The organism is Oribacterium sp. WCC10, assembly GCF_900113415.1.
Classification (GTDB): Bacteria; Bacillota; Clostridia; order Lachnospirales; family Lachnospiraceae; genus Oribacterium.
On record NZ_FOPH01000004.1, the window covers coordinates 1 to 230,686 of the forward strand.

Sequence of the window (230,686 nt, forward strand, 5' to 3'; positions counted from 1 at the left end):
AGCTGAAACATCTCCTTTATAATAAGAGCACCTATAATTACGTTAATCGGAGTGTTACGGCGTGAAGGCTGATCACTGTACAATACTCGGAAAGGCTCTTCATCTATAGCTGGAAAAATATTTTCAGAAAAAAATTTAGCCCATGATTTTTCAAGCATTTTTACTTCTCTTTGGGTTAAATTAGAAGTAGAATCAAACAAGCTGATTTGCTGAGATGAATTTGTTGCAAATGACATAAACTATACCTCCAACAGATCCTATCTCTATTATACTATTTAGAAAAGGTAATGTATTAGGTTTTTAAGGTTCTAGCGCCCCATTTGTCGGGCGACTCATATTATTACCTGAGCATTAAAAGGAGCATCGCAATTGAAATAATCAATGCGATGCTCCTTTTATCTGTTTAGTCAATATTGTAAAATCTTTAATCCTTCGGTTTCATATAGAATCTTCCGGAAAGTTCTGTTGTTCTAATAGAATTGACAAAGGCACATGGATCTATCTCTTTTACTTTCAGCATGATCTTCTTGGCATCATCTGCACCGATAACAGAATATACCATATGATACTCTTTATGTTCATGAGACCCCTGCGCCATCATGATGGAAGCACCGTGGTGACTCACATCATATATCATCTCTGATATCTCCTGCGGTTTCACAGTGATGATAAACAGTGTCTGTCTCTGATATGCTCTGTAAAGTGTATGCAACGTCTGTGTGGATACATACTGAAAAACTATAGAATAAAGAGCCTTGTCCCAACCGAAAAGTATGCCTGCAGCCACAAGGATTATAACATTAAAACCAAGGACAAGATTCCAGGTTTCAATGCCTCTCTTTTGGCTCAGATATATAGCAATAAAATCCGTTCCTCCGGAAGTGGCATCCACGCTTAAACAGAGACTTACGACAACTCCGTTTACGATTCCGCCAAAAATCGCTATCAAAAGCGTATCATAGGTTATCACATGTGAAGGAATCAGATCCGTGAAAAAACCTGTACACAGGATCATGATAAGCGAAAATAATGTGAACTTCTTTCCTATGAATCTGAACCCGATATAAACCGGTATGGCATTGAGCGCAAAGTTGATAACCGAATATGGCAATTCAGCAGGAAGATACATCTGGCTTATCCTCTGAATGAGTACCGTAAGTCCCGTTGCACCTCCCGGATATAATCCTCCGGTACGAACAAATATCTTGATGTTGACTGCCATCAAAAGTGAGGCCAGCACAACAACTACCAGTCTTTTAATATCATTTTTCAAATCAAATTTCATTTTTTTATCCCATAACATAACTGTAATTATAGTTAATTACCAAATCAAACAAGTATATATTTTGGTTATTTCTAATATATCCATTACTTATCCCCGAATACAATACTCTCCATTCTAATCAAAGTCCAGCTTATAAAAATTTTATTTTTGTTGACATATGGTATTTTTTTGTTATTCTATCTACGACAGAAAAAATCAAAGAAAAATTCTGTTTCTTATAGGCCTGTTGCAGTGACTATACACTGTAAAAAGCTCATCGGACAGGGCCGGCCATTGCCGAAGTGGTATTACACCACATATTGATCGAGTTAAAAGCTCAATTTTATAAGTTGGTTACTTCATAACCGGTGTTAAAAGCACACTACTTGTGAAACGTTCAATAGGCAATCTGACAGAGACAGATTTTCGATGGATCAAATGGGATTTATACAAGGCAGTGCTGCGATACGCGGTACTGCCTTTTTTTGTACATGATCCGGCATCAGGTGAATATTCAGCCTGACTTTCAAGTTCCGGTACGTATCCCTATGATACGACATTATATCCGGAAACAATGCCGCCATTCATCGATGCCATATATTCAGGGAGGACAGTTATGAATCTTGAACATCAAAAAAAAGCACCTATATATGATGCGCTGGAGCGTTTTCGAAAGCTCCACGTCGTACCCTTTGACGTTCCGGGTCATAAACGCGGAAGAGGTAACCCTGAGCTTGTCAGGTTTTTGGGACAGCAATGTGTAGGCATAGACGTTAACTCCATGAAACCTCTTGATAATCTGTGTCATCCTGTTTCCATCATAAAGGAAGCCGAAGAACTTGCAGCTGATGCCTTCGGAGCAGCACATTCCTTTCTGATGGTTGGAGGAACTACCTCTGCCGTTCAGGCCATGGTACTCAGTGCCTGCAAAGCCGGAGATAAAATCATCCTTCCGAGAAATGTACATAAAAGTGCCATCAATGCTTTAGTTTTGTGTGGCGCCACTCCTGTATATATCGATCCTAAAGTAGATACAGAACTGGGTATTCCTCTTGGAATGGAGGTTTCAGATGTTAAGAAAGCCATGGATGAAAATCCCGATGCAAAAGCTGTACTTATCAATAACCCCACATATTACGGAATATGTTCAGATCTCCGCACCATAGTGAAAATGGCTCATAATCACGGAATGCTTGCTCTTGTGGATGAGGCACACGGTACTCATTTCTACTTCAGTGATAAGCTTCCCTGCTCTGCCATGGAAGCAGGTGCCGACATGTCAGCAGTATCCATGCACAAGTCCGGAGGAAGTCTGACCCAAAGTTCTCTTCTTTTGCTTGGGCCTGATATGAACCCGGGCTATGTAGGACAGATCATCAATCTGACCCAGACTACCAGCGGATCCTATCTCCTCATGTCAAGCCTTGATCTGTCGAGAAGAAACCTGGCACTGCGAGGCAAAGACTCTTTCGAGAAAGTTGCACACATGGCGCAATACGCCCGTGAGGAGATTAATGCCATAGGCGGCTACTACGCCTATGGTAAAGAACTCATAAACGGCGGCAGTGTATTTGATTTTGATGTAACGAAACTTGCAGTCCTTACTCACAAAATCGGTCTTGCAGGTATCGAGGTTTACGATCTTCTTCGTGATGAATATGACATCCAGATGGAATTCGGAGATATCAGCAACATACTTGCCTACATTTCCATAGGAGATTCCATACAGGATATTGAAAGACTTGTCGGTGCACTTTCGGATATATACCGTCTCTATGCCAAATCCGAGAAAAAGCTTTTCTCAGCCGAGTACATATCACCGAAGGTTGTCACAACTCCGCAAAAAGCTTTTTATGCAGAAAAGGAATCTCTCCCTATCATGGAATGTGATGGCAGAGTCTGCGCCGAATCTGTGATGTGTTATCCACCGGGAATACCGATTCTTGCACCGGGAGAAGTGATTACACGGGACATCATTGATTACATAAAATTTGCCCAGGAAAAGGGATGCTCCATGCAGGGGCCGGAAAGCGATGATATCTCCCGTTTAAATGTACTTAAGGAAGGAACCTACTGAAATGGAATTCTGGTTTGAAGATTTACACACTGATAATGTAAAAATGTCCATTCGTGTGGACAAACAGTTATTTTCCGGAGAGAGTGAATATCAGCGTATAGATGTTTTTCATTCTCCGGAATTCGGACGTTTTCTCTGCTCCAACGGCAGTGTGATTTTTTCGGAAGCGGACGAATTTGTTTATGATGAAATGATAGTTCACGTTCCCATGGCGGTTCACCCGAATGTACGAAAGGTTCTTGTCATCGGTGGCGGAGATGGCGGTGTTGCAAGAGAGCTCTGCTACTACACGGAGATTGAAGAAATAGATGTAGTCGAAGAGGATCAGCTCTTTATCGATGTATGTAAGGAGTGGTTTCCCGATAATGCCTGCGGCCTTGATGATCCTAGAGTAAAAATATATAACGAAAACGGTCTCAGGTTCCTTAGATCAAGGCAGGATCAATATGACCTGATCATCAATGACTGTACTGATCCTTTGGGGCACACAGCCGGTATGTTCACAAAAGAATTTTACGGAAACTGTTTCCGTGCACTTCACGACGACGGCATCATGGTTTACCAGCATGGAAGCCCATTCTACGACGGTGATGAAGAATCCTGCAGAGCTATGCACCGCAAAGCTTATCGTAGCTTTCCTATAAACAAGGTTTATCAGGCACATATACCTACCTGCCCTGCAGGATACTGGCTTTTTGGTTTTGCCAGCAAAAAATACCATCCACTTAGAAATTTCGATCACCGGAGATGGAATGAACGAAATATAAAAACCTGGTATTACACCACAAATTTACATGGCGGTTCATTTGTACTGCCGCGATATGTAGAAGATCTTTTAATAGAGGAGGAAAATAAATTATGAGTAGAATTCTAGTTATCGGCTGCGGAGGAGTTGCACAGGTTGCCATCCAGAAATGCTGCCAGAACAGCGAGGTATTCACAGAGCTTTGCATAGCAAGCAGAACAAAGTCAAAGTGTGATGAACTTAAGGAGAAGCTTTCCGGAAAAACCAAAACCATCGTTACAACCGCACAGGTTGATGCGGACAAAACCGATGAGGTCATTAAGCTTATTGAGTCCTATAAACCTGACCTTGTACTGAATGTCGCTCTTCCTTATCAGGATCTGACCATCATGGATGCATGTCTTGCTACAGGTGTTCACTACATAGATACCGCAAACTATGAGCCTGAGGATACTGATGATCCTGAATGGCGAAACATTTATGAAAAAAGATGTAAGGATCTTGGTTTCTCAGCATATTTTGACTACTCATGGCAATGGGCATACGATCAGAAGTTCAAAGATGCAGGTCTCACAGCACTCCTCGGAACAGGATTTGATCCCGGTGTAACAAGCGTATTTACAGCATATGCACTCAAGCATTATTTTGATGAGATACACACTATCGACATCCTTGACTGTAATGGCGGAGATCATGGCTATCCTTTCGCCACCAACTTTAATCCTGAAGTAAACCTTCGTGAAGTAAGTGCTCCGGGAAGTTACTGGGAGAACGGTCATTGGGTTGAAGTACCTGCCATGTCCATAAAGCGAGAGTATGATTTCCCTATGGTTGGCGAAAAAGATATGTATCTTCTCCACCATGAAGAGATTGAAGCACTTGCCAAAAATATCCCTGGAGTAAAGAGAATCCGTTTCTTCATGACCTTTGGCCAGAGCTATCTCACTCATATGAAGTGTCTTGAAAATGTAGGAATGCTGTCAACTACGCCTATCGATTTTAATGGTCAGCGCATCGTTCCTATACAGTTCCTGAAGGCGCTTCTTCCTGATCCTGCATCACTTGGTCCAAGAACTGTCGGAAAAACCAATATCGGATGCATCTTTACAGGAATCAAGGACGGAAGGGAAAAGACCATCTATATCTACAATGTCTGCGACCACCAGGAGTGTTATAAGGAACTTGGAAGTCAGGCTATCAGCTACACCACAGGTGTTCCTGCCATGATCGGTTCAGCTCTTGTTGCAAGCGGTGTCTGGAATAAGCGTGGAGCTCTGACAACTGATGAATTTGATCCGGATCCATATATGGAAATGCTCACAAAGTTCGGTCTTCCATGGGTAGTCGACGAAAACCCTGCAACTGTTGAATAAGGAAAAAATATTGAAAGCAATTGAACTCAAAACACCGGTTTATCTGGTGGACGAAAAAAAGATAGAGGAAAACCTGAAAACACTTCATGATATTGAGGATACTACAGGCTGTCACATACTTCTTGCCCAAAAGGCATTTTCCATGTACAGGCTCTATCCTCTCATATCTTCATATATCTCAGGAGCTACAGCCAGCGGTCTTTTTGAGGCCCGTCTTGCACATGAAGAGATGCAGGGAGAAAATCACGTATTTTCCCCTGCCTTTACTGAAGACGAAATGAAAGAACTGGTGAATATCTGTGATCATATAAGCTTCAACTCCTTGAGACAGCTGGAGCTTCACAGAAACATCTGGGAAAGTTCAGGCGTAAGTGTCGGCATACGAATCAATCCTGAATTTTCCACCCAGGACGGACACGAAATATATGATCCTTGCGCACCCGGATCAAGACTTGGTGTCCGAAAAGCAGACATGCCCGAACATCTTCCTTCAGGTGTGGAAGGTATTCATTTCCACACACTTTGCGAACAGGGTGCCGAGCCGCTTTCTGAAACAGTTGCATCTGTCGAAAGGAATTTCGGCACATATCTTCATGAAGCCGGGTGGATAAATCTGGGAGGCGGTCATCACATCACAAAACCGGGATACAATATATCTCTACTCAAGGATATTATACGCCATTTAAAGGAAACCTATGATCTTAAGGTTTATCTTGAGCCGGGCGAAGCTATAGCCCTCGATGCAGGATATATGTACACAAAAGTGCTTGATATAGTTGATAACACTCTTCCCGTTCTGATACTGGATGCCTCAGCTGCATGCCATATGCCTGACGTTCTGGAGATGCCTTACAGACCTCCTCTTCGAGGGGCCGGGCTTCCGGGCGAAAAGTCAGTGACATGCCGACTTGCATCAAGAACCTGTCTTGCCGGGGATGTTATAGGCGATTACAGCTTTGACATCATGCCTGAAATCGGCGATACATTGATATTTGAGGATATGGCCATCTATTCCATGGTCAAGAACAACACTTTCAATGGCATGCCTCTTCCTGACATTGCACTGCTACACCCCACCGGAGAATGTGAAATTGTCAAAAGCTTCGGGTATCATGATTTCAAAACACGTTTATCTTAGGATGGTGATTTAATGCTAATAAAAGATCACATTCCGTCTGAGGACGGATTTTATATGCCTGCAGAGTACGTTCCACACGAGGGAACTCTTCTTGTCTGGCCTACACGCCCGGGAAGTTGGGGGATAAATACAGATAAAGCACAGGACTCCTTTATTTCTATTGCCAAAGCCCTTTCACCGCATGAAAAAGTGTTTTTCCTTTGCGACAAAGCCCATCTGTCCGATGCAAGGAATAAACTTAAAGGTATAGCAGAAGTTCTGGAAATTCCCACAGACGATGCATGGGCCAGAGATATCGGTCCTACCTTTGTAACAAACGGTAACGAAATACGCGGAATTAACTGGCGCTTCAATGCCTGGGGAGGTAATGTTGACGGTCTGTATGCCGAGTGGGATCATGATGATGCTGCAGCTGAAGCATTTTGCGATGCCATAGGAAGAGATATTTATGATTTCGGTGATTTCGTCCTTGAAGGAGGTTCCATTCATACAGATGGTGAAGGTACACTGCTGGTTACCGAATCATGCCTCTTAAGCCGTGGGCGCAACCCTTCTCTCACAAAACATGAGATAGAAAAACGTCTAATGGAAGCTTTATCTGTAAAAAAGATACTTTGGCTGCCACATGGTATTTATAATGATGAAACAAATGAACATGTAGACAATGTCTGTGCTTTCATAAGACCTGCCGAAGTTGTACTTGCCTGGACTGATGATATAAACGATCCTCAATACGAAATGTCGGAAAAGGATCTTAAATATCTGTCTCGTGTCACAGATGCCAAAGGACGAAAAATCAGGATACATAAACTTCCGATTCCTGATCACCCTGTCCTTGTCACAGATGAGGATCTTTTGAACTATGAATTTGAAGAAGGTGAAGATTATCGCGAATCCGGTGAACGGCTTGCCGCAAGCTATGTGAATTTCTATTTCGGTAACGGTACCGTTCTTGTACCTCAATTTGGTGGTGATAATGAATCAAGTGACAGACGCGCCCTTGAAATTCTACGTGAGCTTTGTCCGGACAGAAAGGTTATCGGTATCGATTCTCTCCCTGTTCTGAAGGGTGGCGGAAATATACATTGTATAACTCAGCAGATACCAAAACCCTGAATTAATACCAAGGTAATATGTCGAAAGGAAATAAGAAATGAGTTTTGTAAAAGTTGCGGCCATTCAGATGAGCTGCACAGAACATCCGGAAGAAAATATAAAACACGCCGATGAACTTGTTCGTAAGGCATCCGATTTAAGAGCAAAAATCATACTTCTGCCTGAACTTTTTGAACGACCTTACTTCTGTCAGGAAAGAAGATACCGCTACTATGACTATGCAATGACCGTTGATGACAATCCGGCTGTTATACATTTCAAGAAGCTTGCAGCTGAACTTGGTATAGTTTTACCAATAAGTTTCTATGAAAAGGATGGCACCAGACTTTTCAACAGTATAGCTATGATTGATGCTGACGGTTCTGTCATGGGGATATACAGAAAGACACATATCCCTGATGATCATTACTATCAGGAGAAGTTTTATTTCACTCCCGGAAACACCGGCTTCAAAGTATGGAATACCAGATTCGGCAACATAGGCGTAGGGATATGCTGGGATCAGTGGTTCCCGGAAACCGCCCGTTGTATGGCTCTTCAGGGGGCTGATATCCTGCTATATCCCACCGCAATAGGTAGTGAACCTATACTTGATGTTGACAGTTCCGGACACTGGCAGCGTGTCATGCAAGGGCACTCAGCCTCAAATATCGTTCCGGTTGTCGCTGCCAATCGCTACGGTACAGAAACCGTTTTACCATGTGATGAAAACGGCGGACAGTCTTCAAGCCTTACATTCTATGGAAGAAGTTTCATTACTGACGCAACAGGAGAGATTCTGACAGAAGCCGGGCGGACTGAAGATACTGTTCTTACAGCTGAATTTGATTTTGAGAAGATTCAAAAGGATCGCCTGTCATGGGGACTGTTCCGTGACAGAAGACCTGAGTGTTATGGAGAAATAACAGGATAAACAGAATGAGCGCATTCCTTTAATCAACTAAAGGAATGCGCTCTCTTTATCCCACCATTTCAAGATCATCATTTATTCTTTGGTCAGTATTGACTTTATGCTTTATCTTCTTTTCTTCATATAGCATATTGTCAGCAAGTTCAATAAGCCCTGTGATGCTTGAAGCATCAGAATTCTTATTGTATCTGGCCCATCCTATGGAAACATCCATATCAAACGGAAGCTGTTCCTGAGCCACGGCACGCTGCATAAGCATATGTATATCATCACAGATTCTTTCGACTTCATATTTGTCGTAGGTCTCAACAATGATTATAAACTCATCTCCGCCAAAGCGGGATACAAAACGATTGGCTCCTGCTCCACAGACTTTCTTCAGAACTTTTGCAAGCACCTTAAGTGCATGATCTCCTTCATTATGTCCGTAGGTATCATTTATCTTCTTGAAGCTGTCTATATCCATAATCATAAGATACAATCCATATGCCCCGGAAGATTTTACGGAATTAATCTTTCCTGTCATATAACGGTAAAGCTCATTTCTATTGTTAAGTTTCGTAAGAGGATCAAGTGAAACAAGATCTTCTGTAAACTCTATGTACGTAAGAAGCAGAGCTATCGTAAGTCCGAAGCAGAGAAATGGTATCCTCTGATGATAAACCTGAACAAGTCCAAGTCCCACAGGTAATATCGGAAACAGTCCGATGGCTTTGTACATATTCTTTTTTGTATAGTCCTTCTTGAGAAATGAAAGGATAGCCGCTCTTAAACCTACTGCAATAGGATATACAATAATCACTGATACCAGCAACGGATATAACGGTCCGTTCATCAAAGCACCATTTCCATCCACATATAAGTACTGCTTATGAAGCGGTGTCGTTACCGCTGCGACTATATTAAGTATACATGGCAAAACTGTTGCTATACGTACTGCCGGCTCTTCTATCCTGCGATTTCCCTCATACATCAGCATAAAGTAGGAAACCATGTATGACATGACAGTTCCGGCACAATAGTACATAATGTTGGTAAAATACAGCAGAAAAGGTGTAGCCGCTATATTGCCACTGTCCACAAGAACCCAAAACATATCTGTAACCAGATATATCATAGCAGTAGCAAGAGTATCACCGAAAATAATCTGTCTTCTCTGATGATCAACACTATGCGTCGTTTTAATATACAATATCAGCAAAATCAAAACACAAAAGGCATTTGCTTCAATGTAATAAAACGCATAATCGCCCACTAATTCATTTATCATTAAATTCACCCAAACTTAAAATCCATCCCAAGATACATTTATAAAATCATAAATTATATGGTAATACATGTCAAACCATATATTTAATGGTTTTTTTACAAATATTTATAATTTATACTTTATATAAAGTACCATCATGTCCGGATCAGCGTTTGTTTATCTCAAATATCAGATCATTCAGTACATTCTGATTCTTCTCCCAAATACCTGTTATATCTGTATCCGGCAGAGGGCATGATCCCAGACCGACTTCTATTGTAACTGCAGGTATTCCTTTGCCTGCAAGATATTCCTTATATGCACCGGCACCCTTACTTGCTTTATTGGTTGAAGCAGATCCAAGAATATAGCCTGTATCCTGCTTTATAAGCTCCGCAAGTTCTTTACATCTTGATTCAACAGGCTCCGTTGCACCTCCGAATGACCAGTAAATCACTCCTCCCTGAGCATGGTAATTGATAACTTCATCGATTTGTGCCTCATTCAACACATTGATCAGTGCCCTGGTTTCAGCCTCTGATTCTGCCGATGCCCCCTTATAATACTCATACGAAGGATAATGTCTTGAATCATCAAGTTCTGTCCATCCCGGAGTGAAATTTCTGTTGATATCTACACCGTTTATATTATTCTTCCATCTTCTATAGTACCAGTCGGTGTCTCCCGTATAACCCTCACGTTCCTTATCATGATTGATCATTGCTCTCAGGTTGGCGATGTTCTCTGAATTATTCACAGCCTTTTCACCAAACTGGCTGAGTGCAGCTCCGTCAGGATTGTTCATCGGGATAACTCTGATACATGTAGTATTGAGAAGTTCCGAAACCGGAGTTCCACTGATGCTCTCTCCGGACTTAGCCATGGAAAGCAGAGAATGTATCTGTCTCATGATTAGCTGGGTTGTGATATATTCTCTTCCGTGCATGGTTCCTACGAGAAGTATCTGATTTTCCGCATAAGCATTACCAACTATGAGTTCAAAAATGTTTCTGCCATCCGCTGTAACACCGAGAGAACTGCCGGAAACCATCCCACTGAACTGTGTCGTCAGCATCGTTATATCAGATTGCAAATCCTCGTAAGTATATGTTGTTACAGCATCACAGTAGTAACCATTAACCGGAGTTCCGTATATATTGGTATCAAATGGACTTGGAGTCTCTGTCGATACCGATGTTGTTTCTGTTTGAGCAGACGGAACGGTAGGCCCATTGCTTGCCGGAACTGCTGCATCTGTTTCTGTACCCTTAACCGGACCAACCTCCGCATAGGCCGTAGAACTGATACCTGTAAACACTGCCAATGATGAAATAAACAAAGCCCCTGCTATAGTTTTACCAATGCTTTTTTTCATTTTTCCTCCGAAATATATCTAAAAATATGTATGCATTCATAATGATGAAGTGAATATCATACATCCATTCACATAAGCACTATATGTATTTAACTCTATGATATGCTGACGATTACAATATTATCATAAAAAAACTCCCGCAAGTTTGATTGCAGGAGTTTGTAAGAAAATGTAAATGCGACTTTAAAAATATAAATTGAATTTTATTCTTTTATGACCACAAAGCCATCATTATCTTCCGTGTACTGATATAACTTTTCGGGATGCTCTATAAGTTTCATTGCTCTGTCCTCTGTATACAGGCCTTTTCTTTCCTTTACTATATCCTGAAGCATCTCCATAGCCTTATCATACTTTTCTTTATCTTCATTACCTTTTCTCAGAAAATATTCAGCAACTTCCAGCTGCATCTCCTTTTTATAGATAATGTTTGTTGCGTACTGTATCTCTTCCTCAAGGTACTTTATATCCGCAGAATCATCACCCATTGCAGCTGCTATACGTGCCTCATGCACTCTTATCTGCTGTTCAAGGTTAGCGGCAAGAAGCTTTGCTCTCTTTTCTGCAAGCTCCTTAAGATGCTTTAGATCCTCAATTTGGAATCTTGCAGCTTCATAGTCTCTCTTAAGTATCTGTATATTTGCCTTTTGATTTACGATAAGTGCAGAAGTTGTAAGAGCATGAATCTTTAACTCATTAGGCTTAAGATCTTTAACCGCATCCCAGGCACCATCCAGATCACCTAAGGCTTCCCTGGCATAAGATATCCAGTTTTGTCCGTTTGCATACTCTGCAAGGTTATGGGGAACCCTGTCATTTACCGGTTCAAAAGCCTCCAAAAAGCCTTTAGGATCAGCATCTCTATACAGTTTAGCCTGCACCTCTTTAAGCTTCTTAGTGGCCAGTATTGCACCAATAAAACGGAATAAAATAATACCAAAGAAGATGAACAGAGCGAATACAAATACTGCTATCTTACTTTCATTTCCCAGTATTCTTCCTTTATAGTGGATAAGTCCCAAAACAGCTCCAAGAACCGCACCAATGGCCATTAAGGCATTGGCCAGCCTTTTATAGTAAACGATCACTTTAAGATCCCCTTTCTAAAAAAGAGACACTCTTTTATTGAGCGTCTCTTAAAACCAAAACCAGCTGCTTATATAGTTTTGACTATATTATATTAGTTTTCCAATTCAGTTAAACCAGTAAATCAAAGATCTACGATCAAAGCATGAATGAAAATACGAATGAAGCGATGATAAGAACGATACCACCACCAAGACGTGATGAAAGCTGTGAGTATGCGATAAGATCCATACGGTCAGCAGCACCGAGACAAGCAAGGTCTCCGTTTCCACCTCTGTTAGCCATGCAAAGACCTGCTGTGATAGCTGTATCGATAGGATAGAAACCTACAAGCCAGCCAACTGCACCTGATCCAAGAACAGCACCGATAACGATCATAGCAGCCATAAGGATGTTTGAAGGTGATACTGCATTGAAAAGCTCTGCAAGGTTAAAGTCTGCACCCATACCAACCATGATGATGATACCAAGCTGACCTGAGAAGAAGCTCTGAAGTCTCTTTGCACCTGCACGAACTCTTGCAGGAATCTTACCTGTTGCAGCAAGGATAACTACAAAGATGATCATGTATGCATACTTATGAATAGCAGCACCGGCAATCTTAGGAAGGATCTTACCTGCCATAAGCTCACCGACTGAGAAACATGCAAATGCAAGAAGAAGAGCACCTGCAAGGTCAGTATTGTCTGTTGAAACCTTCTCATCATCCTTTACAAGATTCTCAGCACCACGGATAAGAGTCTTCTTATCACCTGTAAGTACAGGAACCTTCTCACCGAGAGCATTGAGACCTGCTGATGCGATGATACAGAAAATGTTAGCGATCGTAAGAACGATGATAGCAAATGAATAGTAGTTTGCTGCTGCATCACCGGTTACCTGCTCGTAGATCTGTGAAAGAGGTACGGCACCGGCACCGTTACCACCACCCATGATAGGAAGTGTGTACTTGATAAGTGTATCACTGAACGGAATACCGAAGATTGCGCCTGTGATACCGCCAAGGATAGAAGCAGCAAGAAGTCCGCCAAGGATAGCAGGAATATAACCTGCAAAGGACTTCAAAAGAATATCTCTCTCAAGAGAAAGAACTGATCCGCAGATCAGCATAACGATGAACATCTCAAGGAAGTTAGCATCGTCAGAAATAAATGAGTTGATAGCATCAAGTCCTGCCTCAGGAATGAGGTTGAACTGCTTAAGAATAGCTACACCAAAGAATGTGAGGAGAAGACCACCACCGATATATGTATTCCAGATAGGAATTCTCTCACCAAGCTCGTTGAAAATAACAGCGAGACCGAAACAGATACCAAGAACTGATGTCATGGTTGTAGCTGCGATCATCTTTACATCGTCACCGCTTCCCTTTGTAACATAAAGTGGTGCAAGTACCAAGATGATACAAATGATTGCCAGCCATGCAGGCTGACCACCGAGCCAAAGCCCGGTTCTTGCGTGCTTATTGTTGTCTGCCATATTTAAATCCCCCTTAAAAATTGAAGCGAAGCAGCTCACTTCATTTTGAAATATGACGTTCCGGACAATTCCGGAAATGTTTTGCCTCATAAATAGAGACAAGTACTTATAATACGTGTTCATTTTATCATGATGAATTATTATTTACAATCTTTCTTTTTTTCAAAAATTCTTTCTTCATATTATTATTGCTAATTCTTTTATGCTTTTCATCATTATTTCTTCATAATCCCCTCTTCTCATCTGTCTAAACTGTATGAATCTACGTTTATCAATAATTATTCCATCAAACCTCACCTAATAACTTATTTATTAAATCCATTAAGCCGAATAACTATATAGCATTACTAAACAAGGGGATAACTCTCTGATAAAGAGTCATGATTGTAAAAGGGGACTCTGCAGAGGACCTTTTTTACTTAGTCTTTATATTTCCATTCTTTACGAATACAAGGAGACATGAATTATGAAAATCAACGAATTCTGTAACTTGTCAGAGCTGACTTCAACCATAAAAAACTGGTCTGCTCTTACCGGATTGAAAGTCGATGTCAAGAATTCTGATGGTGAGATCATCGCTTCCACAGTTTCCGCAGAAGACAATCCAGACAACCCGGTGGGATCTGATGACGGAGAAGCTGCTTCTGATGATTCTTTTGCAAGGACCATCAATATTGATATAAAGCTGAACGATGAAGTCATCGGAACTACTGTGGTTACGGAATCCGGTGGTAATGCTGCAAATATGAATGCAGCCATGCCTTTACTTGATGAACTGGTTAACAACTTTGTACTTTCACAGTACTTTAAATATGCAAATGAAAAGGTGCTTTCACATCTTTCTGACGGAATTGCCCAGACCATTGACCTTGTAAAGGAAGTTACTTCAAGTACCAACAATCTGAAGGAAATTCAGAAACGCCAGAAGATTGTTGCTATCAATGCCAGCATTGAAGCCGCACGTGCAGGACAGGCCGGACGAAGCTTTACCGTAGTCGCAGAAGAAGTTAAAAAACTTTCTGATGCAAGTTCTGAAGCAAACGGAAAGATCGAGCGTGTCGTAAACCAGATCAGAAACATTGTATCTACTCTCTCACTTGATTCAAGTGAAAATGTCTGAACACTATGAAGAAAAAGCTTCTTATGCCGCTGCTCCTCGCCGGAACCGCGGCTACTATGATTTCACATCCTATATATAGCTTTGCAGCGGAGGAAACGACTGTTGCCGAGGCAGAGGCATCTAACGAATCGGATGAAACAGATGCCGCAGGTGAAAGCTCTGAAGACGGGGAGAACTCTGAGAGCACGGAAAGCATAGAAGAAACCACTGAAGCTGTTCCAGAGAATGATTATTACGTTATCGTATCTAAAGATGATGGCGCAAAGCTCTATCAGCAGGCATCTACTGACAGTTCTCTCAGCATTAATATTCCCATACCCAAAAACACCATCCTGCATGTTCTTTCTGAAGAAACCGGTGCAGACGGAAGCACATGGGGCTTTGTAAACTATGCTGATCTCAAAGAAGGCTATGTGAAGCTGACGGAGCTGTCCACCATTCAGGCCAAGACCGCCAAACAGGTGGTGGAAGAAAAGTTCAATGGAAACTGGGGACAGGATTTCATAACCGTTAACGGTTCAGGTACCCCGGTATCCTTCAATTCATTGTCTAAGGAAGAACTTGAGGCCGCAAAAGAAAGTAATGCAGCTGCAGAAAAAAACAAGTCCAATTCTGTAGTGGTTGAGAGCAATGAAGATGAATCTATAGTTGAAACCAACGAAGACGGCTCTCCTGTTGTCGAAGTCTGGATGGAAACCAACGAAAACGGAGAACCGGTGGAAACTGACGAGGATGGAAACATCATCGAATCTGAAACAGAACCGGAAGTTGAAGAAAAGAAATCCAGTGGATTCTCTATAGTATCTTTCCTCATCGGATTCATAACGGTAATTCTACTGGAAGTCATAGTTGCCGGAGTAATGATTCTTCTCAGAAGACTAAAACGTAAAGGCAAAGGAAAAGGCAGTGAAGAGGAAACTCCTCCAGACGGAGCCGATGAAGGTGGAAAGAAAAAGAAAAAAGGACTTAAACTACCTGTTCCAAAACTTCCGATACCTAAGATTTCACTTCCAAAGGTTAAGTTTTCAAAGATAAAAATAGGCGGAAAGAAAAAGAAAAAAGAAGAAAAGGAAGAAGACTCCTGATAATACAAGGTTGTTCTGCTGCACTGAATGCAGCGGAACAACCTTTTTATATGTAAATCATTTTTATGATGCATGGGTCAAAAGTACCAAATTACGTGCTTGCACGTTGATTTGAGACTTTATGAGCCGCCCGAACACGAATGTGTGCGTTGCGCTAATCAGCGAATGGCAAATACTTTTAATACTCACATCATTTTATGCAAAAAGGCGACCGCCACGTTTTAGGGGAACGTATAGGCGGTCGTCTCACATTGGGGATGTTTATATAAAGTAGGGTCACTACCTCATATCAACGAAACATCTTCATATATTAAGTTTTATCAATACTTATCTGCACCGTTAGGTGACGCATAGGTCTTAAGTGAACTTGGATCCACATTTGTAAGATCTGTTCCGTCAAGATCCGATGGAATAAATGCATCAGATCCTACTGCGGATGCACCTGATGAAACAGGCTTTGAAGGCTTACTGCTCACTACCGGTTTCGAAGGCGCAGGAGCTGATTTAGCCTGAGGCCTGGATTCCTTCTTTTTGGGAGCCTCTCCGGCATTCTTATATGCGGATTCCGGGATATAATCACTGTTTGAATTCTCATCAGTCATTACAGGCGGGATATAATCTGCCTTTTTCTTCTTATATGAAGATGCAGCTCCTTTTAACTGGAATTTATTAACAAGATCATTAAGGATGTTAGCCTGTCCTGAGAGCTCCTCTGCTGCAGCCGCAGACTGCTGTGCTGTTGCGGAGTTTGTCTGTACAACCGATGAAATCTGATCTATGCCCTCTGTTACCTGCGCAACACCCTTTGCCTGCTCGTTTGAAGCAGCCGAAATCTCATCAACGAGATTGGTGATCTTCACAGACTTCTCGGTAACATCATTAAGCGCTTCTGCTGTCTCTTCAGAGATACGTCCTCCTCTCTGTACGGCTTCAATCGTCTCCTCAATAAGATGTGCTGTATTCTGGGCAGCTTCCTGAGATTTCTTTGCCAGGTTGCCTACTTCATCAGCAACAACGGCAAATCCCTTACCTGCTGATCCCGCACGTGCCGCCTCGATGGCTGCATTAAGTGAAAGAATATTGGTCTGGAATGCAATGTCATCGATGGTCTTGATGATCTTGGAGATCTCATTGGATCTTTCAATGATTTCATCCATTGCCGCAGACATCTCTGTCATCTTAGTATTGGATATCTGCACAGCCTGACCGGCACCACCGCCGAGATCGGAAGCTTCCTTGGCCTTGGAAGCAGTAACCTTGATCTTGTCTGAGATTTCATTCATGGTAGCTGAAAGTTCCTCTACCGATGAAGCCTGCTCTGTAGATCCCTGTGCAAGCGCCTGAGCGCCGTCCGATACCTGCTCTGCTCCGCTTGAAACCTGCTCAGATGACTGACGGATATCAAGCATTGTCTGATTGAGTTCCTTTGTGATGGACTGCATGGAACTTAAGAGTGGTGCATACGCTCCCACATACTTACTGCTGTCACTGAGATCAACTGTAAAGTTTCCACGGCTTATCTCACCAAGCTTGTCCTGAAGGTCTGAAATGATTCCTTTAACCCTCTCCACAACCATACCGATTCCACTGATGGCTGCTCCGATTTCATCCTTCTTATCATATCTGAGATCGATATCGAAGTTTCCTCTTGCAACATTATCTGCAGCTGAAGATATTTTCTTGAGAGGATCAAGGTTCTTCTTGATAAGGTTATAAGTAAGTAAGCAAAGTATGATTACTATAAGTGCTGCTGCAAGCAGGATATAATTCCTGATCATGTTGGATGCAGCATTAAACTCACTTACCGGAACTGCCGACTGAATCCACCATAATCTTTCACCCATTGTAAGCGGCTGATAGAATCTCTGCACCTTGCCTGAACTTGAGTTGGTAACAATACTAAATGTCTTACCATCCTGCATCTTTGCTTTGATTGCAGAATAGGTTTTCTCATCAACCGTATCCTTGAAGTTCTTGCCGATAACATTGGTATGTGATGAGTAAAGGATAGTTTCCTTTCCATTTATGACATTACTGTACATTGAAGGGAATGCATCATTTTCAACATCTATGATAGAGAAAACGTCTGCATACAAATCAATGATTACTGTTCCGACTATCGTATCGCTTGCATCTCTTATAGGATAGAAAATGGTGAACATATTGACACCTTCAGCTTCATAAGCATCCGTAACACCACTCATTCCTTCATTTTTAGCTCTTACATAGTAGTCTTTCTCTGAATATCTCTCATATGGATAGTTTTCCACAATATTCTTTTCACAATCCACCTTGCTGATATAAGGTGCATATACTTTATCATAGGTAGAAAATGCTCCCGGATCCATGAAGAATCCCACGCCGTAAACATTGGCATTGACCTTGACAGCCTTGAACATCGTATTGATGATGATAGACTCCGCCTCAAATCGGCTTGGTGAAATAGGATTACCGGTCACACGGCTTTTCAGTTCCATTCCTGCGCCGCTTGCATCTCCCAGAACAGAAGCTGCATTTGATTCCCAGGACGAGGTAAATGTGCCGGTCATATCATCACTCTTGGTATTAAGTATATCCACAGCACTCTGTAAACTGGTATTGATCATATTCGCCTTGGCCAAAACTGAATCAACCTTGCTTGCATTTGAATCGGCATATACAAATAATTCCTCTTCAGAGATCTGATTCAGTTTTTTACCTGCAACAAATGTTATAAACACCGTCAGTATTATAAGACATACCAAAATAGCAGCACCGACTATCAGAGACAATCTCTGGCTGAGCTGCAAATCCTTCTTTACTGCATTACCCTGTTTTTTTCTCTGTTTCATTTTCTACTACGCCTCACAAAAAGTATTATTCGCGCACCTGTTACATAACCTTCTTATCGGCTGTTAAACATGACAGTATAAGCACAAAAAAACTTTTTCTTAAATTTGCAAATATCACTTCATGATAGAAGCACTTAAATTTAACCGCTGCTATTAAAATTTTCGTACCATTTACTTATAAATAGTTTTCCCTATGCCGAATATTACTGTGACAAGTTGATGAATACCATCGTCAGCTGAAACTTAACGAACTTAAACTTCATTGTTTTATATTCAGACGGAACTGGATAAGTCGAGCGACGGATCGTCGATAAGGAGTCGTTATGCTTAATCTTTATGGAAATGGTATCAATCTGAGTGAACGTACTCTGGACTACCTTTGGGGAAGACAGAATGTCACGATGAACAATATCGCAAATGTTGATACTCCGGGGTTTAAATCCCAGTATGTTACATTTGAAAATGCTCTTGCCAGAAACATCAGAAGCGCACAGATACGTAATGCGACAGGCAAGAATATTGAACGTGCAATAAGAAGCTCCTTTGCGACTTTGCACACCACAACCAATGAATCCACAAGACTTGACGGCAATAATGTTGATATGGACCAGGAACAGATCGAACTTGTTAAGACTACCTATGAATACCAGCTTATGGTTCAGTCCATTAACAATGACTTCAGCCGTCTGAAGGAATCTGTGGGAAGTTTCTAAAATTTAATCATGTTACTTTAAGCTTTGCGATCTACCTGTTGCAGCTTATTATAGAAATTTTTTTCGGAGCAATATCTTTTTTTCGTAAGAATGCTCTTATTTTTCAAAAGTGTTTTGACGAAGAAGCATATAGTGTTGAAATATTACTTTTATTTTTCGTGAAAACGCTAGCCTTTAAGGCGAAATGACTCCCCCTGCTTATGCGGGATAATGTCTCATTTAACATCGAGAACATAATAGTTTTTTAAAGGTGGTACAGAACATATGAATGCTGAAATGGAAGGAATGCTTGATACCTATCTATTCGAGACAAATGGTCTTTTGGACCGTCTGGATGAGATCCTCATGGAGGCCGAGAAAGTAGGCGAGTTCTCAACAGACAACGTTAATGAAATTTTCCGTATCATGCATACGATTAAAGGTTCCAGTGCGATGATGGAATTGACACCTATTTCCGTAATCGCACATCGTATCGAGGATCTTTTCTTCTTCATCAGAGATAAGGGCATTGAGTTCCTTAATCAGGATCAGAAAAAGGGTCTCTTTGATCTTATGTTTAAATCAGAGGATTATCTCCGTGGTGAGGTCGGAAAAGTAGAAGCCGGCGAAGAAGTCGATCCGGACATAACAGAATTCCAGTCTGCGATTGAGGCTTACCTTAAGAAGCTGAAGCAGGAAGACTCCGGCGAAGCTGCCCCTGAAGCAGCAGGTGGTGATTCCGGTGCGGCAGCTGCTCCTCAGACATCAGCCAAACTTCCGGATGACCCTTCAGCACAGGTATTCATCCATGCTTATCTTGAAGATGGTATTGGAATGGAAAATCTCCGTGCGTTTATGATCGTCAATGCACTTAGAGAAAACGGAATTGATTTCCGCTTCTACCCTTCCGACATGGATCAGAATCCCGACAGTGCCAAAGTCATAATAGATGATGGATTCTACCTTGCTTTTGATTCCCTTGATACAGCCAATATGGCTGAAGAAGGTCTGAAGCAGCAGCAATATATCAAGAACTATGATGTTCTGGATGCACCTAAGGCAGAAGAAAAGTCAGAAGCCGAGCCCGAAGCTCAGGCCCCCGCTCCGGAACCTGAACCGGCTCCTGCTCCTGCTGCTCCGGCTCCCGCTCCGAAGGCAGCTCCGGCTCCTGCTGCTCCTGCTGCTCCTGCCCCGGCAGCCGATAAGAAACCTGCCGCAAAGAGCAGCGGTCCTGTAAAGTCCAGTCTCATAAGTGTCAACCTGCAGAAGCTTGATGCTCTAAATGACCTAGTAGGTGAGATCGTAATCACGGAATCAATGGTTACATCTTCACCGGTTCTCAATCAGCTTCCACAGGAAGAGATGGACAGCTTCATGAAGTCTGCGAGACAGCTTCGCAAGCTTACAGATGACCTTCAGGATATATCCATGTCTCTTCGAATGGTATCTATCTCCGGTGTTTTCCAGAAGATGAGCCGTATCGTCAGAGATATGAAGACCAAGCTCAATAAGGATGTCAGACTTACCGTCATCGGTGAGGATACTGAAGTTGATAAAACCATCGTTGATGCCATCCAGGATCCTATCATGCACATAGTGCGTAACTCGATGGATCATGGTATTGAGGAAACTGCTCAGGAACGTATCGCAGCAGGAAAGGATCCTCAGGGTGAGCTCGTGCTTTCGGCTACACATACATCCAGTGAAGTTGTCATCGAAGTCAAGGATGACGGCTACGGAATGGATCCTGACAAACTCCTTGATAAGGGTGAAGAGCGAGGCATTCTCACAAAGCCCAAGGATCAGTACTCCAAGAAAGAAGCCCTCGGACTCATCATGCTTCCGGGTTTCTCAACCAACAAACAGGTTACAGAGTACTCCGGAAGAGGCGTTGGTATGGACGTTGTTAAAAAGAATCTTGAGTCTGTAGGTGGTACACTCAGTATCGACTCGGATCTCGGCAAGGGAACGACCATGACCATGAAGATCCCTCTCACACTCTCAATCGTTGATGGTATGAAGGTTGCTGTAGGCGATACAACATTCACCATACCGATCGCCAATATCCGTTCATCATTTAAGATAGATAATGCTGAGATCATACGTGATGAAAATGGAAATGAAATGATCGATAGGGACGGTGAGTTCTATCCTATAGTTAAGCTCAATGAATTCTACTGTATCAGAGGCAAGCATGATGATGACATGCGTGACGGTATCATGGTATGGGTAGAAGCGTCAGACAAGAGTTGCTGCCTGTATGCGGATGAACTTATCGGTGAACAGCAGGTAGTTGTTAAGCCTCTGCCTCAGTTCGTATCGATTTTTGATCTGAAGTCAAGAGGTATAAGTGGATGTACAATCCTCGGCGATGGCACCATCAGTATTATTCTTGATGTACTTGGCGTTTACAATGCAGCTATTGAAAATGCCTGAGAGGAGGAGTATACATGGCAGACGAAATTAATACACAGGTAACCCCAAGCGAAGAAGCCATCATTGACGAACCGAAGAATCTTCAGAGATGTCTTACTTTCGAGTCCGGCGATCTCATCATGTACATGAGTACAGATTATGTTACCGAGATCATCACCGATCAGTATATCACTACTCTTCCGCTGGTTCCGGACTATGTAAAGGGAATCATCAATCTGAGAGGTTCAGTACTTGCGGTCGTAGACATTCGACTCCTTATGGGACTTGATGCAACCGAGTATACAAGTAAGACCTGTATAATCATTTTAAATATTGATAATGTACCTATCGGAATTGTTGTTGATAATGTTCGTCAGGTCGTAGATATCGATCTGGATAGTGTGAAGCCTATTCCTATGAAACGTCAAAAGAAGCTTCTCAATGGAATGCTGAATATGGACGATGGCACCGTTGCAATGTCATTTGATTGTGATGCACTTATCAACGCGAATATTTAACAAATCAAAGGACAGCTATCCGGTCAACACCGGATAGCTGTTTATGTATCTGCCTTCAACCATGCATCGAAGGCCATACCCGTCTATACGTGATTCCAGGTAATCAGTCGGGATTCAAACATGATAAAGGGGAAAAATTGTGGTTACTTTAACAGATGAAGATTTCAACCGTTTATACAAATACATTCAATCAAATTACGGTATTGATCTCAGCAAGAAAAAGCAGCTTATAGTAAGCCGTCTTTCCAACTCCCTTACGGCGGATGGATATGAAAGCTTCCATGATTTTGTTGAACTTATCTTAAGTGGCAAGGATCAGGAATCTACGGTTTCCATGCTCAATAAACTCACTACAAATTATACCTATTTCTTACGTGAAAAAGAGCATTTTGATTTCCTGTGGAATACCATACTTCCTGAAATCAAGAAAAAGCATGCCATGGATAAAGCTGTATACATATGGAGTGCAGGCTGTTCTTCAGGCGAGGAGCCTTACACTATCATGATGTATCTTCTCGAGTTTTTTGGTGCTGAAGCAAGCAAATGGGATCTCCGTATACTGGCCAGTGATATATCTCAGAATATACTGAATTCAGCCATGAACCCGACTTACGGTGAAGAAAGCCTTGCCAAGCTTCCTCCTGCATGGCAGAAGAAATATTTTGTGAAAACTCAGGATGGAAACTATACCATCTCTCCTGTCATAAAGAATAATGTTGTATTCCGGACATTCAACCTTATGACCCCGATAAAATGGAAACATACCTTTGATCTCATCTTCTGCCGAAATGTAATGATTTACTTTGATCAGCCGACGAAGGATGCTTTGGTTCAGAGATTCTACAACGTCACTGATCCAAACGGATATCTTTTCATAGGACATTCTGAAGGTCTGAACAAAGCTACCTGTCCATATAAATATTTGTTACCTGCAATTTATCAAAAGGTTTAGCAGTTATTTTACTGCTATGATATAATTATAAAAGATATTAAATTTGTGTATTGCTTTGCATGAGCAATGATTCTTTTTCTTGTATCCGTAAACATGAGCTGATTTTTCGACCCATGCATTTCTTGATTTTAACGTAAAGGGGTTATAACCTATGGGCATTAGCAAAAAGATTAGGGTATTCGTAGTAGATGATTCGGTTCTTTACCGTAATTTCCTGATGAACAATATTTCTGCGGATGATCGTTTTGATGTTGTAGGTCATGCTGTTGATGCATTTGACGCCATGAAACAGATTCCTCAGGTAAAACCTGATGTTGTAACATTGGATATAGAGATGCCCGGTATGTCCGGTATTGATTTCCTTAAGGAACTTCTTCCCAAGCATCCTGTCCCGGTTATTCTTGTTTCAACACTCAATATACGTGTATTTGATGCCCTTGCAGCAGGTGCCGTAGATTACGTAAGAAAGCCTGATTTTAGTGATAAAGATGCAGCTGTATCCTTCGTAGAAAGACTTCGAAGCAAGATTTACGTTGCATCCTTCTCAAAGGTTCGCACACCTCAGCAGGACACCATAGATACCAGAAAGCCACTTACAGTATCTCAGGAGAACATAATCAAAGAAACTGCCGCCAGCAATCTGAAAGTTCCCGTTGCATCTGCACAAAAAATTATTGCCATAGGTGCTTCAACCGGCGGTACGGAAGCCATCCTCAGTGTTGTACGCAATTTCCCTGCCGATATGCCGGGAGTTGTTATAACACAGCATATGCCTGCAGGATTTACAACCATGTACGCAGAACGCCTCAATCGCATCTGCAAGATGGAAGTACGTGAAGCAAAAAACGGTGACCACGTAAAACAGGGTCTCATGCTTCTTGCACCTGGAGGATATCAGATGCGTGTACAGAAGATGGGCAATGGCTACACTGTAAGCGTAACCCAGGAGGATCGGGTTAACGGTCATGCACCTTCTGTAGATGTTCTTTTCAATTCTGTAGCACAAAATGTACGTGACAATGCACTGGGTGTCATCCTTACAGGCATGGGCGCTGATGGTGCTGCCGGACTATTACGTATGCGTAAAAACGGTGCCTTCACCATCGGTCAGGATAAGGAGTCCTGTGTTGTTTACGGTATGCCTATGGAGGCATACAAGATCGGAGCTGTTTGCCAGCAGGCATCACTCCTCAATATTCCGCCTATCATCTACAAAAAGCTTGGTATCATCAAGTGATTCAATATGACTTTATGAGGATCCGGTTTAAACCGGGTCCTCTTTTTTATCTGATTATCATTGTATATTTTTCAAGCTTCCTCCTCTCCCGCATTTCTGCAACGCAAAATACCAAACAGTTGATTTGGAAGTTTTAGCCTTTGCATCATTATATATTCGCTGATTTTTTCCGATATAAACTAATAATGATGTCGGCGGCATGCGTATACACATCATGTATTCAAACATGGATTACTGGTGATTCTTGATATAACCGTCTTTAAATGACGCCAGTATCAGTCTCAATAACAATCTCCGTATGAGACATAAGTCCGTCAGATATCAAAATTTTTGTAGCATTATAAAAAGGTTATCTATAGGGATGTTGATTTAAATGGCAGTACGTGCAGCGGACAACCGAATACATACCTGGGACGGTATCAATTATGACCGTCGGGATGCTCACGTGACCGGCGGAGTGACCGCCGGAGGTTTTGTTGCGAAAAAAACATTCAGACAGCGCTGGTTAGGCTTCCATAGGGCCTTTATGGAGTTTTCAGACGACATTTCCGATCAGAAAGCTGCCATCAAAGATTTTCTTGCCGAACAGAAAGCAGAAAATGATAATCTGCGAGCCAACCTCACGAAGCAGGAGATTCTCATTGGACTTGCTATACGAACAGGTATATTGATTTCTGCCATAACTCTTGTTCTGAGCATCGTTTATCTCATCCGGCCCTATACCGCACAGGATGTATATGATACCGGAATAACAGCTGCCTCAAATGCCTATACAACCGCTCATATTCCTGTTGATGTCTACTATGAATATCAGGAAAGAAAATCAATTGCAGAAGCAGCAAGAGATGCCTTTCTATCTCAAATCGGCCTTGATAAGAAGGCTCAGGATCTGTTGGACACTCATCTTTCCTACACTGATATAAAAGGGAATCCCAGGCTGTATGAAGAGGCTCCTGTAGATGATTTAGGTCTGAAAATCCCGGAAACTCTCCACTATGTTTATAATGACTACAACTCTGTTCTCGATACCGCTATGGGTTCAATGCTCTATTTCAGTCAGGGCGATTCACATTGGAAAGAATACCGGATAGCAGGTGTAGATCGCATGGGCGGTTATGGCTGCGGTCCCGTTACTATAGCCATGCTTGTAAACAGCTTTGCAGATATTGACAGTCCTGTCACTCCCATTGAAGTGGCCGACTGGGCTGTGGAAAACCATGAATACGCTGTGCATGGCGGAAGTTATCACAGCCTTATTCCCAATGCCCTCTCCCACTATGGACTCAGTTGCGCATCCGTGGAAGACAGAACCCCTGAAAATGTCAGCAAACTTCTTGATACAGGCCATGTGCTCGTTGCACTTATGGGCAAGGGTTCTCTTACAGATGTAGGTCATTTCGTAATTCTTACAGAGAACGCACCGAACGGTGAGGTAATGCTGGCTGATCCGGCGAAGTTCGCAAACTGTCAGAAGTCATGGCCGCTTGCACAGATCTTAAAAGAACTTAAGGCAGCTTACGATGCGGGAGGACCGCTCTGGGCAGTGACATGGTGAAAGGGATCAATATCACCTTAGTTATCCATAACTCAGCTTTTCTATTCATATTCAACTATCTATATAAAGGAGACATCAATGGTCGAATTACAGAAAATTCTAGAATTATACGAGCATATGGAAAAGAACAAGCAACGATATCTTGATACAATAGAAAAATATATGAATAAATTCGACCAGAGTATAGCTTCTCATGATTTAAAATCTTTTAATAACATTTTTATTGAAATAGCTAACACCAGTACAACTAAAGAAACCAAAAGAATATTCAACTCCTACTCATCTTTTTTCAGACTGGAATCCATAAAGAATGCTTTGAATAACGAAAATACTGAAAAAATAAACCTGTTCTGGAATGATGTTAATGGCGTGAAAGAACTACTGAAAAAATATAATATAACTATATTTATGATTCGACGACTGAGCTGTAACCTGCCGGATTTATATAAAAAAGAGGCTCATACTTATCTTCGCTCGATTTCACCTTATATTGTAAATTCCATTATTAATGATCTGACTGTCAAAGCAGGAAACGAAAACTATATTTATTTTGCCCTGGCTACTGATTGTATTGAATCAAATAACTACCGTAACGCTTTTATTTACCTTAGTTTCTTGAAAAATAAAACCGATGAAGTCAAGTCTTTGATGTCAACCCTTGCCAAAACTCTTAATTCAGAATCAAACAAGCCTGTTCACCCTGAAATTTAATTTTTTCCCAAGACTGTCAAATAACTCTTTTTTTCTCATCAAAATCATGCTTAAACCAGCATGTTTTCGTTGATGTTTTAAAACTTCCGGAAACTCTGCCAAATTATTTATGTAACGGAGGTCAGACAACTCTATGAATGATAAAGAATTCTGTTTCATCATATGTACCAATGATGAATTGTTTTTGAATGAATGCCTTATTTTTATAAGTGATCTATATATTCCTGAAGGATTTTCCATAGATATCATCACTATAAAGGGCGCTGTCTCCATGACTTCAGGATACAATGAAGGTATGCGATCCTCAAAAGCAAAATATAAAATATATATGCATCAGGATGTATTTATACTAAATAAGTATTTTCTTATTAATTTACTTAATATATTTAATTGCAACCCATCAATCGGTATGATTGGTATGATTGGTGCACCTGAACTGAATAAAGAAGCTATAATGTGGAGCGTGCTACGTTTTGGTTGTATTATGACTAAAGCTGATTTTAATTTACCCTATGAATCAGAATTATGTGACAATCCCGGTTCTTCATTTGTTGTTAAAGTCATTGACGGACTACTGATGGCAACCTGCGTTGATATTCCATGGCGAGAGGATATCTTTGATGGGTGGGATTTTTATGATTGTTCGCAAAGTATGGAATTTGCAAGAAAGGGCTATAAGATTGTAGTGCCCGAACAGAAGTCCCCTTGGGTACTGCACGATGATGGAGTCGCTCTATCACTTTTGAACTACAACCACTACCGAAAAATATTTATCGAAGAATACAAAAAGGAACTCCCTGATTGATTCAGGGAGTTTCAATATCATCGGCCCAATCTCAACTTTGGAGATTCAAAGGGGCTCCTAACCTGTATAAAGGATCAGAATAGACTAATTCTAAATGACTTCATATCATATTATATCCCCCTTTAAACTTTGGAAACCGATTCAACTCCTGGAGTCCAGGTTTTTTCTATGTTATTCCGGACAGCTCCAGAATCTGCCTGACACGTATGTCAAAAGTATGATCCTTTTTTATCTTTTCATAAGCTCTATCAGCTATTTCCTGTCTCTTTTCAGGATTAGCAAGATAAAACTCTATTTTTTCCATTAAATCATTTGGGGATTCATAAAATACAAAATCCTTATCCGGTTCAAAATATCTTAAAAGATCTTCCTGATAATTACTGATTAAAAACCCTTTCACGCCCATTATATCAAAGCACCTTAACGGAATTCCCTTTTGGATACTTCTAAGTGTTATATTCAGATTTATATCTGCACACTTAAATATATAGGGCATTGTCTCATAATATTGGGCTATACCATGATTTCTCACTCCAGGAGCTTCAACTGTCTCATCCTTAGTATAAAGATCAACTGTCCATCTTTCACCAATCTTTTTTAATAATTCAAGTCTCTCTATTCCGGTTATTCTTCTGTTTATCACATAATCCGCATAGATATACTCCTGAGTTTCCGCACCATCAGCATTCGGTTCTATAGGTAATGCTTTATACATGGATGCCAGCAACTTCTTATCAATACTTTTCTGTATGAAATTATATCCCTGAATCTGCATTTGGGAACGCATAAGACCTTCCAGATAGCCTTTTGTATAACTGTCCAATTCAGGTACCATACGTTCATAAAAATTGTGATCTTCCGTATATAATGAGCCAATAAAGCACACCTCTGAATGATATTTATTCTTTATTTCCTGTGAAAGCTTAATACTATCCAGCCGTCTTACAGAAGCCGCAAGCGGCATGTAATGAACTGTTTTTATTCCTTGAGAAGCAAAGTCCTCATACATTTTAGAATCGAAAAGAAATACCTCATTACAGCTGTTAATCAAAGTATATGAATATAATGCTATATGAGGATTATCGTAGACCCATGATATATACTTAAGACCTATCTTTTGACAAACCTTGGACACAATAGGGTAATAATTAAAGGAGAATGCAAAATCCGGTGATTCTTTCTTTATTTCATTATACATATCCTCTTCTCTTTCAGGATCATTTCTCTCTCCGTGATTTTCAAAAGGATAGTAATATATCTCTGTTTGCTTTCCACTATGCTTATATCTTGACAAGGCATCTGTAAAATCAGCATTGCCAAAACTATTGATGTTGATAAAGAAAACTTTCATTTCACATCCTCACTATATAGATGATGATATAACGTGTTCTTATGTAATGTACTACTCATACAGTTCATTCATCCATCGTTTCTGCTATAACAGAGATTCTGTCCGAAAAACCAAAATCCGTCTTTACCTTTTCCTGTCCGGCTCTACGTATCTTATCTCTTAATTCGTCATGCTTAAGATAAAAACCGGCCTTCTCAACAGCATCCTCAATTGAATCATACAATACCAGTTCATTTCCGTCTTCAAAATAATATGCGAGCTCCTGTGTATATCCCGACAAAAGAAATCCGCCGCAACTCATTATATCAAGAGCTCTTTGAGGAATTCCGGAATACATTGCACGAAACGGAGGATTGAGATTGATTTTAGACATACCGAAAAGCTTCGGCATCTCACTGTCATAATCCATCTTTGGAAGAATACTTACCTGTTTCAGCAGTTCCTTTTCACTTTTCTCAAGAGAACCGGTTACCAATGCCGTTTTATAACGGTTACTCATTACAGCCAGTATGGATAATCTATCCAAATATGTCATATATGCAGCTAAAGAATATGAAAGCTGCTCAGGTGAAAGATTAAAGCCTGTTAATTTATTTATGTTTTCAACATCTGTATTTTGCTCTTTCAATAAATCAAGTACAAAATAGCTTCCATATATTCCCCTCTGAGCCGTCATAATTCCGTCAAGATAACCTGTATAATACTTATCAAGTTTTTCCTTTATCACAGGATATGTAGACTTATATAGATTTCCTATCAGCGAAACGTCATATTTATAATAACAATCATTCGCGTCACTGAAGGTACTGGAAAAACCTGACGCAAGCGGCAGATAATATACATTATCCATACCCTGATTTCTGTATTTAACGTACTCTGCATGATCGAATATAAATATATAACTGGTCGGATAACAAAGTTCATCTGTCCGTTCAATATTCATTGGTGTATCATAAGTCCATGATACATATCTAACTCCGAGTTTATGACAGACTACAGAAACCAACGGACAAAAATTCACTGTAAATATAAAATCCCATGATGAATCCTCTATATCTTTCTCCAAAAGTTTTTCCAGTTTATCATCGTGATATTGATCTTTGGGCGTGAAATAGCTTTTTTCGGTCACTTTGAATCCGTGTTCTTTAAATGATTCAGATATATATTTTATTGTATAGTGCTTATATATATTACATATTAAAATACTTTTCATAGTTCGCCAAAAATATCTTTATATCCTGCTGCATCAGCTGTTGCTTTGACAAATTCCCTGTCCTTTTCATAACTGAAGTTATAAATTTTAGAAAGATAGGAAATCACATCCTTTACAGGCACCGGACTTTTTCCGTCACCCTTAAATGCACTAAGCAATAAATACAAACCTTTCACAGAAAACTTATTAACAGAAATTATCGAAGATGCATATCTGACCGCAGATTTTAAATCTGCGCATCTCAGGCTGCCTTCTGATAACATCTCATAAATATAGTTAATATTCTGCATAGCCAACTGGGATTTATTCAATGTTCCAAACTTTTCAAGTCTTCTCACTGATTCCTGAAGACACTGACATGACTCATCATAAAGACCGGCATCAAAGAGGCATCTTCCCATAATATAAGGAATATCTGCATTTTCCTTTATACGGATCACAGCGTAATTGTATGCATCTACGAGAGTCTGTACCTCTCTTTCCTGTTGAAGAAGACAATAAAAATGATATAGAAAAGCATTGGCAGCATCAGCATCTGTTCCTTTAATCTCTTCAGGAAGATGATCGATATATTTTTTATATGCATCCTCCGCCTCTTTAAATCTTTCTCTCTCGTAATATTCATTACCAAGGTGTATATACATCTCAAAATTATCCGGATTGTCTTCTATATCCTTTAATATAAGGTTGAGATTCCTGTTGTTGTTTTGCTTTTCTCTCCCGGATTCTCCGGCATACCCGGTATGCCAAATAGTAAGTTCCTGTGTTGCGTCCAGTACTTTTATATTATGCCCGTCACTGTGACGCAATTGCTCGTGTATTCTCCTTTGGTATCTAAGCCCATCAACCTTTTTAAATATCCTTATATGTGATGCACTTGTTCCGACATTACCCTGATCATCCAGATTAATAAGCATGGTGAATATACCTTCTCCACCGCTTTCATCGGTTGACCGTATATAATCAGGGATTTTTTTGGCATCCTCACGTGAAAAATACTCATCTGCATCAAGAAATGCTATCCAGTTTCCACTGCACTTTTCTATAGCAAAGTTTTTAGCCGCAGAGAAATCATCTATCCAGTCAAAATGATAAACTTTTGCCCCCATGGATTCTGCCAGCTCAACAGTCCTGTCAGTTGACCCTGTATCCACTACTATCTGTTCGTAAACTATACCTTTTCCCCAGCTTAAAGCCCTTTCGATATTCTTTTCTTCATTCTTAACTATCATTGCCTGAGATAGTTTAATCTTACCTTTCATTCCATTACCTTCATCTCAGTATCCGAACTGATGGATCTGATATATCCTGTAAGACCTTGAAGTTCCAGCTTCTTTGCTATCACATATATGAACGCCTTGTCTCTTAGACTGCCGAAATCATAAAGGCGACATAATAATTCTGTTTCTTCTTTTAGTCCATATCCGGCTGTTCCGGACTTATCAAGTCTATCTATACAAAGAAGTAAAATCCGCATTAACTCTGCATTATATTTATCAGCTTTAAGAACAATTAAAGATACCTTAATTGCAGCAAGATATTCTTCACACTGATAATATGAATTCGCAAGCTTTGAATGAATTTCTATAAGGTGTGAGTCTACATAATCCGACTTGAGATATGCTCCAAATCGCTCATAAGTCTCCAACGCACATTTATAGTATTTTTTTGCTTCCTGATAATTCCGGTATCGATAAAAATGTTCCCCTGCCATGCATGGAAAATCCGCATCCTGTGGAAGTATACTGCAGGCTAATCTGTATACCTGAAGAAGTTCTTCAGTACGATAGTTATATCCCCCTAATATCAGAAGTAAATTCCGTAATGTGTTTCCACGTCTTCCGGACTCACCGGATACTTCAGTGCTCATTAACTTCATGGCTTTAAAATACAGTTCTTCTGCCTTTTCAAATTCTGACTCTCCTGCATAAATATCACCAAGATACCCATAATTATCCGCATTATAAGGTTTATCCTCTATTTCCTTTTCCAAAAGAACCTTATACTTTTCATCCTTGTTCTTTTCCTTATGTGCTGATTCACTATATCCTGTATGGAAAATATGTAGTTCTGTTGTACCATCGTATATTTTCACAGGCTCTTTGCTTGAAAGATGTTCATGTATTCTTCCCTGGTAACAGATACCGACATGATTTTTAAAAAATCTTGCCTGCGTCATACTCCCTATGATTTTACCTTCATCATTTATATTCAGAAGTTGAGCGGCTATCACTGAACATCCGTCCTTTTCAGCCTCTTCTATAATTCGGGATATTTTTTTCACATCATCGGTAATATATTCATCCGCATCCAAAAAAGCTATCCAGTCACCACTGCACTTTTCTACTGCAAAGTTCTTAGCGGCAGAAAAATCATCTATCCAGTCAAAATGATATACCTTCGCCCCCATAGTCACGGCAACATCCACTGTCCTGTCGGTTGATCCTGTATCTACAACTATGCGTTCCATCATGATATCTTTTCCCCAGGAAAGCGCACGTTCTATGTTTTTTTCTTCATTTTTGACTATCATGGCCTGAGAAATTAATGTTTCCTTAGTCATAAAAGAACTTTTACCCTTTCATCCGGTCTACGGCGATTGTCCGTTCAATATCGTTCATCTTTCCAAATACAAAATCTTTCAATTCTAAATAATCTGTTTCTGTAGCACCTCGATATAACAGTAATTTATCTATCGAACTGTCAAAATCATATAATTTACCAAGAAAGCCAACCAGCGGCTCTAAAGGAGTTTTTTCGGATATAAAAGCGCCAAGCAATGCCAAAAGCGCTACATACTCTTTTTTATTATTCTTAAGCACATTACTTGAAATAGTTACTGCCCCCTTCATATCTCCGTTTTTCATAAGAATAAATGCATACTGGGCATAAGCCAATGAAAGGTTACTTATCAGATTTTCTGAATATCCTTCTTCTCCATATATTCCAAGCTTATGAAAGGCTTTACGAAAATATTCAAGCGCCTTTACATAATCCTTTTTATTGTAATAGTGAACTCCGGTATAATATGAAAAATCTGCATTTTTAGGGAGGACAGCCTCTGCCTTTTCGCATATACTGTCTATCTCCTTTTCTTCATTCTTTAATCCCAATATAACTATAAGTTTGGTGAATGTATCCGATGATCTAGTATCCCAATCTTCTACTTTCACCGGAAGATTATCTATAGCACGTCTATAAAACTCTTCCGCTTTATCGTTATTAGTTATCGTATATTCATCTCCAAGATAACCGAGTATTTCAGGATCATTGGGATTATCTTCCAGTTCTTTCTCAAGCAGTCTTCTATTCCTGCCGCTTGCCCTTTTTTCCTTTATTATTTCTTCTGCATATCCTGTATGTATGATGTTAAGTTCCTTTGTAGCATCATATATTTTCAAGGGACCATCATATGTTAATATCTCATGAATTCTTCTCTTGTATCTAAGTCCACTTATATTTTTCAAAATCCTTATCTGAGTAGTACTGCTGATTATTCCACCATTTCCGTCAATACTTGTAAGAGAGGTATTAACTGCAGCACATCCCTCTTTTTCAGCCTTTTTTAATATCTCAATGATTCTTTCAGTGTCCCCGGGAACAAAATATTCATCCGCATCAAGTATCGCTATCCAATCACCTATACAACTGTCAAGAGCCTTATTTTTTGCAGCCGAAAAGTCATCTATCCACTCAAAATAGATGACTCTTGCGCCCATCTCCTCCGCAATCCTTACTGTATTGTCTGTCGAACCTGTGTCTACCACAATCTGTTCACATACGATATTCTTTCCCCAGGATAACGCTGATGCTATATTCTTTTCTTCATTTTTCACTATTAATGTCTGGGATAATCTGATTTCAGCTTCTTGATTCATCTTGTTTAAAAAGTCCTATACATAGCTTTGCTCTTTTAACATCACCGGCTTCAATATACTTTTGACAGATTCCACTGAGTATCCTTTTGGTCTGACTGAATGAGGAGTATTCATTACTAAGCAGAATAGAAATATAATATGGCGAGATATCCGTTTCTGTCAGATACTGAAAAGCTTCTTCCTGAAATTCTTCAGGTACATCCATCTCTATACGTCTTAACATCATTTGAGCTTTAACATACTTATATCTCAATTGCTCGATATCGGTTATCCCTTTAATCGATGGAACAAGTCCGTGGTTCATCTCTTGTTCCAAAGCAATAAGGGTATGGTGTATCCGCCTTATGTCAACACTTACTCTATATATCGCATATGGAGCAACCATAGCATCAAAATGCTTTCTCATATCACAAAGCTTCTCAAAATCCTGATCATTCAAAAGAATCTCTGTTTCTTCTTTTATCTTTTTTATTTCGTCTTTAAAATCCTGTGATAGATCCGAAAGCATCACATACTGTTCTATTCTGTCCTGTACTGCTCTTTTTTTCTTTTCGTCTATTACTTTAACTTTTCTCTCTATGTCATAGTTTTCAAGATCAAATCTGTACTCATCCCTAAATACTTTTCTGTACTTTTCAAATTCATAAAGAGTTGATGTCATATCATCTGCATGAAAGCACCATTCTATATCCTTCTGATCAGGCACTATGACTCTTAAGTTTTTCCGATCAAACTCCATGGATTGAGACAGATCGTAAAAATCCCAGCCGTCAAATATATCTTCTCTCCACTCAAGATCATATTGTGTAGCCATGATAAATCCATCTATTGCCTCTACGTCATAGATATAGTCCTCATCTGTAATTAAATTAGAGATATACCTTTCAAGACTCCTGTTATAATTGTAACCCACATATCTGGAAAGATCGAAGGACAAAAGCGCATCATCATCAAGATGTACATTTCCGCCCATACCTATCATGCCTATCTCATCGTCACTCTGAAAAATCTTAAGGATATTATGTAAGAAATATCTGTTAAGGATCATAGTATCATGATGAAGATATATCTTATATTTTGCTTCAGATGCATTCATTGCCGCATTATATGCTGAAGTTATCGAAGTCGCCCCCTCGATGGTTATGAGATCAGTCGTATATCCATCCGGAATATCAAGCAGTGATATATAAAAAGCACATTCATCCAGATATTGTTTATTGTTAGTACATATAATAAAACAAAACTGTTTTTTATTTGAAATCATATTTATATCCGTTTTTTCACCAAATTGAAAAAGGTAGAGAAGCAAACGCTTCTCTACCTTCAAATTCAAGCAATACTCAGATAACTTATCCAAGAAGTGACAGTACACCCTGAGGCCTCTGGTTAGCCTGTGCAAGCATAGACTGTGCTGCCTGATTGAGTATATTGTTCTTTGTGTAAGCTGAGATTTCCTTAGCCATATCAGTATCACGGATTCTTGACTCAGCAGATGTTGTGTTCTCATTGTTAACCTTAAGGTTATTGATGGTATGCTCAAGTCTGTTCTGCTTAGCTCCGAGCTGTGCTCTGTAAGTAGATACCTGATTAACTGCCTTCTTGATAGACTCAATCGCTGAGTTAGCTGATGATACTGATGATACACTGATTGAACTGATCTTTAGCGAATTACCAAGTGTTGATGTCTGCATGGTTGAACCACGAAGTCTCAATGTTTCGCCGGATGTTGCACCGATCTGGAACTGCTTGGTGTTCGTATTTGTAAGAAGCTTGATACCGTTATACTCTGTTGAAGATGCTATACGGTCGATCTCACTCTTAAGTTCATCAATCTCTGCCTGGATATTGTTTCTAGCTGTTGTACCTTCTTCTCCGAACGCATCGCCAGACGTAGCGTAAGTGCCGTTTGCTGCCTGTGTTGCAAGTGTTGTCATTCTTTCAAGCATTGCGTGAGTCTCTGTAAGAGCTCCTTCAGCTGTCTGAATGAGACCGATAGCGTCGTTTGCATTAGCCTCTGCCTGATCAAGGGCATTGATCTTGTTACGCATTGCCTCGGAAATTGCAAGACCTGCCGCATCGTCACCAGCCTTGTTGATCTTGTAACCTGATGACAGCTTCTCTAAGTTCTTATTGAGAGCTGAAGTGTTACCTGACATGTTTCTGTAAGAGTTGATTGCTGCTATGTTGTGCTGTATAACCATATTTTCCTCCTATGCTTCGCCCCGTAAGAACATCCTTGTCCAAACCTATGCACATACCTGCAATTGAGCTTTTTTTATGGTATTTTTTGTTTCTATATATTTACTCGGCAATAATCCGAACTATATAAGCATATTTTTTAAAAAATTTATCCCTGTAACAGTGACAATACTGCCTGAGGCTGCTGATTGGCCTGTGCAAGCATAGACTGTGCTGCCTGATTAAGTATATTGTTCTTGGTATAAGCTGAAATCTCCTTAGCCATATCAGTATCACGGATACGTGACTCAGCAGATGTTGTATTTTCATTGTTAACCTTAAGGTTATTGATGGTATGCTCGAGTCTGTTCTGCTTGGCACCAAGCTGTGCTCTGTACGAAGAAACCTGATTTACCGCTTTCTTAATTGCATCTATAGCAGAGTTGGCTGCCGATACCGTCATGACGCTTATTGCGGAAATTCTAAGGTTGGAATTACCAAGTGCAGATACCTGCATGGTAGATCCTCTGAGTTTAAGTATCTCTCCGGATGTGGTACCAATTTGGAACTGCTTGGTGTTTCGATGAGTCAGAATCTTTATACCATTATATTCTGTTGAAGATGCGATACGATCAATCTCACTCTTAAGCTCATCGATTTCCGCCTGAATATTCAATCTTGCTGTGGTATCTCCATTACCATCATTATCAGCCGCTGTAGCATATGTACCGTTTGCAGCCTGTGTAGCAAGTGTTGTCATTCTCTCAAGCATCTGATGTGTTTCTGTAAGTGCTCCTTCAGCTGTCTGGATAAGACCTATAGCATCATTGGCATTGTCTTCTGCCTGATTGAGAGCGTTGATCTTGTTTCTCATGGATTCAGAAATAGCAAGACCGGCTGCGTCGTCTCCTGCTCTGTTGATCTTAAATCCTGATGAAAGCTTCTCCAGATTCTTGTTTAGATTACCGGTGTTTTGTGACAGATTTCTGTAAGAATCGATTGCAGCGATGTTATGCTGTATAACCATAAAATAACCTCCTTTGTTTCGGTTTAGCAGAACATCCCTGTCCCAATATTTAATCCTTTAAAAATTTTACCGTTTATTATAAACTTCGTTCCTTCCATTATTTTTTCGACCAAATCAATCTGAATATAAGTATTTTCACCTTCAGGAAAAGGAAAAATAATACCACCACAAAAACTCAGAACTACTGACATTCCACACTAAGTACTCCATATTCTTGCACAAGTGAAATATCCGCCCGTATAAACATGACGTAGATATAAATACTTAAGCATCAAAAAAGGAAGAGCCGAAGCTCTTCCTTTCCCAACAAATACAATTGAAGATAGCAATTCTCGATGCTTATCCAAGAAGTGACAATACACCCTGAGGTCTCTGGTTAGCCTGTGCAAGCATAGACTGTGCTGCCTGATTGAGTATATTGTTCTTTGTGTAAGCTGAGATTTCCTTAGCCATATCAGTGTCACGGATTCTTGACTCAGCAGATGTTGTGTTCTCATTGTTAACCTTAAGGTTATTGATGGTATGCTCAAGTCTGTTCTGCTTAGCTCCGAGCTGTGCTCTGTAAGTAGATACCTGATTAACCGCCTTCTTGATAGACTCGATCGCTGAATTAGCTGATGAAACTGATGATACACTGATAGCACTAATCTTAACAGTAGAATTACCAAGTGTTGATGTCTGCATGGTTGAACCACGAAGCTTCAATGTTTCGCCGGATGTTGCACCGATCTGGAACTGCTTTGTGTTCTGATTTGTAAGAATCTTGATACCGTTATACTCTGTTGAAGATGCTATACGGTCGATCTCACTCTTAAGCTCATCAATCTCTGCCTGAATATTGTTTCTAGCTGTTGTGCCTTCTTCTCCGAATGCATCGCCGGTTGTAGCATAAGTGCCGTTTGCAGCCTGTGTTGCAAGTGTTGTCATTCTCTCAAGCATCGCATGAGTCTCTGTAAGAGCTCCTTCAGCTGTCTGGATAAGACCAATGGCGTCGTTTGCGTTAGCCTCTGCCTGATCAAGGGCATTGATCTTGTTACGCATTGCCTCGGAAATTGCAAGACCTGCTGCATCATCTCCTGCCTTGTTGATCTTGTAACCTGATGACAGCTTCTCTAAGTTCTTATTGAGAGCTGTAGTGTTGCCTGACATGTTTCTGTAAGAGTTGATTGCTGCTATGTTGTGCTGTATAACCATAAATTCCTCCTATTTCGGCCCGTGTAAGAACTTCCCTGTCCAAACCGGTACTCAGTGATACTGAGCGCCAAGCCTTTTATTATGATTTGTTTCACTTATATTATCGCACGTATTCTAAAAAATATAAATAGTTTTCATAATAAAATATATTTTTATTGTAACGCAAAATCTGCTTCGACATTATACGCATAATTTCCAATCTAAAACATCAATATTCTTGAAAATTCACGCCCAATACCTAAGCCTGTATGTAGTGCAAAATAAAAACTATTTCCTTATTTCATTTTCTTCTTTGGTTTTGCTCCCTTTCTTATCTCACCAAACATTCTAAACGGTGATTCTTTCGTAAGTGTTTCCTTGATGATATTTTCTATTGATACCCTATAGCTTTGATCGCTTAAAGCCGGAATCTCTGGCAGAATCTCGATCTGTCCCTCTGCCTCAAGACCGATATCCTTGTACTTCAGAACCACATCCCTGACATACCTGTATGAAGCATTGGCAGAGCGGCTTTCATTTTCTATCAAAACATCATTCATTTCCGATATAAATCTGGTTCTGATAGTTGTGTCAGACGCCTGCTTTTCCAGCTGCCTCATATTGGCTTTTGACGCATCATGTCCGGCGCGTCCGTACCCGAGATCTATCCAGCGGTACTGATCTATCAGAATCTTTGCGGATGAGTCAAACCCATAGTAAATGATCTGATCATCTCCGATCTCCACCAGAAGCCCTGACATTGCATCCGGTATCAGATTCATGATAAGGTTCGGATCATTAAAAGGAACCTTCAAAAGCATCATCTGGCCTTCTGTATAGTAGACATTTATCACCGCATTCAGAAACTCATTGATCTTCTGATCATCATATCTGAATCTCGCTTCTGAGATAGCGAGATCAAGGAGAACCTTGTTCTTTACCTCATCAGACATATCTCTCTTTCTTGCTATCTCCTCTATGCCTTTTGCATGCCTTAGGAACTGCGCATCAAGCATCTCTTCTCGCACATTCATCATGTGATTGATCATAAATGCTACCTTTTGAACGACACTGGACACAGAATCATTTCGGATGGATACCGCGTGCATGGGCTTTTCTCCTGCAAGTCCTATACCTATGATTACCGCCTCAGGAGAAAGTTTTATATTGTTAAGTATGATTTCATCATTCCAGTACACCGCATGGTGATAGTTCTCACTCAGATCATAGAAATGAATATTTGAGAACTTTCCGAAGTCATTCTTAAGCATTTGGGCAGCTTCAACATTATAGATATTATTGGCCGCCGTATAGATATCCACTCTCTTGTTCTGCTGCATATCACTGATGAAGTCAGCCATAACATCATCTTTCTTATGCTGGTTTATGGCTTCTTCAAGCCGATCCAGATCTATCTCGATTGATGGACGGTTTCTGATATATGCAACAAGCTCATATTCATTAACAGGTACGGTTATTCCCTCAGCACCGTTTCGTCTTGCTCTCTGAATATCCTGAACGAGCGTATTCATCATTGCAGACATCTCTCTTTGATCCGTCGGATTGTCAGCAACATCGCATACAGCTATAACAGTTCTTTTTTCATTAGCATCTGTTGCCTCAACAAGCAATTGCTTTTTTCTATCATCTTTCCGGATGTGTATTCTGTCCTCCGGCTGAAGCTCCAGGATCTCTTCACCGGATATATCATAAAGTGACAATACCTGGTTATTATAGGAAAATCTTGCCACTTCCTCTTCTTTACTGCTTCCGTTAATGATCTTGGTAAACATACTCAATGGATGATCATCAGAAAACTGATCTAAAATGTCATTGAATTTGCCCATATATTCATCCCCTCATCTTCTCATAGAGACTTTAGTCTCTCCACAGCTTTACTATACCCCTCATCTGCAGCCATTTGATAATATTCTCGTGCCTTTTCGATATTACCGGAAACCTCATACCATGTTCCCAGATTGTATGCCGCCTTAAATGATCCCGTACCTATCACTCCTTCGGGACGGCTTATCTCCCCTAAGCTTAAACATTTAAGATAACTTTTCTCTATATATGGAAGAAGCTCCTGATTTTTTTTCGTATCTATAAGTATCAGCTTCATGTAGAAAAGTCCGGAAAAGAAATAAAAATCAGGATTTCTTGTGAAATCATACTGGACCTTCCCCATGACATCATGTGCTTCCTCCATGCTTTTTTCCGTACCAATATCATATAAAGTATACAGATACCTCATGATGCCATCTGACCAGTACTGTTCCTGTCTTATCTCCTTCTTGCCTGAATTACGAAAAAAGACCCTGAAGTAAGGAAGACTCTCTTCTTTTCTGTCAAGATTTCTGAGCGTCAATGCCATCTGGTAGTTATAGTACGGATAATCAGGATCCTGTTTCAGCGCTTCCTCAAGATACTGAAGATTACGTTCTCCTTTACCATGCTGCATATATCCGTCATGAAGAGCATATAGAGGCGACCGCTTATTAACCACCTTTGCATTAACCTGCTCATGTATACTTCCCCTATAGCGCATACCAACAGGCAGAATACGTGCAATCTCGGTAATGCTTCTGTCTATCTCATCACCATTCGGATATGAATCCTCTCTAAGTATGGTTCCAAGCCATCTGAGTCCCGACTTGTCATACATATGGTCGATAAAGTCCCTGAGAGCCTTTGGATTACATTTTTCATCCTCTATAAGGTATTCATCAGCATCTAGTACCAGATTGATATCAGCGTTCCAATCTCTTTCCGAATGTCCTAATGCAAAATTTCTGGCTTCTGAAAAATCATTCACCCATGGAAAGTCATATACTTTGGCATCAAATTTTTTGGCAATTTCCGGAGTCTTATCTGTTGATCCGCTGTCTGCTATGATGATGTTGTCAACAAAAGGACGAGCTGCAGTAAGGCACCTTTCCAGACACCTCTCTTCATTTTTAACTATCATTACCAGATTGACGATCATACCCTTACCTACCCCCGTTATTTCTCAAACGCTGTTCACGTAATTCTCTGAAAACATAACCTCTGATAGCTGTCTCCGCTCCCTCTGTAAGATTCATAAACTGAAGTCCGTAACCGTTGGCACCGGAGTTTTCAAGCTTCCCCCACAGAACCTTTAATCTGAAAGGTCTCTCGGTATTCTTGAAAGTATAATGAAAAGTAAGCTCCTCACCTATGGTCAGGGACTCGGATGTCACCATGTAGATACCGCCGGCACTTAGATTGATTATGGTTCCGAAAAATGGTCTTCTGTCTGCTGTTTCGGATGTAAACTGAACAGAAAGTGAAACATTGACTCTTATATCCTGCTGTCTCTGAACGATCTCGATAACATCCTTTATCTCACATTCTCCCAGCCAGAACTCAGGCATAATGGGGAACCCGGGATTTTCATGAATCATAATATCGCATCTCGCTCTTATCAGTCCCTTTACACTGTCGTTAAAAGAAACTTCAGCGTTTTTCATCCACATATCCTTAAGGCCATTATCCTCCTTAAAGTACAGCGCCACATTGTTGTCCAGCCCTGTAACCACACGCACACGATATTCATCATTTTCAAACTTCACTATTCCATTATTGCAATCCTTAAGTATCATTTATAACCTCTGTAATTATTTCTTTTATGTCATTATCTCACATATCAATACAAACAGGCTATAAAATTAACCTGATAAATAATCGTTAATCAAAATCGCCGATACTGCTCGTTGTATTCATAAGCATCTGAAGCCTGAGTATCTCGATAAGACTTGCAAACATATCCTTATCTATCCTGTCGGAATTATCACTGTCAGAACTTAATTTTTCTGCAAGTATGGTTCCAAGTCCAAGCATTCCACTACCATAGGATGAGCCTCCAAGCCCAAGTGTGCCAAGAAGTGAACTAAGCTCACTTACAGGGCTTCCTTCTTCAATAAGGTTCTTGACCGTACTTACACTGTCACCTATTACAGAACTTATATCTATACTGCTGTTTTTTTCCAGATCACCCATTATATTCTTTACATAGTTCTGTGTCTCTTCGTACGGAGGAACGCCGCCATATTTTCTGACAGCTCCTGAACCGGCATTGTATGCAGCAAGGGCAAGTTTCAGATCACCGCCGAACTCTTTCAGATTCGACGCAAGAAGCTTTGCCCCTCCCATGATATTCTGTTCAGGATCAAAGGGATCGGTAACACCAAGACTTTTCGCCGTCGCCGGCATCAACTGCATGATACCCATCGCACCTGCTTTTGAAACAGCTGTTGTTTTGAAATCCGACTCATACTTGGCAACTGTCTTCAGTATGTTTTCTGAAATCCCATAAGTTCTTGCTGCCTTTTGGAATATGGCTTCAAGACCGGAGGCCGTTGTGTTTGTGACGGTACTTGTACCCGCAGCCTTAACTCCTTCCAGAACATTTTTAAAAGTCTTTGCATTTTGTGAGAGAACCACTGCATTGGCAGCTCTCCCCTTTCCTGTGTTGGTCATCTCAGTTATCGACTCTATAAGCGGCATATCTATCCCCCTCTACTGCTATCCCATCATGCGCCCATATTCATCAAGGTAATACAGCTTTCCTCCATCATACAGGAAACCTGTCTGCATCCGGCCACTACTGTTAAAGTAGTACCAGAATCCGTTAATCTGCACCCATCCTGTTTTCATATTGCCGACTGCAGGATCAAGATAATATGTACTTCCGTCAGTATCAGTGAGAAATCCTGTAAGCATCTGTCCCTGATCGTTGAAGTAGTACCAGTTATCACCTATATACTGCCATCCCGTTGCAAGTCTTCCATAAGGATCATAATAAAACCATGAGCCTCCCGGATTGTACCAGCCTGTAGTACTTGTCTTGTTGCTGCCGTAAATCGGTAATGTTCCCTGATTTGTAGTAGTGTTATATCCTATTGGCGTAACTCCCGGCAGTCCGGTTTTTGAATTGACAACATCCTCTTCCGAAGTCACATAGTTTCCTTCCTTCAGATACTTCTGCTCGTCAGATGTCATGGGGATGGCTTTAACTTCATAGTAATATTTATCCTTTGTGTAGTCCTCTATCTTCTCTGAAAAATCCACAGTAGTTGTACGTACTTTCTTTGATGCAACTTCTTCATCATTTTTATAAAGCTTTACTTCGTATCCGGGAGCATATTCAACTTCTTTCCATACAGCTTTCTTAAAGTTATAGTCCCAGCCGGCTGAAGATGTGTCACCAAGTACCATGCAAGGTATATAGTAGACTTTCAGCACCAGTGTTTCTCCATCTTTGATTCTTCCACAGTGAGAAAACTCAGCGCCGTCCAATGTAACAGCAGATCTGTTCCATGTACTTCCGAAATAATATCCTTCTTCCGCACTGAAATTCACGGTCACAAGCACTCTGTTTCCCGGTTTCCACTTTTCCGGATCCCTGGAATATGAGACTTCGTCTACTGAGACATTTGACGTACTGACGGTTATAGTAGGTTCAAGCATCTCCCCGGAATCTCCGTAATTCTGTTCCACCTTGACAGAGAGCTTGTCGATAATGCTTCCATCAGCCTTTGCAGTATCCATATGGGTAAGAACAAACCAACCCACCAAAAGAAGAAGCATAAACAGTTTAGCAGCCCTGTTGGAACGCTTTGCATCTCTTTCAAGCTTTTCAAGATGCTCCTGTCTCTGTTCTCTTATACGATCTCTATATGATGTTCTATTCCTGTAATCAGCCATCACAAGACCTCACTCACTGTCTTATACCATCGTTGTTTACATAGTATCCATCGATATAGGCATTGGTCGCCATCTGTCCGCTTCCGGGATAGAAATAATACATATTTCCATTCACAGACTTCCACCCCTCAACCATGGAACCGTCATCATCACAGTAATAAGTCTTACCGTTCCTGTGTATCCAGCCTGTAAACATTACTCCATACAGAGAATTGTCTATGTCATTAAGGAAATAATACTTCCCGTTGTCATATAGCCAGCCTGTATACATTGCACCGTTACTCTTGAAAAAATAATAGTGACTGTTGATCATCCTCCAACCGTTGTTGGCCATCTGACCGAAGATCTCTCCGTTTCGAAGTTCCTCCTTAGGTATCAGATAGAACCAGTCATTTCCGTTCTTCATCCATCCTGTGTACATCTCACCGGTTTTAAGCAGGAAATAGGTTCTGTCATTGACTATCTGCCATCCGGTCTGCATCTGGCCATACTGATTGAACAGATACCACTGGCCATCTATCCTGGCCCATCCTGCGCCTTGAAGATGATTGTCATCAAGATATCTGTAATACCAGAAACCATTCTCCTTATACCATCCAAATGTATAAAGAGGTTTTGCAGTTCCGCCTTCCCCCTCTTTTCCTTTGCCATCAGAGACATCTCTGTCCGTAATAGTAAGTTCTGTAGAAGTCTGCCAGTCACTGTTTGTGGCATACTGCTTTTGCTCAGAGGACACCAGTATGGTTCTGATATTGACAGAATACTTCCCGGCCTGAGTCATATAAGGATAAAAGTTGTAGAGAAGACCTGATGTAGTGACAGAAGTTACCTTGACATTATCTCTCATAAGCTGGAGTTCGTAGGTTCCTGAAGAGTTATCGGGTCTTGTCCATCTTATCTCTCCAAGCTTATCATCATTCCAGTACACATCCGTAGGCTCATCAAATTTACCTTTTACTGGATCCATTTGGATGGTTATCTCAAGATCATCGCTCTTTTTGGTGGCACTAACAAACTTACCTCCTGTAACCGTCACATTTGAACTTCTGTAACTGCTTAGGAAGTAGTTCTTGCTTATATCTTTTGACTTAAGGGTCAGTCTCATAGATGGTTTATCACCGCTTTTCACACGGCTTTCTGCTCCGCTTTCCCATTCAGCTTCCTCAATCTCGTACTTACTGCTTCCTGAAATAACCGAAACCTCATTATCATCTATTGATGTTTTATTTATCTCAATTTCACTCGGAAGTTTCCTTCCTACCTCAAGTTTCGATCTTATCTTGATACTTACATTATTGATAGGCTGTGTTGCTGCCAATGTATTCATATGAAAGATCATCACAAAACTAAAGATAAGTATAATTTCAAGCAAAATCCGACTGACCGCCTTTAGACTAAGTCTATTAATATCTATATTATATTCTGTTGCACTGATCACTTCAGACTTCATTGAATGTATCCTTTGGTGGCTCTACCTCTGTTTCTTTGTTCTTATCTGCAAACTTAAGGAAATAAACATATATCTCTACAACTGCGCTGAACAGCTCCGGAGGTATCTCTGCTCCCAGTTTAAGCTGAGTAAGAAGAGATGCCAGCGAATCATCCTCATAGACCGGAACTCCTGCTTTCATGGCGGTTTCCGTTATCTTCTCAGCTGTATATCCCATACCGGATGCCACTATGACAGGTGCTCCGTTTTTGTCGGGATCATATTTAAGAGCAGCTGCTCTTTTCTTTCTTACTGACTCAGACGGCGACATTGATACCCTTCTCCTTATCTTTTATCTCAGGAAATACTTCATCAACTCTGTGACTTCTTGTAAGTACTCCCAATTCCATATTCTTTACATTCAATCCGTTTTTCTTCAGAATGTCCTGTACGTTTTTGGATATATTGTCCGGTGTTTCATTCAAAGTTGGCGGAACAAACAGATGCATATTCACTGATCCGTTGTTTATCATTGAAATCAGCTCAAAATTTCCGACATTCTGAATACTGAACTTGATAAATATCTTCTGCTTCTTGGCAGCATCCGGATCATCACGCTCAGCATCCGGATCCACCCACATCTCAGACATTACATTCTTGTCCTGATACCTGAATGGGATCAGCATATGAAGAAGCGGCATATATACACTTTCATTCATAAGAAGATGGTTAAGCACCTGATAGTATTTGTCCACATTCTCCGCTCCGGCACTTCCCTCTGTTCCTTTTTGGATAAGCTTTGTAAGCATTTGAGGGAAGTTCGTGGCCTTCTCCGATTGTGGTTTCAGATTTTCTATGGCCTTCTGTAATGCCTCCTCAGGATCACCCTTGAAAAGCATCCTGAAGTCATTATTTTTCACCATCTTTGCAAAAAGCTGCTTTAACTGATTTTCATTCCCATCCTCATACTTAACTGCATATAAGGAAAAAAGTACACTGGCAGTCCTTACCGGCCCGTAATTGTGTGTCTTTGCAACATACTTTGACAGGAATGGGATGATTTCTTTATTTATAACTTCAGCATTTTTCTCGGTATTTCCCGGAGCGGCATCCTTGTCCAACTGTTCCATCAGTTTTTCAAAGTCCTCTCTCGAAGAAGGAAGGAGTAAACTCTCGATGTCGTCTCCGAGAGACTCCATTTGATTGAGCAGATGCTCACTAGAAGCGTAATTATTGTAGGTTTTGATAAAATCAAGTATCACATCCCTGAAGGGTTGCGATATCTCCTGATGGAGAATATTTCGTAATCCATCGAAAAGTTCCCCTGAAAACTTCACCTGCGCCTGTTGTTGTGACTCTATAAAGTCCATAAGTTCTTTCGGATCCTGAAGTTCTATCTCCTGAAAGAGCTGATTCATAAGCTCCTGGATCTCACTGTCACCCATGGACTGTAGCGCCGCACCATCTGTGAACAGTAGCTGAACCATGTCCTCAGTGAGTTGCATGCCTTCATGCATCCTTTGGACGAAATTCGTATAATTAGATTCAAAATTGACATTTGCCTGCCCGGCTTCAGGACTTATCTGACCGCCGTTATCCCCGGCAGGAGAAGGATCCACCCTTCCCGGAGTTACTATCTGCGGATTGGGTTCCACCCTTGGATGGACACCCGGTGCACCTATCTGCTGATTGTTCAAACCGGTATTCTGCACTTGCAGTATATTAGCCATATTTACTATCTCTCCTGATCGTTGATTTGGTCCATCTGACCTATTTGCACCATAATTTATTATCGTCAATATGAACTCGAACTATTAGAAAAAAAAGTAAATTTTCACTTATAACAAACTGTTTTTTTGTCGTATACCATTTGCGATTTAAATTTTTTATAGCATTATTCATTTCTTGATGTTATATTACCAGGGCAAAGGACGATAATATGTTTAAATCAAAACAAATAGCACAATTTTTTAATGAAATTATTTTTAAATAGGAGTTATTTATTTGAAACTGCTGTCGATATTATAAGCAGATGGAACTCATTGATTTAATTGTGCGTTTATGCAAGGAGGCATTTTATGGACGTCAATTTACGTACTACTCTGATTGGAAATGTGGGTTATTCCAATTCAGAAAAAAAAGTAAACAAAAAAGACAGATCCTCTTCCGCATCATCCGCATCTTATGTGAGAAGTTATGATAAGGCATCTTTTTCAGCTGCTGATTCAGTCAGCAATGAGAGTTTCGCATCTATGCTTGCTTCCAGGACAGCCGCTTCCATGAGAACCGGCGTAAGCGATGCAAGAGTTGCAGAACTAAAGGCGCAGGTTCAGTCCGGCACATATAATGTGGATTCTACAAGGATCGCAGCGCGTATGCTTGGATACAGAGGATGATCTCAAAAAAGGAGATATTATGTCAGACTCTGCAGTATTTAAATCTTTCACTGAAGTACTTAAATCTCAGGTAACTGTAGTCAGGAAACTCATCAAACTGGAACGTGACTTTTCCGTCATTGCTTCTGATGATGAACCAAAAAAGCTGGATAGTTTGGTAAAAGAAGCTCAACCTGATCTTTTGAATTTCAGGGGCTTAGAAAAAAAACGTGTCCGATTGGCCACTGAACTGGGATGGAAAGGTCTCAAATTCTCTGAGATTCTCTCTCAGGTATCTGATGAAGAGAAAGCTGTGCTTGCTCCTGTTTTTGAGGAACTGAAAGAGTCCCTCAACAGTCTTAAGGAGGCTCAGGAAACAGCAGATCGCATTATGAAGTTAAGGCTTTTGGATGTCCAGACTGTACTGGCAAGTCATCCTGTCCCGAAGATTTTTCAGGATACATTGGCATGATTTTACCCTTTTAAAGAACCATTGTCTCTTAAGCGGTTGTACATAGCATTGTACAACCGCTATTTTTTTATATATTTTCCCCGATTAACTAATGTTTTATGAAAATATGACGATAAATAGGTAGAGAAATGTGATTATTATACCTGGTTTTTCTTTTATATAGGAGGTAACTTATGGTTCGCGCAACATTTGCCGGCTTCCAGACGGCCCTGTCTTCACTTCAGGCTAACTCTAAAAAGCTGGATGTCACGACACAGAACCTTGCCAATATGAACGTGGAAGGTTATACCAGACAGCAATTAAAGACTTCCAGTATCAACTATGAAAATCCCGTTTCATTTTACATGAACGAGAATGACGTTAATGTTGGTTTCGGTGTCTCCATGGATGCCGTCGTTCAGATGCGCGATGAATTCCTGGATATACAGTACCGTGATCAGAATGCATTTACTACCTACAATTCTGCCATAGAAACAGCCCTTAATACAGTTTCCAAATTCATGGATGAGACACAGCACGATGGTCTGAGAGCTTCTATGGACGCAATTCAGAAGGCCCTCACCACCATGCAGGATACTTCGAAGGTACAGGATCCTGTATATGAGGGACAGCTTCAGTCTGATCTTAATTCAGCCACCGTACTTCTCAACTCTGCAGCCAAGCAGATAAAAACTGCTGAAGATAATGAGTATGAAAGACTTACCGGTGAAGGCACATCAAGTAATGGTGCTGTTGAAACTATCAATACACTTCTAAGCGAAATCGGAGATCTTAACAAAAAAATCAAGCATAATCAGCTTATAGGTAACAGTGCTCTCGAACTTCAGGATGAAAGAAATCTGAAGATAGATCAGCTTTCAGCGTATATTCCTATAAGCGTGGAATATTTCTCCGAGTCCTATGAGGTTCAGCAAAAGAATCCCGACGGAACACCCAAAGTAGATGGTGATGGAAACCCGGTAAAGGAAACCCGGTATCGCATCTATAATTATGCCGACAATGGAAGAATCTGTGGTAAATCCGACTGGCCGGAGGACTTAAGAATTACTCTTAATTACACCACGAAGGACGCAAACGGAAAGATTAACAACGAATCAATCATTCTTGTAAACGGAACCTATAAGGATGCCAATGGGCTTAACTATGGTTCGGTTGCTCTTGCCGATGATAAATACGCGAAGTGGACAAGCACCGATAGCAATACTGTAGGTCCTCTTGATACACAGTTAACATTCACTTCTACAGCAACAGACAAAAAAGGTGAATCTGTCACTGCAACGGATATCACAACCGCAAACAGCCAGTCCAAACCATCAGACAAGCATGTTACCTTCTCCGGCGGTTCAGTTCAGGCAAGTCTTGATATGCTTGCAAGATCCGACCCTACAAAAACAGCAACAACCGGTTTAAAACAGGGAACCTACTATGGCTACGACTACTATATGGATCAGCTCAACCAGTTTGCACGTACCCTTGCCAATGAAGTTAATATGTATAACTGCATGGGTAATAACTGGGATTATCCGACTCATAATTCTGCAACCGCAAAACAAAAAGCTATTGATTCAATAAAAAATGGTGACGAGAAAGGTTACGAAAACAAAACTTTCCTTCTTCTTGTAAACAGAGAATCTCAAACTGCAAAGATCACAGCTACATCTTATGACGCTACCACCGGTAATTTTGATTTCAAATCAGATGATAATGAAATTACCGCAGAAAACATCTCTGTCAGCAGAGACTGGATAAACGGCAACACAAGTATAGGATTAAAAGGTTCCGATTCAAATGAAACCGTACTTAATCTTCTGCGTTCATTCACGCAACCTCAAGCATCTCTTGGGGACAATACTTTTGCAAACTTTGTAAACACTCTTACCACAAGACTCGCAAACGATCAGGAAAACAACAAGGACACATACGATACTAATAAAGCAGTACTAACAAGTATCACAAGTTCAAAAGATCAGTTATCCGGTGTCAGCCTTGATGAAGAGGCTGCCAATATGATGACTTATGTTTCTTCCTACAATGCTGCAGCAAAGATGATGAATGCATTTGACGAAACATTGCAGACTCTTCTAAGCATTGTCGGATGATAGAAAGGAGTACATATGCGAGTTACCTCTTCGTCTTTTTATAAAGACTACGCACAATCCGTTCAGGACCAGAAATACAAGTACAACAAGAGTATGGAACAGGTTCAGACCGGAAGAAAATATGATACAGCTGCTGAGAGTCCCCTTGACTACTATGCAGGTAAAAAGATAGACAATCTGTACAATGATGCTGTCACAAAGGACACAATGATAAAGGATGTCATGAACCGAATGGAACAGCAGGAAGCAGCATCACGAACTCTCTATTCACAGATGGGTGACCTTAATATCAAGTACGAGCAGATGGCATCCGCATCTTTCCAGGGTCTTGAAAGTACAGTCGACACCATGCATACCTATATGCTTAACGCACAGCAGACCATGACTCAGGATCTCAATACCACATATGAGAACTACTATGTCATGGGTGGAAACGATGGTACAACTGTTCCTTTCACCATGTCTGATGATGGTTATACTTTGACTTACCACCACAAGTTTGCCGGTGACGATGCTGAGACCACTATGAATTTGAAGTATAATCCCACAAACAAAGTATTTGAATATAGTGGTACAGATAAAAACGGACAGCCCATGGATGAAGATGCAACTCTCAAAAAGATTGTAACAGCCATGAGAGAACAGGGGCGAATGTCTCTCGGTTACGGTGATATCACTAATGTAAGAACTCTGCCTGATACATATTATGGGGGCTTAAATATGATAACCGGTGTCACTTCCGATCAGCTTCGTGATCAGGATACCGAAACTCTCAGTCCAAACCTTGATGCAAACATTGCTACTTTTAGGGAAGCCATGAACAAATCAGGTTTCGCCCTCAATGCCCGGGCGATAGCCGCAACAGATAAATACACAAAATCATTTTCAGACGGTTCAACAGAGGATCAACGGGCAGCTGTATGTGAAGAAATGAACGCAGATCTTGCACATATTCTCCAGAATTGGGACAGTGCAATGAATAGCGTCAGCAACACTTTCCGTCGTATCGGAGTTGCAACTGCCACTCTCGAAGATGTTCAGTACAGACTGCAGACTGCTCAGGACAGTTATATCGAGGAGTATAACGATCATATGGCCATCGATACCTATGATGCCATCGTAAAGATGTATCAGAACCAGTTCTCCTACAATGCCGCCATGCAGGTAGGCTCCAAGATCATGCAGAATTCCTTGTTTGATTTTGTTCATTAAACCAATAATTTTTTTAAAGTAATAGCAATATTTAATATAATAAGATATACTTAATGGAGGTTGTCATTCATGTTGACATTAGAAACAAGAGACTATGGCACAATTGAGTATGAAGAGTCTGATATTATTCATTTCACTGACGGACTCTTCGGTTTCAGCGAGTTAAAGGATTATATTCCACTGGTTTTGGATGAGAACGAGGACAATACTATCCTTCTTCTCCAATCTTTGGCGAACACAGACATCGCATTTGTGGTTGTTAATCCGTTTTCACTGGATCCTGATTACAATCCGGTTCTTAGTCAGGAGGAGTTGTCATATCTCTTTGTGAAATCAGAAGATGATCTTTCATATTATGTTGTTTGTGTTCTCAGAAACAATTATCTTGAGAACACTGTCAATATGAAAGCACCGATTGTTATTAATCCTGATAAGCGTATCGGCATGCAGGTCATTCTTAACGATTCTGAGTATGAGTTCAGAAAAAAGTTAAGTTCGTTCTCTACCGTTCAGGAGGGACTTCTTAAAACCGGGTCCGACGCATGATCTTCGGCACAGCCGAAAAAAAAGTATAGGGTAGGTGATAAGGATGCTGATCTTAAGGAGAAAGAAAAACGAAAGTATACTTATAGGAGATAATATCAGAATTACTGTTGTTGAGAGCGCTTCCGACGGTGTTAGACTTGCCATTGATGCTCCAAAACAGATTTCCATTCTAAGAGAAGAACTTTCCATAGCTGAACAGGAGAACAAGATAGCTACATCACCTAATCCGGATGCCATCACAGGACTTCAGGATTCTTTAAAACATATCACATTAAAGAAAAACAAGCCTGTAGTACAGAGTGAAGAAACCTCTGCCGATGAAGCTAAAGGAAACGATAAACAGTCTTGATCATTATGAATATCATATAGAATTTAAGCCGCCGATATACATCGGCGGCCTTTTTTACATTTTCACATTCAAAAATCGGTGTACTATTTTCTGTCTCCCATAATCCTGTTTACAGACACCAAACAGCTCCTGTTATTGCTCTTCCTGTTCAACTTCTTCAATGGTTGGGAAATGCCACTTCTGAACACCCACTGAATTGTGATTCTCATCCTGAGCCACAACTATCTCCGGTTCTCTTGGTCTCTTTACCGTAGTTCCGTCCTCTGAAGGTGTACCCTCTCCTTCTCTTGTGAAGCTATATTCAAGTTTGCCGGAATCCGTGTACTGAGGAGTTATGGTAACCTTATCTGATGTACGGTTTTTGTCATTGGACAAAAGATTATTAAACAGAGATACGTCCATACCCAAAAGAGAATTGCCCTGAAACTCTTCAAAATCATTCTTTTCTCTTTCAGTTTGACTTTCTCTTGCATCGCTGCTCTTCGCCGGCTCCGCTTCTCCGGAAGTTGTTTCCTTAGGAACTTCTCCCAGCTTAGGGAACTCCCAGAGTCCTATCTCTGTCTCAGCATTCTCATCGACAAGGAAATCCTCCTCGGTGACATTCTCTCCTGCACTTTCCTTTATCTCCTTTTCAAGCATAGACTTCTGCTGTTCGTCCGCAAGTACTGAATCGAATATCTTGCCGGCCTTGCTTCCATCCTCTTTGGATACCGCAACGCCACTCATGGCACCATTCTCAAGGGCTCTTGTTGTCCTGGTCTCCTTAGGAAGATAGGATATATTGCCCTTGCTCTTAACCTCTGAGGATGCACTGCTTCGCTCTTTAGACTCGCTCTGAACACCGCCTCCAAATTGAACTCTCAGGGTCTCCTTTATCATCCTTATGCATCTCAAGAACCAGAAAACAGGCAGGAGTATCGGGAACTTCTGAAGTGTAGGATACAAAGAACTCATATATTTGTATTCCGGGAATACCCAGAGTATCTGCTGCTTAACACCGTCCCAGAACTCACCTCTTTGCTGTCTTCTAAGTTCCTTTTCCTCTTCACGCTTTTCCTTATCGATATGCTTCTGGATATCATTTCTAAGAGTATTGGCCTGAGGAACCATCTCTGTTCCTATAACACCACTGCTAAGTATCCTGCTCTCTACGCTGTCATATACAGCCCCATCCTCTATGGCAAGATCCAATATATCATCCGCCTTGGATCCGAACCACATGGCTGCAATATGTATCATACATTGCGCAAGAATGTCTATCTTAAACTCTTTGAATCGGGTCCAGATAAAATTCTGATTCATCTTCCCTTTGAACTGATGGTAAAAAAGAAAAACATCAAGAAGCTTTCGTACAGTAAGAGAATTTTCACAATAGTTATAGCAGATCTCCGCCATACGGAATACGAAGCTTGATTCAAGAGAAAAGGTGTGCATGGAATTGAAAGTTCTGTCTATATAGGCCCTTTCCATCAAGGACGTCATACACTTCTGATAGTTCCTGGTAATGAACGGAAGCTTATAGTATATCTCAACCATAAATCCGTTACCGGCTCTCATATGCTCTCCGAACTTTGGATAAAAATGGTCTGTAAGATATCCAAGATCCACCAGAAAGCCCTTGGCAAGACTGTAATCCTTCTCACTGAGAAGCAGTCTCAACGGGCTGTTACTGGCACTTTCCGGTATCCTGTACAGGCGTCTCGTGGCTGATGACTCAAGAACCGTTGCAGATATCTTATGCATATTAAGAAGTGTCAATATCTCGAGCTCTGAGTTCTCGTAGCTTGATGAATACATAAGGCTTTCCTGATAACGTTCAAAAAACCTCTCGCCCCACTTTTGAGGCACATGCTCTGAAGCACCAAGCATACCAAGATAGATGATATTGGCTATCTTATGATAGTCGGCAAGATGAAAAAGTCTTTCCCAGTCCATCTTCATGGATCGCTTCGGAATCTCCTTTTGCCTGATCACCGCCCCCGCAAGATTGATCAGGTACCTGCCTTCAAATATTGTTCGATTCATGTTGCTGCTCTTCCCCCCGCAAATCCGTTCTTCCGGATTTCCCAAGTTCTATACAATGTTATGGTCTAATTTTAACATAAAAGAACCACAGAGAAAATCTCCGTGATTCTTTAAACACATATAAAAACTAATAATTTTTACGTTCTTTTATAAGCATCAGTTACTTATTCCCTATAATATGATTTATCCTGAGCAAGCTGTATATTTAAGCGCCGATCCTGCATTTGAAGCTCTTTTATCAAAGATCGAGTCTTCAGTCTTATATCTTTCACAAGCTTTTCATCTTCAGTTTCCGGTACGATTTCCTCCGGATCTGTAAATATAAGTCTGTGTGCAATCAGCGCTGCCTTAGGTCCGGCTTCACCCAAAAGTTCTATGGTTTCCGTTGTGTGTTGAACCTTTTTGATGGCATCCATTCGTTCATCAAGAAGAATCTCTGCTGTATATCCATCATTTCCGGACAGAACCTGAGACAGCTCGTCTGTCAGATTCTTTACATCTTTTATATACGTATATTTACGCTGATACAGAATCGCAAGATTTTCGACATCTAAAATATCTTCCATACTCATCTCCGAATATCAACCTACAACACTGGCCTGTCTTGCTTCATGTGTATCCTGAACCAGATGACTGGCCCCTTCAAATCCATCACGAAGATCCTCTATGATCTCTACAAGCTTTGGAATCTCTCCCTTTAAACTCTTACCCGAAGCCTTTACCTTTGAAAGATCATATATGATGTAATCATACAGTCTTCTCAGATCTCTGCTTATAGGAATCGACATATCCAGAGTGTTTATAAGATATCTTATGATCTTAACTGTTTTTGCTATATAATCTTCAAAAGCAGTTATATCTCCATCTTCCAGAGCCATGTCAGCTTTTCTAAGATCCTTCATGCACTCATCATACAGAAGGATCAAAAGCTCAACAGGGGACATGGAGAAAATAGTATCTTCTTTATATTTACCATAAGTCATGAACGGCACCTTCTTTTCAAATCATGTACAGAAACTAATCATTTACTACATATGGTATATCGGCAAAAAACTTAATATGATAAGCTTGAAAGATAGCTTGACTGAGAGTTCATGCTGTTTATAAGAGTCTCAAGATTTGAGAACTGTTTAATGTATCTGTCCTGTTCTGTCTTGAGCTTACTCTTCCACTTTTCCAGTTCCTCCTTGTAGTCTTTTGTCTTTTTGTATATTTCATTGTTATTCTTTGTGGCAGAAAGCTTTGTTGAACCGGCCACTTCAACAAGACGACCGTAGGAGTTACCGTTTCTTGATGCATATCTTGTTGCATAAGGAGTCAACTGCTTATTGATAGTAGCACCAAATCCGGTCTTCTCCTCCGTTCCACACATGATTTCTTCAACCTTGGTTGAATCTGTTTCCATAGCCTTACGGAATTTATCTTCATCAAATGAAAGCTGTCCGCCATCTGCATGATCCGAACTCATAGTGATGCCTATGCTCTCAAGATCACTGTAACTTATGCCTCCTCTGATGATATCATTCATCATTCCGTGAAGTTCATATGAAAAATTTCTAATCTCGCTATCGTTATAAAGTATTCCTTCTTTCGCCTTTTTATTCCACTTTTCAATTTCCTTTTCGGTCATCTCATCTTCCTGTTCTTCAGTCAGAGGATCATAACCGCTGGAAGGTCTGGTGGTCACATGAGTATTAACCTCTTCGACAAGTTTATTGTAGGCTTCTATAAACTCTTTTACACGCTCTGTCGCCTTATCAACATTGGCAGAAGCTGTAAAGGTTACGCTTGCACCGGCATCATAAGATACTGTTCCATCCGCTACAGATATATCACCAAATGTTCCGCTAGCGGTAACCTTGAGACCGTCTACATTAAATGTATTGTTGTGGCTGGTTATGGCTACAGGCTCAGAACCACCGTAACTTACATACATTACAGCATCTTTTCCGGCTGTAAACTGTGATTCATCCTCGCCAAACAGTGCTTTGGCCGCACCGTTAAGTTTAACTTCGCTTTCTTCTCCGGTCTCCTTATCGAAGAACATAAACTTACCGGTACTTTCAACATAAGTTGCCTTTACACCTGCATCACTATTGTTAATGGCACTTACAAGATTACTGATTGTTGATTCACCTGTTACTTCAAAAGATTTACCATTGATAGTCATATCAGTGATATTTCTATCTGAAAAACCAAGATCGCTGAGTTTTGAAGATTTGGTAGCAGTCTCCCCTGTAGAACTGTCAGTCATCTTTGTAGATGTAAAATATGCTGATGATGCAAGCTGACTGACACCCTTCACGGAAATATAATCAAGAAGATTGGAGTTGCCGGTCGCAGAAATAAGTGATGTTGATGAACTGTTTCCTTTGGCAGTGACGTCAGACTTGGCATATAACGAGTTATTGACTATACTTGTTTTTCCGGAGTAGCTCAGGTAGTCATCTTCCATATCTATCATCTTATCGGTGATACTGTTGTATGCTTCCTGTCTCCACTCCTGCCTGGTAATATTCTGATTTGTTTTCGTTATCTTACTGTTGGTAGTTGATGTCAACTGTTCTATCAAAGCATCTCGGTCAAGTCCGGATGCAAGTCCTCCGAAACCTTTCAAGGAGGTATTTCCTAATGCGCTCGTTGAGCTGCTGCTGTCTGATACTTTCATATTAATGCTCCTTCATAATAAAAACGAAGACCTTCCCTGGCCTATACATACTGATTCCTACTGTCATTATCGACACAAACACTAAATTAATAACCTGTAAACAAAAAATCCTCCATGATATATGAAATAACTATATCATAGAGGATTCTCTATAAATTTTAATTATATGTTACTGATCATTGCATACGGTCATCACCATGGTGAGGATGCTCTTTAACTGCTCTTATGGCTCTCATGATAGCTGCCAGTATATCCATCCTGTAACTGTCATGATAAAAACTGATCCTTGCAGAGGTTGACTTCTTATACATCACAACATACTTGGCCGGAAGATGGGATAATGTTGCAGCAAGTACGTCTGCCTGACACCTCTCACATGTACAGCACCCCTGATTTTTCATATATGCCAGGATATTCTCACTCTTCAAGCACTCCTGCATGATATTGACTATATGGAAACCTTCCTGAACTTTGGCTTCACCGAAAACCTTTTCTTCCAGACGTTTCTGTATGGCGTCAGAAATCACATCTCTGTCCTCGTCAGACTCAACTCTTATAGCACGTCTCTTTTCCTTTACAACCTCGTTTCTGAGTCCGATGTTATCAAGACCATAGGAATAATTGTTTCCGTAACCTCCAGGAACTACCCTTTTCCCCTTTTTCCCTTTTGACTTTGTTTCTCCATCGGGGTCAAGCTCCCCCAGAAGTCTTTCCTGCATATTCTGAGAATTCTTCTCAGGGTTCCCTGATATCATGGCATTGATGTCTTCGATTTCTTTTGCCTTTGCCTCTTTTTTGGCCTTTTTGGCATCCTTCAGTCCCTGTCTGATGGTAGCCGCTATATTCTCGGCAAAATCTGCCGCTTCCCCAATCGATTCAAATGTCCCCTTTTTATCATCAAATGTTTCTGTACCCACATTACCCTCCTTAAAGATGCAGAATCATCTCTTCTTCATACTCTATTCTCTTGCCGCTTCTCTTTCCTGGAAAAGCTGAAGTTCATCCTCCGAGGGATACATATCAACCTGTTCTTTTATACTATCATCATCCATAGAATGATAATTGGCAAAAATGCCTTTACCGGTTTCAGCCCGCCGGTGTATAAGCGATGTATTCCAGTCGCTGGCCGATACTTTATCCTCATCTATATAATATACGATATCACCGTACTCATTGAAATCAAAATAATAGTGTTCCACACTAGTGAAATCGTAGTCACCAATATTCATACTGAAAAAATTGTAGTCATTCATGTCCTTTGACACGATCATCCAGACATTTCCCTGCTGTTCCTCGCGCCTTAGTTCCGCAGTTTCATCTGAAACAAAATCGAGCTCCATAACCGTATAAAACTCTTCTTCCTCAGAATTCCAGAGTTTGATGTCAAGAACCTGACTGTTTTCTGTTTCAGCATTGATAACTATGATATCTCTGTAACCGTCTCCGTTAAGATCATAGAGAGTAAATGCAGCGTTTGTGGCATTTAGAGAGGCCAGAAACTCCTTCTGCTGCGATGTAACGGTTACTTTTCTGTTTAAGTCGGAAACCACCTTTTTCAGGCTTTTTTTTGCTTCTTCCCTCCATTTGTCAAAGGACTTAAGCTCAGCTCCGTCTGCTCCCACAAACTTATCACCACTTGCGGTATAGCAGTTTCTCTGCATGATTCCATCTGTTCCAAGATAATGTGTCTTTCCGGTATCATCATCGGAAAACCACTTATCCGTAGACATTAGTCCCTCACCCTCTATGTGATATCTGTTTCCTCCATAGTCGACCCATTCATTTTCCACAGGATCATCATATGTATAATAAAGATACCACTTTCCGTTATCGTAGAGCCAGGAATATGCGAGAGTCTTAATTGGAAAAGATGTCATCAGCAAAAAGAATACTGCGAAAAAGCATCCACAGAATGCAGCCCTACTGATTTTTGAATATGAATTATCCAATCTTACACCCCCATATAAAATCCCTTTAACCGGATACTGTATCGAAAACAAAGGCAGGCATATAGTATGCCTGCCTTAAAATACTTTTCGTATTACATCCCCTTGAAATTGCTCTTTCTCTGCTCTTCATATCTACCGATAAGAGTATCCATGATATGAACAAGATGACCGATCTCGGGCTTGGAAAGCTGCTCATCCGCACCAAGCTCCTTGCCCTTTGCACGCATCTGCTCATCGATAAGTGATGAGAAAATAACAACCGGCAGATGACGGAGATGAGGATCAGACTTGATAAGCTTCGTCAGTCTGTGACCATCCATCATAGGCATCTCAAGGTCTGTGATGACCATACTTACCTTTTCATAACAGTGAGGATCATCCTTTATACCGTCAAGATAGTTCCAGCATTCCTGTCCGTTGTTGAACATATGAATATCTGTAAATCCGGCTCTCTGAAGTGAATCCAGTATCATCTTCTGAAGAAGTACCGAATCCTCTGCTATAACTACAGGCGCCTGATTTATAGGTCTGTCACCCATTTCATCGATTTCTGATACCTGAATTGTTGTTTCCGGAGAGATCTCTGCTACGATCTTCTCAAAATCCAGAACTGTAACGAGCTGCTCGTCACACTGTGCGATACCTGTCGCAACAGACTCATCACCTGAGCCGAGAGTTTTATCAGGCTTCTGTATGCTCTTCCATGATATACGGCTTATTCCCTCGATGCTGTCCACTCTGAACGCAACCATCATCTTGTTAAAGCCTGTGATGATGAACAGATCTCGGTCACCATAGTCCTTACGTTCTCCTGTAAGATACTGTCCGAGATTGATAACCGTGATAAGCACGTCTCTCGGTTTAAAGAAGCCTTCAACCGCCGGATGAGAATGTGGCATAGGTTTAACTTTTTCAGTCATCATGATTTCAACTACTTTGGCAACATTGATACCATAGTATTCGTTCATGACCTTGAACTTCATGATCTCAATTTCATTTGTACCGGACTCAAGCAGAATTCCGTCCTTTTTATTGTTCTTCAATTCAGGTTTCCTCCTAACGGTTAAAATTACAAATGTTTCTCCGGATGACCAAATGTTTTTATCACCACATCACCCGTACCTACATCCAGGCTCATTGTTCTGGCATAATTGGCTCCACAATCCTCTGCACGGATATGAAAACCTTCTTTTTGTAAAATCTGACGCACGGTCTGAGCATTTCTCTCCCCGATGTTACCGAAACTGGCATTACCACTGATCTCAAACATCTTAGCTCCGCCCGCTATCTTTACGATGGCTCTGCTCTTTACCATCCCAAATGCTGTCAACTTTCGGATAGTCTCTGCAAGACCAGTATCTGCATATTTCAGTAAATTAGCATCATCTTTGTTCTGTCTTATGGGGAGCATGATATGAAGCAGTGCCCCCAGCTTTAAAACAGGATCATAAAAAGCTATTCCTATACATGAACCTAACGCATAAGTGATTATCTCACCCTGTCCTCGAGTCAGCTTCATGTCGCCGATCCCGACCTTCAGTTGTCTATCCATCATAGATTAACTAACCCCTAACTTCTCCAATATACGATTCAGGGATGCAATATCAGGCAGCATAAGCAACCAGTCGTTATAAGTCTTACCATCTATCACAAAATCCGCATTACAATACATCAGCTTATCAGTTTCGTAACCATACTCAGCTATAGGTACCGTGAGAATGGCACCAAGCATGTTGACCGCGGCACTTGGAACCGAAAGTCCTATATGCATGTCTACAAGTTCTGTGAATGCGTTCACATAAGAACATATAATGATGTTACCTATCTCTGTCAGGGCCGAATGTGCCATGGTATCCATCTGTTCAAATCCCGCATACGACATGCCCATCATCTTGTCAAAGATGGTATTGGCAAACTCAAGATTGAACAGGAAAAGCATAAGACCATTTATATCCCCGTCCATTTTCACCAACGTTGCTCCGACAATCTGCTCGATATTGCCGCCGATTGCCTCAATCGCTTCATCATACCCAAGTATCTTTACCTGCGGAATAGTAATACGGACCTCTTTCTGGAGCATCTGTGACAATGCTGTCGCCGCATGTCCTGTACCGATACTTCCTATCTCTCTCATTACATCCAGATCCTGGAGGTTCATCTCCCCGTAATCTTTTATCCTCATTACCTGTTCCCCACTTTATATTATCTCAACTGATTGATGGTGGACTGAATCTCATCAGAGGTTGTAACCACCTTTAATGCATATGAAAATGCTCTCTGAGTCTCAACAACTTTGCTCATTTCCTTTGCGATATCTGTACTTGAACTCTCAAGTGCTCCTGACTGAACATGCGGATTTGTCACAAGTGCCGCCGTGTTCTCAGTATCACCTTCCTGTACTACAAATTCATTGTCTCCTTGACTTAATAATCGGCTCGGATGCGGAAAAGTATAAACGCCAATTGTAGGTTTTTCTTCAGTTTCTGCGGTTTCTGTGGTATTCGTATCACTTGTATTTTCCGAACTCTTTTCAAAAAGAGTTGTCAGATCCAAAACGTCCGCTTTAAGCTTTTTTCCGTCCTGATCAAGAACATATTTGCCCGATTCCGTCATAAGATAGAACTCTCCATCCGGCATCAGTCCGCTGTGAAAATGTCCGTTCCGTGTATATGATATGGAATCATCTCCCGGATCCTGTACCATGAAGAATGTATTATTATCGAGAAGCGCAAGATCCGAAGTCACATTAGTGACATTTAAACTTGATACATTGAAATTGGTATTGGTCTGATGAACCACCGCTCCCGCACCTGCCTGAAGTTCTGTGACCGCTTCTCTTGAATCATTGAGATTGTAATTGATCAGTTCTCTGAAAGGTGCACTTTTAGCCTTAAAACCTGTTGTATTGATATTTGCGAGATTGTTTGAGGTCACAGAAAGTCTTTTTGTAAAATTATCTGCGCCTACCGCACCGGTCCAAAATGACATCTCCATAGTCTTTCCTCCTTATGTCATAATTGAATCAACTACAATCTGCCTACATCGGATGAAGCCTTAGCCATAACCGAGTCATACATCTTGAGCATCTGTGCAGCTCCCTGAAGAGCCCTCTGTGAAGAGATCATGATGGACATTTCGTCTACCATATCCACATTGGCCTTTTCAAGCATGGTCCACATAAGCTGGGTTCCATCAGCTCCATTCACTACTGTAGCCGCCTGATTGGTACTGTATAGACCGTTATCCTCCTTATGAAGCTGTGTAAGATCCTGAAAATCCACAAGTTTTATCTGTCCGTAGGATGTAACCTGATTTTCAGTTCCGTTTGCCGCATTATTCTGTTCTGTTCCATCTGCTTTGCCTGTTTTTTCTGCGGCAGCAGTACTATCAACAATAATATTTCCTGCTTTATCTACATAGAAATTCTCTGTAGGTATCCTGATGGGCTGATCGTCCGCACCAAGCACACGTCCCAGACCGTTAAGTTCAAGATATCCCTCCTGATCAACAGAGAACGATCCGTCTCTTGTATACCTGACTCCACCCTCGGTCTGGATAGAGAACCATCCGTTTCCTCCTATAGCAAAGTCATATATATCATCTGTCTGCTCAAAGGCTCCCTGTTCATAATTTGTGTAAGTCTGATCCGCAGCAACAATCTTCGAAGTGGTTGCCAGATCCGTCGGATTGTCCTTGTTATACTTTCCTGTTCGGATGAGCATTTCCTCCTGAAACGTGGTTGCAGTCATAGTATCTTTTTTATAACCTGCCGTCTGTATATTCACCATATTGTTACTGATCACATTCAGTCTTCGCTGCTGCGTCAGCATACCGGATGTCAGATTGTAAAATCCCTGATACATTTTCGCTCCTGTCCGGGTCCTACCCTTTAAAGTCCGCACTTAATTTTTTAAATAACGGATGTAAAAAAATATCCTCGGAGTCATGACAGCTTTGCCATATAGTTCTTCAATTTCTCGATTGCAATAGAGTGCAGCTGAGACACTCTCGGCTGACTTATATTCATGACTTCCGCAATCTGGTTCATATTTAATTCGTCAACATAATAGAGAGATATAACCTTTTTTTCACTATCTTTCAGTGAATCGATGGCTCTCGCCAATGTTGCAACTGTTTCGCCCTGCAAGAAACTACCCTCCGGTTGTGTATTGACATCATCAGATGCCACCTGAAACAAAGTCTCATCATTATCATCATAGGTCATGTCCAGTGAAAGGACATTGACCATGGTTCGCATACGATCAACCTTTTTGATCTTCTTAACGTCCATCTTGTAATACTTTGAGATCTCTTCATCACTTGGTAAATGTCCAAGTTTTCTCTGAAGTTCATCTCTCGCATCTTCGATGTTCTTTCGATCTCTGTGATAGTTACGAGGCATCCAGTCATTCTTGCGTATAAGGTCTATGACCATACCTCTGATACGTCTGGATATAAATGTCTCAAACTTGTTATCCTTCTCGATGTCATAGCGATCGATGGCTTTCATTATCTCGATGACGCCTTCATTGATGATATCCTCCGGCTGCATCGTATCGCTGTAAACATCTCTCATCTGATAGGCTACACTCTTGACTATGTAAATGTAGCGCATCGTCAGTTCCTGCTTTATACGATTGTCCTGATTCTGCTTATAAAGTAAAAACAGTTCTTCATTACTCCTCGTTTCGAGGTCTTCAATCGTTTCCCTGAATAATGTGTCCATCATAAACTCATCCCCTCTAACTATTCAAACTAAATCCCTAATCCCGTTCACGTATTGTTGACAGATTTACATCTGCACACCCCCAGTGTGCTTTATATTGATACTACTCCTCCAGCTTCAGACTCCCTATAGCCTGAATCTGAACATTATTTGCGACTTCATTGAATGAAAGTACTCTGACCTGAGGGTAAAACTGCTCTATCAAATGATAGAAATGTGCTCTCATTACCTCTGAGGTCAATATAACAGGAGTCTGAGACAGATCCTTGAATTTCTTCATCTCCTCAGATACCTGTCTTACCAGGCTCTGAAGTACTTCAGGACTGAGTGCAAGATAGTATCCGCTCTCTCCCTTTGAAAGAGAACTTACCATCGAACGTTCCAGATCCGCATCAAGCGTGACAACCTTCATATTGCCATCTTCACAGTACATTCTGGTGATGGTACGCTTAAGCGATATTCTGACCTGTTCAACAAGGGAATCAATATCTTTGACAGGTAAACCCGTTTCTGTTATCACATCCACCATAGTTTCAACTATGGTTTCAAGATCCTTTATGGATACTCCCTCTTTCAGAAGCATCGTAAGAACCTTCTGTAACAGATTGTAGGAAACCAGTGTCGGAAATGCCTCACTCACTAATTCCGGCGCTGTTTTCTTCAGATTCTCAACCAGTCTGAATATCTCCTGCCTTGTGATAAGTTCAAAGCTGTGCTGCTTTATAACTTCGCTCATATGTGATACAAGCACCGACAGCGGATCGATAACCGTATATCCGTACATCTCCGCTCTCTCACGCTGTTCAGGCTTGATCCACTTACTTGGTATACCGTATGCCGGCTCTATGGTCTCGATACCATCAATCTCACGTTCAACATGTTCCGGTTCCAGAGCCAGATAGAAGTCGGTGAGTATCTCTCCTACGGCAACAGCCTCTCCCTTTATCTTTATGGTATATTCATTTGTCCCGAGCTTGGCACTGTCACGTAGTCTGACCGACGGAATGACATAACCCATATCCTGAGCATATTGCCTTCGGAAAACGACTATACGGCTTATAAGTCTTCCGCCAACCGACTCATCGGCCAACGATATAAGGCTATAGCCAAAGTCGATCTCGATAGGTTCAACCTGCAAAAGATGGTAGACATTGTTGACATCCTTGAAGAATTCTTCCTGGGTTTGTGCCGGTGCCTTTTCAGTTGTCTGTTCCTGTTCCTCAGCTGCAGGCTCTTCAGCTCCGATATTTCCGATTCTCTGTCTTGCACCCTGACTGGCTGCCCTGTAAGCCTCCGCCCTGACTGCTTCAGGTGCCTCTGCTATCATTCGCTGCATATAGAATCCGGCTGCCATAAATCCGAATCCGATAAGCAGAATCTGAAATATCGGCATGCCCGGCAATATGCAAAGAACACAAATAACACCGCCTGCAATCATAAATGATCTTGGCTGTGCCAGAAACTCCTTCGATATGTCCTCGTTAAGTGATCCCTCTGCTACGGCACGGGTAACTATCATGCCGGTTGCTGTAGAAATAAGAAGTGATGGGATTTGTCCCACAAGACCATCACCAACGGTTGCAATAGTGTATGTGTTTAAAACGGTACCGATGTCCTGTCCGGACTGAATGATACCTATGACACTACCTCCTATCAGATTGATAGCGGTAGTTATCAGTGACATGACGCCGTCACCTTTTACAATTTTCGTAGCACCATCCATGGAGCCGTAAAAATCGGACTCTCTTTGAACATTCATCCTTCGACGCGCAGCTTCCTGCTCGTCGATGAGACCCGCATTAAGATCCGAGTCTATGGCCATCTGCTTTCCCGGCATAGCATCGAGGTTGAATCTTGCTGAAACCTCTGCTACACGTTCAGCACCCTTCGTGATGACCGTGAAGTTCATGAGAACAATGACGATATAGATTACAAGACCGACAACAACATTTCCCTGAAGAACGAAGTCACCGAATGATGCGATAACCTGTCCAGAGGAACCGCCATTGGACAGGATGTTTCTTGTGGTCGAAACATTGATACCAAGACGGAAGAGTGTAGTTAACAGAAGCAATGACGGATAAATCGAAAATTCCAACGGACTGTGGATCGTCATAGTGATAACCAGGATCATCATGGATATAGCCATATTAAGGACTATACACAAGTCCGCCATGAAAGGCGGCAACGGAATGATCAGGAGCAATATGATAACCAGTGCCATAACAACTATGGAATTATCTGCGATAAATTTCGTCCATTTCATAGTCTGTGATCTGTTTTCTTTTCTCTTATTCTATTCTCTATACCTTACGAACATTCTAGATATAGGTTTATTATAATGTTTTTTTAAAAGATTGTCTCGAAAAAATTATATTTTCCATTAATTTTTTTAGATTTTTCTTTAAAACGATTCATATTCTGCACATTTTTAACCCTTCCGCTCATTTGATTTTTGTAAATCCTGCACACCCGGCTATGCAGGTAGCTCACCGTGCTTCTGACGATAGATATATACAAGAATCTCTGCAACCGCACTGTAGTAGTCAACCGGTATCTCCTGCCCTATCTCGCATGATGCATAAAGGGCTCTTGCCAGTGGTTTGTTTTCTATCCATGGGACATCATTCTTTTCTCCGGTCTCAACTATCTTAAGCGCCATTAGATCAAGACCTTTTGCAACAACGTATGGTGCCCCTCTCCTGTCAGGGTCATACTTTAACGCAACAGCCACATGTGTCGGGTTACGGACGATAACATCCGCCTGAGGGACTTCCTGCATCATTCGTCGATTGGTCATCTCTCTGTGCTTCTGTTTCATTTTGTTCTTGACCTCAGGGTTACCGTCGATCATCTTTGACTCGTCCTTTACTTCCTGCTTGGTCATCATGAGATCCTTATGATACTTGTATCTCTGATACAGATAGTCCAGAAATGCTATTACGGAAAACGCAAGCGCAACCCTGAGTATCAGATCCCATATGAAGCTGAGCAACAGAAGTGTTGCATTGAAAGGCGCCATATTCAGCATTCTCGCAATAGGCAGAAGCTTGTCCTTTATAATGAATATCAGAAGAACTATAAGAATGGATATTTTAAGCATGTTCTTCAAAACTTCCACTGAGTTGCTCAGTGAAAAAACCTTCTTTATTCCGGATAAAGGATTCAACTTGCTGAATTTCACCTTCGTCGCTTTTTTTGAATAGTTGAACTTTGTCTGTACCCCATGAGAAAGGATAGCAAGGATAACAGCTACAAGCAGTATAGGGAGTGAACATACCAGTGCATACAGTATAAAACGATAGAACAATGGTCCCGCTATGGGATTATATTCACTGTGAGCTATACAATCCAATATGTACCTGAGCATACTTATGATGTATCTGTAAATGGTAGGAATCATAATACGAACCATCACAAATACTCCAAGCAGCATAACCACTGTGGCTACATCTTTGCTCTGACAGACATTTCCTTCCTTTCTTGCCTCGCTGATCTTATGCGCGGTAGGCTCCTCGGTTTTATCAGCGCCATCATCACCCATATGCAAACTCCTTTATAAACGTATGCTTTTTGTCATCTGTTACTGATACACAAATGCCAATTAAAATGACTCCATATTAGATGAACTAAAATATTTCTGCCTGTTATCATCTGTCCTTTAAGAACTTAAGGTGTATCATCCTGCAAGTATCAGCAAAATATCATCAAGATGCGAGTACATCTGTTCCAAAATGTTAATAAGCATTTCTGACATTGGTGTATAAAGCACCAAAAGCATAACCATACCAACTATGATCTTCAGTTGAAAATTTACTGAAAAGATATTAAGCTGCGGAATAACTCTCATAAGAACACCAAGCGCAATCTCTGCCAAAAGCTCTATGGCAATCAGTGGTAATGCAAAAGTCAATCCTAAAACAATACATCCATTAAACAAATCGATCATGAACAAGGATAGATTTGCATCAATATGCACCTGTCCAAAAGGGATAAGTCTGATGGAATCATAAATTATACCCAGATATCTCAGATGACCATTGGTTGTAAAAAACAAAAAGCTCATCATTATCGCAAAAAGATTGGCATTGGGCGTAATTTGCTGATTTGATGCAGGGTCATACATCTGTGCCATGTTAAGACCCATCATAAAATCAATGACGGTACCGCCGAAGCGGACTACCGCCAATGTTAGTTCCATACCAAACCCGATGCATGCACCGACTCCCAATTCTTTGATAAGCATAAATGCATATTCAAGCAATGTCTCCGGCTCAGCCATAAGCATCCCGTCAGTCCACACATAGATCATGAGAGAAATCATGAAAACAAACATTCCCTTGACGGTTCCCGGAAATTCGGATCTTGATAATACTGAATTTAATTCTATCACTCCCGTTACACGCATAACGATGAAGCTAAATAAAATCAACATTTCAGCCTCCGGATGCAATCAAAGCAAAAACCTGTATTGTAAAATCATGTATCTTCTGAAGAATGGTACTTCCAAGCAATGCAAGCACTATCAATATGGATAAAAGCTTAGGAACAAATGTCAGTGTCTGCTCATTTATGGACGTGGCTGCACTGAATATCGCAAGGAAAATTCCTACTATCATACTTATAAGCAGCAGCGGCAATGCAATCTCCAAAGCGGTCTGGAATGTCTGTCTCAGCATATCAAGTGCAAGTTCAGTAGTCATGTCATTCTCCTATCGGAAACTGTTAATAATCGTAGAAAACATAAGTTCCCAACCGTTAACAGTAATAAACACAAGCAGTTTAAACGGCATGGATACCATCGTAGGCGGCAGCATAACCATACCCATGGCCATAAGTGTCGTTGATACAACGATATCTATGAGAAGAAACGGAAGATAAATGAGAAATCCTGCAGTAAAGCCTCTCTTAAGCTCTGATGTCATAAAAGCCGGCGTTATAACCGTCAGAGGATAATCTCTTACATCATCCTGCTCTGCAATCTGAGACATCTCAACAAATGTGTCCAAAGTCTCCTTTTCAGTATTTCTGAGCATAAACTCCTTGGCAGGACCTGCCATCCTTTTGATGCATTCCTCCTGAGTTATACGTCCTGCACGATAGGGCTGATAAGCAACCTCATTTATCTCTGCTATCGTTGGACTCATGATAAATAATGTGAGAAATAATGCCATTCCGGCCATGACCATATTGGGTGGCGTATTCTGCACACCCATCGCATTACGCGTAAAAGACAGGATAATAATTGTTCGAGTGAACGAAGTCATCATGACTACGATGGATGGCACCATTGCTACCATCGTCAGCATGAATATCAAATCCAATGTCGGCACATTACCGCCATTTAATCCGGTCAGTAAATCCCCCATCATTTACTGCTTTCCTTTCCGTCTCTGAACTGCTTCCAATACCTGTTCAGACACTGAGAAAAATCGCTTTGAAGCGGAGTCCCCAAACTCCTTTCCAGCGAATAATCGCCATCGAGCTCCTTGAGGATAGAAACCCCTTGAGAAGAGGAGCTCATAAGATAGAACTTAGAGTCTACCTTAACGATCAGAAGCAGACGATCCTGTCCGACTGCCAGCTGATCTATGACTTCCATATATCTCGCAGTACTGCTGCGATGCCAGGTCTTTCCCAGATATCTGCTGCTGGCATACGCCAACAGCAGAATGAGTATAAAGACAAGAAATCCGGATAAAAGTGAAATCGTGCTATGCATATCATCACAGACTTTCCGGATTGATTTCCTTACTTACGATCTCTGTGATACGGATACCGAAGTTATCTTCTACTACAACGATATCGCCGCGGGCTATACACTCACCGTTTACATAGAGATCTGCCTGCTCACCGGCCATCTTGTCCAAAACTACAAGTGAACCCTGTGTGAACTCCAGTATATCCTTGACAAGCTTCTTGGTTCTTCCTATCTCGACTGAGATCTCCAGAGGAACCTTCATGAGCATCTCTTTGTTTTCTTCCTGCTCACCGTAGTCTTCACTCTCACCATACTCAGGTGAATTGAGAGACTGTATCTTGACACCGGGACGAGGCTGATTCTTACTTGCCTTTCTGTCCTCTTCGATGTCCTTGATAAGCTGCATCATCTGAGTCTGTGACTGCTGCATCTGATTAAGCAGCTGTAATGTCATAGGATCCGGTGCTCCGGCTACAGCCTGAACATACTGTGGTGCCTGGGCTGCAGGTGCAGCGGCAGGTACTGGAGCAGGTGCCGGCATCGGAGCCGGTGCAGGTGGTGGTGGAGCTGCCGCAGCAGGCTGCGGAGCAGGTGCAGGTGCAGGTGTCGGAGCAGGTGCAGGCGCCGGTGCAGGTGTACCTCCGCCACCGTTCAGCAATGCATCTATGGATGACTGATCAAGCTGACCGCCGGATGATGCAGGGGCAGGCGCCGGTTCAGGTGTTCCTCCGCCACCGTTTAGCAGAGCATCTACTGCCGACTGATCAAGCTGACCACCGGATGATGCAGGGGCAGCTGCAGCCGGTTCCTCTGCCGGAGAAGCTGCTTCTGCCGGAGCTTCATCAGCTCCCTCACTTAACTCTATTCCAAACTGTTCAGCAAAAGGCTGAAGCAAACGCCTTACCAGAGATACAGACATGATATTGAGGAATTCACTTTCAAGCTCTTTATCCTCAATCTCAAGTGTAAAGCACACAACTACCTGTGCTTCATCTCCCGGGAAATACTTATCCTTGAATTCCTCTTCATTGGGCACTTCAAAGGATACCGGTGTCGATATATCGACAGTTACTCCCAAAAACTCGGAAAGAGCCGTTGCGGAAGAACCCATCATCTGGTTCATGACTTCTCTGATGGCAGATGCATTCATCTCATCCATCACAAACTCATCCTCAGGGATATCCATGCCCATCATCATACTTACGATGATACGCACGTCATTCCTGCTGAACATCATGACATTTCTTCCGTCGAGTCCCTTAACATAAGAGATCTCTACTCCTACTGCAGGTTCAAGTTCCCTATACTCGAACTCTGTCCTGTTCTGTACCTTAACTACAGGCGTAGTGATATTTACTTTCGTACCGAGCATTGTTGATAATGCTGTTGCCGATGAGCCAAGGCTGATATTCATTATCTCGCCTATGGCGTCTATTTCCATACTATTAAAGCGATCAGCACCCATTCGTTACTCTCCTTAACCCCTTCGTACTAGTTATGTTTTTATTTCAAGTGCCTTCTGTGCCATCGCCTTCATAGCATTAAGTGCAGTTACGTTCGCTTCATATGATCTTGTAGCGGACATACTGTCTACTGTTTCCTTCAGTACATCAACATTCGGCATTTCAACATATCCATCCGCATCCGCATCCGGATGAGAAGGATTATAAACACGTTTCATCTCACGTGTATCAGCAATGATCTGTGACACGCGGACTCCCGACTTTTTGGCAGTATGAAAGCCTTTCCCAAGCTGAGCATTCCTTAGTGCTTCAGCGAAAGATCCCTCACCATAGCTTTCAAACACCACATCCTTACGTTGATACGCGCCCCCGGCTTCGGTACGCGTCGTATCAACGTTAGCAATATTCTCTGCAGCTATATCCATCCTGATGCGCTGGGCACTCATTCCGGACGCACTGATATCAAACGAACTCAAAAAAGACATCGCTTTTCCTCCTTCAACAGTCAGGCGCTAATGAGAATATCGTCCCTATCACTTAACTTCCGAGAATATTCTTTACAGTAGAAGTGATTCTCTCTGCGTTAAATGGTTTTACAACGAAATCTCTTGCACCGGACTTTATAGCATCAACTACCATGGACTCCTGACCCATAGCGGTACACATAACGATCTTTGCATCCGGATGAGCTTCCTTGATCTTCTTAAGAGCCTGTAAGCCGTCCATGTTAGGCATGGTAATATCCATGATAACAAGATCAGGATTCTCTTCATCAAACTTCTTTACCGCTTCTGCGCCATCCTGTGCCTCAACATATTCACAGTCAGCAAAGCCACCCTTTGTAAGTGAATTCTTAACCATCATGCGCATGAATGCAGCATCGTCAACCAGCATAATCTTTGCCATACTTTTTTCTCTCCTAAGTTTAAAATAAAATGTACTTTCTATATAATGAACTGTGTCATGAAGCCCTTATCCGGTCTTCTGTTCCACAGACTCACCCAACAAACTTGCTATCTCATCCTCCTGGGAATTCTTATCCTTGCCCATAGGCTTGATACGATCCTCTATGCGGACAGCAACATTCTTTTTATAGATACCCATGGTTCCCATAAACCACGGCTGCCGTCCTACATACAGCTTCACAAGACTCTTTGATGATTTATTCATATCTATGACATCACCAACCTGAAGGTGGTAGATATCACTGATATCCAGTCTGATAACTCCAAGCTGACCTGTGATCGGGAATCTTGTATCCTTGATATGATTAAGGATAACATCAGAGTTATTCTCATATGAGAAACCTCTGGCTATATGCTTACGGTTATCTATGATCTTGAAGATATGTTCAAGAAGTGTTCCCGGAATACATAGTCTGATCTTCTCGGCGGCAAGTCCGGATACGTCAACATTGAGAACTATGATGACAACTGTCTCATCCAGACCTATCTCCTGCGTCATGGAAGGGTTTTCCTCCACTCTTTGCATCTTGAAGTTAATGTTTATATAGTTCGAGAATCCATCGTCCATGGAATGGATGATGTAGTCCAAAACTCTTTTATAAAGTGCCATCTCGACATCCGTATACCGGTAATTTTCCTCAACACGGATAACCGAATCTCCGCCTCCCAGCATATGGTTTATGAGAGTGATGATAAGTCCCGGTGTTGCATATACCATCAAAGGAACATTACTCTTTCCCTTATCAGGAAAATGTGTATCCACTATGGACATACAGTCATTCTCATGGAACATATTTACATACTCGTAGTATCGGCTCTCTCTGAGTTCGATGACTGTGATATCAGTCATGACACGGAATACACCGTTTACCTGAGACGTAAGGATTCTGGCATAGTTCTCATAGATACTTCTAAGGAGCTTGATTTTCTCCTTCGTGAACTTACGAGGACTGTAGAAATCATATTTATTAAAGTTTTCTTCTTCCTTCTTCTCTACTTCAGCGGCAACTTCTTTGGTTTCTGCGGCCTTTTCTTCAGCCGGAGCGGATCCTCCTCCGCCACCGCCTGCCATGGATTTAAGGAGTTCGTCAATCTGACTTTGCGATAGTACGTCTGCCATATGTTAAACACCCCACAACATCTTTCATACTCAGTTTAACAATGCTCTTTACCTATCCGGCAGTCCCCTTCGAAGTATTTTCCTGACCGGTCTGTAAAGCGGCATCCAGCGAAGTAAGATCATCGACCGCATTCGCTGCATAGTTCTCATAATCAGCCTGACCCGACACTCCTTCGACGGATGAGCTTATGTTTGACGTATCTGCATCTCCTGACGGAGAAAGCACAATCGTATCTTCACTTATACCGGCAGCTGCTCCTTCATCTGCCGTTGCGGCGCTTTCACCAGTTGTGATGATTGTGGTGTCAGCGTTCACACCTTCATTCAGATCCTTATAGTACTGATCCAGATCTCTGACTTCTCCTTCCTTATCGATGATAAGGATCTCTACTCTTCGGTTGGCAGCACGCCCTTCACTCGTGCTGTTTTCCTCCAGAGGACGGAACTGACCGTAACCTATACTTACAAGTTTGTCCGGGTCGAGAAAATCTTTGTTCTGAATGTATATACAAACCTCTGCTGCTCTCATGGAGCTTAGCATTCGGTCATTTCTTGCACTGTTTATACGGTTGGGATCGGCCTGCGCCGTATGTCCCATAACGTTTACCTGCGATATCAGATCATTGTCACCGCTGATGGTATCACAGAATATATCGAGGGTTTTCTGGCCCTGCTCGGTCAGTACCGAGCTGTCACCGGCGAAAAAGGCTTTATCCTTGAAAACCACAAAGGTGTAATCTTCACCTCTCGAAACGGTAACGCCCTCTACACCGGCTTCGTTCAGAGCTCTCGCTATCTGCAGATATATCTGTGACAGATCAGACTCCATAAGCTGATTTTGTTCAATCTCAGGGTTACCGATTATTCCTTCAGGCTGAACACCATCCTCCACGACCTGTGCATTGATGAGAGCCGTGTCCTGTTTCTCTTCCTTGGCACGCTCACTTGGTGTTTTACCGTCAGGATAAATACTTCTTACAAAAAGATCCCATTTAGCACTGTCCACGCTTGACATGGAGTACAAAAGAACGAAAAAGCACAGAAGCAAGGTTACGAGATCTCCATAGGTGTCCATCCAGCTTCCGCCTTCGTCACCTCCTCCGCCTTTCTTTTTCATCTTTTACTTACCTCCTCCGTCTCCGGCCTTCTTGAGAAGCTTCGTCTGCTGTCCACGCTGAAGTGATGCAAGCAGATGCTCTCTTATATACTTTGGATTCTCTCCTGCCTGGATAGCTATAACGCCCTCAATAACAGTAGAGCAATACAGCACCTCCTCCCCCTCACGTACAGCAAGCTTCTGTGCGATAGGGTGGAATATAACGTTTGCAAATGCCGAACCATAGAATGTTGTGATCATAGCGACACCCATATCCTGTCCAAGAGTACTTGCTCCTCCTGAACCTGAGAGATCCATACCTCTAAGCATGTTTACAAGTCCAACAAGTGTACCTATCATTCCGAACGCAGGTGCAAGGGCAGAACCCTTAACATACATACCTCTTGCCTCATCATGACGGGTCATCATATCTTCCACCTGACGTTCAAGGATGAATCTGACCTTATCCGGATCGTTTGCATCTACGATCATAAGCACCGCTGATTTAAAGAAAGGTTCCTTGATCTCACCTGCCTTTTCCTCCAGTGCAAGAAGACCGCTCTGTCTTGCTATCATGGCAAGATCCACAAGCTGATCTACAGCCTTTGGAACATCATACTTTTTGCCGCCTCTCATACAGGTTCCGATATGCTTCGGTATATCCTTCAGCATTCTGAATGGGTAACAGGCTACAAGACAGGCTATAGTACCACCAACTACGATGACCAGTGACGGCATATCTACGAAGTTACCAAGTTTATCTGTTCCGATACCGTTAACGATAAGCGCTGCAGCTATAATCCAACCGATCAAAAGCGTTAAATCCATTTACCAAGCCTCCTGTACCCTGATCAATGAACCTCATCTGTTGCCGCAAGGTTTTTGAATATGACAACATCATGTAAAAACTTCACTATCTGAGCTTCTATATCCTCTAAAGTGTTCTTTACGATATAGTAATCCCCCGTTGTAAGCTTCACCTTTGTTTCCGGAATCTTCTCTATAGTGAGAATCTGAAGATAACTCACATATAGAGGCTCTCCGTTCAATCGGATGAGTTCGATCATAAAATTATATATCCTCTCATTTTATCGGCTATAGCGGCGCTAAGTATAACGCCGCTATCAAAATTATTTAACTATTTAAGTGATATTATAAGTTTATCTCTTCATATTTACAAGTTCCTGTAATACTTCGTCAGAAACTGTAATGATTTTGGAATTGGCCTGGAAGCCTCTCTGTGTTGTGATCATGTCGGAGAACTCCTTTGCAAGATCTACGTTTGAGCCTTCCAGATATCCTGCCATAAGTGATGGCGTAGCACCAACACCGGGTTCTGACGCTGTTACGTCACCTGTATTATCTCCGGATGTTGCATTAAATGTATTGTTTCCTGCCTTTGTGAGACCTTCCTGGTTCTGGAAAGAAGCGATAGCAACCTTTCCCAAAATGATAGCGATTTCCTCACTGTCGATCTCAACGATAGCCTTTATAACACCGTCATTACCGATTTCAACACTCTTAAGCTGTTTAGCATATCCTGTGAAGTTTGGAGTAGCTGTACCTCCGGTAATGTCCGTCTTTTTTATATCTATATTAGGAGCTCTGAGTACATGCAGCTCCTTTGTGGTACTGGTTTCAGAAGTGGCACCGTACACAACCGGATCCGTATACTTGTTGGGTCTGAAACCATATACAAAGTTTCCGTTACCATCAACGATATAACCGTTTGAATCTACAGTGAACTGACCTACTCTCGTATATGCGAAGTTCTCTGTTTTCATCGTTGAAGTTGTAGCTTTGGTTTTTTCCTGAGTTGATGTATCAATCTCAATCTTTGTAGGATTGGAACCCAGATCCTTATTCGCAGAACTTGTAATGAAGAATCCAGGTCCGTTGATTGAAGCTGAAAAACCACCTACATAAGAAGGTGTAGATGATGTAAAGTCTGTTGCGATGGTTCCGGTCAGAGAACCATATCCGTACTGGGCTGCATTTTTACCACCGGTCTTTGCAACACCGCTTTCTTCCTTACCTGCTGCTGAAGCATTGGAAGTCTGATACATGGTATCCTTGAAGCTATAGCTCTGAGCCTTGAAACCAAAAGTGTTTACATTGGCAATATTGTTACTGATTACATCAAGCTTATTCTGATGTGATCTTAATCCTGCTACAGCTGAATCCATTGCTCTTAACATACTTTTATTCCTCTCTTTCTAAGAATGTCCGAAAGATGACCACCTGTCATAACTCGAACACTCTGACCCTAATCTAAATGCATCATCCATATAATGCTGTGAGCTTCAATATATCCGTACGATCCCGGACGCACCGCTTCGGGGTGCTGTCCAGACATCCTGTTAAGGTCCTGTCTACATAAAAACCGCACTGTCTATATTGGTTAATGTCTTGTTCTTCATATCGTCCTCTGCCATGGTAGTCACCACAACATTGTTCGGTACATTGACTATGAAGATCCCCTGTCTTCCTATGACTGCCACATCCCTGGCGCCTTTCTTTCTCGCCTCTTCAACCGCACTTTGAAGATTGTCCATCAGACTGTCGTTCATCTCTATATGTCTCTCTTCGAGACGTTTAGCCGCATGTTTGCTGAAACTCAACTCTTCTTTGTAACTCTTGTGCAGTTTCGTCAACTGATCCTGAAAGGAAGTGGCATTGTCTTTCTGTTCGTTAACCGAAGTCTTTTTGTCAACAATATTCTGATATTGTACTGACTGGAGTTTTCTCGAAGTAAGATCAAAATCCATAGCTTTCCTTTCCTCATACCGGCAACAGCCGATAATCATTTCCATATTCTTTTTTTAGATAGGCTGAGCCTCATTCGCATTCTTGATATTGACTATCTGTGAAAGCTTATAGTCTGTTGTATCGCCCTTAAGTCTTATCACAGGCTCATCTTCTGTGAGATAAACCGCTTCAACAGTTCCTGTCTTTGTAGCTGTCTGTCCGGTTGAATCGGTCTCGGTCATTACTGTGATTTCCTTTCCTATCATCCCGACCGAGTAGCTCTGCTTCGCAAATGCTATCTGACTTTCAACAGACTTAGTCATGGATGTCAGAGACTGAACCATGGCCATCTGTGACATCTGCGCAAGCATCTCACTGTTATCCATAGGGCTCGTATAGTCCTGATTGGCAAGCTGCGCTGACAACAGTTTAAAATAGCTGCTAATGGTCAGCGTATTCTTCTCATTTGATTCAGGAGTATAGTGTCCCGTGGTGTATGGACTGCTGGTTCCGGATACACTTGATACATCTGCCATATATGTTCTCCTTTCTTTTGCTTATACAAGTCCGAGCCTCATCTGCTGTAAGAATGCCGAGCTGTCAACATCTCCTGTTCTGGCCTGCTGTTCACTCTGTCTTGCCTGCTGCTGTGCTGCATTTTCATTAGATTCTCTTCCGCTTGCCATATCCTGCTTTGTGCCTGTTTCCTGTGCATTCGGTATATAAACTTCTGTCTGCTGTCCTGTCTTCTGCTGGATGATATTGGCCATAGCCGGAGCATTCTGTGTAAGAAGTTCAACAGTCTTCTGATTTGTAGCACTGATGGTAACCGCCGCATGTCCGCTGTCGTAACTAACATTGATGGTGATCTTTCCAAGATTCTGAGGATCAAGTTCGATGGTAAGCTGTCCATTCTGAGCCGGGAATCTTGCTGAAAGAAGATTGGTCAGATCATCTGCTACGGTAGTTTCTGTTGTGCGCATCATCATGGTCTCATTTGCTGCAACTTCTGTCTGCACAGTCTGTGTTGTCTGTACATTCTGTCCTGTGAAGCCGATAGGCATCGCTGCCGCAGTTGCATCCTCACTGAGTGTTGATGTTTTGGTTTCTGTTGTATCGTTGTCGTCTGCAGGGCTGCTTACTGTTTTTGGTGCCTGAGGTCCCTTGGCTATCTCAGCAGGATCTCCTCTGCTTTCTCCCGGAGCTCTTCCGGTAGGTCCGTCAGTATCTGTGGATGGTGTTCCGCTGGGGAAGTTCTCACTGTTCACAACCATACGTCCCTGTCCTTCGAGACTCTTCATAACCTCCTGTGGGTCGTACTTGTCAGCTGCATTTGATGTCACTTCCTTTGGCTGTTGTGATGTGCCTCCGTTTCTCTCTGCCTCCAACGTTGCCGCTTTTTCTGCCTGATTTTCCTCACCATCCCTCACTTCAACTGTCACAGATTTGCCATCCTGAGTCGGAACCATATTTTGCTCAGAAACTACAGGTGCACTTCCTGCACCGCTTACAGGAACTTTTTCAACAGAAGGTGGTTTTGCATTGGTCTGAATACGTTCGGTGACAAGCTCAACATCTCCGGCTGTTACGCGATCAGCCTTCAGATTGTCCATAAGCGCAAGTAATGCTGCCATTTCTTCAGCGCCATTGACATTGCTGCTCTCATCATTATCCTCAACCTTTTCGCCGGTCACTTCAGGATCAACAACTGTCACATCTTTTGCTGCCGCCGGAACTCCGTTGTCCGGATATGGCTTTGTATCTGTTGACTTAGCCTTTCCGAAATCACTGCCATTTACAGTTTTTACATCCTGCTTAACAGCTCCTGTATTCTGTAAAAGGCTTGAAAAGTCGATACCACCTGTCGCTCCAAGTCCACCGCCGGAACCATAACCTGTTGTACCTTTTCCTGCTGTTCTTCCCGGAACGGATACGTAATTATTAACAAGTTCCAAAGTATCTTCCTCCTTTCCTTTAATTTTTTATATGTAATCCATGCATAGCATGAGGATCACCTTTTTCTACAGGTCCTCTGCCCTTTCAGGCTGACCTTCCTATAGTATTCTGCTGATTGGATACAAACTCATCGATGAAGGCTTCTCTGTCTTTCTGTTCCTGTGCCTTGTAGATTTCCTGCTTCTTCTCCTTCAGCTTTTCAAATTTATTGACGTCGATATTGGCCGCAATTACCTCCTCTTTCTTTTTATCGGCATTTGCCTGCAAAATCTTAAGTGTCTCTTTCTCAACTTCTACCTGTTTATCCAGATTGTCTATCATAGAGGAGTACATAAGAAACTTCTCTATGGCCGCACCCTGCTGCTTTATCTCATCAAATTCAACCGTAAGGGCACGGGCTTTTGCTCTCAGCTTTTCTATCTCAAGCTTTTTTTCTTCTACATATTTCATCCTAAGTGCATACTGTTCCTTCAGATCATCCAGGACTTGCTGCTTGTACTCAAGTACAGATTGAAGATTGTATTGAAACTTTTTCATTTATTGCCGCCTTTCTGAATTAGCCAACAATGCGTTTTAATTGTTCCAGAACTTCGTCGTAGGAAAAGGCTTCCTTTGTACCCTGTATCAGAAATTTGTTGATGGCAGCGTACTTGTTCACAGCCTCATCCAACGCAGCATTGGTACCTTTCTTATAAGCGCCTATGGATATCAGATCAGCATTCTTCTGATAAAGCCCCAACATATTTCGTACTCTTGATGCATACTTGTTATGCTCAGGAGATACGATCTCAACCATCAGACGGCTGACGCTGGCGCCTATATTTATGGCAGGATAATGATTCTCTGCCGCCAAAGCTCTCGACAGGACTATATGTCCGTCAAGTATGCCTCGAACGGTATCCGCGATAGGTTCGTTTGTATCATCACCCTCTACCAGTACCGTATACACCCCGGTTATTGAACCTTTATTAAACTGTCCCGCTCTTTCAAGGAGTCTCGGAAACTCCGCATATATGGAAGGCGTATAGCCTCTCGCAATAGGAGGTTCTCCTGTTGCAAGCCCTATCTCACGCTGTGCCATGGCATATCGTGTCAGGGAATCCATCATGAGCAGTACATCCATCCCTCTGTCTCGGAAGTACTCCGCAATAGTTGTTGCTACAAGAGGACACTTGAGTCTCAGCATCGCCGGCTGATCGGAAGTCGCAACAACCAGAATAGATCTTTTCATTCCCTCTTCCCCGAGATCTCTCTGTGCGAATTCCAGAACCTCACGTCCTCTCTCGCCTACAAGTGCTATAACATTGATATCTGTTTTTACATTTTTGGCAATCATACCCATAAGGGTAGATTTACCGACTCCGGAGCCGGCGAAGATACCGATACGCTGGCCCTTACCGATGGTATTGAGTCCATCGATTGCTTTTATTCCAAAATCGAGTCTCGAACGGATAGGAGGTCTGTCCAACGGATTGGTATAACCACTGTTAACTGTGTAAGTAGAAGCATTGGCAGGAAACGGTGCTCCCCCATCCATCGGCTGCCCCAAAGCATTGATGATCCTCCCTTTAAGGAAATTGCCAACCGGCACCCTTAATCTGTGCTTTGTGTTCCTTACAAAGCTTCCGGAGGTTATACCCGATGTGGCCTCATAGGTCATAAGCTGTATCTTGTCACCCTTAAAACCAACAACCTCCGCCGGAATACTCTTATTCAATTCATCATTGTGGATCATGCAGATATCACCGATACTCGCCTTATCGCCGGAGGCCTCGATAGCCATTCCGACGATATTTTCGATTTTACCTACACGTCCAACCGTTTCTGACTTCCTGATAATTTCCGGAAGCTTTTCAAACATTATTCCATACCCTCTTCATCATCTTCATCGAAGCTGACACCATTCAGATTCTCTCTTATACTGTCGATCTGAGAACCGACCCCTATATCGATCATCTCACTTGGCGTCTCTATAACCGCATATCCTACACTCTCCTTATCCTGAACAACGAACTTTACATTGTCGGATATTCGCGCAAGATCCGCAGCCACATCTTCATCTACAGATATAAGCTTTTCATAGTCATACTTATCTATATATATCTTTATCCACTCGGTACGCTTCATCTTCTCAACTTCAGCTATGATCATTCGTTTAATGATCTCACCGGAGGTTTCAAGACTTATATGTATGACTTTCTCTGCCACTGCAATTGCTACGTCCTTTAGTTCATCCAGATATCTGTGGAAACTCTCCTCCCGTTCTTCTCCAATCTGGACTATGGAATGTGCCACAGCCGACTGATACTTCTCTATGGTCTGCCTGAATTCGGCTTCAGCCTGTTGCTTTGCGGCTGTACGTCCGTCCATCATCCCCTCCTGATGGCCTTTGTTATAACCTTCCTCATAGGCATCCTTTTTAATCTGTTCAGCCTCAAGCTTTGATCTGTTTAATATCTTTTCAGCTCTGTCAGATGCATCTCTCAGCATCTTTCTCTGCATAAAGGAGATCTCCTCGTCGGATTTCACCTCTCCGCTTTGCATGATCTCATCAGGCCTCTCAATAGGCATATCCCTGTAGGATTGATATGGGGGTTCCGGTTCTGTTACATTATCCTGAACATCATCGGGAACTTCAGTATCGTCACCACTGGAAAATATTTCAACGGTATGCGAAAACTGCTGGATACTGGCATTGCGTCCACCCTTAATGATCGAGCGCGAGGGTTTCTCTTTATACAATGATCGTATCTTCTCCACCTCCCTTATTGATTACAAGCTCGCCCTGCTCTTCCAACTTACGGATGAGATTAACGATACGCTGCTGAGCCTCTTCAACATCCTTAAGTCGTACATTGCTTGTAGTTTCGATATCGCCTCGAACTGTTTCTGCCTGACGCTTGGACATGTTGCCGAAGAAGATATCCTTCATCTCGTCGCTTGCTGTCTTCATAGCAAATACGATATCCTTGGTATCGCAATCTCTGATGAATCTCTGTACGGAACGGTTGTCCATAGAGAGAATATCCTCGAATACAAACATCTTGTCTCTGATGTCCTTTGAGAGTGTCGGATTGGATACATCCAACTCATCAAAGATCTTCTTCTCGGAGCTTCTGTCGATGTGGTTCATGACATCAGCTACATAGTCGATACCACCGAGGTTCATGTTGTCCTCACTTGTGATGATGGAGCTGAACTTACGTTTCATCTCATTCTCGATGATCTGTATGGCATCCGGTGAAACTCTGTCCATATTTGCCATAGCCGTTACGGTAGGGATACGCTTCTCCTCAGGAAGGTTCTCAAGTACCTTGGCAGACTGTTCCGCTTCCATGTACGACATGATAAGTGCGATAACCTGTGGCCTCTCTGTAGCAAGCAGTGAAAGCAGTGCCTTCGGGTCTCCCTTTGCGAAGAAGTTGAAAGGCTTTGAGGCAAGTGTCTTCGATACCTTATCAAGAAGGTTCTTGGCAGTGGATTCGCCAAATGCCTTCTCAAGTACTGACTTGGCATAGTCGATACCGCCGTCTGTCATCATCTTATGTGTGAGACAAAGCTTATAGAACTCGTCCAGTGTATCCTCAACCTCCTGGTTGGTGGTCTTTCCTACACGGGCAACCTCGTATGTGAGATCTTCGATATCCGATTCATTTAAGTATTTATACAACTGTGACGCTCTGTCTGCACCTATGGATACTATGACAAGTGCTGCCTTCTGCTTTAATGTAAGCTTTCTTCCAGGCTCTCTGTTTTCCGTCTCTATTGTCGATGGCGCCGCTGCCTGCGGTGCCGCTGTCTGTGTTGTGTTCTCTGCACTATTTCCTGCTTGAACGGTCTCTTCTCCTGCCATTGTTACTACTCTCCTCTTCCTCTTCACGCAGCCAGCCCTGGATGAGCTTTGCCACTACCTGAGGGTTGTTGTCTATAAAATCTCCGATATTCTGCTTCAGGCGCATACCATGCTGCATTGAAGCATTGGTATCCTCTTCTGCTCCGAGCTCCATCTCTTCGTCTCTCTGTCTCTTCTGTGCCGGAGTCTCTGCAGCTGCTGCAGCCGCCGCTGCCGCTGCTGCTTCTGCCTCCGCTGCTGCCGCTGCTTCCGCAGCCAGCCTCTTCTTCTTTTTCTTTCGTAAAATGATAAGTATAAGAATAAGTAGCAGTAGAACTGCTGCCGCAATCGCAACGATAAGTGCTGCAAGCGGGAACTGCTGTTCTTCTTCCGTTACTTCCTCTGTCTTCTGCTCTTCTGTAGTGTCAGCCGGTGGTGTAGAACGAATGATAGTGATCTTTTCAGCTGCCTCAAGTCTGCTTATTCCACCTGCATCGGCAACGAGATTAACCAGATCCTGCTGCTGTACAGATCTGTCATCTGTCATGATAACGACAGCTACTGTTGCATCCTTAAGTACACCCGGAGAAATCTCCTTCTGTTCCTTCAGTACATTAAACAGCCAGTCTCTTGAATATGCATTGGCTGAATAACCGTTGGTCGTTGTATTTGTTCCGTTCTGATTTGTATACCTCGGAGTATCAGCATTGGCATCAGTTCCTACGACACCTGCTGCCCCCTCTGTTGCAGAACCGGAATTCTCATTATTGAAATCTTCATGATGAAGAAGTCCGTCTCGTTCGGTTTCCTCCACCTTATCGGGAACCGTATATTCTGTATTCTCGGATATGAGCTTCGTCATATCGAGAGTACCCTTTACTGATACCGCAACATTTTCAGAGCCGTAAAGCTTAGCAAGTACTCTCTTGATGTTTGATGCGATACTGTTTTCAACCTGAGTAGTAAGATCCTGTATTGCCTTGCTGGTATCCCCACCGGAATCCCCGCCTACTTCCTCCATGGTAGCCGCGTCAAAAACAGACACGTTGGTGAAATTAACACCTTTTACCGATCTGGAAATGAGATTACGGATGGCGTCAGCATTGGACTCTGTAAGAGTTGCGCCCGGCTTCATGGTTACAACTACAGATGCAGATGCATCTATGGTCTTTGTATTGCTGAGTGCAAACTTCTCATTTGAACCCTTGGCTACGGTAACCTTGGCATCCTGCACTCCGTCAAACAGACGAATCGTTGCTCCCAGTCTATCCTGCAGATCATACAGTGTGTAGAGTTCCTTGTCAGACTCCGTGGACATGAGCCCCGAATTACTTATATACATGTTATAAGTAAAACCACTCTTTGGATAACCCTGACTAAGAAGCGATACTCTCGTCGACTCAACCTTGTCCTCCGGGACACGAATCGAACCATCGTTTGCGTTGTAGGTATATGCTATGTCCTGATCCTGCAGAAGACCTGCAACCTGTGAAGCCTCTTCTGTACTCAGTCCCGTAAACAATGTGCTGTATTTAGTTTTACTGTTCAGGCTTAAATAAATGATTGCTGCCGCCGCGACTATAACCGTTGCGACAACGATGCCTATCAGCGTAACCTTGTTACGCTTCGACATTTTCCCCCATGATTCTTTAAAGTTATCCAAAGCTCACTCCCCTATGAACCCTGCCCCTAATTAGGTGTTCATCTTGATCAGTTCGTTATACGACGCTAATGCCTTATTACGCAAAGTAACCATCATACTGAGACTTATGGCAGCCTTTGACTCTGCTATAGGAAGCGAATGTGCATCCTCAAGCTGACCTGTAGCCAAAAGATACTGCTTGTTTTCTACATCTGCCTGGGTAAGCTTTACATTATTTACTGCATTGGCAAAGATATCCTTAAATAATGTTGCCCCCTCTGACTCTTTAGGCATTGTATTTCGTTCTGATACGGACTCTCCAAAAGTCCACGGCTTCATGGGTGTGATGAATTGATTGTTAATTTCCATGATCAAGGCCTCTCTATCTTCTTAAAAAAAACTACGTTAACTTATTTTTTAATTCAGCAAATAGTGCGCTAAATTTTATAAATAGCGTTTCGTGTACTTTGCCCTTCCCTGGAAACTAACTTTTCACGGAGTGATCAAACGGTTCCTGAGGCAGAAAGCCTATGACGTGGATCCGTCCCTCTCTAAGATGAAGTAAACCGCTTCCCTGCGGAATACTGTTCATATACTCTCTAAAAACTATATTTTACAAAACAAGAGTCGTCATATAACGACTCTTGTTCATTGATTATCGCCACAATACATCATTGAACACACGAGAGTCTAAGTTAGTTTTTCTCGCTATTAAATCCATGTAATGTATATCGACCGGTTTTTCTGTTTTATTAGCTTGTAATAAAAATCAGGCTGTCAATTTTGTAAAATTCTCATCAGTAGATGATCTTGTCAACCATGCCCTTGAGAACACCTGCGTGCTCATTAAGCTCACTGCTGGAGCTTGAACTCTGTTCTGCTGTGGAGCTGTTCTGCTGAACAACTTCCGCGATCTGCTCGAGACCGATGGTGATCTCAGAGATGGACTCTGACTCTTCCTGCATCTCTGTAGCAATAGAAGCGACAAGCTCCTTGGACTTGATAGAATTATCCTTTACAACATTAAGCTCTTCCGCAGCTTCTCCTACCATCTTTGAACCGTTACGGACAGCAGCGATGGTGGTCTCGATAAGTGTTGAAGTCTCAGATGCCGCAGCCGCTGACTTACCTGCAAGATTTCTTACTTCATCCGCAACAACAGCAAAGCCCTTACCGGCTGAACCGGCTCTTGCTGCCTCAACTGCAGCATTGAGGGCAAGGATATTGGTCTGGAATGCGATATCATCGATAGCCTTGATGATATTCTCGATCTGATTTGACTTGTTTTCGATCTCTTCCATAGCTTCCTGAACCTTGGCCATCTGCTCATTCTGAGCCTGAATCTTGTCAGCCACACCTGCTGAGAAGTCTTCTACATCAAGCGCTGCCTTGGCACTCTTCTTAACCTTATCATTAAGCACATTAACTGTAGCTGAAAGCTCCTCAAGTGTTGATGCCTGCTCGGTAGCACCCTGGCTGAGAGCCATGGATCCGTCTGCGATCTTCTCTGATCCTACCTTAACCTGAGCAGCAACTTCATTCATGTTGGAGAACATCTCTGACAGATTTTCTGAAATCTTTTCAAAACCGGCTCTGATAGGTCTGGTATCGTTAATGTAAATCTCCGGGTGCTCCATCTTAACAGCAAAGTTTCCTTCGCTCATGGAAGTAAGCATCGAACTTACTTCACCTACAAGCATACGAAGCTTAACTGTAACATCCTTCATATTGTTAACCATGTTTCCAAGTTCATCCTGAGGGATCTTAGATATATCCACATCCACATTGAACTCGGCATTGGCGATCTTTTCCATAGTATGGTTGGCAACGTCAACAGTAGATGCGATACTGTTTGCAAGGAACATGAATACCACTACAACAGAGACAATGACGACAACCGCAAGAACTGTAAGCAGGATGATAACCTTCATTTCAAATTTCTCGGATTCCTCAATGAGATCCGCCGCCTGCTGATCCGAAAGGTTACCAACAGCGCCAAGAGCAGACACGAAATCCTCTGAAGTCTTTACGTTGAAGCCTTCCTTATAGTAGTTCATGGCTCCGTTCTTATCTCCCGATTCAATCATATCAAGAATCTTGTAGGAGTCAGTCTTTAATGCATCAAAGCTTTTCTGCAGTGTACTTACAAGAGCATCATCTCCCAGTGTCTTTCCGATAGAGGTGATGTCAGCCTGCATATCTCCGAAACGCTCGTCGAAGTCTGCCTTCTGATCCGCAACAGTATTGTTCTCCTCATCCATGATGCATAGAAGGATACGCTTATTAACAGTCTGGATATCCTTACGCATGTTCATCTGGGATTTGGTATTCTGATACTGTACCTTTGAAAAGCTATTCATCATGCCGCTCATCTTCACAAAGGCGCCGAAAGACATCCCGATGAGAATAACTATAGCTACCGCGATAATGACTACAGTAGTCATAAACTTAGATCTGATCTTCATGTTCTTAAAGGTCTGCATACTGCTACTATCCTCCTAAAAGCTTTCTTAACCATATTGTGCCGGGGTTTAATATCATATTTCCCGGCTGTCTATATGCCTGTTATAATGCATACTTTCTGCTTTGCTATTTTTATCGACAGAATTTTCTTTACTATTATCCTAAAATTAAAAAAACGTTAACTCAATTTGTGGTCACCGTTAAATCTCTTATAAACGTTTCCACTTCATCGATTTTACTCTGAAGATCTGTTATTTCAGTGGCCACATCAACAGAACTTCCCACATTTATCTTTTGAAACAATTGATAGGCCTGTTCACAATAAGCCTCCAGATTCTGAACCGCTTCTGAACCTTCACCGACTGCCTTCTCTATACCGGTTCCTATCTTTACCGCAGCATCCTGGCAAACAGAAAGCATGTCATTTGCTTCATATATAACTCCATTTCTTATACATGCTTTTAATTGATCATGCATCTCTTTATAAGTAGTTATCAGATCCAGCATAGCTTTCTTTTCTTTACTACTTATACCTGAAACCTCTTCAGCGGTATCATTTTGAACTTCATCCAGATTCAAAGCCGTTAATTCATAAACTTTGTAATTGGATTTCAAAATCCACACCGTGAGCATTCTCTCTGCCCAAAAACCGATGACACGTTTACTGTATGTGTCCCAGTTTTCCCTGATGATTACATTTTCAATCATGTATATCAGGATAGGGAACAACCATGTACAGTATTCATCCAGAAGCTTCTTCGGCATGATAAACAGGTTACAAGGGAACATCATCTTTCCCGACAGAACCTGCTCAAGGTATTTACAGTCATCAGGATGAAACTTATTTACAGCTTCCCGCAAGGCTTCAACAGAAGAAAAGAAACCCTCTTCATCTATTGTGACACGCATCTGCTCATATATACTTCGTTTTACAAAATAAAATGAATCTGCCACTATCAAATCATATCTTTTCAGAATTTCGCATACTTCCCAATGACTTACCGGCCCCTTAGGATTCATTGGAGATGAAAGAAATCTTCTATAGTGGCTGAGACCTACGATATCCTCTTTTGCTTGTTTCCAAATCCAGTATATGGCTGTGCATTCGTTAATCAGGTGGTTATATTCTGATATGTTGTCCCCGGTATTATCGCGTAAAAAGTCCTTCGACGGGCATGGATTACTGCCGACCCAAATGGTTTGATAATCCTTTGAATTCAAAGTACGATACGGTTTATGCGAAACAATATAATTCACATAAGATTTTGCCTGCTTCTCAACAGAAACAAGAACTCCTTCAGAATTAATGATTTCCCTTTCCGGGTTATCAAAATCTTCCGTACCACATACAAAACACCCCGTGGGACCATGAAGCAACATCTCTCCGGTTCTCGGACAGTCCGCCACCTTCATTAAACTTTTAGGCCAATTCTTTGTAACTGCTTCACCATCAATCAAATGCCTGTAATATCCCAAATTAATGATTTTATTCCACTCGACATGATGATAGAAAAACAGTTCAGATGCAATCTCACAGAAATATATCTGAGAGGTTACAACTATAAAATCATAGTCTACTCGTGAGAGTTCCTTCGGCTTAATAACTGTATGTCTATCTTCTATCTGTCTGTCAGGCTCTTTATCACACAGCGCAACAATCTCAGACTTTGCGAATAACGGTTTATTCTGATAATAGAGTTCATCTATGCCATAAACTATTATTTTCATTTTATTTTCCGCCTTCCAAGCTTAATACCACACTCTCAGCTTTCTCCCACATGCAGGACTACAACATCACCTGCACGCGCTTCTCCCATCTTTCCTTGGTATCCTCCCCACAGAATTCGGTCAAAACTCTGATATAGCTTTTCCTCAAATTCTCCGTGGGGACATATATCAGATCCGCCGAAACACATCCAGGTACAGTAACATAATGCCTCATGTTTGCAATATCAAGCCTACACTTTTCATCGTCTATATCTATGTCATCAGTCACAAACCATGGGATATACACAAGCTTGTCGCACATCTTCATAAGATTATCAGAGAAGAAATATCGGTTAACCTCGCTCCCCATGCTGTACTCATCATAAGGATTCTGTATCACTATAACGTGAGGCTTTATATCCTCAAAAGGAAAGGTTCTGTAATCCTCTATCGCTACCTTCTCTGACAATACTTCTCCCTCGTAGATTTCACTTCCGGAACTTGTATCTCTTCCTCTACGATAATATGGTATAGGAACCACATGAAGATTCACAGTAGGATCATCTTTATATCTGTCGTAATATGGCTTCATGGTTTCCCATGCTGATGCCTTAAACGGGAGTATGACTATCTCTGTTTTCTCCTCTGCATCCATGAGACTCTCATCTACCATCTTGAGCCTCGCTTGCATTTCAGGTATATACTCAACCAATTCCCTTTCTATACTATTGACACTATACAAACCATCAAGGTTTTGCGCCGTTACCTCTGCCTGTCCCTGCAGATTCGAACCTCCATTTTCTGAAATCAACTTACCGAAATACTCATCAGCCTCCACATACACTTTGTATGCCAGTTCGCAAAATGTTTCGAGTTCCGATACTGTCCTCTCAGGTGAAATGATCGATCTTTCCAGTTCTTCTCCCAACTTAACGGCCGTGTTCTGACACAAAGTCATAATTTCAGAAAGCATGTCATATCGCCCGGCATCGTTTACCTTTTTTGCCAATGTACAAAGTTCGGAAAGTTTCATGAGAAGACCCACATTCTTCTCTTTTACAGTCATCCGCTTTGGCCTGTCATGCCGCAAAGCTTCTTTATCAAACTTATAAAGATACGGTAATGAAGCACCCTGCTCCAGCACCTGCTTCTCCCATTTCACATAAACAGGATAGTCATGCATTGAAGTGCCTTTATGAATCTTTGCGTATTCCCCATAGCACATCTTTAGAAATTCATCATATCCGGGTGGTGCCGATAAAGCATTACTCTCAAAAGGAACTTTTATGGAAGTCTTAAACATCTCCGAATCATATACATGTCCACCGTTCTCCATATGTAGATACATATAAACAAGTTTCCTTGTTTCTTCCATACTGAACTTCATGGATACCCTGTCCAGTTCCCGGTATATCTGATGTGTCAATGTCTCATCCAAAACAAATTTTGTCCCGAATTCCTGTTCAAATCGCAATAATAAATTCTCTTGCCCTGGACCTTTTTCTCTATTCAGATCATCACAAAGCTTCATAAGACTATGTATATGCTCCATACGCTTTGCTTCTGCTTCAGTATCATCTGAAACTCCGTCAAGCATATATACATCAACACCTGCATTAAAAGGAAACCCATGATGTTTTGCAACCTGATCCGGTGATATCAATGCCGATTTATCATTGTTGATGCTTGCCATGGGACTGTTGTAATCTTCTGTATCCTGAACCGAGACTATGACGTAATTCTCAGGAAGCTCATCCCTATGCTTCTTAAGCACTTCAAAATCCCTTCTCTTCATCATGATATCAAGATCGTCATCCCAGGCTGTGAATCCCTTATGTCTGACAGCCCCGAGAAGCGTTCCGAAACACATGAACCACTGAAGGCCATACTTAACGCAGATTTTATCAATCTCTGACAACACTTCCAGCCCTGCCGCCCAATTCCGTTTCATAAGACTGGGAATATAAAAGCCATTTCTGACTTCATCTTCATAAAAGCCTTCATGAAAATCCATACAACCTCCGACATTACAAACTTCGACACAAAAAAAGCCGATAGAACAAGCATCTATCACTTATTCTATCGGCATGTAAAAATTTTTATTAATATTAGTTTTTTGAAACCTATCAAAAACGGATTATCTACTGTTCCCGGATAACGACAAAATCATCTTAAATGGATCGTCCCTCAGTCTTTTCAAGATGATGTTTATAATCTTGTAATCTATATATGATATCATTCTTTTCCTTCAAAGGCATTTCTAATTACCTTCTATATATCAATACTCTGGAGCATTACCGGAATATTCCTCTTCTGCGCTTCGTATGCAAGATCCGATACATCGCCATAATACCCGGCGCAACAAAACAACACTTCTTTTGCTTCATCAAAAGAAGCACTTTCATCCAAATCCCCAAAGCCTTCCTCCCGGAAATTCTTGACGAGATCCAGATAATCTTCCAACACATCTGAAGCATTAAGCCTTAGGTACTCCTCGGTACCTGACCATGGATGCCAGATCACCCTGATCTTATCCGAGGCCTCCCGGAAGATCTCCATATTACGTTTCAGCTTGTCAATTGCCGCCTCTCCCCTACCAAGAAACGGAAGAACATCGGTATAATAGAATAATTTTTTCATATTGCTCCACCACAGAGTGACTTTTTCTAAGTTTATCACAAAATAGACCAAAGTTCATATGGTCAACTTATATGACCAATAGCATATTTATGCAGTTTGTATATTCATAAATTTTTATAAACTTTATTCTTACTGCATTGAATTCAATTCTCATTACTGCTATAGTCAAACTGTAAAGGAAGCTTTCTTTTGCGTGTTATTTTTAACAACCGGAGATGCCCCTCCCTAAGCGTGGCAGTAATAACAACTGGAGATGCCCCTCCCTAAGCGTGGCAGTAATAACATCCGGCGAGCATCATGCTCGCCATTTTTCTAGAAAGACTCATATCTATGTTAAAACTATATTCTGTTTCCGATGAGTACATCCATTATCTCAGAGTTGAAAACCACGTAACACATGTGTTCGACAGCAAAGAAGGGCATCGTACACATAAACGTAAATATATTGGCATTGTTATCTCAATAAACACTTACAATTACTTTGCACCTTTATCATCTCCCAAAGCCAGCGATTATATTGATGGCAAAATCAGATCTTCAAATACTTCAATTTTACGTATTACGAAAATCGATAAAGGACAGGAAATTCTACTAAGTACCATAAAGCTGTTAAACATGATTCCTGTTCCTGATTCCGAGTTGCTATCTTACAATCCGGATGAAGAAACCGACCTAAAATATAAGTCGATTATTAAAGATGAGATTCGTTGGATTGAACGTAACGATGTAAACATTCTTAACAATTCCCGTATAATCTACAATCTAAAAATTCATGAATCAGAACGTAAAACCCCCAAAAACATTAAACTATTAAACGCTATCCTACCTTTCAAAGAATTGGAGAAACTTCATGATAATTGGATAAGGACCGGGAAGTAAATTTTTTTCTTATACTTTCGTCCTGCAAAAAACACAACAACACGTTTTTTTCAAATTCTGCTCTTTGTCTATCACAAAATAGCAAAAAGGTTATTTGACCGGGTATGCTCCCGGTAAGTGACCTGCTTTACCCATCTATGAAATTCTTATCCGCATACACCACATCGTACTCATCCCTATGATAGTAGAAATAAAACGAAAGTAATCTCTCCGACAAAAATCCCGGATACCTGTTCTGATACGGATCCTCAAACTGTCCCATCTTTTCAACAACACCAAAAAGAATAGGAAATACCCATTCACAGTATCTATCCAAAACCTGTTTCTTTGCAATGATCATATTACAAGGCGAATAGAACCCGTTTGTTTCAAAAAAAGCTTTAGCGGCAGCGTATTCCTCCGTATCCTTTACCTTCAACAAATCCATCATACAGTCCCATACTTCACCCACATGCCTGAACTTATAGTTCTCCTCAAGACTCGGCGCTACAAATAGCGGAACCGGTAGGATAACATCTATTTTCCTATCCATAAGCCTCCGGAACCAGTCCACCGGCAGCTTAAAATGCCTCCGATAATGCACCAGTCCCACAACATCTTCACGAGCATGCTTCCATATCCAATATAATCCGGTCAACTCGCAAAACTGTTTGTTTCTTTCGGAAATCGACTCACCTAAATCATCATGAAAATCCACATCCAGCCTGTTTTCAGATAATGCAGCCCCCACCTGAATATACTTCTCATATGGATAAAGCTCTATACTCTTAGTCTGCTTATCATGATGAGATTTTGCAACGTAGATACACGCAGAATCATCATTGATTTTTCTGAAATCCCGCCCCTGCTTTTGGAACTGCTCCTGTACATAAATATTTCTCAGCTTTTCATCAAGGTCAGCATCAACGGGAACTATGGACTTGAAGCCAAGATCACTTAAAACCTTGATTTCATGTTCATTGTATACCCCTCTTGTAGACAAAAAAACAGTTGTCTCTCTATTAAGATCGACAACCTTACTTTGCTGCGTGGAAATATTTATAACCTCTATTCCATCCACATATTCATCATTTTTCTCATCATTATCCACCAAAAATCCAAGTATTCTCGTAGCCGGTGAAACTACCCGCAGGTACTCTTTGAATGTACGAGCTCTGGAATGTGCACCGAAAATGTAAATTTCGTTGTTAAACATGTTATCATCCTCTATGTTTAAGAATGAAATTTTTCTCCTGAATTGTTTAATTGCCTGCATATTTAATAAGTATTATTGACTTAATTATTGTTTTAGAATATAATCATGCTGTTAATGACGGGCAACGTTGATTGTCCGCCCAAGCGTAGAGGCGATATATTGTGCCAGTATGCGATATACCGCAGAGCTTATGGATGGTTTAATGGTTTCCAAAAACTGGCATCGAAAACATTAATTCGCTCTTCCACTTCTGTGGAAGAGCATTTTTCTATAATACATCGATTTGAAAGGCAACTTTATGAGTCCTGAAATGCTTCTTCGATGTGCAGAATCCTTTTTAAATCTAATTGACACAAAATATATAATTCATATAGGTCGTTCCGGTAAACTTATTAAAATCCAACTTACATTTGATAAAGAAGATGCTCATCATCTTATGGGGCTTCATTATTTATCTGATCGTTATGACCCTCGTAATCGAGCGAAAATATTCAAAGATATACTACATTCTCCGGAATATCTAAAAAAACTTTCCTCTTCAGTCCATTGGACACCCTATCTAGAGAATCGTGTAATCTGTACATCCTTCCTATCAGAAATCATCGAAAATAACAGAACCGTTATTCGCTATAACCCCAAAAGACACCATTTCCATTCAAAAATCTCCGCAGAATATTTATTATCATGTAAGAATGATTATTTACAAACACAAGAACTATGACCCATCAGAAACAATTTAAAAATAAAAATAATTTCATTTCACACAACACTTGCTATATTCTCTATTGAATATAATACCTCCTGAAGATTTACAGCTTATTTCTATTTGGTCTAGACTTAGACTATATGAAGTAGTTATAATTTCAAATATTATTCATTTGTCAAGTATCAATACACTATATAAGACAATGCTAAAATATAGGATAACAAAGCAAATGCCGATTCCGTCCTACAGTTAGCAATGACGGAAAACCAAGATATTATCAATAAACTGAAGAAGGTACCGAAAATGAATGAAGCTCTTATTAAACTTATGAAACCTGAACTTGATGCCGCTAAAAATAACGCTCTTGCTAAATTAACGGAAGCCACGAAATGATTGAAACAAGGCTATTCAGAAAAAATGCTTCTTGACGAAGGTTTCGATCCGGATATCGTGAAGTCCGCTAATGAGCTTTTAGCCGAATTAAAATAAACCAATCCTCAAAACCTACCGTAATCAATACGAAAATAATCTAATATGATATAAAAACTATGTTCTCTGTTGATATAGTTTTCAATGGATACGGTTGTGACACCTTTAACGTCATGGCCGTAATTCAAAACACAATCTGTGTTACCTAAAAAAAGTAGTTCAACAATCTACGCCATCTTCGTTAATATCCTGCAGTCGGTTATTCTCCCACACAATTGTGGGAGTTATATCTGTACAAAATAAACAGAAGTTACTGCCTACCAAAATATGCCATCAAGCAATCATAGTTTACTCAAAAGTCAATATGAATAAAACTTCTTATACCACTCCGCAAATCTCCTCAGTCCTTCTCTGATTCCTATTTTCGGTTTAAAACCATAATCCTTCTCCAGAGCAGAGCTGTCAGCATAAGTTACCGGAACATCTCCGGGCTGCATAGGCACAAACACTTTATGTGCCTCAAAATCATAATCCTCCGGCAACACTCCTGCATGAATCAGCTCTTCCTGAAGCACTGTGATGTAATCCAAAAGATTCTCCGGTGTTCCTCCTCCAATGTTGTAGACTGCATATGGTGGAACAGGCAATCCATCCTCCCCCACGCGTCTTCCGGGAGCACCCTGCATAACCCGGAAAATCCCTTCTACTATGTCATCTATATACGTGAAATCCCTCTTGCACTTCCCGTAATTAAATATCCTGATATCCTTACCGGCACGAAGATTATTCGTAGCACTGAAATAGAACATGTCAGTCCTTCCTGCAGGTCCATATACAGTGAAGAACCTGAGCCCTGTAGACGGAATATTATACAGTTTACTGTATGTATGAGCCATCAGCTCATTGCTCTTCTTGGTAGCCGCATAAAGTGAAACCGGATTATCCACCCTGTCATCCGTGCTAAACGGAACTTTCTTGTTCCCACCATACACCGATGAACTTGAAGCATATACAAGATGTTCCACACCGCACTCACCACCGTCATATGAATGTCGACATGCCTCCAGGATATTATAGAAACCTATGATATTGCTGCTAATGTACACATCAGGATGCTCGATGGAATACCTTACCCCTGCCTGCGCAGCAAGATTAACTACCACAGACGGTTTATACTCCGAAAACACAGAAGCCACAGCTTCGCTGTCAGCAAGATCACCCTTTATGAAAACCCATGTATTGCAGGATTCTTCTGCCGCTTTATCTACCTGAGAAAGTCTCCATTCTTTGAGCTCCACAGGATTATAGTCTGTGATAATATCAAATCCCACAACCGTTACATCTTTACAGTCACGAAGTATCCTCATGGCCAGATAAGAACCTATAAATCCTGCCGCTCCCGTGATCAAAACAGTTTTTCCGTTCAAATCTATTGCATATTTACTCATTATGTCCAACCCCTTAAAACTCAATTTCTGAAGAGTTGATTTTGCAAAACACCCCAACTCTTCATCACAATGCAGTCCCTAACCAAACGCCCAACTTAAACACATTGGCAGAAAATAATATATCACTAATCTTATCGCTCATGATTGAAATATATAGCTCACGTACAGTTCAATCCCTGCCAAAAATATCTCTTGTATAAACCTTATCCCTCACATCATCAAGGCATTCATTATACCTGTTGGCTATTATCGCGAGGCTCCTTTCCTTGAACACTGAAAGATCATTCACCACCTCTGATCCAAAAAAAGTCGAACCATCCTCAAGTGTCGGCTCATAGATGATAACCCTGGCACCTTTTGCTTTTATTCTCTTCATTATTCCCTGAATTGAAGACTGCCTGAAGTTATCAGAATTCAATTTCATGGTCAGACGATAGACCCCGACCACAACTTCATGCTCCTTATCAGGATCATAGTAGTCAGAATTGCCATATGCCCCCGCAATATCCAAGACCCTGTCCGCTATGAAATCCTTTCTCGTCTTGTTGGACTCAACAATCGCTTCTATCAGATTCTCCGGCACATCCTCATAGTTAGCCAAAAGCTGTCTTGTATCCTTTGGCAGACAGTAGCCACCATATCCAAATGAAGGATTGTTGTAATGCGAACCTATACGTGGATCCAGACAAACTCCTTCTATGATTTCCTTTGTATCCAGCCCCTTTGACTCCGCATAAGTATCAAGTTCATTAAAATACGAAACACGAAGAGCAAGATACGTATTGGCAAACAGCTTTACCGCTTCCGCTTCCGTAAATCCCATAAACAGGGTGCTAATGTCTTCCTTCAGCGCCCCTTCTTTGAGTAGTTCAGAAAATGTTCGTGCTGCTTCAATCAGGCGCTCATCACTTTTATCAGTTCCGACAATGATCCTCGAAGGATAGAGGTTATCATAAAGCGCTTTTGATTCACGGAGAAATTCCGGACTGAAAAGGATATTTTTCGTGTTGTACTTCTCCCTTACCGATTCCGTATATCCTACAGGTATAGTCGACTTGATGACCATGATAGCATCAGGGTTCACATTTAGAACCAGCTCTATAACCGCTTCCACCGCGCTTGTATCGAAATAGTTCTTCTTTGGATCATAGTTTGTAGGTGTTGCGATAACTACAAAATCTGCATCCTTATATGCAGATTCACCATCCACAGTCGCTGTAAGGTCAAGCTCTTCCTCTGCCAGATATTTCTCTATATACTCATCCTTGATCGGAGATTCTCTATGATTAATCATATCTACCTTTTCAGGTATGATGTCTACAGCAGTAACATGATTATGCTGCGCTAAAAGAACCGCAATCGATATACCAACATATCCCGTTCCTGCAACAGTTATATTCCATTTACTTTGGAGGATATTCGCATTCATTATACAATATACTCAATTCATTTACTTGTCATTATTAATTTAAAACTCAAACTACTAAATACATAGTAGTAGTTTAAGTTTTAAACTTTATATTCACTCTATAAAGTGCTTATCCGCAATTGCAATAGTATATTTTAAATTCTTGGCAATAAATATAGACAAGAGTCGTTCCGCCAAAAATCCAACATATCGGTTTTGATATATATCTTCTTTTAATCCAATCAGTTCTTCACAGCGTTCTAGGATAGGGAATATGAAATTGCAATACTCATCAAAGATATCTTTCTTCATAATAAACATATTATACGCATAATAATATATGCTGTCCTGAATCAGTTCTGCCGCAGAAAGATATTCAGGTGCCAGCTCGCCTATAACATCAATAAATATATCCCAATCTTTTGCTATATGATCTTTGGCATACTGTCCTCTTACAGTCGCAAAATTCACAATTGGTTCTGTGACAATGATATCAATGTTCTCAGTCAAAATAGCATTAAATTGCTCAGACGTTAAGACAAACTTTCTTCTATAATGTGAAAATCCAATATAATCCGCAGTATCATTCTTCCACGCCCAATAAATACCAGTTAGTTCACAATACTGCCTGTTTCTATCGGATATATTGTCATCTCCAATGCAATCCCTAACATCATACATAATCTGATCTGTAAGAGCAGCGCCTACCTGAATACTAATTTCATACGGTTTATCAACTGTATTTTCAATTAGATTTTTGTCATATATGCTATGAGCAACATATATATGAAAATAATCACTAATTGATGGGATATTGTTCAACTTGTAATTCTCAGATGAAACATCAGACAGATATATTATACCAGCTGGGATAATCCCATGGAACCTCATCCAATTGCCTCTTATGGTAGACCACTCATCTCCGTCGAAAGAAATCGGTATCAGATTAGTAAATCCGGCTTCTGTAAGATCATTAACTACTTCAGGAATAAACTTACTGTTCAGAGCAATAAGAATAGTAGAATCTTTATAAGTCGATGCGTGTGCAGTATCAATAACCGGTAACTCATCTACAGAATAGGCATTGTCTTCCATATTTTTAACTATAAAGCATTTAACTGACAAATTGTAAGGGGCATCAGTAATGCATTTACGGACAGCCGTTCCCATTGTTCCCGCACCGTAAACTATAACTTCATTTGAGTTGATAATACGGCTTATTATCTCTGTTTTATACTTAAGTAATTCCATATTCACCTAAATCTCATTGTATGAAATCTATCAGATTGCATTTTTGAATATTTCCATCATATGGATCCTCAAATGAAAACTTTGATTTCATTTCATCTGAGAAAACACTGTACTTCTTTGAAAAGACACGAATCATACCCAAAGCAAATTCGGGTGATACCTCTGAAATGACAGAATCTAACACAAATTTTTCAATCATAGTTTGGAGAATAGTTTGAACACTCTCAAGAAGCTTCAGATTATATTCTGAACCTTTAACAAAGACCGGATTTAATTCATCATCAACTGTAAAGAATTGTCCTTCCTTTGATGCATATAGCATCTCAATAAACAAGTGCAACTCTGAGAAGTCATTTTTACTATATATAGATTCCCCAATACGTTCAGTAATATTTCCATATATAGAATGTACTCTGGAAATATCTTTTATATATTTATTTGGAACCGTAGAAGTGCCCAAAGCAAAAAGATCAATTTGATTCTCGAAAATACTACTCAGTCCATAAACAAGAGTCCCTTGTGTGACAACATCAACAACCGCAATCTTCCCATAAGTTTGTATACCTATATTATCCAGAAATTTCAGATATCTTTTTCTAAGTGAATCTGCATTCTTCAAAATCAGATTATAATACTGTCCTATCCTAGCTTTTATTTCATCAAGTCCCCAATTTTCAACTGCTTCTCCAGTGAGGATATTAAAGTCATCAGAAATACTAATGTGGAACTGGTTTTCTATAAGTTTTTTTAGATTAAGCTTTGGATCATCAACTATCTTGTTTAGAAAAATATCAATATCTTCAACCGACTTGACCGCCATACTGCTAATTGCAGATCTGGATACATAAATATACTTTCCTTTCGGCAGATTTAAAGCTTTATTTTTCTCTCTATACCATTCGTATAACTTATATAGATAATATCCATCTCTGGAAGCAAATAGAACTTCATCATAGTCTCCTGACCATTTCACTATCCTTGCTAAGTACATCAATGTCATCGGCAGAATACAGATTGCTATATCAGCGTAACTGTTTATGTTCATCTTACCTTTTGTCGAACATAAGCAAAAAGGATCGTTCATTAATTGTGATATCGCATAACCAAGTATGTATTTATCATACTCAGTATGAATAAGGTCAAAAAGATACGCGCATGATGATTCAGCAAGAATATCATATCCTTTTTTTATATAAAATGTATCAATTCCTTTAGCTCTAGCCCTTTCAATATCTGTATCCTTATTATCTCCAATATGCAGAATAGTTTTTCTTGGATTCTTCTCTAAAAGAACATCATACAGCTCTCCGGATTCTTTTGTTTTCTGATATTCGCATGAAACCAACAATTCGAATCCATCGGATATTCCAATCGAAGAGAGCAAAGAAAGTATATCCTTTTTTTCCAAATACATATCAGATGTAAGATATACTTTTTTTCCTGTAGCTATTGCATACTTAAAGAAATCTACAATCCTCTTACGCGTAACCAAAACTGATTGTTCTGTTACTATTTCTTTATTTTTAAAATCCTGTGCTTTATTAATATTCCATCCATTCAAATAACAAATATACTCATATATCTGAGTTAATGAAGGACTTGTGTATCTTTTATATAATTCAGCTTCAGCCTTAATTCTAATATCCCTAAATTCATCACTTAAATGCATATAGTCAAAAACTTTGTGAGGAACTAAAGCTATACGTGTAACAAGAGAATCAAAGACATCAAAAGAAATCACATCATGCGAGTCAATAAGATTCTTCAAATTATTTTTATCTGAATTCCAATATGGATTGTTTTTATAGTTATCATCGCCTCGCAATAGACAGCCTTGAAGATCCAATATCTTAATATTTTCAGGAACAACATCTTTAATTCTGTTATATACAATCGCTGTAGATGAAGGAATTGCTGCAATCAAAATCATATCGGAAACGTTTATTGCTTCTTCAATAGGGAGAATTCTCAATCCAAATTTAACTTCACCAATATGATCATTAGCCACAAGACAAGTAAAGTTATAATCAAAAGTATTCTCTACGATTAATTTTGCATTTTTTCCAATTCCATATATTGCAATTCTATTTGATTTATATGTTTTGAATTTCCTATCAAACTCTATATAATATTTATTATCCATAATTACGAAAACACTTAACTAGTCAAATCATTATTTAAATATTTCCTTATATAATCAAATTAAATTTTTTTCGTTTTGAATCCACTTGGAATCATTAATATGTTCATGAAATTTTAACAAATTACATGATCTTACATCATTACCCAAAATACCTAAATCTGTCATATTAACTTTATTTATCCACATTGCATATGGGAATGATACTTGATCTCTTTGACATTCATTATCAAATTCATGCCACCATGAATTCATTATATCTATGCACATTTTATTCATATGTGTTCTAGCTATTACGGGCAATTCTGGCAATCCATAATGAATGGGGAAGCCTTCCGACATATATCTCTTTATCTGACGTATTGCATCTTCAGGCACAATACGTTTATTATTTACTATTGTCATTGCCTCATAATACAAACAATCACGTTTCCAGTGTTTAAATACTGATATCCCACACTTTGATTCATTGAACAATTTTGACACATCGCCGACTATTTGAATATTTGAATCTAAATAAAGGGAAAACTTATAATTATGAAATATCAGATGTGGATGCATCTTGATATATCTGTTTCGCTTTATAGGAGATGATATACCAGAAGGAATAATAGTCTTTGCATCTATCCATGAGTATATTTTTAATGATTTAGGTTGTTCGTCTGAAATATAGAAGTAATCAACATTAGGCGAAATCATCAAAGGTTCATAGAAATTGTCATACCCACCAAACAAACCTGTGTATACAGCAATTCTTTCATTTTGTGTGATGTTTATACCACAATTGTAATTATTTATTCTTCCATCATTTGTGTAAAACAAATCTGCCTGTTTACTTTTATACCTTAACCTCATCAATTCAAGAAATAACCGTTCTTTATTAACGATCAAATCATCCAATATTTCCCTAAAATCTATAATATTTTTAAACCCCTGCTTTAACGCAGTTTCAAACACAGAATTATAATTTTCTATTGCAACACAAATTATAACTTTATAGATTGATTTATTACCTATATTATTGGGCAACAAACAGGGAACATTATCTATAATCTTCCCATTTTTTTCGACATCATTATCTATAAATAGGTTCACATTTATCCCACATGTTTCAAGAATTCTTTTAAATTCAACTCCATGTAACCCTGCGCAATATATAGCAACGTTATAAGCACTCTCAGCCAATAAATCTATTGAGTATTTTTGATACATCTTTATTTCGCTTTTTTTCTCTCCCATTCTTTGACTAACGACCTTGATTTTTCTGTAGGTTCTATGAATGGTTCAACTATATTGAAATAGTTGTTTTCATTTAAAGAACGTAACATACCACTTTGAGTCTCTTCAATTGCACCAAGTACAAACTGAACGTCATCATTATCAAAAGGCATATTGTCTACGGAATACAACGGAAGACCAAGGTATTGACTTTCATTACTTGAATTATCAGTCACAACAAATCCATCAATATTGATGCCCAAGTCTCTGAAAATATGATAATCCATTGTTCCTACCAGACCTTTTCCATATATCAAAACTCTTTTTGCTTTATCAAAATCATCTGCATTGATATATTTATAATTGAACACATTATTATCTATTAATTCAATCCATTCTTTCGCGATTTTATTATTGCTATATCGTTCCATATAATTTCTTTGATTATTTATAATTGTTGACACTAAATCATCGTCTTTAGTAATGATATTCATTGCACTAATAAAGTCATCCAATACTAAATTATTATCATTACTAAAAAATGGAACTAATATTCCCCTATCTAAAATTAGTATACTATCTATCTTCTCATTATAATCATTTATTCCACCTAATAATTCTCGCGGCCCTGAAAGACAGTCTGTAGCTATTACCGGGCATCCGACTGTCATAGCTTCAAGAACCGCATTGGGCAATCCTTCGTACCTACTGGCCAATAATAGTGCTTTTGCCTTTGACATATATTTAAATGGATTATTTTCGTATGGTAGTAGTTTAACTTTATCTGTTAAATTATATCTTGTAATAGCCGCCTCTAGTTCTTTTTTTGATCGTCCACTCCCCAGTATTATTAATTTATATTTATTGTTTTTTTTATAAAATTCTTCAAAAGCTTCTATTATTCTTAACTGATTTTTTTGTGGATCAAGTCTTCCAATGTTTAAGAAAAAATCAGCGTCACCAATAAAGTCTCTTATCTCCTTATCTAATTCACAATTAGCTAAATCCTTTATCTTCTCCTTATTTATAAAATTATATATTACCCGCATATAGTTATTTAAAGAATAATTTTTTTCCAAATCATACTGCACACCATAAGCACAAGGTACAATAACATCAGCATAATTATAATACTTCTTCATTTTATATGTCTGTGCATCTAGGGATGGTTCAATTAATGACTGTACACATCGTTCAGAAATAATTACTTTTTCCTTACCTTTAGTTCTTATATTGGCAAAGTTCATTATTTCCAAAAAACTGATTGCTACATCAATCTTGTAATACTCCTTATATCTTTTTATTAAATGTTCATATAATGGACAGTCAACTCCAATATCAACTATAGTTCCACCATATTCATATATAATGTTCTCTGTACTCAATAAAAATAAATAAACATTATAATAATTTGATAATTCCTTCGAAAGTAACCCAGCAATTCGTTCTGCACCACCGCTATTTAAACTCGTTGTGATTATTGCAATATTTTTCATAATACCACCGAATTTTCTCTCTACTCATATCTGTCGCTTATTAATACTCGTACTGCTTATCATCTATTTTAATTATTTAGCTGAAAGATGAAAAAGGCTGTTAAAAGAATTAATTCATGGTAATATCAGCCAATCTCCTAGTTGCTTATCCCATTCCGGAGGGTTGAATTTCTCAAAACCGGCATCCGAATAAAAAGTAAACTCAGAAAAGATTGGCTCAGCATTTACCTCATAAAAATCAACCCTGACCAATATCTCATCTTTAGATAAAATCTTTGCAAGTTCTTTCATCCGTTCAAAAGAAACGGGTTTTCCAAGATGTTCACGACTATTAGGAAAATTCTGTGTTAATTCTAAAAGATTCCATTCCATATCATAATAATCTATGCTTTCGTTTTCATGCTTATCGTTCTGTATCATCTGTAAAATCTTAGGTTTACCATTAAAGCAAAGAAACTTATACACAAGCAATGCTTCATGATCTCCACTGTCAATGAATTCCTCTACCATAATTTTAGGTGGAACATCTTTATAAGGCCACTCTCGATAATCATAAAAATAATTTCTCTTTAACGCAGCATCAAATTTATCCTTATATAATTTAGGATCAAATTTACTCTTGTCATCACATACCACCACGCTACCAGAATCATGGGTACATTTTAGCACGAATTTTTCAGGTAATGTTTCAAAATCTATTTCATCAAAAGAATCCCATACCCCAATAATCGGTACGACATATTTCTCACCTATTTTCTCTGCCACATAATCCTTAACTTTATACTTATCCACCATAATTGTATGTACTGGTTTTCTGTCATAGAGCTTAAGCCATTGTATTTTTTCGTTAAATGTAATAGGGCGATCAAGACAAATGTCATATTTCATCTTTAATTTCCAAAGGCATTCAATATATATCCTATCATCTGTATCTTTTATGAGATCTGTCATATCACGCTTAGACAAAAAATAAATATTGTCTATCCCATAAGAATGTAGTTGATCATACATATCTTTCTGATTATTCTCGTTCTTTGCTGTAATGATATATAGTCCATCATTAATATTTTTAGGAGGAAGGCACTCAATTCCAAATAATATTTCCTTACCTTGCTTTTCTTTATCATTATCTAGTATTTTAATCTCTTTTCCTTCATTTTTCAGCGTATATGCCAAAATCATTCCGTATATATTTAATCCAAAAATATTGACTTTTTTTCCAGTTATCGATATCATTTATCATCCTCCTTTGCCACCAGCATATACAATAAATTTCATAAATCTTTACAGACAAATACTAAACAACCATATTGATAAACTTTTTCAAACTATAAAATGGATTCTCTAAATAATAATTATTTATCATGGGTTCAAAAGATAATTGCTCTGTGTTTATTGAAAAATCTACTGTATTTACTTTCTCAGTCAATATGTCGTATACGAGCATCCTGTCTGCACATGATGGTATTAAATATAATTTATTATCTATTATTTCAAATGCGTCAAAAACGGCTGCAAACTCAACCAACCTACCCGGACTAACTCCAAATCCTTCAGGATAGGAAAATGCCTTAACAATTCCCTTCTCAGGTCTCTCTGGATATAATTCCATAACATCATAAATACTGTTATTTAGAACAATTGCTTTATCATTTAAAAAACATAGTTTAGAGTAAGGAATGCCATCCCTAAACCAATTTATTTCTTCTAAAGGGCTGTATTCTGTAATAAAATCTTTTTTTATATTCCATCTGAGTATTGTAGTTGACTTGTTTTGAGTAAACCAGAAATCATCTTCATGAAAGAAACATCTAAATAAACTATATTTTTCATCAAATGTATATTTTTTTGTATCTTTTGTCTTAATATCAAATACTCTAAGACTATTATCCAACGTCACGTAAGCACCCTTTCCATCTCCGATATCTATAAACGAAGAACCTGGAATCTGTTCATCTTCTTCAATGAGTTTATTCAAATCATCACACCTTTTTATGGTGTAATCCCTTATATCAATTTTCCATATTCCCATATCCATTTTCTGCGGAAAAAGGTAAACATCACTATTATTTAAGATTTCTCCAGCCGATGCATAAAAAGCATTACTAATGCCAAGAGGGATTTCAATCCATCTGTAACAACTATTTTTACGTTCTACCACAGCAATTTGCCTGCAATTATTAGGAAAAAACAAGCTAATATCACCATATTGTAAACCATGAGCATATAATCCAAAAGCATCTTTACTCTCGTAAGGGTTCATCATAATATAATTCACTGTCAAATCATGTAAGTTGATCGAACAAAAAGAATTAAAGTCTATATTGGGGAAAAGCAAGTTTTCTTCATATAAGCATCCACACCAACTATGTAAATCCATTCTAGAATTATCCAAATCCTGTCCACTCCTATCTCACATTTTTGTAATGAATCATTCAAAATACCATCCGTATATCAAAAAAACCTAGTTCCTTCAATTCTTTAAAAGTCTCTTCGTACAACTCATTTTCTGTGACTATATAAATTCCTACATTATTTGCCTGACAGCTAATTTCAATAGGTAAATAACATTTTTTTGAATCAATTATCGTTGCATTAGTTTCACCTTCATATCCATTATCCAAAAAATACTTAACCGTAATGCCGTTATCCTTCAAGTACGAATAAAACATGAGTGCCTTATCACTAACGCCATAAATACAAATAATTTCTTTTCCAACGAATCCACTAGGAAAAATCCTTTCCTCCCATCTCTCGCTCCTTTTATCAAACAGTGGAGCATCCCATATTTCTCTTTTGTCTTTATGATTACAGTATCTGCATAAATCCAAATTCTCTCTACCTTTTTTCAAGAGATTTCTTATAGTTGAGTATTTTTCACCATGCCATATTTCTACTAGTCTTTCTTCGTTTAAATTTCCAAGCGTCATCTCACCTAATGAGTCATTACAACAAAGTGATACTTTACCGTCAGGACGTATAACAATTTGTGTCCAAGGTAATTGACAACCACACTCAGTAGTGTAATAAATCTTATTGTTAGGTGAGTTTCCACCTCTTGATTCTCTTATACTGTTGTATTCAATTTCACAAAACCGTACCTTTCTATCATATTCTGGATATTTCTGGACTAATAGTTTGACGCCTGTGAGATCATTATTCTTATAATCATCTATCTGAAGTAAATCCAAATACGGAATTGTTTCTTTGAACTTTATCTCATTCAAAAGAGTGCCATTTGATAACAAATAAATAAAAGCTTTTGGCAAATTCTGTCTTGCATACTTAACAAACTCAGAGATTCTTTCATCTATAAACGGTTCATTATTTGAAAATAACGCCAACAGCCCTGAATGTTCAATTTCACTTAGTTGACTTATTATGGAATAAAACATTTGTTTTTCCATTTTCCTATATTCTCGTTGGGGTGCATTAGCATTCACCGGACAAAATTCACATAAGCCATTACACCTATTAACCGTTTCTATCTCTACATATTTGAATAAAGGCTTTTCATTTTCGAAATACTCTATATATCTATTTATCTCATGATTAACTGTTGAATTCTCTATTAATATCCTTTTATTTCGAGAAGGCATAACTTGATCAATATAAATCAAATTATTAAACCCTTTGGAACCCAAAATTTTAGATATATTTTTATCATACATCGCTACTATAATTAGACAATTATCTATATCTTTTATTTCTCCAAGAGAAACAACTAAAACACCTCCTATTGAATCCGGATTATTATTCTTATCAGAAACAATAATTGCATCAATAATATCCTTAACATCACCACCTAAGTATTCAATAAAAGTTCTTGCCATAAATCCAGCACCAAACATGTAACATTTTCTATATTCTGAAGCAAGAAGTTTTATATTATCAACACGAAATGAATGTTTTATCATAGTATATTAATCACTCCATTCTTTTATGTCCTCTGCTGTACGATGCCATGTATGTCCAAAAGTTCGTCCTTTTATATTGCAAAATCTACATAATGGCATAGGTTTTGCTAGTTGTATCAACAAATCTTGCCCATTTTCAATTTTGTATATATCTATGCCATCATATTCAGTGACAGGAATGTTATATCCAAATTTTTCATTAAATATATGTATGTTGGGCGCAACTGTGCATGGAAATAATCGCCCTTCAGAAAGCATTGTGCATTCTTGTGCATGTGTACAATTCATAAAATTATAAGTACAGTCTCCATTTCCATTTAAATTTAAGGGAATATGATATAACGTTTTAACTGTTTCACCTCCTCCGTAATAATTCAGTTTCACATTTTCATATGTCGCTTTTTTCTCTATTTCTGTATAATCAATATTAATCGGATATTTTGTCACTTGAAGAACTACATTATTTTCTCTTAGTAATTTCCAAAATTTATCTGTCTGCTTCATAAGAAGAATTCCATTAGTGAAAATCTCTATAGTTGAAGACTTAAATAAATCTGCTGACATCGCTATCATATTCTCTAACTCAGGATTGAGAAGCGGTTCACCACCCATAATCCGCAAATTACCTATTCTATTATCAAGAAGATGTTTTAACCTACTTAAATCACTATATAATCTTTCATATGTTACATTTCGTTCTCTAGCTATAGATGAAAAATGATCACATCCGGCACATCTCAAATTGCAGTGATCGGTAACATTTACTACAAGATTTTTCATGATTGGATGAGCTGTTACTCTCCACAACATTTCTGAAAAATGGTTCTTTAAATTAAGCCTATCCCATAGTTTTTCTTCGTAATTTCTCGATACATAAGAGTAATTACAAAAAGATATTGATGTTAAATTTTTTATTATCTCATTTCTCATCTTATATCCTGTTGTAATTAAAATCACATCATCTCTCTTTAATTGAATTTCATCCAATGAAAATATATTAATGCCATTCCAAACAGATCTTTCTTCTGTCTTTTTGGATAGAATTACTCCTTTTATCCTGCTTTTCTTCGTTGGACTCAGCATAGATATTAGTAATTCAGCGAAATGACCACATCCATATATATATATATGCTCATCTACATCAAAAAATGAGTTAAACTGTTCTTCATTGTGTATGACCATCTACCTATCTCCCACAACAACCCAATCACTTATTTGAGGTGTCCCTGTTTCCCATTTTATTTCACCTAACTTTAACGAACAAAAACGGCAAAAACTGTTTGCTTTAGTGAATTTGTTTAAAATATCCCATCCTGATACATGTTCATCACTTAAATCAACTCCACATTGCTTCATCTCATTGTCGTCAATAGACAATCCGAAAAAATCCTTGCTTTCAGTAAGCATTGGTACATGGGGACAAGGATATATATATCCATTTCTTAAAAATTTACAATATTTACTATAGCAACTTTCCTCATAAACCTTTTTATAATCAGCTTCACCAAAACTCATTCTTGATATAAATTTCTTAGTAGGTGGTTCAAGATAATAATTAATATGTGTCATATGCAGTAAATTTAAAATCCTATCTATTATCTTTATTGTTGGTGGATACTGAGTAATAAAAAAACTTGCATTATACATAGTCATAGCTTGAACTAAATCATCAGCTATATCAGGTAACAATATCCCATTAGTAACTATACGAATATCACTTCCTGGAAAATATTTTCTTACTAAAAATATAAACCGTGGCAACTCTTTGTTAAGTAATGGTTCTCCTCCCATCAGCCTAAATATGCATACATTACTAAATTTATTTGACAAGTTTTTTAATTCTTTTTCAAAATCATCAATTTTAGGGTGAAAAGGTTTAGTAACTAGATTAGAAAAGTGAAAACAACCTTTACATCTCAGATTACACTCATCTGCCACCTGATATTCAACATATTCCAACACTGGGTTAATAGTTTTATGATTTCTTAAAAAAATCAAATTTCCACCATCATCCAAAAGTGGAAGTTTTGCTGTAGACATATATTTTTCAGGAAAATAAATATCATTAAATCCTTTAGATTTAAGAGATACGGTTACCTTTGCAGCCTCGCATTCATTAGCAAGCGAAACTATTATTTCACAATCGCTATATTCTTCATATACTAATTGAGACTCTTTTATTATTTTAATCTCATTAATCCTACTCAGTTCAATAAAGTTATCAATGCAAAGAACAACTTTTACGGAATCTGCATTCTTAAGCTTATCTATGATATATTTTCCAGTATGACCCAATCCATATACAATTATTTTCTTCATTTCAATCTCACTTTTATTATTTGACAGGTTCAATTAATTCTAACTTAAACACTGTTTATTTAAAAACTATCTTGATGTCTACATCCACGAACTGAATCTAATCCATTACCAATTTTAAAACAGGTGCCTGTCACCTTTAAGAATCTCTTATATATTCCAACATAAAAAGCTCCAGATATAAGACAATCACAATCTACATCAAGAGCTTTTAGCTTCTGTATTCATTTATAACTAATCATATTTTCTTATTTATCTACTGTTCAACCAATCCCAATATCTTTTCAGCAACCCGTACCTGTTCTTCTGCCACTTTCTTAGAGGCAATATAAAAATCATCATAATACGATAGCTGTCGTATATTCATTGCATTTGCTATTTTTTTGGAAATATCGCTCGGAAAGTCCTCTGTTTTAACATGAAACTGATTAAAATGAGCAATCACCCCACTGTGTTTACTACTGTCAAATCCATCCAGAGTATTCGCAGCTCTTATGGCATGAAATATAGCATAATACGAACGATTCAAAGTCAATTTATAATCTGAGATTTCAAGTTCTCGTTTTGATCGCACCAAGTCTTCTTTGGCTTTTTCCAGTCGATAAAATGCCAAATCATTTAAGCTGCCGTCCATAGTTTAATCCCTTCATTAGTTATATTTTTATAGAAAGGTGAGACATCTCTCCATTTTTCAAATAACCTTGTCTCTATGAGTGCCGTAGTGATAACTATATTATATTCAAGTTCGATAGCCACTACTATATCCAGCAATTTGTCATACATATCTTCGTCTTCTTTTTCTATTATCAGCGCAATATCAACATCCGATTCCTCATTGGCTGTTCCACGGGCAACTGAACCATATAGTATTATGGATTTTAAATTACTACCATATACTGTTTTGACTTCATCTACAAAACGATAAAAAAGTCTATCATCACTTTTTACCATATAAGCCCTCCAAATAACACACAGTTTCTACTTACACAGCTTTAAATCTTTGTTTCTATCATAACAAACGAAAGGCTCATTGTGAAAAAATCAACTGACTTATTAATATTTCTCTATTTATTCTGGTCTGATGAGTTCTTATTTAAGTTATACATAATTATCAATATACTCCTTTGTACCTATTTTACATTTCATCATAGCTTCGCCATGATGACTTCATTCAGTCACCTTAACTCTGTCTATGTCCACTGTCTCCCGCCATGCGCCTAACACGACACTTTGTTTCTCAGTTTCTTAAATTTCTGATATATGCCCGAATAATCATATTGTCGCAATATCTCTATCTGTAGATAAAAGATATTTTCTCTATTTATGTATATTTTATAATAGCATTTTTCCTGGCACAATATTGTTTTGTGCGTTTTTGATATCATTTCAGTAGAATCGGTCCTAAACGCATCCAATATCAACAAATTCTCCGAAGGCTATACATGTATTTTCGTCATCGAAATTATCTTTTATAAGTAAAACAGCCATATTCCCACAGATATCTGTATCCTGATTTAAGATTTAATCTCCGGATCAAACGAATTAGGAGGCTTATTCTCCGTCAGAAAAAATATCTCTGTAAGAATAAGGAATATATGGTCTAAAAACAGACAATATGCAATTCCTTAGAGCCGTGATATGATCACTTCATCTGAAAGATATTCTGAGATATTCGACGTTTATAATCTTAAGTAGTCTTCCGGAACATTCGTTCCAGGTAATATAAAATTCACTATTATTTTTCCGCAGAACTGATATATAATCAAAGCGAGAAGTTCATATCTTTCTCGCTGTACTTTAGGAGTAGATATGGAACAATTAACAGGTTTGGGCAAAGCCATAGTGGCTGCAGACCCCGATAAGATCCGGCTTGATATGACGGTGAAAAATATCCTTGCTTACAAACCTTTGCTTGCAAGGATTTTTAAAGAGGTTGTATCTGAGTGCCGGGATATGAGCTATGATGAAATTGAAGCCTGCATAGAAGGTGAAGTTCTCATCAGCAAGGTTTACGTTGACAGTGGCCTCACCAATGCAGGTGATCGGATTGATGGTTTGAATACAGAAGCGTATTTAAACGATGAGGGGCTGGACAGGTACGATATACGTACATATCTCAGGTTGCCTGGCAAAAGTGGTTCAGAGTATATTAAACTCATCATTAATCTTGAAGTCCAAAACGAAGATAAACCGGGTTATGATTTACCGCTGAGAGCATTATTCTATTGCTGCCGCATGATCTCGGCTCAGCAGGGAGTCGAATTCACAACGGGCAGTGATGATCCTGTAAAATATGGGAACATCAAGAAAGTTTATTCCATTTGGCTTTGTACGGAAGCTGCTCAGACCAGAGCGAATTCTATTGAAATTTATGATATAAACAGAAATTTCCTGTTCGGTAGTAATACGGATAATCCCAGATATGATATCCTTAATGCAATCATCATTTATATCAGCGGAAAACATGATTCGGAAAATACCGAAAATGAAATGATTCGGATGCTCACTGATTTGTTTGATGAACGAATAAATGGAGTAGCTAAAGTTCAAAAATTAAAATCCGAATATGGACTTAGTATAACGAAAGAAGTTGAAAGTGAGGTGACAGATTTGTGTACTTATGCAACTGCCATGGAGAATAAAGGCATAGAAAAAGGTTTGGAAAAGGGTATAGAACGTGGACTTGAAGCTCTGGTACAGTAAAATATACCCTATAAAGTGGACACTTTAAGAAGAAGGGAACCCTAAAAATGGACACACAAAGAAGGGATAAAATCCTATTTTGTGGACAAAGGAAAAAGGGATTCTTCTGGTGGATGATATATAATAAAGTTATCTACCGGAGGAAAATATGAAAGAGTATACGGATGCCCAAAGAAAAGAACTTCAAAAGAACCCATATGTTTTAAAAGTCTCCAAGTATAAGTTGTATTACACAGCTAAGTTTAAGGAGGACTTCTGGGTTAGTTATCAAGCAGGAAATTCTCCTCGAAAGATCCTATCAGATTTCGGATTTGATTTAAGTATATTCAAGCAGAAACAAATTGATTCATTGGTTCAGCATATTAAGAAGCAAGCATTGTCTGGCAATGGTTTTACAGAAGGTAAAAACAGACAGAGAAGAATGAGTATAAAAGCAACTGATGAAGCAGAGCTCTCTTCTCCACAATCAATCACACGTATGCAAAGTGAATTGCAATACTTGCGCCAGGAAGTAGACTTTCTAAAAAAAATTATAATTGCAGACAATTCAGAAAAGAAGAAATAATCATGGAGACATCAAATGACAAATTTGAAATCATCCATGAAACTATAAATAAAGCGGATAATAGGCTTTCGGTTTCAATGCTATGTGAAATAGCTGGGGTATCAAGATCAGGCTATTATAACTGGGTAGCATCCGAAAAGAATCGAATGGCAAAGGAACTTCAAGACAGAGCGGACTTTGAATTGATACTGATAGCATACACCCATAGGGGATACGACAAAGGTGCACAAGGCATTTATATGCGCCTGATACATATGGATCCTCCCATTGTCATGAATGTCAAAAAGATCCGCAGGCTTATGAAGAAATACGGATTGATCTGTGAAATAAGAAAAGCTAATCCGTATCGAAGAATGGCAAAAGCCATAAAAACGAACAATGTTGCGGATAACCTTGTCAAAAGGCAGTTTGAGGCCTATGGTCCCAGAAAGATATTGCTTACTGATATTACATATATTCCGTTTAATGGAGAATTCTGCTATTTATCAACCATAATAGATGCATTTACAAAGCAGATACTATCTTATGTATTAAGCAAATCATTAGAAGTAGATTTTGTCCTGGAAACAGTAAATACAATGATAGAAAAGCATGGTGTTGCGCTAACAACTGAAACCATAATCCATAGTGACCAAGGCTGTCACTACACAAGCTGCAGCTTCATTCAACTTGTAAAAGACAAAGGGTTACGCCAGTCTATGTCAAGAAGAGGCAATTGTTGGGACAATGCTCCACAGGAAAGCTTTTTCGGAAGGATGAAAGACCACATAAAATCCAAGCTTAAGAACTGCACTACTTTTGAGGAAGTTAAAGCAATAATAGATGATTGGATGGATTATTATAACAACGATAGATATCAGTGGAGATTAGCAAAGCTATCTCCTAATGAATACTATGAATACATAACATCAGGAGTATATCCTTTAAAGGATGTTATACCTTCAAAAAGATATTGAGAAGAAGGTAATTTAATAAAATATAGACATCTGCTAGACTGATTTTTCTCAAATCCCTTCTTCTTACTTTGTCCTTGACAAGGGGTACACTTTACAGAGTTTAAAGTTATATGTCAGTGACTTTGATTCTCTATACGCCGCTGTTACAAAAAACAGAGCCTATAAAGATGTCTCCAGAGAAACTGTCATGAAGTATTATAATGAAACTCCTGACAATTCATAGGTGGCAAGTATTATATAATGCGGCTGTGCATTCTGTGTAAATAATCAATCTAGAGAGTGGCAGATGCAAAATCCACTCCCATAAAACTTATCGTAAATCTTGAAGTCCCAAACGAGGACAAACCGGGTTACGACATACCACTCTCACCGCTTATTATTTATGACTCTTAATGCCAATTATTCACATACTCTTTAAACCTAGGTAAAGGAATACTCCCTGATCGCACTTGTGATTGTTTTTTACTTTTGTGACGTTTTGTGATGCTTCCATCATCATGTGATGCTTTGTGACGTTTTGTGATTATATTATATCTTCTCAATATCATATACGTCAACCAACACCGTGTACTTGTCGAACCAACTTCACCCCAAAAGTTCCATGAGCTGTTCCTTACTCATATTCATCAGTGATTCACTCTCACCGCTGAGTATGGCATCAGCCAGGTCTTTCTTGGCATTCTGCATCTCGACGATTTTTTCTTCTATAGTATCCTTGACGATCAGTTTAAATACAGAAACCTTTTTTGTCTGTCCTATTCTGTGGGCGCGATCTGTTGCCTGATTCTGAGCTGCAAGATTCCACCATGGGTCATAATGGATAACCACATCTGCTCCCGTCAGATTTAGTCCGGTACCGCCTGCCTTTAGTGATATAAGGAAAAGCGGCACCTCATTCTCATTAAATGCATGAACCAGCCTGATTCTGTCCTCTTTCCTGGTTTCTCCTGTTATCTTATAAAACTCGATGCCCTTCGCCCTAAGATCTCTTTCCAGAAGTTCGAACATTGATGTAAATTGTGAGAATAAGAGAATTTTATGTCCTCCGTCTATTGCACTTTCGATTAGTTCAAGGCATGATTCGCGCTTGGCCGACTCTCCATTATATCCTGCTGTAATCAGTTCCGGATCGCAGCATATCTGTCTTATCTTTGTGAGTTCTGCCAGAACTTTGAGCCTGTCCTTACCAGACTTGTACTCTTCACTTTCCAGAACCTTCTTCATGTGGGTGACTTGAGCATCATAAAGTTTTCTCTGAGCAGCATCGAACTTTGAGAAACGTATCTCCTCCATCTTGTCAGGCAGATCCTTTAGTACATTATCCTTTAGCCTCCTGAGGATAAATGGTCCCACCATATTCTTAAGATGCTTTGTGATCTCTTCATCCTTATGTCTGGTTATGGCAGTTTCAAAATCACTTCTGAACCTGTCATAAGTATAAAGGAAACCGGGCATGAGATAATCAAAGATACTCCACAGCTCACTAAGCCTGTTCTCAATAGGCGTACCGGTAAGAGCGAAGCGGTGCTCCGCATTTATCACCTTCACCGACTTTGTTGCGGCTGCTTTCGGATTTTTGATAAACTGTGCCTCATCGATGATTTCATAATCAAACTTTTTATCCTCATATATCCCGATATCCCGCTTCAAAAGGTCATAAGAGGTAATGAGTACTTCCGGAAGTTCATCAGCAGACATTATAGCCTTTCTCTCCGTTTGGGTACCTGTTACGGTCTTAATGCTCATGGATGGAGCAAATCTCTTAAATTCTTCCTCCCAGTTATACACAAGGGATGCAGGGCATACTATGAGGGAAGTTATCCTCTTACCGTCCTTTTCATTAAGCTCTTTCCTGCTTTTCAGAAGTGTTATGACCTGAATGGTTTTGCCAAGTCCCATATCATCCGCAAGTATTCCGCCGAATCCGACCTCCGAAAGCATGCTCAGCCATTTAAAACCGTACACCTGATACCCACGAAGAATCTTTGTAAGACTCTCCGGAACCTCTATATCACTTTCTTTTACAGTATTGAAATTCCTTATAAGGGCCTTAAAGTTCTTGTCTCTTTCGGCAGCAATCTCATCATGCTCCTCAAGAAGCTTGTTGATGAATATCGCACGGTAGAGCGGCAGATGAAGCTTACCCTTTGTGAAATCTCTTTCACTTACACCCATGGACTGCATTGTAGTCATGAGCTCTTCAATTGTATCATCCTGCTCAAGTCTTATGAACTCACCATTTTTCAGCTTAAAGAACTTTTTCTTTTTTCGATAACTTTCCAGAAGCTCAAGGAGTTCATCTTCAGACATGTCATCTGTTTCTATTTCAAGATTCAATAATCCGCTTTCCACGGATACACCAACTCTTGTAACAGGAGCCTTACGGATTTTAAGATTTTCAAAATCCTTGCTTGCATGGATTTCACCTATTGCCATAAGATCCTTTAAACCTTCATTTAAAAGGTCAAATGTATTCTCTCCGGTTTTTTCGCAGGTGAATTCTTCCCCGTCTGTGCTTACATCAGGAAGATATTTTTCAAGAGCGCTTAATGCATTCTGTTCGTACTCCATATCTCTTGATTCAGGAAATGGGAAGTCTGAATCTGTCAGCTTATGAAGAATTATCTCTTCATCACCGTATTTCGCCTGAACTCTTCCTGAAATATAATCCTCATTTGCATCCATGTAGTAGGTGATTTCACATTCTGCAGGAAGATAATTTTTTAATGGCACTTTCCCCTTTTCGATAACTTCTATTTCGGGACACTCAATGAGCTTAGGCAGTATCCTGTAGTAGAACTCTGGCAATTTCTTTTTGCCTATCGTAAACGAATTGTCTTCTGTTTCACTAACACTTTCTATCAGCATCCTCGCCATAGGAGACATATTACCTATCCTGTAAAATGCAGCTTTTTCTTCGTCTATATAATAACCGTAATCCTTGCCCTTCATTATTGCAGGGGAATCAACCATTACCGACAGTCCTGCGAACTTACCCGTCTCATCCATATTCCTGCTTATCTCAACCCGGATATTTAAAGTGCCTTCTGTTATTTTGACATTTTTTGTATACAGACTTCCATCCAGATCGATGGTTTTACCTTGAGCCACCTCATAAAACATATCAAGAATTTCCGGTGTTAAATCAACTCTGTCCTTCAGAGTGATCTGATCCCCGTAATAATAACGCATCTTATTTATCTTATCTGAAATGTACTCATATTCTCTTTTGGTTTTTTCTATTATTTCATAATACTTTTTTGCATCATCATCAAACTCATAGTCAATGAAGGAAATCAAGGTTTTTGTCCCAAGCTTAAGAGTTCCGTTCTGCTCTTTTATCTCCACAAGCTCATTTAAGTTCTTGACCTTAAAAAGCTTCTCAATGCCTATTCTGAAAGTCAGCGCCAACTCGTCGGCTGAATTCCTGCCATAAGACAGCTTCGGTTCTATCCTGACAATACTTTTCTTTTGTGAAGTCTCATCAATGATCTTGTTGCTTATGATTTTATGATAAGCATTGAGAACCTTATCACCATTCATGTCGGTGTCATCGCCTGGATTGTATTTGGCTATATAGTCATCTGCAAGCAGCATCAACGCCAGTGTATGCACACAAAGAGTGTTATAGTAATATGAGTAATAGTTACTTCCGTGGATAGGACAGCTGCCTAAAAGCAGACTGTCTTTTGTTATAAGCAGCTTAAGTCCTGAATAACTGTAGATCTCATCATCGATTTTCCCGAAAATATACATTCCCAGCTGATTATCACCTGATGTAGATCTGAGATATGTTATGCTCGCCTTAGTAAATTCAACTTCTCCATTTTCAACCAACTCCCTGGCCTTATCAATATCATCCTTGTCTACGATATAGTCATCAAGAAGCTTTAATACATTAAAATAAGTATTTCCAAGAGCTGACTTAAATCTATAGCCCCACTTTAAGTTATCCTCTTTATTCCGAATCCCCTTTTTTCTCATTATATGGCCAATGCTCCCTGCTTATTATTTTTCATCTCTATACGCATGTTTTAACCATTATTTTTCGGCATACGAATATCAATCCATTCATTCCTCATCTATTAACGCCATTTCTGAGCCTTTTTAGATGACATGCACATATAAATTCAATTGGCTAATTCCAACTATAGACATACTAAAGAATTGTACTAAAAAACCTATGACACTTGCAACACAAGCCGCGAATATCATAGGTATATCACTTGCCATCATAATGAAACAACTATGAACAGACCCACTATACTTTGGAAATACATTTTCATGTGCAATATGCTGCGCATCATCAGTGAGTGGCAAATACTTTTGACACTCACGTCATAACATTATCTGGTTTTTACAGATACTATACGCGCTAAGCAGTCACGATTCTCGCCATATTATTTCTGTCAAATTTATCATCAGCACTAAGCTCGTCTCTGGAGATATACTTTACTATCTCAAGTCCTATGCTGACTTCAACTTCTCGTCCCATCATAGGAACACATATGGTAGCACGTCTTTTATGCCGATTAATTTTTTTGATCTCGCCTTTCCAGCCTTTAAAGGACCCGGAAGTTATCTCAATCATATCATCAATACGAAACCCTTCTGAACTTCGTACGATATGATCTTCACCACCAAGTCTTGTGAGGTACTCCTCTTCTTCAGGTCTTATAGGAGTTATCTTTTCATCCATCCTGAGCAGCTTTAAAGGATGCTTTTCTTTTCTCAGCCTGATGTCAAAGTCTAAAGCATCATCCCCATTCAGATCTACAAATATGTATCCGGGGAAAAAAGGATTTGTATCCTTTATCCATTTTCCTTTTACTTTATACTCCATTTCATTTTCGAATATGAATACCTTCTCATCTTCTTTTGCAACGTCATATCGGACTTCATCTGCAACTTTCTTTTCTTTGCCTTTCATCGTTTGGATTACATACCACATATTGTTATCGCTCCTACATTTTCTACGACTGCCAATTATTCACATTCTTTCACTTTTACTGACCAGTTGCCAAGTGACCATAAGCATCTTTTTTCATTTTACTTCCTCACATTTTCTCCAGAAAGCATTTTCTTTATTTCTTTGTCAAAATCCGATTCTATCGGCTGAGTCTTATTAAAAATATCATACTCCTCATATGCTCTTTCCTATGATCAGCTGATTGGTACACAATCTCTGCCGCTGTGTGATTCGTTATTGCATAATGAAACCTGTTCTGAATGGTTGCATAGAAATGATACGCCTCATCCGAATCTTTTGTATAGTCGATGCTGCATTCCGCAAAAATGTCCGTAATCTGCTGCCATATACGACGTTCACTTGCTCGAATGGATCGAACGCGCTCCAACAGTTCTCTAAAATAGTCTTTGGCAAAAGCATTCTTTCCCTGTTTCAAACCTTCATCATCCATAACGAATCCTTTTTTCATGTACTCTTTTAGTACCGTAGTAGCCCATATTCTGAATCTTGTTGCTTTTTTAGAATTAACTCTGTATCCGACAGAGATAATAGCATCAAGATTATAAAACATAGCTTCTCCGATTTGGATTTTCCCTGGTATCGCACCATGAGGGCTGGTTATTTCCATTTTGGAAACAACCACATTCTCATCTAATTCACCTTCTTCAAATATTCTTTTTAAATGTTTGCTAATGGCCGGAACCTTAACTCCAAATAACTCTGCCATTGCTTTCTGTGTAATCCACAGACTCTCCTCCTTAATATAGGCATTAACAGACACATCTCCCTCATCAGAGTGATATAGTACCATTTCCATTTGTTTATCAAAACTGTTCAACGACTTCCTCCTGCCTGTTTTTTTTCTTCATGTTTTGAAGCATACTCATGTAAGCCAATATTCTTTTTTTCTGCCCGTCTGACAACTTTCTGGTTTCTTCCATAATCTTCATGTCCAACTCATCAGGCTCACATATTTTGTCGGTATCTACTTCTCCGGATATACCTACCAACAGTAGTTCAGGTCTAATATGCAGTGCCTCACAAATTATCATAATTTTATCAGCTCCAGGAATTCCTGTTCGCTTTAAAACTTTACCATGATTTTCACGTAATCCTCAGTCTTATCTCTCATTATAAGAAGTCCTTTTTCCAGTTCATTAAGCCTTAATCTATGGGTGATCAGTTTCTCAGGATGTATCTTTCCCTCCGAAAGCTTCCGCATTACATAGTGCCAGTCATCTGATACTGCATCTTCATCATCTCCAAGATAAGAGGAATTCCACGTTCCCTTGAGAGTTAACTGTTTTCTCAGTATCTTCCAGTAGTTCACCTTGGAAAATGACATATCTCCTGCCGGATTTCCCATGAGACACACCTGTCCACCTGCTTTCACAAGCTCCACACTGTCTGCTATAGTCTCATTTCTGCCCACGCATTCAAAATATGCATCCACTCCTGAACCTAAGGTTTTATCCATTACCCATTTATGGAGATCACCATCCTTTATATTATAGAAATGCCCCTCCGGAAGCCCCATATCGAGAAGTATCTTTTTCTGAAAATCCTTATTACCTGCCACATAAACATTTTCCATTCCTCGCTCCAAAAGGAACATAACAAGAAGCTGCCCTATAGTACCTGCACCGCAAACAAGAACAGAGTCCGTCTTTTCTATGGGAAGCTGTCTCATGGCATGAACCGAAACCGCCATTGGTTCCAGCATAGCCGCCTGTTCACACGTCACACCTTCCGGAAGCTCTATGAGATTCCATTCCGGTACAGTAACATACTCAGAAAATCCACCATCCCTTCTTGAACCGAGATAGCTGTAATTCGAACACATTTCGTACTTTTTCTCACGACATGAAGGACATTTCCTGCATGGAATCAGCGGAAATATTCCCATCCGTTTTCCAAGCTTACCCTTATCCACATTTGCCCCAATCTTTTCCACTTGTCCGGAAAACTCATGTCCTATAACGAGTGGCATGTTATGGGCTCCATCTCTATATACTCTCGGAACATCCGACCCGCATATACCTGCTGCATTTACTTTTATAAGTACTTCCCCGGCTTCCGGTTCCGGAACCGGTACATCATCATAAAAATTTATTTTTCCTGTTTCATCAAGTTTCCAGGCCTTCATCTCCATGTTCCATCCTTCTGCCTATTGATTTATCATATGATGATGTAAGGGTAAAAAGTACCACATCACGTGCTTGCACGTTGATTTGAGACTTTATGCCCTTCTCGAACACTCATAACTCACGCCATATGATACTTATATCCAACATTTTAACTCAAATTATCGATTCAAACACCACTTAATCTATGTCATTAAAGAACTGATTTCTTATATATATATATCACATTCTAAACAGCGGTAATCTTTGTAACGCCAGCCGTTTTATTCTATCAGTTCTCCATCAATCCTCTGAATCTCTCCAGATCCTCTTTGGTCGTTATTTTGAAATTGTCTTCATCCCCCGGAATAGTCGTGATATCCATACCGGAAAGAAATGCCGGCTCTGTAGATCCGTTTATACTTTCCATACGTCCGGCTTTTATCATTTTCTCATTAGCTTTCAGATATTCCGAAAACAAAAAAAGCTCAGGTGCCTGACCTGCCACCACATTTTTCCTCTCAAGAAGCGACTTGAGTTTTCCTGAATCATCCACCACATACACTGTATCCTTCATGGGAATCACCGGCATAACTCCCTCTGAATCTGTAAATGCTTTAATCATTTCCTTTATCATATTCGCTTTAAGTCGTGGTCTCGCTGCATCATGTATAAGAACAGCGTCGCTTCCGAAAACATTATCCTTCATTATTAAAAGCCCGTTGTATATTGATAGTTGTCGCGTTTCACCCGGGTCAGCAAAACCTTGAAATTTCTCGCTGCACTTCATCCCTTCCAGCACCTTCAGTATTTCATCCCGCCATTCCGGATCCGCGACTATGGTAAGAGAATCAATCTCATTACAGGACAGTAATGTCTCCATGCTGTATTCGATGATCATCCTTCCGTTTACCTTTATATACTGCTTTGGAATATCCTCTCCGAGCCTTGTTCCTTTTCCTCCGGAAAGTAGTAATGCTCTCAGCATTTCTGTTATCCTCCTGTATATACAGCCCTTTTTTACTCATATACTTCAAAGCCATCGGCCTATTGACTCAATACACAATAGAATCTTGAATCTCCTAAGAAATCCAAGATTCACATATAAATGCAATAATTATACTTTGAAAAGCCGTAAGACATATCAAAACCTCATACTTCTGACATCCGAAAGAATCTCTTTATAGGATCTGTCCTTTCCAAAAAGTATGGTACTTCCCAGAACGAAACCGTCTATACCTCTTGGTGCATAAGTCTGTATTTTTTCATAAGAACAGGCGCCATCCCAATAAAGCTTTATATTCATCTCATCCTTAAGTGATAGAAGTTTTGTGATCTTCTTGTCCACATACGGCAGGAACATCTGCCCTGCGTTTCCGGGATTCACGCTCATTACGAGAACTTTGTCAACAACTCTCATGAGTTCCATTATGGACTCGACACTAGTCCCGGGATTTATAGCTATACCCGGAACCATGCCCGCATCAATTATTGTCTGAAGTGTTGCAGATGGATGATACTCCGCTTCCGGATGTATATAGACTGTATCCCCCGGTCTTAGTTCCTTGAGAAACAGTTTTATACTGTTTCTGGGATGAACTATCATCAGATGGACATCTAAAGGTTTATTGGTGTTTTCCGCAATACACTTAAGATCATAAAGTGACATGGCAAAATTAGGCACATATCTTCCGTCCATGATATCAACATGAAAGGAATCGATATCCGCCTCTTCAAGTGCTTTGATTTCATCATACATGTGCCCGAAGTCAGCACACATCATGGATGCATTTAAATCAAATTTCATCCCCCCACCCCGCTATATTTAATACTATATCATCGATTAATGCTATATTTAGGGAAACGCTGATATAATCAGCGTTTCCTTAGCTCTAATTTCAGACATAACTTTAACGATCTGATTGTTTCATATATAGTACAGTTCTCATTGTATGCCAGATGAACAGACTCTATAGAGTTTCTTTTCATTCCTCTTCTATCACATGTGCATTCTGTATCATTATCGGCATCCCTATTGCCTTACATAACGTTACCAGACTGCTTTGATCTCCATAGTAGGCATCTGCCATAACAAGTGCCCTGTCCATATCTGCCGTGTCATCATAGATGCCAAAATCCTCAGACTTATATCTTTCCACGATTTTCTCGTAAGCCGCATAAAGCTGTGGTCTCATAGAGCATATAGTTGCCTTTATAAGAGGATGGGGTCTCCAAAGAAGTGTAACCTCATTCCGATGCTCCTTAAATATCCTGAATACATCCAGCATCTTTCTGAGCATCTGCTCGGATTCCTGAAGTAGTGTTCCTACACTTGTGTTGTAAATGATTATCTTTTTACGACTTCCGTCATTTCTGTAGATGTATTTCTTCCACTCCATAGGCATCTCCACGTCATCTATAGTCATAGACTTTATCTTTTCAATCTTTGGCGAGCCTGTTCCCTTTATTTTCTGTTCGAAATATTCGCGGTTTTCCTCTCCCGTCAGATTCACCATGCATTCCACATAAGCTTTACGCATATTTTCTGACTGAACTATAACTTCATGAGCATTGATAACAGCAGGAGTTTCTATAAAATGTTTTATTCCTTCGATAGCCGCTTTATTTCCCGGATCTATTTCTTCCAGAACGAAATACGGGATATAAACAAGCTTATCTGTAAACTTCCTTATGTTACTCGAGTAAAAATACGGATGTACACTTGTAACATAGTTCGCATCATCATAAGGATTATGGATGTATATCTCATCTGGATGATTCTTTTCAAGATTGTAATTTTCATAGAAAACTACAGGCACATCCTTAGGAAATTGCCCTCCCTCGTAGTGCAGTTCCTTGAATGAACCGTCAGGATTCTTGTCATAGTATGGAATAGGTATAACCTTGGCATCCACCAGCGGATCTGCATCAGCTTTTTTCCACACACTTTCCAGTGAATCCCACATTGATGCCTTGTAAGGAAGAAAAACCACTTCTTTTGTGTCAGGAATCTCATAAAGGAATTTATTGGAAATGTCGATGAAACTTTTCTTCAACCTCTTTTGAATGCTCTTTTTTTCAGCATTTCCCGTTGAAATCTCCTGATGAATTTGAAACAACAGCTCGCAATATGCTTCAAGAGACTTCACAGCTGTTGTTCCTTCACCTTCTGTTTCATCAATCTTTGTACCTACTGCAACAGCTGTGTTCTGGCAGTCGGATAGACAGATTGTGGCAGTATCAACATCATTTTTTTCAATACTCTCAAGTATTTTTTCATGAGCTTCCGGTAAAAGCGCAATAAGCTCTGCCAATTGATTTTTCAAAACCTTCCGCATACCATACTCCTATTATATGACGTGAGTGTCAAAAAAAGCATTTGCCACTCACTGATTAGCGCCAACGCACGCATTCGTGTGCAATGTGCTGCATCATGCTATGCTTCATTCCTCTCCCATTATCTCCGAAAGCAGCTCCCAATCAAGCTCATCCGCCGCCTCACTGAGCCTTTGCACCTTTGCCCTGTCCTTTTCCGGAAGGGCATATCTTGAAAGTGATTCCAGAATGCCTGTCAGTTCATCATAATCATAGTCATTGACGGCATTCTTTATTGCTTCGTAAGCCTTACCCAAACCTATAGGATTTATTTCACCGGCATTGCCAACCTTTTCCTCTTCAAGATCATACTGATATGACATGATCTTTTTGGCAAGCATGAAAAGCTCAGGTGCCTTTTCGTCGATATCATCGATCTCTCCGGTATCGCCATCCTTCTCAAGAATCGCACACAGACGACTGAGTCTCACGAAACCCACAAGGGCAGAGGAACTCTTAAGAGCATGTACCTTGATGGTGAATCCGGGAATATCTCTTTTGTCATATAGTTCCTGTATCTCTTCAACAGACTTCGGAAATCTCTTCATGTATTCTTTCAGATTCTGAACGAACCTCTTTGGACCGGCACAGGCATTAAGAGCATGATAAATGTCAAGCTCTTCATTCATAAACAGAGTCACAGGATATGGCGGGCCTGAAACATTACCCTCCTTGTCCATATGAAGCTCTGTAGGTCCTCCCTCTTCATCAGCTGACTTTTGAGGAACCTGATTGATGTGAATGTATTCCTTTGGAAGATACTGGATTATGGTTTCTTCAAGTACCTGAGGCTTTATGGGTTTTGTTACATAGTCGTCAAACCCGGCTTTCAGGTACTGCTCTCTTGCACCGGTGATTGCATTGGCAGTGAGGCAGATAACAGGAACCGTAGCCCTCCATCCTCCAAGCGCACGGATGGCATGCAGCGTCTCGATTCCATCCATCTGAGGCATACGATAGTCAAGAAGTATCAGATCATACTTATTCTGTTGTATCCAGCTCAGGCAGTCCGCACCGCTGATGGCCGTGTCAAGCTGCATCTCAGTTCCGTCCAGAAGTCCCTGCACCACCTGAAGGTTCATAGGTGCATCATCTACCACAAGGATTCTCGCATTCTGTGCTGTAAATCCCGGCTTGTAAACCACATTCTGCCGCCTGTCCTTACTGATGAGAAGCGCAAAGTTACCAACCGGCGTCCAGTCCACGACTTCCTGCTTCAGATTGAAGCTGAAGGTGGATCCGACTCCATAGATACTGTCTACTTCCAGATGACTGTCCATCGCCTGAAGCAGTTTCTGGGTAATGTTCATACCGAGACCCGTTCCTTCCACGTCTCTGTTTCTCTTTTCTTCTATACGGTCAAAGGCGTTGAAAAGTCTTGGTATGTCGCTTCTTCTTATTCCAATGCCGCTGTCGATGACATTGGCTCTTAACTCTACGATTCCATTCTCCCTGTCAATATCCGTAAGCACTGCCCGAAGTAATATGGAGCCATAGTTTGTATACTTGATAGCATTATTCACTATATTGAGAATAATCTGTTTAAGTCTTATGACATCGCCTCTCATGATACACGGGATTCTGGGGTCAATCTGCACCCTAAGATCCAGTCCCTTATCCTTTGCACGCTTTTTAACCATGTTTAGAAGGTCGTTCAGTGTGGATCTGGCATCATATTCAACCGGAATGATATTCATCTTTCCGGCTTCAATCTTTGAGAAATCGAGAATGTCATTAACGAGGGACAGGAGGACATTGCCGGCATCCTGAATATTTTCGGCATACTGCCTGGTCTTCACTTCCTCAGTATCCCTAAGTATCATCTCATCCATTCCGAGAACAGCATTTATCGGAGTTCGTATCTCATGAGACATATTTGAAAGGAAATCGGACTTGGCCTTGTTGGCCTGCTCGGCTATTTGAGCCATCTCGTCGTACTCATTGGTGGTTACTTCAAGGAAGTTAATCAGTCGCTCATTAAGTGGAACTATATCCCTTTTTCCGGAATCACTCTGAAAATTGAACAGAGTATTCTCCACTTCCCTATCCTTATCTCCCTCTCTCATGGCAACAGCCACCAGTGCTCCGTTCTGTATATTTCCGACTCCTTCAAAACGACAGATTTCACCCAGGGAATAATAGTAATTAAGACCCACACAGTTTCTGAGATAACACTTTATCTCTTCGCTGCTCTGATTTTTGAGTATCATCTTATGGGTATAGCACAGGAATATAAGAAGGCTTTCCGCACCGAAAGAGTCAATGATCTGACTTCCGGCATCTGCTTTTCTCAGAAAATCTTCGGGATTACCATAACCGAGTCTCAGCTTGTCTCCGTCACGAATTCCGCTGTAATAGAACAGTTCACCTGTCTCGCTGAAATCCATGGGAATGTTAACGATCTTATCATCTTTATCATGATTAAGTATAAGCGGAAATTCCCTCACATTCTGAAGGAAAAAATCATTAAACTCCACGCCAAGATAATGCCTGTATATATCCACAGGCGGCTTATCGTCAAGACTCTTAAGTCGTAGATCAGCGTGTCTGTTGTTTTTGATCTTATTATCAACTCTGGCTGTGAGTTCACGTCCTACAGCTTTCCATGGAGTCTGGATATCAGCCACAACATGAAGTTCTTCTCCATAAAACGCAGCAAGAGCAATGCCTCTGTCTGTCATGATATCCGTCATGACAAAACCGCTCTGATCAACCGGCAACTTTGAATCTATGGGATCCCCTGCAAGGCCACCAAAGAATGGTACATCGGGATAAGGCTTAGAAACTGTTTCCAAAAATTCCGAAAGACCTATTTCCCCACCTATAGGTATCACACAAACGCCCCTGAGATTCTCCTTCTTTTTCAGAAAATCACCGGCGCGTTCCATAGCCTTTTCTCGGCTTATTCTGTTGTAATCAAATGTGCAGGTATCAACCTCTGATTTATCAAAATAAAGGAAACTGATTCTTACCGTGCATCGTCCGTCCATTCCATCATTTACAGCCTGTGAACCGGCAAGAACTTTGATTCCGGGATAAGCACTTTTCAGCACTCTCACGACCTGCTGAATCTGAATATGTGGCGCATTGGAGCAACTCAAAAAAACAAAGGTACATTTGGCATTCTGATACCAGGTATATAGCCTTACGCTTGCAAGTAACTCAAATGTTTCACTCTCGTCATGTATGATGAATGTCTTCTGAATCATGTGTTTCCTCTGAAATGTGACGTCTGTTCATTAATACAATGCAGAGAGCCAGATTCCCCCTCTCGGCCCCCTGCCTGCATATAAATTCTATGGAAACGCTGATTAAGGCGTTCCCCCCGGTCTCTTATGCCTCAACACCTCGTTCTTTGTAATAGTCGTCAAACAGCTTGTAGGTGGCCTCCAGAGTCTTCGAGCTAATCTCAGGAAGTTCTCCTCCCCAGGCCTTTGTGGCCTGGTCATAACCATCCTGTACTGCCGCCTGAAGTTTTTGCATTAGCTCAACGTTATCTCCTGCCATAGCTGCCACAAAATCGAAAATTCTCTGTGAAGTCTTCTCAACACTGTAGTAGCCGCCCTCGGAAATTGCTTCCTGTGCCGCAGCCTTCGTTTCTGCATCAACTGTATAGTTTCCGCTTGCTATGAACTTCCAGATACCGTCACCGTCCTGAGTAAGGTCGGCATTGGCAGCGCTCCATTGACGGAACTGTTCTCCCATGGTACCTGTAGTCATCTTTTGAAGGAACTGAGTCTGTATAGACTCCTGCTGCTCCTTCAGCTTTGAAACGAGCTCTGTACGCTGCTCCTGACTTAGTTTAACGACACCATACTTTTCGGCCTTCGATACATCAAGAAGCATATCACGTCTTCCATTTGAGCTGCTTCCGCCGCTCTCTGCTGCATCTCCCTCCGAATCTTTTGATCGAACAAATGAATCTACTGACATATTTAGATCCGATGCCTGTGTTTTGAGATCTGTTACTTTGTCTGCCGATGAAGCTTGCGCGGACTTCCCTGTCCCTTCAGTCTTCTTAAGCGAGTCATTGCTCTTTATGAGCGTAGTGGTCAAATTGTTAATTTCGAGTGCCATCCTTGTCTCCTCTCTATCACAATTATGCTATACAGTTACAGAAAGATAGAGTTACACATTCTATCCTCGTATCTATATATCGACCATTTTCAAATTAATATAAATGACGTGAGTGTCAAAAGTATTTGCCACTCACTGATTAGCGCTAACGCACACATTCGTGTGCAATGTGCTACTGAACACTCATAACTCACGTCCTTTTGCTATGCATAACGCTTTAATTAGCTATGAATCTTCCGTAAGCGTATGGCTGCTTATAGTCATAGCGGTTTATTTTTATGCCGGCCTTCCTGTTGGCCGCATGGATGATCATATAGTTCCCGGCATATATGGCGACGTGATTTATATAACCCGTATTATCTGCATAGAATATCAGATCCCCCGGCATCACTTCTTTTCCCTTCAGATAAACGCAGTTCGCGTACTGGTCTCTCGACGTCCTTCCGGTAGTGATTCCGAAATGTCTGAATATCTCCTGCACAAATCCTGAGCAGTCAGCACCGTTAGTAAGTGATGTGCCGCCCCAGACATAAGGATTGCCGATAAACTGCATGGCATAACTGATTACCGCCTGTCTTGCTCTTGTGGTATATTCACTTTCATTTGTAAACTGCTGCAAAACCGAGTAGTTTGCTTTCACATAACGTTCGATCTCTGTGGTGCTGAGAACCTCTGTCTCCTGTTCATAAGTCAATGTCTCTTCAGGATCAAGCCTCAGCGCATCATTGTTCTGACCTGAGACATCTGCTTTTATATTGAGAAGCCGACTCAAATCCTCCGTACTTGTATTATCTTTCTTTTCAGTTTTTTCTTCTTTCTCTGCTGTTTCCTGTTCTTCTGACTTGACTTTGTTTTTTGACTCTATATCATGTTCACCGGTGCTTTTTGATTCAGTATTACTGTCGCTATTGCTTTTAGGCTCAGAATCGTGTTCACTGGTGTTCTCTGTTTCTGTAACCTCTTCACTGCTGTTATCCGATGTAACCGTATATTCTGATGAAGCTCTCTTATCTTTCTCTTCTGCTGCTTCCTTCATTTCCCTGACTGTCATTTGAGCACTGCCATCTATTGCAAATCTCGTTTTCTGGTCAGCAAAAGAAGGCATAGCTACTGTTAAAACTACGCCCGCAACTACCACTGCAATTCTTCGTAATGTGATTTTATTATTCAGTATATCTCTATAACCCCCGAAAAACTTCACCTTATATATCCCATCCCATTCAGTATCATGTCCGGAAGTACATTGCACACGGATATGTAAATTGGCGCTAATCAGTAAGTGGCAAATACTTTTGACACTCACCTCATCATGATGTACGTTCCCGGAGTACTTGTAACTCACATATGTATTTTCGACTGTATTACCATCCGTATAAGTTCCGGACAATTCTACAGTTTCCTATACCTTTTGCAGGGCAAAATAAAAAGACCCTCCATCAGAACAATGTCATCTTAACTTAATGACATTGCTCATCGGAGAGTCTTTCTCATATCAAAAATGTCTCATCAAAAACAAAGATCCATTATTGCCTTATAAATCTCTTCAATACTCATATCGTCTGTCTCAAGCACTACATCCGCAGTCTCTCTGTAAACAGGATCTCTCTTTTTAAGAAGCTCTGTAACATACTCAATATTTACATGTCCTGCAAGAACCGGACGGTCAGTCTGATTAACCGAAAGTCTTTTTATGACAGTTTCGGGCTTCACTGAAAGATATACCACCTTTCCCTGGGAACTCATGATCTCACGATTTTCAGCTCGCATTGGTGCACCGCCTCCTGTAGAGATGATAGCTCCGCTGTCAGGTCTTATCTCCCTGAGCGTCTCAGTCTCAATCTCCCTGAATCTTTCTTCACCGAACTTATCGAAGATATCTGTTATGCTCATGCCCATCTTTTCCTCAATATAGCGATCCATCTCGAAAACCGGCTTTCCCGTAAGTTCATGAAGTTTTGCGGAGATTGTTGACTTTCCGGATGCCATGAATCCAATGAGATAAAGGTTTTCTGAAGAAGCATCTCCAAGCATAGACATGATGTTTCTTACTGTTTCTATCGGCATCTGTCCAGGCGCACTGGTTTCTCCGACCGATGCAAATGTATAGTCCGAGCCGAATATGGCTCCGCTTACACGACTGATCTTTCCTAGACTGCCCATGGCCATGGTTATCATCTCATGACCTGAATGCTCCTGCTCCTTAAAGTAGGCTGTTGCACTCAATACAGTGGCAACATCTGCTGCACTTCGTGGCATATATGCAGTCTTTATGATGTCAGCTCCCGTAGCCAGGAGTCCGGAAAACTTTTCCATGATTTCGGTAAAGTCAGGTGTCATATCGAAGTTATGGTAGGACGCAATGGTTTTTACATCATAGTCAGTCGCTAACTTCATGATGCTTTTCATGCTTTTCTCATCTGTGGTATCCTCTATATCCACAAAGCTTACACACCTTGTCTTAATGGCTTCACATATAAGTCTTTCATAAGCCATGGGAATATTCGGAAATTCACCACCCTGACATCTGGTTCTTATGGTAAACAGAAGCTGTTTACCCGGCATCTTCTCAAGCAGCATACTTAGGATAACCTGCATTTTCTCAACCGCACTGAATATCATGGCATCACCTGCAGATCCTGCATCATTAAACTGATATAGAGACTTCGCCAGATCGTATCTCCACTCCACCACATCAGCATCAGTACGTGCTATCACCTGAGCTTCTTCCAGAATCTTATCCTTAGTATCCCCTGTAATGGGAACTATAACCTTTACCTTATGTTTTGTCATTCTTATCAGTCTCCGTTTTTTTGATTTTTAAGAAGCTTACCAATCTCATCAACAAATGTATTTACATCCTTAAACTCTCTGTAAACCGATGCAAATCTTACATATGCCACCTGATCAAGAGCCTTCAGCTTGTCCATAACCAGCTCTCCGATTTCAGATGTCTGTATCTCCCGCTCACCTGTTGAAAATATCTCATTCTCTATCTCGTCCACAACCTGATTTATCTGTGCCGTTGAGATAGGACGCTTATGACAGCTTCGTACTATACCGGCTTCAATCTTTGAACGGTCATAAGGCACTCGGCTCTGATCCTTTTTGATGACCATCATTGGCATGGTCTCAAGCTTTTCGTAGGTAGTAAATCTCTTCCCGCAGACCTCACACTGACGACGTCGTCTTATCGCTGTGTTGTCATCAGCAGGTCTTGAATCTATAACTCTGGTATCTTCTGCATTACAAAACGGACACTTCATATCATTCCCCTTTCTTCCCATTCTGATACTTTGTGTGGAAAGGATCCGGATTGTCGATAGTTATCCCATGATCCCTCTTCCACTTCTCGTAGTCTGCAAATGCATCATCTTCCGGTTTATCATTCCCGGCAATATCTATCTCCGCAGAATCTCTGGACTTAACTTCCTGTTTAATGCTCTCTGCTGTTTCAGAAACGGCTTCACTGTTTTCATTGCCTGATTTATCAAGTACAGTCTCTTCTGATACATCGGAAGATGCAACGCTTTCCTCATCCTGTGTCCACTCACCTGCCATCTTATCAGGCTCCTTCTTAGTGGATTCAGCCCAAAGTGTATTGCTTTCCCGGTTCACTATTCCGGTATCGCCTGAACCTGTATCAGTATACTGATCTCTTACCTCTTCAAAGCTTCTTTTGGTCGTCTTATTGTCAGGAGACGCATCGCCCTTTACATATACGTCTTTTGGTTCTTCAGCGGTATTTTCCGAGAATTCCCCGGCTTCAGCATCAGCTTTTCCTCCCATGGTTTCGGAAGTTCGTCCCTGATCGCCTGTACCCTTAGCCCTGTACTCGGCATCCTTTATAGAACTCTGATAATCCTCGCCATAAGCACTGAGATAAAAGATCGCCAATGCCGTATTGAAATAAGGGATAACCCAAAATCCCGCAAGTCCTCCCGTGATAAACATCAGGAGAATCCACCCTATGAAACTAAGTTCAAATACAAGCAGCTTGAATTTGCGATTTCTCATAAGGTGTAAAGAAATCTTTACAGCTTCAAAAGCGTTCATTTCCCTATGATCCGCAGAAGCATATGTCGACAGGCTCATGAACATCATCACAACAAAAACTATGAAATTGGTTATCAGATTGGTGATGGTATAATCAGCGGACCTGAACCCGGATCTGAAACCGATGATAAGATCCGGTGCCGTGATCAAAATTTCGATAATGTATATCAGAAGTACAACAAGAAAGTAATTCTTCATGTGTACACCGTCTTTGAATCCTCTGAATATCTGAAGCGCACCGACTTTCTTTCCTCTGGCGATATCCAGATACAGCATCTGAGATCCAAGAGCGAGTCCCACCATTATATATAATCCAAGAATCAACAGTGCTGCAATCATAATGCCGGCGGTAACATAAAATACCGGTCCGTCATACATGAACGGTATCGGATCAAATGTCGTCACCCATCCCAGTATCTTCCCCAAGATTCCTACTATAATAACGAAAAATACTGCTGTACACCAAAGCAAAGAACAAAGAAAACTCAGGATCATGGCTCCGATGGCCGCTAAAAGATTGCCATTCAGCTGACGTTTGGCGAATGACTTGATCTGAGATAATGTCATCATAATATATACTCCTCATCTATTAACAACGTTTTTATCCACACACCTGACAGACCGATGCTATCTAACCGGGTCATGTATAAACGATGTTTATCGGGTCTTAATTCCTATATACATATCTGTCCTCTCCGGAACATAAAAAACATTCAGGAACTTGACCTTTTCATCGTATTATACCACATGTTGTGCTTTTACTATAGCCTTATACTAAAGGGCTATATACTAAATAATAAACTATATTACAGTTCAGCCTGGAATTGAGTTCTGATCAGAACCTGCGGGCATCAGTTTAAAAATGTTAGGCTGTGGTTTAAACAGCAAAACAGCCCCCTCAGGAACCACTTGAATCTTTTTCCTTGATTCCCTCGGCAATTCTCAGTTTTCATCGGGAAAACCAGAAAACTGCCAGGGAGCTGGTGGTTCTTAAGGGAGCTGTTTAATTTTTTTGCCGAAGCGCCTGGTTTTTTGATGACAGCAGGTAAAACTTACTCTATCCCCGGCTGAACATCAAAATCATTTACGGAAGCTTGAACGGCTCAACAAGTTCATTAAGTCTGCGGGCTTCATTTGCAAGCTCAATACTTGCGGCTGCACTCTCCTCCGATGTGGACGAGTTGTTCTGAACAACTTCTGATATCTGATTGATTCCGACACTTATCTGATTTAGAGCATCAGCCTGCTTCATTGAAGCCACTGAAATCTGCTTTATCATGCTGTTGGTTTCATCTGAATATCCTGACACTGTTTTCAGAGCCTCAGCTGTTTCATCGGTTATTTCTTTTCCTCTGTTTACAGCCTCTGTCACCATCTGAATGAGATCACTGGTACTCTGTGCAGCCTCCTGGCTTCTCTTTGCAAGGTTTCCGACTTCATCCGCAACTACTGCGAAGCCCTTACCTGCCTGACCTGCACGTGCCGCCTCGATGGCTGCATTAAGTGAAAGAATATTGGTCTGGAAAGCAATGTTATCAATGATGGTGATGACATCCTGAATCTTATTGGAAGCCTCCTCGATGGCATCCATGGAATCTGTCAGCTTATGCATCTCAGCATTACTTACATTGATAGCCTCCTGAGTTCGTAATGCGATATTGCTTGCCTTTTCAGCATTATCTGCAGTGCCTCTTACCTCTTCATTAACATCGTTTATGGTTGCACTCAATTCCTGAACAGAACCGGCCTGCTCTGTAGCACCCTGTGCAAGAGCCTGTGCGCCGTCGGATATCTGAGAAGAATTGTTTGCCACCTTAGCGGCAGATGCATTGATCTGACGAAGAGAGCTTCCAAGAGTGCTTCGGATCTTGTTGATGGATTCCAGAGTACTGTGCATGTCGCCAACGTATCTGTCCGGACACGAACTGTTTACAGTGAAATCTCCGTTTGCCATACATGCAAGGACATGATCCACATCCTTTATGATCTGTCTCAGATTATCTTCCATTTTGAGGAAGATTCCGGCAAGTACCCCAAGCTCATCATTAGGATATTTACTTACATCAGCACTTTCGCTCAGGTTAAACTGTCCTACTTCCTCTGCGATCTTCATGAGAGGTTTTATAGGAGCAAGTGCATGTCTCACTACATTTACAGATATAAATCCGAGAACAACTATTCCGATGATTCCGATGATAACCACTATGAGAAGTGAACGATACAGTTCAGCATGTACTTCGTCTTTATGAACGATATCTGTAAGTACCCACTTAAGATCTGTTCCTTCGAGGGTTACAGGAGCGAAAATCGCAAATGACTTGGCCCCGCCAATGCTGTCACTTACGCTCTTGGTAAACATACCCTGTGTCAATGTCTTGTCTGTCATGGATTGTGAGAATCCCGCAGGCTGTCCAACAAGACTTGAATCCTTGGTATGTGCTATGAATGTTGAAGCTGAATCTGACAAAGTGATATATGAGCTGCTGTAGCCTCCTGTCTCATAATCAAGAACTTCAAGTGTATCAAGAAGCATATCACAGTTTGCAACTCCAATGAATTTTCCGTCCTTCAGAATAGGAGTACTGAGTGTGATGAGATATACCTTTGTTCCATCCGTCAGTTCATATTCATAAGGCGCCGTGATGTGAGTCTGAAGACTTTCCTTTGTAGGTGCGTAGTAATCTTCTGTACTGTAAACATCATAATCATTGAATATATCTGTTTTCACATCGCTGCCACTGGGATAGACATAATATGACAATCCGTCAGGTGTATCCGGGAAAAGTCCGTCAGGTTCAAATGCAAAGTACGCAGAGAATATCTTTCCTGACTTTACAGCCTGTGTAAGCTGCGCAACTATTGCGGATTCCCCTTCCTCTCTTCCCAACGCCTCATAGTTCAGGATGCTGTCTCCAAGGGCATCGGCATAAATGTTCATACCATTCATATACTTCTGCACTGTAAGAACATTCTTTCCGGCTACATTACTGATCTGGTTTTGTGCCATTCTGTCAACATTTTTGAAAGTCATATAACCAAATGCAATACAAATAATAGCCACAACGACAAAGACCGCACCGGCTACAATGGTGGGTATACGTACGGCGAGACTTACAAACGGCTTATTACCGCTGTTTCTCTCGCTCTTTCTCAATTTACTCATACTGCCTCCTGCCATGTATGAACAAAGTATTCTTCCTATTTGTAGAAGAATTTTCCATTACCTACTCTTTTTATCGGCAGTTAGACATTTTTTATTAATACTCGATCATGAATTATCAAAATTCAAAAAGATGGCCCTATCATATACGAATAAATATAAGAATTGAGGGTACGTCATATAACGCCCCTCAATAATGATTAAATATACAGAATATTACTTTCTAAACTTATCTTCACGAAACTATGTAATAAACTCAGACTCTGTTACAACCTTCGTATCACTCTGTAACAGACCAAATACGTCTGTCTTGATTTAATGGCAGACATTTGCAAACATTACAGGTGGGTTCTACTTGATACTGTGGTTCCTTCACCCGGATCCCACTGCACGATCTCACCTGTCTCTAATGATTTCTGAACATCGATAGTTCTCTGATTGGAAGAACCTTTATATAAAAGTGTAATGTCTTTGAGTGCAATCTTAAACTCACCGTCAACTATAACATCCGCACGTTTAAGTATCTCTTTCGTTTCCGGACACTGTTCCGACATCCATCCAAGCATATCTTCATCGAAAAGGTATCCGGAAAAGATCCATAGATCCTTTTCAGGATATCTGTCTTTGAACCGCGTGATCAAGGAGATAAGTCCCTTCTGATTCTGAGGTTCAAAGGGTTCTCCCCCAAGAAGTGTCATACCCTGATAAGCTTCATCTGAAAGTTCATCCAGTATGCTGTCCTCCACTTCCCTGGTGAACTCCTTTCCATAGTCAAAAGGCCATGCTACTTCATTGAAGCATCCCGGACACTTGTGTGTACACCCGGACACAAAAAGACTGAGCCTGACACCCGGACCGTTTGCAATATCGAAATGCTTTATTTCTGCGTAGTGCATATTCTCTCCATTCCGCAGCACATACTGCTTCGTAAATTCCATATAAAATTAATATATATTTTAAATCACCTCAAGTACAGTATCTTTTTTAATGCGCCTTGTGGCATGTTTCTTTATTGATACAAATTGACATAAAAAAATGTCACGCGACAATTCACGTGACATTTTACAGGAAGCCATGACTAAATCAAAACTTCCATAGTTATTCAGTTTCTTCTGCTTCTTCAGACTCTGAAGCTACGGCCTTTTCCTTTTTACGGAATACTCCAAGTATGGTACAAAGAATAATGCTTAACTCATAAAGCAGAATCATAGGTAACGCGACCATAACCTGAGATACTATATCCGGTGGAGTCACTATAGCAGCCATAAAGAATATCGCCACTATCATGAACTTTCGAGCCTTTCGCATCCACTTCACCTTTATGATACCGAGCTGACTCAACAGCACAGATACCACAGGGAACTCAAATATCACCGCAAAAATGATAAATATAGTCATAAGGAAGGAAATATAGTTTCCAACACTGATGGCAGCCGAAACATTGACACCTTTGCTCATATCCAAAAGAAAATAGAGCATAAACGGAATCAATATCTTGTAAGCAAACAGTATTCCGAGAAATCCGAATATGATACCGAATATGATAGCCAGCATCATAAACAGCTTCTCTGTATGCTTTAGACCCGGACTCATAAATGCATATATCTCATAAAAGATAAGCGGCAATCCGATAAGTGCTGCAAAAATCAACGACAGTGAAAAATACTGTATCAGCATCTCCTGCGGAGCTATGTATACGAACTGATAACCTCTTGCACGTCCTATCTCAAGAAGTGCTGTAACTATGATCTCAGCATAGTGCAGTCCCACAAGCATCGCCGCTATAAGTACAATCATGATAACTATGATACGATTTCTGAGCTCGGCAAGGTGCCCCGACAGAGTCATCTCTCCGCCGTTCTCATTGTTATCAGTCTTTCTTTTCATCCTCTGCTGCCTTTGTCTCTGTTACAGTATTGTCCTTTGCATCCTCGGCTTCAGCTTCATTTACACCTTCACGGAAGCTCTTGATAGACTTTCCGAACATCTTTGTAAGCTTTGGGATCTGTGTAGGTCCAAATACTATAACTACAATTGCAAGTACGATTATAAGTTCCTGTGTTCCGATTCTCATATTTATCTCCTTCTTATATCAGTTTCTGTTTAATACACCGGAAACCGACATTTCATTCATTTTTGATTTTCAACTTAACATTATGGAATATCCAAAATCTGTTATCATGTATGGAACTGCAAGTGTTTTCTATGCGATTCCCCTATAACAACAATATCTGCAAAAATCAGACTGTCTCCTGAACCGATGTCTCAGCCGTTGCCTTCACAGCTGAATTCTCAACAGATTCAACTGACTCTTCTTTCTTCTCGACAGTTTCTGTTGTCGCGTCAGTATCTTCCTTAGCCTTAAGCTCTTCTGCCATCTCAGCCTTGTCAGCTTCCTTGATAGCTTCTACCATCTCAGCAGTTGGTGCCGGTATGTCGATACCTTTGTCAGTCTTAACAGCATCTGCTTTTTTCGGTGATGCCTTGCCGATGTCGTTCATCGATTTTTTAACGTCTGTGAAGTTCTTTTTAATATCATTGGTGGCATCCGTCATAGGCTGAATAGCTTCTCTGATAGGCTTCTGCGCCTCCTCCAGAGGTTCAATAACGGTTTCCTTGATATCCTTCGTCAGATCATTGGAAACGTCACGGAACTGACGAAGAGCTTCACCCAGTTTTTTTGCATATTCCGGAAGCTTGTCAGGGCCGATAACCACCAATGCTACGATAAAAATGATGATAATTTCAGAAAACCCAATCTTCATAATATTTCCTTACTTTTCAGTATTATTGCCCTAAAAGCAACTACACTATTATATAAGTTTCTGTTAATCAAATGCAATCATATTTACAAAAAATAAATTAAAAGACAAACCACTCCGGGAGCTTTTTCCCTGGAGCAGTTTGTCTTTTTTTAGTTTACATATAGTTTTGAAATTTTGAGTTTTTACCCATGGTTAAATGGCTTTCGGTTTACATACGGGGTTTTGTAGATTTTCGCTACTTTTTCTCAAAAAATTTTTTTGGTTAAAAATTGTTTTTATTTGATACTTTTTCTCAAAAAAATTTTTTTGGTTTTATAGACAATCACAGATGTAATACTCTGTCCTGAATCTCCTGAGTACGTCCCTGATTCCAGTACTGTGTACCGATATATCCACATGTTCTTCTGGCAACAGACATCTTGCTCTGATCACGGTTTCCGCAGTTCGGACACTCCCAGACAAGCTTACCCATCTCATCTTCAACGATCTTGATCTCGCCGTCATATCCGCAGCACTCACAGTAATCTGACTTTGTGTTAAGCTCGGCATACATGATATTGTCATAGATGAACTTCATAACGCTGAGTACAGCAGGAATATTGTTCTGCATGTTAGGAACCTCAACGTATGATATAGCGCCTCCCGGTGAAAGCTTCTGGAAATCAGCCTCAAACTTAAGCTTTGTGAAGGCATCGATCTTCTCACGTACATTTACATGATATGAGTTTGTAACATAGTTATGATCTGTTACACCCTTGATGATACCGAATCTCTTCTGAAGCGCCTTGGCAAACTTGTATGTTGTTGACTCCATAGGTGTGCCGTAAAGTGAATAGCTGATGTTCTCTGCCTTTCTCCACTCAGCACACTTATCATTCATGTGCTGCATTACCTTAAGTGCAAATGGCTTTGCCTCAGGATCTGTATGTGACTTTCCTGTCATACGAACGCACATCTCGTAAAGACCTGAATAGCCGAGAGATATGGTTGAGTAGTTTCCGTAAAGAAGTCTGTCTATCTTCTCGCCCTTCTTAAGTCTTGCAAGAGCGCCGTACTGCCAAAGGATAGGTGCAACATCTGATGTAGTTCCGAGAAGTCTCTCGTGACGAAGTCTGAGTGCTCTGTGGCAAAGTTCAAGTCTCTCGTCAAAGATATTCCAGAAAAGATCCATATCTCCATGAGAAGCACATGCCACATCAACAAGGTTGATAGTTACTACACCCTGATTGAAACGTCCATAATACTTGTGTTTACCTTCAGCAAATGTCTTGCTGTTTGACTTATTGCCGGCATCGCAGAGGCCTTCTGCATTATTTTCATTATCAGGTGTAAGGAATGAACGGCATCCCATGCAAGGATATACATCACCCTTATACTCAATCATCTTCTTGGCTGAGATGTAGTCAGGTACCATTCTCTTGGCTGTGCACTTTGCTGCAAGCTCTGTGAGATAATAGTATCTTGACTGAGGATAGATATTGTCCTCATCAAGAGTATAGATGATCTTAGGGAATGCAGGTGTGATCCATACACCCTTCTCATTCTTGACACCCTTCATTCTCTGCTTCAGAACTTCCTCGATAACCATGGCAAGATCGTCTCTTGTCTGTCCCTCAGGAACCTCATCAAGATACATGAACATAGTTACGAAAGGCGCCTGACCGTTACAGGTCATAAGTGTGATGAGCTGATACTGGATAGTCTGTACTCCACGGGTCACTTCCTCATGGAGACGTTTCTCAACGATCTTTCTGATCTGATCATCTGTCATCTCAACACCGGCTTCGGCATTCTCCTCCACTACCTGATTCTTTATCTTCTGGCGTGAAATGTCTACGAACGGTGCAAGATGCGAAAGTGTAAATGACTGTCCGCCGTACTGGTTTGAAGCCACCTGTGCAATGATCTGTGTTGTAATGTTGCAGGCTGTGTAGAAGCTGTGTGGCTTCTCAATCATTGTCTGAGATATAACTGTTCCGTTCTGAAGCATATCCTCAAGGTTAATGAGGTCACAGTTGTGCTCCTTCTGGGCAAAATAGTCAGAATCATGGAAATGTATGATTCCCTCTTCATGAGCCTTTACGATATCCTCAGGAAGAAGAAGTCTCTTTGTAAGATCCTTTGATACCTCGCCCGCCATATAGTCACGCTGTGTTGAATTTATAACAGGATTCTTGTTTGAGTTCTCCTGCTTGAGTTCCTCATTGGACTGATCGATAAGTGAAAGGATATCATCATCTGTAGTGTTGGACTTACGGGCGATTTCTCTCTTATAACGATAACGAACATACTTCTGGGCAACCTCATAGCCTCGCATCTCCATGATGCCGGTCTCAACCATGTCCTGAATCTCTTCTACGCTGACTGCTCTATTGAGTCTTGCACACTTGCTTGCTACATTGTCAGCAACGCCCATGATCTGGTACTCATTCATCTGGTAGATAGGTTCTACCTCATTGTTGGCCTTACGGATAGCATTCGCAATCTTTGTAAGATCGAACTGTACTTCCTTTCCGTTACGCTTGATTACATTCTGCTTAACAGTCTCTGTTAATACTTCCATCTTTGCTCCCCCTATAGCTCCCTCAAAACTCGAAAAAATCTCCAACTCATCTCTTTGATGACCTGAAAGCTCTTCTGTGATTCAATCTGACAATACTGACATTCCCATCGGTATGTGTCATAAAAAAATATTTATTTCATGTGTTCTTCACTCACCAAATATTGTTTTGAACTTCGTGTCAAACACTACATCTTGTGTATAGATAAAATATACTACTATTTCAGGCTAAATGAAACAGCAAAAGCAAAAAAGTCATTTTTTTGTAAAAAACGTAGAATTTTGCGCTCTTCACTCTTACTTATAGAACCACGTGATTTCAGCTGTTTTTAATATCAGAATCCCGTAGTTAAAGGACTTTCCCGTCAACTCACTAAATCACGGCTGTTTTGTTAATTTTGCTGTCTTGATTTTATATTCTTAAGTGTTCAGTTAATTTTTCTTTTTGAGCTTATGGGTTATAACACAAAAATCCCCACGCAGTCAACCTGCGTGGGGATAGAAAATATCATATTAAGAACACCATATATTGTATATCCGGTCATCTACGACATAATATACTGTGATTATAATCTTTGACCCGTATCATCCGAAAAAAGACCGGTGTCTATAACCATACTACATATTGTGCATCTGCTGCATCAATAGCATACAGATATATCACGCTCAAACGTAACACAAAAGCCAATCATACATATAGTGTTGTACAGCCGGCTAATGAATCACTTGATAGGGATTACGCCGCCTTCATATGTGTTGTTGATATAATCTGTAATTTCCTGTGACTGAAGAACCTCAACAAGCTTCTTTGCCCACTCAGAATCAGCATCTGCTTCTGATACAGCTACAATGTTGGCATAAGTCTGAGCTGCCTCTGAAGAAGCATCCTCCTGAGCAAGGGCATCTGATGGCTTGAAACCTGCATCGATAGCGTAATTTCCGTTCATGCATGCGAAATCAACTGACTCAATTGAACGTGGAATCTGAGCAGCCTCAACCTCAAGGATCTCAACCTTGTGAGGATTCTCAACGATATCCTGCTTTGTAGCAGTGAGACCTACACCATCCTTAAGTGTGATAACACCCTGAGCCTGAAGAAGCTGAAGTGCACGTGCCTCATTTGTAGTATCATTAGGAACTGCAATCTGAGCCCCGTCATCGATATTCGCAAGGTCGTTTGACTTTCCTGCATAGATTCCGAACGGCTCATAGTGTACAACGCCTACTGATGTAACGTGAGTATTGTTCTCGGCATTGAAATCATCAAGATATGGCTGGTGCTGGAAATAGTTAGCCTGAAGCTCACCCTGATCTACAGCAAGGTTTGGCTGAACATAATCATTGTAAACAACTACCTCTATGTTGATGCCTGCTGCCTTAAGAGCATCCTTAGCTGCTTCAAGTATCTCAGCGTGCGGGCTCGGTGTAGCACCGATCTTGATGTCTACAGGCTCCTCAAGAGGTGTGATGTCTCCGTCAGCTGTCTCTTTCTTCTCGTCAGCAGCCTTTGTCTCCTCAGCCTTTGTCTCCTCTGCTGCGGCTGTTGTTTCAGCTGCTGCCTCTGTCTTTGCTGCTTCTGTCGCAGCAGTTGCAGAGCTTGATGAACCGCAGCCTGCAAGTGATGCTGCTGCAAGTAATGCCGCAAGTGTTACTGCAAGATTTTTCTTCATAATGATTTCCCTCCTCATTTATCTGCATCATAACCCGTCGTTTTTCAGAACAGTTTATGCTGCATGTCAGGTTCAAATCTGCCCTGACAGAATTCTTCGGATAGTCTCTCCGAATACCTCGCCTTGATAAACAGGCATGTTCCTCTATCTTAGGTCAATGTTCTATATAAACATTAACATAAAATACCATATCAGAGTGTCAAAGCCTCAGCTTCTGATTCTCTTATCCGTTGCTCTTGAAAGCCTCATCCAGAGTTCCTGAATGATCTGCACAAGCACTACCAGTACTACAACTGCCACCATCATGATGTCTGTCTTATAACGATAGTAACCATAGTTAAGGGCAATGGCTCCGAGTCCTCCGCCTCCGACAAAACCTGCCATAGCCGAATAGCTGAGAATTGTTGTGATACAGATTGCGGCGCCCACAAGAAGGCTTGGCTTAGCTTCAGGTATAAGAACCTTTGTAATGATCTGCCAGTTGCTGGCTCCCATGGATTTAGCCGCCTCTATGACTCCGGCGCTAACTTCCTTTAAGGAAGACTCCACCATACGTCCGATGTAAGGAGCCGACGCTATGATAAGCGGCGGAATGATAGCCTTTGGTCCCAGTGTAGTTCCCACAAGAAGCTTGGTAAGCGGAAGTACCATAACAAGCAGAATAAGAAACGGTATGGATCTGAAAATATTGATGATAACGCCAAGCACCGTATGAACCGGACTGCACGGAGCTATGCCATCCTTATCGGTAACAACAAGTATGACACCGAGCGGAATGCCTATGAGATATGATATGGCACTGGAAATAAGTGTCATATAAATGGTCGCCCAGGTTTCCTCAAGATACATGGAAATTGATGCAGCATCCATCAGTCCACCTCCTCAAAAATGATATCATTGGTTCTAAGATACTGTTTAATTTTATCAGCATCCTCCTCTTTATCCGGAAGTTCTATGATCATCTGTCCGACAGCCTTTCCTTCTACCTCTTTTGTATTGGCAAACAGGATATTTACCGGGATCTTACAGCTTAATGTCATATCCGATATTATGGGCTGATGCGCAGAATGTCCGTCAAATACTATACGTATCTTTTTATTGCCGCCTTCCCCGAAAATCACCGGTCTTGCAGAATCAGCATCTCCGTCCCCAAGTATAAGTCTTCTTCCTATCTCTGTTTTAGGATTGTTAAATACTTCCGACACAGGGCCGCTCTCTGCGATGTGACTGTGATCAATGATGGCAACCGAATCACATATAGCCTCAATAACTGACATCTGGTGAGTAATGACTATAACTGTAACTCCCATCTCTTCATTTATCTTTTTAAGAAGATCGAGTATCTGTGTTGTGGTTTTAGGATCCAGTGCTGATGTTGCTTCATCGCAAAGCAACACTTTGGGATTGGTGGCAAGAGCTCTTGCGATAGCCACCCTCTGCTTCTGACCTCCGGAAAGCTGTGCCGGATAGTTCTTGACTCTTTCCTCAAGTCCTACCATCTTAAGAAGCTCCATAGCTCTTTCTCTTGCCTGCTTCTTATCAACTCCGGCTATCTCCAGTGGAAATGTTACATTATTAAGAAGATTTCTCTGATCAAGAAGATTGAACTGTTGGAATATCATACCCATATTTCTTCTTGCTTCACGAACTTCCTTGTCCGAAAGGTCGCCGAGGGACTTTCCCTCGAAGATAACCTTTCCGCTGGTAGGAATCTCAAGGTAGTTGATACACCTTACAAGTGTAGATTTACCCGCACCGGAAAGTCCGATGATTCCCTGAATCGAACCCTCCTTTATATCCAGATTGATGTCATCAAGAGCCACTACATCCCCGGAACTTGTATGGAATGCTTTGCCCATGTTAACCAATCGGATGATATTGTCACCCTTTGCCATTAAATCCTCCCAAAATGTGATTTTATTCATGAATCGCGGGCTCGACGTCATTTACCCACCATTCCTTTATATCATCGGCTTTATTACCTCAGTGATAATCAGTATGTCGTTATAATTAAGGGAAATAAAAAAAGCTTCAAATATGAATTAGATTCTAGTATATGAAATGTCTATAATCAATTATGTAAAAGCGATAATGAGCTATAAACAGAAGCTATAGCAGAAATTCTGATGTTATGAAATGGACACTCTTGTCCTGCTTGAATTCTTCCTTTGCGGAGGATGAGGCGCCAGGCGCCACTGGTGTCTGCTTAACGCGGGTGCACAACGTCCACTGAACGTTGGCTTTGCACCGACCGAAGTGGAACGAAAACGAAGAGGAGCGGAGATTGAACCCCCTGGGGTCAAGCGACGCCTCTGCTTCGGTCAAAAAAAGAGTTCTCTTGCTAAGCAAGAGAACTCTTTACATTTAATGCGGAGGATGGGACTTGAACCCACACGTCCTACCGGACACAAGATCCTTAGTCTTGCCTGTCTGCCAATTTCAGCACCTCCGCGCGACTCGTATATATTAGCAATTGAATGCTCTTCTGTCAACAAACTTTTCAAAAAAAATCATCACCCCCGGGTAAGTACACAAGTTCAGCCAATGCCTTTATTGAAATGCCTATCAAAGCTTTTACCTGACCGGATTTTCGACGAGAAGCATCAACTTCCTTTGAAAATCCGTGCCACGATGCCGTAAGCTCCGAGGAAACGCTGATATAATCAGTGTTTCCTCAGATATTTCATTCATTGGCTGAACCGTTACCACACCCCTTTTCTCTACTCTCCTATCAGTTCTTTTCCCTCATATAATGATATATAAGCTGAACATCACCTACAAACTCCTTTGTATCCTCAGAGTCTATGGCAAGCTTTATATGATCTTCAGCTTTATAATCCGTGATAGATACCCCTATATAAAATTCATCCTTAATCTCCTTAATATATGGAATGCTCACCCGCGCCGTCATATCTTCATCTGCAGTAAGTTTTCTCAGGTCAAATTGAAGTCCCTGCCAGAATATCTGTTTTTTATCCTTATCAAAAACAGATACCGTAACCGGCCAATCAAAGAAAAATCCTGCATTACCTGCATTTCTGAAAGACACATCAAGATTTATTGTATTCTTTGAGAAGTCGTATCTGGCCTTGAGATTTGACACATATATCCTGTAACCCATTCTCTTCACTATGGAATCCAAAGCTGTAGAATATTTCTCATCTGTAAGGTCCGGAACCATCGGTCCGATGAAGGTCATCTGTGAATCCGAAATATCCTGAAGCACTTCTCCGAGATCTGTTCCCAGCATCTCATCCATAGCTATACCACTTGTGAATTCTCCTCCAACCGGAGCTGTCATACCTATATTTGGAGCTGTCAACAGATTCAAGTTCTTTCCTTTGGTATCCTGGGCTCCTCCCTCGTTGATCCACTGAAGCCACTCATCGGTATCAGTATGATCCCCAACCATATCATTGAAAACCCCCATTCCTCCGGTAACACAGAAATCGTAGTTTCTTCTTGCCATTAGTCTATCATTGGTAAAATTCTGAGAGTATAATTCGGCATACTGTTGACAGATGTCCGCTGACGGCATCAGAGACCTTCCACTGTTATCAGTAGCATGCCATTCACCCCAGTGTCCAAGACTTCCTAACTGTACAAAAGAAACAAAATAGTCTTTCTTGCAATAATCAGCTAATGCTTCTATTGCTCTTGTATGATACTTAATAAATACTTTGTCTTCATAATCCGGAGAATACCCTTTCCCCAGTTCTGTATCATAGAAGTAACCTGTTCCTGTCTTTTCATACAGCCATCCCGGAATATCCATATGTTCCACATCTCCCGGAACATCACAGACAAATCTTAGAACAGCGTGTTTTTTTTCCTTTTTCCATCTGTCTATATTGTATCTTTTCTCGAGCCCTTCTATGTCATAAACTCCATCCTCCGGCTCCCACTCTGACCATTTGACAGGAATATATACAAGCTTTGTTTTCTCACATAATTCAACATTGGCCCCATCAGGTGCAAAACCCATGAGAGGATTGTCTGTCAATGTATAGTCCGGAGAATACTTAACCTCAAAATTAAGATCTGATCTATGAGCCATATAATATAGAATGCTTCCTATCAGAACTGCAAGCACCAGGATTATGACGTATTGAATGGCATAGCTTTTACTTTTATCCATTATATTCCCCGTTATACTGAATCAGGCTTACATCCTTGACTCCCGGAAGAGCATCAATCTTCTCAACAAAAGGCATATTCTCCTGCTTTGACATAAGCTCTACAGTCAGTTCAGTATTTCCTTTTCTCATGGTCTTTGACTTTATCTGATACTTGTGATTGCCAAACTGCTTAAGAATGTCTGCTCCTGTTTCCTCACCTTCATAATGAATCACCAGGATATATATGACACCCTCTTTCTTCTTTATAAAGAAATGTCTCACGAGGATATACATTACCAGCATGGTAATTAATGCAAGAGGATATATACGTGCAGCCACTATGATTCCTATAGATATTGACCAGAAAACATACAGGAGATCTACAGGATCCTTGATGGCAGTCCTGTAACGAACGATGGACAATGCACCAACCATTCCAAGAGATATAACTATATTACTGCTGATAGCAAGTGTCAGTGCGCAAGGAAGAATAGTCATCCCCACCAGTGTCATTGCAAATGAAGATGAATAGACAACCCCGCCATAATATTTTCTGTAAATTCGCTGTATCAGAAGTCCCAGGAGAATAGCAACTATCATAGCCGTAATAGTTGTAATGATAAAATCCAGTGTTATTCCGTTACTGGCTGTAAAAGCCTCCAGTGCCGACCTTTTAAAATAATCTTTAGCATTCATCTCAAACCCTCCATCCCACATTATTGCGGGCTATGTAATTCTTTATATAGACTTTATCCTTAAAATATATGCCAGTTTTTCTCTGCAAACCTGCCACAGTTCTTACTTATACCGGCTGTAACATCAGTAAGTTGGTGAGCAGCGTCATAGCACGACACGTATTTCGAAAAAGCGACAAACTCCTGTCCGTCAGTCGGAAGCAATTCACTGATTATCTGAGGCAAAAACTCCGTATACTTAACCTCCAGTACTTCCACACCCTCATCTATGGCAGGAAGTTTAGGAAGAGTTTCGTCAAATATATCGAAACTTCCTACTGCGGCAGCGACTTCACTGTCAAATGTTATCCTGACAGTTCCCTCATCAAGGATAAGGGGCAGTCTCTTATAGTCAACGATGACCTTAGGTCTCAGAAGATTAGTTAAGCATTCCACATAGAATTCCTTACAAAGGTTTTCTTTCTTTTCAAGCAGAAAGCCGTAATCCCCTGCCATTATCCTTTCAAATTCTTCTCTCGTGATATCTGCCATTTCTTTGAATATATAGCTTCCGCTCTTTTTCTTTCTTTCAAGCGATATCTTTGCATCACTATAGTTATATATCCTTATACGCCATTTCTTTCTTGCATATACTCCCATGAGCTTCTGATTATATGCAGTATTCTTATAATCATCAAAGTACAGGCTCCTTATCTCATACCCGTCCTCTTTAGCATGTTTATCAAGGTGCAGAAAAGGTGCCAGTCTTCTTCTGAGAAGCTCACCCTCACTATGGGAAATCAAGTATTTCCACTCATTTCTATATATATCTTTTGGCTTCTCCATTATTCTATCTCCGTATTCTGGAACTAATTCATGATTGATTTTTCCACTGTTCCATCCTCTCTTATATAGAAGCAAAGCACTCCACGAACAGTAGTCTTCTTTTCTGTGTTGTAAAACTCATAGGCTTCCTGTGTAAGTCCGGTTCCGTTGTCGCTCTTCGCCGTCACCTTAACAAAATACTGTCCCGGCGAAAGCTTACCTGCAGAAAAAACTGTTTCTTTAATGTCCGTTTCCTTTGCCTTTACGGTACTGAAATCCCATGAATCTGATATTTCCACATCATAAGAAACATTTCCGTTAAGACAATAGGACTCATCCCAGTTAACATGCAGCTCTCCGTCCTTGATTTCCGGTTCATTTATATGGAAAGGAGCCGGTGTTTCCAATGAGTCATAGTAGGCATAGTAATTTCTGTCTATCTGTTCAGGTATCTTTAAAATCAGGTTATCATAGTTATCCTGCGTCACTCTTGCATAAGCCATATCAGGCGCATCATACAGATACCTTTTTACTTTCTTTGCCATCTTCTTTACTTTTATAAAAACATTTGCAGAAGACAGTTCAGAATCATGCAGCTCTTTTATTCTTTCGCTAAGTTCATCCACACAATGCTGATCCTTAAGCATACGGCTGAATAGAACAGAATCCGTATACAGATATATACCCTTCTCCCATCCCGGTGTATAATCCGCATCCTTAAGTTCTTTATAGTCCTCACGAAGAGCGCCGTCATTATCCCATGGGATAAAATAAAACCTGTCTGAGCCCGTAGGACTGTAGATATAAAAATTCTCTGTATCCGTATCCTTGTTATCCATTAGAATATTGAACGCCATAAAAGTATAAATATTATCCTCATCAAAATAGGTTTTCACTATATCCCTGATACTAATTTCAGGATCATTCACAGCATCGAGCATTTTTATGAGACTGCTGTAATCATCGCTCCCCTTTGCCTCCAGAAGCTCTTCAAATTTCTTTTGATCGTATCCTGAACTTGTGGGTTGCATGATCACATCGCTGTGCCGGCCGAAATCAAAGTTTTCCGCCTTGTACAGTTCTCCCGATCCGTCAAGTCTTCTGTTGTTAAGGTACCTTTTATTTATAGCCTCCACCATTGTGTATAGACCATAGTCCACAAACAGGTCTCCGTATTCCGACTGTTCATCTCTGACATACAGATGAACAAACCTGGTTCTCGTTGACAAGAGTTCATCTATATCAGTTAAAAGGTCATAGCACAGCTTGTTTGTAAATCTGAAAGGATCCGTAAAACTTTTTGAAAGTATAAATGTCTTTATTCCCGACACATTGCCACTTCCCGGATTAATCTTTATACGATAGCTTTTCTGCTGCCTTTTTGATGATTTTTCTCCCGAAAGCCTTACCGTGGCATTGGCAGACATGTTTCCATACCCGAAGGCATCTGAAGTAGGTCCGTCATCATTTCCAAACTGAACAAGTGCGTCACAGTAATACGGTTCTTCGCCCCGTTCTTCATACCAGGAAAGCTCATGTTCATTGATTTCTTCCCAGCTGTGTTTCCCATCTCCGCTATTCTGCTGTTCTCCGACAGTCAGATACATGACATCTTTAGCAAACGGTTCATCGTAAAGTGCATCATAGTCCTTCACCGAAAGCAATGCATCCTTTGATGCCTTTTCATAGAAGTCCTGTGGAAAGGCCCAATATAAAAATCTGTCTATTAGGCTTTCCTCACTGTTTTCTTTTGTTTGATTTTCTGATGTGACATTTGCAGTATTGCATCCTGATAGCACGGAAGCTGTCAAAAGCAATGCCATGATGCTTTTAATTATATTATTATTTTTCATTTCAATTCCTTTTCGAAAGGTTTTACTGTACCATCCTCATTTACGATGAAGCAGTAGCATCCATAGTGCTTTCCATATCCGCCTTCAGAATAGTAGTCAAAACATTCCATGGTATATCCAGATTCATTTGTTGCCTTAACTCTCAAAAAATAGGTACCTGGTTCCAATACCATCGTTGAAGCGAAGGGAACGGTAAGTTCATGACCTTCGTCTAGAACATCATTAAATCCGGCATCCTTCGCAAGGATAAAATCATATTTCACATCTTCATCGTTATAGTCATACGAAATTTCCCAATTAAGTATGGTTTCTCCTTTTTCTCTGTCGATATTAGGAACATCAACAAAGAAAGGCCATGGATTCTTCATGGATTCAAGGAATAATCTATAGTTATCTTCCACTTCCGAACCTAGTGCCTGTGCAAACAAATCATAGCTTTCTTCATCTTGAAACTTTGAATTATCAAAATCAGGCATAGAAAACAGATACGGCTTTACAACTTCTTTATATCCATCAACCATTTTCTGGACCTTTTCAGGTGTGACATAATTATCGTATATATCCTCAACTGCCGAAGTTAACATATCTCTGTATTTCTGTACCTTCATCATGCGCCTTACAAGGACAAGTCCCAAAAATTTTGTCATTCCCTGTTCCCAGGATTCTCCGTCATGCCTTCCTTTAAATCTGTTAAATCCATAATGGAATGAAGCATCCATATCCCAACATATGAAGTAAAACTTTTGAGAATTAAGAGGACTGTATATAAACAGATTCCTGGCTCCCGTATCCATATTTCCTATCAGAATATTGAATGCCATCCAATAACAAAGATTTTCTGCATCAAAGTGTTCTTCTACTATCTTTTCTATGGGTTTTGAATAATTCTGGATATCTTCTATGGTTTCCTGAAGTTTAGAAACATCTCCGTCTCCCTTTTCCTCAAGGTACATATCGAAGGACGCTTGGTCAAATTCGGGGTCATCCTTCGCCATCATGATTTCATCCATTTTATTCCACTCAAAAAAGGAAACTTTATACATCTGACCATTTTCATCCAAATTATGATTTTTCAGGAAGGTTCTGTTTACCTGCTCCACCATGGTGTAAAGACCATAGTCAGAAAAACCGTCACTGTTTTCTGTTGTCTCATCTTTAACATACAGATGAACAAACTGAGTCCTCCCTCCAATCAGTTGTGGTATCTCTTTCAGAAGGTCATAGCAAAGTTTGTTTTCAAACCTAAACGGTGTTCCAACGTGTTTATTCAGATCCAGCGTTCTCTGTTCCCTAAACTTTCCTTTTCCGTCTTTTATTCTGATCTTATAATTTTTTTGTTTTGACTTCGAAGAAGTCTGTCCTCGTACCTGAATAGAAACATTGGGCACTGTTTCCTGATATCCGAAAGATTCTTTTCCTATTCCTTCACCTGTTTCATCTATTTGAAGCAACCCTTCAACCTTGTAACGGTCGACACCCATTTTCTTATAATCATAAACTGAATAAGTATTTATCTCATCCCATGTATGATTACTACCGTCAGCATCATTTCCCTTACTGACCGTAAGATACATGGTTATAACCGAAAGTTCATCATCAGCATTATAGAGTTCTTTGTTGTCCTTAATATTTCCTTCAGTAATTACTGCTTTATTAATACGTTCAACCTCTGTATCCTTATCATTGTTTTCTTCCGTATCATATTCGGTTATTTCTCCCGATGATTTTTCTTCATCTGAAGAAAGATCATACAAACCATCTTCGCTTGTGCTTTCATCAAGAGAATAATATTCATTTACTAGTGTTTCTTGGGAACTTGAGCTTTCCTTATCTGTTCCGCCTGTTACCCCCGGTTCAGGAGTGATTTCTCCGCATGCAGAAAACAGGATTACGAGAAGGGTTACTATCCCGCATAAAAGAATTCTATTCTTTTTCAATGTCTCATTCCCTCCTTCTGTAAACTCTTCTCTGCTGCTGTTTCTTTGTCTCTGCGAATCTTTTCTTCTTTTTTTCTTATTCTTTCATCCAGTTTCCGGCTTATTTCTGTAAAAATTCCGCACTTTTCGTTTTCAATAAGCTGTTGGCGTGCAAGAAGAAAATAGCTAAGCCTTTTGGTATACCAGTTAAGCCTCACAAGTGAGTAAAAATAAAATGCAAGCGCCCCGATAAAAAAACCGGCTCCGAAAAACTGAACATCTCCATATAGAATCTGCCACAACGTTGCACCCGTACTTACAAGCGAAAAAAGCACAGTCCCCGTAAAAGCTCCCTCATAATCCGCAAAGTACAGCTGAATAAGCATTATGGAATTCGCAATTGCATATACTCCGTAACCGACACATAGGAACTTATATATAGCGAGAGACAAGGAACTGATTCCGGGGAATAGATATTTCATAACAGGAGCCCCGATCACAACGAACAGAACCGTGGTAAACAGCTGCTTACATCCTAGATATATAAGTTCCCTTTCCATAACATCCAGCATTTCTTTTTCCGCAAGCTTGATATCCTTTATGGCTCCTTTACTTGCAAAAAGGCCGTAATAATCACTGTATTTAGGATAAAAGTTAACCTCAACCGATATCACAAAACTTATGGTGGTTATGAGAAGAGAGAAAAAAGACACAAGTGCCGGAACATCATACTCAGGAGCTCCATAGAATCCTCCGCTTACCTGAACCCTTAGGGGTCCGAAATACATAACTATGAGATGCCCGAAAAGACCTATCCTGATAAGTGCTCCGGAAAGAGCAAGCGTCGGAAATTTATCAAAGTATTTAAGGAAAGAAAAATTACTGCCACGGCTTTTGGGAAAGTAATCCAACAAAAGTTTCTGCTGCCTTACCGCAAGAATTCCATAGGATAAAATGACACATGAAAGAAAACTCTCTACACTTCCTTTTCCCATCAGTACAAAAATCAGTGCTACCAGAAATCCGAACATCAGGGATATGGTGAAGCTAAGAACTATGGAATTAAAGTCCTTAATTGCTGTCAGATATATCATCTCCGTCCATACGATAATAAGTACCATGGCAAGCCATAGACAAAGTATGCATTGAACCGCATTTTCCGAAGATATTATAAGAAAAGGCGTATATATTACCGCACATATCACCAGCTCAATGACTGAAACTCCGTAAAAGGATGGCATGATACCGGTATTCCTCCCCTGATATATCATGTCCGAAACATAACGGGTCACCACCATATTAAAGAATGTGGTAACAAGAAGTGCCACCAAAAGGGAATATGTCAGCATACAGTTAAGCAGCTCCCTGTCATGTTCTGAAAGTCCTGAAATCTGTGCAAGCATTGAAACACCGGCTAAAAGTGCAACTCCGAGTATCATTGGACCTATAGTCACGATTCCGGCATAACCATATGCTTTACACAGATTCATTATTCCTTTTTTGTCAAAAAGCTTTTTTAAACTAAATCCTATGCCTGCCATCTGTTAAATACCTCTGAATAAACTCTCTGATAGCCTTTGATCATTTCTTCGTGGAGAAAAAAGCGTGCGACTCTGTTCCTTCCGGCTATCCCCATTTGATAACGCTTTTCCGGCTGTCGGCACATTATCATCATTGCATTTGTAAGTGCCGGAATATCCATCGGCGGCACACAGATTCCGGCCATTCCGATATCATCCTCCTGAGATATACCTGACAACAACTCCTTACAGTTTCCCACATCTGTGGTAACACAGGGTCTTCCTGCCGCAAAGGATTCAAGTACAGAAAGAGGCATTCCTTCTGATATACTTGAAAGAACCGTAAAGTCAAAATCTCCCATATGGTCCACCACATTTATGGAACCCATAAAGTTAATATCCTTAACGCCAAGCAGTTCCACGAGATCGTAGCACTCTCTGGCATACTCTTTATCATCTTCGGGACCTGCTATAAAAAGCCTGGCTTCAGGCACTCTTTCTTTTAGACCGGAAAAAGCATAAATCATGGTTTTTACATCTTTTATTGGAGCTATCCTGAGAACAGCACCTATATCCACGTAACCATTCTGTTTCTTTGGTCCTATATCTTTGAATCGCTCATAGTGAATACCGTTTCCTATGCTTACACATTTATCCGGTTCACATCCGAGATCCATCTGTATCTTTCTGGCACCGGAATAGAGACTTGTTATCATTTCAGCCTTATCGTAAGCACCGGCAGAAAGCATGTAGAAAAACCTTACCCAGAATTTCTTGAAAGTAGGTAATACCCACTTCGCTCTAATGATTTCTTCCTCTCTTTCACGGGTATATATACCGTGTTCCGAGATCATATACGGAACGTGATATCTGTAGCTTCCCAGCCTTGCCAGTATTCCACTGTATCCCGTGGCTATGGAGTGATATATATCTGCTTTTGGGATATCCGTATGAAGAAGGTAAAGCACAGGAAGAAACATCGACCTTATGGTATGAAAAAAATCCGAAAAAGCCGTATAGGTATACTCTTCTTCGCAAATGGATGTGAGAATATCAAGAAATTCCCTACTCATTAAAAAAGACATAGGATCTATCCTGTCATCTGCATACATTCTGAAAAGCATTTCCCAATCGGGGTTTTTACAATTTATAAAATCATGAAGGGTTCTTATTTCCTCATCAGTGAACTTATACTTCTTTGGTCTTGCTTTTTGCAAAAGAGCATCCCCAAGAAAAACCTCCCTGATCTCTACCACATTGGACGGCAGTTCATACCTGAACTTCCCTTTCATGGAAGAATCGGCTCCCACAGCCCATATGACAAATTCATGTTCAGGCATGGCCTTCATATACTGATGTATCCAGGTGGACACTCCACCTGTAACATAGGGATAACATCCCTCAAGGATCACACAAATTCTCATTCTGTCTCCTGTTTGAGTCTCACTACGACTTTATCTGTATCACACTGCAAAAGATAAAGATCATCAGTCATGGAAATATAGCTCCCTCCTGTGACATAATCTATCTTCTGCCCGTCGGACACTCTCAAAAGCATCCATGCCTCCTTATTGAAATCTCCGAAGTTAAGGGTTATTTCCCTGTCATTGATCCTACGTTCTACCTTTAAAAGGTCATAGTTCTGCACCGCTGCTGCCAGTTCCGAGCCCGTCATATTTCTTATATTCGGAAAACTCATATATAACCACTGCATATAATTCCTGAGATTTTCGTAAAGTTTTTTCCATCCCAACGCTGCGCCCCTGTCTTCATCCAGAACATCATCAGGATGATGGAAGTGCGTATTCACAAGATGAAAATTAAGCTCCGAAAGAGCCGCCAGTTCCATGTATTCATCTATTACGCAGCCTGAAGTGATTCTCGGAGTATTGATGATACCATCGGAAGAAACCTCGAACTCCTGCTCATAAGCCATATCTGTAGGCAGATAAACTGCTGCAATACTTCTGATTGTTGTATCATTCAAAAGCTTTCTTCCCTCTTCAGAAAGAACATTTGAAGGGGGAACATAAACTTTAAACTCCTCATCCGGGAAAAGTTCATCGGAAAATCCAAAAACCTCCAAAAGAGAATTTCTCATATCCTGAATCGAAGGCCACTGGATATAGGCGTCATACTGGTCTTTATAGTCGAAGTTTTCAAGAACAAGCGGCATATGGTTATATCCGTGAATACCGATTTCTCCTCCTGCATCAAGAAGCATATTTCCGAAATATCTGAATCTTGTTATCTCCTGATTTCTCGGAAACTCTCCCTCCACCTGATTGGAATAGTCCTCGATAACAAGACCCGTATAATGGATGCCGTATCTTCTTCCGAGTTCATAGATGTCATTCCACCAGACCTGTGAATAAAAATCCGCCACAGACATGTTGTAATCTCGTGAAACATATGTGCTGTCGCCTTCAGGTACCGGAGACGGAAAATCATCGATATAGAATGCGGCTCCGTTTATCACCGGATATACACAGAATTCTCCAAGCAGACTGTAGGCGGCACAATGTATCCCTCTGTAGGCTTTGTCCATTATTCCAAAGTTATCCATCACCACAGTGCCTTTACCCACCTTCCGTTTCCATATAACGGGAACAGGATACTCATCTGTAGACTTTACATACACTTCGCAGTCATCATAAAGGGCATAGGCCAAGGAAGATTCATATGCATCTATGATACCGAAGTCATGTGCGGAACCTCCGATCAAAAAATCCTTTTCAAAGTGAAGCCCTTCCACAACCACAGCTTCTCCGCTATCAGAAACTCCGAGAATTTCGAATAAACTTTTATAGCTTCCTGATGTTTCCGGCGGGAAAGCCACCATCAGATTACCGCCCTTTTTTACCCAGCTTTTTATTCCAACGATTTCTTCCGACAGTTTCTGATACTTGGTGACTGCCATGATGATCTTGTCATAATCCTTCAGCATGGAACATTTGAAATCCGATACATCACATTCATCTGAACTGATCTTCATTTGTGAAAGAATTGGATCCCACAGTTCCTTTGACTTTATGCTTTGAGGATCTCCCTCTTCAGTTATCAAAAGCGTTTTATAACTCTTGTTTTCAATCAGAGTTTCGCCATAATTATTTTTTTCCGAGCTTCCTTCCGAAGGTTCTTCAGTGTTTTTCATATCCACCAGGTTCACTTTAGGTAAAAGTTCCAGCACCTCGGGTCTTACGGTATACCTTACGTTTGCCTGTACCAGGATAAGAGCCACCATAAAGGCAACAAATACTGTTCCAAGCAGATACATCCCCAAAAGGTTGATCCTCGAAAGCTCTCTTTTTATTCTGACTTTTTGTTTTTTATCTGACGAATGCTCCATTTCCTTCTGTTTCTCCATCCCAAAATCGTGCAAGACTCTTCAGCTCCGATGAAAGATGAATACCTTTGTCTCTTATTTCCTTAAATATTTCTTTTATAAGCTTTCTGTCTCTCTCAAGAACTGCACCCTGAATCCTGTAAACATAGGTTTCCTCTCTGTCATTCCAGTCCGTCATCATATATCTGATGTCACTCTTCAGGGCTTCTATATCTTTAAGTCTGAGATCCGTTTGAGCTTTTTTGTTGATCAATGTCCACTTTCCGCGCTTGTCGGCTCTATGAAGTTCCTGTTCCAAAAGCCCTGAAAGTTTTAAAAGCTGGTTCTTAAGGCCCTCACCCTTAAGAAGTCCGCTATCTATATATAACTCTAACAATTTTCTATACTCTGTATCCAAGGCTTTGTTATCCGGCTCCTCAATCTTCCTCGCCATGATATCTCTGAACTTTAGATCGAACTCCTTTTGAATCTCTGTTAATGCCGTTGCCGCATAGTGAACCAACTCCGTATCACCGTTGGCCTTTGCTTCAAAAAGCTGCTTTACATAATCCTCAGGTCCCGAGTAAAGTACATCTATGATGAGAGCTCTTCTTGTTTCCGTATCATTCACCACCAGAGCCTCTGTGATCGGCACAACTTTTTCCTTTACATCATCCTCATCCATAACTATGCTTTTTGCACTTACATCCATGGCCTTCGCATCATCGGTCATTTTCAGAACCTCTGTAGGATTTCCAACTTCCAAATCGTCTGCTTCCCTTTCCTCATACCTGTTTGATATGCACTTTATGATAAGCATCAACAGACCAAAGACCGGAATAAGAAATGCCATACAAATGTCAATATATTCACATTTGATCTTCCTGAGCCTCAGCATCCCGATCGACAAGAAACAGCATGTATAATGTAATAAAAATACCATCGCGATCAGCAGCATCTTTACATTCCCTCCAGAATCTCATATTTAATGTCATTATCTGAAAGTCTCTCACCTATCCTGCCAAGTATTGTTCTGTTTATCTGTGTCAGCAGTAAATAATGTTTACCCTGCCTATCGTCTCCAACCATGTCTGTATTTCTTATCTGCTTTTCAAGTTTTCTGCCGGTTTCTTTTATATCCCCGGTATCAAGTGAAAGAAGGACATAGGAAGCAAGACCTGCATCAGACATTTTCCTCTGTGACTCCAATTCTTTTTCAAAATACTCGGGACGAAGCACTACTGTTTCAGGATAATACTTCTCATCTTCTATTACCGTCTGATATTCCAGCGCCCTTATAAAAGAAATTCTTATAAGATTACATAGAATAGTGAAAAGGTTGATGTAGTACTGGCTCATCTGATCCGCCTCTGCATCGTAAACCGAGATCATAAGTCTGACTTTTCCATTTTCTGTTATTCCAAATGCATACATGGGAAGCCCATCTGTAAACTCTGTGTTTTTCCAGGTCTCCTGCCCGGATATCACATCGTACACTCTGCTAAAGGATCTCACATTCAGCGATTTGGACAGCTTTTCTGACATTTCCCGGGAGCAGGCCACAAGACGTGCATAATTCTGATTCTCATCTATGGTATAAATAGCAATACTGTGATTTGTCAGAATATCCTCAAGTGTTTCTACTCCGTTCATAAAGATGTCCGCAGGCATGGAACTGTCCAAACGCTCTACAGCTTCAAATATCTTTCCGAAACTGTCCTGATAGCCAAGTATCTGTTTCTTATATTCCTGCTTGTTATTGATAACTGAGAGATACACATCATTAAGGAATTGATATTTGCCTTCAAGCGTTTTTACTTCTTCCTCTTCAAATTTGAGCTTTTGATTCTTACTTGTGACCATGTACCCTGTTATGGCGCCGGTCATAAGATAGATCGCAAAGGGAAGCCAATAATCCGTATTATAAAAAAGCATACTTCCTGTAACGCCGGTTTCTATATACGCATGAATCAAAGATAAACACTGCATAACTCCTGCAAGGATACCGGCGAACATGCCATGGGCACACCCAAGTACCACAACAAAAAACAGTCTGAGATCTATGAATCTGAAGTAGACATTGTTGGTGGTATACTTTAGAAGGTACTGAACTATGATGAAAAAAATAATCAGTTCTCCCACCATAAAAAGCTCATTGGATACCTTTTCGTAAAGCTCCTTCAGTTTTTCTATATATCCCTTTCGTTTTACCGCTTTATCTTTATATCTGTAATAAGCTTCGATAATCTCCGGAAACACATCCTCAACAGGCACAAAGCCATATTCCTTTTTCAGCCGGAGAGCTTCTTCCCTCTCATTTAAAACAAGATCAAAAAACTGCTGTTCATCATACTCTATTGTTGTCTGACTTTCACATTTGGAAAGAATATCGCCAAGCTCTTTATAGGTGTGCCGGAATCCGCTCAGTGCAGTATAGCTTCCACCGTAATCCATACTCTCTTCCGTGATATCCAGAAGAAGTTCTGTAAGATTTCTTAATGAAATAAAATCGACACGTTCTTTTTCGTTGAACGGAAGCTTCACCGGTTGTTTATTCTGAGAAACATCGCCGAACAGCCTGCCAAGCCAGTTATTGACATTATATTTTTTAAATATGTGAGGAATCCTTACGGTGACTGACTTCACATTATTTTGAGCGGACAAAAACGTGACAAGTTTTTCCGACTGCGCACATACAAATGATTCTTCACTAAGATAATGTTTCTTTCCAATCGAATCCTCATTTTTAATCAGCTTGTAATTAAGACTTTCAACCGATGATATATAGATAAGCTTTGATACTTCGTATATACCGCAATCACGTATCAATTCCTCTATCATCATGCTTTCGTTTTGAATGCCCTGATTTCCATCGACATGTCCCGAAAAATACCAGACAACATCCGGAGAATAGGAATACATGATTCTTTTAAAATTCTCCGAAATCATATTCTCACTATAAACACTTACCTTCTTTGACCTGCATACCGATAATTCTTCTGTTACTTCCTTATCCCCCACAAGCACAACCTGGTAATACTCTGCAATAAGCTGCAGGATCTCTTCATCCATAAAGCTTGTGTTTCCGCAAATCAAAACACATGACGGCTGATCTGACCTGTTCCTTTTCCTATTCATTACATCCACCTTGAAAAGAGAAATAATAAAAAATATCAAATAGTATGTTAAATTTAATTAAACTATGTATTAAACATGTAGTAAAATCGTAATAAATTTAATTATTTTGGTGATGAATATCAATGTTACTGTGCCGAGTGGAAGGTTTTTGTGACAAGTGACATTTATATAAGATCAAGGAGGATCTAAAATGAGAATTGCCATTATAGATGATTTGGAAGCAGATCGAGATCTTTTGATAGACAATCTGGCACAATACGCTTCTATGAACAGGATGACTTTTTCGATAGATGAATTCAGTTGTGCCGAGGATTTTCTAAGGGATTATCAGCCTTTTTTATACAATATTATCTTCATGGACATTTACATGGATGGCATGAATGGAATGGAAGCATCCGGTATTATCCGTTCAAAAGATAAATACGCGACGATTGTTTTCCTTACCAGCAGTGATGAATATATGCCTGAAGCTTTTCACATCCACGCTTATGACTACTTGAAGAAACCTGTGGAAACATCGCGTATATATCAGCTTATGGATGAACTGCTTGAACATTCAACATCTCTTTCCGATGCCCCATCATTTTCATTCAGAAGTGAAAAAACAGATATCACACTAACTTATGATCAGATAGTACTTGTCAAAACCTCTCTGTCAAATTATCTGGAAATCACAGATATAGACGGAAACTCCTATCAGACCCGCATGACTTTCTCCACTGTACAAAATCAATTGTCCGGTGACGCAAGATTCCTTCTGGTAATCAGAGGCATACTTGTAAATATGGATCACATAGTAGATATCAGAAATAAAGCCTGCACTATGTCTGGAAATATCTGTGTTCCCATAAATGTCAGAAAAGCATCTGACATAGAATCAGTATGGACAAACTATAAATTCAAAAAGATGAGACTTGAGCTCAAAAAGAGGAGAACCAATCTATGAATGTACCACGTTTACTATTTGCTGTACTAAACGCATATCCCATGCTGACTGCAGTCGTAATGTGTATTATTCCATTGAGACATCAAAGACGGGGAAATCGTATAACCACTTTCCTTGTAGTGATAGCCTTTTTGCTTACACTTTTTTCCGTGACTTCGTATCTTTTGATACAGCATTCCATATTCTACAACAGGTATATTCCACTGATACTGTTTCCCTCATTTTATGCATATGACAGAGCATACCGGGCGGATCTCAGTAAAAAGGCATACATATTTATCTTTTCCTGTGCCGTTGCAAGTTTTATGGTCAATATGTCATACGGCTATGATGCAATCATCCATCCCGCTTCAGACTGGAATCACTTTAGTCATGAAGCAACCGTGTTTCAATTTGTCATCTGCACCTTTATCACACTTCTGTTGAGTTTTCCTCTAAGCAGATTCGGAGCTGAACTTGTGGACGGTTTCGATTCCGATGTAACCTGGTATCTTGCAGGTGTGCTTGCTTCTTTCTTTTTGATTACGACGCTTCTTATCGTTCCGAAACATTATGAAACCTTACACGTTAATAATATGATGATGGCATATTGGGTTGTTATCATCATGATGTTTCTACTCATGCTTATTCTTTTTATGATTTTTTATTTTATTGTTATGAGTTCTGTTCAGGCTTCCCAAATCCGTATAAAAAACCGTTATCTGGAAATGCAGGAGCAGGAATATCGAAAGCTGAAAGACTATATGGAAGCCACCAGAAGACAAAGACATGATTTCAGACAAACTATCCGTACACTTCTTATCATGTCCAATGTTGGCACAATGGAAAGTATAAAAGCCTATCTCACCCATTATCTGGATAGTGAACCTTCATATGCTGTTACAAACTTTACTCCAAATCTTGCTGTCAATGCAGTACTCAACTACTATATGAATTCTGCAAAGGAGAATAATATCAGACTAAACTGGCAGGTCGATCTCGACAAAGACATTCCCTGGATAACCGACTCGGAATTATGTACCGTCGTAGGAAATATTCTTGATAATGCTATCATCGCTTGTTCTGCCCATAATGATGCGCCCCCTGAAGTTGCCCCTTTCATCGATCTTTCATTACGAAGTGAAAACGGCAAAACAATCTACATCATGGTCACAAACAGTTACACCGAAGCAAACAATAAAAAAGCAGCACATAACACACCAAATAACTCTAATGAGCATGGTATAGGCCTTTTATCTATCAAAAATACTGCTGAGAACTATAGCGGCACAGCAAACTTCTATCATGAAGACTCCGAGTTCTACTCTGAAGTAATGCTCCGTGCTCCTGAATAATCGCTCACATATGGCTAAACCATTATAAAAACTGCTTATCCGATACCACGCCATATATATCAGTACAATCACAACTCACGAGTGACGACCTTATTGAAAATCAATAAAGCTCCAGGGTGTTATAGCCCCGGAGCTTTATTTCGATCGGTAAAATACAAAAAGCTCCAGGCCTTCCAGCCTAGAGCTTTCATTATGCGGAGGATGGGACTTGAACCCACACGTCCTACCGGACACAAGATCCTTAGTCTTGCCTGTCTGCCAATTTCAGCACCTCCGCGCGACTCGTATAAGATACCTCATACGAGCACAAATGTCAACAATAATTTTGAATTTTTATGAACAAAGTTCAATTATTGCTTCTGCATATACCTTTGTTGCTATAACGATGTTATCGAGATCAAAGAACTCATCTGCACCATGCATACGTGTATCAACACCCGGAAGAACCGCACCAAAGGCTACACCATTCTTAAGCTCATGAACGTATGTACCGCCACCGATAGCCATTGCCTCACCCTTGAGACCTGTTACTGTCTCATATGCATTGAGAAGCTTCTTAACAAAGTCAGAATCAGATGGAACAACATGAGGAGGAACCATACCGTGACTTGTCCAGTCAAGGCCAAGATCTGTCACTGTCTTTCCTGCCACATCCTCGCAATTCTCCCTGGTAGCCATAACAGGTGTACGGCTGTCGAACTGAACATTAAGCTCTGTATCTGTGATATGGAACATGTCGAGTGTACATGTAAGATCATGTGACTCTTCATCACACATCTTTATACCGAGACCTGAACCGTCTGTGACTCCATAAGGGAACAGCTTAAGTACATTCTTTATAGCTGTGATCTGCTCACACTCAGGAAGAGGAAGCTTTGTAACAAGAAGAAGGGCTGCAATACCTGCATTCTTACCTGTCTCCGGGGTTGAAGCATGCGCAGAAACACCTGTAACTGTTATTTCGTCTACACCTGTCTGGATGCACTCAACACCGCACTCCTTCGCAACCTCATTCATAGGCTCCTCTGCAAGATTCATATCGAGACCCTCAAACTTGAGAACAGCCTTCTGAGGAACTGCATTAACTGCAACACCTGCCTCCATAGAAACAAGCTTCGGAAGTGCTTTTGAAGCTTCAAATTCCTTCGAGATATCACCATGGAAACGTCCCTTTTCGATATTGATAAGAGGGAACTCCGCATCAGGTGAAAATGTCATCTCAGCCTCAGGTTCTACAGCATAATACTTGGAAATGTCTACCGAACCAGTCTCCTCATCAGAACCCATAATGAGACGAACGCCCTTCTTGAGAGGTACACCACACTCCTTTATAGCGCGCATTGCATAGAGTGCACAAAGAAGAGGTCCCTTATCATCAGAAGTTCCTCGGCCATATATTCTGCCATCCTTAACAACAGGCTTAAATGGCTCCGTTACAGTCCATCCCTCACCTGCAGGAACAACATCACAGTGCGCAAGCATATCAAGACTTCTTGGGAGAGCAGGGTCAAGATCAGCTGTACCCACATATCCCTGATAGTTGTTTACAGAAAAACCATACTTGTCAGCAAGGTCTATAGCAAAATTAAGAGCATCGAACGGGCCATCTCCGAAAGGCTTACCCTGCTCATATGACCCCTGAACAGAATTGATAGATACAAAATCCTTGAGATCCTCTATATACTGATCAAGATGCTCCTCTATCCACTTATTTACTGAATCATTCATGCTGTCTCCTATCTCCGCATAAGCGGGAACGGCAGTCTGTTTAGTCAACTGCCGTTCTTTTTGTTAATTGATTATCTTCTAATGAAAATCTTCTTTATATGTTATTTCGCCTGTACTCAAACCGTCAGGCTAAATATTAACCGTCCCATCAGTTTCTTCCAAACTCTGTAAGCTTCAGATCCTTATTTCTGTCAAGAACCATACCAACGGACCACTCATGTGCGAACAGAAGAAGAGGTCTGTCCTTAAGATCCTTAACTATCTTCATATCAGAAGTACCCTGTATCTTGTCGATATTGATCTCTGTGTAGTTCTCAACCCAACGGAGATACTCATAAGGAAGAGTATCGAGCTTTACTTCAACATTATACTCATTCTTAAGTCTGAATGTTAATACTTCAAACTGAAGAACACCTACTACACCAACGATGATCTCTTCCATTCCTGTATTGTACTCCTGGAAGATCTGAATAGCACCTTCCTGAGCAATCTGTGAGATTCCCTTCAGGAACTGCTTACGCTTCATTGTATCCACCTGACGAACTCTGGCAAAATGCTCAGGCGCGAAAGTCGGAATACCATCATATGCAAACTTCTTCGAAGATAACTCCAAAGTATCTCCGATAGAAAAGATGCCCGGATCAAATATACCTATGATATCTCCAGCGTAAGCCTTGTCAACAATCTTACGCTCATCTGCCATCATCTGCGTAGGCTGGCTAAGTTTAACCTTACGTCCTGTCTGAACGTGGTTTACCTCCATACCTGCATCAAACTCACCTGAACATATACGCATGAAAGCTACTCTGTCTCTGTGCTTAGGATCCATATTGGCCTGAATCTTAAATACAAATGCAGAGAACTTCTCATCAACAGTATCGATGATTCCCTTGTCACTCATTCGTGGCATAGGAGGCTTAGTCATCTTAAGGAAATGCTCAAGGAAAGTACGAACGCCAAAGTTAGTGAGTGCTGAACCGAAGAATACAGGTGTCAGATCTCCTTTGTTAATTCTCTCCTCATCATATTCATCGGAAGCTCCGTCAAGAAGTTCCAGATCCTCCTGAAGCTTGTCATAGTATTCAAATCCCACAAGATCCTTCAAGTTTGGATCATCAAGAGCTACATCCTGTTCAGCAACCGCCTTTGTACCACCGGCATTGGCTGTAAAAAGCTCTACAGTCTCTGTCTCTCTGTCAAATACACCCTTAAAGTTACGGCCACATCCGATAGGCCAGTTGATAGGACATGTACGGATACCAAGGACATTCTCTATCTCATCAAGAAGCTCATAGGGATCACGAGCCTCACGGTCAAACTTATTGATAAAGGTAAATATAGGAATATGTCTCATGACACAAACCTTGAAGAGCTTTATCGTCTGTGGCTCTACACCCTTTGCACCGTCAATAACCATGACCGCACTGTCCGCAGCCATAAGTGTACGGTATGTATCCTCTGAGAAGTCCTGATGTCCCGGTGTATCAAGGATGTTGATACACTTGTCACCATAGTTAAACTGTAGAACTGAAGAAGTAACTGAAATACCTCTCTGCTTCTCGATCTCCATCCAGTCTGATACAGCATGCTTGGTAGCCTTACGTCCCTTAACGGTACCTGCAAGATTGATCGCACCTCCGTAAAGAAGGAATTTCTCCGTCAATGTAGTTTTACCCGCATCAGGGTGAGAAATAATCGCGAACGTACGTCTCTTCTCTATTTCTTCTTTTATATTTGCCATGTTTTCTCCATTTATACTTCAACTTTTCCGCGTTGAATCTTAACATAAAAGAGACTATGTCGTAAAGACATAGTCTCAAATATACCTGTAATATCTATAAAAGCTTTAAGCTTACACCTATCATCTTCTGTTTCTTAAGAAATCAGGAATATTGATAGACATCTCCTTACCCTGCTGTGGACGATATGGCTGCTGTACCTGAGGTGCAGGTGCCACTGTCGGAGCCGCAGGAGCTACCGGAGTAGAAGGTGCTGCCGGAGCCGGTGCCGGAGTTACAGGCGCTGTATGTACCTGTGGAGCTACCTGACTCTGTGTCTGAAAACCAACAGACTGACTTGGTGCATTAAGGAAGCTTGGCATAGCAGGTCTTGCAGTCTGCGCTGTGTGCTGTGCAGGTGCATGCTGCGCTGCTGTTGACTTCTTCTCTACAGAATCAAAAACAGAAGATGTTGCTGCGCTATCCTGGATACCTGTTGCAATAACTGTTATCTTACACTCATCCTGTGCATTCTCGTCATACATAGCACCAAAGATGATATTGGCATTATCACCGGCAAGCTCTTCAACATAAGAAGCTGCCTCGTTAGCCTCGATAAGAGAAATATCTCCTGAGATGTTAAGAATAACATCTGTAGCTCCCTGAATAGTTGTCTCAAGAAGAGGTGAAGATATAGCCATCTTAACAGCCTCTGTTGCCTTCTCATCACCCTTACCTGTTCCGATGCCGACATGAGCCACGCCCTTATCCTTCATAACAGAAGAAACATCGGCAAAGTCAAGGTTGATGAGACCCGGTACATTGATAAGATCTGTGATACCCTGAACCGCCTGCTGAAGTACTTCATCAGCCTTTCTGAGAGCATCCGGCATAGTTGTTCTGCGATCAACGATTTCGAGAAGTCTGTCGTTAGGGATAACGATAAGAGTATCTACTGATTCCTTAAGCTGTTCAATACCCTTTATAGCGTTCTGCATACGCTGGCGAGCTTCGAAACGGAAAGGTTTGGTAACTACACCTACTGTAAGGATACCCATATCCTTTGCAATCTTTGCAATGATAGGAGCGGCACCTGTACCGGTTCCACCACCCATACCGCAGGTAACGAATACCATATCTGCGCCCTGCAAAGCAGCAGTTATATCCTCTGAACTCTCCTCAGCTGCCTTAGCGCCAACCTCTGGTCTGCCACCGCAACCGAGTCCTTTAGTAAGCTTCTCTCCGATCTGCATAGTAGTTGGAGCCTGGCTGTACTGTAAAGCCTGCTTATCTGTATTAACACCTATGAATTCCACACCGACAATCCCATCGGTCACCATGCGATTCACAGCGTTATTACCTGCGCCACCAACACCAACAACTATAATCCTTGCAGCTGCCTCTGACTCAGGAAGTTTAATTTCAAGCATAATCTTCCTCCTTAAACACTATATGTTCTCATAATCATTATAGTAGCTTGAACTCGCATGACTTCATACGCCTGTTTTGCAACAAATATCAAGACAAGGTCACACGCCCGTCTACTATACATGTAATCATTCTATTTTTCAATAGCTTAACAGATTTTAGCACGCACATAAGCGGGACATTACTAATTTTTCTTCACATAATTCTTACGTTTTTTTAACATTTCTTTATTTTATTGTTTTTTTGTCTTAAAAATGTAGCTTTCATGATCAGAACTCTCATTGTAATTGGCGAGATTCAGCTCTCCCTTAAGTCCATCAAGCTTTGGAAGTATATCTCTAAGAGTATATATCTTCATCTCCATGTTCTCATTTCCGCCAAGCTGTACCTCGATATCTCCTATATAAAGAGTGGCATTGAGAAGATTGTCATACGCTATCTCATCACAGTTTATTTTGTTTTCGCTAAGTGAGCCTGTGAGATTCAGAATATCTTTGAAAACCTGCATATTCTGAACCGGCAGTTCCTTGTAAAGAACTATAGAACCGAAACTGAGTCCTGTAATCTTAGGTATCCCTTCAAGCTTTTCGCCGGTGGACTCCACCACTATACCATCCTTATCGAAATACATATGACTGGACATATAGTCAACATATCCTACCACATTCTTTTCATAGACAGTGATCACAACAGAGAAAGGTCCCTCCCAGTCTATGTCATATCTCTGGATAAACGGAATCTGCTTATGTTCGCTGGTCTTATCCTTCAAAAAACAATAGAATGAATTGGTATCCCAGTCATCTGAATATATGAGTTTCACCATCTCTTCACTTGAGTATCTGGTATTTCCTATAACCTTAAATGTATTTATCCTTGCACTGGCGAGAATTATGGCCACCAGCAATATTATTACCGGAATCCCCCATAAAACGAGATGTTTTCCACTTTTATGTCCATCTTCATATTCTTCATACTCCTCAGTACCATTGTCATCGAAGTAAAACCGTTTTTTATTATATTTTTTTTCTTTCTTGTTTTTCATACAACGTCTATTTTACAAAAAAGCGATGTTATTTCAATAACATCGCTTCATAAAAACATATTTACTTTTGAACCATCAGGTCTCAAGACTTATCTGACGGGATACCGAAAGGGCTATACCCATCTCACCCATCAATATAAGTAATGAAGTTCCTCCATAACTTACGAACGGAAGCGTTACTCCGGTATTCGGGATAGTGTTTGTAGCAACTGCTATATTGAAAATGATCTGCAGAGCCACATGACACATGATTCCGATGACCAGCATTGAACCGAACAGGTCCTTTGCATTTCTCGCATCATCATACATTCTGTATATGATAAATGCATAAATCAGAATCATCGAAACCGCTCCGAAAAGTCCAAGCTCTTCGCATATGATAGTAAAGATCATATCATTCTGTGCCTCAGGCATGAGGAACTTCTGCACCGATTCACCAAGCCCCTTTCCAAAGATACCTCCGGAACCTATAGCATATAGTCCCTGCAGGGTCTGGAATGTATCATCCGCATAGCTTGAAGGATCCTTCCATGCAAAAATTCTTACAAGCTGATACTCCTGAAGTATACTGAGCTTCTGAAGAAGCTTTGCAAACGGATAGGCAAACACATATACCATCATAGCAAAGCCTCCCGCAATCGCAAAAGGTGCCACTCTCTTACATGATATCCACATCATAAAGAATGTGATACCTGCAATGATCATCGCTGTTGAAAGATTGGTTTTCGCTATGATCACCGCAGGGCCAAGTCCCCAAAGTGCCGTGAGAAGCATTTTCTTCATGTCATTCATCTTCTGACCGTTTATAGTGATAAGCGTGGAAAGCTGAATGATAACTGCTATCTTCATAAGCTCCGCCGGCTGAAACTGTACGCCTGCAATCTTTAGCCATCTTGCCGAACCATGGGATGCTACACCGATGATTGCAGTCACTATCTGCAAAGCCAGTGAAACAACATAAAACGGTCGACTCAACTTATAATAGATATGATAATCAACTCTGGACACCACCAGCATTGCAACGACTCCGCAAGCCGCAAACAATGCCTGTCTTTTCAGGAAATACATGGCATCCTTCATAGTATTCTGCGCCGAATAACCCGATGCCGAATACATGACTATCAGTCCGAAACCTGCTATAAACATGACGGTAAACAGCAGACTATAGTCAAAGAAATATTTAATTTTTTTCTTTTTCGCCAAGTATTACACTCCTCTGCAAGGATCGTATTAATCTTATATCAGTCATAGATATACCGTTCATCACAATCCTTAATGTTATTCAAAGTTACGTTATATAAGTATTTATTCTTTATGTCAACAAAAATGAAGTTTCATCTCATCACAAAGCTTTTACACACTCTTTAAAGATTCGTCCTCTTTCCTCATAGTTAGGGAACATTCCCCACGAAGCACATGCAGGACTGAGAAGCACATAATCACCGGGATCCGCATAAGCCGCACAATCCTTTACCGCCTCATCCATATCCTCCGCAAACATTACATTTGTGAAATCATACTTCTTTGCGCACTCGGCAATTGCGTTTCTAGTCTGTCCGATAAGTACAAGATACTTGACTCTCCCCTTGAAAAGCTTGCACCAGTCGTCAAAAGGAATCTCCTTATCATATCCACCGCCTATAAGAATCGTAGGACCCGGCATCGCGAGAAGCGCCTTTATTGCAGCATCAGGATTTGTTCCTTTAGAATCATTATAATATCTTACTCCGTTTCTCTCGCGAACAAATTCTATACGATGCTCTACCGGCTTGAACTTCTTTATAGCTTTAACTATCTTTTCCATAGGAACGTCCATGTTCATACATACTGCGATGGCGCACATCATATTCTCATAGTTATGAGCTCCGAGAAGATTCGTATCGTGAACATTGAAAAGTGCCTCATCCACTCCATCATGTACGTAATGAATATCCGGCTCATTATAATAGAAGCCTTCCTTCAGGACATGAGTCGAACTGAACCATATAACCTGAGGCTTAAGCGTTTTCCTCTTTCCGAACTTCTTAAGCTCCGGATCATCATAGTTGAGAACTATATAGTCCTCTTCTGTCTGATTCATAGCAATGGACTCTTTCACTTTCGCATAATTCTTCATTGTCTTGTGTCTGTCAAGATGATCCGGTGTGATATTGGTTATACATGACACATGTGGATGAAAATCCATGATCGTCTCAAGCTGGAAGGAGCTCACTTCAATAATCGTTGCCGAGTCATCCCTTGTATCCAGCGCATCTGCAGTGAAAGGATTTCCAATATTTCCACATACATGCGTGTCATCATATTCTGTCTTCAGTATCTCACCAATAAGAGAAACTGTAGTTGTCTTGCCATTGGTTCCTGTTACCGCAGCAAGCTTTCCCTTGCTTGACTGGTACGCAAGTTCAATCTCTCCCCAGATTGGAATCTTGGCGGATTCGATTAGTTTCACAAACGGTTTGTCAAGCGGAATACCCGGACTGATAACCGCAAGATCAACCTGCAAAAGATCCGATGGATTCAGGTCCCCCACAATAACAGTGATCTTATCCTTTTTCTTAAAATTATTCATAAGCTTAATCTTATCAAGCTCTTTGTTTGAGTCATAAAGGATAACATGTCCTCCCAGACTCAGTATCTGCCTCGCAGCACAGATACCGCTTTTGCCTGTGCCCAACACGAGCACTTTCCGACTTTGCATGCACTTCACCTCATTTTTGTCAACTTAGCTGCCGTCTGTCACATTCCCAATGCAGCAACAAGACAAAGCAGAATAGTAATAATTGTAAATACTGTCACAACCTTCGTTTCAGACCAGCCGCCTAATTCATAATGATGATGGATTGGCGCCATTCTGAATACCCTCTTTCCATGTGTTGCTTTAAAATAAGTCACCTGGATGATGACTGACAGTACCTCAACAAGATATATAAGTGCAAATATAGGTATAAATAATGGAATGCCCATCTCAAATGATGCAGCTGCCACAAAACCTCCGAGCGCAAGTGAACCGGTATCTCCCATGAAGATCTTTGCCGGATGACAGTTGAAAACAAGGAATCCGAGAAGACTTCCGAAAACTCCTCCTGCCATAGGAAGAAGTTCACCATCACCCTTATACATGCTCACAAACGCAATAAAAATGGCTATCACTGCTGTTACAGAACTTGCCAGTCCGTCTATACCATCTGTAAAGTTTGCACCATTATCCGTACCCAGAACAATAAACAAAAGTACAGGAATATAGAACCAGCCAAAGTTCAGATATATTTCCGTAAAAGGTATTTTCATCAGATTTGTGTAATCCGGTGACAAGTATAGATACACTGCAAAGATCAGGGTGATGATAAACTGGCACGCTGACTTCTGTTTAGGATTGAAACCCTCAGACTGGTGCTTAACCACCTTAAGGTAATCATCCACAAATCCGACTATTCCGAAACCTATCGTAAGCAATAATACAGGAATAATCTTAGGGTAACGTCCCATGAAAATCACACTTACAATAGCGATTGCGATAATGAACACTATTCCGCCCATGGTAGGTGTGCCCTGCTTTTTCAAATGAGACTGAGGTCCGTCATCACGAACCTCCTGTCCAAATTTAAGCTTATGAAGCTCAGGAATCGCAAAAGGCATAATTGCCGCAACTATTGCGAATCCTAATAAAATTGAAATCACCAAATCAAAATACATTTTAAAACTCCAGCTTTCACATATTATAACGTGAGTATCACAAGTATTTGTCACTCACTGGCTCGCGTCAACATACATTCGTGTGCAATATTCTGCATCATATTATCCATTAGATTCTTCTGTCGGAACCTCATCCGGAAGTTCGAATCCGTACTCTTCTCCACCCGGTTCGATGAACTCATCCGTCACAGGTGCTGCTGTCTCGGTCTCAACAACATTACCATCCTCATCAGTTTCCTTCTCATCTCCGGTCTTCTCTTCTGTTGTCTCTCCGTCCCCTGAAGCTGTTGTAACCTGCTCTCCCATGGCATCCTTGGAAATGCCTTCCGGATTATTGGCAAGTCGCTTATTAATGCTGTCTTCCGGATCAGTATCCCCTGAAGGAGCGATGTTCATGAACTGAAGTGCATCATTCATGATCTTTCTTTCTATATTGATAGCGAAGGAAGCAGTTGCCTGTGCTTCACCTTCAAGATTCGGAGTATCAACGATAACATACACAAGAAGCTGAGGATCTTCAACAGGTGCAAAGCCCACAAACGATACAAGATAGTTCTTTGCGGAACGTGGAATCTTCTCCGCTGTTCCCGTCTTTCCTCCTATATGGTACCCCTGAATCTTTGCCTTGGTACCTGTACCGCCTTCAACTGTCTGGTACAATGCCTCCCTGAGGAAATCACTTGTGTTCTTTGAACAGGTTATCCTGGAAACTTCCGGCTTGACATTTTCCACCACAGTTCCGTTGTTGTTAAGTATCTGTTTTACAACATGAGGCTTATAGTAGCTTCCACCGTTTATGATACTGCAGTATGCCGCAGCCATCTGAATCATGGTTACGTTGTAGTTCTGTCCGAATGAGTTGGTCGCCAGGGTCGTACGTCCAAGATTGTCAGCTGCATATACAAGGCTTGATGTGTCAGCTTCAGCAGGAAGATCGATTCCTGTTTTTTCACCAAATCCGAATAAGTGCTGATACTTTACAAACTTCTCCGCTCCAAGGGCAAAGGCTGTGTTCATAAGGTAAACATTACATGACCTCATAAGACCTGTCTGGGCATCGATCACACCGTCACCGTCATGATTGTGGCAACGGATTCTCCAGGTATGAATTCCGTCACTCAGTTCAATGTATCCTTCACAGTTAAACGTTGTTGACGGGGTAATGGCTTTTTCCTCAAGCGCTCCGGCAAGTGTTATGGACTTTGCAGTAGAACCCGGCTCATAGGTATCGGAAACTACTACATTTCTCCACATCTGGTTCCACGCAACCTGCTTTCCATAAGAAAGTATATCATCAGCAGAATAATACTTGCTTACTTCATCCTGAGATATGGGAGTTGCATCAGGATTTTCTCTTTTATAAACTCCTACCGCTTCTTTTCGGCCGAGCTCCATCAGATATGAATCTGTGTAGGTCTTTGGATCAAGTTCTCTCGGGTTGTTGAGATCAAACTGATTTGTAGAACCCATGGCAAGTACTTCACCCGTATTCGGATCCATAACTATCGCTGCAGCAACCTTTGATCCGACATCGTCATTCTGCCACTCGTTGAGATACTTCTCAAGCGACATCTGGATGTTGGTATTGATGGTGGTAACTATGGTTTCACCGTCCGTAGGCTGTTTAAGAACCGACTGAAGTTTGGTGTCACTGTCCATGTAACCGTACTCACGACCGTTAACTCCGACAAGAGTATCATTGTAGTATTGTTCAACACCACCGTTTCCACTGGTTCCGTCCGCACTTGAGAATCCTATGACATTACATGCCAAAGATCCGTAAGGATAGGTTCTCTTGTACTCATCCTCGAACCATATTCCACGGATACGATTTTTGGTTCCGCTCTTCGAATATGCTGCATTCTGCTGCTTCATGTACTCTTCGAAGCCGGATTTCTGATCATATGAAAGCTCCTTGGCATATTTTACATATGACTTGTCCTTCTTTTCATTAAGAAGTGCACGAAGCTCATTCTCATCATATTGGAAATATTCTGACAATGCTTTGATCGTCGGATCTACATATCTGCCACCGTCTCCGGAAAATATAACTCTCGGATCGATTATCAGATTGTACACCTTCTGGCTGGTGGCGAGCACAGTTCCGTTCCTGTCCATAATGTCTCCACGACGGAACGGGATCGTACGGGAATCATAGGATGCCTGTCTTTGCGAAAGAACTATCCTGTTGTATTCCTCACTGTTGTTTCGCACAAGCCTGTAAATCACAACGATAAGGGCAATTAAAGCTAGCATAATCACACCGAGTGTGATGGCTAGCTTTCTCTGCATATAAGGGGAAAGTATCTTTCCCCTCTTTCGTCTTCTGTTTTCATCAGTACTTTGGGATGTCCTCATATTGTCTTACATACTCACTTTCGGTCTTGTCATATGTTATGGTCTGATTATCATCAGCATACACCATTCCAAGTTCCTGAGTCGCAACACGATAAATGTTATCGAGATCAAGGGAAGTATCTATGCTGTTCTGAAGTGCAGCATTACTGGACTGAAGCTTATCCAGTTGCTGCTTCATAAGCTCTATAGATGATATCCTTGTGTTAATCTGGGTCTGTAAACGTATGTATGAAAAGCAAAGTGCCAAAGTACATGCAAGAGCAATACACAGAATAGAAAGCGCAGTTGCATCCATGGTATCGACCTTGTTTCTGAGTCTCTCCTGCTGGGCTCTATACTGTTTTTCGCGTTCCTTTAAAACCCGGGCTTTCTCCTGCTCTCTTCTTCTGCGAAGTTCTGTCTCTCTGTCTATCTGTCTTTGTGTCTGTATCTTACGGGCGGCATTTCCCTCCACATAAGTTCTGGCCAATCTTGATGCCGCTACGGCACCTGCTCGTCTTCTTGCCATAACTTTTCCCCCTGTATATCGAACAGTACATCATGTCATCTACGGTAGAAGTCCTCCCACACTATCCCGGAACCATCTACCTGAATCGAACTTTATAAACCTCCGATAAATCAGTCAAAATATGGCCTCAGGTTGTCCCTCGGCCAGTATCAGTTCATTATGTCTGCTTATGTTGTTTACAAGATGTAGCTTATTTGTCTTAATAATGTTTATTGAGTCCGATACTCAACCACTCCATCCTGCCTCCCCGGCCCGGATTTCATGGTATCCGATCATCGCTCTGTGTGTTTCTCAAATACCCGAAGCTTGGCACTCTTTGATCTTGAGTTCTCTGAAAGCTCCTCATCACTTGGAAGTATAGGCTTCCTTGTGATCACCTTGCCTCTTGACTTTCTGCCACATGTGCAGATAGGAAATTCCGGCGGGCAGATGCAAGGCTTTTCTGCTGTTCGGAACTTGTTTTTAACTATTCTGTCTTCCAGTGAATGGAAGGTTATGATGCAAAGTCTTCCACCCTCATCCAATGCATCTATCATCTTATCTATAGACTCTTCAAGAACATCAAGTTCTCTGTTGAGTTCTATACGGATGGCCTGAAATGTTCTCTTGGCTGGATGACCTGATGTCGCCCTTATCCTTGCAGGAATTGCTCCTGAAATTATATCGGACAGTTCAAGTGTAGTCTCGATTCGCTTTGTCTCACGATACTTGCATATATGCTTTGCTATGTTCTGAGCGAATCTGTCCTCTCCATAGTTCTTTATCATATGGAAGAGCTGTGACTCGGTGTAGTCATTAACTATATCTGCGGCAGTGACAGGATTCCGATCATCCATTCGCATATCAAGCGGTGCATCCGCTCTGTAGCTGAAACCTCTTTCTGCTGTATCCAGCTGATAACTGGACACCCCAAGATCCAGATATATACCATTTACTTTTTCGATTCCGAGATTCTTAAGCACACTGTCAATCTGCTCATAATTGCTGCGAACCACAGTGACTCTGTCTTGATAATCCTTCAATCTTTCCGTAGCTGCCGCAATGGCATCCTTATCCTGATCTATCCCGATCAGTCTTCCCTTGTCGGAAAGCTTCTGACATACAAGTGATGCATGTCCCCCACCGCCGAGCGTACCATCCACATAGATTCCGTCCGGTTTTATATTTAATCCATCTACTGTTTCATGTAAAAGAACGGAATAATGTTTAAACATCAGATACCAAGGCCTTCCCAGTCGGCTTCAAGAGCTTCCTCATCATCAAAATTGTACTTCTCGTTATAAAGATCTGTATCCCAGATCTCAATGTGATCTCCGACACCCAGTAAAGTAATATCCTTATCCAATCCGGCTTTATCTCTCAATACCTGAGGAATAAGTATCCTTCCCTGCTTATCAAGTTCACATGTATTGGCAGAACCAAGCAAAAATCTCTTTAAGCTTCTTGCTTTCTCATTTGTCATAGGAAGTGCATTAAGTTTGTCTTCAAGAGCTTCCCACTCTTTCGATGCATACATTGCAAGGCAGCCGTCCAGACTTCTGGTTACCGTGAACTCCATTCCGAGCTGGTCCCTGAACTTGGCCGGGATGATCAATCTGCCCTTGGCATCTAGGTTGTGGTGATATTCCCCTGTAAACGACATACCCTTTTCTACCACTTTCTACCACTTTCTACCACTTCTATAATTATAATGCCCTTTTTTATATCGAGTGTCAAGATAAGATACCGTAATAATAGGCTTACGATAGTTGAAAATTTTGAGTATTTTTTTACATATTTTTTATACATTTTTATGTTTTATTTTTGATGACTTTATCCCGTTTTTACAAACTTTATGGCTTATTTACGTGCTTCAGACGTTAACGATTCTCCTCGTTAATTCAAAGCCCATTCCGGGTCATCTATGATCACCGGACAGAGCCATGTAAGAATAGTGATTTTCCCATGGTCATATCCACATAAAAATACGGTGGGAGGAATTCCCACTTTTTGACTCATTTTGGGAATACGGCCCACCGTAAAATTATAAACACTTTAATTTATTCAAAATTTAATTTTTTACACCATTAAAAAAGCGATGTCCTTTGCTTAGGACATCGCTATCTTAAATATAGTAAAATCAATGATTATCGTATCGAAGGTGCCATGTTCTTGAACTGTTCGCATGAACCAACAAGTACCCATGTTTTTGCACTCAAAATTGTTTGCGTGATTCAAATACTGACCATCAGATATTTCTATCAACTCAAATCAGACATTAAATCTGAATTCAACGACATCTCCATCCTGCATCACGTACTCTTTACCTTCCATACGTACAAGACCTTTCTCACGTGCTGCTGCAGTTGAACCACAGTCAAGAAGATCCTGATAGTTGATAACTTCTGCCTTAATGAAACCTCTCTCAAAATCAGAGTGAATCTTTCCTGCTGCCTGAGGAGCCTTTGTTCCCACCTTGATAGTCCATGCTCTTGTCTCCTTCTCTCCTGCTGTAAGGAATGACATAAGCCCGAGAAGTGTGTAAGAAGCACGAACGATCTTATCAAGACCTGATTCTGTCATGCCGAGGCTCTCAAGATACTCTGCTTTTTCATCATCCTCAAGCTCTGCGATCTCCTCCTCTATCTGAGCGGAGATAACAAAAACTCCGGAGTTGTTGCTTGCAGCATACTCACGAACCTTCTGAACATATTCATTGGAAGCCCCATCATCAGCAACTGAATCCTCATCAACATTGGCAGCATAGATAACAGGCTTTCTTGTAAGAAGATCAAGAGAATCCACAAATGCATTCTTATCTTCATCACCTGCATCATAAGATATAGCTAACTTATCGGATTCAAGGTGCGCATGAAGCTCCTCAAGAAGTGCATACTCAGCCTTGGCATCCTTGTCGTTATTGGCAAGTTTCTTTGTCTTTGCCATACGCCTGTCAAGAAGATCAAGATCAGAGAAGATAAGCTCGAGATTGATGGTTTCAATATCTCTGATAGGATCAACGGATCCGTCAACATGTACGATGTTAGGATCATCAAAGCAACGAACCACGTGTACGATGGCATCGGTCTCTCTGATGTTTGAAAGGAACTGGTTACCAAGACCTTCGCCCTTTGAAGCACCCTTTACAAGTCCCGCGATATCCACGAACTGGATAACGGCAGGTGTGATCTTCTGTGAACTGTAAAGAGCAGCAAGCTTGTCCAGACGTTCATCCGGTACCGCAACCACACCAACGTTTGGCTCGATAGTACAGAACGGATAGTTGGCTGACTCAGCTCCAGCTTTTGTTATTGCATTAAAAAGTGTCGATTTACCGACATTAGGTAATCCTACTATGCCCAACTTCATATTATATATATCTCCTTAAAATCTTGTATTACTGTCTTATGATCCGTTTACCGGTTAGGGTACACAAAAAACCGTTGATACTATACCATACTTCAGATTACTTTTCCATACTTCTGTTATGCCGTCATCCTATACGCCACATCCGTAAGCCTGTCCACCGGATCAACCATAGTTTCATTGACCTCCCTCACCATATCGGAAATCCTATCCAGTTCTATACCTCCAACATCCGGTACCAGAAGCATCTCGTGTCTTGAAGACGGAATTACGATAAACTGACTTATTCCGCATTTTTCAGAAAGATTCTTTATGCTGCCTTTATCAAGAATAGCGCTCGCTCCATATATCTTATTCTTGTTTGTGATAACGTATATTGCTTTATCACTGTCTATGCACTCCATATCACGTACAGGCTTTCCCATCATACCACTCAATGCTTCAAACATTGGCTGAATCAGAGTTTCTCCGCATATATTCTTTTCTGCACATTCCCAGGCTTCATCCTCGGTTATTCCCGAAAGCTTCAGTATAGCTTCATTCATCTTGATGCTTCCGCTTGCACCTGCAACCATAACCCTCAAATAAAGATAGCACTCAAGTCCTTCAAACCCGCAGTCCCTTTTGATAAGCGGCTCTTCGCTCTTCTTCTGTATGGCAATGTAAACATTACCCAGAACAAAATCCCTCCTTTTCAATAGTTCTGTATCAAAATCGGCACACCTATGGTTTTCTGCAATCCTGAGAATCTGCGAAGCAAGATCCGAAACACTTTGTTCCTTCTCATTCGCCTCCTTAATAAGCTCATCAATGTATATACTGGGAGAGCAGTTTCCTTCTCCTCTTATAACTATAGCCTCCATTACTACACCGTTTTTTACGGTTCTGCAGAGCTCTGCCTCGTGTCCGTTTTTCTTAAGCTCTGAAAGTACCATTTCCTTTGTGATCATTTTTACTCCTTTTCGAATGTTATAAAACTAAGCATGTGCACAAAGGGTCTCACGATAACGTAAGTCCTGCGTAAATTCATATCCATTCAAAAGAAGACAAAAATTTTCAAAAACCGGGGATTAACTATAGATTGTAAAGATAGCCCTAGAGCCATAGAAGTAACTATAGAAATTCAGAATTTATATAAAAAGAATGACATGCCCCACCGTGGAATAAACCGGAGGCATTACCTATCAAAATAACATTAAATATATACTTTTTGAATAATAAAGGAATCTACGTCAGAACTTGACGTTAAAGAAATGTTGACAGCTTTGTGTCATCAACTTGTAGGAGCATTATATAGTTGATTTATGATTCTTGCAACCATATTTTTCCACATTATAATCTTTTGAATTATGCGGATAAAAAAAGATCCGGAGGACTTTCTCATTATCCCTCGGATCTTTTCCACAATTAAAGATTCATCTATACACTTTTTAACAGCTAATCTAACGAAACCCTGTTTACCGGCATATCCAATGATTCTCCCTTTCGCATTTATTAAATCTGTGTCCCTCTTTCTTAGGCCTGTTCAGATTCTACTGTCTCGTCACTCTCTTTTTGGTCATTTTCCGGTTGCTTACCATTTTCTTTTAATGAAGCCTGTTCCTTTGCTTTCAATGCCTCAAGCTCAGCCTTAAGAACCACATCGGTTCCCTGTTTCTTCACTTTGTTGAGGTTATATATTATCAGTCCTGCACCGACAACTGCCAGAAGTCCCGAAAGAAGCTGTGATACCGCAATCTTTGTTCCCCAAAGATAAAGGGAATCTGTTCTAAGTCCCTCTATCCAGAATCGCCCTATGCCGTAACACATAAGATACTGGAAAAACATCTGGCCGGTGAACTTCTTCCTGGGCGCCATCAGATAAAATATCACAAGGGTACACAGATTCCACATTGACTCATAGAAGAATGTCGGATGAACCTGAATAAACAGATTCTCGCCTATCTTATAAGAATTAAGAAGTACATCATCATTCAGCATATTGGTATTGACGATAGCCTCCCTGATACGCATGGCAAAAAGAGAATCCGTATAGCCTCCAAAGGCCTCCGTATTAAAGAAATTCCCCCATCTTCCGATGCTCTGGCCGGTGAGAAGGCCAAGTATAGCCGAATCTGCAAGTGAGAGGAAATTCATATTACGAACATGACAAAACAGCGCGCAGCATATTACACTAACTATAATTCCGCCATATATCGCCAGTCCCCCCTGACGTATGTTCAGTATCTCATCAAGATGCTGCGAATAGTAGCTCCATTCAAAAGCAACATAGTAGGCTCTGGCCCCCAGTATGGCGAATATAACCGTGTATAATCCCATATCCTGAATATCATCCACCTTTAGGCCTCTGCGCTTATAATCAAGGCTTGCTATGAAAAATCCGAGCAGCATTCCTACTCCGATAATGATTCCATAATAAGCTATCCTGAATCCAAACACTGATATACTGCTTGTTAAATGTTCAATGCCGATTCCCAGATGTGGAAAATAAATGTCAAAATTATCTGTATTCATCAAGTTAATTCCTTTCACAGCTTTGGTGTCTCAATTCTTATGTATACGTCTCTGTCATCCAATGGCTCATGATTTTGATAGAATAAGTAACAGAAAGGGTTCTACTGTACAAACATCTTGTCCAAAACCACCTTACCCGTGTCCCTCTCCTTAACTGTCATTCTGAGCACAGGCTTAATCTCACCTGAAATATCAACGCTTTCATACATCGGTTCACCATCAAGATCGTAGTTCACAATATTGTCAGCCTGTACATTATCCAGATCTATACCGGCAATGTAAGTAAGCTTGAGTCTGTCGCCATGAAGTTTTGAAAGCTTTTCACAAACCTCATCGGGATCATATGCCTTAGTAGCCGTAATCTCTGTCTCATATTCAGGATACGCCGCCATCATAAGACATGTCTTAAAATCCGATTGGGCGGCCATATTCGCTGACATTATAGGGAGATACAGCTCACGAAAATCAGTATTCCAATTGCTGTATGCCTCGTCATTCCGCTTATCCGTGAACCCATAATATGTTCTAAGCAGTTGGCCAAGATACATTGTTGCTTTGTAAGCACCGACTGCATTTAAGTGAGCATTGGCATCCACAAAGTCAGTATCCCAATTCACCACTCTCGAATCAAGATTATCACTCTTTTTATCATCCTGCATAAGATCAATAACTCTGACCGATAACTCTTCAGCGAGTTTCATGACACGATTGTCGGCCATCTGATTTTCTTGAGATGCAGGATAAGGAATCCTCATAAAGCAAACCTCGACTCCCGCTTCCCTGCAGATACTCACAAAATTTCTTATGTATTCATCCGCACCTTCTGACCCTCCGATAGTTATATCAGGATCCACCCTCTTGATCTCCGGTGGAACAGCAACACCGTATCTGACTTCAGAACCATAGTTCGAGTTCATTATGCTCTTATCAAACGCAAGTCTGGCAGATTCCGGCGTGATTTCATTCCATCTGCTGTGATAAACAGAAAACGGAAATAAAAGTTCCATCTTTTCCTGGGTACTATGTCCTCCGAGCAGATCCTGCACTGCATTAAACTTGGTGATACCGGCAGGATAAGCATCCATTGAATAGTGCATGAAGCTTATGTCCATATATGGCTGATCAAATGCATACATATCATATATGTCCAGTACAGCGACTTTAGGCTTATGATACTTAAGCGACTGCCTGAGCACCCAGTAGGACATACCGAGTGATGCGGCATGGCCTCCGAGATTGTAGCTTGTAATGCCGTACTTATCCCATAGTTCCATTGGCTGAACACCACTCAATACATGACTGGATCCATAGAAAAGCACATCATACTCCTTATGTTCTTCAAAAAACTTTATATATTTTTGCCGGCTTACACCACGAGTTGTAAGCCTGTCACCCAGATACACTCCACCGATGACCAGTGATGCGATGATGAGTACCGAGGTAATCTGTTTCCAAATCTTCATACCATAGTCCGTTAATACTGGAAATATATAAAACTAGAGGCATCATAAGAATTGCCCCAGATACCAAAAATCAAAACAAACACTATAGCCGCCGCTATGATAACATCCTTCACAAGCATCGGCTTCTCAAGGATCCATTTTCTCATATTTCCACCGTGATACTTTACATAATCACTGAGAAGAAGTACCAGACAGCATATAATCAGAAGCCAGAAATTTCTTGCATCAAGCCCAAGGCTGTATATCTCTGAGAAGCTTAAGGTTCCGGCATCAAAATTAAATCTCACACGATCTATCATCATAAGAGCATCTTTTAGACCTGCCGCCCTAAAAAACAGCCATGCGAAATCAATAAGTATAAAAGTAATAAATATGCGTACCAGCTTCAGTATACACATACTGAAACTTTTAAGTGTCATCTTGCCTTCTCCTATACGCATACCGAAAAGTCCTGTCCGGAGATGTCCTCGTCTTGCCTCCTCGCTCATCCAAGGCATTCCCCCGTCAGCATCATATTCCTCTATCTCATCAAATCTTTCTCTGTTCTGATCGACCACACTCTTTTCCCATGGGGTAACAACAGAAGTTATAGGTGCTATTGATGTATATATCTTCATGCTTCCGGACATTGCGGGATTTTTCTTAAGGCTGAGAACATTCTTGTCAAATCCGAAAATTCTGAGAAACAGTGTTCTCACAGGTAAAAGTATTCCGCCGATTATCTGATATAAACCGTTTAGTCCGCCCCAGATAATGTAGCTCCATTGACTTCCATGCCAAAGACCGCTGACTATAAATACTACAAGAACATTAAAATAACGTCTCAGAAAGCTGCATCGACTGCCCCCGAGCGGGAAATAAAGATAGTCTCTGAACCAGCTTGACAGCGAAATATGCCATCGCCTCCAGAAATCCTGAACCGACACGCTGAAGTACGGACAATCAAAATTCTTCATAAGCCTGATGCCAAGCATATTAGCAGCGCCTGTCGCAATGATGGAATAGCCGTAAAAATCGCAATATATCTCAACAGCATAAATCATTGTTGCAAGTACTATAGTCCAGCCATAAAGCTCATGATAATTTGCATAAACATAATTCACAAGTATCGCCGCCCTGTCAGCTATCACCAGTTTAAGAAAAAAGCCCCAAAGCATAAGCAAAAAGCCGGAACTCGCTCTTCCAAAATCAAAATCTCTCGGTTTACAGTACTGTGGCAAAAGCGACGGTGCCCTCCCTATAGGACCCGCAAGAATAGTAGGGAAAAAACTGATGAAAAGAGCATATCTCAGAAAATTTTTCTCTGAAGGTATCTCTTCTCTGTAAACATCGATGAGATATCCTGCTGCCTGAAAAATAAAAAACGAAATACCTGCAGGCATGACTACATCAAAATGTCTCAGCTCTATACTGATTCCTAAGTGTCTAAATACCTCTGTAAGATTTGTGATTGCAAAGTCCGAATACTTATAGAAGCAAAGTACACTGAATACCAGAATAAGCGCCAGAAACAATACCGCTCTTTTGGTTCTCTCCTTACGTGAAATGTTCTTCTCCACAACATTTCTGTGCTTCTTGCTTACCTTTGATTCAAAGTCAGCAGAAATCCTCCCTCTTTCATCAGGATCAGCCCATGTAGCATAAGATCCCCTGCCCAGGATAAGACCTGCAATATAAGTAATTACCGTCACCCCCAAAAGCAAAAGTCCATACACAGGATTCCAGCTCATATAGAACCAGTAGCTGCTGAACAACAGCCACAGGTTCTGAAATGCTTTGGGTACAACATAATATATAAGGATCACTATAGGAAAAAAGATAAGAAATCCCAGTGAATTAAAAATCATAAATTCTCCTGTTTAACAATTCATCCGCTTCCTGCTGCTCATCAGCGAGTGGCAAATACTTTTGACACTCACGTCATAACATAGTCCCAAAAGAAACTGCCGCACAAATATGAAATACAGCAAATGCTATGTTTATATCTTTCCCTCGAGAATCTTTATAAACTCCTCTTCAGTCACAATAGGTACTCCCAGCTCTTTTGCTTTTTTGTTTTTACCTGATGTGGAAGTTATATCGTTATTTACAAGATATGCAGTCTTCGCAGAAACCGATCCCGCCGCCCTTCCACCGGCACGTTCAATAAGTTCCTGAAGTTCCTTACGATTCGAGAAATGTGTAAGTGAACCTGTAATAACAACCGACATTCCTTCAAGCGTCCTGGCTGTCTCCGTATCAGCCTCCTGCTTTACAATATCAAGCTCCGAAAGCAGCTTATCAAGCTCTGAAAGTTTATCTTCATCCTTAAAATACTTTACGATGTTCTCCGCAAGAACCTGACCTATGCCATCAATCTCCATGAGTTCGGATACATCAGCATTTTTAAGCTTATCAATATCATCTCCAAAGAAACGACACAACACTTTGGCATTGGCAAGTCCTATTCCGGCAATGCCAAGTCCGTACACCACTCTGTAAAGTTCTGTATGACTTGACTTTAAAGCTGCCGCAAAAAGATTCTCATAACTCTTCTCTCCAAAACCATCCAGGGCTACAATCTGGCTTCTATACTTATCAAGATGGAAAATGTCACTATATGTATGTATAAATCCATGACCGATAAACTTTTCCAAAGTCTGATCACTGAGTCCATCTACATTTAGCGCATCTCTACTTACAAAAAGCGAGAAGTTTTTAAGTTTCTTTGCAGGGCACTCAGGATTCGGGCAATAGAGGAATCTGGCCTCACCCTCAGCTTTGATCTCTGTTTCATGTCCGCATGCAGGACACATCCTGATCGGCTCAAGCTTTCCGGATCTTGTAAGGTTATCAGCTATCTGAGGGATGATCATATTAGCCTTATATACCGTTATATGATCACCTATACCCAGTTCCATATCCTCACAATACGAGACATTATGAAGACTTGCTCTTGTAACCGTAGTTCCCTCAAGCTCTACCGGATCAAATATAGCCACCGGATTGATAAGGCCTGTACGGCTGGGAGACCACTCAACTTCCCTGAGCACCGTCTCTGCCTGCTCATCACTCCATTTGAAAGCGATGGCATTTCTCGGGAACTTTGCAGTACGCCCAAGGCTAAGACCGTAAGCAATATCTTCATATATAAGAACAAGTCCGTCTGACGGAAAATCATTGGTCTTTATCTCTTCAGAAAACCACTTCACAGTTTCGGCAATATTGTCCTTTGTAACTTTCTTGTAGGCAACTACATCGAATCCCTGATTTTTCAGAAAAATGTATTGTGCCTCTCTGGAATTGTCAAAATTTACGGGTTCTCCGTCGGAAGATACAGCACTTACAAGCGCAAATGCCATCAGATTCACATGACGTGATTTTGTAACATTGGCATCCAGCTGTCTGACTGAACCCGAGCAAAGATTTCTGGGGTTTTTATACTTTGCATCCGCATCAGATATTGTTTCATTGATCTTTGTAAACTCCGAGTAGGTAATGATAGCTTCACCTCGGAGAATAAGCTCTCCCTTGAAGCTTATCCTTGTAGGTACATTATCAAATGCTCTTGCATTCTGAGTTACGACCTCTCCTATCTCTCCGTTACCTCTTGTCACGGCTTTTTTAAGTTCTCCGTCTTTATATGTGAGAACAACTGTCAGTCCATCCATTTTCCAGCTTAGAAGTCCTTCCTTATCTCCCAGCCAGGAAGCCAGCTCATCCACAGATTTTGTTTTGTCCAAAGACAGCATCGGGCTCTTATGCGGTTCCTTTGGAAGTTCAGAGAGAACTTCGAAACCTACCCTCTGTGTCGGAGAGCCGCTTAGAACAACCCCTGTCTTCTTCTCAAGTGCCTCCAGCTCATCATAGAGCCTGTCATACTCAAAATTGGACATGATCTCATTGCCATCAACATAATATACTCTCGCAGCTTCATTGAGGGTTTTGACCAGTTCCTTCATACGTTCAGTATCCACTGGTTCTGTCTTCTGTTGATTCATGTTCAATGTTAATGCCTCCATTACCTGTTATTTCATCCAAAGCTAAGCTTTAATGCTTTCCAATATCTCTTTTTATTCATGTCATGCCCGGTCATAATAATCTCAGATCTTTTCTAACATGACTGATCCGGTATCGTTGATCCGGGCATCCTATATATTGTCATGACTCAAAAGTCGATATCATCAGTCAGTTCACTGAGTTCTATCTCTCTGTACTGACCTGTTTTAAGACCGCCTAAAGTCAGATTCATTATACGAATGCGTTTAAGCTTTTTAACTGTATACCCAAATGTCTTGCACATCCTTCTGATCTGCCTGTTCAATCCCTGTGTGATTACGATATGGAACTCATGCTGTCTTTTGGCTGCAGGCAGTGTCATATCCTGCCACACCTCACACGGGCGTGTTGTAACATCAAGTTCCTGAATATATACACCATCAGCCAGTTTATCAAGGAATTCCTTAGTCAGAGCCTTGTCCGTAGTAACTACATATTCCTTCTCATGGAAATTACGAGCCCTGTTTATTCGGTTTACCAGATCTCCCTGATTGGTAAGAAGTATCAAACCCTCTGATTCCTTGTCCAGTCTTCCGATCGGATACACTCTGTAAGGATATTTTATCGCATCTATAATATTTGGTGCCTTGTCCTTATCCGAAGTTGTGCAGACTATTCCTCTCGGCTTATTATATGCAAGCAGCACAGGCTTTGGTTTATCATAGTCCTGACCCGCTCTTGAAAGCTGCTCACCATATCTTGTACTCATCTTTCTTGACTCTGTTTCCACCAGATAACGCTCTTCAGGATTCTTTATATTAGCTTTTAATGCATGTGGATTGACACATATTCCATCCAGTTCTATAGAGTCTTCCTCTGTAACCTGCTGACCCATCTCAACAGGTTTACCATTCACGGTTATTCTCCCTGCTTCCACAAGACGATCCGCCTCACGACGCGAACAAACACCAAGTTCAGATAATCTTTTATTTATTCTCATTTTTATCCTTTGTTTTTAAACTTTATCATTTTTGAAATCTGCGAAGAAACATGCATCACCAAAGCTGAAGAAACGATACTTTTCCTTAACAGCAGCATTGTAGGCATTCAAAACATGCTCTCTTCCTGCAAATGCTGACACCAGCATAACAAGTGTAGACTCAGGAAGGTGGAAGTTTGTGATAAGTGCATCCATACACTTGAATTTATAGCCCGGATAAATGAAAATATTTGTCCATCCGGAAGTTGCAGGGATTGTTCCATCCGGAAGCGCTGCAGACTCTATAGTTCTGCATGATGTTGTACCTGTACAGATAACTCTGTGTCCTTCAGCATGAGCTTTGTTGATCTTATCCGCCTCTGACTGCTCTACTATATAGAACTCGCTGTGCATATGGTGTTCTTCTATCTTGTCAGCCTTTACTGGTCTGAATGTACCAAGACCTACATGAAGAGTTACATGCGCAATCTCTACTCCCTTGTCCCGCACAGCCTGAAGAAGTTCATTTGTCCAGTGAAGACCGGCTGTTGGAGCCGCTGCTGAACCGTCATTCTTGGCATATACTGTATTATATCTTTCTCTTTCTTTTAACTGATGATGAATATATGGAGGGATAGGCATTTCTCCCAGTTTATCCAGAACCTCTTCCCAGATTCCTTCAAATTCAAAACGAATGATTCGATTTCCATCATCTATGGTATCAATAACCTCACCCTTTAAGAGCCCGTCACCGAAATCCACTCTAGCGCCGTTTCTCATCTTCTTGCCGGGTTTTACCAGACACTCCCAGTCAGTTGCTGATTTTCTTTGAAGAAGCAGTACCTCTATGTGAGCTCCTGTCTCTTCCTTAACGCCATGTAGTCTTGCAGGGATTACTTTGGTATCATTTATAACAAGGCAATCACCCTTGTGTAGATAATCAATTATATTATAAAAATGCTTATGCTCGATATCCCCTGTGTTTTTATCAACAAGAAGCAGTCTCGAATCTGAACGCTTCTCAAGAGGATCCTGTGCAATTAATTCTTCCGGTAAATCATAATAAAAATCTTTTGTTTCCATTTTATTCTCTCTGTTTCTAAATATTAATCTATTTGCTATTACTGCGTCCAAAGGATTATGTCTGTGAGACGCAGCATTTATTCCTCTGCATATCTTATCTGCTGCAAATTCAATCTATTATATACCACAAGCCTTGAACATGCCACATTAAAACAGGCATGATTCCTATTGGAACCATGCCTGTCTGTGAATTGTTTTACCTAAAGGCTTAAATCCCCATCTGCCATCGTGATTTATTGCCCATTTGAAGTTGCCTCTGATGAAATCTGAACCTCACTCTGTGCCACTGGCTCTACCGAAGAGGCATTTGTTTCTGTATCTGTAGATGCCATCGATGCATCTGTTTCTGCCGACGTCGAATCAGTTATCTCAGCTGTATCTCCATTAGAAGCGGACTCCTCCGCACCGGATGTTACATCATCGCCGTCAACAGTAATAAGCGAAACCTGACTATCGATTTTCTCTTTACTGTCAGTATATATACGACCACTCTGGAAAGCATCGTATATAACAGAAAGCCTCTCGTCATTTGTTATAGCCTGAAGAAGCTGTGAATTGCTGGTGTTGATAAGTTCCTGAACTTCCTCGTGATTTGTTATATATTCGTTTACGAACTTTGTCTGCTCAGGTGTAAGATTCTCTACTATTTCAAACTGGTTTGAGTCATTTACCTTTATATAACAGTACATGATCCCCGGTGCCAATGTTGATACACGCCTGAACTTAATATTGTATGTCACAAATACAAGCTTGGAATTCTCTTCCAGTGCACTTACTGCATACTGTCTGATATCCTGAAATGACTCTATATATCCCGCCTGTGTCTCAAGTTGTGACTTGAGAAGTGCCTTCTGTTCATCAGTCTGATTTGTCACACCTGTAATCTCATAAAGCTTATCAGTATCAGCCTCAAGTCTTGCATTAAAATACCCCTCAAAAAATGATGTCAGATACTCATCATAATATGCCCGTACTATAGTCGGATCTTCTGTTTCTGCCATACTTTCGGTTTCAACATCTTCACTTGATTCCACAGCGATAGTTTCAGTTACTACGGAATCAGTTTCTTTCACATCAGTTTCAACCGGGTCCTTATCAAGGATGACTATCACGATCATAAGTATGATTATCACAATCGGTATAGTCACAAGACCTTTAAGTTCTTCCCAATCCAGGACAAATCCTTTGTGCATTGCTGTATTTCTACGACCTGTTCTGGTTGGCTCTGCGACCTCTTCGACAGTCTTCTCTTTTAATGCCTTGTTTACGTCATCAAGGTCTCTAAGCTTTTTATCCATTAGTTAATGCTCCATCCGCTCCGAAATAATGTCCCTCAACAGTTGTATTTTCAACTCTTGCACCATTTCTGTCAATATAATAGTATTTCCCGTCGACCGCTATAAGACCGGGTCCCTGCAATTCTCCACTTGACGGACTGAAATAGTAATATCTACCGTTAATCAGATTCCAGCCTGTAACCATCACAGCATTAGGTCCGACATATCGCCATTTTTGATTTGACTCTAGAACCCATGTGTTTACCTCCAGATATCCTGATTTATTGAAGTGATAGTACTTGCCATCAATTTGACGCCAACAGCTGACAGGATATGTTCCATCATCATAAAGATACCACATGCCGTTACTTTCAAACTGCCATCCGGTATTGGCATATGTAAACGCAGTTACCTTCATGGTATTTACAACATTAGAGGATGAACTGTAAACATTATCCAAGGTCGGATTCATTGCATTTGGATCACTTAATGTAGTAAGCCCGGCTGCGGCAAGATTTCCTCCGGTAGGTCCATAGGAAGCTGTATTATATACAGTCCCGTTATTAAGATACGCAGTATTTGTACCTGTATAATCGGTTGTATATATAACCGTTCCTGTTGAACTGGGAATTACCGCAGATCGTCCTGAAGAACCTGAGCCTCCCGGAGATTTACCCCCATCGCTGATATCAGAACTTGTTACTGTTATAGTTTCACTATCAGCTGACCAGCTATGCCACTTATTATTTACATCCTTCGCCCTTACTTTAGCATAGTAATATCCTTTATTACTAATAGTGAAGTCTGCGCTGCTCTCATCAGCATCAACTGTTGCACTTCTATAGCTTGAACCTGAAGAATTGCCCTTCTTAACTACACTCACCTGATACTTATCTACACCATCAAAATCAGCAGGTGACCATGAAACTGTAATTTCGTTTCCACTTTGTTCTATACTGACTCCTGTCGGCGCATCAGATGCCAATGCGGATACTGATGACCATATAGATAAAACCGCAGCAAGTATCAATACTTTACCAGATAACTTCATATATCCCCCTTTAATTTTAGGAAATCATATCAATGCAACTTATAATTAACAGCATTTAACACTGATATATAAACTGTATTGTTCCTTTAATCTTCTATTTTAAAATATCAACATTATATTTAATATTCATCCCATTTAAACAATCACAGAAATTAATTATTCTTTACTTATAATATGGCTTCATATTATATGATTATCGTCTTCAGGCTGTTGGAAATTATTAGCAGAAAAATCATAATCAGGATCTATATAAACATTATGGTTTTCCATACCGGTATACAACCCCTCTTCCGGATTACCCAGATATCTGTCATCGCCTAATGCTAAAATCATCAAAAATATATATGGAAATATCTTTGTTCCTACTCCAAAGGCAATTCCATGACCAAATTTCCTGGCCAGATTAATATATAGGAATAATGTAAATATAAACAAAACTAAACTCAAACCAGCGCCAACCGTGCTTGTAATGTTATCACCTTGAATCCTCAATCTTTTAATGAATTCACATACAATTGTTAGGATCTCAATAATAAGAAATAACCAAAAATAATCCTTCTTCCACGCAAGTTTAAACATACAATAATCAGAATAGAATGGAATAAGTGCAGACCATCCCGGAATACCGGCTTTTTCAAATATTTTCCATCTGGCAAAAATCTCTATAGCAAGAAGAGCAAGAAGAAAAATCAAAAATATAATCATTACGATTAACAGACCACCCATTAGTGTAACTAAACCATAATCTGACATTAATTCCCCCTTAAGAAACATCTATATAACTATATACAGACGCACTCCAATATAGTTTTTCACTATTATCTTACTATATGCATATTAAAGAAAAAAGTATCTATATTCTCTCTTTTTTTAATATCAACTTATAATTTTATATCAAATTAATTAATAGCTAAATATATTCTGATCTTTCTAAATTCACTTATTCATACCATAAATAAAATCCTTATAAAATATGTTCTCTTTTTTATACCCCAAATATGTACTACCGAATATTCAGTTTATACACATTTCTATAAACTAAAAAAGTGCAGAGACTAATCTCTGCACTTTTAAAATAGCTTTTATAATTAGGAATTAAAAGAATTACTCTGTGATAGAAACAACTCTTCCAGATCCTACAGTTCTACCACCCTCACGGATAGCGAAACGAAGACCCTCTTCCATAGCTACTGGATGAATAAGCTCTACGCTCATCTCTGTGTTGTCACCAGGCATACACATCTCTGTACCCTCTGGAAGGTGGCAAACACCAGTAACGTCAGTTGTTCTGAAATAGAACTGAGGTCTGTAATTTGTGAAGAAAGGAGTATGACGTCCACCTTCATCCTTTGTAAGAACGTAAACCTGAGCAGTGAACTTGCTGTGGCACTTTACAGAACCTGGCTTACAGAGAACCTGACCTCTCTCGATCTGGTCACGGTTGATACCACGAAGGAGAAGACCTACGTTATCACCAGCCTCAGCATCATCAAGAGTCTTACGGAACATCTCGATACCTGTTACGACTGTCTTCTGAGTCTCCTCAGAGATACCTACTATTTCTACTTCATCGTTAAGGTGAAGAACACCACGCTCTACACGGCCTGTAGCAACTGTACCACGACCTGTGATTGTGAATACGTCCTCAACTGGCATAAGGAAAGGCTTATCTGTTTCACGAGCAGGAGCAGGAATGTAAGAATCAACCTGATCCATGAGCTCAAGAATCTTGTCGCCCCACTCAGACTTAGGATCCTCAAGTGCCTTAAGAGCTGAACCACGGATAACTGGAATTTCATCGCCTGGGAACTCGTACTCGTTAAGAAGGTCTCTAACCTCCATCTCAACGAGCTCAAGAAGCTCAGGATCATCAACCATATCACACTTGTTAAGGAATACAACGATAGCAGGAACACCTACCTGACGAGCAAGAAGGATGTGCTCTCTTGTCTGAGCCATAACACCATCAGTAGCAGCAACAACGAGGATAGCACCATCCATCTGTGCAGCACCGGTGATCATGTTCTTTACATAGTCAGCGTGGCCCGGGCAGTCAACGTGAGCATAGTGACGGTTTGTTGTCTCGTACTCAACGTGTGCAGAGTTGATAGTGATTCCTCTTTCTCTCTCCTCTGGTGCCTTATCGATCTGATCGAAAGGAACAGCTGGATCAAGTCCAAGTCTGTCAGCAAGAACTGCTGTGATAGCAGCTGTAAGAGTTGTTTTACCATGGTCTACGTGACCGATAGTACCGATGTTAACATGTGGCTTAGTTCTTTCGAAATGTGCCTTTGCCATTTTTTAAATCCCTCCTGGAAAATGTAATACAACGAAAATCATGTCAAGCACCATGCATGCGCCCGCATGCTCCGTGCAGTACATACTGCAAAACTGCTCAGAGTATCCTCTAAGCAATCAGCAAAATTGATTTTAACATTGTTAGTTTATTTTATCAAGTATTTTTGGGCATTCGAAAAAATCTTAGCCCAAAAATACCGACTTTTTATATATTTAGAAGCTTAACAGCAATTACTTGCCGTTTCTCTCCTTGAGAACTGCATCCTGAACACTCTTAGGGCACTTCTCATAGTGATCGAAGAACATTGAGTAGTTTGCACGACCCTGTGTCTTTGAACGAAGGTCAGTTGCATAACCGAACATCTCTGCAAGAGGAACAAAGCTGTTAACCTGCTTGCCTGAAGGGATGTCCTCCATGCTCTCGATACGTCCACGACGTGAGTTTACATCGCCGATAACGTTACCCATGTACTCTTCAGGAGTTACGATCTCAACCTTCATGATAGGCTCAAGAAGAACAGGATCTGCCTTCTCCATAGCTGTCTTGAATGCGATTGAACCTGCAAACTCGAATGCACGCTCATTAGAATCGACATCATGATATGATCCATCGTAAACATTAGCATGGATACCAAGTACAGGATAGCCGGCAAGAATACCTGACTGAGCTGCGTTTCTGATACCCTTCTCGATAGCAGGGATGTACTCCTTAGGAATAGAACCACCGACAACAGTAGACTCAAACTTGAAGGTCTCTTCAGCGTTTGCATCCATCGGCTCGAACTTAACCTTACAATCACCGTACATACCTGATCCACCGGACTGGTGAACATAACGGCCCTGTACATCAACAGCCTTTGTAAATGTCTCCTTATAAGCAACCTGAGGTGCACCTACGTTAGCCTCAACGTGGAACTCACGGAGAAGACGGTCAACGATAATCTCAAGGTGAAGCTCACCCATACCTGAGATAATTGTCTGTCCTGTCTCTTCATCAGTCCTTACACGGAATGTAGGATCCTCTTCAGCAAGTTTTGCAAGAGCATCTGTCATCTTACCCTGTGAAGCCTTAGTCTTTGGCTCGATAGCAACAGAGATAACAGGCTCAGGGAACTCCATAGACTCAAGAATGATAGGATGCTGCTCGTCACAGATAGTATCACCTGTTGTAGTAGTCTTGAATCCTACTGCAGCTGCGATATCACCTGAGAATACCTCATCAAGTTCCTGTCTCTTGTTAGCATGCATCTGAAGAAGACGTCCAACTCTCTCCTTCTTATCCTTTGTAGAGTTCAGGCAGTAAGAACCAGTCTTAAGTGTACCTGAATATACACGGAAGTATGCAAGCTTTCCTACGAATGGGTCAGTCATAATCTTGAATGCAAGAGCTGAGAACGGAGCATCATCTGATGAAGGTCTTGAATCTTCGTTTCCGTCCATATCTGTACCTGTAACATCAGGAACATCAGTAGGAGCCGGAAGATAATCAATAACAGCATCAAGAAGCTTCTGAACACCCTTATTTCTGTAAGCAGTACCGCAGAGACATGGAATAGCATCTCCAGCGATAGTTGCCTTACGAAGAGCCTTCTTCATCTCCTCAACAGAAAGCTCTTCTCCCTCAAGGTACTTCTCCATGAGTTCTTCATCGAGCTCAGCAATCTGCTCTACCATCTTAGTATGGTACTCGTCAGCCTGATCCTTCATATCAGCAGGAACATCAGTGATCTCAATGTCCTCGCCCTTATCATCTTTATAATAGTAAGCCTTCATCTCCATAAGGTCGATGAGACCTACATAAGTGTCCTCACGTCCGATAGGAATCTGAACCATAACGCAGTTCTTACCAAGACGATCAACGATAGTCTGAACAGAATGGAAGAAATCTGCACCTACGATATCCATCTTGTTGATGAATGCCATTCTAGGTACATGATATGTATCAGCCTGTCTCCAAACGTTCTCTGACTGTGGCTCAACACCTGACTTGGCGTCGAACACACCTACAGCACCATCAAGGACTCTAAGTGAACGCTCAACCTCAACAGTGAAGTCTACGTGTCCCGGAGTATCGATGATGTTGATTCTGTACTCAGGTGCACCGGCAATCTTCTGATGCTGGAACTCCTGTGTCCAATGGCATGTTGTAGCAGCGGATGTGATAGTGATACCACGCTCCTGCTCCTGCTCCATCCAGTCCATGGTTGCTGTTCCTTCGTGTGTATCACCAATCTTGTGGTTTACACCTGTATAGAAGAGGATACGCTCTGTCAGTGTAGTCTTACCGGCATCGATATGTGCCATGATACCAATATTTCTTGTATGATCAAGTGAATATTCTCTGGTAGCCAAAGTGTTTCCCTCCTATTAGAATCTGTAGTGCGCGAATGCCTTGTTAGCCTCAGCCATTCTATGCATTTCTTCCTTACGCTTTACAGATGCACCTGTATTGTTTGCTGCATCCATGATTTCGTTAGCCAGTCTCTCAGCCTGTGTCTTCTCAGATCTCTTACGTGAGAACTCTGTAAGCCAACGAAGACCAAGTGTCTGACGTCTCTCAGGCTTAACCTCCATAGGTACCTGATATGTGGCACCACCGATACGCTTTGCCTTTACTTCAAGAACAGGCATGATGTTGTTCATAGCCTCTTCAAAAACTTCTGTAGCTTCCTTGCCGCTCTTCTCTGCGACAATTTCGAATGCACCATAAACGATCTTCTGTGCAACACCCTTCTTACCATCAAGCATGATGGAATTAACAAGCTTTGTTACAATCTTTGAATTGTAGATTGGGTCTGCGAGAACGTCTCTGTGCAGAGTATGTCCTTTACGTGGCACGTTACTTCCCTCCTTAAAAATTTGTTTTTAGATCATCGGTACTCTACGCAACTGCTACCTTGAGTAGTGTTTTGCGAGTTCATGCGGACAAGGACACATCTATTATATATATAATGAGTTCCATTATCCGTCATTTTAACCATGTCTTTGTTACTAAATGCGACTAGAAATAATCAATTACTTCTTAGCCTTAGGTCTCTTTGCACCGTACTTTGAACGAGCCTGCATTCTGTTTGCTACGCCGGCTGTATCCAGTGTTCCACGGATGATATGGTATCTTGTACCAGGAAGATCCTTAACACGGCCGCCACGAATCATAACAACAGAGTGCTCCTGAAGGTTATGTCCCTCTCCTGGAATGTATGATGTAACTTCGAAACCGTTTGAAAGTCTTACTCTGGCAATCTTACGAAGAGCTGAGTTAGGCTTCTTAGGTGTAGCTGTCTTAACAGCTGTACATACACCACGCTTCTGAGGAGCGGAAATGTTAGTTGCTACCTTCTTTAAAGAGTTAAATCCTCTCTGAAGTGCAGGTGCGGTAGACTTCTTCTTCTGAGAAGTTCTGCCCTTTCTTACTAACTGGTTAAATGTAGGCATTTGGTTCTCCTTTCGTTAGGTTGAATATATGTATATTTTTTACCCTGAAATATCAAAACAGGACACGCTTTTCACGCATGCTTTGATACTATACTTCAAGCGGTTTTTGTTGTCAATCGAATTTATATATTTTTTATAGAGCTGCAAGGGCTGCAGGAACAGTTTTGGTTTGCTATGTGTACTCGCACTCTCGCAATATTCCCCTTCTCTTTCTATTTATAAAAGTTTTGATTGCTCCGTGCTTCGCACTCCCGCAATCAAAAAAGCAGGTATTCGGAAATCGCTCCACTCGCTTCGCTCGCGTAGCTTTTTTCCTCATACCTGCTTTGGTTTCGCTATGCCCACACGAGCAGGCAAGCAAGCTTGCCGCTCGGTGGTCGCAGCGAAACACTTTTACAGTACGTTATTTTTCTGATTCTCGATTCTGTGACGAGCCGCAATTCTCTCAACGCCCTCAGCATCAATATCGAATGCCTCATCCGGTGTGAAGAGCTGCTCTGTCTCATCCTCAATATCTTCCTCATCTTGTGAAAGTTCTACATTTCTGTATCGCTTCATGCCGGTACCGGCAGGAATAAGTTTTCCGATGATAACGTTTTCCTTGAGTCCGACAAGATTATCTCTCTTTCCGTTGATAGCAGCCTCAGTAAGGACTTTGGTTGTCTCCTGGAAGGATGCAGCTGAAAGGAAGGAATCTGTTGCAAGAGATGCCTTTGTAATACCAAGCATGATTCTTGTACCCTCAGCCGGCTTCTTGCCTTCTGCGATAAGTCTCTCGTTCTCATCCTCAAAATCAAGACGATCAACTGTTGTACCAGGAATAAAGTGTGAATCACCTGACTCGTTGATACGTTCCTTCTTCATCATCTGATGAACGATCATCTCTATATGTCTATCCTGAATCTCAACACCCTGCAGACGGTATACTCTCTGTACTTCAGAAATCATATAATCCTGTACTGCCTTTGTTCCCTTGATCTTAAGAAGATCATGAGGGTTGATGGATCCTTCCGTAAGTACATCACCGGCCTCAAGAACCTGACCATTCTGTACCTTAAGTCTTGAACCATAAGGGATAAGGTATGTCTTTGACTGGGCATTAACCGAATCAGTCACAACAACCTCTCTCTTCTTGGCTGTTTCCTTAATCTCAACCACACCCGGAATCTCTGTAAGGATAGCGAGTCCCTTAGGTTTACGAGCCTCAAAAAGCTCCTCGACTCTAGGAAGACCCTGTGTGATATCTCCACCGGCTACACCACCGGTATGGAATGTTCTCATGGTAAGCTGTGTACCCGGCTCACCGATTGACTGAGCTGCGATGATACCAACTGCCTCACCAATCTGTACAGGCTGACCTGTAGCAAGGTTTGATCCGTAGCACTTTGCACAAACGCCGTTCTTTGATCGACATGTAAGTACTGTTCTGATCTTTACAGTCTTGCGTCCCATCTTGTTGAGAGCATTGATAACACGTGGAGCACGCTTAGGAGTCACCATGTGATCTGCTGTTACAATCGTCTTGCCTGTCTCCGGATCAACTATATCCTCAGCGATATATCTTCCTGTGATACGATCCTGAAGTGACTCGATCTTCTCCTGACCATCAGAGAGCTCTGAGATCTCAAGAAATGGAATCTTGTCCTTGTTTGCAGCACAGTCAAGTTCACGAATGATAAGGTCCTGTGTAACGTCAACCATTCGACGTGTAAGGTATCCTGAATCGGCTGTACGGAGCGCGGTATCTGAAAGTCCCTTACGAGCACCGTGAGCTGAAATGAAGTACTCGAGTACGTCCAGACCTTCACGGAAGTTTGACTTGATAGGGAGCTCGATAGTACGTCCGGTTGTATCAGCCATAAGTCCTCGCATACCTGCAAGCTGTTTGATCTGCTTATCAGATCCACGGGCTCCGGAGTCAGCCATCATAAAGATGTTGTTGTACTTATCAAGTCCGGAGAGAAGGTCATGTGTAAGCTGATCATCAGTCTTCTTCCATGTATCGATAACTTCCTGATATCTCTCTTCCTCAGTAACAAGACCACGTCTGTAGTTACGCGCAATCTTATCTACTGTCTTCTGAGCCTCATCAAGAAGCTGCTGCTTGGAAGCAGGCACTGTCATATCTGAAATCGAAACAGTCATAGCTGCGATGGTAGACTGCTGATAGCCCATTGCCTTTATATCATCAAGGCTGAGTGCGGTCTGAGTCGCACCATGTACGTCCATGATCTTTTCAAGAATCTTCTTAAGGTTCTTCTTCTTTACAATCTCATCAATCTCAGGAAGTATCTCATTTCCAGGGATGGAACGATCTACGAATCCAAGATCCTGAGGGATGATTTCATTAAAGATAAGACGACCCACAGTTGTATTGATAACACCTTCTACAATTCTATCAGTACCGTCCTCGTTCTTAAGAACCTTCTTGATACGGCACTTGATTCTTGTGTGCATTGTGATGTATCCGTTTTCCTTAGCAAGGATAGCCTCGTTAATGCTCTTAAAGAACATTCCCTCATTAGGCTCTCCCGGTCTCTCCTGTGTAATGTAGTAGATACCGAGTACCATATCCTGTGAAGGAACCGCAACAACACCACCGTCCGAAGGCTTAAGCAGGTTGTTAGGCGCAAGAAGCATAAATCTGCACTCTGCCTGAGCTTCCTGTGTAAGTGGAAGGTGAATAGCCATCTGGTCACCGTCGAAGTCGGCGTTAAACGCTGCACAAACGAGTGGATGAAGTCTGATAGCCTTACCTTCTACAAGAGTAGGCTCAAATGCCTGAATACCAAGTCTGTGAAGAGTCGGGGCACGGTTAAGCATAACCGGGTGGCCCTTGATGACGCCTTCAAGGATGTCCCAAACCTGAGAGTCAAGTCTCTCAACCATCTTCTTGGCATTCTTGATGTTGTGCGCCTTACCTGTATTTACAAGCTCCTTCATAACGAATGGCTTGAAGAGCTCGAGAGCCATCTCCTTAGGAACACCGCACTGATAGATCTTAAGATCAGGTCCTACGACGATAACAGAACGTCCTGAGTAGTCAACTCGCTTACCGAGAAGGTTCTGTCTGAAACGTCCCTGCTTACCCTTTAACATATCTGAAAGAGACTTCAGCGCTCTGTTTCCGGGACCTGTAACAGGACGGCCACGACGACCGTTATCTATAAGAGCATCAACAGCTTCCTGAAGCATACGCTTCTCGTTACGTACGATAATTTCAGGAGCACCAAGCTCGAGAAGACGAGCAAGACGGTTGTTTCTGTTGATAATTCTTCTGTAAAGATCGTTAAGATCAGATGTAGCAAAACGTCCGCCATCCAGCTGTACCATAGGACGGAGATCAGGCGGGATAACCGGAAGCTGAGTAAGGATCATCCACTCAGGAAGATTTCCTGAAGAACGGAATGCCTCAACCACTTCAAGTCTCTTTACAATTCTTGCTCTCTTCTGTCCTGAAGCATTGTCAAGCTCCTGTCTTAACTCTGCATACTCCTTCTCAAGGTCAATGCCTCTGAGAAGTTCAAGAACAGCTTCTGCGCCCATTCCTGCGCGGAATGAGCCATAGCCGTACTGTTCAACAGCATCTCTGTACTCTTTCTCTGAAAGAACCTGCTTGTACTCAAGCTGAGTCTCTCCCTTATCAAGTACTATATAGCTTGCAAAGTAAAGTACTCTCTCAAGGATTCTTGGGCTGATATCAAGTATCAGACCCATTCTTGAAGGAATACCCTTGAAATACCAAATGTGTGAAACGGGAGCTGCAAGTGCGATATGTCCCATTCTCTCACGTCTAACGGAGGATTTAGTTACCTCAACACCGCAACGGTCACAAACAACACCCTTAAAACGGATCTTTTTGTACTTTCCGCAGTGGCACTCCCAGTCCTTGACCGGTCCAAAAATACGCTCACAGAAAAGACCATCCTTCTCTGGCTTCAGAGTTCTGTAGTTGATTGTCTCAGGCTTTTTAACCTCACCGTGAGACCACTCCAGAATCTTTTCCGGAGAGGCAAGGCCGATCTTGATTGAATCAAACTGTACAGGCTCATTTATTTTATCAAGCTGTGCCATGTATTCCTCCTAATTATTCATCATCGCCGTCTGAAAAATCATCTGACTCTGAAACGGCTTCACTATCTGTATAGTAATCATCTGATGAAGACTCTTCATCAAAATCATCGTCTACAAGTTCGGCAGCAATAGCTGACTCGAGTTCCTCGTCACCGTCGCTGAAAAGCTCGATGCCCTGAGCCTTTGCATTTGCTTCTTCAGCATTTACAAGCTCACCATTCTTGAATTCCTGAGTCTCATATCCAAGCTGACCGTAGTTTTCATTCTTCTCATAACGGTTATCGCCGCCAGAAAGGAGACGGTGCATATCCTGATTTGCATCGTAGAGATCCTCAGTGATCTCGATCTCGTTCTGATTCTCATCAAGAACACGTACATCAAGACAGAGTGCCTCAAGCTCCTTCAGCATAACCTTGAATGACTCAGGTACACCAGGAGCAGGAATATTCTGACCCTTAATGATTGCCTCGTATGTCTTTACACGTCCTGCAACATCATCAGACTTCATAGTCAGAATCTCCTGAAGCGTGTATGCAGCACCGTAAGCCTCGAGGGCCCAAACCTCCATCTCTCCGAAACGCTGTCCACCGAACTGTGCCTTACCACCAAGTGGCTGCTGTGTAACCAGTGAGTACGGACCTGTTGAACGGGCGTGGATCTTATCATCTACAAGGTGGTGGAGTTTCAGGTAATGCATGAATCCGATAGATGTCTTACCATCAAACGGAAGACCTGTACGTCCATCACGAAGCTGTACCTTACCATCGGTTCCGATAGGAACACCCTTCCACTCTGCTCTGTGATCAAGATGTGCTCCAAGGTACTCGTAAACTTCAGGGTCAAGTTCTTCCTTGTGAAGTTCAGAGAACTCTTCCCATGACTTATTTACGTAGTCGTTGGCAAGTATAAGTGTCTGGCGGATATCCGGCTCGGTAGCACCATCAAAGATAGGTGTTGAAACGTCAATTCCCAGAACCTTTGCAGCAAGAGAAAGGTGTAACTCAAGCACCTGTCCGATGTTCATTCGGGAAGGAACGCCGAGAGGGTTAAGCACGATATCAAGCGGACGTCCGTTTGGAAGGTATGGAAGATCCTCTACAGGAAGAACTCTTGAACATACACCCTTGTTTCCGTGACGACCGGCCATCTTATCTCCTACACCGATCTTTCTCTTCTGTGCAATATATATACGAACAGACTCTGAAACTCCCGGAGCCAGTTCATCTGAATTTTCTCTTGTAAATACCTTAGCATCTACAACTACACCATACGCTCCATGTGGAAGCTTAAGTGATGTATCACGGACCTCACGCGCCTTCTCACCGAAGATTGCACGAAGAAGTCTCTCCTCTGCTGTAAGCTCTGTTTCTCCCTTCGGAGTAACCTTACCAACAAGGATATCACCGGCACGAACCTCAGCACCGATACGTATGATTCCACGCTCATCAAGATTCTTGAGAGCATCATCACCAACGCCGGGAACATCTGAAGTAATCTCCTCAGGTCCAAGCTTTGTATCACGAGCCTCGCACTCATACTCCTCGATATGGATCGATGTATAAACATCGTTCTGGACAAGCTTCTCTGAAAGGAGAACCGCATCCTCGTAGTTGTAACCTTCCCATGTCATGAATCCGATAAGCGGGTTCTTTCCAAGAGCGATCTCGCCCTGACATGTTGAAGGACCATCGGCGATTACATCGCCCTTCTTTATATGATCACCGGCAAATACGATAGGCTTCTGGTTATAGCAGTTTGACTGGTTGGATCTCATGAACTTTGTAAGCTTATACTCATCAAGAGTTCCATCGGAATCACGGCGGATAACGATCTTATTTGAAGCTGAAATCTCAACTACTCCATCATACTTGGCAACGCAGCAAACTCCGGAGTCAACTGCAGCCTTTGCAGAGATACCTGTATCAACAGCAGCTCTCTCGGTAACCATAAGCGGCACGGCCTGACGCTGCATGTTTGATCCCATGAGCGCACGGTTCGCGTCATCGTTCTGGAGGAACGGAATCATGGATGTAGCAACCGAGAATACCATCTTAGGTGACACGTCCATCATATCGATAGAAGCCTTAGGGAATGCCTGTGTAGCTTCTCTGAAACGACCTGATACGTTGTCATGAACAAAGTGTCCTTCCTCATCAAGAGGCTCGTTAGCCTGAGCTACTACATAGTTATCCTCTTCGTCAGCCGCAAGATAAATAACATCTCTTGTAACCTTAGGATTCTTAGGGTCTGACTTATCAACCATACGATAAGGAGACTCGATGAATCCATATTCATTGATACGAGCGTATGATGCAAGAGAGTTGATAAGACCGATGTTAGGTCCCTCAGGTGTCTCGATAGGGCACATACGTCCATAGTGTGTATAGTGTACGTCTCGAACCTCGAATCCGGCACGATCTCTCGAAAGACCACCAGGTCCAAGAGCTGAAAGTCTACGCTTGTGTGTAAGCTCTGACAGAGGGTTGTTCTGGTCCATGAACTGTGAAAGCTGTGATGAACCGAAGAACTCCTTAACAGAAGCTGTTACAGGTTTAATATTTATAAGGCTCTGAGGTGTGATCTCCTCGATGTCCTGTGTGGCCATACGCTCACGAACCACTCTCTCCATACGGGAAAGACCGATACGATACTGGTTCTGAAGAAGTTCTCCAACAGCACGAATACGACGGTTTCCAAGGTGATCGATATCATCCTTTGTACCGATTTCTTCCTCAAGATGCATGCAGTAGTTGATAGAAGCAAAGATATCTTCCTTTGTAATATGCTTAGGAACAAGCTCATGCATGTCCTTCATTACAGCTATACGAAGAGCTCTCTGATCATCCGCATTCTCCTCCATGAGTCTTGCAAGCTCAGGATAGTAAACAAGTTCATCAGGTTTATCCTGATCGATAAGAGCCTGCTTCTCTTCAAGAGTAAGCGCATCCCAAAGCTTCTTCTCAGCCTCATCGCTGAGTGATGAATGTGTACGATCAGCCTGCTTCTCGAAGTACTCCTTAACGTGTTCGTACTCCTTAGCCTCATCATAATCAATGTCAGCAGCATCAAATGTAACGTACTTCTCAAGATCAACTTCCAATGCAGAAAGAACCTTTACTTTACGTGTAGGTCCATCAATCCATACAAATGGTACAGCTGCATCCTGAATCTCAACTGCCTTTGCAAGTGAGATCTGCTCACCGGCTGTAGCGATAACCTCACCTGTTGTCTCATCAATAACATCCTCAGCAAGAGTATGACCCTTGATACGGTTTTTGAAATGAAGCTTCTTATTGAACTTGTAACGTCCAACCTTTGCAAGGTCATAACGACGAGGGTCAAAGAACATACCATTAAGAAGAGAACTTGCAGAATCCACTGAAAGAGGCTCTCCCGGTCTGATCTTTCTATAGAGTTCGAGAAGACCGCCCTCATAATTCTGCGCTTCAGGCTGCTCCTTCTCAAAAGAAGCGATAAGCTTAGGCTCCTCACCGAAAAGATCGATGATTTCTGCATTGCTTCCGATACCAAGAGCACGGATAAATACAGATACAGGTACCTTACGTGTTCTGTCTACACGTACAAAGAAAATATCATTAGAGTCGGTCTCATACTCAATCCACGCACCACGGTTAGGAATAACCGTACATGAATAGAGTTCCTTACCGATCTTATCATGGTCTAACCCATAATAGATACCCGGAGAACGAACGAGCTGTGATACGATAACTCGCTCAGCACCATTAATTACAAATGAGCCAGTATCTGTCATCAGAGGCAGATCGCCCATAAATATCTCATGTTCATTGATCTCATCCTTATCCTTGTTGATAAGACGAACCTTAACCTTCAAAGGTGCAGCATAGGTAGCATCGCGCTCCTTACACTCTTCGATAGTATACTTCTTCTCATCATCGCAGAGCTTGTAGCCTACGAACTCAAGGGAAAGGTGTCCAGCAAAATCCTGGATCGGAGAGATGTCATCAAATGCCTCTCTGAGGCCGTCTGAAAGGAACCACTCATAGGAATCCTTCTGGACCTCAATCAGATTTGGCATCTCCAGCACTTCCTCGTGCTGTGCAAATGTCATTCTGACGTTTTTGCCGTTTTTAACGACACGCATCTTGCTTTTTTCCATTGACCGTTCACCCCATTGCGGGAAATCCCGCTTGATCGTTGTGATTCATAGAAAGATGTGGATGTTCTCAAAATGTGCATTCATCGTTACGAGCATTGTATTTCGATGTATCAACATTTCAATGAATCTGTTTATATGTTGCCTAATATTTTGCGAGTCAAAAAAAGGGCGCACTGAGCCCACGACTCCAAAATAAGTAAAGAGCATTTTATCTTATTTTAATTTCCAAGTCAATAACCTGATGATTTTTTATTATTTTATTTTTAGGAGGTGATTTCTTTTTGAAAATCAGTTTGATTTTTATTTTTTCTGTGACACTTTTGTGACACTTCAGGTGTTAGATTATAGACATAGAAATTGCAAAACAAATCTCATAATTACTTCCTTACGAAAGTGTCCGTCTCACTGCAATGAGGCGGATATTTTTGTTTCTCTCAATATATAATCTCTAAAGTTCGGCAGTGCTTTCCAATCCGGGCCGGACATCAGATACGGTCATTTTCGGTCCTTTTAACCAGACTTTAACTAAATGACAGAATAAATAGCGGGATCATTCATCTTTATAAAAAGAAAAAATGCAGCCCCGAAGGACTGCATCATGATGATAGCATCAATATAATAATTCGTGAGACAACTCAATTCTTTCCCTGAACCTTCTCGCGAAGTCCTGCCATAAAGCCCTTTTTCTCAGTAGCCTTAGGAATGGAACCGCCACGTACAGAAAGAATCTTACGGATATAAATTCCGGCAACTGCAACCTTGCACTCCTTGTGTAAAGGGAGCTGATCAAATACTGCAGGATCCGCCATAAGAGTCATGAACTGAGGACCGATCTTTGCCTTAACAACCGGAAGCTTGCTGAACTTAAGATATACAGGTGTCTGATCCTGAACCTGCTTAGGCAGACCTGCTGCAACAGCTTCCTTTATAGACATCTTCTTTTTATCAATAATGAGCAGTGATACATTCTGAGTATTGGCATCAATCATAGGCTGCTGTTCTGCCTGCTGCTTGCTCATCTTACGGCCGAAATAATAAAGTACTCCCATAACAATAAGAAGTACGATAGCAATAACGAGCATAACGCTACCTACAGAACCCCAGTTTATCGCCAACAATGTCATATATAAATCCTCGACTTTCAAAATAATAAAGCGGCACCCTTGAAACCGCCGAACCTAATATTACTATCTGCGTTTATAAAATGCAACAAAAAGAATGTTGTCAGATTCCATTATCCCGTAAATACCTGATTCGGTTTTTCTTCAACGCTCCACCAAAGCATTCTTCTGCTGTAAATCAAAATTTGACTCATTGTAAAAATCCTATGCCTTTTGCTCTGAAACCTTTATATAAATTTCATTCTCAGACACAGGCTTACCGTATTGTGTCACATCATATATTAACCGTATGCTCATAAGACAATCTGCATGTACGCGGTCGATCTCCACATATTTTGTGTCAAACCCAAGCTCCATATATCCCATAGGAGTCTCATAATTCATAACATGATGTACATTCTGCTTGTAGCGAAAAGCATTTTCATGTTTCCAGTTACGAACAACCACGATCTCTTTTCCGGAAGAATCGATCCTCATTTCATTATGGACGCCATCCTGAAAATAAGTAATGACGTGAGTTCCGTCTCCCGCATCACGAAGTATTCCGTCAAGTACAGTATCTATGACATCCGTGTCGCCATCTATCGACTGACGGGTATTCATCTCTATCCTGATTCTCATAAATCTTTGTGAGCAGCAATCAGCGCTCACTGTCCCTTTCTCAAAAGGTAAATATTTTCGTAGATACTCATTAACCAATGTTTATTTATCCAAAGTCGGACGTGTAAATGCTGTATCGATCAAATCCTGAATCAGCTTCTTCTTATCCACTCCCTTTACTTCCCAAAGCATCGGATACATGGATATAGCTGTAAATCCCGGAAGCGTGTTAAGTTCATTAAACACCGGTCCGTTTTCTGTAAGGAAAAAGTCGATTCTGGCAAGAGAAAATCCGTCTACCGCAGAAAATACAGTCTTTGCAGCCTTACGAATAAGTTCAACATCAGCCTCTGCAATATCCGGTGCAGTATCAGTCTCAGACTGAGGATTATTGTACTTGGCATCATAATCATAGAAGTCAGCTGCTGCCTTGATTTCTCCTACACCGCTTGCCTTGATATTTCCGTCACAGTCTTTGAACACCGCGCACTCCACTTCACGGCCTGTGATAGTCTCTTCTATCAGAATCTTGTAATCTACCTCGTAGGCTTTTTTCAGTCCTTCTATAAGTTCATTTCTGTCATGTGCCTTTGTAACTCCACAGCTTGAACCGGCATTTGAAGGCTTTACAAATACAGGATACGAAAATGCCGACTCAACGCGACGTACACATTCATCCATATCTTCTATTTCTTTTCCAACCACCGAAACGTACCCGGCCTGACGAACGCCTATGGCCTTGAGCGGTTCATTGCAGACAATCTTGGTATAAAGCTTATCCATAGAAACCGCACTCGCCAGAACCCCGCAGCCGACATAAGGAATCTGAGCCATTTCAAAAAGCCCCTGTATGGTTCCATCCTCACCATTCTTGCCATGAAGTGCAGGGAATATAACATCTATCTTTCTCAATGAAGTGTTACCATTCTCATCTGTTATCATAAGAGACTTGAGCATGGCATCCGGAAGAAGACACGCTCTTGTTTTTGACTCATACCAGCTTCCGTCAGTAATTTCATCAAGACTGTCTGCAAGAAGCCACTCCCCCTGCTTTGTAATGCCTACAAGAAGTATGTCATATTTATCTCTATCTATGTTCTTTACGATATTTACCACTGACTTGCATGATACCTCATGTTCTGTGGATCTTCCGCCAAAAACGGCAAGTAATGTCTTTTTCATATATGCTCCTGTTTCGTCCGCATCAGCTTGGAAGCCCGGGACTTTTATCTCATTAAAAACAATTTTCCGTTTGATTTTACTACAATAGTTCATTATTGCAATACATGATTGATTCCATGAAGGGATTTTTACCGTCAACACATGCCGGCATAATTCAAAAAAGCCCCGGAACAGAAGCCGGTGTCAGCCGACTCCTCCCCGGGGCAGAATTTTCAATAGGCGCTGAAGTCTTTTAGGAGAAACGTCAGGCCTCAGCGCCTGGAGAAAAAGAGGTTTTAAAATTCTCAATCTTTCTGTATAAATTGCAGTTATAATGCTTTTTAATATAACAACAACTCATGCTTTCTTAAGCCAGCTCATATCACCACGCTTCAATTTAAAAAGCATATCCTTTTTTCTGTCATATATCTTCACAAGAACACGTATCTCTTCAGGAGTCCGGTTAGAACTTGCCAACACCTGACCGAGTTCTTCATCTGTCATCAGCTTATCAAGATCAACAATTGAAGGATCTTTCACCAGCCTTATAAGACCGGCTTCATTATCTGCAAAGCTGTTCACAGTAATGTTATTAAGTTCGAGTGTTCCATGATTCATATTGAGATCGTAGAACATAGAATTTCCTGAATCAAATATAGGAGCAAGCTTCACAAACTCCAAAGTACCGGCATCTCTCAGAACTCCGAAATTCTCATAGTTTCTATCAGTATTGGTAATAACAAAATCTGTCAGTATCTGATAATCCAGGAATCTGACAACCTCATCACGATCGAGACCGCCTTTCGAGGCCGCGTCCACAAACAGATCATAATCAGAAGCTCCACTGTGTTTGATTCTATGCGCTCTTATAAGCTCCGATGCGGGAATAAATTCAAGATTTGCATTCGTAAATGCTTCAGCACTTACACCCAGCTGCTTTCCATGGCCATAATCTATAGTATAGAACTGATAGTCAACAAATTCGAACTTGCCCTGTTTTCTGTGAATATAAGAGCCTACAACTTCGTTGAAAATCTGTTGGGTATTGCCCTTTTCCGTACCTTTGACAAGATACCTTCTTCCCTCCATGCAAACCCATGATTTAGGAACATTACCTCCGACAGATGCGCTGGGAAATCTCACATCAGAATTATCGATGTCCATCTCATTCTCAAGGCCCGCAAAATGGCTCGCACCTATAACATCATCAAATTCATTATCGAAAAGGTTCACCTGAGCCCAGGTTTCCTTAGAATCCTGAGGCTTAACCCAGTAATCATCCGTTAGAGACAAACCCATGCTTTTAAGAAGGTATGCCTGTGGCGTCATAAAACCGGCTTTGTCCAGAATCTTAGACATGGCTCCCTGCGTGACAGGAACTGCTCTTCTGTGCCACCATGCTTTCAGCAGTACGTCCGGGCCGTCTGTTCCTATAGGAAGAAGTGTATGGGAATACACCTCAGTAACCGTCACTATAGCTCCGCTTACAGGTTCGAACACAAGGGCGGCCACCTTGTCATCCTTGTGCATGAGGACATAAGAAGAAAGACAGTCGACTTCCTGAACTGTTTCACGATCTTTTCCCTTTTCTTCTGCCAATGTCATATCCGCATCTGTACACGCTTCCACTGTCGCCTTTGCCACATGGGAACGAACATTCTCACCGGACACCATTTCCTCCAGCTCACTTGGTTTAAGTGAACTCAGATCAACATCGGATATCAGATCCTCCATAGTACAGTCCAGCGCTTTGGACATCTTAAGTATAGTATCGGCTTTAGCTGAGCTCAGCTCCTTATGCCCCTGCTCATAGTCCTGTATGGAACGAAAGGAAATACCTGTTGCCAAAGCAAGATCCTTTCGACTGATCCCTTTCAGCTCCCTTAATGTCTTTAGATTCATAAGCCTTGCCTCTACCCGGGAATATCAGCCCATTGAAATTTCGCATCGCGAGGGGCTGATATCTCACCTCAGGTTCTGATAAAAAAACCTGATCAAACCTGTTATCTACATCTTATATGTATAAGATACGCTATTTTACGTATGATAACAATCAACTTCAAATTAAGGATTTATTACGAATTTCCGTCTTAACAATGTGAGCAAAACGGAAATTGTGCCAGATATTATCCAATACACTTCACCATAAAAAATTTCCGCAAAACAAAAACCTGCCGCAATGCGACAGGTTTAAAAAATCAAATATTATCACTTCTTATCTTCTGCTTTTGGTGAACCGTTTGCAGCCTTCTCAAGCTGAGCGATGGCTGTCTTCTGCATAGGAATGCGGCAGTTCTTGTTGTTGCCGAACTCTACGATAACAGTATCATCTGTGATATCAATGATAACGCCGTAAAAGCCTGAAGTTGTAAGTACTGTATCACCTACTGCAACAGATGCAAGAAGCTCCTGCTGTCTCTGACGCTCTTTCTGAGAAGGTCTGATACCAACAAAATAGAACATCGCAACGATTGCAACCAAATATACAACCCAACCTATTGTACTCATCAAAAAATTCCTCCGTAGAATCAATATAGCATTACGTCTTCCGCCTCTTAAAGCGTAAAACAAATCTCACAAGCAGAAATTTTAACATAGTGCACTTTAAATATCCAGTTATATTTCTATTTGCCCGGTTGAAATTAATGTCCAAAATTGATATTCATAGTTTTTTGCAATGTGTGACACTTTTGTGATGGTTACTACGCTATACTTTACTCAACAATTAAAAAAATGATTCGACTCCTATTCATACAGAAAGAAGCAATGAGATGTGCCCACCATCCATTGCTTCTTTTCACTTTCCTGTATCTCACTTTTCATCTGCGTGACCGATTCGGGTAACAGCATTCATTATTTAATATTTCTAAGAGCAGGGCTCACTTCTTCTGACTTATCACTTGATGAATCGTTTCCGGCAAGACCTGCATGTGAGATCTTCAGTTCTTCCTCTGTCTCTGAAACTCCTGCAGTATTCTCTGTCTTTACGCCGGATGACGAAAGACCTGATGCATCTGATGAACTGCCAAAAACATTATTTATGATAAGCATCAGGCTGATGCATGATACAAGAAGCAGCGCAACTGCCGCACCGTAATATATCTTTATATCCGTTTTGATTTCTGACTTTACACTCTTATCTTCCATAATTCTTCCTCGTAATTATCGTATACTTTTTCGGTCGCACAAATATTTCCCTTCACGTCATCATACCAAATGCCGCAGAAATATCTACCCGCTTTTTAGTCATTACCATTTTGAACTCAAAACTGCTTTTTCAGACAGCCCACGACCTAAAAATGACTCCCTGCTCTCGCAAGGAGTCATGAAAATATCTCTCAAATTTACTCTTCTGCCTTAATCAATCCAAAGCTGAATCATATGTTCCGTTAGGGCTAAGTGTGAGACCCTGATCTAATACACCGACAAGAGTAGGTGCAACAGTTGTAGTCTCTGCATCTGCAGGTACACTTGGACCATTTGTATCAAAGCTTGTTTTATTCATGTTTGGGCCTGTCTCCTCAGCCTCTGTTCCTGCAGCGGCAGCAGGTCTCTTTACTGTATGCTTCTTTGTAACGATATCACCGGCTGTAACATTGGAAACCGTAATCTGGCCAACTGTCAAAGTAACATCCTGTGTTGATGCACCGGTTGAAGTAGTCTCTGAAGTACTTTCAGATGTGTTCTCAACGCCATTAAGGTGATTGATAACTGCCTTGACATTCTTAACAATCTCACTGGTAGAAAGATTGTCTGCAACAGTTCTAACAACTGCTACGCCATCCTTAATCCATGATCCGTCTGCTGCTGTTGAATAACCATCAGGAGTTGTAGTGTTGGAATATACATAACCATTCTCATCAAATGCATAGCACTGGAACTTTCCATCACCGTCTGCATCAATCCACTGCCATACACCCTTTGGAAAAGATCCGTCGTCGTTCTTGTACCAGATGCCTGTTGAGTCTGTTTCGAAAGATCCTGCAAATGATGCAGCTGCCATAGAAAGGCTGAGTGCTGCTACTGTACCAACTGCTACTATTTTTCTGATTAAGTTCATTTTCTTCATTTTCTCTCTCCATAAAAAATAGGTTTTGTATTTCCAATAACCTTTGTGTAGTCATACTATAGCATCTTTCTTTCTTAAGTGTATGACTTTTTCAGTTCTGAAATTATTAAAGTTTTTTGTATTTATTTTATGATATCTTTAGATTTTCATAATGACCAGAACCGCACCGGATCAGATGGCATAAACCATATATGAACCGTATTCCCTACGACTCCATGTGGTCAGTGATCATGGTGACAAAATCATCCATATATGATCTGCTGTCAAAATCATTCTGAAAATATCTGATGCCAAGTATAGCTCCCGATTCCTTATTCCACAAAAGTTCAAGGCAGGCGGTAGCCGGTTTACCGTCAAGTTTTCCTCTTATCACAGCCTCCCTTAGTTTGAACTTTCCTATGGTGAAACTTGTCCTGCTTTCTTCAGAAAAAGAATCCTTTAACTCAAGTTCCCAGGCATCAAGTATATCATCCTGATATTTTTTATAGTTTTTATCAGTAAACTCCTCACCGACTCCCTCATTAAAAGAAACAAAGGAAATCTGGGGATAGGATGAATCACTGAATATATAAAACCTGTCATACCCGGTTTCATCAGACTGATAATAGTTATAATAGCCGGGTACCAACGCTCTGATACCGCAAGGCGAATGATAAGCAAAGCTCTGCCCGGAATCATGATATCTTTCTTCGCTTATCTCCTGACTCAGATTGATAATGTCTCCGTTTTCATGAGTAATAAAAACCTTTCCGTAATCTGTCTCGAAGTCTGTCATATCAGAGGAGTCCGGAGTCACATTATGATACTCCACCGCAGAATCTTCTTCCGGTGTTTTACCGTCTTCGGATTCTGATTCTGTTTTATCCGGTTCTTCTATATCTGAAGAATCTTTGGCAGACTCTCCGGCCACTCTGCCGTCTTTAGGATCATCTGACGATTTCGCTCCTGTATCAGCAGTCATAACGGCGCCAACAGCTACATCAGACGTATCGACAGAATTGCCCGTTTCATAAATATTTGTTTCTTCCGTTTTTCCTGTAAAAACCTCAACCGTTCTTGAGCCATCCTTTGACTGTAATTCACCTTCTGACATGGTCTCAATTGAAACTGCCGTGGAAGCAGGTATCTCCGGAGTTACTTTTCCGCTCCCACAAGCACATACGGTACAGGCCATAGCGGCAGAAAAAACTGTCATCCTCAATGGCATATAGGAATGTATTATACTCATATTATTCTCACAGTTCACATCCGATGCCATTATTGACATCACCACAAGAATAAAGCCCCTCGATTTTATTCTCAAATATGCATAACAGTCCTTTTGATGGTCTGCTGCTAATCTTTATAATCCACAAGAACTTAAATCAATCAGGCAAGTTCCTTTTCACTCATATCAAGAGCCGAAGCTATGACCTTATCCATGTCATAATACTTATACTCACCAAGACGTCCTCCGAATATAACGCCGCTTTCTGCATCTGCAAGCTTCTTATATTCCTCATAAAGTCTGCCGTTCCTGTCATCATTTACAGGATAGTATGGCTCATCTCCAGGCTTCCACTCGCTCGAGAACTCACGTGAGATGACAGTTTTAGGAATATCGTTGCCTTCATCATCCTTTCCGAATTCAAACCACTTGTGTTCAATGATTCTGGTCCATGGAGTCTCACGGTCTGTGTAGTTTACAGCAGCATTACCCTGGAAATTCGGCTTGTCAAGAACCTCCGTCTCGAATCTCACAGATCTGTACTCGAGGTAACCAAGCTTATAGCCAAAGTATGCATCAATAGGACCTGTATATATAACCTTGTCCGCAAGTTCCATGAGATCTTTTCTGGGCGCACCTTTCTCATCAAAGAAATCAACGCCAACATGAACTTCAATTGAACCTGTCACAGTTCCGGACTCAGCAGGTTTATTTGTCATCTCAACCTGTACTGCGCCCTGCCCGAAATTCTCTCCTGTCTGCACAGCGGCACACTCAAGCATATTGGAAACCAGCTTCGTATATCCTCCAACAGGAATGCCCTGATAGAGAGCATTAAAATAATTGTTGTCAAATGTAAGTCTCACCGGAAGTCTCTTAATGATAAATGCCGGAAGTTCCTTGCAGGGGCGGCCCCACTGCTTCTCGGTGTAGCCCTTGATGAGCTTCTCGTAAATGTCTGTACCCACCAGGGAGATGGCCTGCTCCTCGAGGTTCTTGGGCTCGGTAATGCCTGCTTCACGACGCTGCTCTTCGATCTTTTCAGCAGCCTCCTCAGGTGTCACCACACCCCACATCTTATTGAATGTGTACATATTAAACGGAAGAGAATAAAGCTCTCCATGAAAATTGGCAACAGGTGAATTGGTGAATCTGTTGAAGGTTGCAAATCTCTGTACATAGTTCCAAACCTTTTCATCATTGGTATGGAAAATATGAGCTCCATACTTATGTACGTGAATCTTCTCTATATCTTCTGTATAAACATTGCCGGCAATATTTGGTCTTCGATCTATAACAAGAACGCTCTTTCCGGCTCTGGCTGCCTCCTGCGCAAATACCGCGCCGTAAAGACCGGTTCCAACTACAAGATAATCATATTTTGACATAAATTCCTCCCATGTATCATAAATGTTTATAGCCGCTTCATAAAAGCACAAGCAGCCAATAAACAGATGACCTTATCATCATAGCACATTTTGATTGACCGGAGGGTCAACATTTCGTACCATTTCGTAAATAAATATTCACATAATGAATCATATCTCCATGATATGATGTGATTATGCGGAAAAATCGACGATCAATATCAGGATGTGAGTATTAAAGCTTTTTCCATTCACAGATGCTGCACACAACACATATGTCCGTGTGAAATGCGCTGCATCATATCAATATAGAGCAAATGCTCCCCCTGTTATATTTAATCGTAAAAGTCCGATGTATACTATAGAGGGTTATATATAGAGTGGTGATGAAAATGAAAAAGACTGTTTTAAGCAAAAATATCAAAAATAACATCGTATCTCTTTTTGCCGGCACATTTTTCTGTGCAACTTTTTCCATGACCAGCATGGCAGGACAATGGATGGCCAATAATGTAGGATACTGGTATGTTCATAGCGACGGCACATATCCCACATACTCCTGGGAGTGGATTGATAATGACGGAGACGGAATATATCAGTGTTATGCATTTGATGAAAACGGATATCTTTACACCAACACCGTGACTCCGGACGGGTATCTGGTCGGACCGGACGGATCCTGGTACGAAAACTACATGCCTGTATACAAACCGTTTATGAACAATGCCTCTGTGGTACCAACTGCAATAGTTCCGATCAACCAGAATGGAACAGCAGATAACGATTCATCAAATACAGACAGCGATGACTTCGTATACAGCAAAGATGGTACACAGCTGGTTGCAAACCGTTACTCAAGTCCCAAGAAGAAAAAAAATACAAGTACAAGCAGTAAGAGCACAAGCAAGACCACCAGTAAATCTTCAAGCAGCTCCAGCTCTAAATCAAGCTCCAGTTCCAGTTCGAAGTCTTCTTCAGGAACTGTACCAAGCTCACAGATAGTAAGCAGCAAAATTGTAACCGGTGGATCATCATCTTCAAGTTCCACATCCGAAAGCAGCAAGTCCAAAGACTATACAGAGCCCGATGTTGACAGCACAAGTTATGATGATGAGGGTCCCGGAGCCAATATCCCCAGCAGCTCATCATCCAAGAACTACTCTCCTGTAACAGATACAAGCAATGATAATCTTTCAGGCCCTAAGCAGAATAGTGTCATTGAGCGAGACGGCTACGAAGACGATAGCGATGACGATGAAGAGTAATCAGATTCAATAACGGACATTTTACGTAACAAAAAAGGATTGTTCCGCGTTCAAAGCGGACAATCCTTTTTGCTTTTCATTCCAGACATAGATTATCAGTTTCATCCTTAACCTGCATAAGCAAGTACAGTTGACTTACACCATGACACCATTCAAAAAAGCTAATCAGTTAAACAGTGCAACTCCGATAACAGTCTTTCCGAGACCATCAAGCTTTACAAGCTGTTCTTTAAGTTTCTTCTTTGAAGTAAGTCTGTCAGCCACAACGAGAACAAGTTTTCTCTCTCTAACGATGTTTACTGCTTCAGCATCAGAGAATATATCTCCTGCAAATTTAAGATCACCGGTTCCTCTTATTGCATTAACCGAATCAACGATTTCTTTCATATCATCTGCCTTTATGCGTCCGATAAGTGAAATCTCACCCACATCAGAATCCTTGAGAGTATCCATACATGCACTTACATTGGCAGCAAGGTACTTCTTGAAGTAATCCTTATCTGACATGGCATCACCGTAGGACAGCTTATACAACATATCTGAGAACTTTCCGGTTCCTGTCTTCTCCTTGTAATCTCCGAGAACAGATACACCAAACATATCCTTAACTTCAGACGCAGTGTTGATATGATCCTCAAAAATCGCCTTCATAACGATGATAAAGGCAGCCATAAATGCACCAAGTACAATACCGATGATTCCAAATTTAATGCATGATTTCAATACATCCTTAAATGACTTGTCATTTCCGTTTTCTGTAGGCTCAGAAAGATTTTTAAGTCTGTCATACATTGAAGAAATCTGATCTGTAAGTGAACTCTGTTCATTATCAAAGTTTGACTTTGCATTCTCTACATAACTGATACTGCTGTTGTTTAAATAAATCTGTTTGCCTTCTGCATCCAGAACACCGGAAACATCTGTACCGGTAGCATCAGCAGCTTTAGCATGCTCCATAAGCTCAATAGCGTGTTCACAGACCTTATCGTCTATCTCAGCCTTATAAATATAGATAGCCTCATTTATCGCCTTTGATATCTCATCTACCCTGTCCTTTGTATCTCCCACAACTTCAACTGTAATGAAACTGCCGGACACATTAACATTGATAAGCTCTGCAAGATACTTGGCTGCAATATCCTTGGAAAGTTTTGATCTTATATGTCTGATGCAGTCGCTGCTCTTCAGATATGATGCATAGGCATTAACAACATCTCCTGTATAATCTCTGTTTTGAGATGACCTGTCAGTCAAAACCTGATATCCGGTATCAACAAAATAGGTATCAAAAGTCGAAAAGTAGTTATCCTTTTCAAGATTAAGAAGAATAGATTCCTTTTCATATACGATGTTATCTTCAAATGCATCATTCAGGCGCTTGATCTTATCTTCATAGGCAGCTTTGGTTCTCTCATACTGCTCAAGCTGAAGCTCTATCGAATCCTCATCAGACTCTACTGTAGCAGACCTTAATGCCAATGCATCCCTTCCGCCCTTGGCACCGGCCAAAATGATCGCAACAACCACTGCTGTTATGATGATCGTCTTCCACTTTCTCAGGCATAAAAGAAAAAGCTGGATAAGATCAATCTCCATCTCATCATCATTTACCATTACACACAACGCTCCTTATATTTTTTGCTTATATAGATTAACACATGACCTATGCAAAAATCCACCAATATCTTAAAAAAGGCAGATGCCATCGCACCTGCCTTCTACACTCTTCATCTATAAATTAATAATTTCATCATTTATCTCTGATATACAGTCACAGATATAAACGACTCATACACCCGGCATAATATCTGTTCTTTACCCACTATACCTCAGCCTTCCAAAGTCCATGGAGATTGCAATATTCATAAGCTGCAACAACCTTCTCATTTACTTCAAAAACAGCTTCCGGCTTCATACCGGGCTTAAGATAATGAATCTGGAAACCGCACTCTGTTTCAAGAAGAACCCAGCCGATAAAATGTTCAGGAAGCATCGGATGCTCAACTGACCCCACACAAACTGTAACCGTATTGTCTTTCTGACTGATGACCGGAACATGTTTTTCCTGAGCAGCATCGGTTGTATTGGCAACCAGCTCTTCACCCACTGATAAGCTCTTGTCTGAAATCACGATCTGATCATCAATTTTGTAGAATTTCATTTTCTGTACCTCCTTAGGTTGACCGAAAACATAAGGCAACTATATGCTCTACCCGCACTAATGCCTTTAGACATACAGTTCTATCGTCCGTTTTCCTAAGAAGTATAACTTGATAAGAAAGATAATTCTTAGAATAGTCAAAAAGTTCACCCTCTCACATCCAAAAACTGCGCCTGTCCGTGAATGGTGATAGTTTCCGAATCAGCCGGTACAAATATGCAATCTCCCTTATAAAACTTAAGTGTTTCATCGCCAAAACTAATGCTTCCGCAACCGGACACACATAACAGAACTCTGAAGCTGACTTCATCGGCTCTATAAGTAACTATCTGCCTTCTCTCAGTATTGACAAGCATTCGGTACACTTCAAAATACTTACAGCGTGACAAAAGTTCACAGGCCACTCCCGGCTTATATTTCAAAACACGAAGGGGCTGTTTGGGTTCCAGAGAACTGTTTAGATTTGCCACTGCCAGTGCCTTATCCACATGAAGTTCTCTTTTCTTTCCATCCTTACCTATACGGTCATAGTCATAAAGTCTGTAAGTAAGATTGGAGTTCTCCTGAATCTCAGCGATCAGACATCCCGCCCCTATAGCATGTATCGTTCCGGATTCGATAAAAAATAAGTCATCTTTTTTTACAGATACAGTTTGTAAATATTTTCCAAGCTTACCTTCTGCGATAGCCTTCCTTACTTCTGCCTCTCTGCATCTCTTCCTAAGACCATATACAAGCTTTGCATCCTTTGAGGCATCCAGCACATACCACATCTCCGTCTTCCCAAGCTGTCCGTTTTCATACTCTTTAGCATACTCATCATCAGGATGAACCTGTACAGACAAATCCTTTTTAGCATCTATAAATTTAATCAGTATGGGTAGCTCAGATTTTCCTTTATGTCTTTCTCCCAGATATTCAGGATGTTTCTTAATGACATCTACAAGACTTTCCCCTATATTCTCTCCGCTTGCAACAAAACTTGGTCCGTCAGGATGCGTTGAACACTCCCATGTCTCAGCCAAAGGATTTAACTCAATATGTTTTTCAAACTCAGTGTTAAGTCTCTGCCCGCCCCACAGATAATCCTTCGCCGAAGGACTCAGTAAAAACGGTTTATTAAACTCACTGCTCATGTTTATTCCTTTCATTAGTCCATAAAATACTTAAAGCGAGGCCTAAAGCTTAGGCCCCGCTCCTTTTATCACAGTTCCAGTTCAAATTTCTGCTTGTCTTCTGCATTTATAGCTTCTCCAAGCTGAACCTCTATAAGCTTTAACTCTGTTTCTGCGATAACAGTATGCCGACATCCTGCCGACATGGTTATCACATCACCGGCCTTGACATTCTGCTCCATACCGTCAACTATGGTTTTTCCCTTTCCGCTGATAACAACCCACACTTCATCACGGTTATTATGACTGTGATAGTTCATAGCCTGTCCGGGATTCAGTGTTGCCTTGACAGTCATAGAATTCGATTCAACATCTATAACTTTGTAGTCGCCCCAGCTCTTCTCGGCAAACATAATCTGCTGATGGAACTCATCAACATAAGACTTGATCTGTGAACTCTGCTCCTTATCTGATACCAGAATTCCCTCAGGGGATGCAGAAATGACCACATCCTTAAGTCCCATGGCAAGTATAGGTACATCCATCTCATTCACGATATGGACATTCTCACACTTATCATTCATTACCCCCTTGCCTATGACCTTCTCAGACATAGCCTCTGTAAGGGTATTCCATGTTCCGAGATCCTTCCACTCTCCATTGAATCTCTGTACCTGAATCCTCGGTTCCTTTTCAACTACAGCATAATCAAAGGATATCTTCGGCATGGTCTCGTATCTGTCAAACATGTCTTCATAATCGGTATAATCAAAAAGTTCATGTGCCTTCTCAATCAGATAGCCAAGCTTAAATGCAAACACTCCACCGTTCCAGAGTGCGCCCTCTTTGATATACTCTTTGGCCACATCCTCAGTCGGTTTTTCTTTAAATGACTTTACGAAACTTGTCGCTGCTCCATCATCAGGAATGATGTAACCGTATTTCTCCGAAGGATAAGTCGGCTCAATACCCATAAGTACAAGGTTTGCCTCTCCCTTATCCGCCTGTGCAGAAAGCACATATAAAGCTTCAAAGTAGTCATCATTTACATAGGGATCAACAGGACAAACCACAACCGCCTCATCAAGTCCCACATGCATAACATCCTTCAGATACTCCGCTGACAATGCTATGGCCGGGAACGTATCCCTTCTGCATGGCTCCACAGAAATCCCCACTTCTTCATTTAACTGATTGTGTATAGATGAAACCTGTGTCTTGCTGGTTGCTATAGTAACAGTTGCATCCTTATCTATCTTCTTGATCTGACGATACATCTTCTGAACCATGGATTCATAGCTTCCATCGTCCTGTCTGAAGATCTTGATAAACTGTTTGCTTCTGATGTCATTTGACAGCGGCCACAGACGCTTGCCTGAACCGCCGGATAATAATACTATATTCATTCTTTCTCCTCATCTATTAACGACTATTTCAGCCGTACTATCTGACTTATGTGAATACAAATCCCTTATGTATATCAAAAATATGTAGCCAGTTAATAATATCCTGTTGATTTTACATACCTTCACTGCTCTCAAGCGCCGTCACCTGATCTTCCGCCACTCCCTCTGTGCTTTCAGGTATAAATATGATTTTTACCGTATAGAACAGAATCCTGAGATCAAACAACACTGATCTTTGAGAAATGTATATGAGGTCAAGCTTCAGCTTATCGAGAGGTGTTGTATTGTATTTTCCGTATACCTGTGCATACCCGGTAAGTCCGGCCTTAACCTTTAGTCGCAGCCCAAACTCGGGTATCTCCCTCTCATACTGCTTTGCTATCTCCGGACGTTCAGGTCTCGGTCCAACAACAGACATATCATTCTTTAGTATATTGAAAAGCTGTGGAAGCTCATCAATCCTGAGTTTTCTGATGACTTTTCCCACCGGTGTGATTCTGTCATCATTAACACTGGCAAGTCTCGCTCCGCCCTTTTCAGAATCCACCTTCATGCTTCTGAACTTATAAATATCAAAGCACCGACCGTCTTTGGTAAGCCTTTTCTGTGTATAGAAGACAGGTCCTCCATCATATAACTTTATAAGCAGACTTGTAATCACAAAAAGAGGGGACAGCAAAAGTATAGCTGAAAGGGAAATGATGATATCCCCCGCTCTCTTTACTCCTCCATAGTACCAAGCTTCAGGCATCTTTTTATTTCTAAGAAACGGAGTATCGAAAGTATGTGATACTTCATTGTTAAATGTCAAAAGATCAACTATATCTGCAGAAATATGAACATCCATATGATGCGCATCACAGAAGAGAAGTATCCTCTCCTTTATCTGACTTTTAACATCGCAAAGATAGACATCCTTACACATTGACAATGCATCATATATCCGCCTTATGTCCACAGAATCCTCAAAGATCCCTACTATATCATATCTGTTTCTCTTCTCTCCCATCTTTCTGAGAAGACGTCTATAGTCATCCGACCCGTAAACTATCAGAATCTTTCTAGGCTCATCGAATCTTGCATAAAGCCTGTTAAAGATAAAAATAGTTATAAGTATGGATCCAAACTGCAGCAAAAACCCCAAAAGGAAAAAACTCAGTCTTATACGGCTGAAATTATGAAACCAGAAGAAAGCAGCAACGAACAGGAAAGAGTCACCTATTCCGTAAGCAAGCATCTGCGAAAATGCGAGTTCCTGAAGTCTGTAGAGACCAATCTTGTGAGCGTCATACATTCTGGCAAAAAAGAAATATACGACAGCAAATAAGGTTCCTACCGTACAGAGAGTTCTGATACCGAAGAAACCTTTGCTCCATCCAGGAGATACATTCCAATACCACATAGCAGCTGCCGAAAGGAATGCTATGCTTAAGCTTATAAATGTATATATAGATTTAATACTATTCTTAACTTTCTCTTTTCTTATCATAATTACACATTGTATGCGTTAAAACGTAATAAAGCAACATGAAAAGAGTATCCCCTGCCTGATTACTTTATAAAGATTTAATCAGTTGACTTACTCATATATTCCAAATTCATTTGTTTACACTTCTAATTAATGTATAATTATATTGATGTCAATATATTCACATCAAATGTATTTTAGGAGATTGAAGCGTTAACATTAGCAAAGAAAGAAGGTGTTACTATGAAGCCAAATCCATATGAGGGAACCCAGACTGCAAAGAATCTTGAAATCGCTTTTGCCGGAGAATCCGAAGCAAGAAACAAGTATACCTATTTTGCATCCAAGGCTAAGAAGGAGGGCTTTGAGCAGATTGCAGCATTATTCCTGAAGACTGCCGAAAATGAAAAGGAACATGCAAAACTCTGGTATAAGGAACTTTACGGCATCGGTGACACGGCAGAGAATCTCGAAACTGCTGCCAATGGCGAGAACTACGAATGGACCGATATGTATGCCGGTTTCGCCAAAACTGCCGATGAGGAAGGCTTCCATGAACTTGCTGAAAAGTTCCGTGGCGTTGCCGAGATAGAAAAACACCACGAAGAAAGATACCGTGCACTTCTCAAGAATGTTCAGACAAAGCAGGTATTCGAAAAGAGTGAGGTCAAGGTATGGGAATGCCGTAACTGCGGACATATAGTAGTTGGCACGAAGGCTCCCGATGTCTGTCCTGTATGCGATCATCCTCAGAGCTTCTTTGAAGTTCACGAAGAGAACTATTAAAAACCTTAAATGCGGGACAGCTCATAAACTGTCCCGCATTTTGCTATATTCTAGTAATAATAAGTAACCGGCACATAGCACACTGCTCAAATGAAGTATCAAAGCGTCTTCTATGGTTTTTTATGTGCCAGGAATATAATAAACGCTGTACTAGTGATCCTGTCAATCCGGGGACTACAACTACGACTAATTCTCCCACCTTATCTGCTGCCCTTTGACAAGCTCGTATATCACTTCATGATCGCCTCCCAAATCCTCATGATACATATCCACAGCAGTGATCTGACTGTTCTCATAAGTCGTATAGTAATATATACCCTTATCGGTATTGCAGCATGAACTGTAAATGGTATATTCGCAAACCGGTGAACCATCAGCATTCTTTCCAATCCGGCAGCAGCCCTTTTGCTGTTCAACCGAGCCAAGGATCTTAAAGAACTGTGAAACACTTGCAGACTCATCATCTGTTGTATATGAATTAAGCCTTGTAAACGCAGCCTTAACGAATCTTGAGGTAGAACACAAATCTCCGGGGATGCCTATGCCACCCATGCCACGGCTGTACTGTCTCATATCAAGATCACCTGCAAAATGATTTTCAGGTCCAGAAGCAGAGCAACTCATATAATCCGAAAGATGGGTAAGCTGATAATCAAATGTCGGATTGTTCGTCATCACTCCCGTCGGGTTATCGTATATATGCCCACCGGATACCGTCTGCTCAAATACGATGCACTCTTTCGAATCCGCAATCATCCAATGTAAAGGTGATGGCGGAAGCTTTTCGCTGAAGGCATCCGAAGTTATATTGATCTTACATAACAGCTCTCTCGCATCTCCAACTGTTTTACACTTAGACAGAATCCATGGAACAAGCTCAAATGAAGCAACATTATCCTTTCCCTCCACCGTACTGTTATAATGTGCATTTTCCGGGAAATTCAGCCCTGCGACACTTACACCATATTCATTGGAAGCCTCGTAATACAACGGATAATCATTCACAACATAAGCCATGCCGATCATCGCGGGATGCTCTCTGATTTCACCCATATGACGAAAAGAAAACTGCTTTTTCCGTGGTGTCACCGTCACTGTCTCATGATAGGAAAACTCAAGATCCAGATTTCTTCCAAAATAATGATTCTTCGTCTTATATGATACCGCTGTACACATCGTACTCCCTCCTTTTATACTTAATGATATCCGGACTTACTATTGATTTTCACTGTGATGTCACTGTCAAATCATCGTACAAGCGCGAGATTTGGCACATGTTAGACGAATCTACAGACTACTACGCAGAGATCATCGTACATGAACGAGATTTGGCACTTATGAAACCTACATCATCCTATTATCTTTTCAAAATCCGCTTTAGGATGCTTACATATCGGACAAATGAAATCATCCGGCAGCTCTTCCCCTTCCCATTCGTATCCGCAGATGGTACATCTCCATACAGTCTTCCCTGTTGCTGTTTTTCCAACAGGCTGGGGCTTTGGTTTGATATTCTTCTGATAATACTCATAGGTGCAGGAAGCAGCATCCGACAGCACCTCCATCATGACCGGTTCACATATAAACAAGGTATGGGAGCCCAGATCCACGGATTCTTTCACTTCCAATGAGAAGTAAGCATTGGTTCCCTTTGTTATATAAGGAATATCATTTTCCGCAATCCTGTAATCCTTCGCATTGAAGCTCTCGTCAAACTTATCAACGTCTCTTCCGGATTGAAAACCGAAGTGCTTGAAAAGCTCGAACTCCGCTTCTGTACTTATGACAGAAACATTGCAGCGACCTGTTTCTTTCAGCATGTCATGGGTGTAATTTGCCTTGTTTACCGCAATTGAAATCCGGTTAGGCGAAGATGCCACCTGAATCGCAGTATTGATGATACAGCCATTGGTCTTTTTGCCATCTTTGACCGTACATACAAAAAGGCCGTAGGAAAGCCTGTACATCGCCTTGGTATTCATCTCAGCTTTTCTGCCAGGTTCATTGCCATCAGTTACAATGTTGTTTTCAGACATAGTCACATCTCCTTTACGAAAACTCAATTTCCTCAATAACTCATGATCAAAAGTTCCGGCTCCAACATTTGATTTATCATCAGAAGAAGCCGATGCATAAGCATCATCCTTCACTGTACTTTCCTTCTGAAGTTCAGCCCTTCTCCTTCTGTATTCAAGTATGGGCAGATCCGACGCCAAAAGACATTCTCCTATGAACATTCCGGTTTTCTTCGGAAGCTCAGTCTCTACGATCCGTTTATCCTGCCGTTCAATGATTCTGTTGGCAATACTTCCTAATATGGCTATCACCCTGTCTATAGCCTTAATTCCCGTAAATCTGTTGTAGAATCTCAATGCGATAATTGCATGTTCATCGTCAACCGGTATAAAAAACGCAAGTATCATCAGCTTATCGGTGACATGATTAAGCCACATATTGGGAAACTTAAATGTCAGATTTGTACTTTTTAGCACGCTCTCTTCAGAAGATTTAGGAGTCTGTCCCACATCAACTTCATTGTCGGCACTGGTCTCAAGTGTGTTTCTGTCAATCCATACCACCTTCGGTCCGTTACACAGTGTTTTATTTCCACGTCCAATGGTATCACGATGAACAAATGCAAGATGTGAAACATCAAGCTGATTCTCTATGACCCTCGAGTAGTCAACAGACCAAAAGTCCTCCATATGATCATAGCTGTAGGATGAATCCTTAATCACATCAAATACATCCGGATCTTTATCAGGTTCTCCCTCACCATACCATACAAAGATGATACCACCTATCTCCCTTGTATGATAATGTCTCATATGAAATCTTGAATGGTCATAAACCGAAGCTCTTCCTTCAGCCGGAACATACACACATTTACCATTGATATCATATTCTATGCCGTGAAACGGACACTTGATATGTTCATTACTGATCCGGCCTTTTTCAAGAGAGGCTTTCCTGTGAGCACACCTACTGTTAAGACAGCCTATCTCTCCACTCTCTGTCCTGAAAAAAACTATATCCTCACCGAATCTCCTGACGCCTAGAATCTTTCCCTTCCTGAGTTGATGTGATGAAAGAACTGCATACCATTGATTTTTAATCATATGTAATCCTCCATTTTGTAAAGCCTATTGTTTAATGACTACTGCCTTTCATACCATCTTACTAACAGCTCCCAAACTGATTATCACATATTTCTATTAACTGTATTTTAAATTATCAATCACTTATCAGAAAAATTCATCGCACCTATTCCTATTCCCCGTATTCTTAATACAACGGACATCACTCATGATCCGGCCACCACAAGATATAATCCTGTTAGATTTCATGTATCACTTTCCATGCTTCGATCAGCCTGTCAAGATTCCATGCCGCGTTGGCCGGACTTGTGGAAGGAAGGCAGAAGGCCTTGATTCCAAGGGACTTTTCAATATATTTTTTATAATACTTTTCTGCAGTCTTCCCGTTCACAAACACTCTTTCAATATGTGCTGCATCAAGTATGATACTAAGATCATTTGGCACAACATTCTTTATACTTGAATCCGATGAGCCTACAATCTCACAGGAATGAATAACATCCCACAGAGCAACATGATTCCTCAAAAGAAAATCACGTTTTTCAGAAACTGTATCAGGTACTCTTTCATGAAAAACAGCGGCCATGACCTTCCAAAATCTGTTTTGTGGATGCCCGTAAAAAAACTGTGCCTCTCGTGATTTAACTGAGGGAAAGCTGCCGAGAATAAGCACTTTCGAGTTTTCATCGTACAAAGGAGGTATCGGATGTATAATCATTTGCTATCCTCATCTATAACTATGATTTTTCCGGGATTACTTTGAATATTTTCTTCCCACCGATCACCTTCAATAGCCAAAAGCTCTCTATCGCACGAAATACTTACACCGCTTTCCTTCCCGTACCTGTTATATTCTCGTATCATATCGAAAAGTGTTGTCTTGCCTCTGCCGCTCTCTCCTCTAAGGACGGTATCTCCAAACCATACTCTTAGCATGTAATCACCTCTCCACATTGGGGTCAGGCACCATAAACTCAATTCACCTGTCTGTCCACCACTGCCTGCTGCGCCATCATACCGTTCCTTCAAACAGAACTTTATCTCCGATCTCTACCCTCTTTACTCCCTGTTCTTTATTTTTGTTAAAATTAAAACTAAGCATATAGCCGGTATTCAGATTCCAATAATCCAGATATTCACTGATCTGCTTTTCACCTTCTGCATTATACCTTTCCCCGCGCCATATCTTAAGTTCTATGATGTACTGCTTCCCCAGGTAATCGACGATCACATCTGTTCTTGTCTGGTCTCTGGTCTGTGCTTCGATATAGTAGTTTCCGGTTCCATTTATAATCGGTTTCAGATATAACAGAAACTGTTCTCTGCCATCTTTCTCTTTGAAGCGCTCCACCAAAGGTCCGCATATTTCAGTGTACGTCTTAATGAACTTTTCCAATATCAGGCGCATGTTAAGTCTACCCTCTGTGATGAACTGATTCTTTGCAAGTTCACCCTCTCGAGAGAAAACATTTCTTTTTAGTTCCTCATCTGAAAGGAAAAGGTTATATAGCCTTGTTTCAAATATTCGATTAGCAATTCTCACTGTGTTATGGTCATTCCGGATCAGGCCATACATCTGCATCTGCACGATATCTTCCTGATCCGGATTCCATGTAAGCCTGGTTCCCTCCATCAGTATGCCTCTGATAGAAGCTTTCAGATACGGATAGTTATTCAGGTTCTTGGTCAGTGTCTGAAATAGTGTATTATTTTCTGCAAGAAGAAGCTTGACAGCTTCATCTATGCCACTCTCTGTCCACGCGTCAGACAGGCTCATTGTTTTGCTGACCTCTTCATCCAGCAGTTGACAAATTCTGCTCACAAGAAAAGGATAACCATTTGTATAGTCTCTGATACTTTTGGCCATGACCGCTGTATCCATCCCGGTATGATGGTCTGCTTCATACTCATCAAGCATCCCCTTTATACCGTTTTCAGACAAACTCATATCTATCGTAAAATCGGCTGCTATATTCCACGGACTATTTTCCTTATGTTCATCCTCCGGTCTAATCTTTGATCTTATGTGTTTCACATCCGTCACTCCGGCAAGAATGACTGATTGAAATGTTTTCTTTTCCGGATCATCTTCCCGTTCCAGATAATCCGCTCTTAACTGTGCAAGAAAATCAAGAAATACCTGATTGTTGGTTGCTGTATCCACTTCATCTATAATCAACACCACAGGCTTTTCGGATCCTTCGCACCACTCTGTCAGAGAAGAGAATAACTCATCAAGCACCGCTTTATTCTCTTTTCTGGAAATATATTCTTGTAATTCCGCTTTTAATGCTCCGGGAATTGGAAGACTCTTTCCGCGTGCCATTATCTGACGGCAAAAAGCCTGTACAAATTTTTCTTCAGTCCTAAAGCTTGCAGCACTTATCTTCTGAAAATCAAGGCTAAGCACGTCATAGTCTAGTTTCAGATATTCCGTCAGAGCTTTTATAGTTGTCGTTTTCCCATATTGTCTCGCCCGGTTGATTGTAAAATACTTACCATCATCTACAAGCCTTTTTATTTCCCTCACCCTCTCGGAGAGATCTACCATATAATGCTTTGATGGTATACATACCGCTGTTGTATTAAACTTTTTCATCGTTCAAATATCCCTCCACATGAACCCTGTCAACAATTATTCATCACTTTTGATTATAACATAAAAACTGTGGCCGTTTTATTCCGGTCACAGTTTTTCAATCTCATGTTATTTTTTATAAAAATTTAATGGTGACATGCAGTGCGCCCAAAAGCGTTTCTCGATGTGGTCATTCAGCCCGGTCAAAAACCTGACGAGCGTGCTACACCAAATCTATCATTACATGAACCCATCAAAAAACATTCCTCATTTTCGGCATCGGCGCCATTCGGTTCAACTACAGATAGTTCTGTGTTGTACATTGACTCTTGAAAACCATCTTCATTAAGCAGAACTTTGTGATCTGCTTGTTTGCTGCACCATTTTTTACCAACATGGGTTTTCTTGAACACATCATTTCTGTCCATGATGTACCATCATAATCTTCTCCAACTCCGTAATAATAACTCTAATAAAACCAGCAATATAATAATTTGCTTCATTTCTTGGAATCCCATATTTCATCATTAAGCTAGATAATTCTCCATGAAGATTATCTAACAAATTATATTTACTTTCTTGAGTAAGATTTGATGCTATTTGTTCAATTTCTTTGCTCGACAAGTATGATGCAATCTCTTCAAGAATTGCATCCCCCCTATCAACGTGTTTTAATAAAAACTCATTTGTATTAACGAATAGTTTTTCCCAATCTTTTTTTCTTTATATTCAGAGATTTTCTTAATTGCATAATCAAGAACTAATTCTCCAGCTTTTTCAATTGTTATTCCCGCTATTGCATCCATCACCTTTTTCTTCCCCTCTCAAAAAAGCTCTTTGTCTTACCTGGCAGCTTATAGTAATTAATCGTAACTCACCTTATACTTATGCTTCAATGAATTCAACAACCTGTCCGTGTAGCCAACAAGCCTATCATTCTGGAGCCGTCCAAGGACAATTCCCGGATCTCTGTTAATGCTTCGAGCAAAAGCTTTAATAGAAGCCGCATCAAATCGTTTGGCAAGGATAAACTCATGGTATCTATCCGGATCAATCAGCTTATCTTGAGCATATCTATCAGCCTTATTCTCCATTTCACCTTTTTCCTCATCAAATGAAATGCCGTAATCCCCATTCATGATATGCCCAATCTCATGAAACAGCGTAAACCAAAAAGTATCAGAATAAAGCCTCCTATCGTTCACCATAAGGACAATGTTGTTTCCAATTTTTTTAGTTGCACCGTTAGTATTTGATCCTGAAATATTGGGAAGAATTTCCAATATGACTCCCGCATCACGAAAAGCTCCATTTATTTTTTCATAAAAAGTATCATGATCATTCGTTAAAGTAAGCGCATAATCCACTGCTACTTCAAACTTCTTTTTATCATATTTCGGAGCATCGACCTTCAGCGCTCTGTTTGTCGCGATCTGCACCATAGCATTAGCTTTTACTATATTTGCTTCACTCAAATTATTTGAGGCACTACGAAAACTTGCCGCCATATCTACCTTTGTAAAAGCTCTTAAGGTAGATACATTTAAGAATTCCCTTAAATTCTTAATCTGAGCATTTTTATCTCTTGGACAATCTTCCAGACCATACTTATCTCTGAAACACTTATTGTATTCAAATAAATCAAAGATTTTCCGTTCTTCTTCCAATTCCTGATCGGAAGCAAATTCTGCCACCAAAGTATCATATGTTTTTTGCAGATTGAGCCAATACCCAATCGAAGTTCCCAACAATCTGGACAGCTTCATAGCGATATCCTTAGACAAACTCTGCTCGCCTCTTATCAGAATGCTTAAATTCTTAGGAGTAGTGTCCAGCCTTTTCGCAAAATCCTCTTGTGTTAATCCACTTTCAGCTATTATTTCTTTAATATAGTATCCCGGATGGAATGCAACCTTATTATCATACTCTATATAATCACTCATAGTGTTTACTCACTTCCTTTATTTCAACAATCTCAACGGCATCGGCAATTTCATCTATATTGCACTTTTCATACGGTTCTTTATCACTATTCAGTGGTCGTAATATAATTCGCCATGGTTCCTTTCTTGTTTTAACATCTATGGCAAAATATCCTTCAAGCCTGCTGTTGCCTTTATTATGTAAATCATGGAAATGAAACTGTGACTGAACAATAATATCTTTAATACACTCCGCTGCCTCAAGAGCGTTTATTCTTGACAAAAGACTTATTGCCAGCTTCGCATCCCCTCCGAATAATTTTTTGGCATCCTTTAAATTATTACACTGTTGTCGGACCTTATCACTAACATAAATCAGTTCCACATGGTGGACCTCCTCTTTTGTAAATTACCCATCAGGTAATTTAATTATATCTGACTCAGTCAAATGTTTCAATCTTTGTTTATGAATTTCCTGTCATTTATAGCGACCGAAATACATCTAATGATTCTTTCTCAACGGCCTCTTAACCTCCATCTTCCACGCATCTTCCTCCGCCACCTCTATAACCCCAAACCTATACAGCATGGGGTAAATATACGACACACCCCTGATGTCGCCCAAGACCTTGGGGCGGGAAATGGGTTCTCCCTGTAATTCAACTGCTTTTTCAAACGCCTTCACCACAGAACCCCAATCCATCGTCTCACTCTCTCCTTTTCTGTCTATAATCAGCTCCCTATTGTAATCCCCATCCCGG

Annotated in this window: 193 protein-coding genes, 2 tRNA genes and 2 pseudogenes (1 of these 197 cut by a window edge); 31 read left to right on the plus strand and 166 right to left on the minus strand. The window is 40.8% G+C overall.

Features of this window, described 5'->3' with window-relative positions; all coding sequences use genetic code 11:
* Both BM294_RS03790 and BM294_RS03795 read right to left on the minus strand, forming a co-directional pair.
* A pseudogene (locus tag BM294_RS03790) lies at positions 1 to 236 on the minus strand (transposase); the annotation flags it as partial.
* A 188-nt stretch (positions 237 to 424) separates the two neighbouring features.
* Positions 425 to 1,285: a YitT family protein gene (locus BM294_RS03795; RefSeq protein WP_091205070.1), complete on the minus strand. Its 861-nt coding sequence runs from the start codon at positions 1,283 to 1,285 to the stop codon at positions 425 to 427.
* A 595-nt stretch (positions 1,286 to 1,880) separates the two neighbouring features.
* On the opposite strand from BM294_RS03795, the gene BM294_RS03800 reads away from it, so the two are divergent.
* The 6 genes from BM294_RS03800 to aguB are packed head-to-tail and all read left to right on the plus strand — an operon-like array spanning position 1,881 to position 8,626.
* The gene (locus BM294_RS03800; protein ID WP_091205072.1) at positions 1,881 to 3,341 is read left to right on the plus strand and encodes an aminotransferase class I/II-fold pyridoxal phosphate-dependent enzyme; all 1,461 of its coding nucleotides are present in this window, start codon (positions 1,881 to 1,883) and stop codon (positions 3,339 to 3,341) included.
* A gap of 1 nt (position 3,342) precedes the next feature.
* Positions 3,343 to 4,203, plus strand: a complete 861-nt coding sequence (speE, locus tag BM294_RS03805) for a polyamine aminopropyltransferase (RefSeq protein WP_091205073.1) — start codon at positions 3,343 to 3,345, stop codon at positions 4,201 to 4,203.
* The gene (locus BM294_RS03810; protein WP_091205075.1) at positions 4,200 to 5,459 is read left to right on the plus strand and encodes a saccharopine dehydrogenase family protein; all 1,260 of its coding nucleotides are present in this window, start codon (positions 4,200 to 4,202) and stop codon (positions 5,457 to 5,459) included. Before speE ends, BM294_RS03810 begins: the two co-directional genes overlap by 4 nt.
* Positions 5,460 to 5,469: 10 nt before the next feature.
* Positions 5,470 to 6,597 (plus strand): carboxynorspermidine decarboxylase, encoded by a 1,128-nt coding sequence (gene nspC, locus BM294_RS03815; RefSeq protein WP_091205077.1) that lies wholly within the window; start codon positions 5,470 to 5,472, stop codon positions 6,595 to 6,597.
* Between the two features lie 12 nt (positions 6,598 to 6,609).
* Positions 6,610 to 7,713 carry an agmatine deiminase gene (gene aguA / locus BM294_RS03820; RefSeq protein WP_091205078.1) on the plus strand — a complete coding sequence of 368 codons (1,104 nt, stop codon included), beginning with the start codon at positions 6,610 to 6,612 and terminating at the stop codon, positions 7,711 to 7,713.
* A 37-nt stretch (positions 7,714 to 7,750) separates the two neighbouring features.
* Positions 7,751 to 8,626, plus strand: a complete 876-nt coding sequence (aguB, locus tag BM294_RS03825) for an N-carbamoylputrescine amidase (RefSeq protein ID WP_091205080.1) — start codon at positions 7,751 to 7,753, stop codon at positions 8,624 to 8,626.
* A 46-nt stretch (positions 8,627 to 8,672) separates the two neighbouring features.
* On the opposite strand, the gene BM294_RS03830 is transcribed toward aguB, so the two are convergent.
* From BM294_RS03830 to BM294_RS03845, 4 genes are all read right to left on the minus strand, one after another.
* Positions 8,673 to 9,893, minus strand: coding sequence for a GGDEF domain-containing protein (locus tag BM294_RS03830; RefSeq protein WP_091205082.1), 1,221 nt, complete (start codon positions 9,891 to 9,893; stop codon positions 8,673 to 8,675).
* A 145-nt stretch (positions 9,894 to 10,038) separates the two neighbouring features.
* On the minus strand, positions 10,039 to 11,247 hold the full coding sequence (locus BM294_RS03835) for a M14 family zinc carboxypeptidase (RefSeq protein ID WP_091205083.1): 1,209 nt from the start codon (positions 11,245 to 11,247) through the stop codon (positions 10,039 to 10,041).
* Between the two features lie 203 nt (positions 11,248 to 11,450).
* Positions 11,451 to 12,335, minus strand: coding sequence for a hypothetical protein (locus BM294_RS03840; RefSeq protein ID WP_091205085.1), 885 nt, complete (start codon positions 12,333 to 12,335; stop codon positions 11,451 to 11,453).
* Positions 12,336 to 12,471: 136 nt separating this feature from the next.
* Complete coding sequence (locus BM294_RS03845; RefSeq protein ID WP_091205087.1) at positions 12,472 to 13,812, minus strand: 2-hydroxycarboxylate transporter family protein; 1,341 nt, start codon at positions 13,810 to 13,812, stop codon at positions 12,472 to 12,474.
* Between the two features lie 466 nt (positions 13,813 to 14,278).
* Here BM294_RS03845 and BM294_RS03850 point away from each other — a divergent pair, with 466 nt between their 5' ends.
* Together BM294_RS03850 and BM294_RS03855 are read left to right on the plus strand one after the other, a co-directional pair.
* A complete protein-coding gene (locus BM294_RS03850) occupies positions 14,279 to 14,932 on the plus strand; it encodes a methyl-accepting chemotaxis protein (protein WP_091205088.1) in 654 nt (217 codons plus the stop codon).
* A 5-nt stretch (positions 14,933 to 14,937) separates the two neighbouring features.
* On the plus strand, positions 14,938 to 16,017 hold the full coding sequence (locus tag BM294_RS03855) for a hypothetical protein (protein ID WP_091205090.1): 1,080 nt from the start codon (positions 14,938 to 14,940) through the stop codon (positions 16,015 to 16,017).
* A gap of 320 nt (positions 16,018 to 16,337) precedes the next feature.
* Here BM294_RS03855 and BM294_RS03860 read toward each other — a convergent pair whose 3' ends face one another.
* Entirely contained in the window at positions 16,338 to 18,848 is a 2,511-nt protein-coding gene (locus tag BM294_RS03860) for a methyl-accepting chemotaxis protein (protein ID WP_091205091.1), read from the minus strand.
* A gap of 323 nt (positions 18,849 to 19,171) precedes the next feature.
* Between BM294_RS03860 and flgB the strand changes: the two genes are divergently transcribed.
* From flgB to BM294_RS03900, 8 genes are all read left to right on the plus strand, one after another.
* Entirely contained in the window at positions 19,172 to 19,561 is a 390-nt protein-coding gene (gene flgB, locus BM294_RS03865) for a flagellar basal body rod protein FlgB (protein ID WP_091205093.1), read from the plus strand.
* 264 nt (positions 19,562 to 19,825) lie between these two features.
* Positions 19,826 to 21,976: a chemotaxis protein CheA gene (locus BM294_RS03870; RefSeq protein WP_091205094.1), complete on the plus strand. Its 2,151-nt coding sequence runs from the start codon at positions 19,826 to 19,828 to the stop codon at positions 21,974 to 21,976.
* A gap of 14 nt (positions 21,977 to 21,990) precedes the next feature.
* Positions 21,991 to 22,473, plus strand: a complete 483-nt coding sequence (locus tag BM294_RS03875; RefSeq protein ID WP_091205096.1) for a chemotaxis protein CheW — start codon at positions 21,991 to 21,993, stop codon at positions 22,471 to 22,473.
* 139 nt (positions 22,474 to 22,612) lie between these two features.
* Entirely contained in the window at positions 22,613 to 23,425 is an 813-nt protein-coding gene (locus BM294_RS03880; RefSeq protein ID WP_091205097.1) for a CheR family methyltransferase, read from the plus strand.
* Between the two features lie 157 nt (positions 23,426 to 23,582).
* A complete protein-coding gene (locus BM294_RS03885; RefSeq protein WP_091205375.1) occupies positions 23,583 to 24,662 on the plus strand; it encodes a protein-glutamate methylesterase/protein-glutamine glutaminase in 1,080 nt (359 codons plus the stop codon).
* A 373-nt stretch (positions 24,663 to 25,035) separates the two neighbouring features.
* Positions 25,036 to 26,217, plus strand: a complete 1,182-nt coding sequence (locus tag BM294_RS03890; protein ID WP_091205098.1) for a C39 family peptidase — start codon at positions 25,036 to 25,038, stop codon at positions 26,215 to 26,217.
* Positions 26,218 to 26,295: 78 nt separating this feature from the next.
* On the plus strand, positions 26,296 to 26,928 hold the full coding sequence (locus BM294_RS03895) for a hypothetical protein (RefSeq protein ID WP_091205100.1): 633 nt from the start codon (positions 26,296 to 26,298) through the stop codon (positions 26,926 to 26,928).
* Between the two features lie 133 nt (positions 26,929 to 27,061).
* Entirely contained in the window at positions 27,062 to 27,733 is a 672-nt protein-coding gene (locus tag BM294_RS03900) for a glycosyltransferase family protein (protein WP_091205102.1), read from the plus strand.
* A gap of 166 nt (positions 27,734 to 27,899) precedes the next feature.
* Here the strand turns inward: BM294_RS03900 and BM294_RS03905 are convergent, their stop codons facing one another.
* The 18 genes from BM294_RS03905 to BM294_RS03985 form a co-directional block, all read right to left on the minus strand.
* Positions 27,900 to 29,084 carry a CgeB family protein gene (locus tag BM294_RS03905; RefSeq protein WP_091205104.1) on the minus strand — a complete coding sequence of 395 codons (1,185 nt, stop codon included), beginning with the start codon at positions 29,082 to 29,084 and terminating at the stop codon, positions 27,900 to 27,902.
* A gap of 64 nt (positions 29,085 to 29,148) precedes the next feature.
* Positions 29,149 to 30,150 (minus strand): glycosyltransferase family protein, encoded by a 1,002-nt coding sequence (locus BM294_RS03910; RefSeq protein ID WP_175494489.1) that lies wholly within the window; start codon positions 30,148 to 30,150, stop codon positions 29,149 to 29,151.
* 143 nt (positions 30,151 to 30,293) lie between these two features.
* On the minus strand, positions 30,294 to 31,559 hold the full coding sequence (locus BM294_RS03915; RefSeq protein ID WP_091205107.1) for a glycosyltransferase family 2 protein: 1,266 nt from the start codon (positions 31,557 to 31,559) through the stop codon (positions 30,294 to 30,296).
* Positions 31,556 to 32,860, minus strand: coding sequence for a tetratricopeptide repeat-containing glycosyltransferase family 2 protein (locus BM294_RS03920; protein WP_091205108.1), 1,305 nt, complete (start codon positions 32,858 to 32,860; stop codon positions 31,556 to 31,558). The genes BM294_RS03915 and BM294_RS03920 overlap by 4 nt, the downstream gene beginning before the upstream one ends.
* A gap of 10 nt (positions 32,861 to 32,870) precedes the next feature.
* A complete protein-coding gene (locus BM294_RS03925; RefSeq protein ID WP_091205110.1) occupies positions 32,871 to 34,175 on the minus strand; it encodes a glycosyltransferase in 1,305 nt (434 codons plus the stop codon).
* Positions 34,159 to 35,439 (minus strand): glycosyltransferase family protein, encoded by a 1,281-nt coding sequence (locus BM294_RS03930; protein WP_139225846.1) that lies wholly within the window; start codon positions 35,437 to 35,439, stop codon positions 34,159 to 34,161. Before BM294_RS03930 ends, BM294_RS03925 begins: the two co-directional genes overlap by 17 nt.
* An 85-nt stretch (positions 35,440 to 35,524) precedes the next feature.
* On the minus strand, positions 35,525 to 36,376 hold the full coding sequence (locus tag BM294_RS03935; RefSeq protein ID WP_091205113.1) for a flagellin N-terminal helical domain-containing protein: 852 nt from the start codon (positions 36,374 to 36,376) through the stop codon (positions 35,525 to 35,527).
* A 146-nt stretch (positions 36,377 to 36,522) separates the two neighbouring features.
* Positions 36,523 to 37,380 (minus strand): flagellin N-terminal helical domain-containing protein, encoded by an 858-nt coding sequence (locus tag BM294_RS03940; RefSeq protein ID WP_091205115.1) that lies wholly within the window; start codon positions 37,378 to 37,380, stop codon positions 36,523 to 36,525.
* Positions 37,381 to 37,403: 23 nt separating this feature from the next.
* Positions 37,404 to 37,571 carry a hypothetical protein gene (locus tag BM294_RS15790; RefSeq protein WP_175494491.1) on the minus strand — a complete coding sequence of 56 codons (168 nt, stop codon included), beginning with the start codon at positions 37,569 to 37,571 and terminating at the stop codon, positions 37,404 to 37,406.
* Between the two features lie 148 nt (positions 37,572 to 37,719).
* A complete protein-coding gene (locus BM294_RS03945; protein WP_091205117.1) occupies positions 37,720 to 38,574 on the minus strand; it encodes a flagellin N-terminal helical domain-containing protein in 855 nt (284 codons plus the stop codon).
* A gap of 275 nt (positions 38,575 to 38,849) precedes the next feature.
* Entirely contained in the window at positions 38,850 to 40,400 is a 1,551-nt protein-coding gene (locus BM294_RS03950) for a hypothetical protein (RefSeq protein WP_091205118.1), read from the minus strand.
* Positions 40,401 to 40,420: 20 nt separating this feature from the next.
* Entirely contained in the window at positions 40,421 to 41,539 is a 1,119-nt protein-coding gene (locus BM294_RS03955) for a glycosyltransferase (RefSeq protein ID WP_091205120.1), read from the minus strand.
* 4 nt (positions 41,540 to 41,543) lie between these two features.
* Positions 41,544 to 42,176, minus strand: a complete 633-nt coding sequence (locus BM294_RS03960; RefSeq protein ID WP_091205121.1) for a PilZ domain-containing protein — start codon at positions 42,174 to 42,176, stop codon at positions 41,544 to 41,546.
* An 85-nt stretch (positions 42,177 to 42,261) separates the two neighbouring features.
* Entirely contained in the window at positions 42,262 to 43,080 is an 819-nt protein-coding gene (locus tag BM294_RS16505; RefSeq protein ID WP_091205123.1) for a lytic transglycosylase domain-containing protein, read from the minus strand.
* An 18-nt stretch (positions 43,081 to 43,098) separates the two neighbouring features.
* A complete protein-coding gene (locus BM294_RS03970; RefSeq protein WP_091205124.1) occupies positions 43,099 to 44,280 on the minus strand; it encodes an N-acetylmuramoyl-L-alanine amidase family protein in 1,182 nt (393 codons plus the stop codon).
* A gap of 13 nt (positions 44,281 to 44,293) precedes the next feature.
* Positions 44,294 to 45,607 carry an N-acetylmuramoyl-L-alanine amidase family protein gene (locus tag BM294_RS03975; protein WP_175494492.1) on the minus strand — a complete coding sequence of 438 codons (1,314 nt, stop codon included), beginning with the start codon at positions 45,605 to 45,607 and terminating at the stop codon, positions 44,294 to 44,296.
* 112 nt (positions 45,608 to 45,719) lie between these two features.
* Positions 45,720 to 46,040, minus strand: coding sequence for an EscU/YscU/HrcU family type III secretion system export apparatus switch protein (locus BM294_RS03980; RefSeq protein ID WP_091205127.1), 321 nt, complete (start codon positions 46,038 to 46,040; stop codon positions 45,720 to 45,722).
* Positions 46,027 to 47,439, minus strand: a complete 1,413-nt coding sequence (locus BM294_RS03985) for a hypothetical protein (RefSeq protein ID WP_091205129.1) — start codon at positions 47,437 to 47,439, stop codon at positions 46,027 to 46,029. The genes BM294_RS03980 and BM294_RS03985 overlap by 14 nt, the downstream gene beginning before the upstream one ends.
* A 348-nt stretch (positions 47,440 to 47,787) precedes the next feature.
* Here BM294_RS03985 and flgM point away from each other — a divergent pair, with 348 nt between their 5' ends.
* From flgM to BM294_RS04015, 6 genes are all read left to right on the plus strand, one after another.
* On the plus strand, positions 47,788 to 48,105 hold the full coding sequence (gene flgM, locus BM294_RS03990; protein ID WP_091205131.1) for a flagellar biosynthesis anti-sigma factor FlgM: 318 nt from the start codon (positions 47,788 to 47,790) through the stop codon (positions 48,103 to 48,105).
* 19 nt (positions 48,106 to 48,124) lie between these two features.
* Positions 48,125 to 48,556, plus strand: coding sequence for a flagellar export chaperone FlgN (gene flgN / locus BM294_RS03995; RefSeq protein ID WP_175494494.1), 432 nt, complete (start codon positions 48,125 to 48,127; stop codon positions 48,554 to 48,556).
* 173 nt (positions 48,557 to 48,729) lie between these two features.
* Positions 48,730 to 50,655 (plus strand): flagellar hook-associated protein FlgK, encoded by a 1,926-nt coding sequence (locus tag BM294_RS04000; protein WP_091205134.1) that lies wholly within the window; start codon positions 48,730 to 48,732, stop codon positions 50,653 to 50,655.
* Positions 50,656 to 50,670: 15 nt separating this feature from the next.
* The gene (locus tag BM294_RS04005; RefSeq protein WP_091205135.1) at positions 50,671 to 51,867 is read left to right on the plus strand and encodes a hypothetical protein; all 1,197 of its coding nucleotides are present in this window, start codon (positions 50,671 to 50,673) and stop codon (positions 51,865 to 51,867) included.
* 69 nt (positions 51,868 to 51,936) lie between these two features.
* The gene (gene fliW, locus BM294_RS04010) at positions 51,937 to 52,413 is read left to right on the plus strand and encodes a flagellar assembly protein FliW (protein WP_242944413.1); all 477 of its coding nucleotides are present in this window, start codon (positions 51,937 to 51,939) and stop codon (positions 52,411 to 52,413) included.
* Positions 52,414 to 52,456: 43 nt separating this feature from the next.
* Positions 52,457 to 52,762: a carbon storage regulator gene (locus tag BM294_RS04015; RefSeq protein ID WP_091205137.1), complete on the plus strand. Its 306-nt coding sequence runs from the start codon at positions 52,457 to 52,459 to the stop codon at positions 52,760 to 52,762.
* A gap of 132 nt (positions 52,763 to 52,894) precedes the next feature.
* On the opposite strand, the gene BM294_RS04020 is transcribed toward BM294_RS04015, so the two are convergent.
* The 39 genes from BM294_RS04020 to BM294_RS04210 form a co-directional block, all read right to left on the minus strand.
* Positions 52,895 to 54,787 (minus strand): nucleotidyltransferase family protein, encoded by a 1,893-nt coding sequence (locus BM294_RS04020; protein WP_091205139.1) that lies wholly within the window; start codon positions 54,785 to 54,787, stop codon positions 52,895 to 52,897.
* A 164-nt stretch (positions 54,788 to 54,951) separates the two neighbouring features.
* Positions 54,952 to 55,353: a hypothetical protein gene (locus tag BM294_RS04025; RefSeq protein ID WP_091205140.1), complete on the minus strand. Its 402-nt coding sequence runs from the start codon at positions 55,351 to 55,353 to the stop codon at positions 54,952 to 54,954.
* A gap of 15 nt (positions 55,354 to 55,368) precedes the next feature.
* On the minus strand, positions 55,369 to 55,770 hold the full coding sequence (locus BM294_RS04030; RefSeq protein WP_091205142.1) for a flagellar export chaperone FliS: 402 nt from the start codon (positions 55,768 to 55,770) through the stop codon (positions 55,369 to 55,371).
* 71 nt (positions 55,771 to 55,841) lie between these two features.
* Positions 55,842 to 57,455, minus strand: a complete 1,614-nt coding sequence (gene fliD, locus BM294_RS04035) for a flagellar filament capping protein FliD (protein WP_091205144.1) — start codon at positions 57,453 to 57,455, stop codon at positions 55,842 to 55,844.
* A 176-nt stretch (positions 57,456 to 57,631) separates the two neighbouring features.
* Positions 57,632 to 58,372: a late competence development ComFB family protein gene (locus BM294_RS04040; protein WP_091205145.1), complete on the minus strand. Its 741-nt coding sequence runs from the start codon at positions 58,370 to 58,372 to the stop codon at positions 57,632 to 57,634.
* Between the two features lie 42 nt (positions 58,373 to 58,414).
* A complete protein-coding gene (locus BM294_RS04045) occupies positions 58,415 to 59,404 on the minus strand; it encodes a hypothetical protein (RefSeq protein WP_091205147.1) in 990 nt (329 codons plus the stop codon).
* Positions 59,405 to 59,496: 92 nt separating this feature from the next.
* Positions 59,497 to 60,387 (minus strand): chemotaxis protein, encoded by an 891-nt coding sequence (locus BM294_RS04050; protein ID WP_091205377.1) that lies wholly within the window; start codon positions 60,385 to 60,387, stop codon positions 59,497 to 59,499.
* Positions 60,388 to 60,473: 86 nt separating this feature from the next.
* Positions 60,474 to 60,959: a chemotaxis protein CheD gene (locus tag BM294_RS04055; RefSeq protein ID WP_091205149.1), complete on the minus strand. Its 486-nt coding sequence runs from the start codon at positions 60,957 to 60,959 to the stop codon at positions 60,474 to 60,476.
* A 3-nt stretch (positions 60,960 to 60,962) separates the two neighbouring features.
* Positions 60,963 to 61,586: a chemotaxis protein CheC gene (locus BM294_RS04060; RefSeq protein WP_091205151.1), complete on the minus strand. Its 624-nt coding sequence runs from the start codon at positions 61,584 to 61,586 to the stop codon at positions 60,963 to 60,965.
* A 20-nt stretch (positions 61,587 to 61,606) separates the two neighbouring features.
* Complete coding sequence (locus tag BM294_RS04065) at positions 61,607 to 62,398, minus strand: flagellar hook-basal body protein (RefSeq protein WP_091205153.1); 792 nt, start codon at positions 62,396 to 62,398, stop codon at positions 61,607 to 61,609.
* A gap of 32 nt (positions 62,399 to 62,430) precedes the next feature.
* On the minus strand, positions 62,431 to 63,267 hold the full coding sequence (locus tag BM294_RS04070; RefSeq protein ID WP_091205155.1) for a flagellar hook-basal body protein: 837 nt from the start codon (positions 63,265 to 63,267) through the stop codon (positions 62,431 to 62,433).
* A gap of 80 nt (positions 63,268 to 63,347) precedes the next feature.
* Positions 63,348 to 64,133, minus strand: a complete 786-nt coding sequence (locus tag BM294_RS04075; RefSeq protein WP_242944414.1) for a sigma-70 family RNA polymerase sigma factor — start codon at positions 64,131 to 64,133, stop codon at positions 63,348 to 63,350.
* A 100-nt stretch (positions 64,134 to 64,233) separates the two neighbouring features.
* Positions 64,234 to 66,396, minus strand: a complete 2,163-nt coding sequence (gene flhA, locus BM294_RS04080) for a flagellar biosynthesis protein FlhA (RefSeq protein ID WP_091205157.1) — start codon at positions 66,394 to 66,396, stop codon at positions 64,234 to 64,236.
* A 210-nt stretch (positions 66,397 to 66,606) separates the two neighbouring features.
* Positions 66,607 to 67,674 carry a flagellar biosynthesis protein FlhB gene (gene flhB / locus BM294_RS04085; protein WP_091205158.1) on the minus strand — a complete coding sequence of 356 codons (1,068 nt, stop codon included), beginning with the start codon at positions 67,672 to 67,674 and terminating at the stop codon, positions 66,607 to 66,609.
* 135 nt (positions 67,675 to 67,809) lie between these two features.
* Complete coding sequence (locus BM294_RS04090) at positions 67,810 to 68,565, minus strand: flagellar biosynthetic protein FliR (RefSeq protein ID WP_091205160.1); 756 nt, start codon at positions 68,563 to 68,565, stop codon at positions 67,810 to 67,812.
* A gap of 1 nt (position 68,566) precedes the next feature.
* Entirely contained in the window at positions 68,567 to 68,833 is a 267-nt protein-coding gene (locus tag BM294_RS04095; protein WP_091205161.1) for a flagellar biosynthetic protein FliQ, read from the minus strand.
* Positions 68,834 to 68,842: 9 nt separating this feature from the next.
* Positions 68,843 to 69,499: a flagellar type III secretion system pore protein FliP gene (gene fliP, locus BM294_RS04100; protein WP_091205379.1), complete on the minus strand. Its 657-nt coding sequence runs from the start codon at positions 69,497 to 69,499 to the stop codon at positions 68,843 to 68,845.
* Entirely contained in the window at positions 69,499 to 69,852 is a 354-nt protein-coding gene (locus BM294_RS04105) for a flagellar biosynthetic protein FliO (protein WP_091205163.1), read from the minus strand. The genes fliP and BM294_RS04105 overlap by 1 nt, the downstream gene beginning before the upstream one ends.
* 4 nt (positions 69,853 to 69,856) lie before the next feature.
* Positions 69,857 to 71,296 carry a flagellar motor switch protein FliN gene (fliN, locus tag BM294_RS04110; RefSeq protein ID WP_091205164.1) on the minus strand — a complete coding sequence of 480 codons (1,440 nt, stop codon included), beginning with the start codon at positions 71,294 to 71,296 and terminating at the stop codon, positions 69,857 to 69,859.
* Between the two features lie 30 nt (positions 71,297 to 71,326).
* Positions 71,327 to 71,779 (minus strand): flagellar basal body rod protein FlgC, encoded by a 453-nt coding sequence (gene flgC / locus BM294_RS04115; RefSeq protein WP_091205165.1) that lies wholly within the window; start codon positions 71,777 to 71,779, stop codon positions 71,327 to 71,329.
* Positions 71,780 to 71,831: 52 nt separating this feature from the next.
* The gene (locus BM294_RS04120) at positions 71,832 to 72,200 is read right to left on the minus strand and encodes a response regulator (RefSeq protein WP_091205166.1); all 369 of its coding nucleotides are present in this window, start codon (positions 72,198 to 72,200) and stop codon (positions 71,832 to 71,834) included.
* Positions 72,201 to 72,266: 66 nt separating this feature from the next.
* Positions 72,267 to 73,379: a flagellar motor switch protein FliM gene (locus BM294_RS04125; protein ID WP_091205167.1), complete on the minus strand. Its 1,113-nt coding sequence runs from the start codon at positions 73,377 to 73,379 to the stop codon at positions 72,267 to 72,269.
* Positions 73,380 to 73,431: 52 nt separating this feature from the next.
* Positions 73,432 to 74,496 (minus strand): OmpA/MotB family protein, encoded by a 1,065-nt coding sequence (locus BM294_RS04130; protein WP_091205169.1) that lies wholly within the window; start codon positions 74,494 to 74,496, stop codon positions 73,432 to 73,434.
* A gap of 3 nt (positions 74,497 to 74,499) precedes the next feature.
* The gene (locus tag BM294_RS04135; protein WP_091205170.1) at positions 74,500 to 75,303 is read right to left on the minus strand and encodes a motility protein A; all 804 of its coding nucleotides are present in this window, start codon (positions 75,301 to 75,303) and stop codon (positions 74,500 to 74,502) included.
* A 23-nt stretch (positions 75,304 to 75,326) separates the two neighbouring features.
* Complete coding sequence (locus BM294_RS04140; protein ID WP_091205171.1) at positions 75,327 to 75,542, minus strand: flagellar FlbD family protein; 216 nt, start codon at positions 75,540 to 75,542, stop codon at positions 75,327 to 75,329.
* A gap of 93 nt (positions 75,543 to 75,635) precedes the next feature.
* Entirely contained in the window at positions 75,636 to 76,673 is a 1,038-nt protein-coding gene (locus BM294_RS04145) for a flagellar hook-basal body complex protein (protein WP_091205173.1), read from the minus strand.
* Positions 76,674 to 76,847: 174 nt separating this feature from the next.
* Entirely contained in the window at positions 76,848 to 77,243 is a 396-nt protein-coding gene (locus tag BM294_RS04150) for a TIGR02530 family flagellar biosynthesis protein (protein WP_091205174.1), read from the minus strand.
* 54 nt (positions 77,244 to 77,297) lie between these two features.
* Positions 77,298 to 77,759 (minus strand): flagellar hook assembly protein FlgD, encoded by a 462-nt coding sequence (locus BM294_RS04155; protein WP_091205176.1) that lies wholly within the window; start codon positions 77,757 to 77,759, stop codon positions 77,298 to 77,300.
* Positions 77,760 to 77,780: 21 nt separating this feature from the next.
* Positions 77,781 to 79,178: a flagellar hook-length control protein FliK gene (locus BM294_RS04160; protein ID WP_091205182.1), complete on the minus strand. Its 1,398-nt coding sequence runs from the start codon at positions 79,176 to 79,178 to the stop codon at positions 77,781 to 77,783.
* 85 nt (positions 79,179 to 79,263) lie between these two features.
* Positions 79,264 to 79,716: a flagellar export protein FliJ gene (locus BM294_RS04165; protein WP_091205184.1), complete on the minus strand. Its 453-nt coding sequence runs from the start codon at positions 79,714 to 79,716 to the stop codon at positions 79,264 to 79,266.
* Positions 79,717 to 79,735: 19 nt separating this feature from the next.
* Positions 79,736 to 81,040, minus strand: a complete 1,305-nt coding sequence (locus tag BM294_RS04170; RefSeq protein WP_091205186.1) for a FliI/YscN family ATPase — start codon at positions 81,038 to 81,040, stop codon at positions 79,736 to 79,738.
* Positions 81,040 to 81,921 carry a FliH/SctL family protein gene (locus BM294_RS04175; protein WP_091205187.1) on the minus strand — a complete coding sequence of 294 codons (882 nt, stop codon included), beginning with the start codon at positions 81,919 to 81,921 and terminating at the stop codon, positions 81,040 to 81,042. The genes BM294_RS04170 and BM294_RS04175 overlap by 1 nt, the downstream gene beginning before the upstream one ends.
* The gene (fliG, locus tag BM294_RS04180; protein ID WP_091205189.1) at positions 81,914 to 83,032 is read right to left on the minus strand and encodes a flagellar motor switch protein FliG; all 1,119 of its coding nucleotides are present in this window, start codon (positions 83,030 to 83,032) and stop codon (positions 81,914 to 81,916) included. The genes BM294_RS04175 and fliG overlap by 8 nt, the downstream gene beginning before the upstream one ends.
* Positions 82,998 to 84,674 carry a flagellar basal-body MS-ring/collar protein FliF gene (gene fliF, locus BM294_RS04185; protein WP_091205190.1) on the minus strand — a complete coding sequence of 559 codons (1,677 nt, stop codon included), beginning with the start codon at positions 84,672 to 84,674 and terminating at the stop codon, positions 82,998 to 83,000. The genes fliG and fliF overlap by 35 nt, the downstream gene beginning before the upstream one ends.
* Before the next feature lie 30 nt (positions 84,675 to 84,704).
* Positions 84,705 to 85,022: a flagellar hook-basal body complex protein FliE gene (gene fliE, locus BM294_RS04190; protein WP_091205191.1), complete on the minus strand. Its 318-nt coding sequence runs from the start codon at positions 85,020 to 85,022 to the stop codon at positions 84,705 to 84,707.
* Positions 85,023 to 85,450: 428 nt separating this feature from the next.
* On the minus strand, positions 85,451 to 87,136 hold the full coding sequence (locus tag BM294_RS04195) for a methyl-accepting chemotaxis protein (RefSeq protein ID WP_091205193.1): 1,686 nt from the start codon (positions 87,134 to 87,136) through the stop codon (positions 85,451 to 85,453).
* Between the two features lie 163 nt (positions 87,137 to 87,299).
* Positions 87,300 to 88,844, minus strand: a complete 1,545-nt coding sequence (locus BM294_RS04200) for a DUF4422 domain-containing protein (protein ID WP_091205195.1) — start codon at positions 88,842 to 88,844, stop codon at positions 87,300 to 87,302.
* Between the two features lie 58 nt (positions 88,845 to 88,902).
* Entirely contained in the window at positions 88,903 to 90,837 is a 1,935-nt protein-coding gene (locus BM294_RS04205) for a LicD family protein (RefSeq protein WP_091205196.1), read from the minus strand.
* 257 nt (positions 90,838 to 91,094) lie between these two features.
* A complete protein-coding gene (locus tag BM294_RS04210; RefSeq protein ID WP_091205198.1) occupies positions 91,095 to 91,463 on the minus strand; it encodes a hypothetical protein in 369 nt (122 codons plus the stop codon).
* 330 nt (positions 91,464 to 91,793) lie between these two features.
* Here BM294_RS04210 and BM294_RS04215 point away from each other — a divergent pair, with 330 nt between their 5' ends.
* Positions 91,794 to 92,342 (plus strand): type III toxin-antitoxin system ToxN/AbiQ family toxin, encoded by a 549-nt coding sequence (locus BM294_RS04215; RefSeq protein ID WP_175494496.1) that lies wholly within the window; start codon positions 91,794 to 91,796, stop codon positions 92,340 to 92,342.
* Positions 92,343 to 92,469: 127 nt separating this feature from the next.
* Here BM294_RS04215 and BM294_RS04220 read toward each other — a convergent pair whose 3' ends face one another.
* Positions 92,470 to 93,537, minus strand: a complete 1,068-nt coding sequence (locus tag BM294_RS04220; protein ID WP_091205202.1) for a DUF4422 domain-containing protein — start codon at positions 93,535 to 93,537, stop codon at positions 92,470 to 92,472.
* Positions 93,538 to 93,847: 310 nt separating this feature from the next.
* Between BM294_RS04220 and BM294_RS16780 the strand changes: the two genes are divergently transcribed.
* A complete protein-coding gene (locus BM294_RS16780; RefSeq protein ID WP_442950773.1) occupies positions 93,848 to 94,258 on the plus strand; it encodes a PBECR4 domain-containing protein in 411 nt (136 codons plus the stop codon).
* A gap of 773 nt (positions 94,259 to 95,031) precedes the next feature.
* Here the strand turns inward: BM294_RS16780 and BM294_RS04225 are convergent.
* From BM294_RS04225 to BM294_RS04285, 13 genes are all read right to left on the minus strand, one after another.
* Positions 95,032 to 96,120, minus strand: a complete 1,089-nt coding sequence (locus BM294_RS04225; protein ID WP_091205203.1) for an NAD-dependent epimerase/dehydratase family protein — start codon at positions 96,118 to 96,120, stop codon at positions 95,032 to 95,034.
* Between the two features lie 169 nt (positions 96,121 to 96,289).
* Positions 96,290 to 97,549, minus strand: a complete 1,260-nt coding sequence (locus BM294_RS04230; RefSeq protein WP_091205205.1) for a nucleotide sugar dehydrogenase — start codon at positions 97,547 to 97,549, stop codon at positions 96,290 to 96,292.
* A 93-nt stretch (positions 97,550 to 97,642) separates the two neighbouring features.
* A complete protein-coding gene (locus BM294_RS04235) occupies positions 97,643 to 98,779 on the minus strand; it encodes a DUF4422 domain-containing protein (RefSeq protein WP_091205207.1) in 1,137 nt (378 codons plus the stop codon).
* 13 nt (positions 98,780 to 98,792) lie between these two features.
* A complete protein-coding gene (locus BM294_RS04240; protein ID WP_091205209.1) occupies positions 98,793 to 100,922 on the minus strand; it encodes a hypothetical protein in 2,130 nt (709 codons plus the stop codon).
* Positions 100,923 to 100,976: 54 nt separating this feature from the next.
* The gene (locus BM294_RS04245; RefSeq protein WP_091205210.1) at positions 100,977 to 102,158 is read right to left on the minus strand and encodes a glycosyltransferase domain-containing protein; all 1,182 of its coding nucleotides are present in this window, start codon (positions 102,156 to 102,158) and stop codon (positions 100,977 to 100,979) included.
* The gene (locus BM294_RS04250; RefSeq protein WP_091205212.1) at positions 102,134 to 103,633 is read right to left on the minus strand and encodes a glycosyltransferase; all 1,500 of its coding nucleotides are present in this window, start codon (positions 103,631 to 103,633) and stop codon (positions 102,134 to 102,136) included. Before BM294_RS04250 ends, BM294_RS04245 begins: the two co-directional genes overlap by 25 nt.
* Before the next feature lie 114 nt (positions 103,634 to 103,747).
* Complete coding sequence (locus BM294_RS04255) at positions 103,748 to 104,869, minus strand: ATP-grasp fold amidoligase family protein (protein ID WP_091205214.1); 1,122 nt, start codon at positions 104,867 to 104,869, stop codon at positions 103,748 to 103,750.
* Between the two features lie 61 nt (positions 104,870 to 104,930).
* On the minus strand, positions 104,931 to 105,794 hold the full coding sequence (locus tag BM294_RS04260) for a hypothetical protein (protein ID WP_175494502.1): 864 nt from the start codon (positions 105,792 to 105,794) through the stop codon (positions 104,931 to 104,933).
* A 274-nt stretch (positions 105,795 to 106,068) separates the two neighbouring features.
* Entirely contained in the window at positions 106,069 to 107,550 is a 1,482-nt protein-coding gene (locus BM294_RS04265; protein WP_091205218.1) for a radical SAM/SPASM domain-containing protein, read from the minus strand.
* A gap of 6 nt (positions 107,551 to 107,556) precedes the next feature.
* Entirely contained in the window at positions 107,557 to 108,732 is a 1,176-nt protein-coding gene (locus BM294_RS04270; protein ID WP_091205220.1) for a radical SAM protein, read from the minus strand.
* A complete protein-coding gene (locus BM294_RS04275; RefSeq protein WP_091205222.1) occupies positions 108,733 to 109,869 on the minus strand; it encodes a radical SAM protein in 1,137 nt (378 codons plus the stop codon).
* Between the two features lie 253 nt (positions 109,870 to 110,122).
* The gene (locus BM294_RS04280; protein ID WP_091205224.1) at positions 110,123 to 110,500 is read right to left on the minus strand and encodes a HEPN domain-containing protein; all 378 of its coding nucleotides are present in this window, start codon (positions 110,498 to 110,500) and stop codon (positions 110,123 to 110,125) included.
* Positions 110,485 to 110,817 (minus strand): nucleotidyltransferase domain-containing protein, encoded by a 333-nt coding sequence (locus BM294_RS04285; protein ID WP_091205226.1) that lies wholly within the window; start codon positions 110,815 to 110,817, stop codon positions 110,485 to 110,487. Before BM294_RS04285 ends, BM294_RS04280 begins: the two co-directional genes overlap by 16 nt.
* Before the next feature lie 858 nt (positions 110,818 to 111,675).
* Between BM294_RS04285 and BM294_RS04290 the strand changes: the two genes are divergently transcribed.
* The 3 genes from BM294_RS04290 to BM294_RS04300 all read left to right on the plus strand — a co-directional run bounded on the left by BM294_RS04290 (position 111,676) and on the right by BM294_RS04300 (position 114,090).
* On the plus strand, positions 111,676 to 112,569 hold the full coding sequence (locus BM294_RS04290; RefSeq protein ID WP_091205228.1) for a hypothetical protein: 894 nt from the start codon (positions 111,676 to 111,678) through the stop codon (positions 112,567 to 112,569).
* 148 nt (positions 112,570 to 112,717) lie between these two features.
* The gene (locus BM294_RS04295) at positions 112,718 to 113,134 is read left to right on the plus strand and encodes an HTH domain-containing protein (RefSeq protein WP_091205229.1); all 417 of its coding nucleotides are present in this window, start codon (positions 112,718 to 112,720) and stop codon (positions 113,132 to 113,134) included.
* Positions 113,135 to 113,136: 2 nt separating this feature from the next.
* On the plus strand, positions 113,137 to 114,090 hold the full coding sequence (locus tag BM294_RS04300) for an IS3 family transposase (protein ID WP_091205230.1): 954 nt from the start codon (positions 113,137 to 113,139) through the stop codon (positions 114,088 to 114,090).
* A gap of 585 nt (positions 114,091 to 114,675) precedes the next feature.
* Here the strand turns inward: BM294_RS04300 and BM294_RS04305 are convergent.
* The 34 genes from BM294_RS04305 to BM294_RS04470 all read right to left on the minus strand — a co-directional run bounded on the left by BM294_RS04305 (position 114,676) and on the right by BM294_RS04470 (position 160,211).
* Complete coding sequence (locus tag BM294_RS04305) at positions 114,676 to 118,074, minus strand: DEAD/DEAH box helicase (protein WP_091205231.1); 3,399 nt, start codon at positions 118,072 to 118,074, stop codon at positions 114,676 to 114,678.
* 391 nt (positions 118,075 to 118,465) lie between these two features.
* On the minus strand, positions 118,466 to 119,041 hold the full coding sequence (gene loaP / locus BM294_RS04310) for an antiterminator LoaP (RefSeq protein ID WP_091205232.1): 576 nt from the start codon (positions 119,039 to 119,041) through the stop codon (positions 118,466 to 118,468).
* 157 nt (positions 119,042 to 119,198) lie between these two features.
* Positions 119,199 to 119,897, minus strand: coding sequence for a RhuM family protein (gene rhuM / locus BM294_RS04315; RefSeq protein ID WP_242944415.1), 699 nt, complete (start codon positions 119,895 to 119,897; stop codon positions 119,199 to 119,201).
* Entirely contained in the window at positions 119,884 to 120,111 is a 228-nt protein-coding gene (locus tag BM294_RS04320) for a hypothetical protein (RefSeq protein ID WP_091205234.1), read from the minus strand. The genes rhuM and BM294_RS04320 overlap by 14 nt, the downstream gene beginning before the upstream one ends.
* Before the next feature lie 32 nt (positions 120,112 to 120,143).
* Positions 120,144 to 121,211 (minus strand): galactitol-1-phosphate 5-dehydrogenase, encoded by a 1,068-nt coding sequence (locus BM294_RS04325; protein WP_242944416.1) that lies wholly within the window; start codon positions 121,209 to 121,211, stop codon positions 120,144 to 120,146.
* Positions 121,212 to 121,474: 263 nt separating this feature from the next.
* The gene (locus tag BM294_RS04330; RefSeq protein ID WP_091205235.1) at positions 121,475 to 122,170 is read right to left on the minus strand and encodes an IspD/TarI family cytidylyltransferase; all 696 of its coding nucleotides are present in this window, start codon (positions 122,168 to 122,170) and stop codon (positions 121,475 to 121,477) included.
* A 156-nt stretch (positions 122,171 to 122,326) separates the two neighbouring features.
* Complete coding sequence (locus BM294_RS04335; RefSeq protein WP_091205236.1) at positions 122,327 to 122,989, minus strand: ribulose-phosphate 3-epimerase; 663 nt, start codon at positions 122,987 to 122,989, stop codon at positions 122,327 to 122,329.
* Positions 122,990 to 123,167: 178 nt separating this feature from the next.
* A complete protein-coding gene (locus tag BM294_RS04340; RefSeq protein WP_091205241.1) occupies positions 123,168 to 124,520 on the minus strand; it encodes a hypothetical protein in 1,353 nt (450 codons plus the stop codon).
* A 105-nt stretch (positions 124,521 to 124,625) separates the two neighbouring features.
* Positions 124,626 to 127,766 carry a response regulator gene (locus tag BM294_RS04345; RefSeq protein WP_091205243.1) on the minus strand — a complete coding sequence of 1,047 codons (3,141 nt, stop codon included), beginning with the start codon at positions 127,764 to 127,766 and terminating at the stop codon, positions 124,626 to 124,628.
* Positions 127,767 to 127,890: 124 nt separating this feature from the next.
* Positions 127,891 to 128,634, minus strand: a complete 744-nt coding sequence (locus tag BM294_RS04350) for a hypothetical protein (protein WP_091205245.1) — start codon at positions 128,632 to 128,634, stop codon at positions 127,891 to 127,893.
* A 217-nt stretch (positions 128,635 to 128,851) separates the two neighbouring features.
* The gene (locus tag BM294_RS04355) at positions 128,852 to 129,835 is read right to left on the minus strand and encodes a C40 family peptidase (RefSeq protein WP_242944417.1); all 984 of its coding nucleotides are present in this window, start codon (positions 129,833 to 129,835) and stop codon (positions 128,852 to 128,854) included.
* A gap of 305 nt (positions 129,836 to 130,140) precedes the next feature.
* The gene (gene aroD / locus BM294_RS04360) at positions 130,141 to 131,424 is read right to left on the minus strand and encodes a type I 3-dehydroquinate dehydratase (RefSeq protein WP_091205247.1); all 1,284 of its coding nucleotides are present in this window, start codon (positions 131,422 to 131,424) and stop codon (positions 130,141 to 130,143) included.
* A gap of 5 nt (positions 131,425 to 131,429) precedes the next feature.
* The gene (nrdR, locus tag BM294_RS04365; protein WP_091205249.1) at positions 131,430 to 131,897 is read right to left on the minus strand and encodes a transcriptional regulator NrdR; all 468 of its coding nucleotides are present in this window, start codon (positions 131,895 to 131,897) and stop codon (positions 131,430 to 131,432) included.
* Position 131,898: 1 nt separating this feature from the next.
* Complete coding sequence (locus BM294_RS04370; RefSeq protein ID WP_091205251.1) at positions 131,899 to 133,257, minus strand: DUF975 family protein; 1,359 nt, start codon at positions 133,255 to 133,257, stop codon at positions 131,899 to 131,901.
* Between the two features lie 514 nt (positions 133,258 to 133,771).
* Positions 133,772 to 135,850 (minus strand): methyl-accepting chemotaxis protein, encoded by a 2,079-nt coding sequence (locus BM294_RS04375; RefSeq protein WP_175494504.1) that lies wholly within the window; start codon positions 135,848 to 135,850, stop codon positions 133,772 to 133,774.
* Between the two features lie 335 nt (positions 135,851 to 136,185).
* Positions 136,186 to 136,743, minus strand: a complete 558-nt coding sequence (gene nrdG / locus BM294_RS04380) for an anaerobic ribonucleoside-triphosphate reductase activating protein (RefSeq protein WP_091205255.1) — start codon at positions 136,741 to 136,743, stop codon at positions 136,186 to 136,188.
* A gap of 202 nt (positions 136,744 to 136,945) precedes the next feature.
* Positions 136,946 to 137,734: a twin-arginine translocase subunit TatC gene (gene tatC / locus BM294_RS04385; protein ID WP_091205257.1), complete on the minus strand. Its 789-nt coding sequence runs from the start codon at positions 137,732 to 137,734 to the stop codon at positions 136,946 to 136,948.
* Positions 137,718 to 137,921: a Sec-independent protein translocase subunit TatA/TatB gene (locus BM294_RS04390; RefSeq protein WP_091205259.1), complete on the minus strand. Its 204-nt coding sequence runs from the start codon at positions 137,919 to 137,921 to the stop codon at positions 137,718 to 137,720. The genes tatC and BM294_RS04390 overlap by 17 nt, the downstream gene beginning before the upstream one ends.
* Positions 137,922 to 138,087: 166 nt before the next feature.
* Positions 138,088 to 138,612 (minus strand): Sec-independent protein translocase protein TatB, encoded by a 525-nt coding sequence (gene tatB, locus BM294_RS04395; RefSeq protein WP_091205261.1) that lies wholly within the window; start codon positions 138,610 to 138,612, stop codon positions 138,088 to 138,090.
* Positions 138,613 to 138,934: 322 nt separating this feature from the next.
* Positions 138,935 to 141,175, minus strand: a complete 2,241-nt coding sequence (nrdD, locus tag BM294_RS04400; protein WP_091205263.1) for an anaerobic ribonucleoside-triphosphate reductase — start codon at positions 141,173 to 141,175, stop codon at positions 138,935 to 138,937.
* A 719-nt stretch (positions 141,176 to 141,894) separates the two neighbouring features.
* Entirely contained in the window at positions 141,895 to 142,842 is a 948-nt protein-coding gene (locus tag BM294_RS04405; protein WP_091205265.1) for a MetQ/NlpA family ABC transporter substrate-binding protein, read from the minus strand.
* Positions 142,843 to 143,049: 207 nt separating this feature from the next.
* On the minus strand, positions 143,050 to 143,712 hold the full coding sequence (locus BM294_RS04410; RefSeq protein WP_091205267.1) for a methionine ABC transporter permease: 663 nt from the start codon (positions 143,710 to 143,712) through the stop codon (positions 143,050 to 143,052).
* The gene (locus BM294_RS04415; RefSeq protein ID WP_091205269.1) at positions 143,712 to 144,737 is read right to left on the minus strand and encodes a methionine ABC transporter ATP-binding protein; all 1,026 of its coding nucleotides are present in this window, start codon (positions 144,735 to 144,737) and stop codon (positions 143,712 to 143,714) included. The genes BM294_RS04410 and BM294_RS04415 overlap by 1 nt, the downstream gene beginning before the upstream one ends.
* A gap of 473 nt (positions 144,738 to 145,210) precedes the next feature.
* Positions 145,211 to 145,294: transfer RNA gene (locus tag BM294_RS04420), tRNA-Leu, on the minus strand.
* A gap of 279 nt (positions 145,295 to 145,573) precedes the next feature.
* A complete protein-coding gene (locus tag BM294_RS04425; RefSeq protein ID WP_091205270.1) occupies positions 145,574 to 146,980 on the minus strand; it encodes a DUF4832 domain-containing protein in 1,407 nt (468 codons plus the stop codon).
* Positions 146,973 to 147,656 (minus strand): DUF4956 domain-containing protein, encoded by a 684-nt coding sequence (locus BM294_RS04430; protein WP_091205272.1) that lies wholly within the window; start codon positions 147,654 to 147,656, stop codon positions 146,973 to 146,975. Before BM294_RS04430 ends, BM294_RS04425 begins: the two co-directional genes overlap by 8 nt.
* 59 nt (positions 147,657 to 147,715) lie before the next feature.
* Complete coding sequence (locus tag BM294_RS04435) at positions 147,716 to 148,480, minus strand: polyphosphate polymerase domain-containing protein (RefSeq protein WP_091205273.1); 765 nt, start codon at positions 148,478 to 148,480, stop codon at positions 147,716 to 147,718.
* 23 nt (positions 148,481 to 148,503) lie between these two features.
* Positions 148,504 to 150,312, minus strand: a complete 1,809-nt coding sequence (locus tag BM294_RS04440) for a CotH kinase family protein (RefSeq protein ID WP_091205275.1) — start codon at positions 150,310 to 150,312, stop codon at positions 148,504 to 148,506.
* Positions 150,309 to 152,249 (minus strand): CotH kinase family protein, encoded by a 1,941-nt coding sequence (locus tag BM294_RS04445; RefSeq protein WP_091205276.1) that lies wholly within the window; start codon positions 152,247 to 152,249, stop codon positions 150,309 to 150,311. Before BM294_RS04445 ends, BM294_RS04440 begins: the two co-directional genes overlap by 4 nt.
* A complete protein-coding gene (gene pelG, locus BM294_RS04450) occupies positions 152,246 to 153,769 on the minus strand; it encodes an exopolysaccharide Pel transporter PelG (protein WP_091205278.1) in 1,524 nt (507 codons plus the stop codon). The genes BM294_RS04445 and pelG overlap by 4 nt, the downstream gene beginning before the upstream one ends.
* On the minus strand, positions 153,757 to 155,172 hold the full coding sequence (pelF, locus tag BM294_RS04455) for a GT4 family glycosyltransferase PelF (protein ID WP_091205279.1): 1,416 nt from the start codon (positions 155,170 to 155,172) through the stop codon (positions 153,757 to 153,759). The genes pelG and pelF overlap by 13 nt, the downstream gene beginning before the upstream one ends.
* A complete protein-coding gene (locus BM294_RS04460) occupies positions 155,169 to 157,115 on the minus strand; it encodes a DUF2194 domain-containing protein (protein ID WP_091205281.1) in 1,947 nt (648 codons plus the stop codon). The genes pelF and BM294_RS04460 overlap by 4 nt, the downstream gene beginning before the upstream one ends.
* On the minus strand, positions 157,078 to 157,926 hold the full coding sequence (locus BM294_RS04465) for a hypothetical protein (RefSeq protein ID WP_139225848.1): 849 nt from the start codon (positions 157,924 to 157,926) through the stop codon (positions 157,078 to 157,080). The genes BM294_RS04460 and BM294_RS04465 overlap by 38 nt, the downstream gene beginning before the upstream one ends.
* A 107-nt stretch (positions 157,927 to 158,033) precedes the next feature.
* Entirely contained in the window at positions 158,034 to 160,211 is a 2,178-nt protein-coding gene (locus tag BM294_RS04470; protein WP_091205285.1) for an NAD(P)-dependent oxidoreductase, read from the minus strand.
* 190 nt (positions 160,212 to 160,401) lie between these two features.
* Here BM294_RS04470 and BM294_RS04475 point away from each other — a divergent pair, with 190 nt between their 5' ends.
* The gene (locus BM294_RS04475) at positions 160,402 to 161,157 is read left to right on the plus strand and encodes a LytR/AlgR family response regulator transcription factor (RefSeq protein WP_091205286.1); all 756 of its coding nucleotides are present in this window, start codon (positions 160,402 to 160,404) and stop codon (positions 161,155 to 161,157) included.
* Positions 161,154 to 162,491 carry a sensor histidine kinase gene (locus BM294_RS04480; RefSeq protein WP_091205288.1) on the plus strand — a complete coding sequence of 446 codons (1,338 nt, stop codon included), beginning with the start codon at positions 161,154 to 161,156 and terminating at the stop codon, positions 162,489 to 162,491. Before BM294_RS04475 ends, BM294_RS04480 begins: the two co-directional genes overlap by 4 nt.
* Positions 162,492 to 162,684: 193 nt before the next feature.
* Here BM294_RS04480 and BM294_RS04485 read toward each other — a convergent pair.
* The 38 genes from BM294_RS04485 to BM294_RS04670 all read right to left on the minus strand — a co-directional run bounded on the left by BM294_RS04485 (position 162,685) and on the right by BM294_RS04670 (position 214,147).
* Positions 162,685 to 162,768 (minus strand) — tRNA-Leu (locus BM294_RS04485).
* A gap of 56 nt (positions 162,769 to 162,824) precedes the next feature.
* Entirely contained in the window at positions 162,825 to 164,219 is a 1,395-nt protein-coding gene (locus BM294_RS04490) for a Sapep family Mn(2+)-dependent dipeptidase (RefSeq protein ID WP_091205289.1), read from the minus strand.
* A 148-nt stretch (positions 164,220 to 164,367) separates the two neighbouring features.
* Positions 164,368 to 165,960 carry a peptide chain release factor 3 gene (locus BM294_RS04495; RefSeq protein ID WP_091205291.1) on the minus strand — a complete coding sequence of 531 codons (1,593 nt, stop codon included), beginning with the start codon at positions 165,958 to 165,960 and terminating at the stop codon, positions 164,368 to 164,370.
* Positions 165,961 to 166,080: 120 nt separating this feature from the next.
* The gene (ftsZ, locus tag BM294_RS04500; RefSeq protein WP_091205293.1) at positions 166,081 to 167,367 is read right to left on the minus strand and encodes a cell division protein FtsZ; all 1,287 of its coding nucleotides are present in this window, start codon (positions 167,365 to 167,367) and stop codon (positions 166,081 to 166,083) included.
* A gap of 230 nt (positions 167,368 to 167,597) precedes the next feature.
* The gene (locus BM294_RS04505; RefSeq protein ID WP_091205295.1) at positions 167,598 to 168,407 is read right to left on the minus strand and encodes a cell division protein FtsQ/DivIB; all 810 of its coding nucleotides are present in this window, start codon (positions 168,405 to 168,407) and stop codon (positions 167,598 to 167,600) included.
* Between the two features lie 75 nt (positions 168,408 to 168,482).
* The gene (locus tag BM294_RS04510; protein ID WP_091205297.1) at positions 168,483 to 169,610 is read right to left on the minus strand and encodes an FtsW/RodA/SpoVE family cell cycle protein; all 1,128 of its coding nucleotides are present in this window, start codon (positions 169,608 to 169,610) and stop codon (positions 168,483 to 168,485) included.
* Positions 169,611 to 169,749: 139 nt separating this feature from the next.
* Entirely contained in the window at positions 169,750 to 171,105 is a 1,356-nt protein-coding gene (gene murD, locus BM294_RS04515) for a UDP-N-acetylmuramoyl-L-alanine--D-glutamate ligase (RefSeq protein WP_091205299.1), read from the minus strand.
* A gap of 38 nt (positions 171,106 to 171,143) precedes the next feature.
* Positions 171,144 to 172,100: a phospho-N-acetylmuramoyl-pentapeptide-transferase gene (gene mraY, locus BM294_RS04520; RefSeq protein WP_091205301.1), complete on the minus strand. Its 957-nt coding sequence runs from the start codon at positions 172,098 to 172,100 to the stop codon at positions 171,144 to 171,146.
* Between the two features lie 102 nt (positions 172,101 to 172,202).
* Complete coding sequence (locus BM294_RS04525) at positions 172,203 to 174,356, minus strand: peptidoglycan D,D-transpeptidase FtsI family protein (RefSeq protein ID WP_242944418.1); 2,154 nt, start codon at positions 174,354 to 174,356, stop codon at positions 172,203 to 172,205.
* A 79-nt stretch (positions 174,357 to 174,435) separates the two neighbouring features.
* Positions 174,436 to 174,966, minus strand: coding sequence for an FtsB/FtsL family cell division protein (locus tag BM294_RS04530; RefSeq protein ID WP_091205304.1), 531 nt, complete (start codon positions 174,964 to 174,966; stop codon positions 174,436 to 174,438).
* A 272-nt stretch (positions 174,967 to 175,238) separates the two neighbouring features.
* Entirely contained in the window at positions 175,239 to 176,180 is a 942-nt protein-coding gene (gene rsmH, locus BM294_RS04535) for a 16S rRNA (cytosine(1402)-N(4))-methyltransferase RsmH (RefSeq protein ID WP_330389804.1), read from the minus strand.
* Positions 176,180 to 176,608 carry a division/cell wall cluster transcriptional repressor MraZ gene (gene mraZ, locus BM294_RS04540; protein WP_091205383.1) on the minus strand — a complete coding sequence of 143 codons (429 nt, stop codon included), beginning with the start codon at positions 176,606 to 176,608 and terminating at the stop codon, positions 176,180 to 176,182. Before mraZ ends, rsmH begins: the two co-directional genes overlap by 1 nt.
* A 608-nt stretch (positions 176,609 to 177,216) precedes the next feature.
* Positions 177,217 to 178,314: a redox-regulated ATPase YchF gene (ychF, locus tag BM294_RS04545; RefSeq protein WP_091205307.1), complete on the minus strand. Its 1,098-nt coding sequence runs from the start codon at positions 178,312 to 178,314 to the stop codon at positions 177,217 to 177,219.
* A 116-nt stretch (positions 178,315 to 178,430) separates the two neighbouring features.
* Entirely contained in the window at positions 178,431 to 179,261 is an 831-nt protein-coding gene (locus BM294_RS04550; RefSeq protein ID WP_091205308.1) for a DUF5688 family protein, read from the minus strand.
* 565 nt (positions 179,262 to 179,826) lie between these two features.
* Entirely contained in the window at positions 179,827 to 180,825 is a 999-nt protein-coding gene (gene lgt, locus BM294_RS04555; protein ID WP_091205309.1) for a prolipoprotein diacylglyceryl transferase, read from the minus strand.
* A 101-nt stretch (positions 180,826 to 180,926) separates the two neighbouring features.
* On the minus strand, positions 180,927 to 182,288 hold the full coding sequence (locus tag BM294_RS04560; protein ID WP_091205311.1) for a hypothetical protein: 1,362 nt from the start codon (positions 182,286 to 182,288) through the stop codon (positions 180,927 to 180,929).
* A gap of 11 nt (positions 182,289 to 182,299) precedes the next feature.
* Positions 182,300 to 184,135 carry an MBOAT family O-acyltransferase gene (locus tag BM294_RS04565; RefSeq protein WP_091205313.1) on the minus strand — a complete coding sequence of 612 codons (1,836 nt, stop codon included), beginning with the start codon at positions 184,133 to 184,135 and terminating at the stop codon, positions 182,300 to 182,302.
* Positions 184,136 to 184,267: 132 nt separating this feature from the next.
* Positions 184,268 to 186,268 carry an NAD-dependent DNA ligase LigA gene (gene ligA / locus BM294_RS04570; RefSeq protein ID WP_242944419.1) on the minus strand — a complete coding sequence of 667 codons (2,001 nt, stop codon included), beginning with the start codon at positions 186,266 to 186,268 and terminating at the stop codon, positions 184,268 to 184,270.
* 167 nt (positions 186,269 to 186,435) lie between these two features.
* Positions 186,436 to 187,266, minus strand: a complete 831-nt coding sequence (locus BM294_RS04575; protein WP_091205314.1) for a pseudouridine synthase — start codon at positions 187,264 to 187,266, stop codon at positions 186,436 to 186,438.
* 15 nt (positions 187,267 to 187,281) lie between these two features.
* Positions 187,282 to 188,328, minus strand: coding sequence for a tRNA preQ1(34) S-adenosylmethionine ribosyltransferase-isomerase QueA (queA, locus tag BM294_RS04580; protein WP_091205316.1), 1,047 nt, complete (start codon positions 188,326 to 188,328; stop codon positions 187,282 to 187,284).
* Between the two features lie 233 nt (positions 188,329 to 188,561).
* Positions 188,562 to 189,626, minus strand: coding sequence for a hypothetical protein (locus BM294_RS04585; RefSeq protein WP_091205318.1), 1,065 nt, complete (start codon positions 189,624 to 189,626; stop codon positions 188,562 to 188,564).
* Entirely contained in the window at positions 189,619 to 190,656 is a 1,038-nt protein-coding gene (locus BM294_RS04590) for a fibronectin type III domain-containing protein (RefSeq protein WP_091205319.1), read from the minus strand. Before BM294_RS04590 ends, BM294_RS04585 begins: the two co-directional genes overlap by 8 nt.
* Before the next feature lie 180 nt (positions 190,657 to 190,836).
* A complete protein-coding gene (locus tag BM294_RS04595; RefSeq protein ID WP_091205320.1) occupies positions 190,837 to 191,409 on the minus strand; it encodes a DUF5684 domain-containing protein in 573 nt (190 codons plus the stop codon).
* A 351-nt stretch (positions 191,410 to 191,760) separates the two neighbouring features.
* Positions 191,761 to 192,954: an elongation factor Tu gene (gene tuf, locus BM294_RS04600; protein ID WP_091205322.1), complete on the minus strand. Its 1,194-nt coding sequence runs from the start codon at positions 192,952 to 192,954 to the stop codon at positions 191,761 to 191,763.
* A 231-nt stretch (positions 192,955 to 193,185) separates the two neighbouring features.
* Positions 193,186 to 195,306 (minus strand): elongation factor G, encoded by a 2,121-nt coding sequence (gene fusA / locus BM294_RS04605; RefSeq protein WP_091205323.1) that lies wholly within the window; start codon positions 195,304 to 195,306, stop codon positions 193,186 to 193,188.
* A 15-nt stretch (positions 195,307 to 195,321) separates the two neighbouring features.
* The gene (gene rpsG / locus BM294_RS04610; RefSeq protein WP_091205325.1) at positions 195,322 to 195,792 is read right to left on the minus strand and encodes a 30S ribosomal protein S7; all 471 of its coding nucleotides are present in this window, start codon (positions 195,790 to 195,792) and stop codon (positions 195,322 to 195,324) included.
* A 177-nt stretch (positions 195,793 to 195,969) separates the two neighbouring features.
* Complete coding sequence (gene rpsL / locus BM294_RS04615) at positions 195,970 to 196,389, minus strand: 30S ribosomal protein S12 (protein ID WP_091205327.1); 420 nt, start codon at positions 196,387 to 196,389, stop codon at positions 195,970 to 195,972.
* A 393-nt stretch (positions 196,390 to 196,782) separates the two neighbouring features.
* Positions 196,783 to 200,463, minus strand: a complete 3,681-nt coding sequence (gene rpoC / locus BM294_RS04620; protein WP_091205329.1) for a DNA-directed RNA polymerase subunit beta' — start codon at positions 200,461 to 200,463, stop codon at positions 196,783 to 196,785.
* A 13-nt stretch (positions 200,464 to 200,476) separates the two neighbouring features.
* A complete protein-coding gene (gene rpoB, locus BM294_RS04625) occupies positions 200,477 to 204,601 on the minus strand; it encodes a DNA-directed RNA polymerase subunit beta (protein WP_091205331.1) in 4,125 nt (1,374 codons plus the stop codon).
* Positions 204,602 to 205,236: 635 nt separating this feature from the next.
* Positions 205,237 to 205,725 (minus strand): hypothetical protein, encoded by a 489-nt coding sequence (locus tag BM294_RS04630; RefSeq protein WP_091205333.1) that lies wholly within the window; start codon positions 205,723 to 205,725, stop codon positions 205,237 to 205,239.
* A gap of 201 nt (positions 205,726 to 205,926) precedes the next feature.
* On the minus strand, positions 205,927 to 206,343 hold the full coding sequence (locus BM294_RS04635) for a YwiB family protein (protein ID WP_091205335.1): 417 nt from the start codon (positions 206,341 to 206,343) through the stop codon (positions 205,927 to 205,929).
* Positions 206,344 to 206,424: 81 nt separating this feature from the next.
* Entirely contained in the window at positions 206,425 to 207,504 is a 1,080-nt protein-coding gene (locus BM294_RS04640) for a D-alanine--D-alanine ligase family protein (protein WP_091205337.1), read from the minus strand.
* 336 nt (positions 207,505 to 207,840) lie between these two features.
* Positions 207,841 to 209,385, minus strand: coding sequence for an XRE family transcriptional regulator (locus BM294_RS04645; protein WP_091205339.1), 1,545 nt, complete (start codon positions 209,383 to 209,385; stop codon positions 207,841 to 207,843).
* Positions 209,386 to 209,691: 306 nt separating this feature from the next.
* Entirely contained in the window at positions 209,692 to 209,991 is a 300-nt protein-coding gene (yajC, locus tag BM294_RS04650) for a preprotein translocase subunit YajC (RefSeq protein WP_091205341.1), read from the minus strand.
* A 345-nt stretch (positions 209,992 to 210,336) separates the two neighbouring features.
* Positions 210,337 to 210,630 carry a hypothetical protein gene (locus BM294_RS04655; protein ID WP_091205343.1) on the minus strand — a complete coding sequence of 98 codons (294 nt, stop codon included), beginning with the start codon at positions 210,628 to 210,630 and terminating at the stop codon, positions 210,337 to 210,339.
* 214 nt (positions 210,631 to 210,844) lie between these two features.
* The gene (locus BM294_RS04660) at positions 210,845 to 211,552 is read right to left on the minus strand and encodes a hypothetical protein (protein ID WP_091205345.1); all 708 of its coding nucleotides are present in this window, start codon (positions 211,550 to 211,552) and stop codon (positions 210,845 to 210,847) included.
* Between the two features lie 205 nt (positions 211,553 to 211,757).
* Complete coding sequence (locus BM294_RS04665; protein WP_139225849.1) at positions 211,758 to 212,780, minus strand: prolipoprotein diacylglyceryl transferase; 1,023 nt, start codon at positions 212,778 to 212,780, stop codon at positions 211,758 to 211,760.
* Positions 212,781 to 212,920: 140 nt separating this feature from the next.
* Positions 212,921 to 214,147, minus strand: coding sequence for a UDP-galactopyranose/dTDP-fucopyranose mutase family protein (locus BM294_RS04670; RefSeq protein ID WP_091205347.1), 1,227 nt, complete (start codon positions 214,145 to 214,147; stop codon positions 212,921 to 212,923).
* Between the two features lie 371 nt (positions 214,148 to 214,518).
* Here BM294_RS04670 and BM294_RS04675 point away from each other — a divergent pair, with 371 nt between their 5' ends.
* A complete protein-coding gene (locus BM294_RS04675; RefSeq protein WP_091205348.1) occupies positions 214,519 to 215,391 on the plus strand; it encodes a hypothetical protein in 873 nt (290 codons plus the stop codon).
* Positions 215,392 to 215,556: 165 nt separating this feature from the next.
* On the opposite strand, the gene BM294_RS04680 is transcribed toward BM294_RS04675, so the two are convergent.
* The 5 genes from BM294_RS04680 to BM294_RS04700 all read right to left on the minus strand — a co-directional run bounded on the left by BM294_RS04680 (position 215,557) and on the right by BM294_RS04700 (position 221,562).
* Positions 215,557 to 217,005 (minus strand): hypothetical protein, encoded by a 1,449-nt coding sequence (locus BM294_RS04680; RefSeq protein ID WP_091205349.1) that lies wholly within the window; start codon positions 217,003 to 217,005, stop codon positions 215,557 to 215,559.
* 208 nt (positions 217,006 to 217,213) lie between these two features.
* Positions 217,214 to 217,552, minus strand: coding sequence for a desulfoferrodoxin family protein (locus BM294_RS04685; RefSeq protein WP_091205350.1), 339 nt, complete (start codon positions 217,550 to 217,552; stop codon positions 217,214 to 217,216).
* 146 nt (positions 217,553 to 217,698) lie between these two features.
* Positions 217,699 to 218,688: a type I phosphomannose isomerase catalytic subunit gene (locus BM294_RS04690; RefSeq protein WP_091205351.1), complete on the minus strand. Its 990-nt coding sequence runs from the start codon at positions 218,686 to 218,688 to the stop codon at positions 217,699 to 217,701.
* Positions 218,689 to 218,756: 68 nt separating this feature from the next.
* Positions 218,757 to 220,073: a sugar phosphate nucleotidyltransferase gene (locus BM294_RS04695; RefSeq protein ID WP_091205352.1), complete on the minus strand. Its 1,317-nt coding sequence runs from the start codon at positions 220,071 to 220,073 to the stop codon at positions 218,757 to 218,759.
* A 112-nt stretch (positions 220,074 to 220,185) separates the two neighbouring features.
* Entirely contained in the window at positions 220,186 to 221,562 is a 1,377-nt protein-coding gene (locus BM294_RS04700) for a sugar transferase (RefSeq protein ID WP_091205353.1), read from the minus strand.
* A 222-nt stretch (positions 221,563 to 221,784) separates the two neighbouring features.
* Here BM294_RS04700 and rbr point away from each other — a divergent pair, with 222 nt between their 5' ends.
* A complete protein-coding gene (gene rbr, locus BM294_RS04705) occupies positions 221,785 to 222,327 on the plus strand; it encodes a rubrerythrin (protein ID WP_091205354.1) in 543 nt (180 codons plus the stop codon).
* Positions 222,328 to 222,513: 186 nt separating this feature from the next.
* On the opposite strand, the gene bsh is transcribed toward rbr, so the two are convergent.
* From bsh to BM294_RS04760, 11 genes and pseudogenes are all read right to left on the minus strand, one after another.
* Positions 222,514 to 223,503, minus strand: a complete 990-nt coding sequence (bsh, locus tag BM294_RS04710; RefSeq protein WP_091205355.1) for a choloylglycine hydrolase — start codon at positions 223,501 to 223,503, stop codon at positions 222,514 to 222,516.
* A gap of 173 nt (positions 223,504 to 223,676) precedes the next feature.
* On the minus strand, positions 223,677 to 224,309 hold the full coding sequence (locus tag BM294_RS16675) for a flavin reductase family protein (protein WP_091205385.1): 633 nt from the start codon (positions 224,307 to 224,309) through the stop codon (positions 223,677 to 223,679).
* A 189-nt stretch (positions 224,310 to 224,498) separates the two neighbouring features.
* A pseudogene (locus BM294_RS16680) lies at positions 224,499 to 225,446 on the minus strand (Rieske 2Fe-2S domain-containing protein); the annotation flags it as partial.
* A 217-nt stretch (positions 225,447 to 225,663) separates the two neighbouring features.
* Positions 225,664 to 226,143, minus strand: coding sequence for a DNA-deoxyinosine glycosylase (locus tag BM294_RS04725; protein ID WP_091205356.1), 480 nt, complete (start codon positions 226,141 to 226,143; stop codon positions 225,664 to 225,666).
* The gene (locus BM294_RS04730) at positions 226,140 to 226,454 is read right to left on the minus strand and encodes a hypothetical protein (RefSeq protein ID WP_091205357.1); all 315 of its coding nucleotides are present in this window, start codon (positions 226,452 to 226,454) and stop codon (positions 226,140 to 226,142) included. The genes BM294_RS04725 and BM294_RS04730 overlap by 4 nt, the downstream gene beginning before the upstream one ends.
* The gene (locus tag BM294_RS04735) at positions 226,438 to 228,024 is read right to left on the minus strand and encodes an AAA-like domain-containing protein (RefSeq protein WP_091205358.1); all 1,587 of its coding nucleotides are present in this window, start codon (positions 228,022 to 228,024) and stop codon (positions 226,438 to 226,440) included. The genes BM294_RS04730 and BM294_RS04735 overlap by 17 nt, the downstream gene beginning before the upstream one ends.
* Before the next feature lie 182 nt (positions 228,025 to 228,206).
* Positions 228,207 to 228,431 carry a hypothetical protein gene (locus BM294_RS04740; protein ID WP_091205359.1) on the minus strand — a complete coding sequence of 75 codons (225 nt, stop codon included), beginning with the start codon at positions 228,429 to 228,431 and terminating at the stop codon, positions 228,207 to 228,209.
* Positions 228,432 to 228,674: 243 nt separating this feature from the next.
* On the minus strand, positions 228,675 to 228,809 hold the full coding sequence (locus tag BM294_RS16430; RefSeq protein WP_255407181.1) for a hypothetical protein: 135 nt from the start codon (positions 228,807 to 228,809) through the stop codon (positions 228,675 to 228,677).
* 57 nt (positions 228,810 to 228,866) lie between these two features.
* Positions 228,867 to 229,946, minus strand: coding sequence for a HigA family addiction module antitoxin (locus tag BM294_RS04750; RefSeq protein ID WP_091205361.1), 1,080 nt, complete (start codon positions 229,944 to 229,946; stop codon positions 228,867 to 228,869).
* Positions 229,939 to 230,310 carry a hypothetical protein gene (locus tag BM294_RS04755; RefSeq protein WP_091205362.1) on the minus strand — a complete coding sequence of 124 codons (372 nt, stop codon included), beginning with the start codon at positions 230,308 to 230,310 and terminating at the stop codon, positions 229,939 to 229,941. The genes BM294_RS04750 and BM294_RS04755 overlap by 8 nt, the downstream gene beginning before the upstream one ends.
* A gap of 117 nt (positions 230,311 to 230,427) precedes the next feature.
* Positions 230,428 to 230,686: the 3' portion of a hypothetical protein gene (locus tag BM294_RS04760; RefSeq protein WP_091205363.1), read on the minus strand. 482 nt of this gene lie beyond the right edge of the window; 259 of the gene's 741 nt are visible here — the last part of the coding sequence; its start codon lies off the right edge, out of view; its stop codon occupies positions 230,428 to 230,430.

Excerpts from the sequence above, each read along its gene's own strand:
- BM294_RS03795 (WP_091205070.1), bottom strand. The coding sequence starts at position 1,285 with ATGAAATTTGATTTGAAAAATGATATTAAAAGACTGGTAGTTGTTGTG.
- BM294_RS03800 (WP_091205072.1), top strand. The coding sequence starts at position 1,881 with ATGAATCTTGAACATCAAAAAAAAGCACCTATATATGATGCGCTGGAG.
- speE (WP_091205073.1), top strand. The coding sequence starts at position 3,343 with ATGGAATTCTGGTTTGAAGATTTACACACTGATAATGTAAAAATGTCC.
- BM294_RS03810 (WP_091205075.1), top strand. The coding sequence starts at position 4,200 with ATGAGTAGAATTCTAGTTATCGGCTGCGGAGGAGTTGCACAGGTTGCC.
- aguA (WP_091205078.1), top strand. The coding sequence starts at position 6,610 with ATGCTAATAAAAGATCACATTCCGTCTGAGGACGGATTTTATATGCCT.
- aguB (WP_091205080.1), top strand. The coding sequence starts at position 7,751 with ATGAGTTTTGTAAAAGTTGCGGCCATTCAGATGAGCTGCACAGAACAT.
- BM294_RS03830 (WP_091205082.1), bottom strand. The coding sequence starts at position 9,893 with ATGATAAATGAATTAGTGGGCGATTATGCGTTTTATTACATTGAAGCA.
- BM294_RS03835 (WP_091205083.1), bottom strand. The coding sequence starts at position 11,247 with ATGAAAAAAAGCATTGGTAAAACTATAGCAGGGGCTTTGTTTATTTCA.
- BM294_RS03845 (WP_091205087.1), bottom strand. The coding sequence starts at position 13,812 with ATGGCAGACAACAATAAGCACGCAAGAACCGGGCTTTGGCTCGGTGGT.
- BM294_RS03850 (WP_091205088.1), top strand. The coding sequence starts at position 14,279 with ATGAAAATCAACGAATTCTGTAACTTGTCAGAGCTGACTTCAACCATA.
- BM294_RS03855 (WP_091205090.1), top strand. The coding sequence starts at position 14,938 with ATGAAGAAAAAGCTTCTTATGCCGCTGCTCCTCGCCGGAACCGCGGCT.
- BM294_RS03860 (WP_091205091.1), bottom strand. The coding sequence starts at position 18,848 with ATGAAACAGAGAAAAAAACAGGGTAATGCAGTAAAGAAGGATTTGCAG.
- flgB (WP_091205093.1), top strand. The coding sequence starts at position 19,172 with ATGCTTAATCTTTATGGAAATGGTATCAATCTGAGTGAACGTACTCTG.
- BM294_RS03870 (WP_091205094.1), top strand. The coding sequence starts at position 19,826 with ATGAATGCTGAAATGGAAGGAATGCTTGATACCTATCTATTCGAGACA.
- BM294_RS03875 (WP_091205096.1), top strand. The coding sequence starts at position 21,991 with ATGGCAGACGAAATTAATACACAGGTAACCCCAAGCGAAGAAGCCATC.
- BM294_RS03890 (WP_091205098.1), top strand. The coding sequence starts at position 25,036 with ATGGCAGTACGTGCAGCGGACAACCGAATACATACCTGGGACGGTATC.
- BM294_RS03895 (WP_091205100.1), top strand. The coding sequence starts at position 26,296 with ATGGTCGAATTACAGAAAATTCTAGAATTATACGAGCATATGGAAAAG.
- BM294_RS03900 (WP_091205102.1), top strand. The coding sequence starts at position 27,062 with ATGAATGATAAAGAATTCTGTTTCATCATATGTACCAATGATGAATTG.
- BM294_RS03905 (WP_091205104.1), bottom strand. The coding sequence starts at position 29,084 with ATGAAAGTTTTCTTTATCAACATCAATAGTTTTGGCAATGCTGATTTT.
- BM294_RS03915 (WP_091205107.1), bottom strand. The coding sequence starts at position 31,559 with ATGAAAGGTAAGATTAAACTATCTCAGGCAATGATAGTTAAGAATGAA.
- BM294_RS03920 (WP_091205108.1), bottom strand. The coding sequence starts at position 32,860 with ATGACTAAGGAAACATTAATTTCTCAGGCCATGATAGTCAAAAATGAA.
- BM294_RS03925 (WP_091205110.1), bottom strand. The coding sequence starts at position 34,175 with ATGAATCAAGAAGCTGAAATCAGATTATCCCAGACATTAATAGTGAAA.
- BM294_RS03930 (WP_139225846.1), bottom strand. The coding sequence starts at position 35,439 with ATGATTTCAAATAAAAAACAGTTTTGTTTTATTATATGTACTAACAAT.
- BM294_RS03935 (WP_091205113.1), bottom strand. The coding sequence starts at position 36,376 with ATGGTTATACAGCACAACATAGCAGCAATCAACTCTTACAGAAACATG.
- BM294_RS03940 (WP_091205115.1), bottom strand. The coding sequence starts at position 37,380 with ATGGTTATACAGCATAACATCGCTGCAATCGATTCTTACAGAAATCTG.
- BM294_RS15790 (WP_175494491.1), bottom strand. The coding sequence starts at position 37,571 with ATGTCAGTAGTTCTGAGTTTTTGTGGTGGTATTATTTTTCCTTTTCCT.
- BM294_RS03945 (WP_091205117.1), bottom strand. The coding sequence starts at position 38,574 with ATGGTTATACAGCACAACATAGCAGCAATCAACTCTTACAGAAACATG.
- BM294_RS03950 (WP_091205118.1), bottom strand. The coding sequence starts at position 40,400 with ATGGGCAAATTCAATGACATTTTAGATCAGTTTTCTGATGATCATCCA.
- BM294_RS03955 (WP_091205120.1), bottom strand. The coding sequence starts at position 41,539 with ATGATCGTCAATCTGGTAATGATAGTTAAAAATGAAGAGAGGTGTCTG.
- BM294_RS03960 (WP_091205121.1), bottom strand. The coding sequence starts at position 42,176 with ATGATACTTAAGGATTGCAATAATGGAATAGTGAAGTTTGAAAATGAT.
- BM294_RS16505 (WP_091205123.1), bottom strand. The coding sequence starts at position 43,080 with ATGCCGCTTATAGAGTCGATAACTGAGATGACCAACACAGGAAAGGGG.
- BM294_RS03970 (WP_091205124.1), bottom strand. The coding sequence starts at position 44,280 with ATGGCTGATTACAGGAATAGAACATCATATAGAGATCGTATAAGAGAA.
- BM294_RS03975 (WP_175494492.1), bottom strand. The coding sequence starts at position 45,607 with ATGAATACATTGGCAGCAACACAGCCTATCAATAATGTAAGTATCAAG.
- BM294_RS03980 (WP_091205127.1), bottom strand. The coding sequence starts at position 46,040 with ATGTCGCCGTCTGAGTCAGTAAGAAAGAAAAGAGCAGCTGCTCTTAAA.
- BM294_RS03985 (WP_091205129.1), bottom strand. The coding sequence starts at position 47,439 with ATGGCTAATATACTGCAAGTGCAGAATACCGGTTTGAACAATCAGCAG.
- flgM (WP_091205131.1), top strand. The coding sequence starts at position 47,788 with ATGGACGTCAATTTACGTACTACTCTGATTGGAAATGTGGGTTATTCC.
- flgN (WP_175494494.1), top strand. The coding sequence starts at position 48,125 with ATGTCAGACTCTGCAGTATTTAAATCTTTCACTGAAGTACTTAAATCT.
- BM294_RS04000 (WP_091205134.1), top strand. The coding sequence starts at position 48,730 with ATGGTTCGCGCAACATTTGCCGGCTTCCAGACGGCCCTGTCTTCACTT.
- BM294_RS04005 (WP_091205135.1), top strand. The coding sequence starts at position 50,671 with ATGCGAGTTACCTCTTCGTCTTTTTATAAAGACTACGCACAATCCGTT.
- fliW (WP_242944413.1), top strand. The coding sequence starts at position 51,937 with ATGTTGACATTAGAAACAAGAGACTATGGCACAATTGAGTATGAAGAG.
- BM294_RS04015 (WP_091205137.1), top strand. The coding sequence starts at position 52,457 with ATGCTGATCTTAAGGAGAAAGAAAAACGAAAGTATACTTATAGGAGAT.
- BM294_RS04020 (WP_091205139.1), bottom strand. The coding sequence starts at position 54,787 with ATGAATCGAACAATATTTGAAGGCAGGTACCTGATCAATCTTGCGGGG.
- BM294_RS04025 (WP_091205140.1), bottom strand. The coding sequence starts at position 55,353 with ATGGAAGATATTTTAGATGTCGAAAATCTTGCGATTCTGTATCAGCGT.
- BM294_RS04030 (WP_091205142.1), bottom strand. The coding sequence starts at position 55,770 with ATGACTTATGGTAAATATAAAGAAGATACTATTTTCTCCATGTCCCCT.
- fliD (WP_091205144.1), bottom strand. The coding sequence starts at position 57,455 with ATGAAAGTATCAGACAGCAGCAGCTCAACGAGCGCATTAGGAAATACC.
- BM294_RS04050 (WP_091205377.1), bottom strand. The coding sequence starts at position 60,387 with ATGAAGTTCAAGGTCATGAACGAATACTATGGTATCAATGTTGCCAAA.
- BM294_RS04055 (WP_091205149.1), bottom strand. The coding sequence starts at position 60,959 with ATGATGGATAGACAACTGAAGGTCGGGATCGGCGACATGAAGCTGACT.
- BM294_RS04060 (WP_091205151.1), bottom strand. The coding sequence starts at position 61,586 with ATGAGGATAAAAGATTACGGGGAGATGAACCTCCAGGATCTGGATGTA.
- BM294_RS04065 (WP_091205153.1), bottom strand. The coding sequence starts at position 62,398 with ATGGAGATGTCATTTTGGACCGGTGCGGTAGGCGCAGATAATTTTACA.
- BM294_RS04070 (WP_091205155.1), bottom strand. The coding sequence starts at position 63,267 with ATGTATCAGGGATTTTACAATCTGACATCCGGTATGCTGACGCAGCAG.
- BM294_RS04075 (WP_242944414.1), bottom strand. The coding sequence starts at position 64,133 with ATGATGGACACATTATTCAGGGAAACGATTGAAGACCTCGAAACGAGG.
- flhA (WP_091205157.1), bottom strand. The coding sequence starts at position 66,396 with ATGAAATGGACGAAATTTATCGCAGATAATTCCATAGTTGTTATGGCA.
- flhB (WP_091205158.1), bottom strand. The coding sequence starts at position 67,674 with ATGGGTGATGATGGCGCTGATAAAACCGAGGAGCCTACCGCGCATAAG.
- BM294_RS04090 (WP_091205160.1), bottom strand. The coding sequence starts at position 68,565 with ATGTTGATTTTATTTAGCTTCATCGTTATGCGTGTAACGGGAGTGATA.
- BM294_RS04095 (WP_091205161.1), bottom strand. The coding sequence starts at position 68,833 with ATGACTACTGAACTTGCACTTGATATGCTGAGACAGACATTCCAGACC.
- fliP (WP_091205379.1), bottom strand. The coding sequence starts at position 69,499 with ATGGGGGATTTACTGACCGGATTAAATGGCGGTAATGTGCCGACATTG.
- BM294_RS04105 (WP_091205163.1), bottom strand. The coding sequence starts at position 69,852 with ATGCATAGCACGATTTCACTTTTATCCGGATTTCTTGTCTTTATACTC.
- fliN (WP_091205164.1), bottom strand. The coding sequence starts at position 71,296 with ATGGGTGCTGATCGCTTTAATAGTATGGAAATAGACGCCATAGGCGAG.
- flgC (WP_091205165.1), bottom strand. The coding sequence starts at position 71,779 with ATGTCTTTTTTGAGTTCGTTTGATATCAGTGCGTCCGGAATGAGTGCC.
- BM294_RS04120 (WP_091205166.1), bottom strand. The coding sequence starts at position 72,200 with ATGGCAAAGATTATGCTGGTTGACGATGCTGCATTCATGCGCATGATG.
- BM294_RS04125 (WP_091205167.1), bottom strand. The coding sequence starts at position 73,379 with ATGGCAGACGTACTATCGCAAAGTCAGATTGACGAACTCCTTAAATCC.
- BM294_RS04130 (WP_091205169.1), bottom strand. The coding sequence starts at position 74,496 with ATGAAAAAGAAAGGCGGAGGAGGTGACGAAGGCGGAAGCTGGATGGAC.
- BM294_RS04135 (WP_091205170.1), bottom strand. The coding sequence starts at position 75,303 with ATGGATTTAACGCTTTTGATCGGTTGGATTATAGCTGCAGCGCTTATC.
- BM294_RS04140 (WP_091205171.1), bottom strand. The coding sequence starts at position 75,542 with ATGATCGAACTCATCCGATTGAACGGAGAGCCTCTATATGTGAGTTAT.
- BM294_RS04145 (WP_091205173.1), bottom strand. The coding sequence starts at position 76,673 with ATGTTAAGAGCAATGGATTCAGCTGTAGCAGGATTAAGATCACATCAG.
- BM294_RS04150 (WP_091205174.1), bottom strand. The coding sequence starts at position 77,243 with ATGGATTTTGATCTTACTTCGAGAAAACTCCAGTCAGTACAATATCAG.
- BM294_RS04155 (WP_091205176.1), bottom strand. The coding sequence starts at position 77,759 with ATGGCAGATGTATCAAGTGTATCCGGAACCAGCAGTCCATACACCACG.
- BM294_RS04165 (WP_091205184.1), bottom strand. The coding sequence starts at position 79,716 with ATGAAAAAGTTTCAATACAATCTTCAATCTGTACTTGAGTACAAGCAG.
- BM294_RS04170 (WP_091205186.1), bottom strand. The coding sequence starts at position 81,040 with ATGTTTGAAAAGCTTCCGGAAATTATCAGGAAGTCAGAAACGGTTGGA.
- fliG (WP_091205189.1), bottom strand. The coding sequence starts at position 83,032 with ATGGCAGGAGAAGAGACCGTTCAAGCAGGAAATAGTGCAGAGAACACA.
- fliE (WP_091205191.1), bottom strand. The coding sequence starts at position 85,022 with ATGGAAATTAACAATCAATTCATCACACCCATGAAGCCGTGGACTTTT.
- BM294_RS04195 (WP_091205193.1), bottom strand. The coding sequence starts at position 87,136 with ATGCAGACCTTTAAGAACATGAAGATCAGATCTAAGTTTATGACTACT.
- BM294_RS04200 (WP_091205195.1), bottom strand. The coding sequence starts at position 88,844 with ATGAAAATAATAGTTTATGGCATAGATGAACTCTATTATCAGAATAAA.
- BM294_RS04205 (WP_091205196.1), bottom strand. The coding sequence starts at position 90,837 with ATGGATTTTCATGAAGGCTTTTATGAAGATGAAGTCAGAAATGGCTTT.
- BM294_RS04210 (WP_091205198.1), bottom strand. The coding sequence starts at position 91,463 with ATGAAAAAATTATTCTATTATACCGATGTTCTTCCGTTTCTTGGTAGG.
- BM294_RS04215 (WP_175494496.1), top strand. The coding sequence starts at position 91,794 with ATGTTAAAACTATATTCTGTTTCCGATGAGTACATCCATTATCTCAGA.
- BM294_RS04220 (WP_091205202.1), bottom strand. The coding sequence starts at position 93,537 with ATGTTTAACAACGAAATTTACATTTTCGGTGCACATTCCAGAGCTCGT.
- BM294_RS16780 (WP_442950773.1), top strand. The coding sequence starts at position 93,848 with ATGCTTCTTCGATGTGCAGAATCCTTTTTAAATCTAATTGACACAAAA.
- BM294_RS04225 (WP_091205203.1), bottom strand. The coding sequence starts at position 96,120 with ATGAGTAAATATGCAATAGATTTGAACGGAAAAACTGTTTTGATCACG.
- BM294_RS04230 (WP_091205205.1), bottom strand. The coding sequence starts at position 97,549 with ATGAATGCGAATATCCTCCAAAGTAAATGGAATATAACTGTTGCAGGA.
- BM294_RS04235 (WP_091205207.1), bottom strand. The coding sequence starts at position 98,779 with ATGGAATTACTTAAGTATAAAACAGAGATAATAAGCCGTATTATCAAC.
- BM294_RS04240 (WP_091205209.1), bottom strand. The coding sequence starts at position 100,922 with ATGGATAATAAATATTATATAGAGTTTGATAGGAAATTCAAAACATAT.
- BM294_RS04245 (WP_091205210.1), bottom strand. The coding sequence starts at position 102,158 with ATGGGAGAGAAAAAAAGCGAAATAAAGATGTATCAAAAATACTCAATA.
- BM294_RS04250 (WP_091205212.1), bottom strand. The coding sequence starts at position 103,633 with ATGAAAAATATTGCAATAATCACAACGAGTTTAAATAGCGGTGGTGCA.
- BM294_RS04255 (WP_091205214.1), bottom strand. The coding sequence starts at position 104,869 with ATGATATCGATAACTGGAAAAAAAGTCAATATTTTTGGATTAAATATA.
- BM294_RS04265 (WP_091205218.1), bottom strand. The coding sequence starts at position 107,550 with ATGATAAAACATTCATTTCGTGTTGATAATATAAAACTTCTTGCTTCA.
- BM294_RS04270 (WP_091205220.1), bottom strand. The coding sequence starts at position 108,732 with ATGGTCATACACAATGAAGAACAGTTTAACTCATTTTTTGATGTAGAT.
- BM294_RS04275 (WP_091205222.1), bottom strand. The coding sequence starts at position 109,869 with ATGAAGAAAATAATTGTATATGGATTGGGTCATACTGGAAAATATATC.
- BM294_RS04280 (WP_091205224.1), bottom strand. The coding sequence starts at position 110,500 with ATGGACGGCAGCTTAAATGATTTGGCATTTTATCGACTGGAAAAAGCC.
- BM294_RS04285 (WP_091205226.1), bottom strand. The coding sequence starts at position 110,817 with ATGGTAAAAAGTGATGATAGACTTTTTTATCGTTTTGTAGATGAAGTC.
- BM294_RS04290 (WP_091205228.1), top strand. The coding sequence starts at position 111,676 with ATGGAACAATTAACAGGTTTGGGCAAAGCCATAGTGGCTGCAGACCCC.
- BM294_RS04295 (WP_091205229.1), top strand. The coding sequence starts at position 112,718 with ATGAAAGAGTATACGGATGCCCAAAGAAAAGAACTTCAAAAGAACCCA.
- BM294_RS04300 (WP_091205230.1), top strand. The coding sequence starts at position 113,137 with ATGGAGACATCAAATGACAAATTTGAAATCATCCATGAAACTATAAAT.
- BM294_RS04305 (WP_091205231.1), bottom strand. The coding sequence starts at position 118,074 with ATGAGAAAAAAGGGGATTCGGAATAAAGAGGATAACTTAAAGTGGGGC.
- loaP (WP_091205232.1), bottom strand. The coding sequence starts at position 119,041 with ATGTGGTATGTAATCCAAACGATGAAAGGCAAAGAAAAGAAAGTTGCA.
- BM294_RS04320 (WP_091205234.1), bottom strand. The coding sequence starts at position 120,111 with ATGATAATTTGTGAGGCACTGCATATTAGACCTGAACTACTGTTGGTA.
- BM294_RS04325 (WP_242944416.1), bottom strand. The coding sequence starts at position 121,211 with ATGGAGATGAAGGCCTGGAAACTTGATGAAACAGGAAAAATAAATTTT.
- BM294_RS04330 (WP_091205235.1), bottom strand. The coding sequence starts at position 122,170 with ATGCTGAGAGCATTACTACTTTCCGGAGGAAAAGGAACAAGGCTCGGA.
- BM294_RS04335 (WP_091205236.1), bottom strand. The coding sequence starts at position 122,989 with ATGAAATTTGATTTAAATGCATCCATGATGTGTGCTGACTTCGGGCAC.
- BM294_RS04340 (WP_091205241.1), bottom strand. The coding sequence starts at position 124,520 with ATGCGGAAGGTTTTGAAAAATCAATTGGCAGAGCTTATTGCGCTTTTA.
- BM294_RS04345 (WP_091205243.1), bottom strand. The coding sequence starts at position 127,766 with ATGATTCAGAAGACATTCATCATACATGACGAGAGTGAAACATTTGAG.
- BM294_RS04350 (WP_091205245.1), bottom strand. The coding sequence starts at position 128,634 with ATGGCACTCGAAATTAACAATTTGACCACTACGCTCATAAAGAGCAAT.
- aroD (WP_091205247.1), bottom strand. The coding sequence starts at position 131,424 with ATGACAAAACATAAGGTAAAGGTTATAGTTCCCATTACAGGGGATACT.
- nrdR (WP_091205249.1), bottom strand. The coding sequence starts at position 131,897 with ATGAAGTGTCCGTTTTGTAATGCAGAAGATACCAGAGTTATAGATTCA.
- BM294_RS04370 (WP_091205251.1), bottom strand. The coding sequence starts at position 133,257 with ATGATGACATTATCTCAGATCAAGTCATTCGCCAAACGTCAGCTGAAT.
- BM294_RS04375 (WP_175494504.1), bottom strand. The coding sequence starts at position 135,850 with ATGAGTAAATTGAGAAAGAGCGAGAGAAACAGCGGTAATAAGCCGTTT.
- nrdG (WP_091205255.1), bottom strand. The coding sequence starts at position 136,743 with ATGCACTACGCAGAAATAAAGCATTTCGATATTGCAAACGGTCCGGGT.
- tatC (WP_091205257.1), bottom strand. The coding sequence starts at position 137,734 with ATGAAAAGAAAGACTGATAACAATGAGAACGGCGGAGAGATGACTCTG.
- BM294_RS04390 (WP_091205259.1), bottom strand. The coding sequence starts at position 137,921 with ATGAGAATCGGAACACAGGAACTTATAATCGTACTTGCAATTGTAGTT.
- tatB (WP_091205261.1), bottom strand. The coding sequence starts at position 138,612 with ATGAAGATTGGGTTTTCTGAAATTATCATCATTTTTATCGTAGCATTG.
- nrdD (WP_091205263.1), bottom strand. The coding sequence starts at position 141,175 with ATGGAAGTATTAACAGAGACTGTTAAGCAGAATGTAATCAAGCGTAAC.
- BM294_RS04405 (WP_091205265.1), bottom strand. The coding sequence starts at position 142,842 with ATGAAGAAAAATCTTGCAGTAACACTTGCGGCATTACTTGCAGCAGCA.
- BM294_RS04410 (WP_091205267.1), bottom strand. The coding sequence starts at position 143,712 with ATGGATGCTGCATCAATTTCCATGTATCTTGAGGAAACCTGGGCGACC.
- BM294_RS04415 (WP_091205269.1), bottom strand. The coding sequence starts at position 144,737 with ATGGCAAAGGGTGACAATATCATCCGATTGGTTAACATGGGCAAAGCA.
- BM294_RS04425 (WP_091205270.1), bottom strand. The coding sequence starts at position 146,980 with ATGGATAAAAGTAAAAGCTATGCCATTCAATACGTCATAATCCTGGTG.
- BM294_RS04430 (WP_091205272.1), bottom strand. The coding sequence starts at position 147,656 with ATGAATGCTAAAGATTATTTTAAAAGGTCGGCACTGGAGGCTTTTACA.
- BM294_RS04435 (WP_091205273.1), bottom strand. The coding sequence starts at position 148,480 with ATGGAGAAGCCAAAAGATATATATAGAAATGAGTGGAAATACTTGATT.
- BM294_RS04440 (WP_091205275.1), bottom strand. The coding sequence starts at position 150,312 with ATGAAAAATAATAATATAATTAAAAGCATCATGGCATTGCTTTTGACA.
- pelG (WP_091205278.1), bottom strand. The coding sequence starts at position 153,769 with ATGGCAGGCATAGGATTTAGTTTAAAAAAGCTTTTTGACAAAAAAGGA.
- pelF (WP_091205279.1), bottom strand. The coding sequence starts at position 155,172 with ATGAGAATTTGTGTGATCCTTGAGGGATGTTATCCCTATGTTACAGGT.
- BM294_RS04460 (WP_091205281.1), bottom strand. The coding sequence starts at position 157,115 with ATGGAGAAACAGAAGGAAATGGAGCATTCGTCAGATAAAAAACAAAAA.
- BM294_RS04465 (WP_139225848.1), bottom strand. The coding sequence starts at position 157,926 with ATGGCATTTCTTATTCCGGTCTTTGGTCTGTTGATGCTTATCATAAAG.
- BM294_RS04470 (WP_091205285.1), bottom strand. The coding sequence starts at position 160,211 with ATGAATAGGAAAAGGAACAGGTCAGATCAGCCGTCATGTGTTTTGATT.
- BM294_RS04475 (WP_091205286.1), top strand. The coding sequence starts at position 160,402 with ATGAGAATTGCCATTATAGATGATTTGGAAGCAGATCGAGATCTTTTG.
- BM294_RS04480 (WP_091205288.1), top strand. The coding sequence starts at position 161,154 with ATGAATGTACCACGTTTACTATTTGCTGTACTAAACGCATATCCCATG.
- BM294_RS04490 (WP_091205289.1), bottom strand. The coding sequence starts at position 164,219 with ATGAATGATTCAGTAAATAAGTGGATAGAGGAGCATCTTGATCAGTAT.
- BM294_RS04495 (WP_091205291.1), bottom strand. The coding sequence starts at position 165,960 with ATGGCAAATATAAAAGAAGAAATAGAGAAGAGACGTACGTTCGCGATT.
- ftsZ (WP_091205293.1), bottom strand. The coding sequence starts at position 167,367 with ATGCTTGAAATTAAACTTCCTGAGTCAGAGGCAGCTGCAAGGATTATA.
- BM294_RS04505 (WP_091205295.1), bottom strand. The coding sequence starts at position 168,407 with ATGAAAAACAAGAAAGAAAAAAAATATAATAAAAAACGGTTTTACTTC.
- murD (WP_091205299.1), bottom strand. The coding sequence starts at position 171,105 with ATGCAAAGTCGGAAAGTGCTCGTGTTGGGCACAGGCAAAAGCGGTATC.
- mraY (WP_091205301.1), bottom strand. The coding sequence starts at position 172,100 with ATGTATTTTGATTTGGTGATTTCAATTTTATTAGGATTCGCAATAGTT.
- BM294_RS04525 (WP_242944418.1), bottom strand. The coding sequence starts at position 174,356 with ATGCTAGCTTTAATTGCCCTTATCGTTGTGATTTACAGGCTTGTGCGA.
- BM294_RS04530 (WP_091205304.1), bottom strand. The coding sequence starts at position 174,966 with ATGGCAAGAAGACGAGCAGGTGCCGTAGCGGCATCAAGATTGGCCAGA.
- rsmH (WP_330389804.1), bottom strand. The coding sequence starts at position 176,180 with ATGTTTAAACATTATTCCGTTCTTTTACATGAAACAGTAGATGGATTA.
- mraZ (WP_091205383.1), bottom strand. The coding sequence starts at position 176,608 with ATGTCGTTTACAGGGGAATATCACCACAACCTAGATGCCAAGGGCAGA.
- ychF (WP_091205307.1), bottom strand. The coding sequence starts at position 178,314 with ATGAAGTTGGGCATAGTAGGATTACCTAATGTCGGTAAATCGACACTT.
- BM294_RS04550 (WP_091205308.1), bottom strand. The coding sequence starts at position 179,261 with ATGATCACAAAGGAAATGGTACTTTCAGAGCTTAAGAAAAACGGACAC.
- lgt (WP_091205309.1), bottom strand. The coding sequence starts at position 180,825 with ATGAATACAGATAATTTTGACATTTATTTTCCACATCTGGGAATCGGC.
- BM294_RS04560 (WP_091205311.1), bottom strand. The coding sequence starts at position 182,288 with ATGAAGATTTGGAAACAGATTACCTCGGTACTCATCATCGCATCACTG.
- BM294_RS04565 (WP_091205313.1), bottom strand. The coding sequence starts at position 184,135 with ATGATTTTTAATTCACTGGGATTTCTTATCTTTTTTCCTATAGTGATC.
- ligA (WP_242944419.1), bottom strand. The coding sequence starts at position 186,268 with ATGAATCAACAGAAGACAGAACCAGTGGATACTGAACGTATGAAGGAA.
- BM294_RS04575 (WP_091205314.1), bottom strand. The coding sequence starts at position 187,266 with ATGAGAATAAATAAAAGATTATCTGAACTTGGTGTTTGTTCGCGTCGT.
- queA (WP_091205316.1), bottom strand. The coding sequence starts at position 188,328 with ATGGAAACAAAAGATTTTTATTATGATTTACCGGAAGAATTAATTGCA.
- BM294_RS04585 (WP_091205318.1), bottom strand. The coding sequence starts at position 189,626 with ATGGATAAAAAGCTTAGAGACCTTGATGACGTAAACAAGGCATTAAAA.
- BM294_RS04590 (WP_091205319.1), bottom strand. The coding sequence starts at position 190,656 with ATGAAGTTATCTGGTAAAGTATTGATACTTGCTGCGGTTTTATCTATA.
- BM294_RS04595 (WP_091205320.1), bottom strand. The coding sequence starts at position 191,409 with ATGTCAGATTATGGTTTAGTTACACTAATGGGTGGTCTGTTAATCGTA.
- tuf (WP_091205322.1), bottom strand. The coding sequence starts at position 192,954 with ATGGCAAAGGCACATTTCGAAAGAACTAAGCCACATGTTAACATCGGT.
- rpsL (WP_091205327.1), bottom strand. The coding sequence starts at position 196,389 with ATGCCTACATTTAACCAGTTAGTAAGAAAGGGCAGAACTTCTCAGAAG.
- rpoC (WP_091205329.1), bottom strand. The coding sequence starts at position 200,463 with ATGGCACAGCTTGATAAAATAAATGAGCCTGTACAGTTTGATTCAATC.
- rpoB (WP_091205331.1), bottom strand. The coding sequence starts at position 204,601 with ATGGAAAAAAGCAAGATGCGTGTCGTTAAAAACGGCAAAAACGTCAGA.
- BM294_RS04630 (WP_091205333.1), bottom strand. The coding sequence starts at position 205,725 with ATGACATTGTTGGCGATAAACTGGGGTTCTGTAGGTAGCGTTATGCTC.
- BM294_RS04635 (WP_091205335.1), bottom strand. The coding sequence starts at position 206,343 with ATGAGAATCAGGATAGAGATGAATACCCGTCAGTCGATAGATGGCGAC.
- BM294_RS04640 (WP_091205337.1), bottom strand. The coding sequence starts at position 207,504 with ATGAAAAAGACATTACTTGCCGTTTTTGGCGGAAGATCCACAGAACAT.
- BM294_RS04645 (WP_091205339.1), bottom strand. The coding sequence starts at position 209,385 with ATGAATCTAAAGACATTAAGGGAGCTGAAAGGGATCAGTCGAAAGGAT.
- yajC (WP_091205341.1), bottom strand. The coding sequence starts at position 209,991 with ATGAGTACAATAGGTTGGGTTGTATATTTGGTTGCAATCGTTGCGATG.
- BM294_RS04655 (WP_091205343.1), bottom strand. The coding sequence starts at position 210,630 with ATGGAAGATAAGAGTGTAAAGTCAGAAATCAAAACGGATATAAAGATA.
- BM294_RS04660 (WP_091205345.1), bottom strand. The coding sequence starts at position 211,552 with ATGAAGAAAATGAACTTAATCAGAAAAATAGTAGCAGTTGGTACAGTA.
- BM294_RS04665 (WP_139225849.1), bottom strand. The coding sequence starts at position 212,780 with ATGAGTATAATACATTCCTATATGCCATTGAGGATGACAGTTTTTTCT.
- BM294_RS04670 (WP_091205347.1), bottom strand. The coding sequence starts at position 214,147 with ATGTCAAAATATGATTATCTTGTAGTTGGAACCGGTCTTTACGGCGCG.
- BM294_RS04675 (WP_091205348.1), top strand. The coding sequence starts at position 214,519 with ATGAAAAAGACTGTTTTAAGCAAAAATATCAAAAATAACATCGTATCT.
- BM294_RS04680 (WP_091205349.1), bottom strand. The coding sequence starts at position 217,005 with ATGGTAAATGATGATGAGATGGAGATTGATCTTATCCAGCTTTTTCTT.
- BM294_RS04685 (WP_091205350.1), bottom strand. The coding sequence starts at position 217,552 with ATGAAATTCTACAAAATTGATGATCAGATCGTGATTTCAGACAAGAGC.
- BM294_RS04690 (WP_091205351.1), bottom strand. The coding sequence starts at position 218,688 with ATGAGCAGTGAGTTTAATAAACCGTTTTTACTGAGTCCTTCGGCGAAG.
- BM294_RS04695 (WP_091205352.1), bottom strand. The coding sequence starts at position 220,073 with ATGAATATAGTATTATTATCCGGCGGTTCAGGCAAGCGTCTGTGGCCG.
- BM294_RS04700 (WP_091205353.1), bottom strand. The coding sequence starts at position 221,562 with ATGATAAGAAAAGAGAAAGTTAAGAATAGTATTAAATCTATATATACA.
- rbr (WP_091205354.1), top strand. The coding sequence starts at position 221,785 with ATGAAGCCAAATCCATATGAGGGAACCCAGACTGCAAAGAATCTTGAA.
- bsh (WP_091205355.1), bottom strand. The coding sequence starts at position 223,503 with ATGTGTACAGCGGTATCATATAAGACGAAGAATCATTATTTTGGAAGA.
- BM294_RS16675 (WP_091205385.1), bottom strand. The coding sequence starts at position 224,309 with ATGAATACCAAGGCGATGTACAGGCTTTCCTACGGCCTTTTTGTATGT.
- BM294_RS04725 (WP_091205356.1), bottom strand. The coding sequence starts at position 226,143 with ATGATTATACATCCGATACCTCCTTTGTACGATGAAAACTCGAAAGTG.
- BM294_RS04735 (WP_091205358.1), bottom strand. The coding sequence starts at position 228,024 with ATGAAAAAGTTTAATACAACAGCGGTATGTATACCATCAAAGCATTAT.
- BM294_RS04740 (WP_091205359.1), bottom strand. The coding sequence starts at position 228,431 with ATGGACAGAAATGATGTGTTCAAGAAAACCCATGTTGGTAAAAAATGG.
- BM294_RS16430 (WP_255407181.1), bottom strand. The coding sequence starts at position 228,809 with ATGGATGCAATAGCGGGAATAACAATTGAAAAAGCTGGAGAATTAGTT.
- BM294_RS04750 (WP_091205361.1), bottom strand. The coding sequence starts at position 229,946 with ATGAGTGATTATATAGAGTATGATAATAAGGTTGCATTCCATCCGGGA.